This is a genomic window from Helicobacter cetorum MIT 99-5656 (assembly GCF_000259275.1).
In the GTDB taxonomy this organism is placed as follows: Bacteria; Campylobacterota; Campylobacteria; order Campylobacterales; family Helicobacteraceae; genus Helicobacter; species Helicobacter cetorum.
On record NC_017735.1, the window covers coordinates 519041 to 749726 of the forward strand.

Consider the following 230686-nt stretch of genomic DNA (forward strand, 5'->3'; position numbering starts at 1 on the left):
AGCTTCTTTATAGCATAATTTGTTTAATTTTCTCATTATCTTTTAAAAAGATTGAGTTTAGGTCTCCCAAAATTTCATTCTTCAAACATGTTTTATCCCAACAAAGCGAAAAACTCCGTCCTTTAGGGCGGAGATGTAAGCGTCAATAGCCGTTAGGCTATTTTTTAGTGTCATTTAACCTAAAAACAAAAGGTTAGCAAATCTAATGTGGTGTTTCTTGCTCTTGGATATATTGCTTAATGATTTCTAAAGGAGCACCCCCACAGCTTCCAGCAAAATAACTAGGCGACCATAAATGATTGCCCCACAAAGTAGCTTTAACATTTTTAAAATTTTGTTGTCTAACCAAACGACTACTAACACCCTTTAAAGAATTAACTAACCTACTAACACTAACTTTTGGTGGATAATTGATAAGTAAATGCACATGGTCGCTTTCCCCATCAAATTCTACTAACTCGCTTTCAAAGTCTTTGCATACCTTAGCAAATACAGAACCTAAAAAGTCTATAACTTCTTTGTTGAATGCTTTACGCCTATATTTAGTTACAAATACTAAATGCACATGCATTAAAAAAACACAATGTCTGCCATGTCTAATATTATCAATTTGTTTCATAGACCAAGTTTAACTAAATTATGCTAAAATCTTTCTATGAAAGTAAATAAGGGCTTTAAATTTCGTTTGTATCCTACCAAAGAGCAACAGACCAAATTACAACACTCTTTTTTTGTCTATAACCAAGCCTATAACATTTGCTTAAATCTACAACAAGAGCAATACGAAAAAAACAAAGATTTACCCACTAAACAAAGAAAATGGCAAAAATCAAGCGAATTAGATAGTGCGATTAAGCACCATTTAAAAGCTAGGAATTTAAGTTTTAGTAGTGTAGTCGCTCAACAATCACGCATGAATGCAGAAAGAGCCTTAAGAGATGCCTTTAAAGTCAAAAATAGGGGCTTTCCTAAATTTAAAAACTCTAAATTTGCTAAACAAAGTTTTACTTGGAATAATCAAGGCTTTTCTATCAAAGACTTTAACGAACGCTTTAAGATGTTTAACTTAATGAAAATGCCCTTAAAAATGCGTATGCATAGAGACTTACCCCTTAATGCTAAGATTAAACAAATCGTAGTCTCTTGCTCTCATCAAAAATATTTTGTTAGTTTTAGCATAGAATACGAAAAAGAGCTTAACACTATTAAAGAGCCTAGAAATTGTGTCGGTGTGGACTTAAATATCTATGATATAGCTTTAAGCGTTGATTTAAAAGAATATGAAAAACTAACCGACCTAGAACAATACCAAAAAGACATGAAAGAACTAGGTTTAAAAGTAGATGAAAATATCAATCTAAAACGACTTATTCCTACTTATTCTAAACTACATTCTTTTAAAAAATACTCTAAAGAATTTAAAAGACTACAAAGAAAACAAAGCCGTAGGGTTTTAAAATCTAAACAAAATAAAATCAAACTAGGAGGTAATTTTTACAAAACTCAAAAAAATTAAACAAAGCCTTTGATAAATCAAGCTATCAAAAACTAGACAGATACCATAAAATCACAAGCGAACTTTCAAAGCAATTTGAATTGATAGTAGTTGAAGACTTACAAATTAAGAACATGACCAAAAGAGCCAAACTCAAAAATGTTAAACAAAAGAGTGGGCTTAATAAGTCTATACTAAATACTTCATTCTATCAAATCATCTCTTTTTTAGACTACAAACAACAGCATAATGGCAAATTGTTAGTGAAAGCTCCCCCACAATATACGAGTAAAACTTGTCATAGTTGTGGGCAAATCAACCACGAGCTTAAATTAAATCATAGAGAATATCTGTGTCAAAATTGCGGATATATAGAGCATAGAGATATAAACGCCGCAAGTAATATTTTAAGCAAAGGGTTAAGTCTTCTTGGGTTAGGAAATAGCCTTGCAGACTTTAAAGAGCAAAGCCTTTCGTATTAGCATTCAGTAGGGTGCTTTAGTTAGGAAGCTCCTCGCTTTAGCGAGGGGTGTTTCACTGAAAATTTTACAATAAAATGAGCTTAATAAATTGTGTTATATTGGGCAATAAAAAGATTTAAGGGATAAAATTATGAAACTTCATAAGCGTATTTTGAGATTGCATCATTTTAGGAATTTGGGTAAGGACTTGCCTACGGAATTGCTCTTAAATGCAGATTTTGATGGGATTAAGCATGGGGGATTAGTGATTTTAGTGGGGGAAAATAATGTGGGTAAAAGCAATGTGCTAGAAGGGTTGAAATATTTTAATAATGACAATAATTTTCTATGTCCTATAGAAGATTATGAAAAACAAGCCCAAGAAAGAACTGCACTAAGTCTTATTAAAGAAGTTTATAACAATGATAATAACCAGCAACAGATTGAAAAACTATCTTGGGTAGAACTCAAAGAAAATCAAGCAAATAAGCAAGCATTTGAAATGAGTTTTTATCCGTTTGAAAATCATATAGAGATTTATAAAGCAAGCGATAAAGATGTGGGAATATACCTTACTTCTCATTCGCCAAAAAATTTTGAAAATGATTTTATACAATCTATTAGAGAAGCCCTAGAAGTATTATTGCCTTGCGTTAGCAATAGCCAATACACACGACTCAAACATAATTGGGGTCGTTTCTTAAAAGCATACAAAGATATATTACAACTGAATGAAAAACAACTTGAAAAGAAAGAGTTCATAGTGCCTGACGACCACAAAGGGGAAGCAAAAAGAGCGTATAAGAACCTTAAAAAAGCCCTTTTACTACATATTTGCTTGACCTTCAAGGAATATAGCTTGTCAAAGTTGATAGAGCGTTTTGATAAAATTGAAGTTTGTGAAATATTAGAAAAGATGAGAAAAAAATCTGAAGAACAGATCAATAAAATAGCAATATTGCAACAACAATTCTACGCTTCTAGTCCAAAAAACTTAAAAGCAAATCCTATGCAAAAGGCGATTCTAGCTAACCACCTACCCCAAATCATTAATTGCGAAAATCCTTTTGAGCTTAAAGACGAAAATTTGCGCTTGGATATAAAAAAAGAGACGCTTCGTAATAGAATATGGGAGACTATGTGTTTTGAATGGTGTGAGACAGCACCGATATTTACCAATACAATTATTAATATGAAAAATGATAATAACTTTAGCAATTATGACTTTAAGATTGATAAGGAAGAGCAAAAATTACAAATCGATGAATATTGGCCATTCTTCATAGAATTAAAAAACGAAATCACAGAAAATGCGATGGATATACTAAGAAAAAGTAATTCATCACGTATTTTAGAAAAGTCTAAAGGTAAGACTCAAGGCTTAGAATACGTGTTGCAAATGTCTTCAAAAATAGATAAAAAATATAACACTACTTTTACATTCTATGATTTAGAAGACAACTTTTTGTTTGATAAAAAAACGAACCTTTTATACGAATTGAAAAAAGAATTAAAAAAAATGGGCGAAAAAATCAGCAAAGAGTTTAATGAAAGCTATTGCATTAACCCCAATGATGAATACAGATATATTTTTGAATTCCGTTTGAAAAAACAGCATTTTTTACATATAAGAATTAAAAGAGACAACGAGTATTTAGAGCTTGCCAAACAAAGCACGGGGTTTCAATGGTTTTTTAACTTGTTTTTTAATTTTTTATACCCATTCAAATACCATAAAAATGGAATAAATAGAGAGCTTGGAAAAAATAGCTCTTATCGTAATTATAATAGTATTGTGGTTATGGATGAACCAGCCACTCATCTAAGCGTGCCGGCTAGACAAGAATTTAGAGAGCGTTTGAGACGATATGGCAAAAAAAGGGGCATTACCTTTGTTCTAGCTACTCATGACCCCTTTTTAGTGGATACTAACCATTTAGATGAAATAAGAATTGTAGAAAAGCAAAAAAACGGCTCAGTAATTTATAATGAATTTAACTATCCCCTAAATGATGTGAGAAAAGACTCCGATGCCTTAGATAAAATCAAACGCTCTTTAGGAGTAGAACAACACATCTTTCATAACCCTAGAAAACATCAAATTATCTTTGTGGAAGGGATTACAGATTATTGTTACTTAAGTGCCTTTAAATTATATTTCAATGAGCGTTACCCACAATATAAAGATAACCCTATCCCTTTCACTTTCTTGCCGATTTCAGGGCTTAAACGAGAGATTAAGGACGAAGACGAAGATAAGCTAAGAGAAATGAAAGAAACCATTAAAAAACTTTGCGAATTAGATAATAACCCTATTGTTTTAATAGATGACGATAGGAAAAATGGTGTTGACCCACAAAAAGCAAATAGTGAAAAATTTAAAAAAGCTAATGCAGAAAGGGGTAATCCTATCAAAATTTTACAACTCTCACAATGCAATGAAAATTTCAAACAAATTGAATATTTGTTTAGTGACGAAGACCAGCAAAAGTATTCATTAAAAAATAAAAATAGAGAATTAGCGATAGCTTTTAAGAGTAAGCTTTATATCGTAAGCCACAAGCTCAATAACAAACATTATCCATACCCACTTAACAACCAAGATATAATAAGCAAGCAAACAGAAATCAATTTTTTATATTTGTTTGAATGGATAGCATGCAATTTAAGCTCAGTCAAAAACTAATCACAATTAAAAACGCTTAGAATTGATATATAGAATTTGACTATAATACGCTTAAATATTATTTATTGCAAGGATTTTAAATGTTGAAAAAAGCGTGTTTAAGTTTGCTAATGATAAGTGGTATTCATTTAGGGGCAAAGGATTTAAATTTCAAGCTAGATTATCAAGCAACTGGGGGCAAGCTCGTAGGAAAAATGACGGATTCTAGCCTTTTGAGTATCACTTCTATGAACGATGAACCTGTTGTAGTAAAAAATCTCATTGTAAACAGAGGAAATTCATGCAAAGCAACTAAAAAAGTTGAACCCAAATTAGGCGATAAGTTTAAAAAAGACAAGCTTTTTGACCATGAATTAAAATATTCCCAACAGATTTTTTATCGCCTAGATTGCAAGCCTACGCAATTATTAGAAATCAAAATCATTACTAATAAAGGCGAGTATTACCATAAGTTTTCTAAGTGAATCTAGTTTTTGTATCAATTTTAAATTGATACAAACTTCAAATCCTAGTATTTCTATTCTTTAAAAACTATAAATATAATTGAAGTATAAAGCAAAATCACGCTTAAAGGTTATTTTATAAGGCACGCTTGAATAGAATTCCTTAAAAACCAAAGTGTCCAAAGTCTGAGAGTTATTTGTGTTTTTTGCTTGCAAATAGACAGACTCAATCACAGGGATTTTAACCCCAAATTCAAAAGAATTGTGCTTATCTCCTAAACGCATGCCTACATTAAATAAAAACTGGAAAGCGTTTGTTGTGAGTTTATTAGGAAAATAGCGATTCAAATAAGCCTGATACACTTTTTCATCACGCATTTGATAGCTCACGCCCGCTAGAGCAACGCCTAGGTTAAAACCTGTAAAAAACTTCTCATTATTAATTGCATTGAGCAATAAATCCGCATGCACTCCATAAGTAAAAATTTGGATATTGCTATTTTGTTGCTTTGTTAAAGAACTAAAATAGCTCCCCTGGCTATAAGTAGAGAAAGTCTGGTCATAAAATACCCCAAATCTAGCTCCAAGCCATTTATTACTCTTATTTTTACCCACTATCTTATAGCCCAACGCTAATCCAAAACCATTAGAAATGGCCATGCTTTTTCTTGGGGCTTGTGGTTCTGCTTTAACAAAGGGCTGTATTCCAAGCTGGGGACCTAGTTGAGAACCTTTGCAATAAGCAGGGTTAAATTGTAAACAAAGCTTCATAATATTTTGATAAGTGGGGCTTGAAGTCCCTGTTATTGGTGTTGAAATGAATTGCTGTATCAAGTCCAAATCAGTTTGATTCTTGCTGACACTCCCCAACTGGTAACCAAGTCCCATATAAAACGCATTTTTATCTGCATATCGTTTGATGGGCGTAAGATTATTTTTGCTAGAAGTATCTTCAAAACTTTTTGCCCCTAAAATACAAGAAAAAATCAAAGCTAATAATAGTGTCCGATTCAAAGTATCTTTATCTCCTATTCTTTGCTATTTCTTTGGAAAAAAGAATAAGTATCATGATTATTTATCACTATATTATATTCTTTAGGCCAACCTACCAGCAAAATTCTAATCTTTAAAAACTTTGATTTTGATAAAAACAATTTTTAACTCTAAAATTCTATAAGTCAATTAACTCTTTAATTTTTCTTAGCTATTAGAAGCGCGAAATTCACCCATTTAAACAGCACTTCTACATGTTTAAACCCCACACTTTCTAAAAGAGCTATATTTTCTTGCAAGCTATAAGGCACAAGCACATTTTCTAAAGCTTCTCTTTTGAAAGTGATTTCATTCATGCTATAGCCCTGATTTTGCTTGTAGAGATAGTATAACTCTATCATTTGCTTGTCTAATATCCTATCTTCACTCATCGTCTTTTCACCTACGATTAATACACCATTAGGCATAAGACTATGATAAATCTTTTTGAGTAGCATTTCTCGCTGCATAGGACGGATAAATTGTAAGACAAAAAGTAAGGAAAAAGCGTTAGCGTTTTTAAACTTATAGTCTAAAAAATCTATGCATTCAAAACTAATTTGCTTGCAGGCACTTAGCTTCTCTTGTGCTTTATTAAGCATTGCTTTTGAATTATCAATACCTATCAATTGTATTTTATGATTTTCTTTGAGCTGTTTGTTTAAAGCGATAAAAAAGTTTCCGGTAGAACAACCCAAATCATAAATCAAGGGCTTTTCATTTGTAGTCTCTTTTAAATTTTGAGCGATAAAATACGCCCCCAAATTCAACATTTCATTATAATAAGGGATAGAACGCTCCAACATGTCATCAAAAACATGTGCAACCTTCTCATCAAAACAAAAGCGTTTGTTTAGGGCTTCATTAAACAGAGTGTCTTTCATCAAACCTAATCTTAAATTTTTTCAGACTTAAACAAAGTGAGTTAAAAAATAAATGCGGTTAAAAAACTTCTAACCGCAAGAAGTGAGCTAGAACTTAAGCTTTTTTATGCACCAATTCGTTGATGTAATGCTCTACTGAGCCTAAGCCCTCTTTCTTTGCCCATTCATAGCATTTAGAGACAAAATCCCAATTGATATGCTCATAGAATTTCTCTAAATACACAGGGCGTGCGTTTTTATGGTCAATATAGTAAGCATGCTCCCATACATCTACGACTAGAATAGGCACTTTTTTATCGGTTACTGGGGTTTGAGCATTACTAGTTTGGACAATCTCAATCTTTTGAGTTTCTACATTATACACCGCCCAATTCCAACCAGAGCCAAATAAAGTGGTCGCACTCTTAATAAATTCTTCTTTAAACTTCTCTAGAGAGCTAAAATCTTTTTCTAAAGCACTCTTTAACTCATCGCTTAATGCACTCGCTTTAGGGCTTAAGCAATCCCAATAAAAATCGTGGTTATAAATTTGAGCAGCGTTATTAAACACGCCCCCACTAGACTTAGTCAAAATAGAAAACAAACAACTTTCTTCAAACTCAGTGCCTTTAATTAAATTATTCAAGTTATTCACATAAGTTTGATGGTGCTTTCCATGGTGGAAATCAAACGCTACAGGACTTAAAAAGTCTCCCATACTATCCTTAGCAAAAGGTAATTCTCTTAGTGAAAACATAATCTCTCCTTGTGTGTTAATAGGCGTATTGTAATCATTTTTTAGTGCTTTTTGGTAAATTTTTTCTTAAAAATCACATAACGATGAAAATTTTGTAGATTTTGGGGGGTTTTTGAGAAATTAAAGCGGCTTTTTAAAACAAATTATTTTAAACGCTTCAAAAATTTCATTTGAGTTAATTTTAATTGACTACCATACTAGCATAATTAATCATCATATAATCAAAAGGATTTAAACATGAAAAAAGTTATCTTTAACGAAGAAACATACGAATTAGAAGGACAAGCCCTGCAAGTAGGTAGTAACGCCCCTGATGTGAGGCTAGTAACAAACGATTTGCAAGAAGTCAATTTATTGAATCAAAATGCACGCTATCAGGTAATCAGCACACTCCCTACCCTAGCAGGGCCGGTTTGCTCACTCCAGACTAAAAAATTCAATGAGCAAGCCAGCAAGCAATCCCTTATAAGTTTCAGTGTTGTTTCTATGGATTTGCCTTTCGCACAAGGGCAATTTTGCAGCACTCAAGGCATTAAAGATTTAAAAATTTTAAGTGATTTTAGGTATAGGGCTTTTGGGGAGCGTTATGGCGTGCTTTTGGGTAAGGGCTCATTACAGGGCTTACTAGCTAGAGCGGTATTTGTAGTGGATTCACACGGAGTTATTGTCTATAAAGAAATTGTGCGAAACCTTTTAGAAGAACCTAATTACGAAGCGCTTTTGGAAGTGTTGCGTTAAAAAGCCCTAAAGGGGCTATTATCCGCAAATCAATACAAGTAGCTCTGTATTAACTGGGTATTGCAACTAGGTATTGATAAAAAAATGGATTTTGCAATAAAATAAAATTTGAACTATAAAGCATAATTTGAAAACAATTTTTTAAAAAATGAAAGAATGCTAAAGAAATTGGAACAAGCCGTAAATAAAGTTTTCTAATTATCAATACCTAATTAAAACAGAGCCATACAAACATGAAAATAAAGAAGCTCTAAGAGAAAATACAAATGGTAAATGGTGGAGAATAGCGGGATCGAACCGCTGACCTCCTGCGTGCAAAGCAGGCGCTCTCCCAGCTGAGCTAATTCCCCAAACAAAGAGTTGTAAAAGAAATGGTGGGCTTAGGAGGAGTTGAACCTCCGACCTCACCCTTATCAGGGGTGCGCTCTAACCACCTGAGCTATAAGCCCTTACACAAAGAAAGAATTATATAGCAAATTATCTTAAAATTTTCTTAAACAACAAGTTTTTATAAAGATGTTACAATACTCATTATTTTTAATTTCAAAAGGGATTTCATGGCGTTATTATTTACAGGGGCATGCGGTTATATAGGTTCTCATACAGCAAGAGTATTTTTAGAACAAACTAAAGAAAACATTATCATTTTGGATAATCTAAGCACCGGTTTTTTAGAGCATGTAAAAGCACTAGAACATTACTACCCCAATAGGGTTACATTCATTCAAGCTAGTTTGAATGACACTCAAACTTTAGACACCTTTTTTAGTAAGCAACAACTCATTGAGCCAATTAGTGCAATCTTACACTTTGGGGCTAAGCTCTTGGTAGAAGAATCTGTGCGCTTGCCTTTAGAATACTATACAAACAACACGCTTAACACTCTAGAGCTTACCAAACTTTGCTTAAAGCATAAAATCAAGCATTTTATTTTTTCTTCTACTGCGGCGGTTTATGGCGAAACAAACTCAAGCGTGAATGAAGAAAACCCATTAAATCCTATCAATCCTTATGGGGCGTCTAAAATGATGAGCGAAAGGATTTTGTTAGACACTTCTAAAATAGAAGATTTTAAATGCGTTATCTTACGCTATTTCAATGTGGTTGGGGCATGCTTAAAGAATGATTATTCTACCCCATACACGCTAGGTCAACGCAGTTTAAACGCCACACATTTAATCAAAATTGCATGCGAATGCGCGGTAGGTAAAAGGAAAAAAATGGGGATTTTTGGCACTAACTACCCTACTACTGATGGCACTTGTATTAGAGATTATATCCATGTAGATGATTTAGCCAACGCTCATTTAGCAAGCTATCAGGCTCTTTTAGAAAAAAACCAAAGTGAAATCTATAATGTCGGCTACAATCAAGGCTACAGCGTAAAAGAAGTGATACAAAAGGTTAAAGAAATCTCAAACAACGATTTTTTAGTAGAGATTTTAGACAAACGACAAGGCGACCCAGCAAACCTAATTGCCAATAATGCTAAAATCTTAAAAAATACAAATTTTAAGCCCCTTTATAACGACCTAGACACCATAATAAAGAGCGCTTTAGAATGGGAAGAACACCTTTTGAAATTTCAATAATACACCCTATGCAAATACAAGCCATTAGCCATTATGGGCGTGTGGATGGTGGCTTTAATGTTATTGATTTGATTTTGAAGCTCTTCTAAGGTGATTTTTTGCAATGAATACGCCACACTTGCTTGAACTATCAGCCTAACACTAGAGCGTAAAAACGCATCGCCTATGATTGTAAACACCACGCATTTATGCCCCATAATACAAGTTTCATAAGCAAAGGCTTTAAAAATAATGCGCTTAGGATTGGTTCTAGCCCCACCTTCTTTTTTAAATAGAGAAAAATTATGCTTGCCTACAAATTGCTGCAAAGCTATATTTAACAAATCTAATGAGCCATAATTTTTGTTAGCTATATAGGGAGAGAGAAAGGGCGTTTTTAAATGTTTGGTTAAAAGGTAGCGATACGCCCTTTTTTTAGCGTCAAATCTTGCATGAAAATTCTTTTCTTCTAATTTCTTTAAGACAATGTGTGGAGCAAGTTTAGGGGCTAGATAATGAAATAAATTAGTTGCATTCCAATGCTTAGGGGCATGAAAGGATAGAACTTGATTGTTTGCATGCACACCTTTATCAGTGCGTCCAGCCGCTATCACAGCATTTTTAATACCTAATGAAGCTAAAGCACTCTCAATTTTATCTTGAACGCCAAGCTTATTGGGCTGTTTGGCATAGCCTAAAAAATATGCCCCATCATAAGCGATAGTTGCCTTGAAACTTCGCATTTTCAATAACGCTTTAAAATAAATCTTTTAAACAATAAATAAGAGATAAATGCCCAAATGAAGGGGAATAAAAAGGTCATCAAAAACAAATCTGTAGAAATTATATGCACCATTAAAAAATAAATGCCAATCGCTAAAAGCACATAAACATAGCTAAGATTAGTCTTAAATCGTGGGTTAGCTATACCAAATAAGGGGATTAAAAACACGCTCGCTAAGGGAAAGAATGAAACTAAAATCGCTTGAGAAAACCGGCGCCTTTGGCTTTTATTAGCGTTTTTACCAAAAGCTCTTTTCCAATAGCCTATATAATCAGTGCCATGCAAATAAGCCGCATCATTAGAGCTAAAAGATTTCAGTTTGTTGCGTAAATGCAACTCTTTAAAATCAATTTTACGCATTTTATCGCCTTGAGTAAAATACGCATGACCACTATATAAATTTAGTTCGAACACGCCGTCTTTATTATTGATATTGCCCTTTTGAGCCAAAATAAAACTTTCTTGAGAGAGACTTTTACTAGAGAAAAGCACTAAATTATCATAAGAATTATCTTCAGCTTTATCCACATACACAAGCCAATCGCCTAGTTTTTGCCCAAATTCGCCCGCTCTAATGTTAATATCAATCTTGTCCTTTTTTTGACGCAAAAATCCATAATACGCACTCTTAGAAGTAGGGATTAAAACAAGCGAAAACACCAACAAAATCACGCTCACTAAAATACTTAGTGGCACAAACACTTGAGTCATTGTTTTGGGCGAGATTCCTAAGGAAAAAAACACTAATAACTCATGGTCATAACTAAGCCTTGAAAGCCCCAAAGCACAAGCTGCAAAAAAAGTAATGGGTAAAATAAAAAAGATAGTTCCGGGTAAAGAATACAAAAAGAGTTGTACTAAATCTAAAAAGCTCACTTTAATCACTAGCGTAACGCTTGCAATGCCAATTAAAAGCACGATAGAAGAAATAAAGAACAGCACCAAAAAGAATGAAAAAAAGACCTGCGAAACCGCTACAAAAAGATAGTGTTTAAGCATGTTTTTCTAACCCCTTATTGCACCCCATCTAGCACTGGCACAAACAAGCATTTTTCTAACACTTTTTGAACGCACAAGGTGTTATTTTTTTTTACAAAGCGTTTTATCACTTGCTCGTTATTTTCTTGTATGGGGGCAACGATGATTCCGCCTTCTTCAAGCTGGTCAATGAGAGCTTGCGGAATATTTTTAGCGCAAGCGGAAAATAAAATCCTATCATAAGGGGCGTATTGCTCCCAGCCCTTATTGCCATCAGCAAGCTTAATATGAATATTCTCTAAACCTAAAGCTTTAATGCGTGAGCGTGCTTCTAAAAACAAGCTTTCAATCCTTTCAATGCTAAATACGCGCCTAAAAATTTGAGACAACACCGCCGCCTGGTAGCCACTCCCACAGCCAATTTCTAGCACACTATCCACATTATCCACTTCCAAATATTGTGTCATTTTCGCCACGGTCAAGGGTGAAGAAATATATTGTTGTGCTTGCATGGACAGGGCATTCAAGGTATAGGCAAAATGTTTGAAAGGGGCTGGCACAAAGATTTCTCTCTCAATGCTTTCCATAGCTTTTCTTACTTTTGCATGCAAACTGAAACGCTTATTGATTTCTTCACACATCAAGCGATTTTTTATACTCTTCAAACAAGCACCTTAAAAATCATCAAAACTCACGCTTCCTTTAGCATAATTACTCACTCTAGCTTCAAAGAAGTTAGAGCGTTGCTCATTAAAACTTGAAAAGCTCTCTACCCATTTAATGGGGTGTTGAACGCCATAAACCTTAGGAATACCCACCTTACTCAAACGGCTATCTGCTAAAAACTGAATGTATTGCTCAATCAAGCTTGAAGTAAGCCCTAAAATCTTACCTTGTGTGATGTAATCCCCCCACGAAGCTTCAATCTCTACAGCTTTTTTAAACATTTCTATCACTTCATCAATCAATTTAGGCGTGAATAAATCTTTTCGCTCATTTCTTAAGGCATTTATCATATTTTGAAATAAAATCAAATGTGTTACCTCATCTCTTTGGATAAAGCGTATCATTTGCGCTGAGCCTAGCATTTTACCACTTCTAGCTAGAGTGTAAAAATAGCTAAACCCACTATAGAAATAAATCCCTTCTAAAATCTGATTAGCAAACATCGCTTTAACAATGTTTTCTTCTGTAGGGTTTTTGGCTAGCTCCATATACACTTCAGCGATATAATCATTTTTGCTCTTTAGTTGCATATCCGTACGCCACATATCATAAATCTCTTCGGTATTCGCACTAATACTTTCTACCATAACAGCATACGCATGGCTGTGTAAGGCCTCTTCATAAGCTTGACGCACCAAGCATAGATTAATCTCTGGACTTGTGATAAAAGGATTGACATTATCAATGAGATTATTTGTTTGTAAACTATCCATAAAAATAAGTTGCGCTAAGGCTCTGTCATAGCCGATTTTTTCTTCCGCACTCAATTTGAGATAATCTCTCTTATCATCATTCATGCTCACTTCTTCAGCAAACCAAGTGTTAGCGAGCATCATTTTCCATAAATCATCAGCCCATTGATACTTGATTTTATTCAAATCAAACATGCTTGTAGGATTACCCCCAAAAATCTTTCGTTCATTCACATTTTCTGTGGAGTTGGGGTTATAAATCTTTTTGCGTGAAACTTCCATACTTTTCCTTAAAAACTAATCACACTAGAATACCCTAAAAGCTTTTAAAACCCCTTAAAAGTAAATGAAAAACTTGGTTTTTTAAAAAAATTTAGTTATTTCAGTCTTTTTAAAGAATTGTTGAGCTATAATTTCGTTTCTTTCATTATTTTGTGCGGAAGTGGCGAAACTGGTAGACGCACTAGACTTAGGATCTAGCGCCGCAAGGCATGGAGGTTCGAGTCCTCTCTTCCGCACCACTAACTAGCTTATTTTTCATTTTAGTTTTGATACAGGGGTTTTCAGATGCAGTTTTGAAAGGCGTTTATAACTACTTTACAAACAAAATGAGCGTTAACGATATTGTTGCCATTAAAACTAGAGTGCTAACAGATGGTAATGCTTATCAGTCAAGATTTGTAGCCTTAGTAAAAACAATAAGCGAACCCTATGAAAATTCAAACGATACCAATGCAGATACCTATTGGATAACACAAAGAAGAAAAATAAAAATTTTAGATTGGGAAATTGATGAAGATTTGCCTTGTGCAGCTTTTAGCGAAACACTTAAACCATGCAATGATAACAATGCACAAACTACAAAGGAGATTAGAGCATGGTTTGAAAAAGTTAAAAAATCCTTTCAGCAAAGGGGACTAGAAATTTGAGCACACTAAAACGCTCGTTTCTTTGAGCTTACGCTATATAGATTTAAAAAAACATAAAGAACCAAAGAGAGAGACCTTTTCAAGCCTTACAATGTTGATATTAGAGAGATAAGCTCGCCAATACATACTAATCCCCCTACACTCTCTCAACACTCAAAATTTCCGCACCCACTTGGACTTTTTCATTACTCAATTCAATTTTATCACTAGGTTTTAATTTCTCTAATTCTATAGCTTTATTACCCCTACTGACAAACGCTCCAAATTTAGGTAATTTCAAATGTGCATAAGCGAGTTTAAGAGCGTTTTCTAACGCATTCAAACGCTCTGTTTTGGCTTGTAAGAAAGGGTTTGTTAGCATTTGAGTAGAAACATTTTCTAAAAGCATTTTTTTAAGGCGTAACATCTCTAAAACCTTACTTTCTAAAGCAATTTTTAGATTCTTAAGTTTTAAAGCATGCAAGTGGTGCTTATTTTCAAAACTCAATCGTTTTAAAGAAGTCTCTAAATGCTCTAAATGCGCTTTTTTTTGATTTAGTAGCACTCTAAAATGGCGTTGCAATTTTAAGTGCAATTCATCAAGGCGTTGAAGCCATTCATCACTACTAGGAAGTAGAATCTCCATCGCATTTGAAGGCGTAGAAGCCCTTAAATCAGCCACTAAATCACTCAATAAAAAATCGCTTTCATGCCCTATGGCAGAAATAGTGAAAGTTTTAGCCAAAAATAGCGCATCAGCAATTTTTTCATCATTGAAAGAATACAAATCTTCCATGCTCCCCCCACCCCTAGCGACCACAATCGCATCAAAAGCCTTTGAAGTGTTATAAAAGCTATCCGCATAAGCGATATTTTCTACCACGCTTTTTACACATGCTTCCCCTTGCATTAAAGTGTCTATACAGACTAATTCACACAGACCCCATCGCTTGAAAGCAATTTTTTTCATATCTTGTAGGGCGGCAGAACTTTTTGAAGTGATTAACGCCACACGCTTAGGAAAGCTTGGTTTAGGTAGTTTATAAGCTTTATCAAAATAGCCCTTAAGGCGTAATTTCTCTTTGAGTTGCTCTAAAGCTAAGGCTAATGAGCCTAACTCTTTAGGCTCTAATTCTAGGCATTTGATTTGGTATTCCCCCCTTGGAGCATACACACTAATGGCGCCAAAAACAATGACTTCTTGCCCTTCTTTTAAAGCGAATTTGAGCCTACTAGCATTGCCCTTAAACAAAACGCATTTAATCACAGAGTGGCTGTCTTTCAAAGAAAAATACACATGTCCACTTGCCTTATGAATGGTTAGGTTACTGATTTCACCTTGAACTCTCACTTGTAAAAAAGTCGTTTCTAAAAGGGCTTGGATTTGAGCGTTTAATTCGCTCACACTTAACACACTCATTGTAAAACTTCCTTATACAAGGCGTGTAATATCATTAAACAGCCCTAAGAACATGATAAAAATCAAAAAACCTACCCCTACTAACCATAGCATATTTTGCATAGATGTAGGTAAGGTCGTTTTAAACACGCTTTTAAAAATAACCCCTAGCATTTGTGCCCCATCTAGTGCTGGAATAGGCAATAAATTTAAAATCCCTAAATTGATAGACAAGAACGCCCCAAATAATAAAAGCGTGCTAAAACTATTTGCATGGCTTAATGCCCCCACAATGCCTACTACCCCACTTAATTCTTTAGCTGAAGCACTCCCTACAATCAAACGCCTTAAAGAGTCTATAATCAAATCAACGCCTTCTTTAAACCTACTTAAAGCATGCCTAAATGCTGGAAAAACCGCATAAGAGACAACAGCTACTTTTTGAGTATCAGGCTTAATGCCAATCATCTTGTATCTTATCATTTCATTAGATTCATTAGGAATAACAACAATTTTAGGGGTTAGTCGCTTTTCTAAAACTTGGTTGTTGCGTTCTATTTCTAGGACTAACTCGCCTTGAGAGTGCGTTACTAACTCTCTAATCTCTCTAAAACTCGCTATTCTTTGATGATTGATAGAAAGGATTTTATCCCCCTTTAATAGTCCGGCTTCTAAAGCGTTGTTTTCTAAATCACCAATGACAGGCAGTAAGGCTTTTTCCCCACTTAAAGCTAGAAAAAAATACACTAAAATCGCAAAGAGAAAATTAAAAAACGCTCCTCCAAAAAGTATCCATAATTTTTGAAAAGAGCTTTTTTCTGCGTAACTATCGCTAGTAAGATTTTCTTTATCTTCTTCAAGCCCCATGCCCTTTAGTTTCACATAGCCCCCAAGCGGAATCAAAGATAAAGCAAATTGTGTGTTACAGAATTTGAAATAGCAAAGCTTCTTGCCAAAGCCAATACTAAAAACTTCTACCTTCACCCCACAAATTCTAGCCATTACAAAATGTCCTAACTCATGGACAAAGATTAAAAACGCTAACATCAAAATGGCTGCAACTAACATCACTCTCCTTTAGTTGGCGGCTCTTTTATCTCTGGCTCTTTTGGGGGCGTAGGCTCTTTAGTAAGAGTTGGCTGGCTCTCTTTAGTTTCTGTATCTCGTGGGGATTTTTGCCATAATTTAGTCAAATCAGCCGCTTTTTGGGGGTTCATTTTAGCTAGAATCTTGCCTAATTCTTGGGGCTTTAGTGCCATTAAAATTTCTAAGGCGTTTTGAGTGGGTAAATTCTCTAAAATCAAAGCGGATTTAGAATCTTTCATCTTAGAATAAGTCTCGCCAATTTTACTCGCCTTAGCTTGCTTAATCTCTCTTAAAATTTGCTCATCTTCTTCTATCAAATTTTCAATGCGTTTTTTCTCTTTAGCCTGTAAGGTTTTAAAGGCTTCTTCTTTAGCCTGTAAACTTTTAAGCTTCTCATCTACTTCTTGCTCTTTTTGCGCTAACAAGTCGCTCTTTTCTTGCAAAAGGCGTGCGTTTTCAGTTTGTAAAACCCTTAAAGATTGCTCTTTCTCGCTCAATTGCCGCAATTCATCTTTTAATTCCGCTTTTTTGGATTCAAAAATCACGCTACATTGCAACAATTCTTGGGTTTTATCTGTAGCTAATAGTATTTGTAAAAAAAGGCTGATTAAAACTAATTCACGCATATAAACTCTCTTTTTGCCAATGTAAAATGATTGCATTTTCATCTAAAAGAGCTTGCTCTTTTTTCTCTAAAATTTTTATTTCTTTTTTCTTTTCATTTTCTAAAATCATTTTAGCTTTTTCTAATTCTTGATGAGCAAAAAGATAGTCTTTTTCTAAAGCTTTTAAATCATCATTTAAGTGCTTAGCTTCTGTTTCAATAGAGCTAATCTCTACTCTTAGGGTGCTTTTTAAATGCTGTGTTTGTAAAAACATGCCTATCCCCCCAAACTCAGGGTTTTTGAAAGCGTTCAAATCCATTTGTCTCTCTAAAAGCTGTTTAGTGTTTTGCTCTATTTCTAGGCGTTTATAATTAAGCTTTTGCTCTATTTTTTCTAAAGCAAGAGTTCTTAAACTAACTAAAACAGAAGCAAATTTTTTCATAGAAAAATCGTGTCTTCTCTTTCAGGGCTTGTAGAAATGAGACTAATCTTTACCCCCACTTCTTCTTCAATAAAACGCACATAAGCTTGAGCGTTTGGCTCTAAATCTTTAAAATCCCTTACCTTTTCGCTTTTTTTCCAGCCCTTGAAAAGCTTATAAACAGGCTCACAGCCCCTTAAATCGCTAGGAAAAGTTTCTAATCTCACCCCATTTCTCTCATAAGCCACACAAACCTTAATTGCATCAATACCATCTAGCACATCTAATTTCATCAAGGCTAGTTGCGTGCAACCATTCAAAGCACTTGCATATTTTAAAGCAACCAAATCCAGCCAGCCACAGCGTCTGGGGCGTTTGGTCGTTGTGCCAAACTCCGCACCTTTGGTTCTCAAATGCTCTCCCATAGAAGTTAAGTCTTCGCTAGGAAAAGGCCCATTACCCACACGAGTGCAATACGCCTTAGTAATGCCTATGACTTCATCAATAGCCTTAGGGTTTAATCCTGTGCTTAAACATGCACTCGCACTAATAGTGTTAGAACTCGTTACAAAAGGATAAGTTCCTAAATCAATGTCTAAAAGCGTGCCTTGAGCTCCTTCTAAAAGGATTTTTTCACCCTTTTTTCTCGCTTCTATGAGCATGCTCGTAGTATCTTTAATAAAAGGGCGGATTTTTGGAACATAAGTTTTAAAATATTCTCTTAATTCCTGTTCGTAATTTTCACCCAAACTATAAATTCTTTTAAAAGGTTCAATGGCTTTAAAATGAGCGTTTAATTTCTCTTCTAAAACTTCATCATCTAGCAAATCCCCCATTCTCAAGCCACTTCGTGCCATTTTATCTTCATAGCAGGGGCCAATGCCTTTTTTAGTCGTGCCAATGTTTTGAGATTTTTCTTTAAAAGCGTCTTTTTCTATGTGATAGGGCAAAATCACATGCGCTCTATCGCTGATAAACAAACGCCCCTCTAAGCCTTTGAATTGCGCCATTTCCTCACACAAATCTTTTATACTTACTACCACTCCACTAGAGATGATATTTTTACATTCTGGGTATAGCACTCCAGAAGGCATTAAGTGCAATGAATGTTTGATTCCATTATGCACAATAGTATGCCCTGCATTATGCCCACCTTGATAGCGCACTACAAACGCATAATCTTTAGCGATTTTATCTACAATTTTTCCTTTGCCTTCATCCCCCCATTGAATTCCCACAACGACATCTGCCATAACAATATTATCCTTAGAACAAAGTAGATTTGATTGTTTAAAAGCTTGTTAGAATAAAAAACTAAAAAAGCCCTTTTAAGCCCCCAAAAGAGCTATTTTGAGAGCTTAAAAACCTATCGTATAATTAAAATAGAACGCATACAAACGCCTATAGCTCACATCAGCCCCATCAGCTTTTAAATAGCTTTGATTGATAGTAGGAATTTTCACACCAAATTCCACCCCATGCTGAATGCTTTGAGATGCACTCAAAAATCTATGGTGCATGGTACGAGCAAAATGCGCCCTCAAGCCCAAATTAAACAAAAATTGAAAATTCGTAGAAGTGGGGCTTTCTTTAAACAACGCTTGAACTTGATTTTTTAAAGAACTATCCCAAGTAGTGCCAGCTAACTGGATTCCCCCAAACAACCCTACATGCAAGGACTGGTTGTTAAAGACCTTTCTAAACATGTTCCATAAAAAGTCCGTGCCTGCACCATAAGTAAAAATGTTTGCTTTAATGGCATCATTGAGATTGCCTAATTGCGTATAGCCATAATCAAAGAAAGCATAGTAGCGTAAGCCTACATTTCTCTTGCTCCCAAAGAATTGCTTATAACCCATTTGAAAGCCCACGCCATTACTCACCCCATGCTGAGAGCTATTGCCTGGCCCAAATTGAGGCAAGTAAGGCTCATTATATCTGTCTAGCATTCCCCCCAGCTGTTTTAAGTTTTGCTGGTAAGTAGCGATTTTATCATTGATGATTTTTACATCTTGTTGGAGAGCTGAATCGCCACCATTAGCTAGGCTGTTTGCAACTTCATTAAGCCGAGCTAAAGCGGTAGTGTTAAAATTTTGCATATGAGCTAAAAGACCTTTTAAGAATAGAGAATTGCTATTGACATTCACTCTTGTAAGTGCATTTAAAAGGTCCACACTCCCAGTTACCAAAAGATTGAGTTGTCCTTGAGCTTGCTTAAGAGTATCAATGGTGCTTTTATAGGGCATATAACTACCAACTTGACTATTACTACCACTACTCTCTCCCCCAGTTGCTGTAGCACCTACCAAACTCGCTAATAAATCGTTCAAATATTGCTGTAAGCCCTGAATGGTATAAACATTTTGATCCGCTTCAAAGCGGGCTTTGATTTGGGGGTATAATTCTCTAAATTTAGTTAATTTCGTTTCGGTGCCACCTGCACTACTACTAACGATTTTACCGCCTATCCCCATCAAAGCATCCATCATCGTATTTGTCGCTACACTCAAAAGCCCATTATCCCCAGCAATGCCTACGCCCACTTGCCTAAAGCCATCAATAACATTTTTTCTTAAAGTGCTGCCTTTATTATTGACTTCCTGCTGTGTACCACCAATTTGATAGCCCACTCCCATATAAAAGCCATTATCTTCAGCTAAGGCTATGCTGAAAGGAAGGCCACAAAGAAGAGCGGTTTTTAAAAACCCTTTTTTGAGTGTTTGATATGCTTTACTACCACTTTTGATGTTTTTCAAAGTTTTTACACCTTTTATGTTTGTATTTTTCATAAAGAGCCTTCCTTAAAAACCGACTGAATAGCCCACATAGAAGCTAAAATTCCGCATATAGCTCGCACTTGAGCCTTGAGCTGTAAAATACTTATGAGCGATAACAGGAATTTTTACCCCAAATTCTATCCCTTGATCTAGCCTGTGCGAACGCATTTTAGTCTTTGCAAAGTTAGTGCGAACGCCTAAATCAAATAAAAATTGAAACGAAGTGGAATTAACACTAGGCTTTTCCCCACTTAATAGGCTCGTTACATTAGAACTCCAAGTCTGCCCTGCAAGTTGTGTGCCAAAGAAAAAGCCTATCGTGGTTTTTTCTCTCCTTTTAGAGCGTTCAAACACATTGTATAAAAAATCTGTTCCTACCCCATAAGTAACAAGGTTAGCATTAACTTTTAAATTTGCATCTCCAAAATTTGCAAAACCATAATCTAAAAACCCATAATACCTTAAACCGATATTTTTCTTATTCGTAAAAAACTGCTTATAGCCCATCTTAGCCCCAAAGCCATTCATACTCGCTGATTGGTCGTCTTTGAGCGAAGAGAGATTAGGAATATACGAGATTTTATACAACGATTTAGATGCACTTTCAAACTGAGCTAGGCTCTCTCCAACGATTTTTTTTGACCTAGCCAACCCACCTTGATAGCTAGTTTCAGTATTACTACTAAAACAATTGCCACCACTACAAAAACTACGCTCAATAAAATCCCCTAACGCCTTAGTCTCAAGGGCTAAAGAAACCCCGCTCTTAACCAAAGCATTGATTTCTTTAATCGTAGAGTTTGAGCCTATTAAGGTCGCTTGCGAAGCAAACTTTTGCATGCCAGTAGCCACATCGCCGATACTCACCCCATTATATTTGCCATCACTCCCCCCTACGCCTAAGAGCATGACTTTCATAAGATTGCTATAAAGGTTTGGGTCGCTACTACTACCACCACTACTTTCATGACCTTGTTGCGTCCCTTGTGTCAAGCCCACTTGTCCTAAAGCTGAAGTGATGCTTTGAGCGACTAAAAGCATGGCTTCAGTGATGTTGACTTGAGTTTTTTGACTTCCTAATGTAGCTTCAACAACCAAAGGCTTGATGATATTTTCTGCAGCGTATTTTTGAGCCAAATTGAGCAAATCCCCCAAAATCCTAAGAGAGCTATCTAATGTATTTTTTTCATTGTGTTGTGATGACCCGCTTGATTGACTGCTTTGACTACCATTGTTACCCAAGAGTCCTTTTGTTTTATTCCCTAAAATATCCAAGTAGTAGGCTAAAGGAGCGGCTGAAGTTTGCAACCTCACAGCCCCATCTTTCATTAACCGCCTTAAACTCTGTGCCTGTGTAAAGCCCGGATTTCTCAATTCCTGTCTAGCCAAACTCGTTTGATAATCTATGACAAAAAACGCCCCATCTTCTTCAGCATTACACACACACGCACCTGCCATTAAAGAAAGGGCAATCATTTTTTTAAAGGGGTAATTTTTCAAAAATATCCTTTCTGCTTGTGATTAATGAATGATTTTACTTAATAAATACAAAAAAAATCTTTTGATTTTAAGATAATCATTCTTAGTTTATTCTTAAGCGTTTCAAAAAACAACAAATTGACAACTTTAAAACAAAAATGCTATAATCTTTATCCACTCAAACCCATGGGGTGTTAGCTCAGTTGGGAGAGCGCAACGCTGGCAGCGTTGAGGTCAGGGGTTCGACCCCCCTACACTCCACCATTTTTTGCTCCTTTTGTGTTTAACTTTATTCAAATAGTGTCCGTGCTTCTTTGTTATCCATAATCCATTATAATTTATAATTGAAACATCATTGTTTTTTGTAAGGATTAGAAATTGAGTCCTATTTTAAAAATGCGGATAGCTAGTTTTAAAAAGAATAGGCGTGCGGTGTTTTCGCTCTGTCTTTTTGTGTGTCTTTTAACGCTCTCTCTTTTTGCACCTTTATGGGTCAATGAACGCCCCTTGTTTATCTATAAAGACCATAAGGCGTATTTTCCGATGTTTAAAGACTATGCAGAAGTGGAGTTTGGGGGCGATTTTTTTACCCCCACTGATTATAATGACCCCTATGTGAAAAACACGCTCTTAAAAGATGCCTTTATCATTCAAGCCCTTGTGCCTTATGGCTATGACACCATTATTATGGATTTAGACACACCCGCTCCCACCCCCCCAAGCCTAAAACATCTCTTAGGCACTGATGACCAGGCTAGAGATGTGTTGGCACGCCTTGTATATGGCTATCGTGTTTCTTTAGCGTTTGGGATTTTACTGACTTTTTTTAGCGTGGTGATTGGGGTGAGCTTAGGGGCTTTTCAAGGCTATTATGGGGGCTTAGTGGATTTATTAGGACAGAGATTGAGCGAGATTTGGAGTGCAATTCCTATGCTATTTTTACTCATTGTAATTTCTAGTGCTTTCAATTCTAATTTTTGGATTATTTTGTTACTCGTTCTACTTTTTAGCTGGATGGGATTGTCTCAAGTGGTGCGAACCGAATTTTTAAGAGCTAGAAACATGGACTACGCTAAAGCAGCTAAAACGCTTGGAGCGAGTGATTTAAAAATTATTTTCTACCATGTTTTGCCTAATGCGTTAGTTGCCACTATCACTTACATTCCTTTTTTAATGGCAGCGAGTATTGCAACCTTGGTTTCTTTAGATTTCTTAGGCTTTGGCATGCCTATTGGGAGTGCGAGTTTGGGCGAATTAGTCAATCAAGGTAAGGACAATCTCACTACGCCCCACTTGGCTATCGTAGCCTTTTTAGCTATTGGCGTGTTGCTTTCTGTTTTAGTGTTTATTGGTGAAGGGGTGCGTGATGCTTTCAATTCTAATATGCTCAAATAAGGAGAGTAAATGCTAGAAATCAAGGATTTAAGCTGTGCGTTAAACTCTCATTTCTCGCTTCAAAATATTAATATCTCTTTAAAACAGGGCGAGAGAGTGGCCATTGTAGGTGAAAGTGGGAGCGGAAAAAGCTCTTTGGCTAATATTATCATGCGTTTAAACCCCAGATTTAAACCCCATAGCGGACAAGTGCTGTTTGAAAACAACAATCTTTTAGAAATGAATGAAAAGGCGATGCAACATTTAAGGGGCAACACTATCGCTTACATCGCTCAAGACCCCCTATCTAGCCTAAACCCCCTGCATAAAATCAACAAGCAAATGAGTGAAGCCTATTTTCTACACCATAAAAACGCTTCTCAAACGCTTCTCAAACAAGAAGTTTTAAACGCTATGAAACAGGTTCAACTAGATGAAAAGCATTTGAAACGCTACCCTTATGAGCTGAGTGGGGGACAACGCCAGCGGGTTTGTATCGCTATGGGGATTATCAATGCTCCCAAACTACTCATTTGCGATGAGCCTACCACCGCACTAGATGCTCAAATTCAAAACCAAGTTTTAGATTTACTCAAGCAATTAAGCATTGAAAAGAAAATGGCGCTTTTATTTATTAGCCATGACTTGAAGGCTGTTAAACGCCTAGCTGACAAGGTTTATGTGCTTAAAAAAGGCGAGCTAGTGGAAACAAATTCTACAAAAGAGCTTTTTAATCACCCCAAGCATACATACTCAAAACTCTTGCTCCAAGCTTCTCTTTTACCCACCAAAAGCTTGAAACCTTTAGATGAAACGCTCTTAGAAACCAAAGATTTTAGCGTTTATTACTTGCAAAAACGCTTTTTTAGGACTTCTTTAAAAAAACCCCTTATCTCTTTAGTAAATTTGACTCTCAAAGCTAAAGAAAGTATAGGTATTATTGGCGAAAGTGGGAGCGGAAAAAGCTCTTTGGCTTTGGGGCTTTTAAAACTTGCTCTAAGTAGTGGGGAAGAAAAGATTTTAGGCGAAAAAGTGGGGCTTTTAAGTTCTAAGGCTTTTAAACCTTACCGCAAGATTTTGCAAATGGTTTTTCAAGACCCCTACGCATCGCTAAACCCCCGCTTAAGCATTCAAAGCATTTTGACAGAAGCCATTAGCTTTGCCTACCCTAAGGCTTCACAACAAGAATGGCACAACCTTGCTAAGCTTTGCCTAGAAGAAGTGCGCTTGGATTCTAAGCTATTATATTCCTATGCGTATGAATTAAGCGGTGGGGAGCGTCAAAGGGTAGCCATTGCTAGGGCGATTGCCTTGAAACCTAAAATCATTGTTTTAGATGAACCGACTTCCGCTTTAGATAAAAGCATTCAAAAAAGCGTGCTTGAATTGCTTTTAAACTTGCAAGAAAAACAGCATTTGAGCTATTTATTCATCAGCCATGATTTAGATGTTATCAAAGCTTTTTGCGATAAGGTGCTAGTGGTGAGTGCTGGACAAATTGTAGAAACAGGCTCAGTCAAGGAAGTGTTTGAAAACCCTAAGCACGCTTACACAAAGCGTTTGCTAGAATCTAAAATGTAGTTATCAGCACCACCAGAACTTTTATTAAACATTGTTGATAAACATTCGCTAGATTTTACTCATTAAATATTGATGCACAAAGCAATCTAAATTTTTATGTAATAAATATGGATTTTAAGCCTAAAAGAGAGTGCCAAAAAAAAGGGGGGGTAACCCTCTCTTAATCTTATTAAAAAGACTTTTTTAAAAAATTTTAATAACAAAATAAAGAAAAATAAACTATCAATATAAGATTATAACAGAGCCTTTGTTAATAAACACCTTTTATAATGTCGTAAAAAAAGGAGCACAAAACCCACTCATGCGTTTTTATAAAAATCCAAATCAAAACTAAAAACGCAAAAACCTTTTTAAAACAATCAAAAACATTGCAATGGAAGAACTAATTTCTGTTGACTTTTTTCAAAGCCCTTTTTATCTACTTGCTAACAACACAGATTCGAAAAAGATAAGTAAAATGAGATAAGGCTATCAATCTTTGGAAGAAAAAACCATGACAATGTAATATCCAATTCCTATCAGAAACACAAGAATTAAAAAAACGAGCAAACTCCACTCTAAAAAATCCATGCATCCTCTCAAAGAATACCAAAGGTGGTGCGCTTGGCAGGACTCGAACCTGCGACCTACGGCTTAGAAGGCTGTTGCTCTATCCAGCTGAGCTACAAGCGCGTTAAACAGCATCGTGTTAGGTGGTACGCTCGAAGGGAGTCGAACCCCTAACCCCCAGATCCGAAGTCTGGTGCTCTATCCAATTGAGCTACGAACGCCTACAATTCAAATAAAGAAATCACTAACATAAGCTCGGTAAAACATTTCATTATAAAAAGATGGGGTGGAAGATGGGAATCGAACCCACGACCCTCAGGACCACAATCTGATGCTCTAACCGACTGAGCTACTCCCACCATCAAAAAGAAGTAACATTCTACCAAATAATTTTAAACAGAACAACCCACTCAACATAAGGTGGTCGGGGCGAAAGGATTCGAACCTTCGACCCCTTGGTCCCAAACCAAGTGCGCTAACCAGACTGCGCTACGCCCCGAAATTTTGACTTAAAGAGTTATTATAACTTAATTTTTTTGAGTTTTAGCTTAATTTTTTGATTTTTCCCAATAAAAACCCCATTTCTAAAGAAAAACCAAACTACAAACAACTACAACAACCAACGCCTGAATGCTATCTACTAAACTCATATGAAATCTTTGTGAAAAGCATTCAAAAACACCAAACAGATAAAAGATTCCGCCCCCCCTAAACGCTACTTCAAAGTATTTAACAAAGGCCAAGTCAATTTCATAAGAAACTACTTGCGCTTCTTCATCTCACTAGCGATTTTTTGGTAACGCTCCATGTTATTTTTACTGAACTCTTTAAAAACATGTGCCATAGTTTTTTGATAAACTTGATTCATAATTTTTTTAATAGCCCGGTCATGGTCAGTTTCTTTAATTCTATGCACAAAAGTCCTAGGGACAAAACCGCCAGAATTAGTGCGTTCCAACACCACTCTTTCAATCACGGCCTTAATCTTAGACACATCAACCCCAAAACTATGGACAATATCACCACTCTTAGGTTCAAAGAAATTCAAATTAAGATAGCCTGAAGACATGTCTATCACTTTCTCTTCACTAGCTCCCTTACTCTCTTCTACAATATCTTCTAAAACCGCTAGATTGCCATCAATTCGCAACGCAATTAAGGCTTTTTCTTGAATTTCCTTAGGAATTTCATCAGTGGATTTGTAATGCGAAACACTATAACCCTTTCGCTCCAAAAGACTAGCAATTTGAAGGGCTAACGCTTTTTCAAACTCTTTCTGATAACTTTCAGGAATAACTTTATTAGTATCCACTTTAGAATCTACTAAAACGACCAAATGATTATTCTTAGGCTCTTGCTTACCCTTGATAGGATAATAAAAATGCAAGTCCACAGACTCACCTGTATTCATAGCATGCTGATAAGCTGCATGGGCTTTATCTTCAGCATGGGCTAACACTCCACTAAGCAACAACACTCCCAAGACCAAACTACTTTTTTTCATTAACTTCCTTTCTTGTAAAATCAGTTCCTAATCTTATCCAAAAAATCCTACTTTATTCCTAACCTTAAAGACAAATCACTCCCATTCAATCGTTCCAGGTGGCTTGGAAGTAATATCATACACCACACGATTAATCCCACTCACTTCATTGGTAATACGATTAGAAACTTTTTCTAAAAAAGAATGCTCTAAATGCGAAAAGCTCGCTGTCATGCCATCACTAGCATTCACGGCTCTTAAGCACACGACATTTTCATAAGTGCGATTGTCTCCCATAACCCCCACAGAATTAACATTCAATAATACACAGAAAGCTTGCCACACTTTATCGTATAGATTAGCATTTTTAAGCTCATCAATAAAAATGGCATCTGCTTCTTGAAGACATTTGATTTTACTTTCACTAATTTCGCCTAAAATCCTTATAGCAAGTCCAGGTCCAGGAAAAGGATGGCGCATTAAAAAATCTTTGGTAATGCCTAGTTCTTGACCTAGCAAACGCACTTCATCTTTAAACAATTCTCTTAAAGGCTCTATGAGTTTAAAGTCCATCCATTCAGGTAATCCGCCTACATTATGGTGCGATTTGATTACTTTTGAAGGCCCTTTGACGCTTACTGATTCAATCACATCAGGATACAATGTGCCTTGGGCTAAAAACTCAATTTTGCCTTTTAAGTGGTGCTTTTTGGCTTCTTTTTCAAACACTTCAATAAAGGTCTCACCGATTATTTTTCGTTTTAACTCAGGCTCGCTTATGCCCTTTAATTTGGATAAAAAGATTTCTTTAGCGTCTATGGTGTTTAAAGGAATTTGCAAATCCCTAAACATCGCTTGCACCATTTCTTTTTCATTTTTACGCAATAAGCCATGATCGACAAATACAGCGATTAAATTATCCTTAATCGCTCTGTGTAGTAGTGTAGCAACTACCGTAGAATCCACGCCACCACTCACCGCACACAAAACCTTAGCATTAGAAACTTGCTCTTTTAATCTAACAATCTCTTCTTTAGCAAAATTTTGCATTCCCCAAGTTTTTTCACTCTCACAAACTAAAAGGGCAAAATTTTCTAAAATCTTGCCCCCCTCTTCGCTTTGAATGACTTCTGGGTGGAATTGTAAGCCAAAAATCTTTTGGTCTTTTAACTCAATTGCACAATGGGGTGAATTAGTGCTTGTAGCAATGGTAGTAAAATCTTTGGGTAGCTCTATGACTTTATCCATATGGCTCATCCACACAAGACTTTTTGTTTTCACACTTTCAAAAAGTATGGAATTTTGAGTGATTTCTAAAGTGGCCTTACCAAACTCTTGTTCATTCGCACAAGCTACTACCCCCCCAAAAAAATCCACTAAGTACTGCATGCCATAACAAATCCCTAAAATCGGCAAACCTAATTCAAAGATTTTTTCACTGGGTTTATAGGCATCTTTAGCATACACGCTCGCTGGCCCCCCACTTAAAATCAATCCTTTAGGGGCTTTTTCTTGGATTTTTTCTGCACTTTCAAAATAAGGCACTATCTCAGCATAGATGCCACTCTCTCTTAATCTTCTAGCAATAAGCTGGGTATATTGACTTCCAAAATCTAATACTAAAATCATTTATTTTCTTTATTCTTAATTATTTTGTGTTTGTTTTTTATGGCTTGGCGATACATATTGGTTCTTGTAATTTACCTTGTAGCTTTCAATGAGCTTGGGGGCTTTTTCTCTAAACCAATGCTCTAAGGCTTCTAATTTAAATTTATGATTTCTTTCCTTAGAGCAATATTGCGAATTAATAAGTGAAAACGCATAAAGTGTTTTATTTTCTTGAGACTGAAACAAAAAATCCTTATGAAAAAGGGCTTTGCTAGGAATAGTTCTCATCAAAGAATCAGACAATAAAAAAGCGTCAAACCCACAAAGCTCTTTTTTGCGGTTTTTATCCGTGTCTTTTGCAACAACTACTTTAAGTTTTGCTTTCATATCTTGTTGAAAAGCCATAGATAGCACATTTAAAAGTGAGGAGCTTAAACTCTTATCCACCCTAATAGCAAAAGATGAATCAGCTAGTAGCATTTCTCCAGCTAAAATTAATCCCATGCATAGTTTCAAGCCCATTTGAAAAACACCCATAACCACCAATTCCTATTCATCATCTGTTGCATAACCATCAATAGCATGAGAGTGTAAATACTGAATGATTTTGTCAGCTTCTTCATCAGTTGGCATAGCAAAAGTTCTCATAGTGGCAAAAATACCATCCCATTCCATCATGTTATGTTCTTTAGGGGCATGGGCTGCATGGCACATGGAGCAAGTATCATAATATAAGAACTCAGAATCCGCCCATGCTTTAGCTTGGTCGTTGGTTAAATCCTTCTTAGGCAAGGACACTTCCATAGTATCCGCTTTCACTCCCCCTGCTTTACTCAAAGAAATAAAAGGCATAACAAAATTTTTTGTGCCATAAAGCACTTTATCATCGCCTGTCTTCAAATAGCCCTTAACTCTAATAATCGTTTTATCGCCCACATCACTCACTTTTTCTACAGGAGTCCCCCTAGCAATCTTACCTATCTTTTCCTTACCTGATTTGTCATACACATCTAAATCGCCCATAACCCACAACTTTTCAGCACTTAATACACTCAAAAATAACGCTACTAACCAAATTTTTTTCATCATTTACTCCTTTTATGCCCCAATAATGCTTGGCACTGACACTGAATGATAGGGCTTGACTAACTCATTCTTTCTGAGTCTTCTAATATTTACTAAAGTTGTGTTAACCGAAGTGGCTTGTGCCATGCCACTTGTAGGGCGTGAAGAAGTAAGCACATTCACATGCCCTGCGTTACATCGTGGGTGTTTCGCTTTGGTATCTTCTGGGTCATACCATGCCCCTTCTTGAATACTCAAAACGCCTTGACGGATATTCTTGGTTACAAACGCCCCCGCTAATAATCTTCCCCTAGCGTTAAACACTTCTACAATTTCACCATGTTTAATGCCTAATTTCTTAGCGTCTAGTTCGTTGATAACTACAGGCTCTCTACCTTGAATCTTATACACATTCCTAATCCAAGTATTATCCAGCTGTGAATGGACACGATATTTTGGGTGCGGAGAGACTAAATGGAATGGATAAGTCTCAGCCATTTTAGAGCCTAGCCACTCTGCTGGCTCAAACCAAGTCGGATGCCCTTTAAAATCAGCCAGTTTAAAATCCGCACATTTTTGAGAAAAAATTTGAATTTTCCCACTCTCTGTAGCCAACTTATTATTGATAGGGTCTTGCCTGAACTCCGCATGACGCACAAATTTTCTCGCATCTTCAGGAATTTCAAACTCCACAAAACCATCACTCCAAAATTTATCAAAAGGTTTTAAAGTAGGTCCATCGCTTCTTTCATAAAAGCGTTTAATCCAATCCATATAGCTTTTAGAGCCGGTGAAGCGTTGCTCTGCTTCATTCCCCCCAATGCGTAAAGCAAGCTGTCTGAAAATCTCATAATCATCTTTAGATTCATAAACAGGCTCTACAACCTTACGCATAGCATAAATCACATTCTTAGAATAACTCCCCCCAAAAGTGATATCATCCCTCTCCATAGTGCTAGTAGAAGGAAAAACAATATCGGCAAACTTCGCTGTAGGCGTCCACCAAGGCTCATGCACAATCACACAATCCACGCTTCTTAACGCACGAATGAGTTCATTCGCATCAGGCTCATGCCCTAATAAACTCGCCCCACAATTATAGACCATTTTGATTTTAGGCAATTTGAGTTTTTTACCCTTGAAATCAATTTCTTTACCCGGATTCAAAATCGCTTCAGAAACCCTAGAAGCTGGAATAGTGCCTTTCACACGATTACGCCCTTGTGAAATCCCTGGAATGGGTCTTGCCCCTGAGCTTGCTTGCCCATTTCCGCTATAATGCATAGAAAAGCCAAAGCCCCCACCAGGCAAGCCCACTTGACCAATCATGCTGGCTAAAACGATTAACGCCCAATCAGGTTGCTCGCCATGCTGGGCTCTTTGCATCGCCCAATTACCCGCTAAAAAAGTGCGGGTAGAGACAAATAAATCCGCTAATTCTTTAATTTTTTCTGCCGGAACTTCAGTGATTTTAGACGCCCACTCTAAAGTCTTAGGCGTGTTATCGGTTTGTCCTAGCAAATAGGGTAAAAATTTATCAAAACCATCGGTATATTTAGCGATAAATTCTTTGTCATACTTGTTGCTTGTGTAAAGATAGTTCATCATGCCTAGCATTAACGCCACATCAGTATTAGGGCGAATTTGTATCCATTCAGCATTAAAAGCTTGAGCGGTTTCGGTATAAATGGGGTCAATACTAATGAATTTAATGCCGGCTTTTTTATACTTAGGGTAGTAGCTATCATTGACATGGTTTGGCACAAAATAATCAATGCGATTACATTTGAATAAATCCGCCCCCCACATGACATATACCTTACAATTTTTAATCATCTCTTCATGGGTCGTTTGTTGCGAATAAACTTCCATATCTCCCACGATAATAGGATTCACTCTGCCTGCTGCACCATTACTATACTCTCCATCAGTCCCAACTGCCCCCCCTAAAGTCGTGTTAAAAAACCGCCCTGCTAGGCTATTACAACGATGCAATTTACCCACATGCCCCCAGCCACCATAACTCGCATTATAAATATTTTCTCTAGGAATTTCTTTAAGCTTTTTAGCTGCTAAATCCAAAGCCACATCCCAGCTCACACGCACAAACTCTTCTTTTCCACGCAACTCTTTGTGGTTTTTTTTATTTTCCAAAAAGCTCTTACGCACACAAGGATACTTCACCCTGCTATCTGAATACACCCTATCTGCCATAGCTTTTAACATCGTGGTAGGGTTGTAATCACTCTTTTGGGGAATAATATCTTTGATAACCCCATTTTGAACTTTCGCAATAAAGGGACCAAAATGCGTTGCATGAGGAATGGACTCTACTTTTTCAAAACTATTAATAGCTTTTAAAGGACTGGTGCTAACGAGTGCAACTACCCCTGCTGTTCCTTTTAGGATACTTCTGCGTGAAATAGACATGGCTCTCCTTCAAATTTGGCATTCTTATTAAAAACACTTGAGATTCTAACACACATTACATAAAATTATCGTTAATCAATTCTCATAATTTATGCTGATTTGAAACTATCTCTTATTCACGCTTCCCATATCAGCGACTTTTCCCCACATCAAGCGGTATTTTCTCTTCATAAACTCAATTTCTTCTCTTGCCTTGTCAAGTTCATCTCGCATCATATCAATGGTTTTCTTATCTTCTTCATAGACTTCTTGCATAGAAATCAAAGCATCTTTTAAAAACATGTTTTCATTTTTGAAAGCTGAAATCGTTTCATCTTTAGCTAGAACCACTTTATCGTGCAAGCTTAAAATAGTGTTAATAGTCTTTTCTACAAACATAGGCTCTAAAGAATGCCCATTCATATCCATTGAAACTAAATTGTTTTCCACTTTTTTAATCAGTGCGTTAGTCCCACTGCTCGCATCAATAAGAAGCTTATCACCACTTTTTCTGCTTTGAATTTTGCCAGCATTCACTAACTCCAAAATTCTTTCTTTAGAAAGCCCAGAAAGATGGCTAAACTCTTCTAACTCAAGCCATGCTAAAGCGCTCAAATCTTCTAAGCCTACCGACTCTCTATCATCTTGCTCTTTTGATGTAACTTGGGCTTTTGTTTTTTCTAAATCTAAAATATCCAAATCTTTCCTTCAAAATGATATAACTTAAAACAACCTAACGCAACTTTTTAATCGCCTTTTTCAAACTCTCTAACAAATAATCAATATCATTCACTGAATGGCTAAAGTGTAAACTCACTCTAAGCCATCCGGGTTTAGTCGTAAAATCGCTTGATTTTTGGGTGTTAAGATTCAATAAATCATGCCCATAAGGTCCTGCACAAGAGCAACCTGCACGAGTTTCAATGGCGTATTCATAGCTTAAAACCCTAGCCAAATCATAGGGTGAAACGCCCCCTATATTGAAAGCCACTACCCCCAAACGACTGGCTGTTAAATTCCCATAGATATTAATGGCTGGCAAATCTCTTAACCCATACATAAGCACTCGTAACAAATTATCTTCTCTCTTTTTGATAAAGTCCAAACTACATTCATCTCTTAATTGATATGCTAGAGTGCTTTTGTAAAATTGCAATAATCCTGGCGTGCCAAACTCTTCTCTTAAAGGTAGTTCTTCAATAAACTCATGCCTGTTGCTATTAGCGTATTTAATCACCCCTCCAGCACTAAAACTAGGGGCAATTTGAGTGTCAATCAAATCTTTAGCAATACCTAAAAGACCGCACCCCCCAACACCCCCCAAAAGCTTATGGGGGGCATGAAAACTTGCTTGATATTCACAATCTTTAGGGTTAGCATGAGCGCTAAAATTAGCCAAATCTAAGGCTAAAGTGACTCTATAATTCTTGCACAACGATGAGACTTCTTTTAAGGGTGTGAGAAGCCCCGTTACATTAGAAGCACCACTTATAGAAACCAAACTATTAGGGTGCTTTTTTAAGTGTTGCTCTAAATTTTCTAAATCTAATAAGCCATGTTTATTTAAAGGAATACGCACCACTTCACACAAGCCTTCACGCCAGCTAATTTCGTTAGAATGGTGTTCATAAGGGCCTACAATAACATGCTTTAAAGGAATATCTTTTAAATACGGCTCTAAATTTTTCTTGGTTTTTGAAGGAATACATACCCCTAAAATCTCTTGAAATTTCTTAATCGCTGAGCTTGCTCCATATCCAGCACTTAAAATTAGATATTGTTCGCTTAAACCTAAAGAGTGACGCAATCTATTTTGACATTCTTCTAAAAGTGCCCCCATTAAAATGGCATGCTTAGAGGCGATAGAATGAGCGTTCGCATAGTAAGGTAATAAAGATTTCATGCGTTTTTCAACTAAACTACTCGCTAACCCTGATGCTCCAAAATCAAAATAACGCACCCCTTTTTTTAAGATAATACTGGAGCGAATTTGTTCTAAAAGGTCTTCATTAGGATTGAGTAAGGGGGCAAAACTTTTATTTAAAAATGCTTGCATAAAAACCACCAACGCTTTTAGCGTTTATCCCCACTTAAAATATGAAAATGCAAATGCATAACTTCTTGCCCAGCATTTTTACCGACATTGGTTAAAAGCTTGTAACCGCTTTCTTTAATCCCTAACTTTTCTACCACTTCAAAAATGAATGTTGTCATTTGTGCCATAAGCTCTGGGGTTATGCCATTAAAATCTTGAATGCTTTTTTTAGGAATTACTAAGGCATGGACTTTAGCTTGGGGGTTAATATCATAAAAGGATAAAAAATGCTCGTTTTCTAAAATCTTAGAACAAGGGATTTCGCCCTTAATTATCTTTTCAAACACATTCATGCTACTTTTCACTCTCTTTTAAGGTTTCTCTTTTATTAAAGTTGTATTATACTCTAGCTTTTAAAAATACCCTTAAAAAATTAAAAGGATTGTTTTGCACACTTTATTGGAAAAATTACAAACCATAACTAACAGCAAAGAGTTAGAAGAGGTGCGTTTGAATGCCCTTGGAAAAAAAGGTGTCTTTGCACTTAAATTTGCTGAACTTAAGAATTTAAATGGCGAAGAGAAAAACGCCTTTGCTAAAGAAATACACCATTATAAACAAGCATTTGAAGAAGCGTTTGAGTTGAAAAAAAAGACCATTATGGAGCTTGAGCTAGAAGAATGCTTAAAAAAAGAAAAAATTGATGTGAGTTTGTTTAACACTCAAAAAACAAGCTCTTCTCACCCCCTAAATTACACCAAAAATAAAATCATTGAATTTTTTACCCCCTTAGGATACAAGCTTGAAATCGGCTCTTTAGTAGAAGATGATTTTCATAATTTTAGCGCTTTAAATTTGCCCCCTTATCATCCTGCAAGAGATATGCAAGACACTTTCTATTTTAAAGATAACAAACTTTTAAGAACACACACTTCACCTGTGCAAATCCATACCATGCAAAATCAAACCCCCCCTATTAAGATGATTTGCTTAGGAGAGACCTTTAGGCGAGATTATGACTTGACCCATACGCCCATGTTTCATCAAATTGAAGGGCTTGTGGTAGATAAAAAAGGAAGTATCCATTTCACGCACTTAAAAGGCGTGATAGAAGACTTTTTACACTATTTTTTTGGCAATGTGAAATTAAGATGGCGTTCGAGCTTTTTCCCTTTTACTGAACCTAGTGCTGAAGTGGATATTAGCTGTGTATTTTGTAAGCAAGAAGGCTGTAGGGTATGCTCACATACCGGCTGGCTAGAAGTTTTAGGCTGTGGCATGGTAAATAATGCCGTCTTTGATGCGGTAGGTTATAAAAATGTGAGCGGATTTGCCTTTGGCATGGGCATTGAGAGATTATCAATGCTTACTTGTCAAATCAATGATTTACGCAGTTTCTTTGAAACTGATTTAAGAGTATTGGAGAGCTTTTAATGAAACTAAGCACTTATGATTTGAATGTTTTTGTAGATGTTCCTAAGGATATAAACAAACTCTGTGAAAATTTGAGTTGCTTAGGCTTAGAAGTAGAGAGTTGTATTCCTTGCATCGCCCCTAAGAATGTGGTTGTGGGTAAAGTGCTAGAAAAAACACCCCACCAAAATGCTGAGAAACTGAGTGTGTGTCAAGTAGCCGTGGGTAAGGAAGTTTTACAAATCGTGTGTGGGGCTAAAAATGTCAAAGAAAATCAATTTGTGCCAGTCGCACTCAATGGAGCGACAATAGGCTCAATCACTATTGCTAAAACCAAACTTAGGGGGGTGGAGAGCTATGGCATGATTTGTTCTAGCACAGAACTTGGCTTTCCTAAAATTAGTGAAGGCATATTGGAATTAGATGAAAGTATTGGAGAGTTAGTTCTAGGTAAGGAATTGTGCGAATACACCTTATTCAACACGCATATTTTAGAAATCTCACTCACTCCAAATCGTGGGGATTGCTTGAGTGTTTTAGGCGTTGCTAGAGAAATCAGTGCGTTTTATCAATCGCCCCTAAAACCTATCAAGGCATTAGATTTTACTAAAAAAAGCGATTTAATCACACTCAATACTGATGATAATATTCAATCGCATTTAGCTTATTATTTGATTAAAAACCATTCTTTAAACACCCCTTTAAATATCAAACTTGCACTAGCTCATAACAATGCGTTGAGTGAGAATGCTTTAAAAAATTTCATAGAATATGGCACGCATTTTAGTGGGGTGCTAATGAATGCTTATAGCGTAAGTTTATCCCCTATTAATCTAAGCGTAAAAAGTGATGAAAATAACCTTGAATATACTAGTATGAATGGTGCTTGTGTAAATGCTTGCGGGGGTGGTCATTATATCAATAAACTATCCACTATCGGCGTAGAACATACCATAGAAGAAGATTTAGATGAATTTTTACTCTTAGAAGCGAGTTATACAGAGCCTACAAACTTATCCTTAAAACTACATGCCCTAAAAGATAAAACACTTAAAAAAGACAACGCCCTTATCTATAGAAGCACTAGGGGAAGCAACCCTAACTTATTAGAAGGTTTAGATTTTTTAAGCACTCTTTTAAAAGCTGAAATTTATGAAATTAAGCAAACCAAGCAAGCCTTGAAGAAACATACACTTACGATAAAGCTTGAAGAAATTACAGAGATTTTAGGACTTGCTATAGAGAGAGAAAAAGTTCAAAGCATTTTAAAAAGTTTAGGCTTTGAAGTTGAGATAAAAGAGCAAAATTTAGAAATTATAGTGCCAAATTTTAGGCATGATATTAAAACAATCCAAGATATTGCTGAAGAAGTCTTACGCTTTGTAGGAATTGATAATTTAGTCTCCAAGCCCCTTAATTGTGTCAATAGGGAGAGTTCAAACCCACATTATCACACGCACCGCTTTTTTGAGAATCTTAAACACAAGGCTCTTGCTTGTGATTTTAAAGAAGTCATTCATTATGTGTTTTATTCCAAAGAAAAACAACAAAAGCTAGGCTTTGAAGTTTTAGAAGACTCACTAGAATTACAAAACCCTATCACAACGGAGTTAAACTCGCTTAGAACGAGCCTTGTTTGTGGTCTTTTAGATGCGAGTTTGAGAAATAAAAATTTAGGGTTTAAAAGCATAGCCCTTTATGAAAAAGGAAGCGTGTATAACTCTAAAAGAGAAGAAACTCAAAAGCTAGGTTTTTTAGTGAGTGGCTTAAAAGCATTAGAAAGCTATCCTTATGCTAAGGGTAGAACATGGGATTTTTACTCTTTTGCTGAATGTATTTCAAAAATTATAGGGGATTTTAGTCTAGAAAAGTTAGTTACTCAAAAGCCTATCAATCACCCCTACCAGAGCGCTAAAATCGTTCAAAATAATGAAGTTATAGGCACAATCGCAAAAGTCCATCCTAAAGTTATCCAAGAACTAGATTTATTTGAAAGCTATTATGCTGAAATTGATGCAACTAAACTCAAGCACCCTAGTATGCTATTACAACCCTTTAGTATTTATCCTAGTAGCACAAGAGATTTGACCCTTTTAATAGACAAAGACATTGCTTTTAGCACTCTGTTAAAAGCTTTAGAAGATGCTAAAATTCCTAACTTACACGAAATTCTAGCCCTTGATGTTTTTAAAGAAAACGATAATACTATCGCTTTAAGCATACGCCTTGTTATTAGCTCTTTAGAAAAAACCTTAAATGATGAAGAAGTTAATTCTGTCATTCAAAAAGCCCTTGAAATTTTAGAGAAAAAATTCAATGCCCACCTTAAAGGATAATTTTTGATAGATTTAGAGCTTGATATTAATGCTAGTGATAAATCGCTCTCGCACAGAGCGGTAATTTTTAGCCTACTAGCTCAAAAACCTTGCATAGTGCGCAATTTTTTAATGGGGAAAGATTGTTTAAGCTCACTAGAAATCGCTCAAAACTTAGGGGCTAAAATAGATTTTATTACACAAAATTCTTTTAAAATCACGCCCCCACTTACTTTAAAAGAACCTAATAACATTCTAAATTGCAATAATTCTGGCACAAGCATGCGCTTATATGCAGGGCTTTTGAGCGCTCAAAAAGGGCTTTTTGTCTTAAGTGGGGACAATTCATTAAACTCACGCCCTATGAAAAGAATCATTGAGCCTTTGAATGCTTGTGGGGCAAAGATTTTAGCAAGAGAGAATAATCATTTGGCTCCGTTAGTTATCTTAGGAAGCCCCTTAAAAGCTTTTGATTATGAAAGCCCTATCGCTTCTGCTCAAGTAAAAAGTGCTTTAATTCTAAGTGCCTTACAAGCACAAGGTATAAGCACTTATAAAGAAAATGAGCTTAGTCGTAACCACACAGAAATTATGCTTAATAAACTTGGAGCAAATATTCAAAATAAGCAAGGCGTTTTAAAAATAACGCCTTTAGAAAAACCCCTAGATTCTTTTGATTTTAGTATTGCTAATGACCCATCAAGCGCATTCTTTTTCGCTCTAGCTTGCGTTATTGTGCCAAATAGCCGCATTCTTTTAAAAAATGTCCTACTCAATCCCACTCGCATAGAAGCTTTTGAAGTCTTAAAAAAAATGGGCGCTAAGATAGAGTATTTGATAAAATCCAAAGATCTAGAAATCATAGGCGATATTTATGTGGAGTATGCCCCTTTAAACGCTATTACCATAGATAAAAATATTGCAAGCCTTATTGATGAAATCCCAGCCCTTTCAATTGCTATGCTTTTTGCAAAAGGTAAGAGTGAAATCAAAAATGCTAAGGATTTACGAGCTAAAGAAAGCGATAGGATTAATGCCATTATTTCTAATCTCAAGGCTTTAAAATTGGAATGCGAAGAATTTGAAGATGGGTTTTGCATAGAAGGTTTAGAAAATGCAGAAAATTTAAAGCAACACTTTTCTAAGATTAAACCCCCTATTATCAAGAGCTTTAATGACCACAGAATCGCAATGAGTTTTGCAATTTTAGGCTTAGTGCTACCCTTAGAAATTGATAATTTAGAGTGTGCTTCAATTTCTTTTCCTAAATTTCATACAATGCTTAATTCACTCAAACAAGGAAAATAACATGGAAATTAAAATGGCTAAGGATTATGGTTTTTGCTTTGGTGTCAAACGAGCTATACAGATTGCTGAAAAAAATGAAAACAGCTTGATTTTTGGCTCACTCATTCACAATGCTAAAGAAATCAATCGTTTAGAAAAAAACTTCAATGTAAAAATTGAAGAAGACCCTAAAAAAATCTCTAAAGACAAGAGCGTGATTATCAGAACCCATGGCATTCCTAAACAAGACTTAGAATATTTGAAAAATAAGGGGATAAAAATCACTGATGCGACTTGCCCATATGTGATTAAACCCCAACAAATTGTAGAATCTATGAGTAAAGAAGGTTATCAAATCGTGCTTTTTGGAGATATTAACCACCCTGAAGTTAAGGGCGTGATTAGTTATGCCACTAATCAAACTCTAGTGATTAACTCTTTAGAAGAATTGCAAGAAAAAAAGTTACAACGAAAAGTGGCTTTAGTCTCTCAAACCACCAAACAAACCCCAAAACTCTTACAAATCGCTTCTTATCTCATTGAAAGATGCCCTGAAGTGCGTATTTTTAATACGATTTGTAACGCTACTTCACACAATCAAAAAGCTGCTTTAGATTTGAGTAAAGAAGTGGATATTATGATAGTCGTAGGTGGCAAAGCTTCTTCAAACACCAAACAACTCTTAAATATTGCTAAACAGCATTGTAAGGACAGCTACCTGGTAGAAGATGAAAGCGAATTAAAAATAGAATGGTTTAAGGATAAAACCTTATGCGGCATTACGGCTGGGGCTTCTACGCCTGATTGGATTATAGAAAATGTCAAGCAAAAAGTTAGCACATTCTAAGCAAATTTGGTATTTTTCTTAAAAAATACACTAAATTTTGGTTTTTAAACGATTTTATAAGCCAAAAAAAGATAGAATACCCCAAGGATTTTATATTTATAATTAAGGCAATCAATGAGCAAGGCAACAGATTATCAGAACTTTACTGACGAGGAGGTAGATTTCGCAACACTCTTAGAACAGGAAGAAGAAGCCCTAGAAAAAGGCACTATTAAAGAAGGGCTAATTGTTTCAATCAATGAAAATGATGGTTACGCCATGGTTAGTGTCGGAGGCAAAACAGAAGGTCGCTTGTCCTTGGGTGAGATTACAGATGCAGATGGTCGTTTGATGTATCAAAAAAACGACCCTATTATGGTGCATGTGTCTGAGAGAGGTGAGCGTCCTAGTGTTTCTTATAAAAAGGCTATCGCCCAGCAAAAAATTCAAGCTAAAATTGAAGAATTAGGCGAAAGTTATGAAAACGCAGTCATTGAAGGTAAGGTTGTAGGGAAGAATAAGGGGGGCTACATTGTGGATTCTCAAGGCATTGAGTATTTTCTCTCTCGCTCACATTCTTCTCTAAGAAACGATGGCAACCACATAGGCAAGCGTATCAAGGCTTGTATCATTCGTGTGGATAAAGAAAACCACTCTATCGCCATTTCTCGCAAGCGTTTCTTTGAAGTCAATGATAAGCGTCAGCTTGAGATTTCTAAAGAATTGTTAGAAGCTACAGAGCCTGTTTTGGGGATTGTAAGACAGATTACCCCCTTTGGAGTTTTTGTAGAAGCTAAGGGCATTGAAGGTTTAGTCCATTACTCTGAAATCAGCCATAAAGGGCCGGTGAATCCTGAGAAGTATTATAAGGAAGGCGATGAAATCTATGTCAAAGCCATTGCTTATGATGAAGAAAAAAGACGCCTTTCATTATCTGTGAAAGCAACTACAGAAGATCCGTGGGAAGAAATCCAGGATAAGTTAAAACCCGGTTATGCTATTAAGGTTGTGGTAAGCAATATTGAAAACTATGGGGTTTTTGTGGATATCGGTAATGATATTGAGGGCTTTTTGCATGTTTCTGAAATCTCTTGGGATAAAAATGTTAGCCATCCTAACAATTATCTCAGCGTAGGACAAGAAATTGATGTGAAAATCATTGAAATTGATTCTAAAAACCGCCGTTTAAGAGTCTCTTTAAAACAGCTTACTAACAGACCCTTTGATGTTTTTGAAACTAAACATCAAGTGGGTGATGTTTTAGAGGGGAAAGTTGCTACTTTAACTGATTTTGGAGCATTTTTAAATTTAGGTGGTATAGATGGATTGCTCCATAACCACGATGCTTTTTGGGATAAAGACAAAAAGTGTAAAGACCACTATAAAGTTGGCGATGTTATCAAGGTAAAAATTCTTAAAATCAACAAGAAAGATAGAAAAGTCTCTTTGAGTGCAAAGTATTTAATGCCTTCGCCCACAGAAGAGTTCGCTCAAAAGCATAAAGTAGATGACATCATTAAGGGCAAAGTGGTTGGCATTAAGGATTTTGGTGTCTTTATTCATACCGATGGTATTGATGTATTGATTAAAAATGAAGACCTAAGCCCCTTGAAAAAAGATGAAGTTGGAATGGGTCAAGAAATCACTTGTGTAATCGTTGCGATTGAAAAGTCTAACAACAAAGTGCGTGCTTCTGTGCATCGTCTAGAACGCAAAAAAGAAAAAGAAGAATTGCAAGCATTCAATGCAAGCGATGATAAGATGACTCTAGGCGATATTCTTAAAGAAAAACTTTAAAAGCATTAAAAAAGTATGAGATTTAAAACAATTTTTGTTTTTATCTCTCTAGCTATTGCTCTTGGCACTCTAGCTTATTTATTCCTAAGCCTAGAAAAAGAAATACCTGCTGTTTCTCGTATAGATGAAAGTAAATCTAAGACAGAAAGTAGTCATGGTATTCGCTTAGAAGAAACCCACGATGATACTCTCTCCCAAAACTTTGATACACAAGAGTCAACAAATTATCCTGTTGTTGAGCATCATTTTGAAGTTTCCTTTGAAAAAAAGGATTTCAAATACTCAAAACTCATCATTAAAGACTTAGAAAAATACCAATTCTTATGCTTAAAAGAAATCTTAAAACAAGAAAAAATTGATTATGCCTACGATAACACCCCAAACCAATCTAATCTCATCATCTATTTAGATGAGTCTAAGCGTGAAAGCTTTTTAGATGACCTAGACTATTACAAAATACGCTATCATGCCATTCCATAAAGTCTCAGAGGAATTTTTATGTATCAAGTAGCCATTTGTGACCCCATCCATGCTAAAGGTGTTCAAATCTTAGAAGCTCAAAAAGATATTGTTTTACATGATTATTCTGCATGTCCTAAAACAGAGCTTTTAGAAAAACTTATTCCTATGGACGCTCTTATTACTCGCAGTATGACCCCTATTACAAGCGAATTTTTAAAGCCCTTAAACAATTTAAAATCCATTGTAAGAGCGGGTGTGGGCGTAGATAATATTGATTTAGAAAGCTGTTCTCAAAAAGGCATTGTGGTAATGAATATTCCTACTGCTAACACCATTGCTGCAGTAGAATTAACTATGGCACATATCATTAATGCAGTGCGGACATTCCCTAGTGCTAATGAACAAATCAAAAACCAAAGATTATGGAAACGAGAAGATTGGTATGGCACAGAATTAAAGGGTAAAAAACTAGGTATTATTGGCTTTGGAAATATTGGCTCTAGGGTTGGCATTAGAGCCAGGGCCTTTGAAATGGAAGTTCTAGCCTATGACCCTTATATCCCTTCTTCAAAAGCCACTGACTTGGGGGCGATTTATACAAAAAATTTTGAAGATATTTTACAATGCGATATTATCACTATCCATACCCCTAAAAATGAAGAAACCATTAACATGATAGGTGCTAAAGAAATTGAACGCATGAAAAAAGGGGTTGTCTTAATCAATTGCGCTAGGGGTGGGCTTTATAACGAAGACGCCCTTTATGAAGCCCTAGAGACCAAAAAAGTGCGTTGGCTTGGCATTGATGTCTTTTCTAAAGAACCTGGCATTCATAACAAGCTCTTAGACTTACCTAATGTCTATGCAACCCCTCATATTGGTGCTAACACTCTAGAGTCTCAAGAAGAAATTTCCAAACAAGCCGCACAAGGAGTTATGGAGTCTTTAAGGGGTTCAAGCCATCCGCATGCTCTCAATTTGCCTATGCAAGTTTTTGAACCCAGCATGAAAGCTTACTTGAATTTAGCTCAAAAATTAGGCTATTTTTCTAGTCAAATCCATAAAGGCGTGTGCCATAAAATTGAGCTTAGTCTTTGTGGAGAGATTAGCAAACATCAAGATGCACTTGTGGCTTTTATGCTCGTAGGCGTGTTAAAACCTATTGTAGGGGATAAAATCAATTATATTAACGCCCCCTTTGTGGCAAAAGAAAGGGGTATTGAAATCCAAGTTACTCTCAAAGAAAGCGCATCGCCTTATAAAAACATGCTCTCTTTAACTTTAAATGCAACCAATGGCACAATGAGTGTGAGTGGCACCGTGTTTGAAGAAGATATTTTAAAGCTCACTAATATTAATGGTTTTGATATTGATATAGAACCAAAGGGTAAAATGCTTTTGTTTAGAAACACGGACATTCCAGGTGTTATTGGAAGTGTAGGGAATGTATTTGCTAGACATAGTATCAATATTGCTGATTTTCGTTTGGGACGCAACGCACAAAAAGAAGCCCTAGCACTTATTATTGTAGATGAAGAAGTTTCTTTGGAAGTTTTAGAAGAGCTTAAAAACATTCCTGCATGCTTAAGCGTTCATCATGTTATCATCTAAGGTTATTGAAGAGTGCGAGATTTTTTAGAGCTTTTAAAAGAGCATGATGAATTAGAAATCATTGATACTCCCCTTGATGTGGAGCTAGAAATCGCTCATCTAGCCTACATAGAAGCTAAAAAACCTAATGGGGGAAAAGCCCTATTATTTAATCGCCCCATAAAAAAAGTCAACAACCAAACAAAAGCGTTTGATATGCCTATTTTAATGAATGCTTTTGGTTCGTTTAAACGCTTGGAGCTTTTATTAAAAACCCCTATAGAGAGCTTGCAACAACGCATGCAAGCTTTCTTACATTTTAATGCCCCTAAAAATCTTACTGAGAGTTTAAAGGCTTTAAAAGACTTATGGACTTTAAGGCACATTTTTCCTAAAAAAACCACTCGCCCTAGAAATCTTATTATCAAACAAAATGAAGAGGTCAATTTATTTGATTTGCCTATTTTAAAAACTTGGGAAAAAGATGGTGGGGCATTCATCACTATGGGACAAGTCTATACCCAAAGCCTAGATAATAAGAAAAAGAATTTAGGCATGTATCGCTTACAAGTCTATGATAAAAATCATTTAGGCTTGCATTGGCAAATCCATAAAGACTCTCAACTCTTTTTCCACGAATACGCTAAAGCTAAAGTAAAAATGCCTGTGAGTATCGCCATTGGAGGGGATTTGCTCTACACATGGTGTGCTACAGCCCCCTTACCCTACGGGATTTATGAGTTAATGCTCTATGGATTTATTAGAGAGAAAAAAGCACAAGTTATGCCGTGTTTGAGTAATTCTTTGAGCGTGCCAAAAGATTGTGATATTGTGATAGAAGGGTTTGTGGATTGTGAAAAATTAGAGCTTGAAGGGCCTTTTGGAGACCATACCGGCTATTACACCCCCATTGAGCCTTACCCTATCTTAGAAGTTAAAACCATTAGTTACAAAAAAGACGCTATTTACTTAGCCACCGTAGTGGGTAAGCCCCCTTTAGAAGACAAATACATGGGGTATTTAACAGAACGCTTGTTTTTGCCCTTGCTTAAAACAAACACGCCAAGTCTCATTGATTATTACATGCCAGAAAATGGGGCTTTTCATAATTTAATTTTAGCTCAAATAAGCACACACTACAACGCCCATGCCAAGCAAATCATGCATGCTTTTTGGGGTGTGGGGCAAATGAGTTTTGTCAAACATGCAATTTTTGTGAATATTGACGCTCCAAATTTAAGAGACACTAACGCTATTATTGAGTATATCTTAAAAAATTTCTCTACCCAAAAGGTGCTAATCTCTCAAGGCGTGTGTGATGCATTAGATCACGCAAGCCCTGAATATGCTATGGGGGGCAAACTTGGTATTGATGCGACAACTAAAAGCGATACCCCCTATCCTACGCTTTTAAACGATGATTCATTACTAAGGCTTTTACAAGATAAAATGCCTAGCATTATTCTTTTGAAGCAATATTATACGCACACTAACAATCCCATTTGTGTAATTAGCGTAGAGAAGAAAGATAAAAGTATCATTGAACTAAGTAAAAACTTGCTAGGTTTTGAAGAGTATTTACGCATTGTGGTATTTGTAGAGCATAATAGCAATGATTTAAACAACCCCTACATGTTATTATGGCGTGTAACTAACAATATTGACGCACAGCGTGATATTCTCATCTCTAAGCATTGTTTTTTTATAGACGCTACAAATAAAGGTATCATGGATAAGCATTTTAGAGAATGGCCCTTAGAGACTGATTGCTCCATAGAAGTCATAGAAAGCTTGAAAAATAAAGGGCTTTTAAAAGATTTTGAAAACTTAAATCAAAATTTTCATCTCACGCACTCTTTTAGCACGCATAAGGAAGAGCTATGTTAGATTATAAGCAAAGAATTGACACTCTAATTTCTACGATAGAAAAAGCTCGCATAGCCTATTCAAGACACCATATCGTTCAAATAGTGGCTATTTCAAAAAACGCTTCCATAGAAGCCATTCAAAATTACTATAATTGCTCTCAAAGGGCTTTTGGAGAAAATAAAGTTCAAGATTTAAAAATTAAAATGCAAAATTTAGAGCATTTGCCCCTTGAATGGCACATGGTAGGCTCTTTACAAGAGAATAAAATCAACACCCTTTTGAGTTTAAAACCAGCCCTTTTACATTCTCTAGACTCTTTAAAACTTGCTTTAAGCATAGAAAAGCGTTGTGAAAAACTAGGCGTTACTTTAAACTCCCTTTTACAAGTTAATAGCGCATATGAAGAGAGTAAAAGCGGAGTCATGCCAGAAGAGACACTTGAAACTTATGCTCAAATTAAAGAGTCTTGCAAGCATATCAAATTAAAAGGGCTTATGTGTATAGGAGCTCACAGCAACGATGAAAAAAAGATTGAAAAATCCTTTGTTATTACTAAAAAACTTTTTGATAATTTAAAAGGAGCAACTATTCTTTCAATGGGCATGAGCAGTGATTTTGAATTAGCGATTGCTTGTGGGGCTAATCTTTTAAGGATTGGCTCTCATTTATTTAAAGAGTAAGATGTTAGAAGCTTATACGCTTAAAATTGGGGCTGTTTTTATCTCTGATGCACATTTTTTACCTAAAAGCTCTCATTTAATGGATTTGCTTAGAGAACTTTTACAAACTAAACCCCCACAAGTCTTTTTTATGGGCGATATTTTTCATGTGCTTGTGGGCTACTTACCCCTAGACAATACCGAAAAAGAAATCATTGGTTTAATCAATGCGTTAAGCCAAATTTCACAAGTCTTTTACTTTGAAGGCAACCATGATTTTTCTATGCGTTTTGTTCTTAGTCCTAGCGTGATTGTCTTTGAACGCAAGCACCAGCCCGCATTATTTCAATGCAATGACAAACGCTTTCTACTAGCCCATGGGGATTTGTTTATCACTAAAGCGTATGAATTTTATATCACGCAACTCACTTCCACTTGGGCGAGATTTTTTTTAAGTTGTCTGAACTTAATGAGTTTTAAAACCTTATACCCCCTTTTAAAAAAACTCATCTATAAAAAACCCATTCGCCTTTGGGAGCTAGAGCCAACAAAACTACAATCCTTTATTCAACAACGCCTAAAAGCCTATCAAAACTATATCACACAAAAAGGTCTTAAAGGAATTGATGGCATTATAGAAGGGCATTTTCATATCAAAAGAGACAAAAGAAGTCCCTTAAATACGCCTATTTATTACCCCCTACCTTCTTTTTATTATCAACAAAGCATTTTTAGGGTATCATCAAAGGATTTAGAACGATTACAATAATAAGGGGTTACCCAAGGTTATGGCGGATAAAACAGCTAACGCTTTGAGATTGAGCGAAATAGAATTAGTGGATTTTCGTATTTATGGTGTCCAAAATGGCGTTCCTTACGAGGGTATTTATGGCATTAATGTCGCAAAGGTTCAAGAAATCATTCCTATGCCTACCATTTTTGAATATCCCACCAATTTGGATTACATTATTGGCGTGTTTGATTTACGCTCCACGATTATTCCGCTAATAGACCTATCTAAGTGGATAGGAGTTATTCCTGACAGAAACAAGGAAAACGAAAAAATTGTCATTATTACTGAATTTAATAATATTAAAATGGGCTTTTTAGTTCATTCAGCTAGACGCATTAGACGCATTAGTTGGAAAGATGTAGAGCCTGCAACTTTTAGTGCATCAAATAACATCAGCAAAGAGAATATTACCGGCACCACACGCATTGAAAACGACCAAACCTTGCTGATTTTAGATTTAGAAAGTATTTTAGATGATTTAGGACTAAATAATGACTCTAAGAATGCTAAGGATTTTACCCCTAAACAGCGTTTTGAGGGCGATGTATTATTTTTAGATGATAGCAAGACTGCTAGAAAAACTTTAAAAACCCATTTAAACAAATTAGGTTTTAACATTACTGAAGCCGTAGATGGAGAAGATGGGTTAGACAAGCTAGAAAAATTATCTAAGCAATATGGCAATGAGTTAAGAAAGCACTTGAAGTTCATCATTTCTGATGTAGAAATGCCTAAAATGGATGGCTATCACTTCTTGTTTAAACTCCAAGAAGACCCAAGATTTGCTAATATTCCTGTGATTTTTAATTCTTCCATTTGTGATAGTTATAGCGCTGAGAAGGCTAAAGAAATGGGTGCTGCGGCGTATTTGGTCAAATTTGATGTAGAAAAATTTACGGAAGAAATTTCTAGGATTTTAAACCAGAATGCTTAATTTTTTTCACAAACATTGTAAAATACTTTTATCTCAAATGCTAAAAAAGGGTTCTTAATATGGATGATTTGCAAGAAATAATGGAAGACTTCTTAATTGAAGCCTTCGAAATGAATGAACAACTTGACCAAGATTTAGTAGAGTTAGAGCATAATCCTGAAGATTTGGACTTACTCAATCGGATTTTTAGGGTAGCTCATACCATTAAGGGTTCTAGCTCGTTCTTAAACCTTAATATTCTCACACATCTTACTCATAACATGGAAGATGTCTTGAATCGTGCCAGAAAAGGCGAAATCAAAATCACGCCTGATATTATGGATGTCGTGTTACGCTCCATTGATTTGATGAAAACTTTACTCGTAACCATTAGAGACACAGGCTCCGATGCTAATAATGGCAAGGAAAACGAGATTGAAGAGGTTGTTAAGCAGCTTCAAGCTATTGTCAATCAAGACTTAAATAATGCTACAGAAACCACAGAGAGCAAAGAAAACCCTAAGGAAAAAGAAGAAGCCACAGCTCCCAAGGAGGCTTCTAACACAGAAAATCAAGCCAGCGACACGAGCAACCCACTAGCTGATGAGCCGGATCTAGATTATTCTAATATGAGTGCTGAAGAAGTAGAAGCTGAAATTGAGCGCTTGCTTAACAAACGACAAGAAGCGGACAAAGAGAGAAGAGCCCAGAAAAAGCAAGAAGTTCAAGCCGATTCTAAACCAAAAGCACCCCCTTCAAGCACTCAAGAAACAAAAACCCCCACAAAAGCACCCGCTCAAACCACAAAACCAGAAAGTAAAGCCAAGCCAAAAACTGAAGAGAATAAAGCCCCATCTATCGGTGTGGAACAAACCGTAAGAGTAGATGTGCGAAGACTTGACCATTTGATGAATCTCATCGGTGAGCTTGTTTTAGGAAAGAACCGCTTAATTAGAATCTATAGCGATGTAGAAGAACGCTATGATGGCGAGAAGTTTTTGGAAGAACTCAATCAGGTTGTTTCATCTATCTCAGCGGTAACGACAGACTTGCAATTAGCTGTTATGAAAACCAGAATGCAACCGGTGGGCAAGGTGTTTAATAAATTCCCTCGCATGGTGAGAGACTTGAGCCGAGAGCTAGGCAAGAGTATTGATTTAATCATTGATGGAGAAGAAACAGAGCTTGACAAATCCATTGTAGAAGAAATCGGCGACCCACTCATTCACATTATCCGTAATTCATGTGACCATGGCATTGAGTCCTTAGAAGATAGAAAAATGCTTAACAAACCCGAAACCGGTAGAGTGGAGTTGAGTGCATATAATGAAGGCAATCATATTGTAATCAAAATTGCTGATGATGGCAAAGGTTTAGACCCTTCAATGCTGAAGCAAAAAGCCATTGAAAAGGGGGTGATTAATGAGAGAGAAGCTGAGAGCATGAGCGATAGAGAAGCGTTCAACCTTATTTTTAAACCGGGCTTTTCAACCGCAAAAACCGTTTCTAATGTCTCAGGTAGAGGTGTTGGCATGGATGTGGTGAAAACGAATATTGAAAAACTTAATGGTATCATTGAAATTGACTCAGAAGTGGGCGTAGGCACCACTCAAAAGCTCAAAATCCCCCTTACTCTAGCCATTATTCAAGCCTTGCTTGTAGGCGTGCAAGAAGAGTATTATGCTATCCCGCTTTCTTCAGTTTTAGAGACCGTGCGAATCAGTCAAGATGAAATTTACACCGTTGATGGCAAGAGCGTTCTACGCTTAAGAGATGAGGTGCTTTCTTTGGTGCGTCTTTCTGATATTTTCAAGGTAGATGCAATTTTAGAATCAGGCTCTGATGTGTATGTGGTTATCATTGGCTTGGCTGACCAAAAAATTGGCGTGATTGTGGATTATCTAATCGGTCAAGAAGAGGTGGTGATTAAATCTTTAGGCTATTATCTCAAAAATACTAGAGGCATTGCTGGAGCCACAGTAAGAGGCGATGGTAAAATCACTCTCATTGTAGATGTAGGGGCAATGATGGAAATGGCAAAGAGTGTGAAGGTTAACATCACTACCTTAATGAATGAATCAGAAAATGCTAAGAGCAAAAGTTCACCCAGTGATTATGTGGTCTTGGCTATTGATGATAGTAGCACCGATAGAGCGATTATTCGCAAGTGTTTAAAACCGCTAGGAATCACACTCTTAGAAGCCACTAACGGGCTAGAGGGCTTAGAAATGCTTAAAAATGGTGATAAAATGCCTGATGCAGTTTTAGTAGATATTGAAATGCCTAAAATGGATGGCTACACTTTTGCCTCTGAAGTGCGTAAATACAATAAGTTTAAAAACTTACCACTCATTGCAGTAACTAGTCGGGTAACAAAAACCGATAGAATGCGAGGCGTTGAATCTGGAATGACAGAATACATCACTAAGCCCTATAGCGGCGAGTATTTAACAAGCGTGGTGAAGCGTAGTATCAAATTAGAAGGGAGTGAGTCATGAGCAATCAATTAAAAGATTTGTTTGAAAAGCAAAAAGAAGGTAACACAAGCTCTAAACAAGAAGATAACGAAGAAATTTTACAATTCATTGGCTTTATTATCGGCGATGAAGAGTATGCCATTCCTATTTTGAATATTTTAGAAATTGTAAAACCTATCGGCTATACACGAGTCCCTGAGACACCTAATTATGTGCTTGGCGTGTTTAATCTAAGGGGTAATGTCTTCCCCCTCATTAGCTTACGCTTAAAATTCGGTTTGAGTGCTGAAAAGCAAAATAAAGACACTCGCTATCTTGTAGTGCGTCATAACGACCAAATCGCTGGGTTTTTCATTGACCGCCTAACAGAAGCCATCCGTATCAAGCAAACCGATATTGACCCCGTGCCAGAAACTTTGAGCGATAACAATAATTTGACCTATGGCATCGGAAAACAAAACGACCGACTCGTAACCATTCTTAGAGTAGAAGAAATCTTGAAAAAAGATTTCTAAACAGCAAACCACCCCATAAGCTCATTATTGATTTTTGGGCTTTAAAAAATTGAGTATCTTTATTATCATTTTTGGGCTTTTTAGGTTTTAGTGCTATTTCTCCAAAAAATTTCATACTTTTTTAAATTTCTCGTTTACTTTTCTAAGATTTTTGTTGACCCCCTTTAAACCCCTATTTTAAGGCTCTCATCTTGTGTGATTTGATTTCTACACAGCCTTTTTTCTTTTATTGTTTTGTTCAAAGATATTATTTTTTTTAAAAAGTTAATATTAAACATGCTATGATTTGCTCGCCTTTAAATTCTAACTACAAGGAGAAAAGATGAAATTAACTCCCAAAGAGCAAGAAAAATTCTTGTTATATTATGCAGGTGAAGTCGCTAGAAAGCGTAAGGCTGAAGGCTTGAAATTAAACCAGCCAGAGGCTATTGCCTATGTTAGTGCACATATTATGGACGAAGCAAGGCGTGGTAAAAAGAGTGTTGCAGATTTGATGCAAGAATGCATGCACTTTTTGAAAAAAGATGAAGTCATGGAAGGCGTGGGAAATATGATTCCTGATTTAGGCGTTGAAGCATGCTTTCCTGATGGCACCAAGCTTGTAACGGTGAATTGGCCCATAGAGCCTGATAATCATAAAGCAGGTGAAATTAAATTTGGCAGTGATGAAGATATTGAAATCAACGCCCATAAACAAGCCACAGCCATTAAACTTAAGGTTAAGAATAATGGCACAAAATCTTTGCATGTGGGTAGCCATTTTCATTTCTTTGAAGCTAATAGAGCCTTAGAATTTGACAGAGAAAAAGCCTATGGCAGACGCTTAGATATTCCAAGCGGAAATACCTTAAGAATTGGAGCTGGTGAGACTAAAGAAGTTACTCTAATTGAAATTGGTGGGTCTAAGAAAATTATCGGTATGAATGGGCTTGTCAATAATATCGCTAACGAACGCCATAAGTCCACTGCTATTGAAAACGCTAAAAAACACGGATTTTTAAAATAAGGAGTTTCCTATGAAAATGAAAAAACTTGATTATGTCAATACTTATGGGCCTACTAAGGGGGATAAAGTAAGACTCGGCGATACTGAGCTTTGGGCAGAAGTTGAGCATGACTATACCATTTATGGCGAAGAGTTAAAATTTGGTGCAGGCAAGACCATTAGAGAAGGCATGGGGCAATCTAATAGCCATGATGAAAACACTTTGGATTTAGTGATTACAAACGCTTTGATTATTGACTACACCGGCATTTACAAAGCTGATATTGGGATTAAAAATGGCAAAATCCACGGCATTGGAAAAGCTGGGAATAAAGATATGCAAGATGGCGTTAGCCCTAATTTAGTCGTAGGTGTAGGCACAGAAGCATTAGCGGGAGAAGGCATGATTATTACAGCTGGTGGGATTGATAGCCACACGCATTTCTTAAGCCCGCAACAATTTCCAACAGCCCTAGCTAATGGTGTAACCACAATGTTTGGTGGCGGAACAGGTCCAGTTGATGGCACAAATGCTACAACCATTACTCCAGGTGAGTGGAATATCCACAGAATGCTAAGAGCCGCTGAAGAATACGCTATGAATGTAGGGTTCTTAGGAAAAGGAAATTCTTCTAGCAAACAGCAATTAGTGGAGCAAGTCCATGCAGGGGTTATTGGTTTTAAATTACACGAAGACTGGGGCACTACACCAAGCGCGATTGATACTTGCTTAAGTATTGCTGATGAGTATGATGTGCAAGTGTGTATCCATACAGACACCGTGAATGAAGCTGGGTATGTGAATGACACGCTCAATGCGATGAACGGACGCGCCATTCATGCATACCACATTGAAGGGGCAGGCGGAGGACATAGCCCAGATGTTATCACTATGGCTGGTGAGGAAAACATCTTACCAAGTTCAACTACCCCAACCATTCCTTATACCATAAATACGGTTGCAGAACACTTAGACATGCTAATGACCTGCCACCACTTGGATAAAAAAATTAGAGAGGATTTACAATTTTCACAAAGTCGTATCCGCCCAGGTAGCATTGCGGCTGAAGATGTCTTGCATGACAATGGCATGATTGCTATGACAAGTTCTGATTCTCAAGCTATGGGAAGAGCGGGCGAAGTCGTGCCTAGAACTTGGCAAACCGCTGATAAAAACAAAAAAGAGTTTGGTCCTTTAAAAGAAGACGCTAAAAATGGGAATGATAATTTCCGCATTAAACGCTATATTTCTAAATACACTATAAATCCTGCTATTACGCATGGCGTGAGTGAATACATCGGCTCTGTAGAAACAGGAAAAATCGCTGATTTAGTCGTGTGGAATCCAGCCTTTTTTGGTGTGAAGCCTAAAATCATCATTAAAGGTGGCTTGGTTGTATTCTCTGAAATGGGCGATAGCAATGCATCTGTGCCAACCCCTCAACCTGTATATTACAGAGAAATGTTCGGTCATCATGGAAAGGCTAAATTTGATACTAGCATTACTTTTGTCAATAAGACTGCCTATGAAAATGGCATTAAAGAAAAGCTTGGCTTAGAAAGAAAAGTATTGCCCATTAAAAATTGTCGCAATGTAACTAAGAAAGACTTTAAGTTTAATAACACAACAGGGAAACTCAGCGTAGACCCAGAGAGCTTTGAAGTCTTCTTAGATGGTAAGCTTTGTTCTTCTAAACCAGCGAGCGAATTACCTTTAGCCCAACGCTATACTTTCTTCTAAAAAAAGACTCCCTTAAGGATATTTTTCTTAGGGGAATTATATAAAAACCTTATTCTTAAAATTTTATTGACTAGGAATAATCTGAAATGATTAATTGTATTTCTGCACACAAAACCCCATCCTGATTTTTCAATTCATATGCCTTTTAACTTCTTGCTATCTTATTATTTAAAAACCCTATTAGCTCGCCAAATTGTGTAGATGGGTTGGGATAATTTTCATTCTTACCACCATCTTTATGGTATTTTTGAACTTGTTTAGCATTCTTTAAAGCTATTTCATAACTATCAATAATCATTCTGTAAAACTTTTGATTGTTTTTTGCATATTCCATTTCAATCTTTAAGTTACTGAGATAAATATCAATTTCTTTCTTAAGAGCTTCATCATCCTTAAATTCTGCTGTTGTATAATACAAATGCAATAAAATCCAATACTCAAAGCATGGGTTAGAAATAATGGCTCGCACTTCTTGCTTACCACATTTCTTTTTTAACCTTCCAATCTCTATATTCACCTTTTTATTTTTCTCGTCCTTATCATCATCCACATCTGCAACGCAAAACACATGCGTATAGGGGTTACCCCTATTCTTATTTATACATTCCAAAACCTTTTGAGTGATATGATAAAAATCAGATTTCTTACCACAAGGCACTATTTCAATATCAAAACTTTCTAACTTAAATTTTTGCTTATAAAGCGATAAATACAAATGCTCTGAGCGTAGCTTTTCTCCCTCACAAACAATAAGTACCCTTTTGGACTCTACTAGACACTCTAAAGGTTCTAGATTGCTTTCATTAAAAGTTTGCCTTGTAGATCTCAAAGATGACATCTATCTACCCCCCAACATCATAAGTCAATATCACGGATAAAAGGGACACCTCCAAAACGACCTGAAAGATAAGCCTCTTCAATATCTTCAATAGAATCGGTCTCATACCCACTTAATGGGAATAAACGAGTCGCCCCATTATCCATTTTTCTACAAAACCATATACAATCTATAAAACGCTCTAAATCATCTTCAAACGACAATAAAGAAGTGTCATGGGTTGTAACCACTAATTGCGCATGCTTTTTATTCAAGCGCTCATGTTGAAACATTTTCCACAAAAAATATACCAAACGAGAATGCAACTTTTCATTCAATTCATCCACAATTAAGGTATGCCCTTTGCGTAACGCCACTATAAAAGGGGCTAACAATTCTAAGAATCTTTGTGTCCCTGCCGATTCTTGCTGTAAGTCAAAACCTTCCTTGTGTTCATCGGAATGGAAAAATTTAAGTTTATCTCTTGTCCTAAGACTAGGTATCGCACTTCTTCGGGTATGCACACGCCTTTCTTCTTGAATAACTTCCAAATTTTTAATAGAAAAATCTACATCCTCCAAATAAGTTAAAATCAGCGCTTTATCTCTTTCATTTTTGCACATCTCTATAGTATTATTATTAGAAATATCATTAGAGAAACGCCCAAAACGACTGAAACTAAGCCCTAAATGTTCTAAACGCGATTCATCTACTATAATTTTTAAATTTTTGTCAAACCAATCAAAAACAGAACGAAGAGAGGGTTTCAAATAGGAAGTTTTGAATACTGCCCCTACAGACAACCATAAAACATTATCCCCCGCAAATTCTCTAATCTCTTGCCATTTTTCTTCTTGGTAAGTGCTTTCAAAGCTAGAATCAGCATGGCGGATAAAACATATCTGCTTCCCTTTCTCCTCCCCATTAGGATAAGCATACAGCCACTCTTTGATGATTTTTTCTCTTGTAGCACTAAAGCCATATCTGTAGTGCGTGTTTTCTATAACGAGATTGACTTCAAATTCGCTAGACTCTCTTTTTGTCGTTTTGTCTAGTAAAAATGGCTCAACACGAAGATTAATGCCCCTTGTAATAAAACCCTCTCTTATAATTTCTTGCATAACCTTTAAGGCAAGCACAATAGTCGTTTTTCCGGTTGCGTTAGCCCCATAAATTGCGGTCGTGTTTAATAAATGCATACCGTTAATACCAGAATTAAAAGTGTGGGCATGTCTTTTATCGCTAGAAGCTCTTAAATCTAATAGGGTCGATTCTTTAATAGACATAAAGTTTTTAACCCTAAAATTAACTAACACTATCTTATCCTTGAAAATTTGCTTAAATAACCTTATTATATCAAACAAAATAAAGAAGAAAAGGTATTTTTTCAATACTATTTCAAGTATTTTGCAAGAAGAAAGGTTTCACAAAAAACAATGTTAAAAAAAATCTTATTCATTTTAGTTGGAATGGTTGCTATCGCTGTCTTAGTGGGGTATCTCATTCTCTTTACAGAATGGGGAAATAAATTCATCGCTTCATATATAGAAAAGAAAATCAATCACAATGAACACTACCTAAGCGTTAAAACGCTCAAGCTAAAGTTTAACTCTTTAGATTTCAAAGCTCAAGCAAACGATAATTCTGTTCTCATTCTTAAAGGGAATTTTTCGCTTCTAAAACAAAGTTTGGATTTTGATTACCACATAGATATTAAGGATTTACGCCTTCTAAAGGGATTGATACACTACCCTTTAAGGGGAGCTATCACTACTTGGGGGAGCATAAAAGGGCATAGAAAAGCCCTTAAAATTCAAGGCGTTTCTAATATCGCTCAATCTAATACTTCCTACACAGCCCTTTTAAACCATTTCAAACTTTCTGGCTTAAGCTTAAATTTACAAAATGCTACTTTAGAAGATTTGCTCTACTTGCTCAATTACCCCCTCTACGCGAATGCAAGAGTGTCCTTACAAGCGAATTTGAACTCTCTAGCCCCCATGCAAGGGCATTTAAAACTAACCACAAATAACGCCCAAATTAATACCGCCCTAATCAATAGCACTTTCAATTTAAACCTTAAAGACACGCTTTTTTTTAATCTCTCGCACTCAAGCGATTTTAAAGAGTATAAAGCCATCAGTGATACCACTCTAATAAGCTCCTTAGCTCATTTCAAAGCCCTAAAGAGCGAATACCTTTTTCCTACTTTAGAATTTAATGCCCCCTACACTTTAGAAGTGCCTGATTTAGCCAAACTTCAAGGCATCATCAACCATAAATTAAAAGGGGCTTTGACTTTAAAGGGCAACATAGAGCAAAAACCTAAACTCTTAAAAGTCAGCGGTCATTCAAATTTATTAGACGGCACGCTTACTTTCACGCTCTTAAACAAACATTTGAACGCTCATTTTTCAGACATTTCTACTTTAAAAGCTTTAGATTTACTCAATTACCCCAAATTTTTCAAATCAATTGCAAATGCAGACTTAGATTATGACCTTAGCTCAAAACAAGGCACATTAAACGCTCATCTAAAAAATGCAAAATTTCTCAAAAATCAATTCAGCGATTTTCTCTACTCCTTTTCTAAATTTGATATTACCAAAGAAATTTATAATGATGTCAATCTAAAAAGCCAAATCAATCAGCAACGCCTACTCTCTGATTTAAACATGAAAAGCCCCTTGACACAATTAAGTATCAACAATGGCTTATTAGATTTAAGCACCAAGCACATGGACATGCTAATGAATGCTGAAATCTCAAAATTTATTTTTAAAATGAAGCTTCAAGGCAACATACACCAGCCCAAATTCTCTCTCTTTTTAAATGAAAAAGCCCTTCAGCAAAACCTACAACAAGGCTTAAAGGAAATGCTAAAAAACGACACTCTTAAAAAAGGTTTAGACAATTTGCTTAAAGATGATAAACTCAAAGAGAAGCTTCAAAAAGGAATTAAGGGGCTTTTTTAAACCTATTTTTAAGGATAGCTATGGCACACATTCTGGTTAGCGGAGCAACTTCAGGATTTGGGTTAGAAATCGCTAAGGCGTTTTTACAAAAAAATCATGTGGTTTTTGGCACAGGAAGGCGGCAAAAGAATTTACAAGAATTACAGCTTGCCTACCCCAAACATTTCATTCCCCTATGTTTTGATATTCAAAATAAGCAAGAAATCAAGCAGGCTATAGAGACTATCTTTTCTGTTACTAACCGCATTGATGCTTTAGTCAATAATGCAGGCTTAGCACTAGGTTTACACAAGGCTTATGAATGCGACCTAGATGACTGGGAGACTATGATAGACACTAATATCAAAGGGTTATTGTATCTCACTCGTTTGATTTTGCCTTCCATGATAGAGCATAATCAAGGAACTATCATCAATCTTGGTTCTATCGCTGGCACTTATGCCTACCCAGGCGGAAATGTCTATGGAGCGAGTAAGGCGTTTGTGAAACAATTTTCTTTAAATTTACGAGCAGATTTGGCTGGCACAAACATTAGAGTGAGCAATGTAGAACCTGGTCTGTGTGGCGAAACAGAATTTAGCATGGTGCGTTTTAAAGGCGATAGATTCAAAGCTCAATCACTCTATGAAAATACCATTTATCTCAAGCCACAAGATATTGCCAACATCGTGCTATGGATTTATGAGCAACCCTTACATGTCAATATCAATCGCATAGAAGTCATGCCTACAAGCCAAACTTTCGCTCCCCTACTCACCCATAAAAACCCTTAAGGGGTTTAAAACAAATAATAATAACTAATAAACATGCTATAAAGAGTGTTGTTTTGAACTTCATAGAGTTTGTTAGAAGTGTTTAAAGAAACACTAGGATTTTTTAAGAAAGGCACCTTCACTCCTAAATCAAATTCATGCATGCCATTAAAGACAAATCTTAATCCTGTATGTAAGAAGGTGTTAAATTGAGTGTTACTCACATGGTTGTCTTTGATTTGAGCAATTGAAGTGTTTCCAGCAAGATTGACTCCAGCAAAGATTCCAAAAATCATGCTTTGCTTGTCGTTATTGTCTATGATATTAGCTAGGAAGTCTAACCCACCCCCATAAAGGATATTAGAGTTAGAGAAGTAAGCGTTAGTGTAAAGGTATTCAATATTAGCATAAGTTCTTAATCCAAATCTAGGCACAAAGAAATGTTTGTATCCTATAGCTAGACTAACTCCATAATGGAGAGTGGTTTGTTTGGAAACAGACACTAAATTTGAAAGGTTGGTTTGAGTATAGCGGTTTGTTTGTAAGGTTAGTAGGCGGTAAAAATAGTTTGCTAAGTTAGGAATATCTGTGGGCATGCTTGTCGTAATGATATTATCAGCATTACCATACTCAAAGCAATTTTTTTCAGCTAAGGTGTTTTCATTGTAACCGCTTGGCATAGGAAAACCGCTTGGCATAGGGCAATTTGGCAAAACAGCGTTTGGATAAGTATGCTCGTTAAAAATCTTATTATATTCTACTTCATATATATGTGCGTTTTTACCCCAAATACTAATACAATTATGTGCTTGGTCGTTATATCTTTGTGCGTTTTTTACACACCATTTCGTGTATCTTGTGTATGCTTCGCCTGTCTGTGAAGCATTATCCATAGCTGTATCTTTATCTGTTCGGTATTTTATAACTTTTTCCGTGTAATCTTGCCTAGCTATATTTTGGACTTGTTGGTTAATATCTGGTTGGTTTTCAGCTCTAGGTTGTGGGGGATTTGTGGGTTTAGATTTTGAAGTTGGATTTTCTTGTGGATTTGGGCTTTCTATTGGGCTGGATTTTTCTGGCGGTGGGTCTTGGACTTGTGGTTGGGGATTTGGCGGTAGTTCAGCTGGTTTTTCTTGGGGACTATGTTCTTGGTGTTGCTGTTGTGGTGGTGGCGAATGGGGCGGACTTGACACAGGCTGTGGACTTGGATTTTCTTGTTTGGATTTCCCACTAGGCTCACCCTTTGATGAAACAGGGCTATTCTGTGGTGTTTGCTTGGGTAAATTTGGCGGTAGCATTACAGGGGGTAAATGAGATGGTTCTAAGGTGGTAATGGTGCGTTTTTGTTCACCTTGACCGATTAAAAAGCTTCCACCCGCATACCATGAACTCTTTTCAGCTTTGAGGCTTATAAAAGAGAGTAAAACAATTAGTAAGGCTCTCATAATGCCCCCCCCCCCAGAGAGTAGAGGAAATAATAAAAACCAAGAGATTGTTTTAGCATCTGAATTGGCTTTATTATTTGAAAAAAGGTTACAAAATTTCATCTTAATTCCTAATCATTGACTAAATCATTAACAAACGCAATATAGCATAAAATACATGAATTTAGAGTGAATGTTTGTGGTTTAAAAGTGTCATTTTTAAAACTCTTCTGAAACTATGCAAATGGCTCTGTTAAAAGAAAGGGTTTTTAGAAAATCTCATTTTCTTTTCTTGTATTGTTTAAGAAACCGCTTGACTTTTACAAATGGCTCTTTATTGTTTATTTCAAAAAATACTATGCGTTTTTTAAAAGATTACAAATAGCTTAATAAAGCTAAATCAACTAAGCATTAAAATGCATGCCTATTAGTGCAACAAGCGATAGATTGTTAAGATAAATATAGAGAGCTTTAAAACAAAGTTTTAAAGCAATAATCTCAAAAGCCTTGCGGGTGTTTCTTGGAGTTTAAAAAGACTAAAGGTCTTTTTAAACCAAAAAAAGGGGGGGAGTAAGGACAAAATGTTGAGTCGGTGTCTAGTCTTTAGAGCATTAAATATGCTTTTTTAATAAGACACAAACAAAACAAAGTCTTTTAAAAACCCCCTTAAGAAATTAAGGAGTGCTAACCAAATTTTTAAATCTCTTTACATTAATCCTAATGGTTCTTTTGTGAGTAGCGTTCTTTTTTTCGGGTAGTTTTTAAGTGTGGATTTTTAAAAAATAAACATTAAGTTATATTTTTCTGTCTAGGGAAGTTAAATGCATAAAGAAGGTCGCAACTTCTCTAGGCGTTAGCTCTCTAAATCTAATTTAAGGAGCTAACATGAATAGCATTGTTATTATAGCGATAATTTGTGCAATTTTAGTAACGCCTTGTTATTAAAATTGTAGGGGGAGCGTTAAAAACTCCCCCCCTTTAATTTTTGCTAATAACGATGTTTTCATTTTTTCAAGACTTTTTAATCTAATCCTAATTGTTCTTTTAAATAGCGTTCTTCTTGTGGGGCTATGATATTAAGCTTATTTTGTAGGGTCTTAATTTCTTTTTCTAAGATTTCAATTTGGCTGATAATTTCTCAAAAAAAATTCCCTACTTCTTGAATACTCAAATCCATCTCTTTAAATTTCAAATATGCCCATCAACTTTTCTAAAAATAATTTTCTAAAATAATCTCTTCATCAGCAATGATGCGATGCAAGATATCCCCTAAGTGTTCTTTAAGAGTAAAAAGCTCATTATTAAGTTCAAAGATACCTATTTGAGCATTACGCATTTGTTCTTTCGCTAAATAATCTCCAAGGCTTGTGTGCATATTTTTTTTCATGGGATTATAATATTCTTTGGCAATTTCTTGCTGTTTGATTTTAGGGAAGTTTGGGATTTTTAATTTAGAGAATTGATATTGTGTGAAACTTGGAGCTCCTGAACCTATACAAGCAATGCTATCTAAAATATTTTTATTTTTTAAATATCCTAAAATACAAAAACAATAAATTTTCTCCACCATGGTTCTATTTTTTGAGACAATATGAACATTATCTATATTGGTAATCATATTTTCTACTAGTTCAGGAAACATAACGCAACGACCCATTTCTCCACGACAAGAAAATATAATATCTCCCTTTTCAATAGTCTTTAATTGTTCTTTGTTTCCTAAGTAAACAACACGCTTATATGTCCTTTCATTAAAAAATTTGGACAAAATAAGCTTATAGGCACCATGGATAACTTTGTTGGAATAGAGACTTTCTCCAATATTAGAAATTTGTAAATTCTGCCCTCTTGAAACATCATACCCCAAATCAAAAATATTACTATATCCGAAGATATAATTCTCTATTATTCCTTGATTCTCTTTAAAATTTCTACTATAAATCCCTGTATCAAGTCTGCTTTCTTGCTTAATTTCTTTGATAGTAGGATAAGAATAAGAAAAAGTATTTTTTTGTTGGTTCTCTCTAAGTTCTGTTTCTATGATTGTATCTATAAGAATATTTTTCCTTTTAATTTGTTCTTCTTTATCTATAATATTTTGCACAATATTAGCTACTAATTGCTCAATAACTTGTGGGTTTTTATAATTTTTGGTCGTGGGAAATGGAATGAGTGTGTTTAATAAATAGTCTTCTCTAAAATTATCTACCCCTTTTATTGAACCTAAAATATCAACTTGCTCTTTGCAAAATGATGATTTTAAAAAAGCAAAAATATAAAATGGATTTTTCTTAAAAGATATTTTTCTAATATGGGAATTAAAAAAAGCTTTTGAACCATTATAAACACAAACATTTCCTATGCTACTTGCTGTTTGATAACAAATATCTCCTTGTTCAATCGTCTTATTTTTATAATTTTTATCAACGGGACGAATTTTAAGAGTATCATTTGAAACATTAAAAGTAAAATCTAAATCATTCATTTCTGATATTCTAATAAAGTAGTTTTTAGAAAAATCTATGTATTGCTTGCTTCCAATCTCAAAACCCTTAACATTTTTTTCTAAAATATCATCATCTCCTAGTCTTTTTACATTTAAATTCTCGTACTCAACAAAACGATACAAAAAACTAGATAACACGCACTCTTTTGCTAAAATATCACTTTTTTTTACACCCTTAGGCTTAATTATATAACTTCTCATAATCCTAATCCATTGAGTCTAAGTGAAAAGCTTTTTTAATTTCTTCTTCTTGGGATTGCAAGAATTCTTTAAACTCTTTTTGCAATATAGAGAAATCTTCATATAGTGTGCTTGTGGTTTCAAAAGTTTCTTCATTGATAATATATTTAGGTTCAAAATGCACGGTGCGATTTTTTGTTTTAACTTCATAACCAAGATGGACAATTTCTTTAATAAATACCTCATAATCATTCTCTAATAAATGTTGCTCGTTGCTTTTTGGTTTATAGGCAATAATAACAGTTGTTGCTACACCTGTTTCTCCAAAAGTATTATTAGGCAAATCAAACAAAGCTACAACACGCATGCGTTCTATGAACCACCTACGAACATTTTGCCATTCCCTAATGCTAGCAATTGAATTGGATAACACTATGGCTAAACGCCCTCCTTCTTCTAGACATTTATAGGCATTTTCTAAAAACAACGCCCCCATGTCCATAGAATTAGGGTATTTTACAACACCATCTCCATTTGGGTCTAGTTTTATCCTAAATGTCTCATAAAGCTCTATAATATTTCTTGGCAAATCCCATTTACCATTAGCCCCTGTTTTTAAATCTCTCCCCTTTCCAAATGGAGGATTTGTAGCAATAATTTTGAACTTTTTAATATTTTTACTTGGATCGTTTTTATGTTCCCAAGTGAGATAATCATAATCATCAATATTAAAATCACCCTCTTGTATCACACTATCATCTTCAAGTAATTTTTGGCTTAAAGAGTCCATGCGTTCTAAAACAGCTCCACCATCACCATTTAAAACTAAATTTAACTCAGCGAGTTTTAAATTAGTGCTTTCTATATCGAATCCATAAAAAGAATTCGCATTAGATGGGTAATTATCATCCTTACGATGTGCATGTCTAAATGCCATCGCAGGAAAATCACAAATGCCACAGCATGGATCACACAATTCTTCATCTTTCCTAGGATTAAGCATTCTAATAATATTTTTTACTATTGGAATAGGGGTAAAAAACTGCCCCTTATCCGCTTTTTGTTTTTCGTCTCCAAAATTATTAAAAATAATTTGATTAAAACTTTCGTTTTTAGCTTTTAAAATGGCTCTTCTTTGAAAAATTTCTATCAATGCAATTAAAAATTTTTCATCGTTACTTTTGCTGGGCTTAAAACCTTCACGATAGTAGAAACAACGCCTCTCTTTGCCTAGAATATTAGGATAATCTTTTAAGGCTCGTTTATACAAATTGTCTATGCGTTCTCTAAAACTTTTTTCGCCCAAATTATTTTTAGCCTTTTCGCTTGGTAATATATAAAATTTTAAGCAATAATCATTATCTTTATTGGAACACTTCTCGTCAAAAACCTTCAAAGTCAAAAACTCTACGATTAGGTCTCGCACAAAACTAGGTTGAATTTTGTCATTAGCCCTTTTAAGAGCGTTCATAAAATCTACAAAATTGCTTTCATCAATGGGGTCTAAATCACCAACTTTTAACTTGCTTAAATCTCTAATGCTCTCATTGTTTTCTTCAAAATCTTTTTGAGCGGGCAAGTCTTTAAGCAAATCCCTTTTATCTAAATTCCAGCCATTGATACCATCTTGAGCAAGTTCATTATCTTCATTAAAGCGCCGTATTTCAGAATTGCCAATCTTTTTAAAAATCAAAATGTCAGGTTTATTGTCAAAATACACGCCAAAAATTCTATCCTTGCTTGTGTTTTCAGCCATAGCAGAACGCAATTGTTTTTCAATAGCATCTGCTACGCTTTTAGCATTATTTTTAGCCTCAAAAATAACTAGCATATTAGAACGCACCCGTGCATAATCATTGCTCGATTTGGCTTTTTCAACCATACTCTTCCAATCTTTATTCTTAAACACAACAATGTCGGGCTTTAAGCTTTTAGCCCCATTGCCCTTAGGAATTTCAAATTCTACGCAGATATATTCTTTATTATACATCCCACTCTTTATGAGTGCATAAAGAAATCTAGCACGAATATATTCTTCGCTATATTCTTGCTTTTTTGTCCTAGTGCTAGACTTTTTACAAAAGCTTTCTACTCCTAAAACCTCTTTATACCAATATTTATCAATAAAATCTAAAGATTTAAATTGACTATCAAAATGTTGCAAATGTAAAGAAAGTCTGGTTGACATATCATTTCCTTAAAATAAAGCTAGTAAGATTATTCCTATAACACTGCTTGTGTCATTATCTCTAAGGCTAGAGTTACCATGCTGTCAAAACTTTCTATTCTTTCTTTAGGGCTTAATTTTTCATGCGTGATTAAATGATCTGATACAGAGCATAAACATAAAGCCTTAGCGTTTAATTCCATAGCCGTAGCATATAAACCTGCGGCCTCCATTTCAATACCTAAGTGGTTATATTTGGCTAGTAGGTCAAAGGCATGCGTTTCAAAAGAATAGAAAAAATCGCTTGTAAAGACATTACCCACTTTTAAATCAATGTTTAATCGCTTGGCCATTTGATACGCTTTTAAGCTTAGCTCAAAACTAGGTGTAGCACTCAAATCGTGGTTTAAGAAACGCACCCGATTTGTTTTGGAATCTGTTGAAGCACCGGTTGCTAAGATAATATTCTTTAAGGCTACTTTTTGACTGATAGCCCCACAAGTGCCAATTCTTAAAAGCTCTTTAACTTGATAGGTTTGAATGAGTTCTGTTGCATAAATCGTGCATGATGCAATGCCCATGCCATGCCCCATTAAAGAAATTTCCTTACCCTTATACTTTCCACTAAATCCTAGCATGTTACGCACATTAGTTATCTCTCTAGCGTCTTCTAAAAAGTTTTTTGCAATGTATTTCACTCTTAAGGGGTCGCCACATAAAATACATTTAGAATGAAAGTCGCCTATTTTTGCGTTAATATGGGGGGTCATTTAGTTTCCTTTAAAAATTTAATAAGTTTTTGCCATAATCTAAGGGGCTTAATCCTAAAAAGTGTGCGATACTTTGCCCGATATCTGCAAAGGTCTCACTCTTACCTAAAAAGGCTGGTTTTAAATCTTTGTGATACATTAAGATAGGAATGAACTCTCGTGTGTGGTCTGTGCCTTTGAAAGTGGGGTCGCACCCATGGTCAGCACAAAGGATTAATAAATCATCATCTCTTAGATTTTCAAAAATCTCATTTAAGCGTTTATCAAAACATTCTAGGGCGTTTGCATACCCGCTAACATCACGCCTATGCCCATAATCGCTATCAAAATGCACAAAATTCGTAAAAATCAAGCTGTTATTCTTAGCGTTTTTGACTTGCTCTAAGGTCGTGTCAAATAACTCCATTAAACTATTAGCTTTAAATTTTTGAGTAATGCCTACATGGGCATAAATATCAGCGATTTTTCCAATGCTAACCACTTCGCCATTTTTTTCTTCAATAAATTTTTCAAAAAGTAATGGTGCATGGGGCTTTATAGCATAGTCTTTACGATTAGGGGTGCGTTTGAAATTGTCCTTATTAGTGCCATTAAAGGGTCGTGCAATCACTCTGGCAATTTTTAAAGGCTCTAAGATTTTAAAAACTTCTTCACAAAGGGCGTATAAATTTTTTAGCCCAAATTTTTCTTCATGCGCTGCGATTTGAAACACCGAATCCGCTGAAGTATAAAAAATAGGATATAGAGTTTCTAAATGTTTTTCACCTAAATTCTTAATGATTTCAGTCCCTGATGCGTGGCAATTCCCTAAATAGCCTTTAATCTTAGTTTTTTCTTTAATCTCATCTAATAAATCTTGAGAAAATGAGTTGGTTTTGTTTTCAAAATACCCCCATTCAAACAAAACCGGCACGCCCATCATCTCCCAATGCCCAGAAATCGTATCTTTTGCACTAGATAATTCTTGTGCGTAAGCATAAGCCCCTTTTAAATTAATCTTAGGGTTAAAGCCTAGGGGTAATTCATTTGTGGCTTTTAAAGCGCTTAATCCTAAACCCAAACTCTCTAAATTAGGCAATTTCAAAGACCCATTTCGTTCATTTGAATTAGCTAGATTGCTGAAACAAGCCTTAGCAATATTGCCTAAAGTATTCGCCCCCAAATCGCCAAAATCTTTAGCATCTTCACTAGCTCCTATACCAAAAGAATCTAGTAATAAAATAACCACTCTTTTTTGCATCTCTATTCCTTTTAACCTACTTGCCTTTTAGCTTAATTCGCATTTAGCCCTATGAATAATCCAGCGATTGTTGCACTCATAAAATTTGAAAGCGTGCCTACAAACACCGCTTTTAAAGCTAATTTGGCTATCATTTCTTTTTTACTAGGCACTAAATTACCAATCCCACCAATAAGCATGGCAACTGAGCTTAAGTTTGCAAATCCGCACAACGCAAAAGTAATAATTGCTTTGGTTTTTTCACTCAACACCAAGGGAGCGTTATCGCTTAGATAAGGAATGAGCTTCATATAACCCATAAATTCATTCAAAGCGATTTTAATCCCTATAATCTCTCCAGCAACCCCTGCTTCTTTCCAAGGAATACCTAAAATAAAGGCTAAGGGTTTTAAAAGCGTGCCTAAAATCAATCCTAAAGACAAATGCTCTATGCCTAAAAATCCCCCTAAAACCCCTAAAAGCCCATTAACTAGTGCGAGCATTCCTACAAAGGCTAAAAGCATAGCTCCAATATGCAAGGCTAGATTTAATCCTGTGCTTGCCCCACTAGCGATAGCTTCTATAGCATTCACGGGTTTTTCTATAGAAATATCTATATGGTTAGAAACTTTTTCATTTTGCGGATAGACTATTTTAGCAAAGAGTAATCCGCTAGGGGCTGACATAAACGAAGCGGCTAGTAAGTAGGTTAAAGGAACGCCCATGCTCGCATATCCAGCTAACACAGGCCCAGCAATGCTTGCCATACCCACACACATAATCGCAAAAATCTCTGAATTGCTCATGCTTTTTAGATAGGGCTTAATCACCAAGGGGGCTTCAGTGTGTCCTACAAAAATATTTGCCGCCGCACTCATACTCTCTGCCTTAGAAGTGCCTAAGCATTTTGAGAGCGCTCCACCAATAAGATTGATAAATAAGGGCATGATTTTTAGATAATACAATAATGAAATCAAGCTAGAAAAAAAGATAACCACCGCTAAAACATTAATTGCAAAGACAAACCCCCCAATTCCTTGCTCGCCTTGAGAATTAGGAGCTAAATTGCCAAATAAAAAACGCACCCCTTCATAGCCATAAGCTATAACGCTCTCTATCGCATTAGCTAAATTCTGTAGCAAATCTCTTCCTAAAGGCACATATAAAATCAACGCCCCTAGAACCACTTGAATCACAAATGCACTGATAATCGTGCGATAATTAATCGCTTTTTTATCACTAGAAAAAACCCATGCGATACCTAAAAGCACCGCCATGCCTACAATACTCAAAAGGGAGTTAAAAACCATCGCCGACCACTTAAAAGAGAGATGAAAGAAATCATGTTTTTGCCTTGTATCTAAAGATATTTTATTGTAGCCAAAAAGTAAAATTTTCATTCTCTAAGACTTTTAATTTCTTTAAAATTTTTATGAAAATGGGTTAATAAAGAATGGTGTCAAGAGGGGGACTTGAACCCCCGACCTCCGGCTTATGAGACCAGCGCTCTAAACCAGCTGAGCTACCTTGACAGCAACAAAGAAGTGGATTATACAAAAAACTTTCTTAAGATTTTATTAATATTTTAATACGCTCTCTTTAAAGCCAATTTGATTGAATTTTACTCAAAAAATTTCCTATTTTTTTGTAGAATACTCCAATGTTTAAGAAGATTTTTCCATTAGCGTTAGTATCATCGTTGCGGTTTTTAGGGCTTTTCATTGTTCTGCCTGTGATTAGTTTGTATGCGGATAGTTTTCATACAAGCAGTCCCTTACTAATAGGCTTGGCTGTGGGTGGGGCGTATCTCACACAGATAATATTTCAAACCCCTATAGGAATACTGAGCGATAAAATAGGGCGTAAAATTGTCGTTAGCCTGTGCTTATTGGTGTTCTTAGCTGGCTCACTAGTGTGTTTTATGGCAAGCGATATTACAATGCTTGTTATAGGTCGTTTGATTCAAGGCATGGGGGCTTTAGGGGGCGTGGTGAGTGCAATGGTAGCTGATGAAGTGAGAGAAGAAGAACGCACCAAGGCTATGGCGATTATGGGGGCATTCATCTTTATTAGCTTTACTATCAGTATGGCAATAGGACCAGGTGTGGTGGCATTCTTTGGTAATGCTAAATGGCTCTTTTTGCTCACAGCTATTCTAGCTTTATTCAGCCTAGTAATGTTATTAAAAGTCAAGGATTCTCCAAAAATTTCTTACACCATTAAAGCTAAATTGAGTCAAACCCAAAATACTAAAGCCCTGTATCTCTTGCACTTAAGCTCATTTTTTGAAAAAATGTTTATGACACTTATTTTTGTGCTAATTCCTTTAGCCTTAGTGAATGAATTTAATAAACATGAGAGTTTTTTAATTTCTGTGTATGTGCCAGGAGCCATACTAGGTATTTTGAGTATGGGGCCAGCGAGCGTTATCGCTGAAAAATACAATAAGCCTAAGGGTGTCATGCTCTTTGGTGTTTTATTTTTTGTTGTGAGTTATCTGTGTTTATTCTTAGCAGATTCTAGCTTCTTAGGCAAACACCTGTGGCTATTCATTCTTGGAGTCATGTTCTTCTTCAGCGGTTTTGCAACCTTAGAACCCATTATGCAATCTCTAGCTTCTAAATTCGCTAGGGCGAATGAAAAAGGTAAAGTTTTAGGGCAATTTACGACTTTTGGCTACTTAGGGAGCTTTGTAGGGGGAGTTAGTGGGGGGTTAAGTTACCATCATTTAGGGCTAGCAACTACAAGTTTAATGGTTGTTATTTTAGGCGTTATTTGGGGCTTACTGCTTTTTCTACTCAATAACCCAGCCAAGCAAAAGAATGTCTATTTTCCTTTAGATGCCTATATAGAAGAAAAATTTGAAGCTTTAGAAACTAGGATTATTGAATGGTATGTCAACACCAGCGAAGAAATCATCATTGTGAAATATGACTCCAGCGAAATCAGTGAAGAAGAAATCATTCACCTAGCACAAAATTTTAGAAAATAAAATCAAGGATTAAAAATGACCTATGAAATTTCCAAAAAAGTCTTGCATGTCGTGGGTAAGACTAACGCCACTTACAAACTCATAGAAGAAGGCGATAAAGTCTTATTAGGATTAAGTGGGGGCAAGGATTCTATCATGCTTGCTTGTATCTTAGCTAGAATGCAAAGACATGCTCCTTTCAAGTTTGATTTTAAAGCCGTTACCGTGCATTATGGTTTGGGCGAAGACTTAAAATGGTTGAGCGAGTTGTGCGAAGAACAAGGCATTAAACACGAAATCATTTACACTCAAATTGCTTCCACCATTAATGAAAAACGCCGTGAAAAAAGCTCATTTTGCTCGTTTTGCTCTCGTTTAAGAAGGGGAACTCTGTATTCTAAGGCTTTAGAAGAAGGCTATAATAAAGTCGCTATCGCTCATCATTTAGATGATGCTGTGGAGAGCTTTTTTATGAATTTTACTTATAATGGGAGTTTAAGAAGCATGCCTCCCATTTATAGGGCTGAAAATGGCTTATTAGTGATTCGCCCTTTAATTAAAGTTAGAGAAGCAGCAAGCATTCATTTTGTTACTTCTCAGAATATTCCCGTAGCTCCTGATTGCAATTGTCCAGCTAAACAGCCCACTTCAGACAAGCCCCCAATCGCACGATTAGCCACCAAAAATTTCTTAAAAGAAATGCAAAACTTACACCCCCATTTCTTTGATAGCCTAGAAAATGCGTTTAACAATGTTCAAGCGAGTAGTTTTAGCGACCCTAAGTATTTAGACGCTTAGCTCTTTTTATTCAGCATTTTGATAAGAATTGTAAATAACACCCCTTCAAAAATAGCCGCCATAAGCAAGGCATAATAGGTGTTTTGCAAAATAGCATGCGCTTTTAAACCCACAGCGGCGGTGGTTACTAAAAAAGTCAAGGGCATAGAAGCACCTAATGCAAATGAGAGTAATTGCTTGGGCTCTTTGAAATACTTCTTCCACACCAAGCCTGAAGCGATTAAATGCAAGCCCACCATAGCCATAACAATCCATATCCCTTGAAGAATCAAGTAGGGCTTTGAAAGCACCAATCCTAAGTCTAAAGTGGAGCCTACATGAATGAAAAATAAAGGCACAAAAAACCCAAACCCTATATCATTGAGCTTGTGAAACAGCTCCAATTTATGCGAGAAGAAAGTAGAAACTATCAGACCAGCTAGAAACGCCCCTAAAACCATTTCTATTTTGAGCCACACCACAATCGCTACTAATGAGAAAAAGAGCATGAGCGAAAAACGCACATCTTGATTGAATTGATGGCTCATCACAATGAGTTTTAAATGCGGAAACCACCAAAACAGCGTTTTACACACTTGAAAAACAATCATAATCAATGCTAAAAACACTAAGAGTATGCCTAAGTCTTTATACAAGTCCATGCCTAGACCATGCGAATACGCTCCATCTACAACAACCAAACAGATAATGCTTAATAATTCGCCTAAAACACCCACTTTCAACACCAAATCAAGCCATGCCATGTCTTTGCCATAATCCTTGATTAAAGTCATAATCATGCCCAAACTAATAATGGGAAAAATCACAATGAAAATAGGCTCTAACTTCAAGCTAAAAGTAATCATGCATGAAAGAGTGTATAAAATCAAAAAATAAGCCAAAATGCGTTTTAAAAGAGAAGCTCCAAGCTTTTTAAACAAATAAATCTCTACTTCTAACCCACATAAAAACATTAAAAATAAAAAGCCAATTTCTGACATGACTTCAAAGCCCTTGGTAGGCTCAATAAAACCAATATACGCCCCAATAGACCCAAACAAAATCTCTACAACCGTAATAGGTAAACGCAAAATTCTGGACATATAAGGGGCTGTAACAATCAAAAGGGTGATGAGTGCGAAAGTAAAAAATTCTGTATTCATGCTTTTAATTTTAGTCCACTTTATTGATTAAGCCCATTGACTAACCTTTCACAACAAGATTTTGCTCTTTATAAGTGGTGAAAACCCCTTTCTTGATTTCATAATAGGTTACCCCTAACGCACTTAAAAATGCCAAAAATTGTGCGATAGGGTAAGTTACCCAAATACCATTAATCCCATAGAAATAACTTAAAATCGGTAATAAAATAATGATAAACCCTAGCGTATGCGAAATGGTGATGATAAACGAACTTTTGGTGCGTTGAATGGATTGGAAGAACACTGCACACAACAAAGTCATACCCAAAAAGACATAGCCGATGTAGTAAATATTCATCACCCTTTTAGTCTCTTGCATAAAAAATGCATCTTGCTCGCTTGGTTGCAAATAAAGCTTGATTAAATATTCATCTAAGAAATAATAAATACCATAGAGAGAAATTCCCACACAAAACGCCACTTTCAAACCAAAGACAAACACGGCTTTCACTCGCTCTAAATTTTTGGCTCCATAGCTAAAACTTGCGATAGGTTGAATGCCCTGAGAAATCGCAAATAAAGTGGTAAAAAAGATAATCGCATTATACATAACAATTCCATACATGCTTACAAATCTCTCACCAGCGGTGTGCATGATAGCGGTGTTAAACAATAAAATCATAATAGAAGCACTAAATTCTGCTGTGCTTTGTGGCACACCACTCTTAGCTGAAGAGATGACTGAAGACAAAGAAAAACGCTTAATAAAATACAATTGCCCTTTTTTACGCCAAAAATGCTGCATTAAAACCAAAAAGCCTATCGCATGCCCTATAACTGTAGCGTATGCACTGCCTTGAACCCCCACTTCCAAAACAAAAATAAATAAGTAGTTGAAAAAGACATTCGCTAACGAGCCTATCAACATGGCTACCATAGCTAGAATGGGGCGTTTATCATTCACCACAAAGACATCAGCTAAGGGGTGTAGCACCATAAAAACAGCCCCCATAAGAATGATTTCAATATAGCGTGAAGACATTGCTAATAAGGTATCATTACTTCCAAAAAGGCGTGCAATAGTTTCACTAAAAGGCATTAATGCCATGCTAAAAATAAAGGTGCTAAAGGCAACAAAATAAAACACACTACTAAAAACGAGTCTGGCTCTATGGGTTTTGTCCTTACCTAAAAAATACCCCACAATACTAGCTGCCCCAAAACCAAAGAGTAATTCATACGCTACTAATGCCGGAAAAATAGGCCATGCAATATTGACTGCTGCTATAGCTTCTTTACCTAGTTTCTTGCCTACAAACATGCCATCTATCATAGAATAAGTGGATAAAGAAACCATAGAAAAAGCCAAAGGGACAAAGTAGTAAAAAAATAATTTCCTAATAGAATCTTTATGCAAATCAATTTTTCTTTTTAGCATGCTTTCCTTACACCTAGTTTTATGATTAATCTCATTATTTTAACTAAAAAGATAGTCTTTTAACTACTCCGTTACAAACGATAGGGTATTATGATGCATGCTTTTTGAAATTATAGTGGCTGTTTCTCTCTAAATCCAATATATTTAATAGAAAATATTTTAAATTTTTAAATGTTTTTATATTTTATTCTTGAGATTTACCTCATCTTTTTAACTCCATTGAATGAAATTGTTACTATTTAAAACAAATTTTAAAATCATTTTCAACTTTTAAAAAATCTAGTTTTTTTATGACAGCGTTTGTCGTTTAAGTGCTAGAATTAAGCCGTTGTCTTTTTAAAACAACCTAAAAAATAAAGGATAATCAAATGAAAAAAACTTTTTTTATCGCATTAGCTCTTGCAACTTCTCTTATCGGTGCTGAAAAAACTAAATGGGATTATAAGGGTAAGGAACACGGTCCACACCATTGGGACAAACTACACAAGGATTTTGAAGTGTGCAAAAGTGGTAAAAGCCAGTCCCCTATCGACATTGAACATTATTACCATACTGAAGATAAGGCCGATTTACAATTTAAATATGCTGCTTCTAAACCCAAAGCAGTGTATTTTACCAGCCATACTTTAAAGGCTTCATTTGAACCTACTAATCACATCAATTATAGGGGGCATGACTATGTGCTAGATAATTTACATTTTCACGCTCCTATGGAGTTTTTAATCAATGGTAAAACCAAACCTTTGAGTGCACATTTAGTGCATAAAGACGCCAAAGGGCGTTTATTAGTATTGGCTCTAGGTTTTGAAGAAGGAAAGGAAAATCCGGCTCTTACCCCTATTTTAGAAGCCACCAAGAATAAACAAAATCTCAAAGCTATTGCTTTGGATACATTCTTACCTAAAACAATCAATTACTACCACTTTAATGGCTCTCTCACAGCTCCGCCTTGCACAGAAGGTGTGGCATGGTTTGTTGTAGAAGAGCCTTTGGAAGTTTCTGCGAAACAATTGACCGAAATCAAAAAACACATGAAAAATTCGCCTAACCAACGCCCCGTTCAACCTGACTATAACACAGTGATTATTAAAAGTTCAGTTGAAACCCGCTAATTTTTAACCCCACTTAAGGGGTTTATATAGTGCTAACTCCTTACAGATTTATTGTATCTGTCTGTTTCATGTTCTGTGTTTGATATGCAATTAGAGTTTATCTCAACAAGGCTATCTAATACCCATTATTCGCACTAGGTTTAGGTATTTTCAGAGCGTTTTCTCTCGCAATAAATCCCTTGCTTTGATACTCATGCCAGCCCCCATCACATAAAAACGCATTGTCCCACCCATTTAACAGAGCATAAAACCACGCCACAGCCCCCCTCCAGCCTGTGCTACAATAAAAAATCACTTTGTCATACCTATTAAAGCCTTGCTGCTCCCAAAGTTTGTAGATTTCATAAGGGTTTCTTAGAGTGTTATCAGGGTTATAAAAATCGCACGCATTGCTGTAATGACTCCCTGAAAAACCCCATAACGCCCCGGGTATTTCGCCCTTTCTCTCTATGTAAGCGTAATCATTTTTTTGGGCTTGATATTCCTCCCATGAGCGAATGCTAACTAATTTATACCCCTTTTTTTGCTTTTTTAAAGCTGATTCTAAAGACAAATAAAAAGAATTGCAAGGCTTTAATGCCGAGAAGAAGCGTTTGGGGGTTTTATAATGCTTGCTAGTAGGCAAATTTAAATTCTTCCACGCCTCTAAGCCCCCATCTAAAAATTGCACTTTTTTTACCCCAGCGTATTGAAGGATAAAAAATACTCTTAAAGCTGCAATCACACTACTAGAATACAAAACGACCGAAGAATCTTTAGAAACACCGAGTTCTGAAAGCTTTTCTTGTAAAACTTCAATAGGGTTTAGATTGTATAAAGGGGGGCTTTCTAAAATGTCTGTATCCAAGTACAATGCCCCTAAAACATGCTCTGTGCTTTGTTTTAGGCTTGCATGCCCCACTTCAAAAATAAGACAATCTTCTTCTTGCAATTTTTGATACAACAAACTTGGCGAAAGGCTATAGTGGTAATTTTTTAGTTTTTCTAGGGGGTTAGAAAAATCGTTTTGATACTCCATAAAATTTTCAAATGCTAGGATTTTTGGAGTTTTAAAAAAGGGTTTTAGGGCTTTAATTTCGCTTTTTTCTCCATACAAGACGATTCTATTTTTAGACAAAGCCCCCTTAGAGTATAAGAAGTAAGGGGTTTTATCTTTAAGTCTCTCTAGCCACAAAGAACGCAACCGCAAGGCATTTTTAACATGCCCCCCTCTTAATGCCCCCTTTTCTTTGAAGCCATGAAAAAAACAAGCCTCTCTGGTGTCAATAATAGTCGTATCTTTTTCAAAAAGAATATTTTTGAAATTATCTAAATTTAAAAAATCCAAGCTGAAACGATTATTGTTTAATATAATTTAAAGCAATTTTTAAGGCATTTGTCGCCGCACCCACTCTCAGCTGGTCTGCCACACAAAAGCCATGCAAAGTCTTCTTGTCAAACAAATCCTTTCTCAATCGCCCTATAAAAGCACTATCAGTATTGCTCGCTTTTAAAGGTGTAGGGTAAAGATTTTTACTAGGCTCATCACAAACCACCACGCTAGGGGCATTTTTTAGCACTTCATAGACTTTTTTGAGATTGACTTCTTCTTCAAAAGTAATGCTTAAACTCTCGCTATGACTTCTCAATACCGGCACTCGCACACAAGTCGCACTAATAGGGAAATTCACACCCATAATCTTATGGGTTTCATACACCATTTTTAGCTCTTCTTTAGTGTAGCCATTCTCATTAAAACTATCAATATGAGCGATTGCATTAAATGCGATAGGGTAAGTGAAAGCCCCTACTTGTAGAACTTGGTTTAAATCTGTAGTGGGGTCTTTTTCTAGAAAATCTAAAGCGGTTTTTAACTCATTCTTTAAACTCTCTATACCCTTATTCCCCGCCCCACTTACGGCTTGATAGGTGCTAACAACCACACTTTTTATCTTAAATTCAAGGTGTAAAGGATTCAAGATTTGCGTCATTTGAATGGTAGAGCAATTAGGGTTAGCAATGATATTCAAGGGGGCGTTAAAAATTTCTTTCGCATTGATTTCAGGCACTACTAAAGGCACATTTTCATCTAATCTAAAAAAACTTGTGTTATCAATCACTAAGGAAGTTTTTGAAGCGCTTTTTGCAAACTCTTCACTCACACTCCCCCCAGCACTAAAAAATGCGATGTCTATCTCTTCTTTTTCAAAAATCTCATGCGTAGTTTCTAAAATCTCATAATCTTTATTGAAGGCTCTGATATTCTTGCCTGCACTTCTAGCACTAGCAAGCGGCACAAATTTTTTAATAGGAAAAAAAGAATTTTCTAAACCCTTAATAAGCTCTTGCCCTACAGCCCCACTAGCTCCGACAATAGCGATATTATAAGTCTTCATCGTTGTTTCCAATAATTTCAAGGGCTTTTAAAAAACTCAAGCAATTGAGTTGCATGCCTGAATGCATGTTTTTTAAACTTAAAGTTTCGCTTTTAAATTCTTCTTCCCCAATGATAACAACAAATTCATGCCCCTTGTGATTTGCATAGGAAAAGGGCTTTTTAATCTTTTGAGCTTCTGGATAGACTTCACTAAAAATACCGCTTTGTCTTAAAAACTCCGCCACACGATTTGCATAAGAAAAATATTCTTCATGCATACAAGCGATTAATACCTTTGCTTGAGTGGAGCGTTCATCTAGTAATTGCATTTCACTTAAAGCGACTAGTAGCCTGTCAATCCCAATAGAAGCCCCCACCCCCTGTAAATTCTCTTTAGAAAAATTTTTAGTCAAATTATCATAACGCCCCCCTGAACACACACTCCCCAAAGATTTCATGTGATTAAGGGTTGTTTCATACACAATCCCTGTATAATACCCTAAGCCCCTAGCGATAGAAAAATCAATTTTATACAAGTTTTCAGAAATCTGTAAATCCCCTAGTAACCGGTATAGCTTTTCTAAATCCTGTATGCCTTCTTTTAAATTTTGATTATAAGCTTTTAAGTAAGAAATTTTTTCAAAAAATTCTGCATGGCCTAAATCATTTTGCTTGATTTGGACTATCTCTAAAAGCTCTTTAACCACCTTCAAAGTCAAATCACACTCTTTTTGCAACTCCTCTTCAACCCCATTCAAGCCAATCTTTTCTAACTTATCCACAATACGCAACACTTCAGTAACCTGAGAAATGCCAAAATGCTCACATATCCCATTTAAAATTTTTCTATGATTAATAGACACACAAAAATCTTCCAAATCTAGAGCTTTTAAAGAAGCGATAATTACTTGAATAATCTCAGCATCACAAACTAAGCTCTCGCTCCCTATAAAATCAAAATCACATTGCGTAAACTCTCTGTAACGCCCTTTCTGAGCCCTTTCACCCCTAAAGACATTTCCTATAGCATAGCGTTTAAAGGGAATTTGTAAGGTGTGGTAATGCTGTGAGACAAAACGAGCTAATGGCACAGTCAAATCAAACCTTAAAGCCACATCTCTACTTCCATGGTCTTTAAAACGATAAATCTCTTTTTGAATATCACTACTAGCATCAGGTAATAACACTTCAGCGTATTCTAAATGGGGGGTTTCAATAGGCACAAAACCAAAACTTTGAAAAACCAAAGAAACTTTAGAAAGCAACTGGGCTTTTTGTATCGCATCTTTAGGTAAGCGGTCTTTAAATCCGCTCAATACTTTAGGGGTAATCATTAGGTTTCCTTATATTTATATGCTAAAATTTTAGCTTAAAAATTTTAAAAAAGGGCAATTTATGGGCATAACAACACAAAATGGCATGCGTATTTTGTTGCGTTTGCCTAACTGGCTAGGTGATGCAGTTATGGCAAGCTCGCTTTTTTACACCCTTAAAAACCACTACCCAAACGCACGCTTTGTTTTAGTAGGCACAAAAATCGCTTGCGAACTCTTTGAAAAAGATGAGAGTGTGGAAGCCACTTTCATAGACAACACCAAAAATTCCCCTTTGAGACTCCTAGCCACCTACAAACTCGCCCAAAAAATAAACAAATGCGATTTGGCTATCACGCTCAGCAATCATTTCTACTCAGCCTTTTTGCTCTATGCCACAAAAACGCCCATTCGCATAGGTTTTGCTAAATTTTTACGCTCCTTTTTACTCAGCCATGCTATAGCTAAACCTCCTAGAGATTATCATCAAGTAGAAAAATATTGCTTTTTATTTTCACAATTTTTAAAAAAAGAGCTGGATAGAGAGAGTGTGTTACCCTTGAATTTAGCTTTTAATCTCCACTCTCGCTCTAACAACACCCCTAAAAAAATCGGCTTTAGCCCTAGTGCGAGTTATGGAAGCGCCAAAAGATGGTTACCCCCCTATTACGCTAAAGTCGCTAGTGTCTTATTAGAAAAGGGGCATGAAATTTATTTCTTTGGTGCCAAAGAAGACTCCTTGGTTTCTGAAGAGATTTTGAGACTCACTCAAAACGAATTAAAAAATAAGGCGTTGATGACAAATGCAACGAATCTGTGCGGAAAAACAAGCATTGAAGAATTAGCACAAAACATCGCTTCATTAAACCTTTTTATCACTAATGATAGCGGTCCTATGCATGTGGCTACTAGCACAAACACCCCTTTAATCGCCCTTTTTGGTCCCACTGACATGCAAGAAACTAGCCCCTATAAGGCTAAAAAAGCGGTTTTATTAAACCATAACCTGGCTTGTTCGCCTTGCAAAAAACGCATCTGTCCTTTAAGGGGTGAAAAAAATCAAATGTGCATGAAGTCTATCACACCCACTGAAGTTCTTCAAGCTGCCTACACTCTCTTAGAAGGGGATTAAAATGTTAATTAATTTTGAAGAAGCAAGTTTTTTACAAAAACACAAGATTTTAAGCCACAGCATTACACCACGACCTATCGCTTGGGTCTCTACACTCTCTAAAAACCAAGTCAATAATCTCGCGCCTTTTAGTTTTTTTGCCCCTATTTGTAGCGAACCAGCTCTCTTAAGTTTGTATCTCACACCCAAAAGTGATGGAAGCAACAAAGACACCCTTAAAAATATTTTAGAGACTCAAAAAGCCACCATTTGCTTGTGTGATGAACGCCATTTAAATGCCCTACAGCTAAGCTCTATGGAGCTAGAATATAATGTCAGCGAAAGTGAAAAATTCAGTATTCCTATGCAAGAAATCCATGCTGACTATCCGCCTATTGTTCAAGGGGTTAGCATAGCGTTTTGTTGTGATTTTTATCAATTTTTAGAAATTCCTAAAGAATCTAAACCCTTTTTTTTGGAAGTCAAACACAGCTACATTGAAAAAACTCTGTATGAAGAAGATTTAAACTTTACTTTTAGGGGGGTGGGAAGAGTGGGTAAATCCTATCAGGTCTCAGGAATCTTAAAGAGTGCTAAAAACTTATAAAAACACAAAAAACCAAAGAAAGCGTTCTCAAACGCCTTCTTCAAGTCAATTAAGCTACAGAATGCTTAGGCTTTTTCATATCTTTCTTGTCTTCTTTAGCTGTATACAAATCAACTAACTTAGGTTTTTTCATGTCTTTTTTCTCATCTTTGTGAGCTAACTCAACCATTTTAGGTTTTTTCATGTCTTTTTTCTCATCTTTGTGAGCTAACTCAACCATTTTAGGTTTTTTCATGTCTTTTTTCTCATCTTTGTGAGCATCTGCATATGCGAAACTTGTCATTAGCCCCGCCAATAAGGCACTTGTCAAAATTTGTTTTTTCATCTGAAAAACTCCTTGTTGTTAATGTTATTAAAGCGAAAGCATTCTACATCAAAAAAGTAAACGGATAAAAATTTTAATTATAAGATTTTATGATTTATCATTATTCCCTTATTTAAGGATAGTGAAACACCCCTCGCTAAAGCGAGGAGCTTCCTAACTAAAGCACCCTACTGAATGCTAATACGAAAGGCTTTGCTCTTTAAAGTCTGCAAGGCTATTTCCTAACCCAAGAAGACTTAACCCTTTGCTTAAAATATTACTTGCGGCGTTTATATCTCTATGCTCTATATATCCGCAATTTTGACACAGATATTCTCTATGATTTAATTTAAGCTCGTGGTTGATTTGCCCACAACTATGACAAGTTTTACTCGTATATTGTGGGGGAGCTTTCACTAACAATTTGCCATTATGCTGTTGTTTGTAGTCTAAAAAAGAGATGATTTGATAGAATGAAGTATTTAGTATAGACTTATTAAGCCCACTCTTTTGTTTAACATTTTTGAGTTTGGCTCTTTTGGTCATGTTCTTAATTTGTAAGTCTTCAACTACTATCAATTCAAATTGCTTTGAAAGTTCGCTTGTGATTTTATGGTATCTGTCTAGTTTTTGATAGCTTGATTTATCAAAGGCTTTGTTTAATTTTTTTTGAGTTTTGTAAAAATTACCTCCTAGTTTGATTTTATTTTGTTTAGATTTTAAAACCCTACGGCTTTGTTTTCTTTGTAGTCTTTTAAATTCTTTAGAGTATTTTTTAAAAGAATGTAGTTTAGAATAAGTAGGAATAAGTCGTTTTAGATTGATATTTTCATCTACTTTTAAACCTAGTTCTTTCATGTCTTTTTGGTATTGTTCTAGGTCGGTTAGTTTTTCATATTCTTTTAAATCAACGCTTAAAGCTATATCATAGATATTTAAGTCCACACCGACACAATTTCTAGGCTCTTTAATAGTGTTAAGCTCTTTTTCGTATTCTATGCTAAAACTAACAAAATATTTTTGATGAGAGCAAGAGACTACGATTTGTTTAATCTTAGCATTAAGGGGTAAGTCTCTATGCATACGCATTTTTAAGGGCATTTTCATTAAGTTAAACATCTTAAAGCGTTCGTTAAAGTCTTTGATAGAAAAGCCTTGATTATTCCAAGTAAAACTTTGTTTAGCAAATTTAGAGTTTTTAAATTTAGGAAAGCCCCTATTTTTGACTTTAAAGGCATCTCTTAAGGCTCTTTCTGCATTCATGCGTGATTGTTGAGCGACTACACTACTAAAACTTAAATTCCTAGCTTTTAAATGGTGCTTAATCGCACTATCTAATTCGCTTGATTTTTGCCATTTTCTTTGTTTAGTGGGTAAATCTTTGTTTTTTTCGTATTGCTCTTGTTGTAGATTTAAGCAAATGTTATAGGCTTGGTTATAGACAAAAAAAGAGTGTTGTAATTTGGTCTGTTGCTCTTTGGTAGGATACAAACGAAATTTAAAGCCCTTATTTACTTTCATAGAAAGATTTTAGCATAATTTAGTTAAACTTGGTCTATGAAACAAATTGATAATATTAGACATGGCAGACATTGTGTTTTTTTAATGCATGTGCATTTAGTATTTGTAACTAAATATAGGCGTAAAGCATTCAACAAAGAAGTTATAGACTTTTTAGGTTCTGTATTTGCTAAGGTATGCAAAGACTTTGAAAGCGAGTTAGTAGAATTTGATGGGGAAAGCGACCATGTGCATTTACTTATCAATTATCCACCAAAAGTTAGTGTTAGTAGGTTAGTTAATTCTTTAAAGGGTGTTAGTAGTCGTTTGGTTAGACAACAAAATTTTAAAAATGTTAAAGCTACTTTGTGGGGCAATCATTTATGGTCGCCTAGTTATTTTGCTGGAAGCTGTGGGGGTGCTCCTTTAGAAATCATTAAGCAATATATCCAAGAGCAAGAAACACCACATTAGATTTGCTAACCTTTTGTTTTTAGGTTAAATGACACTAAAAAATAGCCTAACGGCTATTGACGCTTACATCTCCGCCCTAAAGGACGGAGTTTTTCGCTTTGTTGGGATAAAATTTAAACCACATAAAACAAAATTTAAAGATATAAAAGGGATTTTAACAGCACCTTTAAAATGATTTTTGTTAAAGAAGCGTGTTAAAAAACCACTATAATACCCCTAAAAAAATGCGAGTTTCAACATGCCCTTATTTGAATTAAAAAGCAATTATTCACCAGCTGGCGATCAGCCCCAAGCAATAGAAAAGCTTACTAAAAGCCTAAAAGCTAAAAACCAATACCAAACTCTAGTGGGCGTTACAGGAAGTGGTAAGACTTACACGATGGCAAATATCATCGCTAAAGTCAATAAGCCCACCTTGATAATGAGCCATAATAAGACCTTGTGTGCACAGCTCTATAGCGAGTTTAAGGCGTTTTTTCCACATAATAGAGTGGAGTATTTTATATCCCACTTTGATTACTACCAGCCTGAGAGCTACATTCCTAGAAGAGATTTATTCATTGAAAAAGACAGCTCTATTAATGATGATTTAGAGCGTTTAAGATTAAGTGCGACCACTTCACTTCTAGGTTATGATGATGTGATAGTCATTGCTAGTGTATCGGCTAATTATGGTTTGGGTAACCCTGAAGAATATTTGAAAGTTATGGAAAAAATCAAAGTGGGCGAAAAACGAGCCTACAAGAGCTTTTTATTAAAGCTTGTAGAAATGGGCTATAGTCGTAATGAAGTGGTGTTTGATAGGGGGAGCTTTAGAGCGACAGGTGAATGCGTGGATATTTTTCCGGCTTATAATGATGCAGAGTTTATTAGGATTGAATTTTTTGGCGATGAGATAGAGAGAATTGCGGTATTTGACGCCCTAGAAAGGAATGAAATCAAGCGTTTAGATTCTGTCATGCTTTATGCAGCCAGTCAGTTTGCGGTTGGGAGTGAGAGATTAAATTTAGCCATTAAAAGCATTGAAGATGAGCTGGCTTTAAGATTGAAATTTTTTAAAGAGCAAGATAAAATGCTTGAATACAACCGCCTTAAGCAACGCACTGAGCATGATTTAGAAATGATTAGTGCGACAGGCGTGTGTAAGGGCATTGAAAATTACGCACGCCATTTTACCGGTAAATTGCCCGGCGAAACCCCTTTTTGTTTGTTGGATTACTTGGGGATTTTTAATAGGGAGTTTTTAGTCATTGTTGATGAAAGCCATGTGAGTTTGCCCCAATTTGGGGGCATGTATGCAGGGGATATGAGTAGAAAAAGTGTTTTAGTAGAATATGGCTTTAGATTGCCGTCTGCTTTGGATAATCGCCCTTTAAAATACGATGAATTCATCAATAAGAATTGTCAATTTCTCTTTGTGTCCGCTACGCCTAATAAACTAGAATTAGAGCTTTCTAAAAACAATGTCGCAGAGCAAATCATTCGCCCTACAGGGCTTTTAGACCCTAATTTTGAAGTGCGAGATAGCGATAAACAAGTCCAAGATTTATTTGATGAAATCAAGTTAGTAATAGAGAGAGATGAAAGAGTGCTAATTACCACACTCACTAAAAAAATGGCAGAAGAATTGTGTAAATACTATGCTGAATGGGGCTTGAAAGTGCGTTATATGCATAGTGAAATTGATGCGATTGAGAGAAACCATATTATCCGCTCTTTAAGGCTTAAAGAATTTGATGTTTTAATAGGGATTAATCTCTTAAGAGAAGGGCTAGACTTACCTGAAGTTTCTTTAGTAGCGATTATGGACGCAGATAAAGAAGGGTTTTTAAGAAGCGAAACAAGTCTCATTCAAACCATGGGGCGAGCTGCAAGAAATGCTAATGGTAAGGTCTTGTTATACGCTAAAAAAATCACTATAAGCATGCAAAAAGCCTTTGAGATTACCACTTATAGACGCACTAAGCAAGAAGAGTTTAACAAACTCCACAATATCACTCCAAAAAGTGTTAGCCGCACTTTGGAAGCGGAGCTGAAACTAAGAGATGATGAAACTAAAATCGCCCTTGCTAAAGCTTTGAAAAAGGACAAAATGCCTAGAAGTGAAAGAGAAAAAATCATCAAAGAATTAGATAAAAAAATGCGAGAGTGTGCGAAGAATTTGGATTTTGAAGAAGCTATGCGTTTGAGAGATGAAATCGCTAAATTAAAAACGCTTTAAAAGGTTTATCTTTTAACAATATTTTACAACTTGAATTTTATTTGATTGTAAAACTCATTTTCTTAAGGTGGACAAGGGGGTATTTGCGATATACCCCCCTTTTGCCCCCCTTAAGTATCCCCCCTAACCCCCTAGAACGCCTTAAGAAGCTATCGCTTACTACACTTCGTTTCGTAAGCTCTTTTATTATAAGATTTTAAAAAACGCCTCTGGCGTTTTTTATGTTTTTCTAATCAATGCTACTTGATACAGAACTTTCTTGCACTTACAAACCTAGCGTAACCTAGTGAATGACCCATCGCTATGATAACATGGTATTACCGCTTTTCCTAGAAAAAATTCCATCGCTGTTATAAATAGTATTGCCATGACGATTACCATAACTTCCATCGCTATTATAATACGAGTCGTAAGCAACAGCACTGCCACATAACAAAGGCAAACCCATTAAAACTTTTTTCATAATGTATCATTAATATTAATATGGATAGAATTATATTATAAAGAGAAGTTAAAAAAGCTCATTATTTACATTAACCCTCCGTATGCAGAAGCAGGTAACAAATCTAAGATGAATGGCACAGGCGAGCATAAATCTAAAGTCGCACGAGACAATCTCATATGTGAAAAATATAAAAATGAATTAGGCAAGGCTAATAACGAGCTTTTTGCTCAATTTTTCATGCGTATTTACAAAGAATTAAACGGCGTTATCTTGGCGAGCTTTTCCAAGCTCAAATACCTAAATTCTAGTAATTTTAAAAAATTTAGAGAAGTCTTTAAGGCTGAGTTTAAGGGGGGCTTTATGGTGCCAGCAGACACATTTGATAATGTTAGGGGGCAATTTCCTATAGGGTTTTTGGTGTGGGATACTAAAAGGACACAAAGAAATTCTGCTAAAAATCCCCTTAAAAATCTTAAAATCACAAAATGGTATAGCTTAGAAAGCGTTTTAAAAGCTTTAGAAAATGAGTTAAACGCCCCAAAAGTTATAGGCAAATCTACTTTAAGGAAACCCCTAAACACAGAGCTTAAGGGAACTTTGACTAGCTATCTTTCAACTAAAAAGACAAACTTAAACCCCTTAAATAAGAATTTAAGATATACTACTAGCCAAGAGTTTTTATCATGTGCTTTAGACATGACAAACTCCTTTGAGTGTATTTGCCCCATAAAGCCACTTATGGGGCGTGATGAAATTCTATCTAAAACCCCATTAAGTCAAACCCCCACAAACCATTATAGCTTAGAAGTGTTTGATAGTTTCGGCGGATTTTTGGGCAATAAAGATATTGTTAATGAAAAAGTTAAAAATATTCATGCATGGTTAAAACAAAAAGAAAAAAATGAAAACAATGAAATTTTGGGATATATAGATACTCCTACTCCAGACTTTCAAGGTTCGCCCTCTGTTGCTATCATCAATAATAAAGATGTTTCTAAACGCCATAGTGTATATTTTGCGATTACTAGCAATAATATTTTACTTGGTAGTGTATTTTTCTCTGTCCGCCATTGTATCAAAGCCACATGGCAAAACGATAGAGACCAGTTTTACGCTCCTTATAATGACGCATGGCAAACTGACAATGAGTTTAAAAACAACGCCCTAGCATTCATGCTTTTTCACACCCAAAACCGCATTACAACGGGGGGGGGGTAAACCATTTCATACCCTTTAGCGAGCAAGAAGTGAACGCCAAAGAAAGATACACTAGCCATGTGTTGCTAGACTTTTTAAAAGGCAAGACCCCTAAAAAAGAAAGCGATAATCTTTTTGATGACCCTAAAAAAGAAATTAAGCCTTTAGAATTTAGCGAGAATGCTCTAAGTGTGTTTAACGCTGGAAAAGAAATCTATCGCTATTACCACGCACAAGATTTCACTAACCACGACTATAACGCTAATGCGAGCTTATATGATATTAAAGAATTTTTTCAAGGAAGAAACGCACAAGGCAAGTTAAACCCACCCATTAAAGCCAAAGATGGGTATTACAAACAGCTTTATGCTAATTTACAAGACGCCTTAAAAGACTTAGCCAAAGATTTACAGCCCAAAGTCTATGAATACGGATTTTTAAGAGAGTGAGTTAGAAAATATAATGAACGATTAGACAGACTATTTGGAAAAGAAATAGCCTGCACCCATCACAACCACGGCTCTATTGTCTGCGTTCTTGCTTAAGCTCATGGCGTTATCTACAAAAATGTAGGTATTTAGCTCGCTTAATTCGTGTGTGAAAATTTTAGTAAAAAATTCAGGTTCAAAATACCCGCCGCTGCTTGCGGTTGGCTCTTGCTGGTATTGGCTTGAAAATTCATCGTTGCCCATCTGTAGTCTTAGCTCTTGTAATTCTTGTTTGCTGTGTTTGAGTTCAAAAAGTGGGGTGTCTTTCTCTCTTACATACTCAAAGTCCTTCGCCTTGTAAATTTCCTTGTTTTGATTTAATGCTTGAAGTTTAATGTGCTTCCACTCATTTATTATCCCAACAAAGCGAAAAACTCCGCCCTAAAGGACGGAGTTTTTCGCTTTGTTGGGATAAAAATAATCAATTGCTATTTTATATTCTCTCACAAATCCAAAAATCCTAAAACACTCAGTTAGATCTCTAGTTGTGAAACTAGAAAGATGTAAAATTTCCTTGTCTTGTTATGTCATGCATTAAAAATCGTTATCTAGCCATTTCTTTCAAAACCAAATCAAACAAAAAATTACTGGTTTTATTTCTCTTATTTTAAATAAATACATAAAGGCATTTAATTAAATTCTTTGGCAACTCGCAATCTTAAAATTTTAACTCCAAGATTGCTAAATCTCATACCACACACACTTAAACTAGTGATTTAATGCTATATCAGACCATTTTAAATCTATTTCTTAGTGATTGTGCTTAAATTTCTCTCCACCACTAAACACGCATTAGCAAAGAGAAAACAATAACCACCTTTTCTATACATTTTAGCATCTGTTAAGACATTCCCCTTAAAACCTCTTTTGTGTCTCTCTTCTATAGCCTTTTGCACAACAATTTCCATGCCACCTTTTTTAGCATTCTTAAACAAATTGAAAAAGAAAAAAGGAAAGACATAATACACACAATTTTTTCCCTCAACATGCCCACTTGTTTCTACTTGAATATTTTTTGGCAATTTTTTATTAGAAAACACACCAAGGTTTCCATAAGTAACTTCTAGTGTATAGCAACCAACAAATAATAATGCTATACAAATAATAGAAATAATTCTTAAATACATTGTTATTCCTTTATTTTTGATTGTTTGGAAACATTATCGTGGGTTTTTAGTTCTACAAGATTGCCCTCAAAAGCTATACAAGTGTCCCCAAGCCGTAGCTAGCTTCTGAATAAACACGCACATTAAAAAAGAAATCTCCCTTTTTCAAGCCTTTTTGTTCGGTCTTTGTTAAGGCATCTTTAATGGCATTATCAATGCCTTTGTCCATAAAGACTTCACTACAAGACCTGCCCTTGACATGCCCCTATGACATTCAATAATTTATCGTCAAAATCAACGCTAGATAAGAGTCCGTAGTAAATAGGTGCACTTGAACACCCTACAAGTAGTAAGACAAATGGAAAAACTAGAACTTTAGAAATGAGAGAGAGAGGGTAAAACCGATTAAAATTCAATCTTTAATCCTTTTTAAGCTTTTAGACAGCAAAACATTATAAAAATAAAGTCGTGTTAGAAATTTCTAACACGACCCTACAAAAGCCATTAAATAAAAAATACTTTAAAAGTAACCAAGTCTTAAAATTAACCCTTACGCTTTTCCACAATTTCTTTAGCGATATTGCTAGGCACTTCGCCGTAATGGTCAAATTCCATAGAGTAAGTCCCACGCCCTTGAGTAGCTGAACGCAAATCAGTAGAATAGCCAAACATCTCAACCAATGGCACAAACGCATTGATAATTTTCAAGCCCAATCTATCGTCCATAGAATTGATTTGACCTCTTCTTCTATTCAAGTCGCCAATCACATCACCCATATACTCTTCAGGAACCTCTACTTCCACCTTCATCATAGGTTCTAGTAAAACCGGATTAGCCGCACGACTTGCCTCTTTAAACGCCATAGAACCAGCGATTTTAAACGCCATTTCTGAAGAGTCCACATCATGGTAGCTTCCATCATAAAGAGTAACTTTAAAATCCACTACCGGATAACCCGCTAAAACACCATTTTGCATAGCCTCTTGGATACCCTTATCAACAGCTGGAATATATTCTTTAGGAATCACACCGCCAGAAATCTCATTCACAAATTCATACCCACTGCCCGGCTCTTTAGGCTCAAGCTTAATGAATACATGCCCATATTGCCCACGACCGCCACTTTGCTTAGCATATTTATGCTCTTTGCTTACGCTTGAGCGGATAGTCTCTCTAAAGGCAACTTGGGGTTGACCGATTTCAGCCTCTACTTTAAATTCTCTTTTTAATCTGTCTACGATGATTTCAAGGTGTAACTCACCCATACCCCCAATGAGAGTTTGTCCGGTTTCTTCTTGGGTCATCACTCTAAAGCTTGGGTCTTCTTCAGCAAGCTTTCCTAAAGCTACGCCCATTTTTTCTTGGTCAGCCTTAGTCTTAGGCTCCACAGCGATGTGGATTACAGGTTCAGGAAACTCCATTCTCTCTAAAACCACTGCATTCTTTTCATCACAAAGAGTATCGCCTGTTAGCGTATCTTTCAATCCTACGAACGCACAAATCTCGCCTGCATAAACTTCTTTAATATCTTCTCTCTTATTAGAGTGCATTTTGAGAAGTCTTCCCACACGCTCTTTTTTGTCTTTTGTAGAGTTATACACATAACTACCAGACTCTAGCTTACCACGATACACACGCACAAAAGTGAGTTGTCCCACAAAAGGGTCGGTCATGATTTTAAACGCCAAGCCGGCAAATTCGCCGTCATCACTAGACTTAACAAAGACCTCTTCTTCATTCTTAGGGTCAATTCCTTTAATGTCAGCAACTTCTGTAGGAGCCGGCAAATAATCAACTACTGCATCCAGTAAAGTTTGCACACCTTTATTTTTAAAAGAAGAACCACAAAGCATAGGAATAAGATTCATGCTCAAACAACCCACTTTGATACCCTTTTTAATTTCCTCAATACTTAATTCTTCGCCACCTAAGTATTTTTCCATTAAGGTTTCATCTTGCTCAGCTACGGCTTCCACAAGCTTTTCTCTATATTCCTTAGCTTTCTCTAACAAATCGCTAGGAATTTCTTCTATATCGTACTTCGCCCCCATTGCTTCATTATTCCAAACAATGGCTTTCATTTGCACTAAGTCAATAACACCTTTAAAAGTATCTTCAGCCCCAATAGGAATATTAATAGGTACAGGATTAGCCTTTAAGCGTTGTTTAATTTGATTTTCTACATTATAGAAATTCGCCCCAATCCTATCCATTTTATTTACAAAGACAATTCTAGGCACGCCATATTTATTTGCTTGACGCCATACGGTCTCACTTTGAGGTTGCACACCCCCAACAGAACAAAACACCGAAACTGCACCATCTAAAACACGCATAGAGCGTTCCACTTCAATGGTAAAATCCACGTGTCCCGGAGTGTCAATCAAGTTGATTTGATAATCTTTCCAAAAGCAAGTTGTTGCCGCAGAAGTGATAGTAATCCCTCTTTCTTTCTCTTGCTCCATCCAATCCATTGTCGCAGCACCATCATGCACCTCACCAATCTTATGGCTCACACCTGTATAGAATAAAATTCTCTCAGATGTAGTGGTCTTTCCGGCATCAATGTGAGCGGCAATACCAATATTTCTAATTCTATTTAATGGGGTTTTTCTAGCCATTCTAACTCCAATTACCAGCGATAATGTGCGAACGCTTTATTCGCCTCTGCCATTTTATGCACATCTTCTTTTTTCTTAAAAGCTGCACCTTTATCACTAGCCGCATCCATAAGCTCATTAGCCAATCTATCTACCATCATTCTTTCATTGCGTTTTCTAGTCGCTTCCAAAATCCAACGGATTGATAGCGACTGCTGGCGGCTTGCTCTTACTTCTACAGGCACTTGATAGGTAGCCCCACCCACTCTCCTGCTACGCACTTCAACTAAAGGACGCACTCTCTCTAGGGCTTTTTCAAAAATCTCAATACCTTTTTCACCACTTTTCTCTTCAATCTTGTCAAAAGCTTTATAGATGATTTTTTCAGCTACGCTCTTCTTACCATCAAACATCATTTTATTGATAAACTTAGTAACTACCTTGTTTCCATAAACAGGGTCTCCCAAAACTTCCCTAACCGGTGCTTTTCTTCTTCTCATGTCTCTTGTCCTTTTTTACTTCTTGTCTGTTGCTTTAGCTCTCTTAGTTCCATACTTAGAGCGTGAAACCGTTCTCTTGCTAACCCCTGCAGTATCTAAGGCACCACGAACAATATGATATTTCACACCCGGTAAGTCCTTCACCCTACCACCACGCACTAATACAATGGAGTGCTCTTGTAGGTTGTGTCCTTCACCCGGAATGTAACTAATCACTTCAAACTTACTGGTCAAACGAACCTTAGCAACCTTTCTTAAAGCCGAGTTAGGCTTTTTGGGAGTAGTTGTATAAACCCTAGTACAAACCCCCCTTCTTTGGGGGCATTCCACTAATGCAGGTGATTTAGTTTTTTTAACCACCTTTTTCCTTTCTTTTCTAATCAACTGATTGATAGTAGGCACTATTTTTCCTTATTCTAAAATTTTGAAACTATAAGTTCATCTATTTTACCCTAATTTTTCTTTTAAAATTCTTAACTAATTTTTTTGTCATCTCTATCTTCAAGTGCTCTAAGCACAATTTTCTTATTTTTATACATACCCGTTCCAACAGGAATCATTCTTCCTAGAACAACATTTTCTTTCAAGTCTTCTAAGAAGTCTTTCTTCATCGCAATACTTGCTTCAGTTAAGACCTTAGTTGTTTCTTGGAAAGATGCGGCTGAAATAATACTATCACTTCCGATAGCCGCTCTAGTAATCCCTAAAAGCACCGGTTCTGCAATCGCTGGCTCACCTTTTAAGGCTATCACACGAGCGTTCTCTTCCTTGAAGAGTTTTTTGCTAATTAAATCACCTTCAATAAACTTGCTGTCCCCACTATCTAAAATACGCACTTGTCTTAGCATTTGAGACACAATGATTTCAATGTGTTTATCAGCAATGCTCACCCCCTGCCTACGATACACTTGCTGGACTTCACTCACAATATATTTGTAAAGCTCTTTTTCGCCACTAATCCTTAAAATATCATGGCTAGAGATAACCCCATCTGTCATGGCTTCCCCAGCATGCACAAACTCATCAGTATGCACTAAAATTTGCTTACCTTTATCTACGAAGTACTCTGCACTACGCCCATCTTTAGAAGTTACAATGATGCGTTCTTTATTGCGTATGGGTTTACCAAAGCTTACAAGACCATCAATCTCAGAAAGGATGGCAATATCTTTAGGCTTGGGCTTTCTTGCTTCAAAGAGTTCAGAAACCCTTGGAAGACCCCCAGTAATATCCCTAGATTTAACGGTCGCTTTAGGAATCTTAGCCAGCACTTCAGCTTGCTCCACATTAGAGCCATCAGCCACCGCAATAGAAGTCTTTGGCTCTAAGAAATAACGCACCTCTTCGCCATTAGCCCCTTCTAAGAACAAGCTTGGCTTGTATCCGCTTGGAATGTAATCATTCACCACTAAGCTGGTTACACCTGTATTTTCATCTTCTTTTTCAGCAACCGTAACTCCTGCAATAATATCTATAAACTTCACGCAACCCTTAAAATCCGCAATAATAGGGGTATTGTAAGGATCCCATGTCGCAATAGTGCTTAAAGCATCTGTAGTGGGCTTAGAAATAATGCTGTTAGCACTAACTTCACTATTATCATCAATTAAAATCTCAGAACCCCTAGCGATATAATGACGGGTGGCCTCTCTATCATTCTCATCAGCTACAACTGCAAACAAGCCTTTCTCACTAACAATATCGCCCTTTTTGATTCCATGGGTGCGTTCTAAATGATTCGCTTCTAAGACATAGTATTTAATAGTGCCTTTTTCTTTAGCATGAATATCTTGTGCAATAGGGTCATTATCCTTAACCAACAACTCACTCGCATAAGGAATACGATTAGGCACATTCCAGCCTTCTTGGATAATATCTGCAATGCTACCCCCTTTATGCACTTTATACCCATTAGCATAAGGTAAATACACCTTGCCTTCAATTTTACCACCAACCCCAGCTAACTCGCTTGGTTTGACAATATCACTTCTTCTCAAAACAAATTTGGCTTCTTGCTCGCTATTTTTCACGCTCACAATGACTTCTTCATAGACCGTTTCAATATGCAACTCCCCATCAAAAGGCGCTTTAATCTTAGGCTCTACCACTAAAACAGAAGCGTTACGGCGGTTTGCTACGATGCTTTTGCCCTCTTTGTTAGTATAAGTTTTGAGATTGTAAAAACGCACAAAACCTTCTTTGCTTGCCACAATTTCACGCTCATCTTGACTCCTACTCGCTGTTCCGCCCACGTGGAAAGTTCTCAAGGTCAATTGGGTTCCAGGCTCTCCGATAGATTGTGCAGCTACCACACCTACGGCTTCACCTGGATAACTCATCTTACCTTCTCCCAAATTCAAGCCATAGCATTTTGCACACACACCCTTTGGTGCCTTACAAGTGATAGGGGTGCGAATGGTAATGGATTTGATACCTGCCTCAACAACCTTTTTAGCACCCTCTTCATCAATCAAAGTGTCTGCATAAAGCAAGATTTCATTTGTAATAGGGTCAATCACATCTTCTAGTAAAACACGCCCAAAAATACGCTCTTCTAAAGGTTCAATAAGCTCGCTACCTACAGCAATATCAGTGATTTCAATCCCTTCATGCGTGCCACAATCATCAGTTACAACCTTAACATTTTGTGAAACATCAATCAGTTTTCTTGTCAAATACCCCGCATTTGCCGTTTTTAACGCCGTATCAGCCAAACCTTTTCTAGCACCATGCGTTGAGTTAAAGTATTCTAAGACATTCAAACCCTCTTTAAAGTTAGAAATAATAGGCGTTTCAATAATACTGCCATCAGGCTTAGTCATAAGACCTCGCATGGCTGAAAGCTGGCGGATTTGAGCTGCACTTCCCCTTGCCCCACTATCAGCCATCATATAAATGGAGTTGAAGCCTTCTTTATCCTGTGCAATAGCTGTCATCATTTCTTTACTCATTTTGTCATTGACTTCAGTCCAAGTATCAATGATTTTATTGTAACGCTCTTGGTCAGTGAGTAATCCTTGGTCGTATTGTTGCTGGATTTTCTTCACTTCAACTTTGGCTTTTTCTACCATTTCTTGCTTGTCTTTTGGAGTGATAATATCTTCCATAGAAATAGAAATACCAGCCTTTGTGGCATACCTAAAGCCTAGCATTTTTAAATTATCTAAAAATGTAGCTGTAATACCGATACCGCCGACTTTATGCACATAATCTACAAGCACACCGATATCTTTCTTCTTCATGGGTCTGTTCCACAAATCAGTAGGAATAAAATCAGGCAAAATAGATTTTAAAATCATACGCCCTGCACTCGTGGAGATAATACTTCCCTTATCCAAAACCCTAATTCTTGCATGAATATCTAGCTCTTTAGTGTCAATAGCTGTGATGATTTCATTCACGCTAGAAAAAAGCTTGTGTTCGCCCTTTACCCCACTCTTTTCTAGAGAAAGATAGTAAAGCCCTAAAACCATATCCTGACTAGGAATAGCTACCGCCTTACCACTAGCTGGCAAAAGAATATTCATAGAACTCAGCATAAGCACCTTACATTCTGCGATAGCTTCCTGACTTAAAGGCACATGCACCGCCATTTGGTCTCCATCAAAGTCCGCATTAAACGCTGAACACACAAGCGGATGCAGTTGAATGGCTTTACCATCAATAAGCTTTGGATGGAACGCTTGAATGGATTGCTTGTGCAAGGTTGGGGCACGATTAAGCAGCACCGGATAGCCTTCTGTGATTTCTTGCAAGCACTCCCACACTTCATTGCTCTTTTGCTCAATCATGCGTTTAGCTTGTTTGAGCGTAGTGGCATAGCCTCTCTCCTCAAGCTTGGATAATAAATGCGGTTTAAAGAGTTCTAGTGCCATATTTTTAGGTAGTCCGCACTCATCCATTTTGAGATTAGGCCCTACTACAATAACGCTTCTGCCTGAGAAGTCTACACGCTTACCCAAAAGATTTTGTCTGAAACGCCCTTGCTTACCCTTAATAATTTCACTAAGCGATTTTAAAGGACGCTTGTTAGCTCCCTTGACCGCATTGCTATTACGCCCATTATCAAAGAGTGCATCCACGGCTTCTTGCAACATTCTCTTTTCGTTACGCACAATAATTTCTGGAGCACCTAATTCCATTAAACGCTTTAAGCGTTGGTTACGATTGATAACACGACGATACAATTCATTCACATCGCTCACCGCAAATTTTCCACCATCTAGTGCAACCAAAGGCCTTAAATCTGGTGGTAATACCGGTAATACTGTAAGCATCATCCACTCAGGTCTATTGCCAGAATTTAGGAAGCTTTCTACCACTTTTAAACGCTTAATGAGTTTTTTCTTTCTTGCATCCGAGTTGGTTTCTTTGACTTCTTCTTTTAAGCTTTGTAATAAAACAATCAAGTCAATTTCTTCTAGCAAATCCTTAATAGCTTCGCCACCCATTTGAGCCACAAAGCCCCTATCTTCATACCTTCGTGAGATATTTTGATACTGCTCTTCATTCAAAATATCATACTTTGCTACAAGTTTAGCACCCTCATTATCATAAGCAGCTTCACCTGGCTCTTTAACAATGTAAGCCTCATAGTAAAGCACACGCTCTAAATCCTTCATTTTAACGCCTAAAAGCGTGCCGATACGACTGGGTAAAGAATTGACATACCAAATATGCGCCACAGGAGTTGCTAATTCAATATGCCCCATTCTAAAGCGTCTTACTTTTGAATGTGTAATAGCCACACCACATTTCTCACATGTGCCAATATCTTTAAAGCGGGGCTTTTTGTATTTACCACACAAGCACTCATAATCTTTGGTAGGACCAAAGATTTTCATACAAAACAAGCCATCGCGCTCGGGCTTTAGGGTGCGATAATTAATAGTCTCTGGCTTTTTAACTTCCCCATAACTCCAAGAATGGATTTTTTCAGGGCTTGCTAAAGTAAGCTGGAAAGAGCTAAAGTCTTTAGGCCTGTCATCTTCTTTAATCACAATGGCTTTAGGCGCTCCGTCTTCATCAACATCATCTCCAAAGATATTAATATCTAAAGCGAGCGATTGCAATTCTTTTGTCAATACATAGAAAGTCTCAGGAATTTCGCTCTCGCCTACTTGCTCGCCCCTAGCGATAGCTCTATAAGCATTCTCTCTACCCTTAATATCATCAGATTTAATGGTAAGCATTTCTTTTAGAGTATGAGCCGCACCATAAGCTTCTAAAGCCCACACTTCCATTTCACCAAATCTTTGACCTCCAAAGAGCGCTTTACCACCAACAGGTTGGTGCGTTACCAAGCTATAAGGTCCTGTGCTTCTAGCATGGACTTTTTCATCAACAAGATGGTGTAATTTAAGCATATACATGTAGCCCACATTCACACGCTCTCTCATCTTCTCGCCTGTGCGTCCGTCATACAAATCCATTTTGCCATCCATTGCAATCTTGGCTAACTCAAATAGTTTGTGGAATTTTTCTTGCGAGATACCTTCAAACACAGGAATAGCAAGCTTAACACCCTTGCTCCAATCTCTAGCGTATTCTAAAAGCTCTTCATCAGAACAGCTTTCAAGAGCTTTAATGGTTAAGGGGTCTTTTTCATTGACAGCGTTAGCAATTTCTAACATTTTTGCACGCAATTCTTTAACAAAATCCTGAGTTTTATTTTCTAGCATGCAAGCGATTTGCTTTCCAAACTCTTTACCCACTAAGCCTAAGTGCATTTCTAAAATTTGTCCGATATTCATACGACTGGGAACGCCCAAAGGATTTAGCACAATATCTACAGGCTCTCCATCAGCGGTATAAGGCATATCAGCAATAGGCACGATATTAGACACAATCCCCTTATTTCCATGCCTTCCTGCCATTTTGTCGCCCACTTTAAGCTTACGCTTGGTAGCAATATAGAGCTTGACTTTCTTAATCACACCATTAGGCAAAATATCATCTTTTTCTAAAATAGAAAGCTTTTCTTCATGCTCTTCGCCCAAAACTTTCTTTTGCTCTAAAAAATTATTTTTGGTTACTTCATACTGGTTTTGCACTTCTTTAGAATATTTTTTCACCAAACTTGCTAAAGTGAAGCGATTGATAGAAGCGATTTCTTCTTTAGGAACTTGCTCGCCTTCTTTATAGTCTTTACCATTATGACTGAATGGCTCTTCTAAAATCGCTTGCGAAAGAAGCGAACTAATACGCAGTAGCTCTTCTCTATTAAGCATGGTCAAGCGGTCAAAATGCTCCATATCAAGCTTAGCTTTATCTTCTTCATACGCACTTAAGACTCGTGCATCTTTCTCATAGCCTTTTTTAGTGAATACCTTTACATCAATAACTGTGCCTTCTAAACTCGGAGGGCAATACAAGCTCTTATTGACCACATGCCCAGCCTTATCCCCAAAAATCGCCCTTAAAAGCCTTTCTTCTGGGGTGCTTTTAATCTCACCCTTAGGCGAAGTCTTACCCACTAAAATCATGCCCGCACTCACATAAGTGCCTACTTTAACAATCCCACTTTCATCAAGATGAGCAACTTCTTCTTCTTTCACATCAGGAATATCTGCGGTAAATTCTTCCACGCCATGCTTAAGCTCTCTGGCATCAACTTCTTTTTCATAAATGTGTGTGGAAGTGAAAACATCATCTTTAGTAATGCGTTCACTCACCACAATCGCATCTTCAAAGTTATAGCCATTCCAAGGCATAAACGCTACACGCACATTTTTTCCTAAGGCTAATTCGCCTCTATCCATACTAGGACCATCAGCGATGATTTGCCCTACTTCTACTCTATCGCCCACTCTAACAATAGGCACTTGATTGAAACTTGTATTTTGGTTGGTGCGTAAGTTTTTTTGTAAAGAATACGCATCAATATAAGCTTCTTCTTTACCTTCGCCTAAAATATAGATATTTTTAGCATCAATTTTTTCTACTACACCGGCACGATTTGCCTTAATCGCTCCCCAAGAATCCCTAGCGATAATCTTTTCAATCCCTGTTCCTACAATGGGAGCATCACTTCTTAATAATGGCACTGCTTGGCGTTGCATGTTTGTTCCCATTAAAGCACGGTTCGCATCATCATGCTCCAAGAAAGGAATGAGTGATGCAGCTACACCTACAAGCATGCTAGAGCTTAAATCCATTAAGGTAACCTTGCTCTTTTCATTGAGAACAATCTCGCCTTCCACACGAGTCTCAATCAAATCGCCTAAAATATTACCTTCTTCATCAATGGGGGTGCTTGCTGGAGCAATCACATGGCTGTCTTCTTGAATAGCGGTCAAATAGATAGTCTCGCCTACTACCTTGCCATCTACAACCTTCTTATAAGGGGCTTCAATAAAGCCTAAATCATTCACTCTTGTGAAGGTTGAAAGGGTGTTAATCAAACCGATATTTTGACCTTCTGGAGTTTCAATAGGACAAATTCTGCCATAATGCGTAGGATGCACATCTCTAGCTTCAAACCCTACTCTATCTTTAACTAATCCGCCTTCACCCAGTGCTGAAAGACGGCGCTTGTGCGTAACTTCACTCAAGGGGTTAGTTTGGTCCATAAATTGTGAAAGCTGACCACCCATGAAAAATTCCATAATGGTGCTAGTAATCATTTTAGAATTGACTAAATCATGGGGCATCAGCGAATCAAAGGCTCCGCTCATGGTAGTAAGCTTGTCTTTAATAGTCTTTTGCATTTTCACTAAGCCTGAATGCAATTCATTTGCTAACAGCTCACCCACCGCTCTAATCCTACGATTACCTAAGTGGTCTCTATCATCAATTTTACCCTGATTATTTTTAATCTTCATAAGATATTTAACGGTAGTGATGATATCTTCATGCGTTAAAGTCGTAATATAATCAGGCACATGCAAACCTAATTTATGGTTCATCTTCATACGACCTACCATGGTCAAATCATAACGCTCTGGGTCAAAGAAGAGTTGCTTGACAAATTGCTTAGCCACTTCAGTCGTAACAGGCTCACCTGGTCGCATAACCTTATAAATGCGAATAGCTGCCAGTGCGTTTTCATCATCAATTTTTTCAGTTTGCTTGAGTAATCTCAAAGACTCATAATCAGCCAAGAAAGAATGAATGATTGAAGCATCATGCCCTAGAGCTAAGTCATTGATAATCACAAACTCTTGCACACCTAAGTCATGGATTTTTTCTAATTTATTCTTATCCAGCTGAGTGAGCATGTCTAGTAAGACTTCTTCTCCTGCCATAATAGGCTCAGCCAAATAACGATTAAGTAAAATATCCATAGGGTATTCAACCCATTCTAAATGATTCTCTTTAAGTTCTTTGATTTTTCTTGAAGTAAGCTTCTTGCCCGCCAAAAGGATAGTCTTACCTTGAGGGTCTTTTAAATCAAACTCCATTCTCTGATTTGCATCTAGCGAAGCAAACGGAATCAAATACTTATCATTTTCATAACGCACTTTCACCAGCGGATAAAACATTTTGATAATATCTTGTTTTTGATAATCCATAGCCCTAAAAAGAATAGTAACAGGCACTTTACGGCGTTTATTGATACGAGCATACAAAACATCTTTAGCATCGTATTCAAAGTATAGCCAAGAGCCTCTATCTGGAATAATTTGTCCTGTATAGATTAACTTGTTTAAAGAAGTGCTAGACTCTTCTTCTTTAAAGATAACACCAGGGCTTCTATGAAGTTGATTGACTACCACACGCTCTACCCCATTGATAATGAATGAAGTGCGGTCTGTCATTAAAGGAATCTCACGAATAAAAATGCTTTGCTCTTTAATATCCTTGACACCAGTCTTTTCGCCACTTTTTGCATCTTTTTCCCACAAAATCAAACGCACCTTGATTTTTAAAGGAACAGAGTAGGTAATACCCCTCTCCATCGCTTCTCTGACGGTGTATTTAGACTTACCAAACTCACAACCTGCATATTCTAAAGTAATGCGATTTTGTGCATCTTGAATAGGAAAAACGGATTTAAAAACTTTCTCAATCCCACTCTCTCTGCCGTCTTTGGGAGACAAAAAAGAATCATAACTGTCTCGTTGCAATAACAATAAATTAGGAACTTCTAAATCTGTTGGGGTCTTTGTAAAATCAGCTCTCAAGCGGTTTTTAAGGGAAATTTTTGTTGCCATATTCTAAGCCTTTATCAAAAATTTTGAATTATTTAATGCATTTAATTATATCTAAGTAAGCATTGCAAAAGAATTTTTAAACTTTACAATCATAATCTATGATGAAGAAATACCAAAACCCGTCTGCAATACTAACCACTTTAGGCCACACGCTCACAAACAAAATCATGGAGCAAAATCATCTGCCATACTAGAGCAAAGAAAGACACAAGGTCTCTCAAAATTTTAGGTTTTACTTAACTTCAACCTTAGCACCTACTTCTTCAAGTTTCTTCTTGATAGTTTCAGCTTCTTCTTTATTTACGCCCTCTTTAAGGACATGGGGAGTCTTTTCTGTGGCCTCTTTAGCTTCTTTTAAGCCAAGTCCAGTGATCTCACGAACTACTTTAATAACCTTAATTTTTTCAGCACCACTATCAGCCAAAATCACATTAAAGTCTGTTTTTTCTTCGCTCTCAGCACCAGCACCACCAGCTACAGCACCACCAGCTACAACCGTTGGAGTCGCACTCACACCAAATTTTTCTTCAAACATTTTCACTAATTCAGAAAGTTCTAAAACACTCAATGAACCAATATATTCTAACACTTCTTCTTTTGAAATTGCCATAATTCAATCCTTCAAATATTCTTAATTAAAGCCATAAAAAGGCTATTAGTTTTCTTCTTTAGCGTTACGCAAATTGTCTAAACCGGTAACAAAATAGCGTGCTGGAGCTGTCCAAACAGAAAGCAACATTCCCATAAGCTCTTCTTTGCTTGGAAGTTTTGAAACCGCTTCCACATGAGCAACGCTAACACTTTCTTTATCAAACAAGCCTGCTTTTAATACAAAATGGTCTTTATGCTCTTTTTGAAAAGCAAACACGAGTTTAGATAGGGCGATTTGGTCATCTCCCCACAAAAACACATTAGTTTCTTTCAAATCCAAATGGGCACAACCAGCCTCTTTCATGGCAATATGGGCAAGAGTATTTTTAATAACCTGCACCTTAATGCCCTGAACACGAGCCTTGTTCCTTAAAGTTTCTAGCTTACTAACACTAAGACCCTTATAATCACAAACTAGAAGAGCCTGTGCATCAGCAAATTGTGCCTTTAAGTTAGCGACCAGTTCTATCTTATGTTGTTTTTGCATCTTTCCTCCTTTCTAGACTAGACCTCTGCAAGATTATCTTTTTTCAAAGAAATTTTAAGCTTCCTTAGCTCTTACGATCTTCAGCCTAAGATAAACTTCTAAAAACTACTATACTACTTAATATCCATCAACTCCTGTGCATCCAAACTCACTGAAGGCGACATGGTAAGCGAAAGGGCAGCATTTTTGATATATTTACCTTTCGCACTGCTAGGCTTCAAGCGATTGATTGTTCTAACAAACTCAAGCATATTCTCTCTAATTTTTTCCTCAGAAAAACTCACCTTACCAATGGGGGCATGAACATTACCCTTTTTATCTACTCTAAAGTTTACTTGACCGCTTTTAGCATTAGTTACTGCCTTAGCAACATCCATTGTAACGGTTCCGGTTTTTGGATTTGGCATTAAGCCCTTAGGACCTAAAATCCTACCAACCTTACCCACGACAGCCATCATATCAGGCGTTGCGATAACCATATCAAAATCAATACGACCATTTTTAATTTCTTCAGCTAAATCATCGCCACCGACCACATCAGCTCCAGCATTCTTAGCCTCATCTTGCTTAATATCTTTCGCAAACACAGCCACTCTCACCTTTTTTCCTGTTCCATGAGGAAGCACTACGGCACCACGAACCATTTGGTCAGCATGTCTTGGGTCTACTCCCAATCTTAATGCCACTTCAACCGTCTCATCAAACTTCGCTGAAGCAAGAGACTTTACTAATCCTACACCCTGTTCCACATCATAATTCTTATCGTTTTCAATTTTAGAAAAAAGCTTTTCTAGTCTTTTAAATACTTTTTTTGCCACTGGTCTAATCCTTAAAAATTCTTTTAATTTAAATTCAACACAAACGAATTAAAAATATTCAATCTATAATCTCTACACCCATGCTCCTAGCACTGCCCATAACGATTTTCTTTGCCGCTTCCATTGTGCTAGTATTTAAATCTTCCATTTTCAGTTGGGCAATCTCTTCTACTTGCTTATGCGTGAGCTTTGCAATCTTATTTTTGAGCGGATTATCAGAACCCTTTTCAATTCCTGAAGCCTTTTTTATCAAATCAGTCACTGGGGGCTTTTTAGTAATAAAGGTAAAACTCTTATCCTGATAAACCGTGATAATAACTGGAATGTTAAAACTTCCCATGTCTTTAGTCTTCTCGTTAAAAGCTTTACAAAACTCCATGATATTAACACCTCTCTGACCTAGTGCTGGACCCACAGGTGGCGATGGATTTGCTTTTCCTGCTGGAATTTGAAGCTTGATTTCTCCGACTACTTTTTTAGCCATAATATCTCCTTAAAAAGTTATATAATCTTTTCTACTTGTGAATGTAAAATCTCTATTGGAGTATTTCTACCAAAAATAGAAACATTAAGTTTGAGTTTGCGATGCTCAACATCATATTCCTCTACCGTGGCGGTAAAGTTTGCAAAAGGCCCTTCTACCACACGCACCACCTCTCCTTGCTCAAAAAAGATTTTTGGCTTAGGTGCTGCACGATTGTTCATTTTTTCCAAAATATGTCCAATATCAGCTTCGCTCAACGGGGTCGGCTTCTTATTTTCCCCAATAAAGCGACTTACTCTAGGCAAAGATTGTATCTTATGCCACAAAACAGTATCCAAATCCACTTTAATAAAAACATATCCAGGATAAAGACTGCGCTCCGTTACCTTTGTTTTGCTTTTTTTAGAAACTTCAATAATATCCTCAGTAGGCACGATAATCTCTTGTATCCTATCTTTGATATTATTGTCATTCGCTAAGTTTTCAATCGCTCTCTTAACGGATTGCTCACTCCCTGAATAAGTCTGTATGGCATACCAATCCATTGCAATTCTCCTTACTTAAAAGCCACCAGCTTACAAGACACTAGAGACAAATGCCCCTAAAGAAAAATCCAACAAAGCTAAAAACAATGTAATAATACTCACCACCACTAAAACAGAAACAAGTGCATTGCGTATCTGCTCTTTAACAGGAAATATTACCTTAGAAAGCTCTTCTCTAGCCAATCTATATTGCATGAGCCATTTATCCATGGATTCTCTCGCCCTTATACTTAAAATACATAAAATGAATTTTTAATTCTAGCTAAAAATAGCTTAAATAAAAATTAAAACAACCCTAATTTAATACGAATGATTTAATTGAACTAGATAATAAATGGCAGGCCAGGAGGGACTCGAACCCCCAACAACCGGTTTTGGAGACCGACGCTCTACCATTGGAGCTACTGACCTAAAACCTCTCCCCCATGACAGCACAAAGAGAAACTAACTCTTAAGCTTCACTTCCTTATGAAGCGTATGCTTGTTTTCTCTAGGGCAGAACTTCTTAAGCTCCAGTTTTTCTGTATTAGTCTTGGCATTCTTAGTCGTGCTATAATTGATATCTTCACAATCAGAACACTTCAACCCTATTTTAACTTTCATAACAACTCTTTTCTTACGAATTTACTCAAGTAAGATTATTCAATAATCTTACTGACAACACCAGCACCAACTGTTCTTCCACCTTCACGAATCGCAAACTTGGTTCCCAACTCTAAAGCAATAGAACTAATCAATTCCACCGTGATTTTCACATTATCACCAGGCATAACCATTTCTACACCTTCAGGAAGTGTGATAGAGCCGGTTACATCAGTTGTGCGTACATAGAATTGAGGACGATAATTTGTAAAGAAAGGAGTATGCCTTCCACCTTCATCTTTAGAAAGAACATAAATCTCACCTTCAAATTTCTTATGCGGAGTGATAGAACCTGGCTTACAAAGAACCATACCGCGCTCTACTTCTTCTTTCTTTGTCCCTCTTAAAAGCACGCCAACATTATCACCTGCCTCACCCTTATCTAACTCTTTCCTAAACATTTCCACGCCCGTTACGGTAGTCTTTTGCGTGTCTCTGATACCAACGATTTCTACTTCATCGCCTACTTTCACCACACCTCTTTCAATCCTACCTGTAACAACAGTGCCTCTACCTGCGATTGAGAACACATCTTCAACAGGCATCAAGAAAGTTTTCTCTGTATCTCTTTCTGGAGTAGGAATATAAGCGTCTACTTCAGCCATGAGCTTAAGCACTTTTTCACCCCACTCACCAACATTGCCAGTCTTAGCTTCTTCTAAAGCTTTCAAAGCTGAACCAGCTACGATAGGAGTGTCATCACCGGGGAACTCATAAGCACTCAATAACTCACGCACTTCCATCTCTACAAGCTCTAACAATTCCTGGTCATCAACCATATCTTGCTTGTTTAAGAAAACAACGATATGAGGCACGCCAACTTGACGAGACAACAAGATATGCTCTCTAGTTTGAGGCATGGGGCCATCTGCTGCAGAAACAACCAAAATCGCTCCATCCATTTGTGCCGCACCTGTAATCATATTCTTTACATAGTCAGCGTGTCCGGGACAATCCACATGTGCATAGTGTCTGTTCTCTGTCTCATACTCAATATGAGAGGTCGCAATGGTAATTCCTCTTTCTTTTTCCTCAGGGGCATTATCAATATTATCGTAGTCTTTCATTTCTGCAAGACCTTTTAAAGAAAGCACCGCAGAAATCGCTGCACTTAAAGTAGTTTTGCCATGGTCAACATGCCCAATGGTTCCAATATTAACATGTGGCTTGGTTCTATTAAACTTCTCTTTTGCCATTTGTATTTCTCCTTAAATTTTTTTAAAATGGATTTTAGATTATACTAAACAAAATCCTTAAAATACACCCAACTATCACTATAATTAGGACACTTTCTAAAATTTTGTTTCATCACCATTCAAGAGATTATAAACTGGAGCCTATAAGCGGAATTGAACCGCCGACCTCTTCCTTACCAAGGAAGTGCTCTACCCCTGAGCTATATAGGCGTCTCAAAATCTAAAGATGTCGTCCTAAAAAATGGAGCGGGAAACGGGGCTCGAACCCGCGACCCTCAGCTTGGAAGGCTGATGCTCTAGCCAACTGAGCTATTCCCGCATCACTACAAAAACATGGTGGTGAGACGTGGATTCGAACCACGGAAGACATAGTCAGCAGATTTACAGTCTGCCCTCGTTGGCCACTTGAGTATCTCACCAAAAATTTTGAAAATAACATTCTACTGGAGCTGGCTAAGGGACTTGAACCCCCGACCTGCTGCTTACAAGGCAGCTGCTCTACCAACTGAGCTAAGCCAGCAATCACTCTTTATTAACACTATATAGCTAACTTTAAGACTTGAAATTATAGCAGATTTATACCTATCCTGTCAAGAAATAACAGCAAAAACAAGAAATAACACAAGGTATGAGTTAAAATTTAGCTATAATCTAAGCTAGACATTTATATTTTCACTAGAGGGAATTACGGATTTTTAAATTATGACAAAAAAAACCACATCAAAAAAGAAACATAAAATCTCTACCTTAAAATACTTTTTGCGTTCTCTTAGGCAAATCTTTACATTGGTTAGCAGAAGAGAAAAATTAATTTTTCTCCTGCTTGTAGCTATGTCTGTTTTTTCTTCCTTAATTGAAGTTGCATCTCTTACAGCTCTTATGCCCTTTGTTTCAATCGCTTCAAACCCTAATACAATTCTAGATAGTCACTTCTATAAAAAGATTTATGACTTTTTTCATTTTTCTTCTCCTATTCATTTTATGTATTTTTTTAGTTTTGCTCTTGTAGGGCTTTATATTTTTAGAATGCTTTATGGGGTTTTCTTTACCTATTTTAGGGGACGCTTTTCAAACAGAAAGTCTCACGACTTAAAACAACAGCTATTTTTACACCATATTAAAAACAACTACTTATCACACCTTAATTACAACTTAGATTCTATAAGAGACATTATCAACAATAAAGCTGAAGGCATGTTTGCAAGCTTTAATGCATTTTTAAATCTCCTTACTGAACTAACCGTAATGATTGTATTTTACTCAACACTTTTAATAACAAACTGGAAAATGACACTCATTTTTACTCTAGTTATCATCGCACAAATCATACTGATTACCAAAAAAATCACGGTTCTTATTCAACAAAAGGGTAGGATTGTTAATAAATCTAGAACCCAAACCCTTAAAGTTTTTTCAAAATTTTTCAACAATTTCAAAATTACTAAGCTTAAAGACAATCATGAAGAAGCCCATAAGCTCTTTGGAGAAAATAGTCGCAAAGCCCACGATACCGCAATTGTTTATTCCACCTTACAAGTTATCCCTAGATATATTTTAGAAACGGTTGGTTTTAGTTTGCTTATTTTATCCGTTGCTTACATTTTGTTTAAATATGGTGAAGCTAAAATGGTATTACCCACTGTTTCTTTGTATGCCTTAGCTTTGTACCGTATGCTCCCTTCTGTTACAGGAATTTTAAACCTTTATAATGAAATCGCTTACAACCAGCAAGCAACTAATATTGTTTTTAGAAATCTTTCTAAGCCTATCGCACAAGAAGATTTAGTTCCCCTAGATTTTAATGAAAAAATCACTCTCAAAGACATTTCTTTTTCCTATAAGCACACGCATCCTGTTTTAGAAAACTTTAATCTCACCATTAAAAAAGGTCAAAAAGTCGCCCTTATAGGTCATAGTGGATGTGGAAAATCCACACTAGCTGATATTATTATGGGGCTTACCTACCCTAAAGAAGGGGAAATTATTATTGATGAAACGCCCCTAAGTTCAGAAAATATCCGTTCATGGCGTAAAAAAATCGGCTATATTCCACAAAATATCTACCTATTTGATGGTACCGTAGGGGACAACATTGCTTTTGGAAGTGCTATTGATGAAGAACGCCTGATCAAAGTGTGTAAAATGGCACATATCTATGATTATCTATGTGAACATAGTGGCATTAAAACACAGGTAGGTGAAGGGGGTGCTAAACTCAGTGGCGGGCAGAAACAACGCATAGGTATTGCAAGAGCTTTGTATGATAACCCTGAAATTTTAGTGTTAGATGAAGCCACCTCGGCCCTAGATAACGAAACCGAAAGTAAGATAATGGATGAAATTTATCAAATCGCAGAAGATAAAACCTTACTAGTGATTGCTCATCGCTTAAGCACTATTGATCGTTGTGAGGTCAAAATTGATATGGGAAGACACAATAATTAGCTTGGGCTAATTAGCTGATTATAAATCTTTCAAATCAAACCCCTTAAAGCTCTCCAAATACTTCCCCTTGTAGCCATTTTGACCCACTAAATTTCTCAAAACTCCGCTGTTATAGCCTAAGAATGCCACTTCATTAACGATAGCACTTTCGTAGTCATTTGTGCTATCGCCTATCATTAGCATACTCCTTGGATTATAAGAATATTTTTGAATGATATTGGCAATAATCTTGGGTTTATTAGGGGGGGCTCCCTTCAATACTCTTAAAATACTTTGTAATCCCTAAAAACTCACACAGCACTTGCAATTCACTATGTAAAGCTGCTGAAGCAATGTGAAAAATATAATCTTTATAGTGCCTATCAATAAACGCCATAACTTCACTATTTAAATGCTCCCTATCAAAGAGCTTTTGTTCCATAATAGTGCCAAATTCTAGGGCTAACGCATCAATTGTAACTTGAGCTATAGGACTTTTTAAAATCTCATTGTAAAAATATTTGATTTTTTCACTCCTTGAAATCCCCCCACTTTTGTAATGATAGATTTCAAATGCCTTCAAATTCTCTTCATTGCCATTCCCATGTGCTTGAAATAACGCCTTAAACCCCGCATACTTCAAATGCATGCTATCAAAAATTACGCCATCAAAATCCCATAGAACCACTTCTAACGCCATTCACTTTCCCTCATTTGTAGGCTTATTTGGTTTAATTTTACCTTATTAAACAATCATTTTCACAATAATCTAATTGTTTTTTACGATATGATACCAATATGTATTTTTACAACCAAATAAATAAGGATTAACATGAAATATATATTGCAAAGTAAATTAGGTATTTCTATCTTAATTTTAGCCTTCTTAAACCCTAGTGTGATTTTTGCTAAAGAGTATCAACACACTCAAAAACATTCCCAAGAAATAAAAGATTTTTCAATCTATAGCAATGAAGAATTATTAGACTTCTTGGGAAAAATTGAGCCTAAGGACTTTCCAGCTTTCAAAATAGAAATGCGTAAACGCACTTCTATAATGGATAATGAAACTTATCAAAAATTCCACGACCAAATGAGTGAAAAAGCTACTAAAAACACTCAAAATCTAAGTCAAGCTGATTACAAAAAACGCCAACTTGAAATCAAAAAAATGATTCAAAAAACAGCGAGCAAAATGTCTCCAAAAGAGCTAGAAGAAAGCAAGCTTTTAAGCATGCGTTGTGATTGCGATGATGAAGAACATACCCATAGAGACCCCTACTATCTAGAGCAGTCTAACTAATATTTTTTATTAGAATCAAGTCTAAAAACCTTATACTTTTAAAGCAATTTCAATAAACTCTAGGTAATCTCTAGGCGTTTTGATTGAACTAATAATGCTCTCAATATCATTTAGCTAAAAAGCTTGAGACTTTTTAGTTTTTCTATCCTTGTATCTACAAAAAGTTTTAATTTTAAAACACCCACCCATAGTTAAAATAAATATGCATATTCTTTGGAGTTTCATTAAGTTCTACTTCGCTAATGGTTGTCTCTTGTAAAAGCCTAGCTTTTATATTTTGCTTCATTAATGGAATGCCTAAACCAATAGAAAACTTAGAATGCTTGTAACGATAATTGATTCCGGTTGTAAAATGGATATTGCCTATGTTTTTATTAAGCCTAATCAGTCCATTGCTCTTATAATTATTCCATAAGCCCCTAAACCCTCCAAAAATCCCAAAAACATTTCTCACACTATTATTGTCATAACTCGTATAAAAATCTATCAATAAATTAGTTCCTAAACCTAAGCCTGATTGTGTAACACTATTTAACACGCCCTTAAGGTTTGCATTATTGTAATTAAAAAAGCCATAATAAGACAACCCTATATAGTCATTAAAGTATTGCTGATAACCTAGCATGGCATTAAATCCTAGCATAGGGGCTTTAAGGGTTTGGCTAGTGGTGTTGTTAAGGGAGTTATTGTTATTGAGTTGGTTAGAGAGAGTGGCAAAAGCGTTGTTTAGATGCTCTTTAAACATGGAGCTTAAGCTTGAATTGATAGAGCTTTCGGCAGTGTTTTGAGTGTTTGGGGTTTGGAGATAATGAGAGTGTGCAAGCACTTGAGCTTGGGCGGATTGTTGCTTAGGTTGACAACTACGATTATTATCCACATTAATCCCCAACCAATCGCAATTTTTAGGTCTAGTGCCAGCATCATGTTTAACCTCACTTGGATTAGTAAATGATTTAAGCTGTCCGTTTTCATAATAAATAGGCAAATCTCCATCAGCACCTAATTGTATCCAAGCATCAATAGTAAGACCCGGAAAACTATCGCTATAATGTTTAGTCATGTTGCCATCATGGTTAAAATTTTTGGCAAAGCCCTTTGCATGAGCGTATTCATGAAGTACTGAGATGCTATTGGTATATAGCTTTAAACATTCCCCTCTTGATAAATCACTAGTATGTTTGCAATATTTATAATCCTTTAATGCCGGTAACTTCGCAAGGTTTATGTATTGTGATTCTACAGCAAGCAAGCCACTCCGTTGGTTTTCTAGCCCACGAACTTTAGTTTCAGGTCTTATTATTTGAAGTTTTAAACTAGTATCAGATTGAAATCTTTTAATAATCTCATCTTGAGAAATAATATGGCTTTTACTTCCATCCCAAAACTTAAAATCTGCATTTTTAACCATATCTACCCAAGTCTCTGAGTCAAAAACATACGCCAAACTTAAGAGCGTGTTAGTCCAATTTTTAGCATCCTCTGGAGTAACCTTTGTCATACAATTTTTACCACACAACCGATTATCTATTTGTGCATTACTAAACACCCCTGAAATATCAGTAAATATACTATTCACCGCATTTAAAACTCTTGCGGTATTGCTTGTATCGTTGGCTTGTGGTTTGATTTCAAAATCTTGAACACTTAATTCACCACTAAAATACTTGCCTAATTGCGGAAACTCACTCGCATTAATACTGATTTCTTTGTCTTTATCAATATTGTCAATGGTAGCGATTTTAACTTCATGTTGTTTGTTGTTTTCATCAGTGTATTTCACATACAAATCCACATTTTGTAGGTCATAAGGTAAGAAATTCTGCACTTTTATAGGATTTGTGGGATTTTTTAAGTCATAATTAACTTGAATAGGAGCTGTAGTGCTAATTTTTAGCTTAGTAATATTTTCTTTTGCAAACAAATCTGTTTTTGTAGCGTTAGCAGTATTAATTGTTTTTATGTTGCTTTCTAATTCTTGTTGCAATTGTGCGAAATTGACCCTTTCTTTGAGTGTTAAGTGTGGTTTTTGTGATTCTTCTGTTTTAGGGTTTTCATCAGCTTGTGCCTGAGAACTACCTAAAGAGATGCTTGCTTGAGATTCGCTATCTTGTTGATGAGAATATACGACTGCTTTAGAACTACCACTCTTTGAATCATCTTTTTTAAGGGGTTTATTGTTGGTTTGTGTTTTTGATGGGCTAAAACCTTGACTCAACAAGGAATGCGAATAATTATCTATACCATTATTATTTAAAGCCTTTTGCCTTTGTCTTGCTTGTAATTCACCAGTTTCAAATCCTGCTTCTATAAAAACCCCACTTTTTGGATGGGATTCTAGGTTGCTCAACAACCCTACAAGCACCAATGCTGTACTTTTGCTTAAATGAGCTAATTGATTGCTAAAGTTTTTCATAAAACTTTACCTTTTACTTCCTCTTGTTTAATCATGGTTTATCCTTTAAATAATAGTTATTTTTAAATTACTCATAATTTTAGTTAAATTTAAATTAAAAAGAGATAAAAAGCGGACTGGAAAACAAAAAATATCACTTAGATTGTAGTGGTGCCGAAGGTCGGACTCGAACCGACACGAGATTGCTCCCACCAGATTTTGAGTCTAGCGTGTCTACCAATTCCACCACTTCGGCATGCTGGCACATCAATACAGCAAAGAGTGAGATTATACCCACTTGTTCCTTAAAAGAACTATAAAGTCATGGTGCACTGAGCGAGAATCGAACTCGCACGAGATTGCTCTCACCACCCCCTCAAGATGGCGTGTCTACCAATTCCACCACCAGTGCTAAAAATTCAAAAACAAAGAGTCATTATAGCTAAAATTATGCTTTTTTAAGCAATAATTTAGCTAACCAAAAGCCCTTAGCTTAAGAATGGGTTGCTATAAATGGCGATGATAGCAAATACTAAGGTATAAATCACTTGGGCTTCAATCATTGCCATAGCTACAAACATGGTTGTAAGCAACTTACCGCCTACTCCTGGATTTCTCGCTGTGCCTGTAATGGTTGCTGCTGCTGCATTTCCCATACCAATCGCCCCACCAAAAGCTGCGATACCTAGACCAATCATAGCTCCTAAAATAGAATAAGATTTAATCATATCCATTCCACTCATATCATCAGCAAAAACAACGCCCACTAAACCAAGAAAAAATAACGCTAAAAATTTCATTTTCGCACTCCATTTTAAATATTAGGCTTGATTTTTATTTCGAATCATCCCTCTACTTTCAAAAATACAAGCAAGGGCTGATTTTAATACAAACTAGCTTAAAAACCCTTTAGAAAAGTCTAGGCTAAATCTAGGGCGATTTTACCCCTATTAAAACTGATAATCCTACACATAATGCTATCGCCTTCTTTTAAGACAACTTGGCATTTCTCTATGTTTTGCTTACGCAACAAGCCTTCGCCCCCTTTTGGCAAGCTTAAAAAGACCCCAAAATCTACGATTTTTTTCACCTGAGCTTCTAGCACCTCATCAAGGGCGTATTGCTCTAATTCTTGATTTAAAGAACGCAAATAATCCAAAATAAAGTCCTTAGCTCTTAAAACACGCTCTTTATTGCCCATGATTTTCACTTCACCACTAGGTTTATTCAAATCAATTTTAACTTCAAACTTTTCTACTATCTCTCTAATCACACGCCCCCCTTGACCGATAATTTCTACAATTTTATCTGGTGCGACATTAAAAATTTCAGTCGTGGGTAGGTTGGAAAAATTGATGACAATCTTTTCTCTGGCTTCATGCATGATTTTTAAAATATGCTCTCGTGCTTTTTTGGCTTGAAGTAAAGCTTGGTGTAAAATCTCTAGCCGAACGCCACTCATTTTGGTGTCCATTTGCATAGCGGTAATGCCTTCTAAATTTCCAGCAATCTTAAAATCCATATCCCCTTGTGCATCTTCTAGTCCACTAATATCGCTTAAAATGGCGTAGTCTTGCCCTTCACTCACCACACCCATAGCAACCCCAGCGATTAAATCATAAGTTTCTACACCGCTTGCATAAAGGGCTAAAGACCCCGCACACACGCTCGCCATTGAGCTTGAACCATTGCTTTCTAAAATCTCAGAAACCAAACGAATCACTTGCTCCTTATTTTTAATGCTTGTTTCTAAGGCTCTTTTAGCTAAATTCCCATGCCCTAACTCTCGCCTTGAAGTCGCACCGATAGAACTCGCTTCGCCCACACAAAAGGGGGGGAAATTATAATGGAACATGAAACGCTCTTTTATGGGGGCTTTATGCTCCAAACTCTCATGGGTTTGAGCGTCATTATCAGTGCCTAAGACCCCTACTACTAAACTTTGAGTTTGCCCCCTAGTGAATAAAATGGAGCTATGAGCCATAGGGAGCAAGTTGCTCTCTATTGAAATAGGCCGCACTTCTTCTAAAGTCCGCTTATCAGGGCGGATTTTATCTTTAATAATCATGCGTCTAATCTCAGTTTTTTTAACTTTCTCTAAAGCCCATTCAATTTCTTCTAAACTAAACTCTAAGTGGGCTTCACTGATTTTTTTAGCCACCTCGTTGAAAACATTTTCTCGCTCACTCAAGGCAGAGCTTTCAATGCCTTTGATGATTTCATCAAAATACTGATTTTGCAATAAATCTAGCAACCTTTCATTGAAGACAACCCCTTGGGTTTCTTTAAAAAGAAGTGTGTTCTGATAGGGCGTAAAAGTCTCTTCATAAAGCGTGCAAGTTTCTTTCAAACTCTTTTGGGCTAATTCTAAAGCTTCTAACATTAAAGGCTCTTCTAAAGCGTTTAACGCTTGCCCCAAAGAACGCATTTCTATCATGTTCAAACTTTCTTTAGAGCCTGATACAAACAAATCCAAACTAGATTGACTTAAAAGGCTTGTGCTAGGGTTGATTACAAATTCATTATTGACTCTAGCAACCCTACAAGCACTCACGCTTTTAATGGGAGCGATATGGGCTAAGTATAGAGCGGCTGAAGCGGCATTCAAAGCACAGACTTGTAAATCATTCTCAATATCATGGCTTAGAACCATTAAAGTGATTTGGGTAGGATAGCGATAGTCTTTAGGAAATAAGGGGCGTAAAGTCCTATCTACAAGCCTAGAAGTTAAGATTTCAAAATCTTGCGCTCTGCCTTCTCTTTTGACAAAACCCCCCGGAATCTTACCTGCAGCATAAGATTTTTCTAAAAACTGCACCACTAAGGGTAAAAAATCTTCATTTGCTGGCTCTCTCTCTACACACACGCTCGCTAAAATGATGGTTTGTCCTAAGCGATACATAAGAGAGCTAGTGGCTTGTTTAGCTACTTGTTTGAGAGCAAATTCTTCGACTCTGTTAGCAGAATTAATGGTTATAAAATCCATATTTAATTTTCCTTTTTTAAATTTGGCGTGCTTTTCACACCTAAATATTTTTCAATCTCTTCGTTGCCTAATTGCTTGAGTTCTTTATAATGATGCTCAATAGAGACAAAACATTCAGGGCGATACACACTAATGACCCCATCGCACAAACCTTCTAAACCTTGAGCGACATTCTGTGCGACAATGGGGGTTAAAATATAAATATCCTGGCATTCTTTTTTCAAACAAGTTTGCACGGCCAGCCCCGCTCTAAAGCCTGTTTCAATCCCCCTATCTATGATAAAAATATTTTTATCTCTTAGGCTTTTTATCGCATTGCCTTTGCGATACTGATAAATGTGAGACAAAATATCTTCTTCATAAACACGCTTAGCTTCCCCATAGACATAGTCCAAAGTGATGTCAAATGAATTGATTAAATTTTCATTCATAACTATATCCATGCTTTCACTCACTAAAGCAATCTCACATTTCGGATTTAAAGGAGCTAGGATAGGTTCTGAAAAAAGTATATCATAAGTAGCTCCAAATTTTTGTGCTAAAGCATTAACCAAGTATAAAGCATTGAAACTCAAAGCGAGCATAACGGAGTCTTTCAAGTCAATATGGCGTGTGTGGATTTCATTAATCAATTTATTCAGGGCATCTTCTTCATTAGTGAAATGCATGCTTTCAATGTCAGTGATATAACTAAAATCGGTATTCAAATTTATTCCTTATTCTTACCTACGCTTTAATGAGCGGTAAGTGATATTAGTTTTAGTGATAGGCGAAAAATCTAATTCTAGCTTAACATAGTTATTTTCTAGCACTCTTAAAGGGTGGTTAGGGTCGCTTGTGAGAATGGGGCGGCGTTGGTTGACAAATTTAAAGCCAATTCCAAAGCAACGGATTTTTTTATAAAGCCCTACATTCCAATTTAAAACCACATTGTTTCTGATATCATAACCCACATCAGCACTCATAGAAAAATAGCCAAAGTCGTTGCTAAAACCAGCCTTTAGGTAGTCAGCGGAGTTTTCTACAATCCTTTTAAAACCACTACTAAAATTGTTTTTTAAAAAATACGAGAGATTAAAGCTTAAGAATTTGCGTTGGTAATTCGCATTAAGAGAGATTTCTTCTAGGCGGTTTTGATAAAACGAATAAAAGACATTTCCAAAAATATTCAACCCCTTTAGGGGCGAAAACCCAATCTTGCTTTCTAAAGGCATTCTAAAAGGCGAAATTTTATCATCAATATCAATTTGTTGCGATACCCTAAAATACAATAACTCTTGCCCCCCTAAGCCATAAAGGTATTGTGTGAGACCTAAACTCAAAGTTTTGTTGCTCACGCCACTAGGCAAAATGCTACTAGGATTCCACACAGAATCATACAAACGCCCCCTAAAATTATAATCGCTCAAAGTCGGCGAAGTGTAGTTGTTTAAGGCTTGAGAGCTTAAGGCATACATGTTCTGGCTAAAGAGTCCATCTTTAAAGGTGTAATAAGGTATGTTAAAGATGGCTTCAAACTGAATGATGTGAAAAAGCTTGTTGTATTCCTTAGCCAAATCCGTATTCAAATAAATAGAAGAGCTTGAAGACACAAAGTTTCCAAACTCTTTAGATTGATTAGGAATACTTGGCACATAAGAATTTTTAGTTTGCATTAAAGCCACATTAGAAAGCTCAACATGATTCCAAACCCCTAAAGACAAATACTTTTTAAACAAAGAAAATTGTAAGCCCACCGGCACATTCAAGGCATTTTGCACATAGCCATAGCCGATTTCTCTTATCGTATTTTTGAACTGATAATCCACTGAATACAAAAGATTTTTAAAATACAAATGGTTTAAATATTTGTGGTATTCCAAATTAGGAATGGACTGAAAAGTGCGGTTGTTATTGATTTTGTTTAGGTTCAAAAAATACTTGATATTTAAGCCATAGTAGTGGTTCTGTGTTTGCAAATAGTAATTCGCCCTAGACATATGCGTAGCGTCTGTAATACGCCTATTGACTTTTTCAAAACGCACATAATCTAAATCATTCATGTATAAAAAGTCAATATAATGCCCATTGTCAATGTTAGAATTCAGATGAAAATACTTTTGTAAGGTGTTCCTGCTAGAGCTTAGAAATTCAAAACCATAGACATTTTGATTTCTCAAATTATAGCGTTTGACATATTTATCATAATTTCTAAAATAGCGTGCATGAAATAAAAATCTATCGTCTTTAGAGTTGATGTAGCGGGCTTCAAAGTTTAAGCCAAAACCCCTTTTATAACGCATTTGTGGGGTAAAGGTCATATCCCATGAATCTCTTGGAGCTAAATAAAAGGGTTGCAAATAAATAAAGCCATCTAAATTAGAAGTGCCAAATTCAGGGTATAAAAATCCGGTGGTTCGCTTGTTGCTAGTGGACATAAAAATATAGGGCAAATACAACACAGGAATGTCGCCGATGTAAATCTTAGGATTCCACATAGACAAATACGATTTTTGCATGTTGAATGAACCTGAAGTAGCGTTAATGTGCCAAATAGGATTATCAATGCTACACCCTGAAGCGCTCATATTTTTGATTTTATATCGCTGGTTTTTCCCACTAGCAATATCTGCACTCACCCAAATCCCACTCACGCTATCTTGAACATAGAAAGGAAAAATAATCTCGTATTTTTCATTCAAACTCAGTTTCACATAATCGGTTTTAATGAGCAAGCCTTCGCCCTTATACACTCTAATGTTGCCTTCTAATAGGGCTTGTTTGTTTTTAGTGTCATAACGCACTTTATCCGCTAGAATATACACATCATAGTTTAATAAAATCGCATTTCCTAAGGCCGTTATAACATTATCTTTAGCGCTCACTCTATCAGCAAGTATTTCAAAAATCTTATGGTTTTTTTTATCAAAGCGTTGCATGGCTACTTCCTTAGCCCCTAATACCCCTAGTAGAAAAACCCCAATCAAACAAAACAAACGCATCATCAATATTAAAACAACACTAAAAGGGTTTGGGTTTTTTCTTCATACCATGCCCTGTAATAAGAGCGATTAAGATTTGAAAACCATAAAATAGGGCATAAAAAAACCATTATCTTTAATGCCAAACGCTTTAGTAAAATAGCCCTACTAGGACAATCCGCCAAATAAATATTGATGATTTTAATCCTAAAAACAAGCTTGCCCAAACTCACCTTACACAGCCACATAAAAAAGATTTCATAAACGCCATATAAAATCATAAAGCAAGTTATTACAAACAAGGCATAATAAATGGGGTTAGAAAGCCAGTTAAACGCTTTTAAAAAATCGCATGCACTTAAGCTATCGCTCAATAAAAACCCCACCAATAAGCAATCGGTTAAAAACGCTAACACACGCCAATAAAAGGGGCATAAACGCACCTTTTCACGCACAAGAAGGGTCTCTATAATCTCTGTTTCTTCTTTTTCTAAAATTTGAGAGCGCATTTAAAACCATTGAGACAAATCATGCTTAAATGTGTGTCTCAACTTCTCATCCTTAAGAGTATTCTTTTAAATTCAATGCCCTAAAACCAATATCCTTGCGATAAAACATGCCTTCAAAATGCACTTTCTGAGCGATTTCATAGGCATTATTCCTAGCTTCTAATAATGATTTTCCCCTACCAATTGCAAACAGCACTCTCCCCCCACTACTCTCAAACACGCCATTATCTTGTTGTACTTCTCCCAAAATCAAATGCCCCTTTTTCTCATCAATAGGGTCAATATAAAGCGTTTGTTTAGTTGAAGAACCACCAGGATAATTCCTAGAAACAAGTGCCACACCCATCACAAATTCTTTAGAAAATTCTACTTCAAGATGGTTCAAATCCCCATTTGCTACAGCCAAACACAAATCTAGCAATGAACTCTCCAAAAGGGTTAAAATAACCTGACACTCCAAGTCTTTAAAACGCACATTCAATTCTAATAGATACGGCTCTAAAACGCCTTCTTCTTCTACCACCATAACCCCAGCTAGTAACACGCCCCTAAAAGGCATACCCTTAGCTTGAAGTTTTTCTAAAATGGGTTTAAAAATATTATTCTTTATCTTTTCTTCTAATTCGCTAGAAGCAACTTTTATAGGAGCAAACGCCCCCATGCCATTTGTAGTTGCCCCCTTATCCCCTTCTAACAAACGCTTATAGACTTCACAAAAAGGCAGCACAATAAAATCATCATTAACTACAAGCGCCATAGCCGAAAGCTCAAAGCCTTCTAAAAAATGCTCTATAATCACATGCCTGTTTTGCCTTAAATATTCTTTAAGGATTTCTAAAGCTTCTTGTTTATCCTTAGCAAGACTCACCCCCTTACCCTGGTATGCCCCATCAACTTTAATCACTAAAGGATAAGAAGCGTTTTGAATATAATCTAGGGCTTCTTTTAGGTCGCTTGTTTCAAAATAAAACGCGCTTTTTATACCACACTCTTTAGCAAAGGCCTTCATATAACTTTTTGAGCTTTCTAATTTAACCACCTCTTTAGAAGCTCCAAAGACCAAAATACCCGCTTTTTCTAACATCTCTGTAAGCCCAAAAGCCAAAGGCTCTTCTTCTGAGATAATAGCTAAATGGATTTGTTTTTCAAGGGCTAATTTAACGATGTCTTTGTAATGCTCGCATTCTAGATTTTCGCCCAAATCTTGAGTGCCACCATTACCCAAACAAAAATAAAGGGCATTCACTCGTTTATCTTGCTGAAGTTTTTGAGCTAAAGCGTATTCTCGCCCCTTGCTTCCCACAATTAAAACATTATAGCTGTTGTTATCTTTCATGCCTTCCCTAAAATGTGGTTTGACCCAAATGACCGCTACTTTTACATGTGCATAAGTTCAAATAACCTACACTAACAAGGCTAGAAGGACTTTATCAGGGGCAGATTCTAAACCCTTTGGGGCTTCAAACAAAAATGCCATCACACAAAAACCACTACCATAGCCTAATTCAATTTTTTCAACGAACTTGCCATCAAATAAGAAACACGAATCATTCAGGCAATAGTTATAATTATACTTGATTTTTAAAAAAATTCTGTGTAAAACAATGCCATAGAAGTCGCTCAACACCAATTCCATAAATTTTATTTTTTTTTAAATCTCTTTTTTACATTTCATCCTTTAGCACTCCTTAATTTCTTAAGGGGGCTTTTAAAGACTTTGGCCTGTTCGTGTTTTATTAAAAAAGCATGTTTAACGCCTTTAATAATACTCATTGTTTTAAAGCTATTTATCATCGTGTTTAAAACTTTGCCTTCTAATAGACTTAATAGCGGCATACTGGCTTTATGCTTTGTTTTGCTATTTTTAGTTTTTGGTGTGAAACACCCCTCGCTAAAGCGAGGAGCTTCCTAACTAAAGCACCCTACTGAATGCTAATACGAAAGGCTTTGCTCTTTAAAGTCTGCAAGGCTATTTCCTAACCCAAGAAGACTTAACCCTTTGCTTAAAATATTACTTGCGGCGTTTATATCTCTATGCTCTATATATCCGCAATTTTGACACAGATATTCTCTATGATTTAATTTAAGCTCGTGGTTGATTTGCCCACAACTATGACAAGTTTTACTCGTATATTGTGGGGGAGCTTTCACTAACAATTTGCCATTATGCTGTTGTTTGTAGTCTAAAAAAGAGATGATTTGATAGAATGAAGTATTTAGTATAGACTTATTAAGCCCACTCTTTTGTTTAACATTTTTGAGTTTGGCTCTTTTGGTCATGTTCTTAATTTGTAAGTCTTCAACTACTATCAATTCAAATTGCTTTGAAAGTTCGCTTGTGATTTTATGGTATCTGTCTAGTTTTTGATAGCTTGATTTATCAAAGGCTTTGTTTAATTTTTTTTGAGTTTTGTAAAAATTACCTCCTAGTTTGATTTTATTTTGTTTAGATTTTAAAACCCTACGGCTTTGTTTTCTTTGTAGTCTTTTAAATTCTTTAGAGTATTTTTTAAAAGAATGTAGTTTAGAATAAGTAGGAATAAGTCGTTTTAGATTGATATTTTCATCTACTTTTAAACCTAGTTCTTTCATGTCTTTTTGGTATTGTTCTAGGTCGGTTAGTTTTTCATATTCTTTTAAATCAACGCTTAAAGCTATATCATAGATATTTAAGTCCACACCGACACAATTTCTAGGCTCTTTAATAGTGTTAAGCTCTTTTTCGTATTCTATGCTAAAACTAACAAAATATTTTTGATGAGAGCAAGAGACTACGATTTGTTTAATCTTAGCATTAAGGGGTAAGTCTCTATGCATACGCATTTTTAAGGGCATTTTCATTAAGTTAAACATCTTAAAGCGTTCGTTAAAGTCTTTGATAGAAAAGCCTTGATTATTCCAAGTAAAACTTTGTTTAGCAAATTTAGAGTTTTTAAATTTAGGAAAGCCCCTATTTTTGACTTTAAAGGCATCTCTTAAGGCTCTTTCTGCATTCATGCGTGATTGTTGAGCGACTACACTACTAAAACTTAAATTCCTAGCTTTTAAATGGTGCTTAATCGCACTATCTAATTCGCTTGATTTTTGCCATTTTCTTTGTTTAGTGGGTAAATCTTTGTTTTTTTCGTATTGCTCTTGTTGTAGATTTAAGCAAATGTTATAGGCTTGGTTATAGACAAAAAAAGAGTGTTGTAATTTGGTCTGTTGCTCTTTGGTAGGATACAAACGAAATTTAAAGCCCTTATTTACTTTCATAGAAAGATTTTAGCATAATTTAGTTAAACTTGGTCTATGAAACAAATTGATAATATTAGACATGGCAGACATTGTGTTTTTTTAATGCATGTGCATTTAGTATTTGTAACTAAATATAGGCGTAAAGCATTCAACAAAGAAGTTATAGACTTTTTAGGTTCTGTATTTGCTAAGGTATGCAAAGACTTTGAAAGCGAGTTAGTAGAATTTGATGGGGAAAGCGACCATGTGCATTTACTTATCAATTATCCACCAAAAGTTAGTGTTAGTAGGTTAGTTAATTCTTTAAAGGGTGTTAGTAGTCGTTTGGTTAGACAACAAAATTTTAAAAATGTTAAAGCTACTTTGTGGGGCAATCATTTATGGTCGCCTAGTTATTTTGCTGGAAGCTGTGGGGGTGCTCCTTTAGAAATCATTAAGCAATATATCCAAGAGCAAGAAACACCACATTAGATTTGCTAACCTTTTGTTTTTAGGTTAAATGACACTAAAAAATAGCCTAACGGCTATTGACGCTTACATCTCCGCCCTAAAGGACGGAGTTTTTCGCTTTGTTGGGATAAAATCATAAAAACTTATATTTAAATCTCTAGCTCTTAGCTGTCTATATACGACTATATGTAAAGCGTTCATAACATTGCCCCTCTTAAAAACGCCGCCCTCTCTCTGTTTTGCTGTGGTATGTAATGACTATAGATAGAGTAAGTGGTGTTTAAATCTTTATGCCCTAACATTTTTGAAACCCACATGGCCTCTTCGCCTTGGCTTAACATAAGGCTGGCGAAGGTGTGGCGTGTGGTGTATATTTTTCTCTTTTCTAAATTCAAAGCATCTAAAAGTTTTGTAAAAGCCTTTTGAAATTCGCGCGTTTTTTGTGGCTTGTCTATGAATATAAAAACGCCTTTTTGAGATTTTTTTAATTCAATTAATGCTCTTTCTACTGGCTCTAAAAGGTCAATCTCTCTCTTGCTAGATTTATTTTTTGGTGTGCTTAATTCCCCTAAAATGTTAAGTGAGTATTCAACATTTATCTTTTTATTAATAAAGTCAATGTCCTTCCATTTTAAAGCTAATTGTTCGCCTGTCCTTAGGCCTGTAAAAAATGCGGTTGTTAAAAACGCTCTTAAAATAGTAGAAGGGCATTCGTTTAAAATTTCCTTGATTTCTTGCAAGTTAAATGGCTTAATCTCTTTGGACTCTTTGGCGTTGTTTAGATTAACTTTAAAATAAGGGCTTTTTTCTAAGTAGCCATGCTCTGTGGCAAAGTCTAAGAAACTTTTTAAAAGGTGGTTTAAAACGATTAGAGAGGATTTTTTAAATTTCTCTAGCGCCTTGTTATGAAAAAAAACCACACGCTCTTGTGTGATTTTAGAAATTTTAGCACTCTCTTTCATTTTCATGGTGTTTAAAATAGATGTGAAGTTGGTCTTAACGCTTAGAAGCGTTGTCTTTTTAAGCCCTATTTTTTGGTTTAAATAGTTTGAAAAAACATGCTCGATGGTTTCATTGCCTTTTAGCTTTTTGGCTCTTTTGTTGGCTCTTGCTTCTTGGCTCTCTTGTGGGTATGTGGCATCGCCTTTTTTTTCATTTCTGTTTAACCTTGTTTTAAGGGTGCTTAATTTTTTTAAAACGCTTTCTATATTTTGGCATGCGTTTAGCTCTCTTATAATTAAAATCATTTCGGCACTGCTGTAGCCTTTTAGCTTATTAGTAAGGCTTATGCGGTGGCGTTTTTTATCCTTTGTGTAGTTTAGATAGGGCGTGTTATTGCGTGAGTAGATGGTGAAATTTTTCATGATTTTACCTCTGCTATTATGAAAATCAAGGCATAAACACACAAAGCTATGAGTGTGTTTATGATAAGTGTTTCTTTTTTGGGGTTTAGCCTTGTTTTTTTTGGCTGTTTAGAATCTATGTTGTATCTAATCATTTTAACCCTCAATACTCTTTTCAAAAATAAATGGCTTGTCTAAAAGCTCGTTTATTTCTTGACCTTGCATTCTTAGGATTTCCTTGTAGATTTCCTTTGCTTTTTGGGGTAGTTCTATTTTTAAAGTATTTTCATGTTTAAAAATATTTAGTTGTAGAGTATATATCCCTAATAAGCTAAAGATTGCATCTTGATTCATGAGATTAGTTTTATAAACTTCGCCACTTGTAGTTAACCTATCTAAAACAATCTCAATTTTTTGTTTTTTAAAATCAAAACCGAATATAATTAGGTCATGTCCTTTTTCTTCGTCATCGATCCGATGTATGAAAGACTTGTAATATGAATCTTTTAAAATTAGTTTTTTTCCTTGCTCTGTGATTTCTCTCGCTGGCTCTTTGGTGGCTTGCTCCTCTTGTATGGTTTTAATGATAGCTTCTGCCATTTTTTCTCTATCGTGTGTAACTAGCCCCTCGTAGTCAATAGAGTAAACGCTCTTTGCTTTCACATCAATGGTTAAAAGTTCGCTCCTGTTCTTTTTGAAAAAAATAAAATCCCCTTTTTTGAAAAAGAGATACGCTGTTTCATAAAATACCGCTTCAATATCTAAGCCTTCAACCATTAAAATGTCGCCATTTTCTTCGGCTTTTAGCTTAATATTGTAGATTCTAATCTTTTTGAATAGCTGGTTTTTTTCTGTGTTGTGTTCATTAAGCCTGTAGGCCTTTTGTCTCTTTTGGCTGTAGAAGTAGATGCTTTTTTCATTTCTAATGAAAACGCCCCCTTTTAGCTCCTCTTCATCGCTATCTGGTAAAAACAAATCCATGTTTTCTTGGTGGTTGTTTTTTGATAGTTTGATGTTGCTTAAATCTGTTGTGCTGTTATTTTCGTTGTCTCTCTTTTGTATTTGTTCTAAAAATTCAACGATTACATTGCCATGCGCCATAAAAGATACTCCTACGCAACTTTCTTGTAGTAGATAGTGTTTCTTAGTCATGCTGTTATAGACTTTTTGGGCTTCTTTTTTTGTCTTAAAGCTTGCGGTGTAGGTTTTGTTGTTTACGCTCCTTTTTAAAATGATTGTCTCATTTTGTAAGGTTAATTGATTACTTTTACACATGGCTCGCTCCTTTTTTTAAAGTTTTAGGCAAGTTTTGAATATACGCCTTAACGCATGCATTGATTTCTTTTGAAAAGTGCTGTCCGCCGTTTTTGGTAGCTAAATAGTAAGCATTTACCCATTGGCTCATTGGCTCTTGCTCTTTAGCGGTTACTAGGTCTATTTGCATTTTTTGGGCTTTTGCTCTCATAAGGCTTAAATAATGCCATGTCTTTGTATCTTTGGTTAAGACAATTTGTCTCAGTTGTTTCATTTCAAAAACTCCTATTTATAGTATTCAAACGCCCCATTTTAGGGCGTTTTGGTTTAAATGTGTCTCTATTCTAAAAATGTTGAAATTGTGTGACAAGAGAATTAAACGGCGTTGGGGTTTTTGGTTTCAAAAAATGCGATATTTTTTCAAATAACCCCTATATACAAGGCTTTTAACCGCTTAAATAAAACTAATTTTAGGGGCTTGTTTTTGGGGTTTTGTAAAGTTTATCATATAAATTTACTCACCCATACAAACCCAACAAAGATGCCTAAATAAGGCGTTTTTAGTTTTGTTTGCTTGCTTTAAGAGTTAGTTTTAGCAAATTAGCTAAAGAATGACAAAAACATGGTTTTAAGAAAATGAGTTTTACAATAAAAATATAATATAAAACAAACTTTCTTAAAAAAATCAAAGAATGCTAGATAAGATTAAAGCAAAAACAACACTTTTATGAAAAACATTTTTTGAGCTGTCAATATTAGAATAAGGTCTTTATTTTTACATTCAAAGTCTGGTTTGAGAGTGTTGTTTAATTAGAGATTTCAAAAACAATGATTTTCTTTAATATTATTTGACTATTATAATTCACCCTATAAACCTTATGGTTAAGGCAATTTAGGTAAATTCTAGGTATCTTTGGGGTTTTCTATGCTTTGGCGTAGGGATTGCATGCCTTTGATTTTCTTTATTCTCTAGCATGCCTGTTACTAACCCCCATTCTATTAATGAGCGTTTAAAACCACTAAGATGCATAAAAGACAATCATTTTCAAGCATAGAGCATGCAAATCTCTCAAACCATTAATGAGATATTTTTCCATGCTATCCTAGTATATTCTTTAAAACACCCACCCATAATTCATAAACACATGCATGTTGTTAAAGTTTTCATTCAAAGCCACTTCGTTGATAGTTTCTTCTGTAAGTAGTTGGGCTTTAATGTTTTGTTTAATAAGTGGCATACTAATTCCTAGAGAGATTTTAGAATGCTTGTAGCGGTAGTTAAAGCCTGTAGTGAAATAGACATTGCCTTTATGCTTGCTAGCGTTAATCATACCATTGAATTGATAGCGGTTATACAAGGCTCTAGCTCCAGCAAAGACTCCAAAAGAAGATTTGAAGTTTTTATCTTTATAGACATTGATAAAGTCTATTAAGAGATTCACTCCACCCCCTACTCCATATTGTTGTGTTTTGTTTAATAAGCCTTGTCTTTTAGAGAAGTTGTAATTAAACATAGCATAGTAAGAAAGACCGATAATGTTGTTGAAATAGTTTTGATAACCTATTTGGGTGTTGAAGCCTAGGGTGGGGTTTTTTAGGGCTTTATTTTGCAAGGCTTGAACACTTTCTAAAAGAGTGGCACTCATGGTGTTTAGAGCATTCTCAAACGCACCTTTAGGAACATCTTGCAATGCCATATCGGCATAATACCTACACTCATCATATAAACGCATTTCTTCAGCAGTACAACCACTATTATTTGAGATATAAGGGTTGTTGTAAGTAGGGTATCCGTAGTAGGGATATCCTATATTTGAAGTATCATTGCCAGCTATTTTTCGATTCTTTAACTGATGGGCTACGGCAACCTTGCCCTGAACGGCACTTTTAACCCCATCATAATATTCGTTACCACCATAATTCGCAGGCAAATCTTGATAATTAATAGGTAATTCATTTGAATTAGCTAATTTCAACCACGCATCAGTGGTAACGCTAGAAAATCCTCCACCTAAATGATAATACTCGCTATAAGTCAAATTGCTATCATGTTTCCAGCCTTTGGTGTGTCCAAATTCATGGAAAAAAGTATGGAACATGTAGCGGTAAGCGTCATTCCATCCGTCATTACCATTGTCTGCAGTATCATTGTATTTTCTCAATAACTCATTAAAATTAGGGTTGATAAAATTCGCATTGACAGCCATATTAGTGGAACTAGCCCAACCAAATGCCCCAGAATACAAACTAACCGCTCTAATAGACAAGTTCCTACTATCTTGTCTGAATTGGTCAACCAAAGATTGCTTGTCAATATTCGTATGATTAACACTTTCATTATCATTGCCATGAAAATTAAATTTTGCATCAAGCATAGCTTCTTTCCATACTTGAGAGTCTAAAGTGCCAGCTAAATTAAGATACATATTGACATAGTTTTGAGCCACATCAGCAGTCATTTTTTGATATTTGGAGCGATTACTATTTGCACTCTCTGGGTTTTGAAAGGTCCCATGAATGTTGGTGGTAATTTTATCTATGGCTTCTAAAACCCTTCTTGTATGGTCGCTAGTATCATTTGGGAGTGTTGTGCCGTTATATCTAAACTCAAAATTTTGCGTGTCCACCTTTTGTAACGCACTATCGCTGAAAGCTGGAATTTGATTTTTATTTAAGGTGATATGCGAACTCGCTTTGATACTATCAAAAGTCGCTAAAGTAACATCTCTATAGCCTTTTTCGTTTGTATCGTCCTTAACCTTAACCACTAACTTCACATTCTTTAAATCATAGGGTAAGGAATTTTTAATATGAATGGTTGAATTGCTTGCATCAAAGGTAGTAGCTATGGGGTTAGTGGTAGAAAAGGTTTGCCCCACAACATTACTATCGGTAAAAAGGGCTGTTGAAGTATAGCTACCTGAAGTAATTTTTGAAATTGTCTTTGGTGTTTGAATAGTGCTAGGGGCATAATCAGGTATTGCATCTAACCCCTTAGCAAGAGGAGCGCATGTTCGACCTGTGCTTTTAACTCTCTCTTCGCACTCTTGCGTTTTACGAGCAATTTCTTCTTGTTGCTTTTCTCGTGCTTGGTCTTTTTGAGCTACAGGGTCAGGCTGTGCTGGGACATCAGCTTGGGCTTGGTCTTTTTGTTCTGAAGTCTTAAGTTGCCCCTCTTCAGAAACACCTTCTACAACCACTGCAGAGGAGGCTGTGGTGCTTTCTTGTTCTGTATTCTTAGCTTGTTGCGTGCTTTCTGTTTGACCAGAACTTACTTGAGAAGGGGTTTCACTTTCTTCATGAGAATGGGCTTCGTGCGAGTGGTTTGAACGGCTAGTTGATTCTTCTTTAGTTGTCTTTCTAGGTTGATAACCCTGCTGATACAAGCCATTCCCTATGATTGATTGTGGGTTTGGGCGTTTTTTAACGCTCTCTGTGATACTAGACATACCTGTTTCAAACCCTGCCTGTATGAAAAATCCGCTTTTTGGATGGGCTTCTAAATTACTCCATAATCCTACAAGTGCTAAACACACACTTTTGCTTAAGTGTGTAAGATTATTCCTAAAATTTTGCCTTTTACTCTCTCTCTCTCTCTCTCGTTTTAGTCATTGCTTATCCTTTAATAATGTCTTATTACTTTGGGCTGATTGTATCCCTTAAAACTTAAAAATCTTTGAAATGAGCTAAGTTTTAGCTCAAAACTCAAGGCATTTTTACAATGATAGGTTTGGTGAGTTTTTTCGTAACTTCATTTGCATGCTCTAGGGCTTCTTGACGGGTTTTATAAGGTCCGATTAAATACTTTGTATTTGCTTTGCCCTTTTCTATTTTATGAGCAAACTTTTCAAATTCTTGCAAAAACGCTTTGTTGGGCGTATGAGCAAAAACCCCTACCTGCAAGTAGTAACTCTTAGGCATTGCAGTGTTTTTGGGTTTCTTCGCTTCTTGTTTGACTGGTTTTTTAAGCCCTTTCTCTTGCTGAGAATGCTTAGTGTGAGCTTGTTTTGAGGCTTTCTTGTTGTCAGTTTGTGCGGGCTTTTTGTCATTTTGTTTTGCTTCTTGCTTAGGCATTTTCTTTAGCTTAGAAGTATGCTCAATGAAATTTGGCTCACTACCTTTATTGTTGGGCGTATCGCTAGGTGCTTTGGTTTCATCACTTTGCATTTTCAAATTCGCCCTATCTTGATTCTTCACATCATCGGCTAGTTTGTCTAGTCTATCTTCTTGTTGAGGGTTGTTAGGAAACTCTAAATTCAAATTTTCAAACTCATCATCTTTTTTCTCGTCTTTAGTGTTGCCTATCTTTTGCATGCCACTATCCGTTTGTAAAAAGGTCTCTTTGGGTGTGGTTCTTGTGCTTTTCCAAAATACCATTAAAAGCACTGCTAAGACAATAATCGCAATCGCTACAATCAAAAGCGCTTTTTTAGCACCACCTCCACTGCTCTCTTCTTCTAAAATAACATCATTCAATCTTTCTTTTTCTTGCATCAAAAATCCTTTCAAAAAATTTTATAAATGCTTTGCCCAAGAACTCCCTCGTTCTTTCGCAAAAACTTCATAGGGTAAAGCTAGAATGTTAAATTCCTTAGGAAACTCGTTGTTAGGAAATATTCTCCACTCTTTAGGCAAACCTTGTGCTAACTTCATAGACAAAGTTTTAACTAATCTTTCTCCTTCGCCAAGCTCTGTATGCCCTTTATGCACATATAAATGCAAATGGCCTGGAGTCTTAGTGTTATAAGCGGTAAAGTTCATAAAGCCTTCTTCACGAAGAAGTAATTGTGCCTTATGATAAAAACGCTCTGGGTTTCTCCCATTATAATCAAACACAATATTTTCTACCTTATTATTACGCAAAATTAAATTGTGTGCGATTTCTATTTCTCTTTTCAAATGTTTTTGAATGAGAGAGCTTGTCAGCATGGCATCTACTTTTTGAAATTTATTGTAATAACACCGCCCCGCATAAATCATTTTTTCACCCAAGCCCGGCTTTTTTTCAAAATAGTGACTCGTGTCTATTTTGATGAGTTTGAGTTCCATTTCTGTCATTACTACTTCCTTTTAAAAGATTGGTTGGCTATACACAGGAAATTGTGCACTTAAAGCCTTTAATTCCTCTTTTACATGCAATTGCAGACTAACATTATCAATATCATTTAAAATATCTGATATTTTATTCCCTATGATTTCAAATTCCTTAGCTCCCATGCCTCTTGCACTTAATGCGGCCGAACCAATTCTTATGCCACTAGTTACAAAAGGGCTACGAGTTTCACCCGGGATTGTATTTTTGTTCACGCAAATTCCGGCATTTCCTAGGGCATTATCCGCGTCTTTTCCGCTATAAGGCTTGTCTAAAAAATCCATTAAAAGCAAATGGTTAGAAGTGCCATCACTCACTAGCTTATGATTTTTTTCTTTTAAAACTTGGGCTAAAACTTGCATGTTAGACTTTACTAATTGTGCATAAGCTTTAAATTCTGGCTTTAAATTCTCTTTAAACCCCACCGCTTTTGCAGCAATAACATGCATTAAAGGTCCGCCCTGAGTTCCCGGAAAAATCGCTCTATCAATCTTAGTGGCTATCTCTTCATTATTAGTTAAAATAAGCCCCCCTCTAGGCCCTCTTAAGGTCTTATGCGTGGTGCTTGAAACCACATGACAATGCGGAAAAGGGTGGCTATGCTCATTAGCTACTACAAGTCCTGCCACATGGGCTATATCGCCTAGTAATAACGCCCCTACTTCATCAGCAATTTCTCTGAATTTCTTAAAATCAATCTCTCGTGGATAGGCTGAAAACCCACACACAATGATTTGGGGCTTAACACTTTTAGCAACTTTAAGCACTTCTTCATAATCAATATAGCCATCTAAACCTACCCCATAAGAGAAGCTTTGATAATGCTTACCGGTTAAGCTCACTTTAGAACCATGCGTTAAATGCCCCCCACAGCTTAAATCCATGCCTAAAATCTTGTCATAAGGTTTTAAAAGGGCGTGATAAACGGCGTTATTAGCTTGTGAGCCTGAATGAGATTGCACATTAGCAAACTGACAATTAAAAAGCTTTTTAGCCCTTTCTATGGCTAGGCTTTCTATTTTATCCACCACTTCACAGCCCCCATAGTAGCGCTTGTTTGGATAGCCTTCGGCGTATTTGTTCGTTAAGACACTTCCCATAGCCTCCATAACACTAGGAAAGGTATAATTCTCGCTTGCTATCATTTCTAAATGTTCGTTTTGACGCTTTAATTCTTCGCCAATAAGTTCAAAAATCTCGCTATCGCTTTGTTCTAAAAAATATGCCATTTACTCTTCACTCTCAACATTAAAATCGTTTTTAACAGGACGCATAGCTGGAAACAAAATCACATCTTTAATGCTCTTAGCTCCGGTTAATAACATGACTAATCTGTCAATGCCTATGCCTTGTCCTGCAGTTGGGGGCATAGCATGCGCTAATGCCCATACATAGTCTTCGTCCATATATTGTGCCTCTTCATCGCCCTTTTCTTTTTCAGCCACTTGAGCCTTAAAACGCTCTAGTTGGTCTAAGGGGTCATTAAGCTCGCTAAAGCCATTAGCAATTTCTCGCCCAGCGATAAATAATTCAAACCTATCAGCGATATTAGGATTATTATCATTGCGTCTAGCTAGTGGGCTAATCTCAATAGGATATTCTGTTACAAAAGTGGGGTTAATGAGTTTATGCTCTACAAAATTATCAAACGCCTCAGCGAGCAATTTTCCATAAGTAAGGTTATTCTCTACTTTGATACCTTTTTCTAACAAATAAGCTAAAAGTTTGTCTTCTTTTTCTAAAATATCCTTACTAATGCCCCCTATTTTTTCTAAAGCGTCTAAATAAGAAATCACGCAAGTTTGGTTAAAATCCACTTCCATGTCGTTATAGACAATTTTTGAAGTTAAATTCAAGGTCTTTAGCAAGTAGTCAAACAATCTCTTGCTTAATTCAATCAAATCTTCATAAGTGTGATACGCCCAGTAAAATTCAATCATCGTAAATTCAGGGTTATGGCTATGGTCCATGCCTTCGTTTCTGAAATTACGATTGATTTCAAACACCGCTTCAAAACCCCCTACAATAAGGCGTTTGAGATATAGTTCTGGGGCAATTCTTAAATACCTTTCAATTTCTAAAGCATTGTGATAAGTTACAAAAGGTCTTGCATTCGCTCCACCAGGAATAGGGTGCATCATAGGGGTTTCTACTTCCAAAAAGCCTTCTGTTTCAAAAAATTTACGCACACTTGAGACAATCAAGCTACGCTTTTTAAACACCTCTTTAACTTCGGGATTAACGATTAAATCCAAGTATCGCTGGCGATAACGCAACTCCACATCGCTAAGCCCATGAAATTTCTCCGGTAATGGCACAATGGCTTTGCTTAAAATATGAAATTCTAGGGCATGGATACTTAATTCGCCTGTTTTTGTAGCAAAAGGAAAACCCTTCACAAACACAATATCGCCCACTTCTAAATGCTTTTTTAAGCTCTTAAACTCATCGTTTAATTCATTTTGTGAAATATAAGCTTGCAAAGTCGTGCTTTCGTCTTCAATCTTAATAAAACATGCCTTACCCATCAAACGCAAGAGCTTGACTCTACCTACAATACTCTCGCATTTTTCTTTGTCTTTAGGCTCTTCTAAATCTTTAACATAAGCGTATTTTTCTAAAAAAGCATCGTTTTTAAGACTTCGTTTCAAGCCGTTTTTATAAGGGTTTTTCCCTTCTTCTCTTAAGCTATTAGCTTTATTTATGCGTTGTTGAATGTATTGATTAGAAAACATATTATGCCTTTAGGGTTGTTCTTTAGTTGGTATCACTCTTGTATTCTTGCTCTAACATTTTTTTGGGTAAATCTTTAGCCTTTTCCTTCAGGACTTCTACCCCCTTATCCATAGCCTTATCAAAAGTTTCTTTAGCGTTATCTTTGATTTCATCGCCCATCTCTTTAAAATTATCTTTAAGATTTTGTTCTGCATGTTTAACGCCATCAAGACGCATGATTTTACTTGCAATGCCTTTCATCGTAGGAAAAATATCGCTTTTTTCCTGCAAGTAAGCGTCAATATTTTTCATCAAATCCATTTTAGAGAGTGCATAAAGAATAAAAGAAAGCACTAAAAAAGTTTTTAAACATGAAAAAATAAAGCCTAACGCCCTATCAATAATGCCTAGTCCACTAAAGACTAAAACCTTGCTTAGCACGACCCCAAGCGTTAAGAAAAACACCCAAGCTAACGCTAACACAAGCAAAAAACCGATGAGATTAGTCATGGTTTCATTTCTTAGATTATACAAATGTTCTGAGAATAACTGACCAATAACAATAGAATACCTAGACGCCAAATACACTCCAAGCACAATCCCTAAAATACCAGCTACTTCACTCACTAATCCATGATAAAACCCCCTAATTCCAAAGGCTACAACTACAACAATCAACGCTAAATCAATATAATTCAAACTCTAAACCCAAACCTTTCTTAATTTCAAAATAACAACGGCGTTTTTTAAAAAACAAACGCTCCCTTAAGCAACTCCAATAAACTTGCACTCTTTTAAAGCCTTGAAATTTGAGAATAATAACACAACTTAAAAAAAACTAGCCTTAATTAGCCAAGCATTCTTTCAGTTACAGCCGACACAACCCTAAAATCCGCCTAATTGTCGTTATAATACCCTATAAAATTTTAAGGTCAGAAAGCATGCGTTTTGTTTCACTTCATACAAACACTTTTTTACTGGCATGTTTATTTGTTTTGAGTGTGTATATTAACACTCTTTTAGATTTATTTAATCTAAACCCCTATATTTCTATCGCACTTAATAGCCTACTAGCTCCATTAAGCATGTTAGCCTTTTTAAAAGCACCTAAAAATCACGCCCTTTTCTTTGGATTTCTTATAGGGGCATTACTCTTTTATTGGAGTGCTTTAAGCTTTCGTTACTCAGAATTTCCTTATTTGTTGCCCCTAATCATTATTCTTGTAGCGTTAGTCTATGGGGTGCTATTTTACTTTTTACTTTATTTTGAAAACCCCTATTTTAGGCTTTTGAGCTTTTTAAGCATAAGCTTTATCCACCCCTTTAATTTTGATTGGCTAGTGCCAGATAGCTTTTTTGCTTATAGTGTGTTTAAAAATGACAAATTATCTTTAGGACTTGTCTTTTTAGCTTGCATTTTCTTTAGCACCTTAAAACCTAAAACCTATAAAATCTTAGGGATATTATGCTTAGCAATCGCTCTCGATTTCAACCTTTTTAAAACAAGCGACTTAAAAAATACTGACAATATCCAACTAGTCTCTACCACAACTCCCCAAAATTTAAAATTTGATTCAAACTACCTTAGCGATATTGAAAATAACATGCTTAAAGAAATAAAGCTCGCCATTAGCCACAAAAAAAATCTCATCGTATTTCCAGAAACCGCCTACCCCACTACTCTAGAAAACTCCGCCTTTAAAGCTGAGCTAGAAAATTTGAGTGATAATATTGCTATTTTAATAGGCACCTTACGCACGCAAGGTTATAATCTCTATAATAGTGCGTTTTTATTTTCTAAAAAAAGCGTTCAAATTACTGACAAGGTCATTCTAGCCCCCTTTGGTGAAACTATGCCCTTGCCAGAATTTCTTAAAAAACCCCTTGAAAAACTCTTTTTTGGCGAGAGCGCTTATTTATACCGCTCTAGTCAAAATTTTAGTGATTTTAAACTAGATAATCTAATTTTTCGCCCCTTAATTTGCTATGAAGGCACTTCTAGACTCGCTTATTTAAACAGCCCTTCAAAAGTTTTTATTGTAATGAGCAATAACGCATGGTTTAGCCCAAGCATTGAACCGAGCCTGCAAAGAATGCTTTTAAAACACTATGCAAGGCGCTATCACAAGGTTATTTTACATAGTGCAAATTTTTCATCTTCTTACATTCTAAGCCCAAGTTTGTTAGGCGATATTCTTTTTAGGAAAACTTTATGATTAGAGCAACTAATATCTCTCACGCCTTTGAAAAACCCCTTTATAGTGGCGTGAATTTACACATTAAACCTAAAGAAAGCCTAGCGATTTTAGGCATAAGTGGGAGTGGCAAAAGCACTCTTTTAAATCATCTAGCCACCATGCTAAAACCAAATAGCGGGATAATTAGTTTATTAGAATATGAAGATATTTATGCCTTAAATTCAAAAAAACTTTTAGAATTGCGTCGCTATCAAATAGGCATCGTGTTTCAAGCCCATTATCTTTTTAAAGGGTTTAATGCTTTAGAAAATTTACAAGTCGCTTCAATTATGTCTAAACAAAGTATTAATCACACGCTTTTAGAAAAATTAGGCATAGCCCACACTCTCAAACAAGGCGTGGGCGAATTAAGTGGCGGACAGCAACAACGCCTAAGCATTGCTAGAATGCTCTCTAAAAAACCAAAAATCATTATCGCCGATGAACCTACCGGAAATTTAGACACCACTACCGCTAATCAAGTCATAAGCATTCTACAAAACTACATTATAGAAGAAGAAGGGGCTTTAGTTTTAGCTACGCATGATGAAAATTTGGCTTTCACTTGCTCACAAGTCTATCGCTTAGAAAAAGAAACTCTAATCAAGGAAAAATAAGAAAATGTTAAAGTATCCTAAAATTGTCGCAGAGTTGAGCGCTAATCATAACCAAGATTTAAATCTCGCTAAAGAAAGCATTTATGCCATTAAAGAAAGTGGTGCGGATTTTGTCAAGCTCCAAACCTACACGCCAGATTGTATGACCTTAAAGGAAAACCCCTTCATCATTCAAGGCACTTTATGGGATAAAGAAAGCTTGTATGAATTGTATCAAAAAGCTTCTACACCCCTAGAGTGGCATGCTGAATTGTTTGAGTTAGCTAGAAAGCTTGATTTAGGAATTTTTAGCTCACCTTTTAGTCTAAAAGCCTTAGAACTTTTAGAGAGCTTAGATTGCGCTATGTATAAAATCGCTAGTTTTGAAATTACTGATTTAGAATTGATTGAAAAAGTCGCACGCACACAAAAACCCATTATCCTTTCTAGTGGCATCGCCACACTGACTGAATTACAAGACGCCATTACTTTGTGCAAAGAAGTCAATCATTTTGACATCACACTTTTAAAATGCGTGAGTGCTTATCCTAGCAAATTAGAAGACGCTCATCTTTTAAGCATGGTTAATTTTGGCGAAAAATTTGGTGTAAAATTTGGTTTGAGCGACCATACTATCGGCTCACTTTGTCCCATTCTAGCCACCACTCTAGGTGCGAGTATGATAGAAAAACATTTTATTTTGAACAAATCTATACAAACCCCAGATAGTGCCTTTAGCATGGATTTTAACGAATTTAAAAACATGGTTAAAGAAATCAAACAAAGCGTTTTGGCCCTAGGAAAAGAAGAGTCAGAAATTGATAAAGGGACTTTAGAGAAACGAAGAATTTTTGCTCGCTCTTTATTTGTGATTAAAGATATTCAAAAAGGCGAAGCTTTTACTAGTGAGAATATCAAGGCGTTGCGCCCAAATCTTGGCCTACACCCTAAATTTTACAAAGAAATTTTAGGCAAAAAAGCAACAAAATTTTTAAAAGCTAACACCCCCTTGCAAGCTGATGCTATAGAACATTAATTTTATTACAAAAAAAATAACATAAAGCCATAGAGCATAAAATAATACAGAAAAACTGAATATGTTTTAACATCTAGTATATTTCAAAATAGCCACACAGCTTGGATAATCAAAACACATGAAAAACTTTTTAAAGTGATTTTTATAATAGAAACGAATTATTTATAAATAATAGTTGTTAAGCTTTACATATATTCTAACAACAAATTAGAACAACTTCTATGCGATTAAGTAAGGGGCTAACAAACCCCTTTGCTACAGAAAGTATTGGACTCTATTAGCATTGATTAAAAACTACTTTTAATCAACTATATTAGACACACCCTACTTGACCTTTTCAAGATACTCTTCTGTTTCAGTATTAACCTTAATCACTTCGCCTTCTAAGACATGGAAAGGCACTTGCACCACTGCACCTGTTTCTAAGGTCGCTGGCTTTTTACTCGCACTTGAAGTGTCGCCCTTAAAATTAGGAGCGGTTTCTACAATCTTTAGAGCCACAACCTGTGGCACATCTACCGAAATGGCCTTGTCATTGTGTAACAAAACTTGCACTTGCATGCCATCTAACATCCATTTAGAAGCATCGCCCACTTGAGAGTCATTCAAAGCAATTTGCTCATAACTTTCTATATCCATGAATTGATAAGCATCGCCATCATGATAGAGATATTGCATCGTCTTTTCTGCTAAGTTTGGCTCCTCGCACTTATCCCCAGCATGAAAAGTCTTCTCAATCACCTTACCATCCAAAAACGACTTGATTTTTGCACGCACAAATGCCGCACCCTTACCGGGCTTAACATGTTGGTATTCTACAATTCTATAAGGAACACCGCCTAATTCAATTTTCAAGCCTTTTTTTAGCTCGCTCATGCCAATTGCCATTTTATTTCTTTCCTTGTTTGATTAAATTTTATTAGAACTGCCCAAGAGCTTCATACGCTCTTTAACCACATTCTTGAGAGCCAATTGAGCTGGAGCAAAGAACTTTCTCAAATCAAACTGACTCTTATCTTCATTGCCTATCCTACGCACTTCTGCTATGAAAGCAATCCTTAAATCCGTGTCGGTATTAACCTTATTAATGCCCCCCTTCACTGATTCTTGCAAAAACTTAAAAGGCACACCCTTAGAACCTTTTAAATCACCTCCAGCATCCAAATAAGCCTTTCTCACATCATCAGGTATCGCACTCGCCCCATGCAAAACTAAGGGAATATTTGTTAGCCGCTTTACTTCTAATAAACGCTCAAAGTCTAGCTGTGGTTCACCCTTGAATTTAAACGCCCCATGACTTGTGCCAATGGCTGGGGCTAAGTAATCCACTTGAGATTCTTTGACAAACTGCTCTGCTTCTTTAGGGTTTACTAATACAGCATCCTTTTCATCTACAGAAATATTGTCTTCAATTCCCATTAAACGCCCTAATTCTGCTTCCACGCTCACTCCAGCATTATGTGCCATTTTTACCACTCTAGAAGTCAATTCTAAATTTTCTTCAAAAGCATGATGAGATGCATCAATCATTACAGAGGTAAAGCCCGCTCTCACGGCATTCTCACAACTCTCAAAAGTTGTTCCATGGTCTAAGTGTAAAGCTACAGGAATGTGGGGGTAGCGTTCGCACATAATTTTTACCATGCCTACTGCCATATCAATTCCCATGTATTTAATCGCCCCTTCACTCGCTTGAATGAAAAGCGGAGAATTTTCCTCATTACCTGCTTCAAAAATAGCGTTCAGCATTTCAAAATTAACAAAATTAAATGCCCCTACCCCATAGCCTTCTTTATGAGCTTTCAATAAAATTTCATTACCATTAACTAGCATAATAAATACCTCATTAAATCACTTGGCTTATTTGTTGATAACAATTTTAGCTTGCTTCCTTAGTTGCTCAATTTTTTGATTCATACGCTCTTGGAAACGCTTTTCTTGTAGCATTCCTTGAATGGTAGGTTTAGCCTGCTCGTAAGTATAAGTCGTAGGATTATCTTTTGAAATCAAGTAGATGACATGATAGCCAAACTCTGTTTTAACAGGGGTTTTAGTGTAATTACCTGGAGTCAAAGCAAAAGCTGCCTTAGAAAAATCTGGAGCCATCTGATTTTTTTGAAATTTACCCAAATCGCCGCCATTTTGTGCATTCTTACTATTAGGGTCAATAGTATCACGATTAGCTAATTCAATAAATTTGGCTTCCTTTTTGGTCTTAGGCTGTTTGTCAATTTCAGAAATAATTCTCTTCGCTTCATCTTCGCTCTTGACTAAGATATGTCTTGCGTGAGCTTCTTGCTTAACAAAAATTTGGTCTTTATTAGCATTGTAAAAATCTTGCATTTCCTTCTCAGGAATTTTAACTTTTTTCACTTCCTCAGCCTGTTTTTTCGCCCAAAATTCCACTAAGGCTTGCTTTTTTACCGCATCAATCATCGCCTTAAACTCTGGAGTGCTATCTAGCTTCTCTGTCTTGGCTTCATTCTCTACTAAAACGGTGCGAATGGCTTGCTCAATGAGAGCTTCTTTTTCATTATCTTTGAGCTTGTCAAAATCAAAATTTGGGTTGCGTTGCTTAATCATGTCAAAATCACTCTTAGTGATTGGCTTACCATCTACGGTAGCTAACACACTATTTGCTGAAGCACTAGTTGTCTTTTTTGCGTTATTAGTAGGCTTAGCCACTAAAAACGATGCGCTTAACACACTTACTAACGCTAAACTTAAGATACCTTTTTTCATTGTGTTTACTCCACTTAAACTAATTTTCATAATCAAACTCGCATTATAGCAAGTTTAAATCAAAAGTCTATATTCTTTTGATTAATCCTTAATCAAACTTTAAATATAGATGAGATTAAGGAACTTTATGCTTAAATTACCCCTTAAAGTCAAGTTAAAAGTGGGGCTTCATTCAATGGTTTCCTATTTGTCTATTCTTTCTAAAAGCTCTAAAGATTTTCTAAGCATTAGAATGCTTATTCTTAATCTTGCTCCCTTAGTTGTAGCCATAGCGTTTTTTGGAGCTATTTTTTACTACTACAATGATAATATCGTTAGCTATTTTGAAAGTTTGCTACCCCAATCCTTGAGTGCTTATACCCATTCTCAAGGCATTTTTGCAAGTTTGTTTGCATGGGTTCTTAAGATATTAGTGTATGTGCTTATCTTTTGGATAGTGATTCTTTTAAGCTTAATCACTAATATTTTTATGTCTATTTTTTATACCCCCTTGGTTGTCTCTTACTTACATCAAAAATATTATTCTCACATCGTTTTAGAAAGTTTTGGCTCAACCCTTTTTTCTACCAAGCATTTTATCAAAGCATTAATTCTTATGCTTTTCTTTATGGCACTTTTAACGCCCTTATACTTCATTCCCCTTATCGGTATCTTTTTTTCTATGATTCCACATTTTCTCTTCTTCAAAAACACGATGAATTTGGATATAGGAAGCTCTATTTTTAACGCTAAAGATTATCAAAAATTACTCAAACAGCACAAACTCAAGCATTATCGTTTTTCGTTTTTTTGTTATCTCTTTTGTTTAATCCCTTTTTTCAACTTCTTTGCAACTTTATTACAAACCATTATGCTAACACATTACTTTTTTATCCTAAAAGAACAGCAAGAACCTAAATGACAGATTTTTTACAAGAGCTCAATAGCCCCCATATCAAGGACTTTTTCTTATTGTTTTTAAGGGTTAGCGGTGTGCTATCTTTTTTCCCTTTTTTTGAAAATAATTTAGTGCCATTATCGGTGCGTGGAGCCTTGAGCCTGTATGTGAGTGCGATTTTTTACCCCAGTTTAGCGTTTTCAAGCTTCACTTACACGCCTGAGAGTTTTATCATTGCATGCTTATGTGAGCTATTTTTAGGGGTGTGTGCATCTATCTTCTTACAGATAGTCTTTTCAAGCTTAGTGTTTGCAACCGATAGCATTAGCTTTTCTATGGGACTCACTATGGCAAGTGCTTATGACCCCATTTCTGGCTCACAAAAACCTATTGTAGGACAAGCCCTTTTATTATTAGCGATTTTGATTTTACTAGACTTGTCTTTCCACCACAAAATTATTTTATTTGTGGAGCATAGTCTAAAGGCTGTTCCTTTAGGGCAATTTATTTTTGAACCTGAGTTAGCTAAAAGCATTGTGAAAGCCTTTTCACATCTCTTTGTGATAGGATTTTCTATGGCGTTTCCTATTTTGTGCTTAGTGCTATTGAGCGATATTATTTTTGGCATGATTATGAAAACACACCCCCAATTCAACCTACTTGCTATCGGTTTTCCAGTTAAAATTGCGGTTGCGTTTGTCGGCATTATTTTAATCACTTTTGCTATCATGGGGCGTTTTAAAGATGAAATCAGCCTAGCCTTTAGCACGATTAGCAAAATATTTTAAAGGATAAAACATGATTAGTTTTAAAGAAGCCCTAAAAATCAACTCTAGCATTCCCCTAAAACCCTTAGAAATAGAGACTATCTCTTTATTTGAAAGCGTAGGGCGTGTTCTAGCCAATGATATTATTTGCACCCATGCTTTGCCCAAATTTAATCAAAGTGCCATGGATGGCTATGGTTTTAAAACACAAGATTTAGGCAAAAAAACTAAAGTCATTAAACACATCTTTGCTGGAGAAAATTCAAGCTCTTTAGAAATCAAAGAGAATGAATGCGTTAAAATTATGACCGGAGCTATGGTGCCAAAGGGCGTAGAAACTATCATTCCTATAGAATGCATGCTAGAGAGCGATAAAAATTTCGCCCTAGCTCCCAAAGACTTCAAAACTAATGCTAATATCCGTTTAAAGGGCGAAAACGCTTCCTTAAACAGCGTTCTAGTAACCAAAAATACCCATTTGAATTATGGGCATATCGCACTCATTGCATCTCAAGGATTAAGAGAAATCAAAGTGTTTAGAAAATTAAAAATCGCCCTATTCAGTAGTGGCGATGAATTAGTGCCTTTAGGGCAAAACGCCTTAGAACACCAAATTTATGATGTCAATTCAGTAAGTATTTTTAACATGCTTAAAAACTATAACACGCATTTTTTAGGCATTTTAAAAGATGATAAAGACTTACAGCTCAAACAACTTGAATTACAAGACTATGATGTTATCCTTTCAAGTGCAGGAGTGAGTGTGGGGGATAAAGACTTTTTTAAAGACGCTTTGAAAGAAAAAAACGCCCTATTTCATTATGAAAAAGTCAATCTCAAACCCGGAAAACCCATAACTTTAGCTCAGCTTGATACAAGTATTGTTGTGGGCTTACCCGGTAATCCTTTGAGTTGCTTATTAGTTTTACGCACTTTGATTTTACCCCTACTAGAGCGACTATCCTTAAACAAAGACTTTGGGTTAAAAACCTTCAAGGCTAAAATTAATGCCCCCCTAAAGCTTAAAGGCAAACGCACGCACTTGATTTTAGGCAACTATTTAGAAAACAAATTCATTCCCTACAATAATAATCATTATGAAGCCGGAGCCATTCAAGCTCTAGCACAGGCTGATACAATCGCTTTAATTGATGAAGGAGTAGAATTAGTTCAGGGCGAAATTGAAATTTTAAGGTTTGAAAATTAACCCCTTAATTTATCCAAATCCTAATTCTTACACTTATACATTCAAAATGATATAATTATGTGATTCTGAAAAACCCCTACTTAAAAGGTTCTGTCTGTGGATAACTATACCTATAGTGAATTATTAAAAAGCTTACAAAACAAATGCGACAATATCGCTCAAATCATCAAACCTGATGAGATTAAGCAAGAATTAGAACGCATTCAAAAAGAGCAAGAAGACCCTAATTTTTGGCAAGACGCTTTGAAAGCTAGAGACATCAATAAAGAAAAGGTGCGTTTGACTCGTTTGCTAGAAACCTATCAAAAAACCCAAAACGCTTTAGATGAAAGCCTAGAATTATTTGAGCTCGCTCAAAATGACAACGATGAAGCTACCCTATCCTTACTTTATGAAGAAGCCCAAGACTTAGAACACAGCGTTCAAAAAGTAGAGATTGAAGTCATGCTTAGTGGTGAAAATGATAACTCAAACGCCATTATTACCATTCAGCCGGGTGCTGGGGGGACTGAGAGTCAAGATTGGGCGAGCATTTTATATCGCATGTATTTGAGATGGGCAGAAAGAAGGGGCTTTAAAAGCGAGATTTTAGACTATCAAGATGGCGAAGAGGCGGGTATTAAAGGGGTAGCTTTTATCATTAAAGGCGAAAACGCTTATGGCTATTTGAAAAATGAAAGCGGGGTGCATAGGTTAGTTAGAATCTCACCCTTTGATGCGAATGCCAAACGCCATACAAGTTTTGCAAGCGTGCAAATTAGCCCAGAATTAGATGATGGTATTGATATAGAAATTGATGAAAAAGATGTGCGTTATGATTATTATAGGGCTAGTGGGGCGGGCGGTCAACATGTCAATAAGACAGAGAGTGCAGTAAGAATCACGCATTTTCCAACAGGCATTGTGGTGCAATGTCAAAATGACAGAAGTCAGCACAAGAACAAGGCGAGCGCTTTAAAAATGCTTAAATCTAAACTTTATGAATTAGAATTAGAAAAACAACAAAATAGTGCCAAAAACGAAGAAAAAAGCGAAATTGGCTGGGGACATCAAATTAGAAGCTATGTTCTAGCCCCCTATCAGCAAGTCAAGGACGCTCGCTCAAATAGTGCCTATAGCAATGTAGAGGCGATTTTAGATGGCGATATTGATGAAATTTTAGAGGGTGTTTTGATAGCTAAAGCTTAAGTATGCTAGAATTACAGCAATTGGCTACGAATATGGAATGCTTTGATAAAATGCGATTTTATGTGAGGAATTAAAAATGACACAAGAAGAACTAGATGCTTTAATGAATGGTGGCAACCTAGAGAGCTTAGATGACATAAAAGAATCCACCAACAATTCTCATAACGATTCACAAGAAGAAGACTCTAAAGATAGTGAAAAAATGACTGTCAAAAAAGAAGATGCTGAAAAATATGGTAAGATTAGCCCTAATGAGTGGCCACCACCTCCCCCTACTGAAGAGCATAAAATCGTGCATCAATTAGATGATGTTACAAGAGATTCTGAGGCTAAAGCAACACAGATTTTTGACCAATTAGATTTAATTGGTGCGGGTGCAGATAAAATCGTTAAAATGGTGAAAAAAATCCAAGAACCCCTAAAAAAACACCAAGAGATTTTTGAGAATTTACATACCAATTTTCCTAGCATTGAAGCTTTTAAAAACGCCTTAGAAGAGCAACAAGAAATGTTAACCTCTCTCAAAACCATTAAAGAAGAAGCTGAAGGATGTTCTGATGGCTCCATGCAAGCTATGGATATTATGCAGTTTCAAGACATTCATCGCCAAAAGATTGAAAGGGTCGTTAATGTCATGCGTGCACTTAGTCAGTATATGAACTCTTTATTTGAGGGCAAGATTGATGATTCTAAGCGTGTGAGTTCTGCCACTTATATCGCTGGTGATGAAAAAGAAGATTTAGCGAGCGCTGATGATATTGAAGCCTTAATTGCTTCTTTTGGAGCTAAGTAATTTTGAATAAAATTGCTGAATTGCTCTCTCCAGCGGGTAATTTAAAAAAACTTAAAATCGCTTTGAATTATGGTGCCGATGCGGTTTATGGGGGAGTAAGTCATTTTTCCTTACGCAATCGTGCGAGCAAAGAATTTACTTTGGATTCATTTAAGGAAGGGATTGACTACGCCCACAGCTTAAATAAAAAAGTCTATGCCACGATTAATGGCTTTCCTTTTAACGCCCAACTCAAACTCTTAGAAGAGCATATTTCTAAAATGGCAGAGCTTAATCCTGATGCTTTTATCATCGCTACTCCTGGTGTTGTAAGATTAGCTCAAAAAATCGCTCCAAACATTCCTATCCACTTATCTACACAAGCAAATGTTTTAAATGTGCTTGATGCGCAAGTGTTTTATGATATGGGGGTTAAGCGCATTGTGTGTGCGAGAGAATTAAGCCTAAATGATGCCATTGAGATTAAAAAAGCGTTGCCTAATTTAGAATTAGAAATCTTTGTGCATGGGAGCATGTGCTTTGCATTTTCTGGGCGTTGCTTGATTTCAGCCTTACAAAGTGGGCGTGTGCCAAATCGTGGCAGTTGTGCGAATGATTGCAGATTTGATTATGAATATTATGTGAGAAACCCCGATAATGGCGTAATGATGAGACTTGTTGAAGAAGAGGGTGTAGGCACACATATTTTCAATGCCAAAGATTTAAATTTATCAAGTCATATTGCTGAAATTCTAAGCTCTAATGCCATTAGCGCACTTAAAATTGAAGGGCGCACTAAGTCTGATTATTATGCCGCACAAACCACACGCATTTATCGCTTGGCTATTGATGATTTTTATCACAATATCCATCGCCCTAATTTCTATGCTGATGAATTGAACACGCTTAAAAATAGGGGCTTTACCGATGGCTATTTAATGCGAAGACCCTTTGAAAGGCTTGATACACAAAACCACCAAACAGCCATTAGTGAGGGAGATTACCAAGTTAATGGCGAGATTACTGAAGATGGACACTTTTTTGCATGCAAATTCACCACTACCACCAACATCGCCTATGAAATCATCGCCCCAAAAAACGCCACTATCACGCCCATTGTCAATGAGATTGGCAAAATTTATGCATTTGAAAAGCGCTATTACTTGGTGCTGTATAAAATTCTTTTAGAAAATAACACCGAATTAGAAACTATCCATAGTGGGAATGTCAATCTAGTGCGTTTGCCAGCCCCTTTGCCCGCTTTTAGTTTTCTGCGCACTAAGTTAGGGTCTAAGAGCTTGAATTAATTATAGCTTTAAGTAAGATAGAGTATTCTTTTAAATGACTATTTTAAAAAGAGAAACACCATGCAATTAGAAACAATCACGCTCGCTAACATTTATGAAGAACAGGGATTTCAAGAAGAAGCGTTACAAATTTATACCAACATTTTAAAAAAAAATCCTAACCATAAAGAAGCTTTAAAACATGTGGAACGCTTGGCAAAAGTTCCCAAAGATACTGAAAGCACTAATGAAAACACTCATGCTTATCTCAAAAAAGACTTTGAGCCAGTCTTAAATCCGACCCTAGAAGAACACTATTTAAACTTTATCAAAGGAAGTGGTTTGAGCTTAAATACTTTAGAAAAATGGCTTGTAGAATGGAATTAAAAAATATTATTTCAGAAACCCTTAATGAAATTCAAAAAGTGGCTAAAACCATAGATGACGAATTTGATGTTACTAAAAAGGTGTCGTCATTTTTCAAAACGCCCCCTTGCTTGCAAAACGCACAAAATACAAATGAAACAACAAATACCACCTTAGAACAAGAAAGTGTCTCTAAAACTAATCAAAAGATGGAAAAAGAAGAAGAAACACAAGAAAAAATTATAGAAGAAACCATAACAGAGACTTCCGAGAAAACTTGCGTTTCAAACGAGCAAGTTTTTTTAAAAGATTTATTAGACAGAACCCTAGTACTATTTAAAGGAATGCAAGCCTTAGAGCCACAAGAAGCCATAGAGCGTTTGGATTTGGTGGTGCATTTTTTAGAATATCAATTGAGCGTGCTTGAGAAGCGTTTGGAATTTTTAGAACAAGAGCCTAAAGAGTGCTAAGTCTTTTTAGCTTTTTGTTTTTAGGTTATCTTTAGTAAGAAAGTGTTAGAATTAAATTTTTAATAACATTATGAAATCAAAGTTTGTGGTTTTAAAGACTTATAAAATTCAAATATAATGAAGGAGTTAGCTAAACATGGTAGAAGTTTTAATGATAGAAGATGATATTGAATTAGCCGAATTTTTGAGCGAATTTTTATCTCAACATGGCATTCATGTAACTAATTATGATGAGCCATATACCGGCATTAGTGCGGCTAACACACAAAATTATGATTTGCTTTTATTGGATTTAACCTTGCCTAATTTAGATGGCTTAGAAGTGTGCAGACGCATTTCCAAACAAAAACATATCCCTATTATTATTTCTTCGGCAAGGAGTGATGTAGAAGATAAAATTAAAGCGTTAGATTATGGGGCTGATGATTATATTCCTAAGCCCTATGACCCTAAGGAATTATTAGCCCGTATTCAATCTCTACTCAGACGCTCTAGCAAAAAAGAAGAGAGCAATGAACAAGGCGATTTGAGTGTCTTTAGAGTGGATAAGGATAGCCGAGAAGTCTATATGCATGAAAAGAAGCTAGACTTAACCAGAGCGGAATACGAAATCCTTTCTTTATTGATTAGCAAGAAGGGCTATGTATTCAGTCGTGAATCTATCGCCATAGAGAGCGAAAGCATTAACCCTGAAAGCTCTAATAAGAGTATTGATGTGATTATTGGTCGTTTGCGTGCTAAAATTGAGAAAAACCCCAAACAACCACAATACATTATTTCCGTTAGGGGAATTGGCTATAAACTAGAATATTAATGCCAGTTCAGAATTAAGGAGTAAGGGGCTTTGCGTTTTTCTATCTTTTCTAAAGTCATCATTTTATTTTTGATAACGCTCTTTAGTTTTGGGGCGTTCGCTTACTACTTTGTGTATTCTCAAATGAATCATGAAAGCCATCAAAACGAAATGCGCCACTATCAATTTGTTACCACGATTAATGAGATTTTGAATAACTACTCTGATTATGGAACCGTAGAGGACTATCTCTATAAAATCGGATTTAGAGAAACCACGATAGATAATTTAGAAAAAATTTTAGCTAAGAGACGCAGTCAAATTTTACGCCATAGAGAAATAGGGCATGCGGAGGTGTTTAAATTCAGCGATAAGGTTTTTATCCTTTTAAAAAAGAACGAACATTTTGTGCTTTATAAAGACTTGCATTCCATTTCATACAGAAATTATTTCTTTGCGATTACAGCAGGTTTACTACTCATTTTACTACTCTTTTTATTTGTTTTACAAAGCTTGTTGCCCTTAAGAGAGTTACGCATGCAAGTGCATCGCTTTGCTAAGGGCGATAAAGAGGTTATCTGTAAAAGCGACCAAAAAGATGAAATAGGAGATTTAGCTAACGAATTTGACAATTGTATTCAAAAAATCAATGCCATGAATGAATCACGGGTTTTATTCTTACGCTCTATCATGCATGAATTACGCACGCCTATTGCTAAAGGTAAAATACTCACCGCTATGCTAGAAGAAGAGTTGTTTCAAAAACGCTTCACATCTATCTTTGACCGCCTTAACATGTTGATTGAGCAATTCGCTCGTATTGAACAACTCGCTTCTAAAAATTATACGAGCAATAAAGAAAAATTTTTAATGAGTGATTTAATGGATAGGGTTGAAAAAATGCTTTTAATTGATGAGACTAAAGAAAGCCCTATCCATTTATCTTCTTCACACTACATTATTGAAGCGGACTTTGACCTGTTTTCTATCGTGCTAAAAAACATGATAGACAATGCTATCAAATACAGCGATGACAAACAGGTTTGTATAGATTTCATAGGAAATGACTTGGTCGTTTCTAATTATGGAGAGCCTTTAAAAGAAGATTTTGAAAAATACCTACAGCCTTATTTTAAAGCTGCTAATCCTAGCGAAGCCCATGGTTTTGGACTTGGCATGTATATTATTAAAAATGCCTTAGAAGCTATGGGGTTGGAATTGAGTTATCATTACAGCAAAGGGAAAAATTGTTTTAGCATTCATGATTGTGTTTTCAATAATTTTTGCGACTTAGAAGACAATGAAGAAGCAGTTACCCCCCCCCCCCCAGAAAAAATCAAAAAGATAGAAGAAGTCAATTTTGGAACTAAAAGCTAAGAGTTTAATTTTTTTAATAAAGAGAGACGATGTTTAAGAGACTACGCCGTATGCGTTCTAATCAAAATTTAAGAGATTTAGTAACAGAAATCAGATTAAACATTAAAGATTTTATCGCCCCCTTATTTGTCATAGAAGGCAATAATATTAAAAACGAGATTAGCTCTATGCCTGAAGTGTATCAAATGAGTATTGAACATGTTTTAAAAGAGTGCGAAGAATTACAAAGTTTAGGTATAAATGCAATCTTACTTTTTGGCATACCTAAAGAAAAAGACACGCTAGGTAGCCATGCCTTAAATGAAAATCACATTGTAGCAAGAGCGACTAGAGAAATTAAAAAACGATTTCCTAATCTTGTAATTGTGGCGGATTTGTGCTTTTGCGAATACACAGAGCATGGGCATTGTGGGATTTTAGAAAATGGCTGTGTTAATAACGATAAAACGCTAGAGATTTTAAACGCTCAAGGGATAATCTTAGCAGAAAGTGGGATAGATTTGCTTGCTCCAAGCAACATGATGGATGGGAATGTGCTAAGTTTAAGAAAAGCCCTAGATGGTGCAGGTTTTTCGCATATGCCTATTATGAGCTATTCTACTAAATTTGCTAGTAGCTATTATGGGCCTTTTAGAGATGTGGCAAACTCCACGCCTAGTTTTGGGGATAGAAAAAGCTATCAAATGAACTATGCCAACAGAAAAGAAGCCCTTTTAGAAAGCTTGGAAGATGAAAAGCAAGGGGCGGATATTTTAATGGTAAAGCCCGCTTTAGCGTATTTAGATATTGTTAGAGAAATTAGAAATCATACTTTACTACCCTTAGCGGCGTATAATGTGAGTGGGGAATATGCGATGTTAAAACTCGCTCAAAAGCACAACTTAATTAATTATGAAAACACTTTATTAGAAACGATGACTTGCTTTAAAAGAGCGGGCGCAGATATTATTATTAGCTATCATGCCAAAGAAGTAGCAATTTTATTAAGAAAGGAATTAAATGGGAAGAGCATTTGAATACAGACGAGCCGCTAAAGAAAAACGCTGGGATAAGATGAGTAAGATTTTTCCTAAACTTGCTAAAGCTATCACTCTAGCGGCAAAAGAAGGTGGGGGAGACCCAACTACTAACGCAAAGCTTCGCACAGCCATTTTGAATGCTAAGGCACAAAACATGCCTAAAGACAATATTGATGCAGCCATTAAAAGAGCCACGAGTAAAGAGGGTAATTTAAGCGAAATCACTTATGAAGGCAAGGCAAATTTTGGTGTGCTAATTGTTATGGAGTGCATGACAGATAACCCTACTAGAACCATTGCTAATCTCAAAAGCTATTTCAATAAAACTCAAGGGGCAAGTATTGTGCCTAATGGCTCTTTAGAGTTTATGTTTAACAGAAAAAGCGTGTTTGAATGTTTGAAGAGCGAAGTAGAAAATCTGAAATTAAGCCTTGAAGATTTAGAACTCGCCTTAATTGATTATGGTTTAGAAGAATTAGAAGAAATAGAAGATAAGATTATTGTTAAGGGGGATTATAATAGTTTTAAACTTTTAAATGAAGGGTTTGAAAGCTTGAATCTACCTATCTTAAAAGCTGGTTTGCAACGCGTTGCTACAAGCCCTATTGAATTGAATGATGAGCAAATGGAATTAACTGAAAAATTGCTAGATAGAATTGAAGATGATGATGATGTGGTGGCACTTTATACAAATATTGAATAAAAGAAGAGCCTAGACTTCAAAACTAAGCTCTAAAAGAACCTTTTTCCTACTCGCTCGCCCCCCAAAAAAGGACTTACTACTAATATCTAATGCTTATTATGAATCATTTCTAACATCTTGCAACTACTACTAAAGCCCAAAGAACACCCTTCTTTGTAAAATGAAGCCGCTTTAGGCAAATCTTTTGTGGCACCCTTACCATTGAAATACATAGCCGCAACATTATGACAACCACTTCCATCCTTTAAATGGCAACCCTTTTTATAAAGAGCCATGGCTTGCTGTTCATTTTTGCCCACATGTATACCGGTCTCATACATGTAGCCCAAGCCCACACAACTTGCCCCATTCTTTAAATGGCAACCTCTTTTGAAACTCGCGAGAGCTTTTTTTAAATCTTTTTCTACACCTTTTCCGTTTCTATACATATGCCCCACAAGATTACAACTAATCCCATAATCCAATCTGCATGCTTTCTGAGCATAATAAAAGGCCTTAGAATAGTCCTGCTCGACACCCACACCATTAAAATACATAAAACCTAAACCACCACAGCTCACTCCACCCATAAGATGGCAACCCCTTCTATAGTAGGACATCGCCCTTGAAAAGTCTTTTTCCACCCCATCGCCATCCTCATACATAGAACCTAGGCTAGCACAACTAAGATTGTCTTTCAGACTACAACCCCTCTTATAGTAATCAACAGCCCTTGAAAAATCCTGCTCCACACCATCGCCATCCTCATACATAGAGCCTAAAGTCGTGCAACTAACACCCACTCTCAAATTACAACCTCTCTTGTAAAAAGATACCGCTTGCTGATAATTTCCATTCTTAAGGGCTTCATTACCTTTCTTAAGATACCCCTCACCTGTTGTAGCCATCAAACCACTAAGGCAACCTACCACTACCATCAACATAAAAACCAATTTTTTAGTCCGGCTGTTTATCATTGTATTCCTTAAAAACTATAAGTCTAAACTCCAAAAGGCATCTGAATTCAATAAAACCCCACCAAAGTAAAAACTCCAATCTAATTATGTTATTATAGTATAATATTACTCAACTGAATAAAATTCTTTGATTTAATTTTCTAAGAATACCAAACAAAATATTGGGCTTTGAGCCTACATAGTTGGGAAACAAGAGAGTAACAAAAGATGAGCGTGGTCATTCCTATTGTTGTAGCCTTTGATGATAATTATTGTATTCCAGCTGGTGTGAGTTTATATTCCATGCTAGAGCATGCCAAAAAAGAAAGAGATAATCAAAAGCTTTTTTATAAAATCCATTGCTTAGTGGATCATTTGAGCGTAGAAAATACAGAGAAACTACAACAAACCATAGCTTGTTTTAGCCATTTTTCTAGCATAGAATTTTTAGATATTTCAGCTCATCAATCTTCTTGTGTTGCATCAATAGAGCCTTCTGTGACTGATAAAATCAATCAAGCTTTCTCACAGCTCAATATTTATGCTAAAACCCGCTTTTCTAAAATGGTTGTGTGCCGCTTGTTTTTGGCTTCACTCTTTTCCCCATACGAAAAAATCCTAATGTTTGATGTAGACACTTTGTTTTTAAATGATATAAGCGAAAGCTTTTTTATCCCCATAGAAGAATATTATTTTGGAGCCACTAAGGATTTTTCTTCCCCAAAGAGTCTCAAACATTTTCACAATATAAGAGAAAAAACCCCACGCGCTACCTTTTCTCTCTATGAGCATTACCTTGCCAAAGAAGATTTGCAAATCATTTTAGAGCATAATTACAATGTTGGATTTTTAATCGTTAATTTGAAACTATGGCGTGTTGATAATTTGGAAAAACGATTAATGGACTTAGTTTATCAAAAGGGGCAAAGTGTGTTCTGCCCCGAACAAGATATCTTAACTCTTGCGAGCTATAAAAAAGTCTTGGTATTACCCTACATCTATAATACCCACCCCTATATGATTCATAATCAATCCTTTATCCCCAACCAACAAGAGATAGTGATGTTACATTTTTATTTTGACAGAAAGCCTTGGATTTTGCCCACATCTCCATGCTCTAAAGAGTGGCATGACACTCTTTTAAACACGCCTTTTTGTGCTGAATATTCCATGCGATTTCTCAAACAAGTCACCGAAGCGCTAAGTCTTAAAAATAAGCAACAATCCTTTGAATTTCTTTTGCCCATACTAAATGTAAAAACTCTCATAGAATACATCTTTTTTGGATTTAATAAACTCCTAGCACGCCTAAAAAACAAGCTTACCAAAACCTATAACTAATTATTGATGAACCATAACCCTTTATTTTAAAAAACAATCAAAGTGTTTTGTCTCTCTAAATTTAAAAGTTATAAGTGTAAGCTAAGTAGAATGCATATTGGCGTTTGTAAGTGAGATTTGTGCCACTAGGATAATCCTTGAAATAATACCCCTTAATGATAGGAATTTTAATCCCCATTTCTATACTATTATGCTTGTCAATATTGGTGTGCAAACCAAAATCAAAAAGTGCCTGAGCGTAGCTAGGCATCACTTTTGCATGTGAAAGGCTTTTAGCAATGCTAATAAGCCTTGATGCTTCACTGCTCTTATAAGTAACCCCACCTAAAGCCACTCCAAGAAACAAACCAAACGAACACCTTCTTCTCTCAAACACATTACATAAAGCATCTATTCCACCCCCATAACCAAACAAATCCATTGCATTTTGACTTGCAAAATTCGCATGACAATAATCAAAAAACGCGTAATAACGCAAACCAAAATACTTAGTCGCTCCAAAAAATTGCTTGTAACCAATTTTAGTGCCTATGCCATATAAAAGGGCTGTAGTAGAAGAACCTATGGTGCTTGGGGTAATGATAGGCATTAAACTTGGCATCGCAGAGTTATTTTGTTGGCTCACGCTGGCTAATCTCGCAGTATTAACTGGTTTGGATACTTCTAGAGTATAGAACACATAATCAATGCCTAATTGTACAACATAATTAGCATCCAATAAATTAAGCTGGTCTTGCAAACGCCCCACATAAGCTAAAAGTAAAGCTAAATCTGAATAGGCGATTTGCTTGTGCAAATCATTTGTGGTAAGTGCGCCAGAATTTGTGTCTGTAATTTTAGGTGGCACTAGGTAACTTTGGAATTGACTGAGTAATTCTTGTGTGTTTTTTAGTTAACCTTGAATGATTTTCATACTTGGTTGTGTTCGGGGCGTATGTGATAAAGTTGCAATGGCTTTTTTCATAAGGTCTACTTGGTTTTCAAAAGCAATCAATGATTGGCTTATAGAATAGGTCTTTGAACCTATTTTGGTAGGAAAATCAAAAGTCCCGCTAGAATTTTTCATCTGTGTTAAAATAGCGGATATATCATTAATAGCGTTAGATAAAAGAGCCTTAGCTTCAGTAGCCCTTAGACCGCGACCTGGCTCACCCAGAATGCCTTGTTCCCCCCTATCGCCTTTGTCCCCCTTAACCCCTAAGGGTTGTGGAGCATAAAGCGTGCGATCAACTTGTCCCATTTACTCATAAAAAACCCATTACTTTCAGCATGACTCAAACTAGAAATGAAGGCTAGACCCAAAATGATTTTATTTTTTCTCGCTTCTATCCCTTTTTGATTAAATGATTAGTAAATAGATTATACAAAAAAAACAAAAAAGGGTAAAAAAATTAAAAAATGCTAGATTAAAGGGCTTAAAAAACCCTTTTTACACACTCTTAGCGTTCTCGTTTAGGCAACACACTATAAGCGAATTTAACATAAATAGCTAAACTAATTAAAAGCACCGCCACGCCTATGGCTAAATACACCGCATAAGTGATTTTATCAGGTTCACTCACACTGAATTTAAACACAAGCATGAGAGCTTCAATCGCTAGTGCGATAATGATAGAGCCTAAAAACCTAATCATGGTGCGATGGATAGCGTGGTGGTTATCCCCACTATTCTTGCCCAATACTTCTTCTTCAAAAATCGCTTTCACCAAGTCAAAGGTAGCTAAGGCTAAGGTTAAAAGCACAATGGGGTGGAAGACTTCTTTAATATCAAAACTGCTAAAATTAACAATCGCTGTTGCAAAGCTAGAAATACATTTCACAAATAAGAGTAACGACACTAAAGTGAGCATGACAGAAATCATAAAATACATGACCATGCTTCCCTCACTAAAGGCTTTGAAATATTTTGAAGGCGAACTAATGGCAATCGCTACTCTTAGAGGAATTTGCAAACACACTACAAACATTAACTCATTATTTTGGTCATACACCGGATAAGACGCACTCACAATCAAATGATTTCCCTTTCTAGAAGGATAGGGGTCAGTTAGTATGCAGCGCTTCTCATTCACGGCTTGATAAAAATAATATTTATCGCTAAAACTAGCATTAGGCTCTAATTCAATGCCTTCTAGCAAATCATGCTCTAGCAACCCTTCCTTACGCCCTTGCTTTTTAAAATGGCTCGGCATAAGCACTAACATGCCCTTAGAATCTAAAACAAAAAAGCTCTTTGACATTTTGATTTCAGCATTCATCTTGCTGATTTGCTTGATTAAGTAATCCAAAGTGATTTCTGGAAGGTGGTTACGAAGATTGTGCGTAAACAAATAGGTAAGGTAGGCATATAGCTCAGTGCGAATCTTAGAATACTGGATAATATCTCTACTTAACATCAAATATCCTTCAAACAAGTTTGTATAATTGTAGCACTTGTTCTAAAGAGTTTTTTAAACCGCATCTAGCATTAATGATAAATGAAGCGTTTTCTTCATAAAGACCTTGTCGGCTTTCAAAAAGCTCTTTCGCTTGGGTGAGATTTTTTAAAAGGGGGCGTTTGTTTCTCTCATGTGCACTCAAACGCTTTATAAGAGACTCAAAATCAATTTTTAAATAAAAAGTTGTGCCTAAGCCCTTAAAATTATCATGCATAATAATTCCCCCACCGGTAGAAATAATATGGGGGGTTTTAAGGCTCTTAAGCTCATCAATTAAATTTCTTTCAAGCATTCTAAAATTATCTTCGCCAAATTTTTCAAAAATTTCTTTGATATTTAGACCCACTCTTTCGCTAATAAGCATGTCTGTATCTAGCACTTCTAGTTTCAAGATAAGCCCTAATTCTTGAGCTAACGAGCTTTTACCGCTTCCCATAAAGCCAATTAATACAAGATGTTCCATGCCCTATTTCAATTGCAATTCATACGCCCCATCTTTTTCTTTTAAGGCGTAGTTGTATTTTCCATCTAAAACGAGCGTGATACGATAATAATTATTATGCGTTCCAACTCTAATTTGAGAAAAAAATTTCTGTTTCAAACTCAAATTTTTATAGATGTCTGAAGCGCCTTTTTGGACATCCAGAACAATTCTATAGGGTTTAACCAGCACAAAAGAGCGTAAGACTTTATAAGGGGAGCGTAAAATCATAGTGTTGTTTGTAATTGAAAAATCAAAATCTTGAATTTGATAGCGTTTTTCAATTTTAGTTTGATTAAAGGTGTATTGAGAGAGTTTTAAAGGGTAATGCCAATCAATTCCTTTATCAATATCCACCACTTGAGAATGGATGGAACCATCAATATCTTGATAGGTAAGCGTGATTTGTTTTAAAATCCTAGCACTTGTGGGCAAATCTACACTGATTTCTTTAAAGTAATCATCATAAGTCCCACTAAAACCCCCTTGCATATTTTTGGAAGTTATTTCAGGCTCAAAAGGATTGTCTCTAGCTAATAACACACAACAAGTCATAACAAAACTTATCATCTTTTTTGCAAACACTCAGTTTCCTTAATCTCTAGGTCGTAACTCTCTCAACTCAAACAAACGCTTCTGCAATCGTGCATTCTTACTTTGCAATTCTGTGATTTCTTGTTGCAAGTGCTTGTGCTTGTCTTTTAAATCCAAATAAGTCTCTAAAGACGAAACCCCAAAAAGCAAATTGCCCAAATAATACCCAAACCCAAGCAATAAGAGAAAAAAGACAATAAGAGAACGATTGCTATAGAAAAAATCTCGTGCTTTATTGTCTTTTAATACATCACTTTCAAAAAGGCTCTCAACCATTTTTAAACAGCTCTTTACCCAAATAAATGCCTTCTTTTAGTTCATGCTCAATTTCTAAAAGGCGGTTGTATTTAGCGATTCTTTCACTTCTTGCAGTTGAGCCGGTTTTAATTTCTCCGGTATTTAATGCCACAGCAAAATCAGCAATAAAGCTATCTTCACTCTCCCCACTCCTATGGCTCATCACGCATTTATATGCATGCAATTTAGCTAATCTAATCGTTTCTAAAGTCTCGCTAATGGTGCCAATTTGATTAGGCTTAATCAAAATCGCATTCGCAATATTTTTTTCAATGCCTTTTTTTAAGATACTCGCATTAGTTACAAACAAATCATCGCCCACTAGCTGGATTTTATGCCCTAGCTCTTTACTTAAAAATTCCCACCCTTTCCAATCATCTTCACTCAAACCATCTTCAATAGACACAATCGGGTATTTTGAAACTAATTCTTCATAGTAGGCGACTAGTTCATGCACATTTAAAACTCTATCTTCGCCCTTTAAATGATAATGACCTTTTTCATCTACCAATTCACTACTAGCCACATCTAAAGCAAGCGCTATCTCTTCACCTAGTTTGTAACCGGCTTTTTCAATGGCTTGAGAAATAACTTCTAAAGGTTCTACATTATTTTTAAAATTAGGTGCAAAGCCCCCTTCATCGCCCACGCTTGTAAGCTGATTTTTCTCATCTAGGAGTTTTTTAAGCACCTGATAAACTTCTGCACTTGCCCTTAAAGCTTCTTTAAAACTCTCAAAACCTAAAGGCATAATCATGTATTCTTGAAAGTCTATAGAATTATTTGCATGCGTTCCGCCATTAATGATATTAAGCATAGGCACAGGCAAAGTTAAAGCGTTAGCCCCCCCTAAATAGCGATACAAAGGCATGTTTAAAGACTTCGCACTAGCCCTTGCTAATGCCATAGAAACGCCCAAAGTGGCGTTCGCCCCTAAGTTAGAATAATTAGGCGTGTTGTCTAATTCTTTTAAAACCTTATCTACTAAAGCTTGATTAAACGCATCAAGCCCTACTAAATTATCTTTAATCACACGATTGACATTTTCACATGCCTTTAACACGCCTTTACCTAAAAAGCGTGTTTTATCATTATCTCTTAATTCCAAAGCCTCTCTTTTACCTGTGCTTGCCCCACTAGGCACAATCGCACTGGCTTTGGTATTATCACTTAGTGTAATGGTTGCTTGAATGGTAGGATTACCCCTACTATCCATAACTTCCAAAGCAGAAATATCTTTAATGCTTATCACTCAAAATCCTTTAATCTTATTTCTTCTTTTTATTTCTTATTTATTCCATTTCATCTAAAGGTTCATCAGGTAAGGGCATAATCTCTTCAGTAGTGCCAATACTCTCTTTAATCTTAAGAATGATTTCATTCGCTAGGACTTTATCTTCTTTCAATAAAGCCTTAGCATTTTCTCTACCCTGCCCTAGCTTTTTATCTTGATAACTTAGCCATGCCCCACTCTTATCCACAATATCTAGTTTCACGCCATAATCAATAATTTCGCCTTCTTTAGAAATCCCTTCCCCAAACATAATGTCAAATTCCGCTTCTCTAAAAGGCGGAGCGACTTTATTTTTTACCACTTTGGCTTTCGCTCTATTACCGATATGCTGTTCGTTTTGTTTAAGAGCGGCAATTCTTCTAATATCAATTCTCACGCTCGCATAAAATTTTAAGGCATTCCCCCCTGTTGTAGTCTCTGGACTTCCATAACCCATCATGCCAATTTTCATTCTAATTTGATTGATAAAAATTAGTGTGGTATTCATTTTGTGTAACACGCCGGTGATTTTTCTTAATGCATGACTCATAAGCCTTGCTTGTAAGCCCACATGCTGGTCTCCCATATCCCCATCAATCTCTGCTTTAGGCGTGAGTGCGGCTACAGAATCCACTACCACCAAATCAATCGCCCCACTTCTAGTGATAGTCTCTAAAATTTCTAGGGCTTGCTCGCCTGTATCTGGCTGAGAGACTAGCAAATTTTCAATATCTACGCCAAGTCTCTTCGCATAATGCACATCTAGGGCATGCTCAGCATCAATAAACGCGCACACGCCCCCATTTTTTTGGCACTCTGCAATGATGTGTAAGCTCAAAGTGGTCTTTCCGCTTGATTCTGGCCCATACACTTCAATAATTCTACCCTTCGGAATTCCCCCAATCCCTAAAGCTAAATCTAATCCTAATGAGCCGGTAGAAATGGCATCAATCTTTTCTACTTGCTTATCGCCTAATCTTACCAACGCCCCCTTACCAAAAACCTTATCAATTTGTTTAATCGCTAAAGAAATCGCTTTTTGTTTGTCTTCATCTATCGCCATAAAATCGCCTTAAATAATTTTGTTTTTCTTATTCTATCAAATCCTAGCCTAAAATCTATTATAATAAGAGAACTTACCCCACTCATAAAGGAAGTCGCTTTGATTAGTATCGCTCATAGCCCTGATGCTGATGATATTTTTATGTATTATGCCATTAAGTTTGGCTGGATAAATTGCCCCATTAAACATAAAAGTTTTCAAAATACTGCCCTAGATATTGAAACCTTAAACCAAGAAGCTTTGAAAAACACTTATGATGTGAGTGCGATTAGCTTTGGGCTGTATCCTAAAATTGCTAATGATTATGCCTTGCTCCCTACAGCAACTAGCTTTGGAAATGGCTATGGACCCAAATTAGTGAAAAAAAAGGGCGTGAGATTAAAAAAAGATTTTAGAGTTGCTTTGAGTGGGGAGCATACTACAAACGCCCTATTATTCAAGCTCTATTACAAACACGCCCGCATTACCTATATGAATTTCTTAGACATTGAAAAAGCGGTGCTTGAAGGAATAGTGCATGCAGGGGTGTTAATCCATGAAAATATCTTAGATTTTCATAACGAACTAGAAGTGGAAAAAGAATTATGGGATATTTGGAAAGAATTTATCAAAGTTGATTTGCCCCTGCCTTTAGGGGGCATGGCGATTAGACGCTCTATTCCACTATATCGGGCAATTTTGATTAAAAAGGCTTTGATTCAAGCCATTGAAGTAGCCCTAAAACACCAAGATTTACTCTCTGATATGTTAATAGAGCGTTCTTTAGTTCGGGTAAGTAAGGAGCAATTACAAACCTATCTAAGCTTGTATGCTAATGAGACTTCAACACGCTTGAATGAAACGCAGATTTTAGCCATAGACAAGCTTTTTGAGTTAGGCTATCAACACGGCTTTTATCCTAGCTTAATAAAAACGAAAGATTGCTTACTCACTGATGAATATTTTAAATACCGCTTTTCTTAGTCTAGCTCTAATTTATGTGTGAGTAAATATCGGCTCACACCATACAATAAAAGGATTTTTAAAAAATCCACTCCCCATAAGAGATAGTATTTTTCTTCTTCTAATTCTTGTTGCTGTAAGAAATAATAAAACCCCTCATTCATGCTTAAATTTGAACTCATTAAGGGCAAAAACGCATTAAACGCCATTTCCAAAATAACCCCCACAAGAATGAATAATAACCCCCCTAGTAAAAAGCGGGCTTTTTTGATTTTGTTCGTGTTTAGCACGCTTAGAACAAACAAAAACTTCATTAAAACAAGCCCTAAAAATAACATAATGCCTACCATTTTAGTGGGGTTTAAGACAAAGACTTTTAACGCACTATATAAGATAAATAGCACGCTAGATTGCGTATTAGTGAAAAGATGATAGCCCAAACGCACGCTTAGAATAAACCACAACAAACTTAAGATAAAAAAACCTATAGGAAGTAAAACCTTAGGCAATAACAACATATCAATGCTAATGGGTAAAGAAAAGCTTAAAACCCCCCTTTTAGAAAAAAGCTTGGCATTGAGATTTTTAATCGCCCCTAAAATTATCGCACTCAATAAAAACGCCCCTAAAATAAAAAAGAGCGTATAACTTAGAGTAAGCATGGTTGTTTCTTCTGTGCTTTGAGAGAAAAAACAAATCGCTAGAATAATGAGCGTTAATAAAAGATTGGTTACAACAATATTGCCTATTTGCTCTAAAGCATCATGTTTTAAAACTTTTAAAAAATCCATAATCTTATTATAACCACTTGGAGACAAACTTTATAGATTTGCAAACTTTTTTAAGGCAAAACACAAGATTTTTATCTATACTAACATCAATTAACCCAAAAGAGATTTTTTTAAGGCATTCAAATTCGCTATAAACGACCCTTAAGATTTATTGTTAGTGTCAGACGATTCGTTTAGGGGGATTGAAAAAAACTGGTGCTTGCATTTTTAATGAGTTTGGGAGTTTAAGGATTAAAATAGGGCGTTATTAACGCCTATTTTTGTTTGTAGTTGAAAAAATCTTTTAATTTTATTTGCTTGAAAAATTAAAATCTAGGCGATAAGAGTCATCTTAGCTCTTAAAAAGAGCTAGTTGCTCTAAGATTAGCTCTTCTTTATTCTTAAAAATGAGTTTAAATAGGATTTTATAACGCCCTAGTTTATCGCTCTCTAGCAAATCAAATCCCACTAAAGGCTTGCATGCATGCTCGCAAACAACCGTGCTAAGTAATCTAGGGGGGGCTTTGCTAGGATAGGTAGCGAGATAGACTTGAAGTTCCTTTAGACCTAGATTAGGCTCAATTTGTTGTAACTCTATGTAGAGAGTGTTAGACTTGCTTAAAATAAGGGCGTTTTGGAGCATTTTTTCTTGAAGTTGTTTATCCCCATGCGTGCCTTTAGAAAAATAGGGCAAAATGGGGGTTTTGGAGCTTGCTGTAAGGGGCTTTAAATCCACTAAAAAATAATAGCTAGCTTTAAAATTTTCATAGGTCTTAAACATAGCATTAAAATTTAAATCCACTTCATTATGGCTTTTAAAATACACTAAGTCATTTTTAGGCGAATGCTTTAAGGCAAACACCACCAAAGCGACTACAATTCCCATGCCCCCTATTAATACGCTCATAATCCCCAAAGGCCAAAAGTTTTTTTCTTTCATGATTTTCTCTCTAAGATTTTTTAAAAAAATAAACCCCAAAAAATACACCTAAAAGCGTGAGTAATAAAATATAAACCGCCACCTTTAAAAAGGTTGCTCCCTTGTCAGCGTCAAAATTCTGTGTCATGTTGATATGGTATTTTTGAGCTAAGTTATCCACAGCGACTGAATAGCCATTCAAAAGCATGGCTGAAATCCTAGAATTAGTGTATTCCTTGGCATTTGTGGGCAATAAGGGGGCGATTTTTTCAAAAAAGATTGCATCAGTGTCTAACAAGTCCTTAGGCTTAGCGACTAATTCTAATTTCTTAGCGTCGTAGTAAAAAAAGAATGCTACAAAGGGGGGGTTGAGTTGTTTTAAAAAACTCTCTTGGTAAGCTTGGCGTTCTTCTTTGCTCATTAAAGTTGTAGGGTTTCTTTCAAAATCGGTCATATCAATGACAAAACTGACACCTGTTTTTTGGTAAAGCTCTTTAGAAACGCTCTCTATGAACGAAACACTCTTTTCTACCAAACGCCCCTTTGAATTATTAAAAACATAAGAAAGCCCATTAGCCCATGAAAAATTTACAAAGGCTAAACATGCTAGAAGGAATAGGCTCTTCATGTGCTAAATAGGAATAAATTAGGCACAAAAGAAATAATAGCGGTCATCAAAATGGTCGTTACTATCATTAAAGCTAAGATTTTTTCTAAAGTAGTGAATTTCATTGTTGACTCCCTTGATTGACTAATTCATAATTATCGTGGTTTTGAGCGTTTTTCATCTCTAAAGTGCTTATATCCTTGTAGCGGTAATAATTCGTGGCTTGCTCTTTTTGAATGCTAATAGCTTTGCAAGCAAAAAAGACCACCACGCATAATAAAACTACCACAATGAGTAAATTTCCTGCTAGTCCGTTCAAAAATTTCATGAGTTTTCCTTTTAGTCTTCTAAAGGCTGTAACGATTGGATAAATTCCGCTAATGCCTTAACTTGTAAATCGCTAAAGTTTTTATACTTAAATGATGGCATATGCCCTATATGACCTTTTTTACCCTGTGTAAGCACATTTCGTAAAAAACTCTCTGTGCCATAAGTAGTCAAGTTTGCTGCAAAAACTTGGTTATCTTGCAAGCCCTTGCCATCATTTCCATGACAACCTGCACAACCCATGCTCTCAAACAATTCCTTACCCTTATCAATAAGCTGGGGATTTTTGGTCTTTTTGACACTAGAAATTTCTGCCATAACATAACTTGCAATCGCTTTAGCGTCTTTTTCTTCTAACTCCATAGCAGGCATTTCACCAGCGAGATAATTCATGCCCTTAGAACCATGCTTGATAGTATCCATAATGCCTTCTTCTTTACCCCATCGCACTAAGTTTTGGGCGTTTCCATGCAAGCCTTCAGCCGTTACGCCATGGCATTGTGAACAATGGACTAAAAAGATGCCTTGACCCATATCCACTAATTCCTTTTGCCCCAAATTCTTCCATTTTGCTTCAAATTTTTGATTGTGGGCTTTGACCTCTTCATTATATTGCCCAATTTGAGAAAAACTATTGAGTGGATATCCAAAAAATAAATACCAAAAAGCATATACAATCAAACACATAAAGCTAACAACCCAACCTACAGGAATATTGTTAGCAAATTCTCCTATCCCATCAAATAAATGCCCATTATCCACTAGTTCGCCTTGAGATTTGCTATCACGCATTTCTTTGATGAGCGAGCTAGATTCATAGATGGTTAGCACTAAAATCACAAGTGCTGCAATTAAGCCAAAAACATTTATATGGTCGTTTAAAAAATCCATTTCAACTTTCCTTTGTGCTATTACCATAAACTCTCTTATGGCGTGGTTCAATTAACTCATCTTCTAAGGCATCATTCAACACCAAGTATCCGTACCGCTCATAATCCACTACACCCTTTTTTTGCTTCCTATACATGCTAAAAATATAAGCGTAAAGAAAGAGCGTAAAAAGGATGGTAAAAAACACATAAGCAAAGGCTCTCACACTTTCTAAATCCATAATCTACCCCCTTACTTCGTATTAATCCTAGAGTTACCCAAGCTATTTAAATAAGCAATCAAGGCTACAATTTCTGGCACTTCGCCCCTTTGAATCGCTTCTAACACTCGCTTATCCTTCATGTCTGTTGTGATTTTCTTAGCTTCTTCTAAATACGCTTTTTTAGCCTCTTCTAAAGTGCCTAGTTTCACGCCATTTTCTGTGTCATAAGGCACACCAAAAACTTTCTTTTGGGTTAAAGCGTCAGCATAAGCGGTTTCAAAATCACTTTTTTTCTTAAACAAGTGTTGATAGGCTGGCATAATACTATGAGGTACAACGCTTTGTGGGTTAAGCATATGTTTTTCATGCCAATCAGTGGTGCGATAATCCCCTACCCTATGCAAATCAGGGCCAATTCTTTTTGAACCCCATAAGAAAGGTCTGTCATAGGCATACTCCCCACTCAAACTATACGCACCATATCTATCCACTTCAGCTTGAAAAGGGCGAATAAGTTGCGAGTGGCAATTATAACAACCCTCTTTCATATAGATTTGTCTTCCAGCCATCTCTAAAACACTATAAGGACGCAAGCCTTCAATGGGGCGAGCGGATTTAAAGAAATTAGGCAAAATCTCAACTAATCCAGCAATAGAAAACACAAATAAAAACGCCAAAGTAAAGAAGAATGGATTTTTTTCTAAAAAACTAAACATCTCCAACCTCCTTACTTAGCCATAGGCGTAGCATAATTAGGCTCACGCTCTAATTTTTTGCCTGCAGTAATAGTCATAAACACATTGTAAGCAAAAATAATAAATCCAATTAAATACATAATGCCTCCAACACCCCTAATATTGTAATAAGGAATCAAAACTCTAACTGTATCGATGAATTGATAAGTAAGATTTCCATACTGATCTACATCTCTCCACATCATACCTTGTGTGATTCCTGCAATCCACATAGATGAGAAATATAACACGATGCCTAAAGTCATAATCCAAAATTGGAAATCCATAAGTTTGGCTGAATAAATTTCTCTTTTAAACATTCTAGGCATCATATGATACATGCTTGCAATTAGAGTAAAGCCTACCCATCCAAGCACACCATCATGCACATGCCCTACAATCCAATCGGTAAAGTGTGCTAAAGCATTCACGCTCTTAATCGCTTGAATAGAACCCTCTAAAGTAGAGAGCATGTAGAATGTTGATGCAAGCACTAAAAATTTAATCAAAGGGCTTTCTTTGAGCTGGTGCCATTGACCACGCATAGTCAATAGCATATTGATAGCTGTTCCCCAAGAAGGTAAAATCAATACCACTGAAAACACGCTAGAGAGAGTTTGCACCCAATCAGGAACGGTAGAATAAATCAAGTGGTGTCCGCCTGCCCAAATATAGACAAACATCAAGCTCCAAAAAGAAAATAAAGTAAGCTTATAGGAGAAGATAGGTTGACCGCTCTCTTTAGGCAAGAAATAATAAATTGTTCCAATAATACCACTTGTAAATACAAAGGCTACAGCGTTATGCCCCCACCACCATTGCACAAGTGCATCATTACTACCTGAATACATAGAGATAGAATGCCAAATACTTCCTACATCAGCCACAAAGTAAGTGGGGATAGAAAGATTATTGAAAATATACATTACAGCAATCCCCACATAAGTAGCAATATAATACCATAAGGATACATAAATAGTATTTTCTCTTCTCACACCCATACTTCCAAACATGCTAATCCCCCATAGCACCCATACTACAACTACAAGAATATCTAAAGGCCACATAAGTTCTGCATATTCTTTGGTCTGATTAATACCAGCAAATAAACTAACAACTGCCAAAATCAATAGAACAATCCATAACCAAAAATGCAGCAACCCTACAAATTTTAAAAAGGGGTGCTGGTGGTAAGTGATTTTAAGCACCCTTTGACCGATATAATACCAACTCGCCCAAATCCCCCCAAGCGTAAAACCATAAATCACCGCATTAGTGTGTAAAGGACGCAAGCGACCAAAAATACCATACTCCCCTGCAATATAGTTCAACCCTGGAAAAGATAACTCAAACGCAAGCACAATCCCTATTAGCATGCCTATTATCCCAAATGCAATCATTGCATAAAGGAACAATTTGCTAATAGAATAATCATAACTTAAAGGCGTGCTTTCTTGCATACATGCTCCTATTTGTAGTGAATTTAACAAAGCAAATGTGTAATTATAAAATGTTATCATTTTCAAAATGCTTAATCTTTAGAATTTTTTTGTAACATTATTCATATTTTTTTAGTAGTAGGCAATTAAAGGCTTAGGTATGCTCAAACGAACTCTTTTAATTCTCGCTCCTATTATGGGTGCGTTATTCTTGTATTTTGTAGGTGTGCCTAGCGGTCTAAACCCTAACGCATGGCTTTATTTTTGTATTTTCATAGGCATGATTGTAGGACTGATTTTAGAGCCTGTGCCAGCTGGTTTGGTGGCATTAAGTGCATTAATGGTGTGTGTAGCCTTAAAAATCGGAGCTAGTAGTGGAATAGTGAATGCTAATAAAGCTATTTCTTGGGGCTTAAGTGGGTATGCAAACAAAACGGTGTGGCTTGTGTTTGTCGCTTTTATTTTAGGCTTAGGGTATGAAAAAAGCTTGTTAGGAAAACGAATCGCACTTTTACTGATTAGATTCTTAGGTCAAACCCCCTTAGGTTTAGGCTATGCGATTACTTTAAGCGAATTGTGTTTAGCCCCTTTTATTCCTAGCAATTCCGCTAGAAGTGGGGGCATACTCTATCCTATAATCTCTTCTATTCCGCCCTTAATGGGTTCAACACCTAATGATAATCCTACAAAAATCGGTGCGTATTTGATGTGGGTTGCTTTGGCTTCAACTTGTATCACTTCATCAATGTTTTTAACCGCACTAGCCCCTAACCCACTAGCTATGGAGATTGCAACCAAAATGGGCGTGAATGAAATCTCATGGCTTTCATGGTTTCTAGCTTTCTTACCTTGTGGAATTATTTTACTCTTGCTTGTGCCATTACTTGCTTATAAAACCTGCACCCCCACCTTAAAAGGCTCTAAAGAAGTGAGTTTATGGGCTAAACAAGAATTAGAAAAAATGAAAGGTTTTTCTTTAAAAGAAATTTTAATGCTAAATCTTACTTTACTAGCCTTGCTTGGCTGGATTTTTTCTAAAACTTTAGGCTTACATGCAAGCACTGTTGCTTTAATCATCATGCTTTTAATGGCTTTTGTGAAAATCATCAGCTATGAAGATATTATCAAAAATAAAAGTGCTTTCAACATTTTCTTATTGCTTGGGGCCTTACTCACTATGGCTAGTGGGCTTAAAAATGTGGGCTTTTTAGATTATATGGGAAATTTCTCTAAAGAATTACTCCAACAAGCTAATTTAGAGCCTTTTGTAGCGGTATTGATTATTGTAGCTCTCTTTTATGTATCACATTATTTCTTTGCGAGCATTACCGCTCATGTGAGTGCTTTATTCGCCCTTTTTGTAGGAATAGGCGCAAATGTTGAAGGGGTGAATTTACAAGAATTGAGCTTGTTTTTAATGCTAACTTTAGGAATTATGGGTATTTTAACGCCCTATGGCACAGGTCCATCAACCATCTATTATGGAAGTGGGTATATTAAGAGCAAGGATTTTTGGAGATTAGGATTCATTTTTGGTTTAGTGTATTTAATCGTGTTTTTAAGCGTGTGTGTGCCTTGGGTAAAAACTATCGCTTTTAGGTGGCTATAATTGAAAGCCTTGCACAACGCCCTTTTAACATGGTATGAAGAACATGGGCGAAAGGATTTACCCTTTAGAAATTTAAAAGGAATTAACGCCCCTTATGAAATCTATATCAGTGAAGTGATGAGTCAACAAACACAAATCAACACGGTCATTCAGCGTTTTTACTTCCCTTTTTTACAAGCTTTTCCCACTTTAAAAGACTTGGCTAACGCCCCATTAGAAGAAGTTTTATTGCTTTGGCGAGGTCTTGGCTATTATTCAAGGGCAAAAAATTTAAAAAAGAGTGCTGAAATTTGCGTAAAAGAACATAGCTCACAATTACCCAACAACTATCAAAGCTTAATTAAGCTTCCAGGAGTGGGTGCATATACCGCTAATGCGATTTTATGTTTTGGTTTCAGAGAAAACACCGCATGCGTAGATGCTAATATTAAACGAGTGCTTTTAAGGCTTTTTTCTTTAAACTTGGATACAAGCACAAAAGACTTGCAAACAAAAGCTAATGAGTTTCTTAATCTTAAGGAGAGCTTTAATCATAACCAAGCCCTTATTGATTTAGGAGCTTTAGTTTGCACCCCAAAGCCTAAGTGCGAGATTTGCTGTTTCAATGATTATTGCTTAGGTAAAAACAACCTAGAAAAACACACGCTTAAGAAAAAGCAAGAAATTATTCAAGAAGAGCGTTACTTAGGCATTGTAATAGAAAATAAAGAAATCGCTTTAGAAAAAATAGAGCAAAAACTCTATTTTGGCATGCATCATTTTCCTAGTTTGAAAGAAAATTTACAATTCAAGCTCCCCTTTTTAGGAACTATCAAACACAGCCATACCAAATTCAAGCTCAACTTAAACCTTTATTTAGCAAGCACAAAAGATTTAGAAAACCCTATTAATTTCTATAGCTCTAAGGACTTAGAGACCTTACCGATAAGCTCTATGACACTTAAAATTTTAAAATTTTTAAAAAGCAAAAATCTATTAGGGGATTAAATTATGCTAAAAACATGCGCTTTTTTATTTTTGCTCATTCTTTTGAGTGCTTGCACAAATCCTAGCACAAGCCAAAATAGCTTGCAATGCTATAGAAGTGTTATGGGAGCTATTGCTTATGGGGATTTGAAAAACCCTAGCCACTCTAACAAACATTCACAAGAATGGCTGAATTTAAACCCACTTTATTTTTCAACGCTTCCTACTAAAAGGGGCTTTAATCATTGTCAAATAAACTCAAAATAAGCCTAAGCCTTAGTTTAAACTTGCTGGTGGCACAGGCACTATTTCTGGGGCTAAATACGCAATCGCACTAATGACTATCCCCATAATCACTACAAAGATAAGTGAGTATTTAACCGTAAATTTAAACAATTCACTCTCTCTACCCGCTAAGCCTACTGCCGCACAAGCTATGGCAATGCTTTGTGGGCTTATCATCTTACCCAAAGTGCCACCCACCGTATTTGCAGTTAGAGTGAGAACTTCAGGAATGTTTAGTCTTTGAGCGGTAAGCTGCTGTAAAGAACCAAATAAAAGATTAGAGCTTGTATCACTTCCGGTTAAGAATACCCCCACCCATCCAATTAAAGGCGAGAAAAAGGTAAAAGCAGCACCGGTATGCGTGAGTGCTAGAGCTAGAGTGGAAGAAATTCCGCTGTAATTAGACACAAAAGCAAAGCTTAAGACCAGACCAATTGTAAGGATAGGGTAACGCATTTCTTTCAAGGTTTCATTAAAGACACCAACAGCATCACTCACTTTTACCCTTAACACAAACATGCTAATAAGAGCGGCTAAAAAAATGGAAGTGCCAACGGTATTAATCAACAGAAATTTAAAAACAACAGGAATGCTTACGCTTTGGCCTACTTCTACAAAAGGCGGACTTCTAAAAATCTTGTTACTGATATTACTAAACTCAAAATAGAAATTAGAATAAGCTAACAAGCCATCTTTTTCAAATAAAGCCTTAAAAGAAGGCTGTGTCCATAGCACAATCGTTAAAATCAAAATCACAAAAGGCGCCCAAGCAACATAAACTTTACACACATGGTAATTACTCTTAGTGAGCGTTGCCACTTTGCCATCGCTTCTAAAAATGTGTTTGGGTTGCCAAAATTTTAAAAATATTGCTGTGCATACCAATGAAACAAGAGCTGAAATAATGCCCGGTAACTCTGGCCCTAGGTAATTAGAGCTTAAAAATTGTGCAATAGCAAAAGAAAAAGCCGCTACAAAAACCGCCGGAAAAGTCTCTTTAATGCCCTTAAAACCATCCATTAAAAACACAATGAAAAACGGCACCAATAAACTCACAAAAAAGAGAATTTTACCTGCCATAGCTGAAATCAAAATCGCTGGCACCCCTACTGCACTTGCCATAGCTGTAATAGGAATACCCACTGCTCCAAAAGCTACAGGGGCAGTATTTGCAATTAAACACAATCCAGCAGCGTATAAGGGGCTTAAACCTAAGCCAACTAAAATTGCTGCAGTAATTGCAATAGGCCCTCCAAAACCAATGGCTCCTTCTAAGAATGAGCCAAAGCAAAAGCCAATTAAAATCACTAAAATTCTATGGTCTAAAGTAATAGACTGAACGCTTTCTTTTAAGATTTCAAAATAGCCTGATTTAACACTTAGCTTATACAAAAAAATCGCTGCAATAATAATCCAAGCAATCGGCCACAAACCATATAAAAACCCATAGACAAAGCTTGAGCCTACCATACTCACAGGCATTTTATACACAAAAACAGCGATAACAGCAGATAGCGCTACACTTAAAAAAGCGGCGTTATAACCTTTAAGCTTAAAAACAATTAAAGATAAGAAAAACAATAAAATAGGTAGTAAGGCTACAAAAGCACTTAACCAAATATTACCTAAAGGGTCATAAACTTGATGAAATTCTAACACTAAAACTTCCTTTAAAAAGTATTCTCTTAGTGCTAGATTTCCCTAATAGACCCCCTTAATTAGGTTGTAGGAATAATGAAAGGAAAGACATAGGCAATAAGAGTAAAGACAATTCCCATAATAATCGCCAAAGCGATAGAGTATTTTACCGTAAATCTAAATAATTCACTCTCTCTACCCACTAATCCTACCGCCGCACAGGCTATGGCAATACTTTGTGGACTTATCATCTTACCCACAACGCCCCCTGAAGTGTTTGCCGCTAAGAAAAGCACTTCAGGCACACCAAGCTGCGTGGCAATGAGCATTTGCAAAGAGCCAAATAAGAGATTAGAGCTTGTATCACTTCCGGTTAAAAACACTCCAAGCCACCCCACAATAGGCGAAAAGAATGTGAAAACATGCCCTGTATCAGCTAGGGCTAAAGCTAGTGTGGCACTCATTCCGCTGAAATTAGCCACAAACGCAAACGCTAGAACCAAACCTATAGTAAGAATAGGAAAACGCATTTCTTTCAAGGTTGCACCAAATACCCCTATTGCATCACTTATTTTTACACGAAGTAAAAAAACGCTCAAAATTGCAGCTAAAAAAATGGAAGTGCCTGTCGTTAAAATTAAAGGGAGTTTAAACACAACAGGAAAACTTGTCGCTTCAGTAACAATGGGAGCGGTTTTAAAAATCTTTTGACTAATGGATTCAAGCTCAAAAGCAAAGCTAGAAAACGCCAAGACTCCCCCTTCTTTAAATAAACCCTTAAACCAAGGTTGAGTCCATATGATAATGGTAATTGTCAGTAACACAAAAGGCATCCACGCCACAATAACCTTGCAGATATGGTGTTTTTTAACCCCAATTTCTACTTTTTCGCCATGGCTTGTAAAGATATTTTTAGGTTGCCAAAATTTTAAAAACAAAGTCGTAGTAATCAAAGATACTAAGGCTGAAATAATATCAGGGAGCTGTGGCCCTAAATAATTAGAGCTAAAAAATTGTGCGATAGCAAAGCTAAACCCTGTAACAGCCACTACAGGAAAGGTCTCTCTAATACCCTTAAAACCATCCATTAAAAACACAATGAAAAAAGGAATGCCGATAGAAAAGATAGGTAACACACGCCCCACCATTTGAGAAATCTCTAACTCAGGGATACCCACTACATTTGCCATAGCTGTAATAGGAATACCCACCGCTCCAAAAGCTACAGGGGCGGTATTTGCAATTAAGCATAATCCAGCGGCGTATAAGGGGCTTAAACCTAAGCCCACTAAAATCGCTGCAGTAATTGCTACAGGACCCCCAAAACCAATAGCCCCTTCTAAGAATGAGCCAAAGCAAAAGCCAATTAAAATCACTAAAATTCTATGATCAGGCGTAAGACTTAAAATGCTTTCTTTTAAAATCTCAAAATACCCCGACTTCACCGAGAGATTGTAGAGAAAAATCGCTGCAATCACAATCCAAGCAATCGGCCACAAACCATATAAAAACCCATAGAGAAAACTCGCACTTACCATTTCAGTAGGCATTTTATACACAAACAACGCAATAACCACCGAAAGCACTAAGCTTAAAAATCCGGCACTATAGCCCTTGAGCTTAAATACAATGAGAGAGATAAAAAAGAGTGCGATAGGCGATAGCGCCACCAAAGCACTCAGCCAAATATTGCCCAATGGGTCATAGACTTGATGAAATTCCATAAGCTTTCCTTAAATAATTTAAAAATCTGTTTTTTATCTTACTTAAAAGAAAAAACTAATTTTAAGTAGTATTTAATGTTAAGTTAAATTTAGTGCGTCTACAGTTTATTTTTGTAACAATATCCAAGAGAGTGGGTCTATCAACTTTTTATCACAATCTTATCAATTTTGAGTATCATATGAGTTTAGAACTCTTAGGAATTTTAAGGAGCATTACTTGAAAGTCAATTTCTTTGCCACATGTCTAGGAACAGCCATTTATAGCAACGCATCGCTTAATGCCATCAAATTGCTTCGTAAAGAAAATTTGGAAGTTATTTTTAAAAAAGACCAAACATGTTGCGGTCAGCCAAGCTACAACTCAGGGTATTATGAAGAGACTAAGAAAGTCGTTTTACACAATATCAAGCTTTATTCTAATAACGACTACCCCATTATTTTACCTAGTGGTTCATGCACAGGTATGATGAAACATGATTATTTAGAATTGTTTGAAGGGCATGCTGAATTTAACATGGTTAAAGATTTTTGCGCTAGGGTGTATGAGTTAAGCGAATTTTTGGATAAAAAATTGCAAGTCAAGTATGAAGACAAAGGCGAGCCACTTAAAATCACATGGCATTCAAATTGCCATGCCCTAAGAGTAGCCAAGGTTATCACTAGCGCTAAGAACCTTATTAGACAGCTTAAAAATGTAGAGCTAATTGAATTAGAGAGAGAAGAAGAATGCTGTGGTTTTGGGGGAACATTTTCGGTCAAAGAGCCTGAAATTTCAGCGGCTATGGTAAAAGAAAAGATTAAAGATATAGAAAGCCGTCAAGTAGATGTGATTGTTTCAGCAGATGCGGGGTGTTTGATGAATATTAGCACCGCTATGCAAAAAATGGGTTCTCAAACAAAACCCATGCATTTTTATGACTTCTTAGCCTTAAGGCTCGGACTTTAACATTTAAGGAATTTAACATGGAAAAACATCATAGCGACCAAGAATACGAAGAGATAATCACTGACCAATTAGGCGATAAGCAATTAAGAGAAAATTTACGCTCTGCTATGGATACCTTACGCACTAATCGTAAGAATCTCATCAAAAATCGTTACAGCGAATGGGAAAATTTAAGGGATTTGGGTAAGGAAGTCAAGCTTAAAATTCTCTCTAGGCTTGATGAATATTTAGAAATTTTTGAAAAAAACGCTACCAAAAACGGCTTTAAAATCCATTACGCAAAAGATGGCGATGAAGCCAATGAAATCATTTATAATCTTGCTAAAGAAAAGAATATTAATCGCATTTTAAAGCAAAAATCTATGGCGAGTGAAGAAATCGGTTTAAATCATTATCTAAAAGAAAAGGGCATTCAAGCCCAAGAAACGGATTTGGGCGAATTGATTATCCAGCTCATTGATGAACACCCTGTGCATATTGTGGTGCCTGCAGTGCATAAAAACCGCAAACAAATCGGTAAGATTTTTGAAGAAAAGCTTAACTCCGCCTATGAAGAAGAGCCTGAAAAGCTTAATGCTATTGCTAGAAAGCATATGCGCAAGGAATTTGAAAGCTTTAAAATGGGGATTAGTGGGGTTAATTTTGCCATTGCAAATGAAGGGGCGATTTGGCTAGTTGAAAATGAAGGCAATGGCAGAATGAGCACCACCGCTTGTGATGTGCATGTCGCCATTTGTGGGATTGAAAAATTAGTAGAAAGCTTTGATGATGTGGCGATTTTAAATAATTTGCTCGCTCCAAGTGCGGTAGGCGTGCCTATCACTTGCTATCAAAACATTATTACAGGCCCTAGGAAAAACGATGATTTAGATGGCCCTAAAGAGGCACACATTATTTTACTAGACAATAACCGCTCTAATATTCTAGCTGATGAAAAATATTATCGTGCTTTGTCATGCATTCGCTGTGGCACTTGCTTAAACCACTGCCCTGTATATGATAAAATCGGTGGTCATGCCTACCTTTCTACTTATCCAGGTCCTATAGGCGTGGTGGTATCACCCCAGCTCTTTGGTTTGAATAATTATGGGCATATTCCTAATCTTTGTAGTCTTTGTGGGCGTTGTAGCGAAGTGTGTCCTGTAGAAATTCCATTAGCTGAACTCATTAGAGATTTACGCTCTGATAAAGTGGGCGAAGGTAGGGGCGTAGTCAAAGGTGTGAAAGACATGCAACATAGCGGTATGGAAAAATTCTCTATGAAAATGTTTGCCGATATGGCAAGCAATGGGGCTAAATGGCGTTTTCAATTGAAAATGGCTCAATTCTTCTCGCCTTTAGGCAAGCTTTTTGCCCCCCTACTACCCTTAGTCAAAGAGTGGGCTAGATTTAGAACCTTACCTAATATGGATACAAGCTTGCATGCAAAAGTTCAACATTTAGAAGGGGTTATTTATGAGTAAAGAACTGATTTTAAATCGCATTAAAGAGGCTAGAGCTAAACACACCATTAAGGGAGCAAACCCTGTTTATAGAAATATTATCAAGGTAGAGTTTGAAGATTTAGTAGAAGAATACAAGCATTTTCAATTGCTGAATAAAGCCGAAGTCATTGAAAGCACCAAAGAAAATTTGGAACAAGACATTCTAAAGGTTTTAGAAAGTTTCAAAAGCGAAAAAATCTTACACTCTACGGATTTAGATTTGAATTTTGAAGTTTTTAAAGATTTTTCTTTACAGCCCTATGATAAAAAAATTGAAGAAATGCGAGAGGTGTTATTTAATATTGATACCGCTTTGTTGCATGGGGTTTGTGGGATTTCAAGTTTAGGGATTAGTGGGACAACATCTTCACACGCAAGCCCGAGATTGCTTTCACTCATTACGACTAATTGCATTATTTTGTTAAAAAAAGAATCTATTGTGCGGAATTTATTTGAAGGCATTCAAGCTTTAAAAAATCAAAGTAAAGATGGCGTTTTGCCCACGAACATGCTCTTTATTGGTGGGCCTAGTAGGACAGCTGATATTGAGCTAAAAACCGTTTTTGGAGTGCATGGGCCTCAAAAAGTCGCTGTCATTCTTTATTAAAAGGATAGAAATGCAAAAATTAGAAGCAGGACAAGTCGCTCCAAACTTTAGGTTAAAAAATAGCGATGGCGTAGAGATTTCTTTAAAAGATTTGCTCCATAAAAAAGTGGTGCTATATTTCTATCCTAAGGATAACACACCTGGTTGCACTTTAGAAGCACAAGATTTTAGCGCTTTATTTAGCGAATTTGAAAAGAAAAATGCTATCGTGGTAGGCGTAAGCCCTGATAGTGCTAAATCGCATCAAGATTTTATCAGCCAATGTTCTTTAAATGTGATTTTACTCTGTGATGAGAATAAAGAAGTAGCCAATCTCTATAAGGCTTATGGCAAACGCATGCTTTATGGAAAAGAGCATTAAAATTACACGAAATTGTTAAAGACTATACCTACGAGAGCATTGCTAAAGAGTTTTTGGGGGATATTAGATGATAACAAAAACTATAAAATCCCCAAAAATTGACTATAATATACCCCATTAAAAGAGATATTTTAATATTTAAATCTGTATCATATTCGTAGAGCTATAACAAAGCAAAACCTTATTTAAAGGTTTATAATCCAATTTAACATAGGAACTTGATTTGCAACCCATATGGAAACTCTTAATCCCCCAACTAACTTTTAAAAATATAGTCGTAGCCATCTTGTTTGTCGCTGTGGTTGTTTTAAGCATTTGCTTTTTTGTTTTTTATAAAAATGCATTGGTAGAAAGAGAGACTTGTAAAATGGGCGTGGATTTACAAAATGAAGCCTTAAAAAAGCAGGAGTTAGATGTTAAAACCTACAACAAAGAGCATTCTAAAACCGAAAAGCAAATTGAAAAAAAGTATTCTCAGGCTCAGAAAGACAAGCGAATTGAAAAAGAGACTAAAGACGCTCCCCCTACAGATAAAGAACTCAAAAAAGTTGAAAATCTCATTGAGACTTTTAAAAAAGAAGAAAAGAAATAACGCTTTTTCAAATGAAAGTCTTTTCAAGCCTTCTTCAATATTAAGTATTAAGGAACTATGATGTTTAAAACCACCTTTCTTGCTTTGGCAATTCTTTTTATTCTCTCGGGGTGCTATAGAGTGTATAAACCGATATACATTCCTACCAAATGTGAAATTGAAATGCCCACACGCCCCACGCTCTCTAGCACAGAAATCAGCGAAAACATGAAAGCCTTACTTATCTATACAGAGACTTTAGAAAAGGATTTGCAATTTTGTATTAAAGGCACTCCATCAAGTGTGAAAAAGTAAAAAAAATAAAAGCTTAGAGTTTTAGTCTTTACCAACTCTAAACTTTCTCAAAATCTAAGGTTTTTACTCTTTAGGCTGTTTTTGTAAGCTTTTATCTCATCACAAGCTTGTTGATGACCTAAATCACAGGCTTTTTTGAAGTAAAATAGAGCATTTTCTTGAGACATTACATTCAAACCCAATTCTTTATATGGTATCCAGTAATAACTAGAGTTTTTATTATCAAGCGAATAGGTCTGTTGGAGTGCTCCTATCATAAAACAAGCTTCAGCATCTTTATTTGTGCATTTTTCTTTCAAAAAAGTCATTGGATTATGAAAACCTTTTATCTTACCCCATTCATAACAATCAGCTATTAAAAAAGGATTACTACTATATGCTCGGCATGCTTTTTCATAATAAAGACTAGCTTTTTGAATGTCTTTTTTAGTGCCTTTTCCATAATGATACATCTTTGCCAAATTGCTGTAAGCTTTGAAATTTTCTAACTCTGCTGAATTTAAATAGCTCCTAAAAGCTATATCGTAATATTTTTCTATTTTTGCCTTATCTTGATTTTCTCTATGCAATTTGTCTGCATACCTTTCGCAAATACTCCCTAACTCATAATAAGCTTCAGATTTGTCTTCTTTGCTAGATTTTCTGTCTCGAACTATTTTGAGAGCTGTATCAAAATTATATTTTGTTCCAAAATGACCGCTATCAATTAACACTTCTTTGGTGATTTTTTCTTGTTTTCCAACAAAGATAAATCCAATCACTACCACCAACAATAACACAAACTTGAAAATCATTTAAAACTCCCTAATGCTTATATTATCTCTTTTTAACAACTAGTTCTCTTAAACCATATAAGGCAGTAAAAGTCCAAAGAATAAATACGCCTAAAGACACCCATCTGACCATTTCTATAGAATCATTTTTAATATCTAGAATAAAGTCTCCTATTGTAACTTGAAAGATATATAAAATAATTACACTATACGCCCAAACCCACCATAAACAAGCATTAAGAACTCCAATAAAATATTTTTTCTCTCTAAAAAAGAGCAAAAAAGGGAATAAAGTTACTGCTAAAAACCTTTTATAAAAAGACTCTAGCCTTAAACCCAAAGACAACAACAAAATATAAGATACCAAGATATACATAGAAAATTCATCATGTCCATAAAATTGAACAATGCAATAACCTACACTATAAACATAAAAAATCCAAAACGAAAACATATTTTGAGATATTTTTAATAATATAAATTTAGCCTTGCAAAACAACCACACCAAGAATTTATTGATTTTTAAATTGCTATCTAACTTTTGTAATTTTTTAGGAAATATAAAAATTATAAAAAATATTATTGGAGGTAAGAAAATAATCTTAAAATAAATCCAAATATTACTTTGGATTATCTGTTCTATATTATACAAATAACAATAATCTATGAAACATTTTATTTTTTCATCACTATTTAGTGGCTCTATAAACCATACAGTTATCGCAGAAGAAACAATTAGGTAAATCATTCCAAAAATGAAATACCCCGCAAATCTAAACGATAAAAGATACATAAATAAATTAAATTCTGTATTGTCAAATTTTTTACACAATAATTGAGATTTCTTGTTTTCTTGGACTTTCTTCATGCTATCTAGAACATTTTTCTCTTTTTTACGAATATCTTTAATTGTTTTTTGTTTATACGGATAGCAAAAATAGATTCTCTCCAAACTTTTAGCCAATATTTTTTGACCAAATATTTATCTCTATATCTACAGACAATCTCATCAAGAATTTCACGAGCAATACTTGTGACTAGTATCGATAAACCAATAATAAAAATCATTGATAATGCAACATAAAGTTTTTCTAAATTTAAAAAATTAGCAAGAAATTTATAAATAGGGGTAATAATACCAACAATCGAACCAAGAATGGACGCATAAAACAAAATTACCAAACGCCTAGCTTTTTCCTCCATTGTCGTGCTTTCAGACTCTAATTTCTTGTAGATTTCAAAATTCTGCATTCCGTTAATTTTATTAGAAACTTTAACTATGTTATTACTCATTATTGCATTCCGAGATTACTTTATTATTATTATTTATATTAAAATAAAACACTATTAATGCTTTGATTTTATATTTCTTGATTATAATATGCTTTTAAATCTTTTATGTAATTCTGCAATAAAAAGTAAAATTGAAAATTATTCCATCGTATTGATTAAATTTCGTTCCAAAAAAAAATAATCATTATTAAGAAGCGAACACAACAAGCTTAAGAAAACATTTTAAACTTGAGATAGTTTCTTAGCTTTTAGGGGTAATTTTAAAAGAATTGTAACAAGCCAACTATAAATCATCTAATATGCTATATATTATTGCATTTGTAATAATCGGAGCAATACAAACAGCCAAATAAGCTCCACACCAACCTATTGTTCCCTAAAAAGATAAGCTATCAAAAAACCAAATGATATACGCACCTAACCCTATCATAACAAGTATTGATAAAAATGAAATGATACTTAAAATAAAAATTTTAAACTTTTCACTCGGTGTAAGACTTCTCTTTCTTGAGATAAGCCAAGAAGCCAACAGACCAACACCCATTGCAACACCAAGACCCAGAAAACATGCTTCCCAATCCAAGTGTTGCTAAGCCAGAAGTAGCTCCTACTGCTGAACCTCCAGTAAGCCACGCCCAAACGCCTCCTCCACTAAATAGTCCTCCAAGAAAACCCTTACTGCTTTTATCGTTGCTTTCAGCAAAATCTTGCTTCATCAACATAAGAATACCAACAACCACTAACCCCAAAACAACAACCAAACTAGATACAGCAATATGAGATAAAGACCACATTAACAACCCCTTGTATTTGTATATTGAAATGTGAGTGTATCGTTTTTTTTTTTGTTTGTCAAGGGGGTTTATCGGTTAAAAGCGTAAAGTTATTTGATATTTTATAAAATAAAGATTAAATAATAATGTTTATAACAACAAAGTGTAGCCACACTCAAAAATATCGCTTGAATTTTCATCAAACGATACTATAAAAATAATAATAAAAGCGATTTATTTCTTTCTAAACCTCTAATTTCAACACCCCCATTAAGCCTTCAACATTCAGCCCTAACCCTACGCTTAAATTTGTGCTTGAACTTTTAATATAGGGCTTATGAAAATATTCTAATCGCACACAGCCTGCACTATTTTGCCATAAGTTACTTTCTAAGTATTTTTCTATTTCACTAGGATTAAACGCCTTTAAACGCACCTTAAAGCTAGATAAATCTAGCCATTCTAGTGTGGGGGTAATCAAAGCGGAGCAAGTTAGAATCTCTACTTCATTATCGCTTTGAAGTTTTAAAAATTCAAGGGCTTCTTGCTTGTTTTTGGCCTTTCGTTGCATGTTGTTATCCACGCTCACCACGCTATCAGCCACAATCACAGCATAATTATCTTTAACTAACTCTCTTGCTTTTTCTAATTTACCCTTGCATGCTAGATAGACAAACTCTCTAGGGTCTGTTACATTCAAGCTTTCTTCATCAAAGTCTAATGCCTTTTGTTTAAACTTAATCTTACACTCTTTTAAAAGATTAGCCCTAGAATTAGATTGAGAACCTAAAATAAGTTCCATGCTATTTCTCTAAGGCTTTTAAAGCGATACTTTTAGCTAAGTTAACCGCTATTTGCAATTTCTCTAACTCCTTACCCCCAGCACTAGCAAAATCATCTCTTCCGCCCCCTTTACCCCCTAAAATTTGTGCCACTTCCATAGCCCACACATTCGCCTTTAGGGGGGCATTTTTCACTCCGCATGCTAGGCTTATGCGTTCATTATCTTTTTTAAACACCATAGCGAGCAAATTCTTATGCTGATTTTTTAATCTATCAATAATTTCTTTCACATCGCCATTTTCCACTATACCTACAACTACACTTGTGCCATTAATGTTTTCAATGGGTAAGTCAATGTGAGCGGGGGCTTTTTGAATATTCTTCACGCTCTCTTTAAGCTTGTTAATGCCAGCGATTAAATCATTGTTTTTGAGTAAAATCTTAGCGTTTTTAAGCTCTTTATTTTCGCTCTTAGCTAATTCAAAAAGGGCTTTCCCACACACCGCTTCAATGCGTCTTACCCCACTACTCACCCCACTTTCTTTTACAATTCTAAACCCACCGATAAGTGCGCTATTTTCCACATGAATACCCCCACACAATTCAATGGACGCTTTTTCAAAGCTCACCACCCGCACATTTTCAGCATATTTTTCACTAAATAAAGCTAATGCTCCCTTGTCTTTAGCCTGATTTAAAGGCATATGCTCCACTTGGCTTTTTAAGTGCTTAAAAATTTGAGCGTTAACTAAACTTTCTACTTTTTCTAATTCTTCTCCACTTAATGCTTTGGAATGCGAAAAGTCAAATCGTAACCGTTTGGATTCTACCAAACTCCCTGCTTGATTCACATGCGAGCCTAAAACTTCTCTTAATGCGCTTTGTAATAAATGCGTCGCGCTATGGTGTTTTGCAACTTCAAATCGCTCATCACTTACTTTTGCTATGAGTTTTACACCTTTTTTAAGGGGTTTTTGAACTTTGAGAAGTGAAAAATTAAGCCCAAAAAAGTTCTTCGTATCTAATACAAGAGCCACTTCTTCATTCTCTTTTAAAAGCACGCCCTTATCTCCTATAGCTCCTCCACCTTCTGCATAAAAAGGCGTTTTTTCTAACAATACCCAGACTTCTTCTTTAGGACTAATTTCTGTGATTTCTTTAAAATCGCTATCAAAAAAACCTAATGCTTGAGTAGAACATTCCATTGTCTCATACCCCACAAATTCATTAGGCTTATAAGTGCTTAAAATGGTGCTAAAATCAGCGTTATTTTGCTTACCTTTCCATGATGCTTTAGAGCGTTCTACTTGTTCTTGCATGCAACATTCAAAGCCTTTCATATCCACACATGCCCCACAACTTCTTAGCATATCATTCGTTAAATCTAAAGGAAATCCAAAGGTATCATAGAGTTTGAAAGCGATTTTTCCATCAAAGATTTTATTTTCATCTAAATGCTTTAAAGACAAATTAAATAATTCCATGCCAGATTCTAAAGTCTCTAAAAAACGCTCTTCTTCTTCAAAGCACTCTTTCATCATATTTTCTTTAGACTCTTTCAAATACGCATGCACACTAGCAAATTGCTCGCACACCACGCCCACAATTTTGTATAAAAACGTCTCTTTTAAACCCATTAGATAGCCATGTCTTAAGGCTCTTCTTAAAATGCGTCTTAGCACATAACCACGACCTTCTTTATTAAAATGCACCCCTTGAGCGAGCAAAAACGCCACCGCTCTTGCATGATCAGCCACTACTCTAAAGCTTGGTTGAAACTCGCTGGTATAATCTAAGCTTGTAAGCTCGCTAATTTCTTTCATTAGGGGTGTAAATAACGAAGAATCAAAATTATTGAGCTTGTTTTCTAAGAGAGCTTGCACTCTTTCTAAGCCCATGCCTGTATCAATGCTGGGCTTTGGCAAGGGCGATAAAATGCCATCACTAGAGCGTTCGTATTGCATAAACACTAAGTTCCAAATTTCTAAAAACCTATCGCCTTCGCCCCCAAAATAATCTTCACCGCTTTTAAAGTGTTTTTCGCCTTGGTCTATATAGATTTCACTACAAGGCCCACAAGGCCCTGTATCGCCCATTTGCCAAAAATTGTCTTTATCGCCCATTTTTTTGATTCTATCTATAGAGACAAATTTTTCCCATAATTTAAACGCCTCATCGTCCTTTTCATGCACGCTAATATATAAATCCTTAGGCTTAAAACCTAAATTCTTAGTTACAAATTCCCATGCAAACACAATCGCTTCTTCTTTGAAATAATCTCCAAAGGAGAAATTCCCTAGCATTTCAAAAAGGGTGTGGTGTCTTGCGGTATAACCAACATTTTCTAAGTCATTATGCTTACCGCCTGCTCGCATGCATAATTGTGAAGAAGTCGCTCTAGGAATGCTAGGTCTTGGCACAATACCTGTAAAAATATCCTTAAATTGCACCATTCCTGCATTAGTAAAAAGTAAGGTGGCGTCATTAGGTACTAAGGGCATGCTAGGATAAATCTCATGCCCCTTACTTTTAAAAAATTGTAAAAATTCGTTGCGAATACCCATAGAATTCCTTTTTGTTGTTTTATCACACCCTTAAGACTATTTTATAGCTCTTTTAAGTTACTTTTTTAAAAAGATAGTTTATTATACTTTATATCCAAAACAAAGGAGAAAACCATGTTTCACGAATTTAGAGATGAAATCAGTGTGTTAAAAGCGAGTAATCCGCATTTTGACAAGATTTTTGAACAGCACAACCAGCTAGATGATGATATTAAAACCGCCGAGCAACAAAATGCCAGCGATGCTGAAATCAGCCACATGAAAAAACAAAAATTAAAATTAAAAGATGAAATCCATAGTATGATTATGGAGTATAAAGAAAAGCAAAAACCCAAACACTCTTGAGCGTAAGCAATCTTCTAAAGGTTTTAGAAACACATTCAAACGCTTTTTTAAAAAGCGTTTTGCTTATAGCCTTAAACTGGAGCCTATCGTTTTAAAGCGATGGGCTATCTTCTTCTGTTAAACTCGGTGATTTATGCGTTCTATTTTTTCTATACCTATCCAAAATGGCGAAATATAGGACTTTCTAATGCATCTCTTTAAGGGGTTTCCAAAACTACAGTCCAAAGTCTATGAATAAGGACTCTTAAGGACACAAACAGATAGAAACAGGCAAAGTATTTTTAAGGCAATATTTTACTTTTTCACACTTGATGGAGTGCCTTTAATACAAAATTGCAAATCCTTTTCTAAAGTCTCTGTATAGATAAGTAAGGCTTTCATGTTTTCGCTGATTTCTGTGCTAGAGAGCGTGGGGCGTGTGGGCATTTCAATTTCACATTTGGTAGGAATGTATATCGGTTTATACACTCTATAGCACCCCGAGAGAATAAAAAGAATTGCCAAAGCAAGAAAGGTGGTTTTAAACATCATAGTTCCTTAATACTTAATATTGAAGAAGGCTTGAAAAGACTTTCATTTGAAAAAGCGTTATTTCTTTTCTTCTTTTTTAAAAGTCTCAATGAGATTTTCAACTTTTTTGAGTTCTTTATCTGTAGGGGGAGCGTCTTTAGTCTCTTTTTCAATTCGCTTGTCTTTCTGAGCCTGAGAATACTTTTTTTCAATTTGCTTTTCGGTTTTAGAATGCTCTTTGTTGTAGGTTTTAACATCTAACTCCTGCTTTTTTAAGGCTTCATTTTGTAAATCCACGCCCATTTTACAAGTCTCTCTTTCTACCAATGCATTTTTATAAAAAACAAAAAAGCAAATGCTTAAAACAACCACAGCGACAAACAAGATGGCTACGACTATATTTTTAAAAGTTAGTTGGGGGATTAAGAGTTTCCATATGGGTTGCAAATCAAGTTCCTATGTTAAATTGGATTATAAACCTTTAAATAAGGTTTTGCTTTGTTATAGCTCTACGAATATGATACAGATTTAAATATTAAAATATCTCTTTTAATGGGGTATATTATAGTCAATTTTTGGGGATTTTGGGGTGGATTTTTTAGGTTTAAGTTAGAAATCCTAGTTTTTAGGATTTGTTAAAGGGGTAAGGGGGTGTGAGATTATATGCTTTGTGGAACTTTGCAGCAAATTTGCTGGGATTTTTCAGTGGTAAGGGAAAAGATAGTTTTAGGGTCTTGTTTAAAACTTGGTTGTTGATAGATTTTAAAGGAAAAATATATACCATATACGAGAGAGAGCCAAAATCCTATTGTTATAGTGGCTAATTGTATATTTTGATTAGTTCGTGTTTTATAGAAAAATATAAATAAGAAAAGTATAAATGTTAATAAAGAAAGATTTAAAACAGCCTCTTTTAAGTCTTTGATTATAAAACTATCAAAACTAGTTTGAGAGTCATAAGAGAATGTATTCCAAGTTGCACAAGCAATTAGTATGACAATAAGAATGTTTAGCAAAAACGGTAAAACTTCTATCAGCACAGTAGGTTTAAGTAGTATGCAAATAAACTTTTGTATTTTTATCTTTTTAATTCTTTTGCGAGTTTGATACAACATTATAAAAAATGTAACAAGCTGATAAATTCTTATAGAGATATATGCGAAACTAACTATCAATAACAACACAGCGACAGATGTTTGAGAGCTTTCTTTGCCACAAAAGAAAGAAACAACAAAACCTGCGAATAAAATTAAGCAAAATAAAAAGATATACCGCCAAGAGAATCCTAGTGAGCTTTTCGGAAAGGCTGTTACAATGCGTTTAGTTTGAACCCAAGTTTGAAAGCTTTTTAGAACATCTCTCTTTTCGCTTATGAGCAACCCACTAAATGCTAATAAAAAAATTCTGTAAAAAATGCAAATGTTAACCATAAAGAAAATTCGTTATGCATGGTAGCTAATGTTTCAATTCTTACAAAAAATATAATAGGAAATATTGCTAATATGGGAAACATTGGAGAATTTTTATGGTTTAAACGAGAGTTTTCATAGATGTAGTTTGATGTTATGGTGAGAAGTAGTATTAAAGAATTAAAAGATATTATTAGAAAAGAATTATTAATGCCATTAACCCATGCTTACAAAGGGTAAAAAGCCTATTGCTACCATGGCTATTGGCACGATAATAAAATCATCAACCCATTTTAGGTAACGCACAACATTGACTTGGTCTATGGCTTGTGTTTTTGATTTTTTTGTTGGTTTTCTTCGTTAGTGAGTAAATCTCTTAGTCTTAATTTATGGTGTGTAAGGCATATTTGTAAAGTCTTGCAACGCCGATTGAATTTGTCTCTAAAATTATTTAATGTATTAAGTATAGCAATTCGTCCAAACCCAGCAATAAAAATAAGCACTAACTCTATGACAAAATAGATTGTCTCTAAACTCAATTTGTCAGCGTTTGTCCATAGAAACCAAAATGCTCCTAAGGGAACGATAATAAGAACGCTTAAAGCTTGAATATAGATTCCTTGAAAGTTATAAGTCCATCTGTCTTGCTCCTTCTTTAAGAACTTTATAAATCTCTAATTGGTGCTTTTGGTATTCAAATGACTCCTGCTCTCTTTCTTTGTAGTCACTCAAAACTCTCTATTCCCCTAAAATTTCTCTAATAACTTCACAAATTCCTTAAAAATATAATGGCTCTCTTTAGGGCCAGGGCTACTCTCTGGGTGGTGCTGGACAGAAATAATGGGAGCGTTAATATAACGCACGCCTTCAATGGTATTGTCAAAAAGATTGCGGTGTGTGATAACAGCGATTTTTTCAATCTCTTCAGGCACACAATAGTTGTGGTTTTGTGCGGTGATTTCAATGGCGTTTGTTTTTAGGTTTTTAACGGGGTGATTACTCCCATGATGACCAAATTTTAGCTTATAGGTAGGATAGCCTTGTGCGATAGAGAGTAATTGATGCCCTAAACAAATGCCAAACATAGGGATTTTTGCTTCAATTAGTTGCTTGATTTCTTCAATTTCTTGTTGTAGGCTTAAGGGGTCGCCCGGCCCGTTAGAGAGAAAAATGCCATTAATAACTTTATCTTCATAGGCTTTGATGAGTTCTGTTGCTTGAGTATTATGCGGATAAATGAGAGCTTTTAGCCCTACGCTTTGAAGCTCGTTTAAGATATTGCCCTTAGCCCCAAAGTCTAGCACAGCGATAGTTTTATGCGGCATTGTTTCATCAAAAGGCTTGTAATCTAAAGTTTTGAAATCAAAAACACCATGCTTATGTGTTTTGATTTTTTGCGTAGAAACGCTTTCTACTAAAGGGGAGTGAGAAATTTTGGGAGCGTTTTTTAGAATCTCTTTAAGCTTGTTTTTGTCATGTTCTATAGTGGAAGCTACCATCATCAAGCACCCATTATTGCGTAAGGTTTTAATCAAACTTCTTGTATCAATGCCACTAATGCCTAAAACATTTCGCTCTTTCAAATAAGCGCTTAAGCTAAGATTCGCCCTTGCGTTAGAAAAAAACTCGTTGTAATGACGCACCAAAATACCCGCACAACAAAAAGGGGATTCATCATCTTTAACATTAGTGCCTACAATACCAATTTCTGGCATGCTAAAAACCACAAATTGCCCTTTATAGCTAGGGTCACTGATAACTTCTTGATAGCCACTCATAGAAGTGTTAAAAACAAGCTCTCCTATTTGAGTGCCACTAGCTCCAAAACTTTGAGCTTGTAAAAAAAGCCCATTTTCTAAGTAGAGAGAGACCATTATAAAAAGCCTTTACGCCTTAACTCTTCTTCATACAGCCTTTCAAACACTAGCTCGTATTCATCGCTTCCTACGGGCAGTTTGCGTTTGTAATGTTTGATTTTTTCATGCACTTCGCTTTCAATGCTCTCATACATCTTAGAGTAGGTGTCAATGGATTTGTAAATCAAATTTCTAATCAAATTTTCACTCACGCTAAACATAATCAAGTCTTCATCTAGGATTTTATTTAAAATTTGGTGCGATAAATCATTGCACCTATCTTCCCAAGCCAAATGAAAGCCCTCTTTTTGAGCGATTTGTCTTTTAATCATCCAAAAGAGCTGTCTTTCGTCCATCCGCATAAATTCTATTTCATCAGTGTTTTCTTCTAAAAGTTCTCGTGCTTGCTCATCTATAGCATTTTCTGTTTTAACGCTTTTTTCTAAAATTTCTTCTATCAATTCACACAATAGTTCTCTAGGGGCTTTTAATTCTAATAGTTCTGAACGCACAAAGTCGCTGGCAATTTTATTGCTCACATGCATTACATGGGTTAGTTTAAGTCTCATGATTTTTCTCGCATATTCATAGTTTTTTTGATTAAGGTTATTCTATCGCTTTTTAGATAAAATGCTTTTTAAAGAATTTGTTTAATAAAATAAAAAAGCGTTTTTGTTTTTAGCTTTTGGATACTCGTTTGTAGCAAACTCAATGACGCATTCGCACCAAACTATAAGATTGCAAGATTTTATCTGTATAGATAATTTCAATATCAGGGCGTTTTTTAGAGTTTTTAGTATTAATAAGTTTTAAATACCCCCCTTCTTTAATGCCATAAAATTTGAGCCTTAGGGCGAGTTGCTTGTCATCGGTTTGGATTTGATGAATACCCCTTGTTTGAAGGGCTGTTGCGATTTCTTTTGCCAAGAAGTGCCGATTCAATAATTTTTCATTAGCATTAGAAACCTTGCTCCCCCATAAAAACAGCGTTTCAGCAAGCATTAAAAGATACAGGCTAAAAATGCGTAAATAATACCGCCCCCTAAATTCTCTTAAACGCACCCTAAGATTACTGAGCATGCTTTGAATGAATAGGGGTAAGCCCACTAACGCTAGGGGAGCAAAAGTTTTTAAATCTATCTCTTGACGCACGCTTAAAAGCAAAGGACAAAGCCAGCCACTTGCACTAATGAAAGCGAGCAATGATGGCTTTTTAGCAAAAAGGGCTTTATAGAGTGTATAGGGGTAATAAACAAAGAATAATGGCGAATACAACAAGAGAAGTTCTGAGCAAGTTTGTAGGAAATACCCACTAGGCAAGCCCTTAAAACTTTCATTAAAAAGAGTAATATTGATACCCAAACAAATAAAAGCAAAGAGCAAACTCTTAAAATAACGCATTCTTAAAGCATAAGCCCCCAAGCCCAAAAAAAGCGTTATAAACGCACTATCTATAAACACGCATAAGAGAATGCTAAGATAGGGGATTTTTTGAGATTTTACAAATAAGTAGCTGATTAAAAGCCCAAGATTAAGCACAAATACACTTTTAACTAATAAAATCGCAAAGAGATTAGCCCCAGGTAATAAAGCGTAAGTTAAAGTAGCATAAAGAGCGTCTTTGGGTTTTTTTAAAATCTTTCGCCCTATGAGATAAATTAAAAGCATATTGATAAGATGAGAAAGCAAAAAGGGTAGTCTTAGAGCCAAATCATTTTGCCCCAAAATTTCAGTGCTTTTTTGAGCGATTTTAATAAACCAAGCATTACCATAAAAAAAGTCCTTAGCTTCGTTATAGCTAATAGAAATTTCATTACTCATTAATAGCCCTAAGACCAAAACTCCCATAGCTAGTAGCACAAAGCTTAAGTCACTCACATCAAAGCTTCTTATTTTTTTCCTTGGGTAGATAAGGTAGCGAAAGTATAGGAGCGTGCTTTGTAAAGGGCTTAGTTGCATGATTTAAAACTTCTCAATTCTTTTAAAAGAGCAGGTAAGGCGATAAGCAACCCAGAAAATAAAATGAGTAGAACCCCTAAAGAGCTTTTAAAATCTAAAAATTTATCGCCCAAATACAGCCCTAATAGTAGCCCCCAAATAATGCGGGTGTATTCAATAGGGGCAATAATTCCAGCGGGGGCGTTCATGTAGGCATAAGTCAAGAAGTATTGCCCTAAAGTCCCACTAACTCCTATTAAAAAAATCCATAAAATATCCTCTAATCTAGGCGTATGAATGCCGTTAGATAAAAAAGGAATGTCAAAAAACATGCCAACTAGCCCAAGCACACTCATGCCAAAGGCGAATGCCAAAATCACGGCTTGCTTGTCATAATACTCTCTTAAATCTCTCAAAGTTACATACGCCAAAGCCACAAAGACCCCACTTAAAATGCCCATAAGAATTTCAAAAGGCCCTATATTTTCTACACTAGGATTTGAGATAAGCACGACCCCCACTAGCCCAATACCGGCTGAGATTAACGCGCTCATTTGCAACTTTTCTTTCAACATAAAATAAGAGAGTAGCACTGTATAAATAGGGGCGCTTTGTGAAAACGCTGTCGCTGTGGCAAGCGAAATTTTTTCAATATTATAAAAAAACGCCAGCATCGCTAATCCCCCCACAACTGCCCTAAAAGCAAGCTTTCTAAAACCGCCTTTTTTGTAACTCCTTAAAGGGTAGGGTTTGAAAGGATAAATTAGCAATAATAATAACATCATAGTAACAGAACGATAAAACACATTTTCCATAGGGGAAAAATAGTTGGCTGTGATTTTTACAAACGCGCTCATTATGCCAAAGCATAAATTAGCCAAAAACATCATTAAAATGCCAAATAAAATCGTATTACGCATAGCTATTTTTTAATCTCTATCAATAGGGAGTTTTTAGTAGTAGTTTAACCTAAAATGTTTAATAAGCCTTTATCATAGCACCATGAAGTTTTAGTAGTTTCTTAATTCACTTCACTACGAAAGGATTTCTATGTACCCACATTTAGAAGAAGTAACAAAAGGCTATTTGAGGCCCTATATTACAGAATTAAATTTAAGTGATACAGACACAAAAAGCCCTAAAATTGAATGTCTGGTAAGAAAAAAGTTTGTTAAACTCACGCCTAAAGAAGCCATGCACCAACGCTTTATCTTGCATTTACACAAAAGCTATTTTTACCCTATAGTTTTTATCAGTTCACAACACTCATTGAATATCCTTGTTCAAAACAAAACTAATATTCACTCATATGTTAAGCCATCTCATGTGAGCATCTATCCAACCACACCGACTCTGACTATACTAGAGCAAAATAACCTGTGCTGATGAACCCAAACAGAGTCCACCACTCCAATCCGCTTGCACAAGGCATTTCTTAGTATTTTATAAGATACTTTGGGTTGTGTTTTTAGTTTTTCAAAAAGAAATCTTTAGAATTTTTTAAAAAATGCTACTTTTAAAATGAAAGCTACGAAAACCATTTGAATAAAAAGCCATAAGAACTTCAAAAAACTATGTTCATCACAATTAAGTTCAACAGAAAAAAGGAATCACCAAAGTAGCTTAAAAAACAGAAAATGAGTCCTAACTAAAAAACGGACACAATCAAATGGCTAAAATCCAAACCCCTTTGAGAAAAGATTAGCTTTTCACAAAAATATTGAGTTTTTAAACTACCACTACAGCAGAACCTACTTGCGAAAAGGCAAAACCTACCTATAACATAGACAGATTCTATTTAGTGTAGCCTTTTTCTTTCTCGGACTTACGAGAAGTATCGCTTTTAGTCTTACCCTCCATGCTCGTATGTTTTTCAAGTTCTTGTTGCAAAGCCTGTTGCTCAGCATTTTCACGACTACGCTTCTTACGCTTCTTTTTCTTTTTTGAATATGCAGTCGAGTTGCTTGAAGTTGTCTCTTTAGTTGCATTAGCACTGCTAGGAAGTGCTGCACCGCTTGGGCTGTGATTTATATCGGCAGAGTGATTCCCTATTTTTTTAGCACCTATGAAATCTGGGCTATCATTATTATCGTGATGCTCAAACTCGCCATCGCCCCTTTTCTTGAACGCTGTTTGAGTTTCTTTCTTGGCTTGATCTTCCATTTTCTTAAGAGCAACCGCATCGACCTTTCTAGTCTTTTCTTTTTGGCTTACCCTAACCATGCTGATTAGATATTTAATGTACCCATCATACATATCTCCAAACTGCTCATGCAGAGCTCCAAAATCTGAACCTTTATAAAGCCAATTAAATAAGGGGAGTGAAAGCTCCGTTCCTAAGTCCTTAAGCACATGCTGATAAAACTTTTCTCTGTCATTAACGACAAAAGAAACCTTACCATCTTTATGCTCATAATAACAAATTCCTTGCTTAACACAGCTCTCCAAACTCCCCTTAAAGAAAGCTCCAAAAGCGGATAAGTCGCCCTTACTCATCTTGGTTTCAGAATACTGGTTGAATCCCTTTACCCGCTCTTTCTCTAGATTAACCATGTTTTTTAAGACTTTCTTGCGGTCTTTTTTTATGTTTCCCGTGGAGTTATCATAAAACATTACATTGGGGTCAATTGTAGTGCTAATAGTTGTCTCTGCTTGCAATAAAAACCCTACAGCTACCACAAAAAATAAAATCCGTTTCACGCTAAACTCCTATATGCTCCGTTATAACAACAGAACTTGATATTACTATTCATTTAAAAAACCTCTTTTAATTTAAAAATTCAATAGAACTAAAGCTATCTTGGTCATAGAGACTTAGACTTTCAAAGAGTCTTTCCTATAAGTATGATACTATAAATATCTAAAAAATACAAACACTATCTAAAATTTTAGACTCTAAACTTCTAAAACGCCAAAAAACACTCTAATGCTTATGAGAGCCTGATTTTTTCTTCTCGTGAAATTCCTTTTTCTTATGCTCATGGAAAGGCCCTTCACAAGCACAACTATCCAAATCTAGCTGCTGTTTGCGATACTCTTTCATGGTCATTGTTTTCTTCCTATCAGAAATCACTTTAAGAATCTCTTGCTCACGCTTCTTGCGTTCTTCCTGACTCAAAGAACCCAAATTCTTGCTTATTGCCTTTTTGAATTCCGCCTTATATTGCTTACGCTCTTCCTGACCCATTGCCTTTAATCGCTTATTAACTTCTGCACGAAATTCCGGAATCTCTTTGGGCGAAACCTTTCCCGCTTGTTCAGCAAGCTGTTTGTTATCCATATCCTTGAACCCATTTGCTTTCAAGAACGCCCCACAAAAAAACCCTATAAATAGCAAAGAATACGCTAGTTTACTCATCAAAATACTCCAACTTCAAGTTACGAAACCAAAGAAAATTCTATCATCTACTTGATTAAATATAACTTAGTTATCCAAATATCTTCTGAAAAATCCATGCTGAATTTGATTTAAACACCCCGCAATAAGTATTTATCTAGTTGAGAGTGAAACCATTTCTAAAGCCAAATTAAACTCATAACTACCACCACAAGAAAAGACACAAGAGACTAAAAGGCTTGAAGAACAAAAATCTAATCCAATCAAGCTCTCTTTTTAGAGAACCTGTAAGACCAAAAAAATTCCTAGAAACTGACGATGTAACGCCAATAGAAGGCGTAGGGGCGATGAAAGGTGAATCTATAAGTCATTCCCTTAGGAACATCATCGGCACTAGCCACATAATAGTTATTGCGAATCGTTTGGATTTTTAACCCAATTTCAAAACCTTGATGCTTAGTGCCTAAGCGGATTCCCCCATTGACTAAAAATTGGAAATTTGAAGGGCTAAAACTTCCCTTATATTCGCTCGCTAAATTTTTAAAGTAATGATTGGTTGGACCCCAAGAAGTGCCACCCACCGCAATGCCTAAGAAAAAACCAAAATGCAAATTCTCACGATTAAAAATGGCTGGGTTAAGCAACACATCTGTTCCTGCACCATAGCCAAACATATAATTTTGTGAGCCTACACGGGCTGTTTGTAGCCCTTCGGCGTTGAACTCATTGTATTTGTAATACGAACTTGCGAAATCAAAAAAACCATAATAACGCAACCCAAATTGTGGCGACTTTTTAAAGAAATGCTTATACCCTACCATAACTCCAAAACCATTGATAGCGTATTGCTGATTGCTTAAGCCCTTATACCCACGAGTCCCTAAAGCACCATAAGTAATAGGCTTTGTAGCATTAGAACCATAACCCGCACTTTGACTCCCATTACAATTCGCACTAGAGCAATTTTGAGCCGTTGTGCTAAGCATACCTAATTGATAATCAATTCCTATAAAGGCAGCGTTTCTCTCTCCCTTTATGGGGCTTGCTTTAGTTGCCATCTCTTGCTTGGGCGTCTCTGCTGACAACAAAGTCGCCACAACTAGAGAGATAGCACCTGCGATAACAGATTTTTTCATGTATTCCTTCCTTCTACATTTCTCTATGTTGAGTTTCAAATGCTACATGCTACTATAATTTTACTTTCTTTTTGATTAAATTATGGGTCTTAATTGAAGAATAGATGAAGTCAAACAGATTTTAAGAAATTTTATCCCTAAAGTAAAACTTCTTAACCCCCCCCCCTACGAAAACTATATAAAAACTAAGTGCCTAAAGGACTAAAGATGTTCTTTCACGCTCTCTAGCACGCTCACAAACGCCTGCATATCATTCATAGCCATGTCTGCTAAAACCTTGCGGTCTAATTCAACATTAGCCAACTTTAAAGCATGCATAAAGCGTGAATAACTTGTATCATGCATTCTGCAAGCTGCATTGATTCTCACTACCCACAAACTTCTAAAATCTCTTTTCTTTTGCTTGCGGTCTCTGAAAGCATAACACATGCTTCTTTCAAGCTGCTCCTTAGCCTTTCTAAAATGCTTTCTTCTGCCACTATAAAACCCTCTAGCGAGTTTTAAGACTTTCTTATGGCGTCTTCTACGCACAACGCCTGTTTTAACTCTCATTTCTTTACCTTTCTTTTAAAATTTTTAGGTGCGTTTTTTAAAAACGACTTTCCCTTAAAATAAGGGGCTGCTCAACCAAACTGCTCTTATGCTTTACAGAGTAAAGACATGACAGAATTCATATTGGTGTGATGCACATGTTTTGGTGCATTCAAATTAGCTTTACGCTTAGGGCTTTTTTTAGTCAAGATATGACTCTTAAAAGCACTGCCACGCTTAACTAAGTTCTTTTTAACTTTGAAACGCTTTGACGCACCACGATTAGTCTTCATTTTTGGCATGATTTTCTCCTTTCATAAGGTTAATGCTATTAAAGGGGGGTTGAGTATGGCTAGTTTGAGCGTTACTTATTTCTTTATGGTTTTTCTTAGTTTTGACACTCTCTTGGTCTTTTTTAGGCACAAACATCCATGAGACAAAACGCCCTTCAGTTTTAGGCTCTCTTTCAGGATTGGCTAAATCCTCCATCATTGTCTGCACTCTAAAAAGCACATCAAGACCCGCTCTAGGGTTTTGGCTCTCCCTACCCTTTAAAACAACTTTAAATTTCACATGCTTGTTAGCTTCAATAAACTCTCTTGCATGTTTGACTTTATAATTGATGTCATTTTGTGCGATTTGAGTAGAGAGCTTAATCTCTTTGATTTCAATTTGCTTTTGCTTTTTCTTGGCCTCTTTAATTTTCTTTTCATTTTGATAGCGGAATTTATTATAATCCATGACCTTACATACAGGGGGCTTTGCATTCGCTGAAATCAACACCAAATCTAGCCCCAAGTTACGGGCAATATTTAACGCTTCTCTTGAAGAAATAATGCCATGCACTTCGCCATCATCACCTACACAACGCACTTCTTTAAAATTAATATCTTCGTTTAACAATACTTCGTTTTTACTCAAAAACTAACCTCTTGCATTTTAGATTCAACCATGTTTAAAAACTCCTTTAAAGGCATTTTATATTGGGTTTGCTTTTCTCTATCTCTAATGGATAAAATTTTTGTCTCTACTTCTTCATTACCTAGAACTAAAATCATAGGAATTTTTTGCTTTTCAGCTAGTCGCACCTTTTTATTCAAGCTGTCGTTTTTATCTAGCACTTCTACAAAAATCTCACGCTTTTTTAATTCTCCTTTAAGCTCTAGGGCAAAATGATAATGCTCCTCATTGATAGGAATAAGCACAATTTGAGTGGGTGCGACAAAGAAAGGGAAATTACCCCCAAAATGCTCGCTTAAAATCGCAATAAATCTTTCAAACGAGCCTAAAATCGCTCTGTGAATCATCACCGGTTGTTCGGCTTCATTATGCTCGTTAGTGAAAGCGAGCTTAAAGCGTTCGGGCAAATTCATATCCACTTGAATCGTGCCACATTGCCATTTGCGTTTTAAGGCATCTGTAATTTTAATATCAATCTTAGGCCCATAGAAAGCCCCCCCACCTTCATCAACTTTATAATCAATATGGTGTTCTTTTAGAGCCTCTTTAAGAGCGTTTGTGGCTTTTTCCCATACCTTATCATCGCCAATGGATTTAGTAGGGCGAGTGGATAGCTCCATTTCATAGCTGAAATTAAACGCACTCATAATTTTATGCGTAAAATCTAAAATCGCACTCACTTCGCTTTGAATCTGTTCAAAGGAGCAAAAAATATGAGCGTCATCTTGAGTAAACTCTCTCACTCTTAAAAGCCCATGCAACACGCCACTTTTTTCGTGCCTATGCACCACGCCGTATTCATAAAACCTTAAAGGTAATTCTCTGTAGCTATGCAAAGCATTTTGATAAACTTTAATATGCCCCACGCAATTCATAGGCTTTATGCCATATTCTTGCTCATCAATCGTGGTAAAATACATGTTCTCTTTATAATTATCATAATGTCCGCTAATTTTCCACACATCGCTTTTTAAAATCTCAGGGCCTCTTACAGGCTCATAGCCCCTTAAAAGTAACGCCTTACTCAATAAATCTTCTATGCGTTTTCTAAGTCTTGCTCCCTTAGGTAGCCACAGGGGTAAGCCCGCCCCTATTTCATCATCAAAGCTAAAAAGCCCTAGTTCTGTGCCTAACTTTCTATGGTCTCGTTTTTTGGCCTCTTCAATTTGAAAAAGATAATCTTTTAGGCTTTCTTTAGTAGCAAATGCAATACCATAAATTCTAATTAGCATTTCATTTTTTTCATCACCACCTAGATAAGCTCCAGCGAGTTTAGTGAGCTTAAAGCTGTGTAAAAAGCGAGTGTTTGGTAAGTGAGGCCCTTTGCATAAATCTTCAAATGCGCCTTGTCTATACACCCCAAATTCATCGCCACTAATTTTACTCATCACGGCATACTTTAATTCATCGCCCTTAAAACGCTCTAAAGCCTCTTCTCTAGTCAAAGTCTCTTTAGTGATAGCGAGTTTAGACTTCGCAAACTCTTTCATTTTAGCTTCAATTTTAGGCAAATCTTCTTCGCTAATTTTTGAAGCGGTCTTAAAATCGTAGTAAAACCCTTCTTCCACCACAGGTCCTACAAAAAACTTTGCATCAGGGTAAAGGGCTTTCAAACTTTGAGCGAGCAAGTGTGCACACGAATGCCTAATCACTTCTAAAGCTAAAGGTGAATCATCAAAATATATCGGCTCTGAACCCCCAAGCACCTTAATGCCATCGCTTAGTCCTAAGACCTTCGCACTCTCTAAATCTATTATCTGTTCGTCTTTATAAACGGCAATCAGTTCCGCACTCATTATTTGGTCTTATCTTTCCTTAAAATCTAACAATCCACCGAGCCAAACCCACACTGAACTTGCGAGTCCACTTTCTCAGGCATAGGGTCATGCATAGGCTGTAAGCAAGCTTGCAAAAAAACAACACAAAATAAATTCAGCAACCATTGCTTACACACTACGCAAAAACCTTTTAAAATTTAATCGCTTAACTAACCGCTGATTATACAATAAAATTATAAATTAACTAAAAATACTAAACCTTATAGAAGCGTTAAGCGATAAACTATCTTAAAGTAAAGCGATACCATGTTACAATGCGATTTGGCTACAATTTAGCTATGATTTTATCTATCATTTTATTGTTGTTTCTAATACTTAATCATTGTTTTTAAGGAAGTTTTGTGCGATATATCAAATTTTTCAAAGAGTTGAATAATAAAGATGTGAATTTGGTTGGGGGCAAGAACGCTAGTATTGGCGAGATGTTTCAAGAATTAGTGCCTATTGGTATCAAAGTGCCTGATGGTTTTGCAATCACTAGCGAAGCGTATTGGTATCTCTTGGAGCAAGGTGGGGTTAAACAAAAGATTATAGAGCTTTTAGAGAATGTTGATGCCACCGAAATTGATGTGCTAAAAGTGCGTTCTAAAAAAATCAGAGAGCTTATTTTTGGCACGCCGTTTCCTACAGATTTGAGAGATGAAATTTTTCAAGCCTATGAGATTTTAAGCCAACAATATGATATGAAAGAAGCTGATGTGGCAGTGCGTTCAAGTGCTACAGCTGAAGATTTGCCCGATGCTTCTTTTGCCGGTCAACAAGACACTTATTTGAACATCAAGGGTAAAACAGAATTAGTCCATTATATCAAGTCTTGTATAGCATCACTTTTTACTGATAGAGCGATTAGCTATAGAGCCAGTCGTGGGTTTGACCATTTGAAAGTCGCACTGAGTGTGGGGGTGCAAAAAATGGTGCGAGCCGATAAAAGTAGTGCAGGAGTCATGTTTTCTATTGATACAGAAACTGGCTTTAAAGATGCGGTTTTTATCACTTCAGCTTGGGGGCTAGGTGAAAATGTCGTAGGTGGCATGGTAAATCCTGATGAATTTTATGTGTTTAAGCCGACTTTAGAGCAAAATAAACGCCCTATCATTAAGAGACAATTGGGTAATAAGTTTCAAAAAATGGTTTATGCTCCAAGGGGAAGCGAACACCCTACTAAAAACATTGAAACCACTCAAAAAGAATTGCAATCTTTTTCATTGAGCGATGAAGATGTGCTGATTTTAGCTAAATACGCCATTGAAATTGAAAAGCACTATACCAAAGAAGCTGGGACTTATCGCCCTATGGATATAGAATGGGCAAAAGATGGCAACAGTGGGGAAATCTTTATCGTTCAGGCTCGCCCAGAAACGGTTCAAAGCCAAAAAAATAAAAACAACAATCAAGTCTTTGAAAAATTTAAATTCAAGAACCCTAACGAAAAGAAAGAGATTATCTTGCAAGGTAGGGCTATTGGCAATAAAATTGGCTCAGGAAAAGTGCGTATTATTAACGACTTGGAGCATATGAATTCTTTCAAAGAAGGCGAAATTTTAGTAACTGATAATACTGACCCAGACTGGGAGCCTTGCATGAAAAAGGCGAGTGCAGTGATTACTAATCGTGGGGGACGCACCTGTCATGCCGCTATTGTGGCTAGAGAAATTGGTGTGCCAGCCATTGTTGGAGCTAGTGGGGCAACCGATAGACTCTATACCGGTATGGAAATCACTGTCTCTTGTGCAGAAGGTGAAGAAGGCTATGTGTATGCAGGCATTTATGAGCATGAAATTGAAAGGGTTGAACTCTCTTGCTTAGAAGAGACAAAGACTAAAATTTATGTCAATATTGGAAACCCTGAAAAAGCCTTTGGGTTTTCTCAACTTCCTAACCATGGTGTGGGATTAGCTAGAATGGAGATGATTATCTTAAATCAAATTAAAGCCCACCCCTTAGCCTTAGTGGATTTACACCACAAAAAGCCAGTAAAAGAAAAAAATGAGATTGAAAACTTAATGGCGGGCTATGCTAACCCTAAAGATTTCTTTGTGAAAAAAATCGCTGAAGGCATAGGCATGATAAGTGCGGCGTTTTATCCTAAGCCTGTCATCGTTCGCACAAGCGATTTCAAATCTAACGAATACATGCGAATGCTTGGAGGTTCAAGCTATGAACCCCATGAAGAAAACCCCATGCTTGGTTATAGGGGAGCTAGTCGGTATTATTCAGAACGCTATAATGAAGCGTTTTCATGGGAATGTGAAGCTTTGGCGTTAGTAAGAGAAGAAATGGGCTTAACTAACATGAAAATTATGATTCCTTTTTTACGCACCATTGAAGAAGGTAAAAAAGTCCTAGAAATCCTAAGAAAAAACAACCTAGAATCCGGTAAAAATGGTCTTGAAATTTATATCATGTGTGAATTGCCCATTAATGTAATCTTGGCTGATGATTTCTTAAGTTTGTTTGATGGTTTTTCTATTGGTTCAAACGATTTAACCCAGCTTACCTTAGGCGTGGATAGAGATAGCGAACTAGTAAGCCATGTCTTTGATGAAAGAAACCCTGCTATGCTAGAAATGTTTAAAAGAGCGATTGAAGCCTGTAAAAGACATCATAAATATTGTGGGATTTGTGGACAAGCCCCAAGCGATTACCCTGAAGTGGCGGAATTTTTGGTTAAAGAAAGCATCACTTCCATTTCTTTAAACCCCGATAGCGTGATTTCTACTTGGAATGCTATAGCAAAACTAGAAAAAGAGTTAAAAAGATAGTTCTAAGCACAAGCAATGAGCCCTTTTTAAGATTAAAAGGGGCTATGTTTCTCTATTCTTTCTTAAAAAGCCCTATCCTGTTATTTTATGGCTTTTTAAGAAAAAAAAAATACAATTTTTTGATAAATTTTTTTATCAATCATTTCATACTCAATGCCTTGAAATCAATGTTTTAAAAATTAAGTAAAAGGATAGTTATGTCAAAAACATTAAATACCAAAGAAATAGCTCAATGTTGTTGTGGCTTATTGTTAGCCCCAGCATTGCTTCAAGCCTTAGAATTTGGTGGTATGGGAAATGTGTCTATGGGATTAGGTGGTGCTGGCGTGGCTTTAGAAAATTCTCAATGGGCGTTGTATTATAATCCGGCCTTGCTAGATATGGACGAAAAGTCTAAATTTGGTTATAGCTTTAATCTTCAAGCAGGACAAACCAATCTTTTATCGCTCGCAAATAACCTTTCAAATGACAATGGATTGAATAACCTTGAAAATAGTATCAGCAACCTACAAACATCTAATCACAAATCCATTATCCAAGCCTTAGAAAATAATAGCTCTAGCATTACTATCAATGCTAGTGAAAGTTCTCAAGCGAGCGAGATTATCCAGCTTGTGAATACGACAAACACTTCCATTAAAAATAATGGGCTTTTGGCGAGTTCGCAAAATGGCTTTGTATTCCAATACAATTATAGGGGGCGTAAGAAAGAATTCGTAGGGTCGTTTGGACTAGGGCTTTTTGGAAGCGCTTTTATGGAAGCGGGTGTAAAAACGGATAAAAACTATAAAGAGCTTATTGTTCCTATTAATAACACCTATTATCAAGCACAAATTAGTTCTCATTCTATCACTCTAAGAGAAACTTCACAAGCTAATTACAACGCCCATTCCTTGCTCTCATCTAATGCGAAGTTGCAAGGGGGCGTTAAAGCTTTAGTCTTAATAGAAGTGCCATTAGGCTATGGGCATGCTTTTAATACGAGATTTGGGCGTTTTGGCATAGGGGCTACTTTTAAATATATTTATAGTGGGAGCTATGGTTTAAAGGCTAGTGGGAACATTAATGACATCGCTAATAGCGTCAATTTAGATAATTTTAGTTTTAATAACATTCCAAAAACTTCGCATTTTGGGCTAGATTTAGGTGGAGCATATTCCATTAAAGGCTTTACTTTGGGGCTTGTAGGAAAATATCTCAACGCCCCCAAGTTTAGCTTAGGAGCCAACAATGGATTTCTACGCATTGACCCTCAAGTGCGTTTGGGTCTGGCTTATCATTATAAATTTTTAACTCTAGCTTGGGATTTTGACTTAACAAAAAATAATTCCATTGTGCCTTTTAAAAAAAGTCAAATGACTGGTGGGGGAATTATGCTAGATTTTAAGTATATTGATTTTAGATTTGGAGCTATGGGCAATATGGCAAAAGATAATTTGGATTATGGCATGATTTTAACAGCAGGCATTGGATTTTACAAAGTGTTTGATATATCCATTCAATCCAGTCTAAAAACGCAAAAATGGAGTCATTACAACATTCCAGAATATGTGGCATTGCGTATTGGTGGGGGCTACACTTGGTAAAAGGGTAGCTTTCCACACCAGCTAAACTTCTACACTCCTTTTGATTATAAATCAATTTAAGATTACTTGGCACAATATAACAACACACTTATACTAAGGGATAATTTGAAGGCACCATTAAATGTGGTCTTTTTGTTAAATCTATTGTGTTTGGGGGCGATGAGCCAAGAAATCACTTGGTCTCAATTCTTAGAAAATTTTAAAAACAAAAATGAAGTACCTCCCACAAAAAGTCAAATAGCCACAAAAAACCAGCAAATCTTAGAAGATATTTTAAAAAATAGCCTTAAATTCTACTTTATTTTTGGATACACTTACTCGCAATCGCACTATTCTATCCTTGCTCAAGGCTCACAAACCACTTTTCTTAGCAATAATATTGGGTTTAACACCGCTTCTGGTTTGGAACATTTTTTCAAAAACCACCCTAAATTAGGCTACAGGCTCTTTAACACTTACGCTTATTCGCATTCTGTCTCACTCACACAATCTCAAATCCTAATCGCACAAAATTATGGGGGCGGATTAGACTTATCTTTCATTTTTTTAAATAAAAAGACCTATCGCTTGAGAAACTATCTAGGCATCGCTTTAGAAGAAGGGCTGTTATTCATAGATACTATCAAGCAAGCCACCATCACACATAGAAATAAAAAAACTTTTTTTCAAGCCCCCTTTCGCTTTGGCTTGATTATGGACTTTATCGGTTACCTGTCATTACAGCTAGGCCTTGAAGTGCCATTAGTAAGAAAAATTACTTACGCCCACAATAACCACCGCCAAGATTTTACACAACTATACAATATCAATTTTTCCTTAATCGCTTCATTTTAAACTAAGCTCTCTTAAACAAACCCATAATTTTTCTAGGGTATTTTAAAAGCATTAAAAACCAATTCGCTTGAATATTATTATCCTTGCATGCTCTGATATTTTCTCTATTTCGCACCAAAAGACTTTTAAAACCTTGAGTGCTAACCCCCCCTGTTCGCATTTTAACTAACACTTCCTTTAAGTAAGAAAAGCTAATTTTTTGCACCACAAACAAACGAATTATCATCTCAAAGTCCGCTGAAATCTTATAATCTGTTTTGTATAACCCATAGCGTTCATAAATTTCTCTTTTGATAAATAGCGTAGGGTGTGCTGGCACAACACCATATAAAAAAGTCTTAGGATTAAATTCCCCACTTTCATAATAACGCACCACTTTTTCCAAACAACTAGGTTTCACAAAAACCAAATCAGCATACACGCTATCGCAATTCTTCTTTTCAAATTCATGCACCACTTTTTCTATCACAAATTCATCTGTGTAAAAATCATCGCTATTTAATAAGGCAATAATATCCCCACTCGCACGCCTTATGCCTTTATTCATGGCATCATAAATGCCCTTATCTTTTTCACTCACCACACAAGCGATACTATCACGATATCTTTGAATAATTTCTAGAGTTTTATCCGTGCTAGCCCCATCTATAATGATGTATTCAATATCTCTGTAAGTTTGATTAAGCACCGAAAGAATGGTGTCCTGGATAGTTTTTTCGCTATTAAAGCTTGCAGTAATCACAGATACTTTTAACAATTGAACTCTCTTTTTATAAACTCCCCCTTATTGTAGCTAAAACTAGGTTTTAAACAAATTCACTTGTTTATCTAAGTTTTTAGTCGTTTCGCTCACATGCGTAGCAATATCCAAAATATCTGAAGAATTAGCCAAAGTGTCAGAAGCCACTTTCTCAACCACTACAAAATCATTCACCATAGCTTCAATTTGTCGCCCTGATTGTGCGTAGTCATCCATGCTTTTATTGCTATCTAAAACGACTGAACTTAGATTATCACTCATTTTTTCATAAGTTTCTTGGACATCTTTGCTCATGTTGCTGAGTTCTTCAATTTTTTGCGAATTGAGATTCATTTGTGAACTTACATCATTAATCTCTTGAACAATCACTCCAATAGTAGAATTGATTTCGGTTAAAGATTTTTGAGTGCGTCCTGCTAAATTTCTAACTTCATCAGCCACCACCGCAAAGCCCCTACCATGTTCGCCTGCACGAGCGGCTTCAATGGCGGCATTTAGGGCTAACAAATTCGTTTGGTCAGCAATATCATTGATGATGTGTAAAATGGACTTAACATCATCAGCATTCTTGCTTAGTTGTTCCACCTTGTTAGCTAATTCTTCTTCAGTGTGTGCACTCTCCGTAATTTGAGCGAATAAATCCTCAATTGCATTCTTGCTCTCTTGAACCAAACCTTGAGTTTCAACCAAACGCTTGCGTAAGGCTTGAGATTGCTCTATAGAAGCACTCATCACGCCGGCAACATCTGTGGCCTTTTCCCTAACAGAATTTAAAGTTACAGATGAATCTTTCATGCTTTTTTGCGTTTCAGTTGTAATTTTGACCAGCTTATCCATTGAAGTCTTATTGAGAGTAGAAATCCCTTTAATCTCTTCTATAATCAAACGCACATTCTCTACAAACAGATTGACACCATTGCCTACTTGTGAGATTTCATCATTGCGCTTATCCACATCAATTTTTGCCGTTAAATCCTTATCTCCACGACTAAAAGCATTAACCTTAACTACTAATCCATCAATACGCCTTACAATTCTAATGCGTGCATAAATCAAAGCAATAATGCCTAAAATAATTGTCGCTATCGCAAGATAAACAAACAATTTAGTAGAGTTTTGTTTGAAAAGATTATCTATATTTTTCACAATTGCCTTATTTTCAGTATTGATGTCAGAATAATACGAAGTTGCTACAATAACCATTTGAGACACTTCATCATAATGAGAGTAGGCAAATTTTTTCTCCGGAACACCCCCATCAACTTTGGGCATTTCATAATAAGTATAGCCCCCACCTTTTTTTGCAGCCTCCAAGTAACCTCGAACATAATACACCCCATCAGCACTTTGGGCACTAAGACCTGATTTGCCTATGGTTTGGGGATTAACAGGGTCAAACAATACTACCCCATTTTTATCCACTACAACCATATAAATCATGCCTTTATCATCGTTAATGCGCTTAAAATAATCTAGTGCCATCTTTCTTGCAGTAATATTATCAAAACCTTTATAATATTCAGAAATCCCCTGTTCAAGAAGCTTGGTCGTATAAGCGAGTGTTTTTTCACGCTTTTTATATTGACCACTTTGTAAGTGTTGCATAAGGTCAGTCAAAACATCTCTTTGCATAATTTGAACAATGCTTATAGAAAAGCCTCCTAGCAAAATCAGGGCTACAAGCACTACCGCAACAATTCTTGCACCAAGTGAAGCAAACATATCTCTCTCCCAAATCATCATTTTTGAAGCTATTTTAAAATCTAACTTCTAAATGCCCCCCCCCCCCGAAAATTTGGGGGTGCATTAACATCTCAATGTAATATCATTTGAAATTACCTAAAAACTAAGCGAAATTTTGGCATGGCGTTCTTTAAGTTGGGCTTAAATAAATTAAGAGAATAAAAAAATATCATACAAACAAGCAACCAAGTCAAACATAACCAACTCTGATTCCCCACTCTCCCAAGAGAATAGAAAAAAGAAAAAAGCAATGAATAAATGGGTATAAGAAACAAGCTTAAAAGGGGGCGTGAAAGTGGGTTTTACTCCACTTCCGCATCAATCACATCATCATCTTTTTTCTTAGGCCCTTCGGCGTTATTTTTATTTGCCATAGCCTCGCCTAGTTTTTGAGCCACTTGAGCTAAAGCCTTAGATTTATCTTCAAGCTCAGCTTTTGTGGCGTTATCATTTTTCACGCAATCTTTAAGAGCGTTAATCGCATTTTGAATCTCATTCACATCATTTTCATTCAAGTTCGCCTTATGCTCATCAAGGCTCTTTTGGGTTTGGTGTGCTAGGCTATCGGCTTGATTTCTTGCTTCAATCACTTCTTTTCTTCTAGCGTCTTCTTCTTTGTGCAACTCAGCGTCTTTAACCATTTTTTCAATTTCGCTATCACTTAATCCGCTAGAACCAGAAATTTTAATCTCTTGGCTTTTACCGGTATTTTTATCTTGTGCGCTCACGGTTAAGATACCATTAGCGTCAATATCAAAGGTTACTTCAATTTGAGGCACACCTCTAGGAGCTGGAGCAATGCCTTGCAAATCAAATTTACCCAAAGATTTATTGTCTCTTGCTAATTCTCTTTCACCTTGTAAAACCATAATAGACACAGCTGGTTGGTTATCTTCAGCCGTAGAGAACACTTGAGATTTTTTAGCTGGAATAGTAGTGCCTCTATCAATGACTTTAGTCATCACGCCCCCTAAAGTCTCAATCCCTAGGCTTAATGGTGTAACATCTAGTAAAAGCACATCTTTCACATCGCCTTTTAACACGCCCCCTTGAATGCTCGCACCCACGGCTACAACTTCATCAGGATTCACACTCTTATTCAAGTCTTTGTTGATAAATTCTTTCACCCTTTCTTGAACCTTAGGAATACGAGTAGAACCACCCACCATAACCACTTCTGAAATCTCATTCTTAGATAGCCCTGCATCCTTAATCACGCTTTCAATCTTAGAAATAGTCTCTTCCACTAAATCTTCTGTCAAGCTTTCAAACTTAGCCCTAGTGAGCTTTTTAACCAAGTGCTTAGGTCCTGTAGCGTCCGCTGTGATGAAAGGCAAATTGATTTCAGTTTCAGTTGCAGAGCTTAATTCTTTCTTGGCGTTTTCAGCGGCCTCTTTTAAGCGTTGGAGCGCCATAACATCGTTTTTAATCTCAATGCCTGTTTCATCTTTAAATTCACTCGCTAAGAAATCAATCACACGATTATCAAAATCATCGCCCCCTAAGAACGCATCGCCCCCTGTGGCTAAAACTTCTACAACATTATCGCCGGTTTCTAGCACGGTAACATCAAAAGTTCCCCCACCTAAATCATAAACCATGATTTTTTCGCTCTCTTTTTTATCTAAGCCATACGCTAATGCCGCAGAAGTAGGCTCATTGATGATTCTTAAAACATTAAGCCCAGCAATAGTGCCTGCTTCTTTAGTCGCCTTTCTTTGGCTATCGTTAAAATAAGCTGGAACAGTGATAACCGCCTCTGTAACGCTCTCTCCTAAATAGCTCTCAGCATCTTCTTTGAGTTTCATTAAAATTTTGGCTGAAATTTCTTGGGGGGTATAAACTTTGCCGGCAATCTCAATCGCACAAGCCCCATTTCTATCTACAATCTTATAAGGCAAGCGTTTTTCAGCCTCTTTAGCCTTGTCTTCATTAAACATCAAACCCATAATTCTTTTAATAGAATAAATAGTCTTTTCTGGGTTAGTAACCGCTTGTCTTTTAGCGCTCTCACCCACTAAAATTTCGCCCTTATCAGTAAATGCTACAATAGAAGGAGTGGTGTTTTTACCTTCCTTATTAGCAATAATCTTAGCTTCATTGCCTTCATATACAGCCATTGCAGAGTTGGTTGTCCCTAAATCAATTCCAATAACTTTTCCCATGTGTTGTCCTTTCTTTATAAAATAAAAAATCGTTCTTGTTAATCATTTTTAGCAATGCTTACCATTGCAGGCCTTAAAACCCTTTCTTTATACTTGTAACCCTTTTGTAAAACTTGCACGATTTGTCCGTTTTCTTTCTCTTGGCTTTTAACTTGCATAATCGCATTGTGAAAATTAGGGTCAAATTCTTCTAAGCATTCAATCCCCTCAATGCCATGTTTTGCTAAAACTTCATGCAACTTTTCCATAGTGAGTTCCAAGCCCTTAGTTAAGGCACTTTCTTTATTCTCTTCTATAGCACTCTTATGGGCTCCAAGAAGCGCGTCAATCACAGGCAATAAATCTAATGCGATTTTTTCATACGCATATTCTAATGCCATGCTCTTGTCTTTTTCTAAGCGTTTTTTCACATTCTCAAAATCCGCATGCACTCTTAAATACTCTTCATGCATTTCTTTGTATTTAAGCTCAAAATTTTCTTTGTTTTCGCATTCATTTTCACCTGCTTCTTGTTCGCTCATTTCCTGTTTGCAAATCTCTTCTTCATGCAAAGAAGCACAAGCTTCTTCACAAGGTTGTTGCTCTTGTTTCATTTTTCCTCCTTAAAAATAGTTTGAAAAAAATTGAGATAATCGCACTCTAATTTCCCAAAACAAAGTAATTGTGCGCAAATATTTTCAAGCCTTATAGGACGCACCACTAACATGCTACTAGGTTCTATAAGATGCAACCCCATTTTTAAACGCTCCAAAACTTTACCTTCTAAAATCTCAAAAAATAAAGGGCTATGAAGAAGCGTTTTTAGTCCAACTAAGTTAAAGCGTGAAATTAGAGCGTTTGAATACTCCAAATGCTCTAATTGTCTAGCCAAACTCAATGCATTGACAGAAGTGGCAATCAAACGCACTTCTTCAACGCTTTTACCCACTAATTCTAATAAAAATTTCTCCATTCTAGCACTATAATTTAGCACGCAAGAAAACGCTAAAAAATCTAAAATCAAGAAGCGTTTCTCACACTCCACAACTCTTTCTAGGCGTTCTAAACTAGGCTTTTTTAATAGCGTAAAAAGTCCAAAATTCTCACTAGCACTTTTTAGGTGTTTTTCATCCACATTTAAAACTTCAAAGCTCAAATGTTTTTGCCAATAGTGTAAAAACGCCTTAGAAGTCGGCAATCTAGCACTACTAGAATGGGCTTGATTGAGCATGCCTTCTTTAGAAAGGATTTGAAAATAATTTCTAATGGTCGCACAAGAAACATTCAGGTTAGTCGCATCTTTTAGGCGTTTAGAACTAATGGGTTCTAAAGTCTGCAGATAGGTTTTAACAAACAAATCTAACAAACTTTCTTTTCTACTCAAAACTAGAACCTACTTTAAAATCAAACTCTGTTAACATTAATACATGAAAAATCTCGTCAATTCATACTTTTTGATGAAGTAACGCCCGCATTATAACACAAAAAGTTAATAAACTATCAGTTGTTTTTAAAAAGTGATAAAAATTACCCCTATTTTATTCAAAGTTTAGTCTATATAACTAAATTTACTTATATTAATTCAATTAGAATTATTTATGATTTTAGTTAAACTTTAGATATCTTAGCAAACAATGGATTTCATTAGATAAAACTTGTTATCATGCTAGGCATGAACACGCATACTAGAGGTATTGATAACGAACTCATTCATTCGCTTAAAAACATTTCACTATCTATGTTTAGAAAGGGCTTCTTTGGGCTTTATCAAGGCTCTATATCCGCACGAATCGGCACCAACCAATTTATCATCAATAAAAAATCCGCCGTTTTTGACCAATTAGATGAAAGCACTTTGCTAGTTCTGCATGACAAAATAGATTATCGCTGGAAAGAAGCGAGCCTAGATTCGCCCATTCATGCAAGCGTGTATAAAGAGTTTTTAGACGCTAAATTCATCGCCTACGCCCGCCCACCCTACAGCCTAGCCTACTCTCTACGCCATAATAGACTACTCCCTAGAGATTATTTGGGGTATCGTTCGCTTGGCGAAGAAATCAACATTTTTAACCCCAAAGATTATGATAGTTGGCAAGAAAGGGCTGACACAGAGATTTTACGCCAATTGCAAGAAAGTAAAAAATATTTTGTTTTTATTAAGGGGTGTGGCATCTTTGCGTATCATAGGGAATTGTATAAACTTATGGAATTTTTTGACTTGATTGAAAATTCATGCAAAGTTTTACGATTAGGTGATTTAATGGATTGTTGCTATAATGATGACCCACGATTCAGTGTATAAAAAGTTAAAAAAGGGCAAACAATGACAATCAATACCAATCACATTCCTAATTTCACACAGCTTCAAACTCTCAATAATATCAATAATGACGCAACTATAAAGGACAGAAATCAGGTAGAGCAAGATTTACGCCAAACTAGCACTCAGGATGGCTTCAGTCAAAGCGATACGCAAAATGTCCCTAATTTTGATAGATTACAAGCTTTAAACACCATTAATAACGACAGCACGATTAACAATAAATCTCAAGTTGAAACGAGCCTTTTAAACCCTAATGGCGAAAGTATTTCTCAAATTTACCCTAGCTTAGACACATACGCTTAAAAAGTGGTATTTTCTTTACCACTTTTACCACTCTTTTAACGCCATTTTAATGGCTTCTATCACACAATCAATTCCGCCTGCCAAACTAAAAAGCCAATATTTATGAGCATAAATATATTCTAATTGCTTAGCCCTTAATTCATCTTCGTTATTCGTTTTTTTACACACAATTTCTGCGATATGCAATTCTTGATGAAAGATATAGGATTGTATCGCATCCATAAAATACGAATTAAATTGTCTGTCATCAAAAAGCTCTTTGATATTATCAATTTCAACGCTTAAATTTTCTAATTCTTTAAAATCTAGTTCTTCTAATTTGTTCTCATTATTAAGCTTTTCTACTTTTTCTAAAAACTCTGCTACCTTTAAAAATACTTCTTCAATTTTTTTCTTTTGCTCGTTGGCATATTCAATGATTTCTTCGCATTTTTCCCTAGCTATTTTTAAATTTTTAGCTTGCTCTCTTTTGGTAGGATAGCTAAGATTTATAGGGGGCTTTGGCTTAGATTTATCTATTTTTTCACACACTTCTTTAAAGGGCATTTCTTTAGTGCCTTTAATTCTAGCCCCCCCTTCAGTCGCATTAATGACTTCTAGTTTATAGGGCGTGTTAAAAATATCTTTTTCAAAAAATTCTAAGAAAAGTTTCCACACTAAAGTGGTCTCTACTTGCCCATTACCCCCATATTTTTCTATAAAAATCTTGTCTTTATCGCTTTTGGGTTTAATCTCATTATCGCCATAAATGGCTCCATTTGCATGGCTATTGCCACTTTCTGAAAAGCTCAAATCTTGCCCGATAAACACGCATTTTTTAAAGCGTGAATGCACCACTAATTCATACGCCATATTTGCCGCACTCATGCCTATACCTACATAACCATATTGATGCAAGTTAAAAAGATTTGTATATCCAAAGGGACGAAAACTAAATTGTTTGACACCCTTTTTAATAGCATTACTCAGGCGTTTATGCACAATGGAAGTAAGGGCAAAAACAACGCCTTCTTGAAAATCTAGGGGCGTTTCTTCGTAGAATTTTGCCGTTAAATCCACTCTTTCTAAAGACACCACAATATCAGGCTTAATGCCAGCTTTGGCTAGAATAGGAAAAGATGCGTCTATACAAAAGAGCGTTGCATAAGGGGCGATTTCTTTTAAAAGGGGGAGTTGCTTGTTAAGGCTTGGCCCAGTTGAGACAATAATGGCCGTGTCTCTATTTTTTAAAGCATTGACAAAATCTACTAAACTAGGGCTTTTAATCACTTCAGGCAGATTAGTAGCATGCTGTTTGATACCTATTAGAGCGTCTTTAGCGTCATTGCCTACACTAATGGCACTATGCTCTAAAGCATGCGTAAAATGAGCGTTAATTTCTAAAATCTCTTTGGAATAACGCTCATAGTAGGCATTAAAAAGGCGTAAATCATACATTCTTGCATATAAACGAGACTTTTTATCCATATCAAATAAGGACGCTACCATGTTGTAATTGCAAAAACTACTATGTAAGAGTATAAGGCGATTTTCTAAAATCTCAGTTGAAAAATCTAAGAGATTTAAGACAATGAAAATAATCTCCATTTCAGGTTCAATGACAACCAAGCGTTTTAAATTTTCATTACCTAAAAGCAAGCGATAAAACACGCCATTACCCAAACCAAAATAATATAAATAAGCATAGAGCATGTAAGGCTCAAAATTTTTATATTGCTCTAAGCACTCTTCTAAAGGGTTTCCTAGAAATAAGGGTATGTTATGTTCTTTGTCTATGAGATTGAAATTCGCACTATCATTTCCTAAAAACACTTCGTATTTTTTGTTTTCCTTGATAGCGTTAAGTTGTTGGTATAAAAGGGGGTCTCTTCTTAAGAGAGCTTGTAAGTTTTTTTGATAAATATTCATTGACTAACTAACTTGATAAACATAGTAGGGCTAACGCCCCTTTTAATTAAAGGTAGTGTTATTGTAAAAGTCTTAAGACATTTTGTTGCACCGCATTAGCTTGTGCCATAGCAAAGCTTCCGCTTTGTGCCAAAATATTGTATTTAGAAAAGCTTGCACTCTCTTCAGCAAAGTCTACATCTCTAATTTGAGATTCAGCCGCTTTAACATTGACTTGAGTTACAGAAATGTTATTGATAGTTGTTACTAATTCCATTTGCACTGAACCCATATCGGAGCGGATTTTATCTAATTGAATGCGAGCAGAATCCGCCATATCCATAACAATCATCGCACCCTTAAGACTTGTTACCCCAGCGCCTATGCCTTGAGAATTAGTCTCAGCCTGTGCACCATTAGCGTTCGCACCAGCCGCTGAAGCAATATTGGCATCAAAAATGCCCCTAACCGCCCTTAAATTCACGGTGTATTCTGCTACCCCTTGAGCTGAATGCAAGCCTACATGGCTAAAATTCACACCGCTAATGATAATATCTCTCGCATCGGTTCTTGTGAGAGTTAAACGCCCAATAACTGCATGCTCAAACCCAGAAATCCCTGCAAAATTCCCCCCACCAAAAACTTGTCCACTCGCACTTGCAGCATGCACAGAAATCGCACGCCCATCAATAGAGCGTAAATTGATACGCCCTTCAATATCTAAGCTCGCTTCAACGCCGGTTCTGTCTTTGACTGAGTTAATGGCATTAGTCAAACGCCCATCAGCATCATTTTTATGCACATCATTAACCGTTCCAATTTCTACACCATTGATAGTTAGCTCTCTCACGGTTCCTGATTGCACTGGTGTGCCACCAGTTGCCATAACATTATAAGAAGCTCTAACCCCTAGAGTGTTAGAAAAGCGATTGATAATCTCACTCAAAGCTCCAATACCTGTGCCAGCACTAGTAGAAATGCGAACGGTTTCAATCTTATAATCATTCACACCATTGACTTGTTTGAAATTCAAGCCCACTTCAGTGAGATTTTGTGCCGCTGCACTAGCCAACATGCCTTCGCCATCAAAAGAAGAAGTTTCAATACGCACATGCCCAATTTTATCAGAACTGGTTGAGCCGATACTAGCTTTAATCGTGGTGTTAGAATACGCACCGATTTGAAACTCTTTGTTAGAGAAGCTTCCTGAAAGCATTTGTTGCCCATTAAAGCTTGTGGTGTTAGCGATATTGTCTAATTCTTCTAATAATCTTTGAATATCGCTTTGCAACGCCTTTCTACTTTCTAAAGTTTGTCCGTCCTGAGCGGCTTGAACCGCTTTTGTCTTAATGGTGTCTAAGATTTTGATTTGCTCATCCATCGCTTTATCAGCGGTTTGAACCATACCAATAGCGTCATTAGCGTTACGAATTGCTTGACCCAAATTCGCACTTTGACTTCTTAGGCTATCTGCAATCGCCATGCCAGAAGCATCATCAGCGGCTTTATTGATTCTAAGCCCTGAGCTTAACTTTTCAAGCGAACTTGAAAGGTCTCTATTATTTTGAACCCCTACCGCATGAGAAGTTAAAGCGGCGATATTGGTATTAATCCTAAAACTCATGTTTTTGCATCCTTTGCTATAGATATTTGCTGTTTAGTTAAGCAAAGGGTGTTCCAACTTTGAAAATTCTAGGGCTTAGATTAAATGTTTCGTTTTAGTAAAAATTCTATGTTAAAATCATTCGTTATTATTATTTTAGGTATACAAATTATTTATTTTAATTAAAGGCGTCTAATGAAGCACCTTATTATTGTAGAATCCCCTGCAAAAGCCAAAACCATAAAGAATTTTTTAGACAAAAATTATGAAGTCATCGCTTCTAAAGGGCATGTGAGAGATTTATCCAAATTCGCTTTAGGAATCAAAATTGATGAAAAAGGTTTCACTCCTAATTACATCGTGGATAAAGACCATAAAGAGCTTGTCAAACACATTATAGAGCTTTCTAAAAAAGCAACAGCCACTTACATCGCCACCGATGAAGATAGAGAAGGCGAAGCCATAGGCTATCACATAGCTTGCTTAATTGGGGGCGAATTAGAGAGCTATCCTAGAATTGTCTTTCATGAGATTACTAAAAATGCGATTTTAAACGCCCTAGAAAACCCACGCCAAATTGATATGGATAAGGTCAATGCCCAACAAGCCAGACGCTTTTTAGACAGAATCGTAGGCTTTAAACTCAGCTCATTGATTGCATCAAAAATTAGCAAGGGTTTGAGTGCTGGAAGAGTCCAAAGTGCGGCCTTAAAGCTTGTGATTGACAGAGAGAGAGAAATTAATGCCTTTAAACCTTTAACCTATTTCACGCTAGACGCTTTGTTTGAGTCTAATTTAGAAGCTCAACTAATTAGCTATAAGGGCAATAAGCTTAAAGCCCAAGAGCTTATAGACAAAGAGCAAGCGCTTGCTATAAAAAGCGAATTAGAAAAAGAAAATTACATCATTTCTAGCATTGTTAAAAAACCTAAAAAATCTTCTACCCCACCCCCTTTTATGACTTCCACCTTACAACAAAGTGCCTCAAGTCTTTTAGGCTTTTCGCCTACAAGAACGATGAGTATCGCTCAAAGATTGTATGAGGGGGTAGCAACCCCACAAGGCATTATGGGTGTTATCACTTATATGAGAACGGATAGCCTAAATATCGCCAAAGAGGCGATAGAAGAGGCTAGAGCCAAAATTCTAAAAGACTATGGCAATAACTACTTGCCCCCCAAAGCCAAAGTCTATACGAGCAAGAGTAAAAGCGCTCAAGAGGCACACGAGGCCATTAGACCCACTTCAATTTCTTTAGAACCAAACGCCTTAAAAGACTATCTCAAACCTGAAGAATTGAAACTCTACACGCTCATTTACAAGCGCTTTTTAGCCTCTCAAATGCAAGATGCCGAATTTGAAAGTCAAAGCGTGATTTTAGCTTGCGAAAAAGGCGAATTTAAAGCTAGTGGCAGGAAGCTCCTTTTTGATGGCTATTATAAAATCTTAGGCAATGATGATAAGGACAAATTGCTCCCTAATTTAAAAGAAAATGACCCCATTAAATTAGAAAAATTAGACAATAACACGCATGTTACAGAACCCCCCGCTCGCTATTCAGAGGCAAGTTTAATCAAAGTCTTAGAAAGCTTAGGCATAGGCAGACCTAGCACTTATGCGCCTACTATTTCGCTTTTACAAAATAGAGATTACATCAAAGTAGAAAAAAAGCAAATCAGTGCTTTAGAGAGTGCGTTTAAAGTGATAGAAATTTTAGAAAAGCATTTTGAAGAAATCGTGGATTCAAAATTCAGCGCCTCTTTAGAAGATGAGCTGGATAATATCGCTCAAAATAAAGCCAATTACCAACAAGTTTTAAAAGATTTTTACTATCCCTTTATGGATAAAATTGAAGCCGGAAAAAAGAACATCATCTCGCAAAAAGTCAGCGAAAAAACCGGCGAATTTTGCCCTAAATGCGGAGCAGAATTAGTCAAAAAGAGTAGCCGCTATGGAGAGTTTGTCGCTTGTAGTGCTTATCCTAAATGCAAATACATCAAGCAAGAAGAAAATACAAGTGATGAAACCCCTAATCAAACATGCGAAAAATGTGGGGGGGAAATGGTGCAAAAATTTGGCAGAAACGGAGCGTTTTTAGCTTGTAACAACTACCCTGAATGCAAAAACACCAAATCTTTAAAAAATGCCCCTAGTAGCCAAGAGATTTTAGAAGGCGTGAAATGCCCAGAATGCGGGGGTGATATTGCTTTAAAGCGTAGCAGAAAAGGCTCATTCTATGGGTGCAATAATTACCCTAAATGCAACTTTTTATCCAACCATAAGCCCATAAACAAGCGTTGTGAGAAATGCCATTATTTAATGAGTGAAAGAGTCTATCGCAAGAAAAACGCCCAAGAATGTATCAAATGTAAAGAGCGAGTGTTTTTGGAAGAATAATGACTAAAGAAACCTTACCCATAGTCTTTGGACCTGTGCTATCTAGGCGCTTTGGAAAGTCTCTAGGCATAGATTTATCGCCCTTTAAAAAGCAATGCAATTTTAATTGTATCTATTGTGAACTAGGCAAGGCTAAAACTATGGAGAGCATGCAAAAAGTGCTAGAGCTTGAAACCTTAATCAATGCCGCTAAAAACGCTCTAAAAAAACTCAGCACCCCCATTGATGTTTTAACCATCACCGCTAATGGCGAACCGACTTTATACCCCCATTTGCTAGAGTTTATCCAAAATATCAAGCCTTTTTTAAAGGGCATAAAAACGCTTATTTTAAGTAATGGCTCGTTATTTTATAACCCTAAAGTGCAACAAGCCTTGAAGGAATTTGACATCGTAAAATTTTCTTTAGATGCGATAGATTTAAAGGCGTTTAAAAGAGTGGATAAACCCCATAATCACGATATTAATCTTATTTTACAAGGCATTTTTGATTTTTCTAAAAATTATCAAGGGCAACTTGTAGCGGAAGTCTTGCTGATTAAAGGCGTGAATGATAGCTTGCATAATCTCAAGCTCATCGCTGAGTTTTTAAGAAAAATTAATGTTGCTAGAGTGGATTTAAGCACCATAGACAGACCATCAAGCTTTAATGCACCCAAATTAAGTGAAGATGAATTATTAGAATGCTCTCTAGTTTTTGAAGGGCTTTGTGTGAGCTTGCCTAAACGCACTACAAGTTATTATGAAAAACCCCTAACCTACAAAGAGCAAGACTTGCTTGCTTTTATCAAACGCCGACCCTTAAGCACAGAAGAAGCCCCTTTATTATTAGATAATCAAACTCTCCAAGCCCTTCAAAGCTTGTTAGAGAGCGAACAAATCGCTCTCAAAAAAGTCGGCTCTCTAGAATTTTATTGTTTGATTTAGGGTTTTTGTAACCAAATATTACTCTAAAGAAAACCAAAAGCTTTTTTATTTGATGATTTTTGCCTACAATAAAATTTCTTATTTAAAATTTTAAATCCAATAAAATTAAAAAAGGAAATAAATATGAAAAAACATTATTTTTCTCTTGCACTCACTCTCTTACTAGGGCTTCATTTGAACGCTGAAGAAAATGGCTGGTATTCTAGCTTAGGGTATCAAATCGGAGAATCTAACCAGCAAATGAGCGTTAATCAAAAGGTCTTAGAAAGCCAACAACAACTCAAAAAGGTTTTAACTCAAGCTCAAAATTTAGCGAATGAAATGTCAGCTCCAAGCCCTACAACCCCCATAGTCAGTCAGGAGCAAATAAAGTTGCAAGGGAATATAAGCACCGAAGATGCCAACCGCAATATTTGGGGGAATAACCCCACTCAAGTAGCAGCTAGTAGCGTGCTACAGGCAGCGAATAATATCGCAACGACCTTCAAACAAGATAGTCAAGGCACTAACCCATGGACAAAGCCTTCTAATACACACAACACGCTCTGTGATGTGGGGCAATCTAGCTGTAATGTGTTAGATGATTTACAAGGCATTATTAATGGGGCAAGTGCGGAAAGAATATTGCCCCTTAAAACTGACTTACCCAAAGACAAAAGTAGCCCCCATTGGAACAATAGTGGTTCTAGCCCCTCTAGTGTGTATATTGATTATAGCATTACCAATATTGTTAATGCCGCACAAAGCTCCATACAAGCCATTACGCTCACCAGAGAAAATGAAAGCTTAGCAGACAAGCTTCCAACCGATATAACTAATAGCAATGTAAGTTCTGTTTATGACACACTCAACACTCTCATTTCTAACAATTCCAAAATCCACAACGCCAACATGAATGTGGGTAACGAGCTTAACTACATCGCTCAAAATGTGGATTACTTTGGCTTAGGGGGGTTTACAACTCAAGAAATTCAAAGTGGTGGTTCTGATGCAAGGCTTGCTTCTTTGTGGTATCTACTCAATGGCAAACAGCCAGATTACAAGCAAGGTGTAGCTAATTATACGCCTTATGCTCAAGGGGGCTTTATCAAAGAGCAAAACGCCCTAGCAAGTGCCTATCAAAATATCAATAAAAGCTCTCTTGCACTCTATAACGCCACCAAAAGTGCCGAAACAACTACAAATAGTGGGGTGCTAAATGGGGTGGGCTTTAGTATCGGCTACAAGCACTTCTTTGGAAAAAAGAAAGCTTGGGGGTTAAGGGTTTTGGGCTTTGTAGATTACAATCACACTTATATTAAGGCAGATAATGACTACTTCAGCACTACAGCGAGTTTATTAACTTATGGCGGGGGAATAGACATTTTATATAACTTCATCAATGATAAAGAACTCAAAAATAAGAATAAGCTTTCTGTAGGGACTATGCTTGGTGTGGCATTTGGGCATTCTACTTGGCTTTCAACCTTACACGACAAACTTTCTAGCTATGGTAGTATCAACGCTACCAATTACCAACTTTTATGGAATTTTGGCATGCGTATCAATCTCGCCCATTATAAAAACCATCAATACAGAAATGCTAATGGTTTTGAATTGGGGATTAAAATCCCTAGCTTTAGCACCAATTACTACAACAACAATGGGACTAAGCTTAGCTACGGAAGGATTTTTAGCTTCTATTTCAACTATGTGCATGCGTTTTAAAAAAGCTCATTCAAAAAAGGAAAAATTTTCAAAAATCCAATGATTTCATGCTTTCTTTTATTTTTTAAGGGCGTTTTAACCCATTTTGGTTATTTTTTCTTTTAAAGCCCCTACAAAGCATCAATTCAACGCTACACAAACTCTTTTTAAATTAAAATTGTTATTTTTTTCAAGCCCTTTCTTTGTAGCCTATAGTTACCCCCCCCCCCCTATTTTTAACCCATCTTTAATCATATGGTATTGTTTCGCACTCTTTTGACTATAATGGCATTTATTATTTGTATCTGTAAAGTGAGTTGTAATGAAAAAATTGTCTCTCTGTTTATTAGTAGCTCTTGGCTTAAAGGCTGAAGAAAACGGCGTTTATTTTAGTTTGGGTTATTTAGTGGGTGAAGTTAAGCAACAAATCAGTGTGGGCGAAAAAGCCCTAGAAGCCAAACAGCAACTTAGAAATGCCCTATCCCAAGCGATAGATTTGTCTCAAAAAATGGTTGCACCAAGCCCACGCAAAACAAACGGATGGTCACGCCAGCCTCCTGGTCATAGTGCAAATATTTGGGGAAATAACCCTACGCAAGTGGCGGCTAGTAGCGTGCTGCAAGCAGCAAACGATATAGCTTCTCTCAAACATGGGTCATCTTGGAGTGGCTATAGCACTAAAGCCACTAATTTGTGTGATATAGGTTCAAATACCTGTGATGTGCTAAATGAATTGAAGCAAATTATTGCCCAAACTTCAAGTCAAATGACTTTGACAGATAATTTACAAGGTGATGTAGTAAAAAGAGAAAACAAAAACCATCAAACAACAACTTCATGGCAAAATCAAAACAATACAGAACCCACTTACGCAGGGATTAAAACCGGGATACAAAAAGTAGCAGAGAGTGCAAAAAATGCCATTGAAGCCATTACGCTTACTAGAGATAACGCTAAGCTTGCTAAAGACATTTTATCTAACCCCCAAGATGAAAATATCAGCACGCTTTATGACTCCCTTAGTCAAGTCGTTCATAATAACCAAGCCATCAATAACGCTAATACTGCGATAGGGAATGCATTAGATTACATCAACAAAAACCTTTATTATGGTGGCTTAGGGGATTTTGCCTGCAGTGCTTTAAGCCCCACTTATACTAAACCAACAAATTACTATAGCGATGCAAGACTATCTTTTTTGAGTTGCTTGTTAAAAGGCACAACTCCAAACACACATAACTACCCTTACGCTCAAGGGGGCTTTGTCAAAGAGCAAAATGCCCTAGCAAGTGCGTTCAAAGGCATCAATAAAAGGGCATTAGTTTTTTATGATGTAAGAAAAAGTCCTGGCACTACCACCACAAGCGGGGCGTTAAATGGGGCGGGGCTTAGTTTAGGATACAAGCATTTCTTTGGCAAAAGAAAAGCTATAGGGTTTAGATATTCTCTCTTTGTGGATTATAACTATGGCTCCATCGCTAGCAATACGACTGATTTTAATAGTGTCGTGAGTTTTTTAACCTATGGCTTTGATATGGACTTGCTCCTTAATTTTATTAACGATGAGCAACTAAGAAGCAAGAAAAAGCTCTCTATGGGGTTTATTGTAGGTGTGGGCGTAGGGGCTACCACCTTTGCTTCATCTTTGAAAGACAAGCTCACTGCTTTTGGTAAGCTCAAAGACCCTACGATATTTCAATTGCTAGGGAATTTTGGCGTGCGTTTGAATATCGCTCGCTATAAGGACAAGAAGTATAAGGGGGCTAATAGCTTTGAACTAGGGGCTAAAGTGCCAGCATTCAATGTCAATTACTACAGCAATAATGACGGAAACAAATTGAGCTATAAAAGAGTAATGAGCTTTTATATCAACTATGCGTATGCGTTTTGATTTAAAGCCATTAAAAATTAAAGCACGCCTTAGAACCCTAGAAACGAAAATACCTGTGAAAATTAAGAGGCATTTTGAGTTTAAATGCCTTGATTTAGTGCTACATCTATTAAAAGGCGTTTAAAAAACTCAAACAATAAAAGGGTTAACGCCTTTTTAATTTCAAACCATTTATTGAAAATGCAAAAATACCTTAAATAAAAAGCACAAAATCCAGCGGTGGTGTTTGTTTTTTTAGAATTTTTCAAATTCATTGTTAAAAATGTGAGATTATAGAAGTTTAAGAATAAAATCTAAAAAAAGCAAAATTTAAAATATTTTGACTAAGTTTGTAGGGATGGGTTAAGCTTTAAAACATTCAGACAATTTTTAGCTTGAAGTTTAAAGCAAGTAAAACACCTTTTCTTCTTGAAAAACGCTTTTAACTTCTACAAAAAGCGTTTTTTCTAAGCGTTCTTCTAACACGATAATAGGGTTAATACTCTCAGCCCCACTCACTAAAGCTCTTACAAACAACTCTTCTTCATAACTCAAGGGATTATGATTTAGCTCTTGTAAATTAGCGTAGTTTTTCATAATAAGCGTGTTTAAGCTTTCTAAAGTCAAAAACAAAGTTTCATCTCTTTGGCTATAGCCTAGTGCCACTTTCAGGCGGTGTGAGAATATCCATTTCAAATCATTAATTTTAACTTTTGATTTACTCTTAGAGCGAGCTAGTATATAGCACTTCAAGGGATTTGAGTTTTTAGAAAGCCACACACCCCCACTTAGTAGGCGATAAGCTAAAATGGTTTTTTGAGCTAAAGAAAGCTTATTATTCTTAGCCTTTTCTAATTCTTTGAAAGTTTGCGTCCTTTCTTCAATGCTTGCGGGTAAAACTTGGCGTTTTAAGGGCGAATAAAGCTCAAAGGGGCTTCTATTTTGAGATTCCTTTTGAATTTTTAGGGCGAATTGACACCCACAATAATTTTGTCTGTAAAGCTCATTCTCTCTCGCTAGGGCTTGCAAATTCAAATTTAATGTGCTTTGAAAATTTTCAAAATTATCGTTTTTAAACACAATAAACTCTAGGCCATGCTTTTTGGCAATATTTTGCCCCTTAGCGATGAGCTGATTAGGGTCTTTTTTAGGGCTTGTGAGTAAGGTTGTTGTGAATTGTTGTTGCCCCAACTCTTTGGCTTTTAAGGCTGTTGCTTCTAGGCGTAAATCAAAGCATTCAAAACACCGCTCGCTTTTCTCACCTAAAAGCTCCATACCCTTTGCTTTATCTAAAAATTTTTCTAATTCATAATCGCCCTCAATTAATTCAATCTCTAGCATTTCACAAGTGCGTTTCACATCAGCTAAGCGCAACAAATATTCGCTGTAAGGGTGGATATTAGGGTTATAAAAAAACCCCAATATCTTTTCATTAAGAAAAGCCTCCTTAGCTTTCTTTAAAAAATACAGATTATCTACGGAACAACAAATATGAATGAGCATTAGAACTGCTTTTTATTCACATCTTCTAAAATATCATTAGAAACTTTATCAATTTCATTACTAATAGCTAAAGAATCCGTAGCGATTTGTAAATTGCCTTCAGTAACTTGTCTTAGAGCTTCAATAGAAGTGTTGATTTCTTCCACCCCTTTGACTTGAGTTTTAATGCTTTCAGAAGTGTCTGAAATGCTTTGAACTAAGATGTTGATATTGGCTTCAATTTCGCTCAAGGATTTTTGAGTTCTTTCAGCAAGCTTTCGCACTTCATCAGCTACCACCGCAAAGCCCCTACCATGCTCGCCCGCTCGTGCGGCTTCAATAGCGGCATTGAGTGCAAGCAAATTGGTTTGGTCAGCAATGTCTCGTATCACTTCCACAATGCTCTTAATGTCTTGTCCTTGCTCAATCATGGCTTCACTTTGAGCGCTCACGCTTTGAATGGAAGTTGTAATATTCTCTACTACATGTGAAGTTTCCATTAAGCTCGCATGTTGAGAGTTTGAAGCCTTCTCTAAATTCTCTACACATTCTTTTAGATTTGTGCTGTTTGTGGCTAAATCTTTCGCAAAATTAGATGAAGTTTCTAACATTTTTTGGATTTCTAATCCTAAGGTATTGGTTACTAATTCCACTCTTCCGCTTGCATTTTGTATCTTACCCCTAAAATCTAAGCTTGAATAACTTTCAAAGACTTTAAAGATACTTGGCATATGAGAACCCACGCTTTCTTGGAGATAATCCATAATACCATTTAATGCATCTCTTAGCTCTTTTAAATCAGGGCTTGCAGGATTAGCATTAATCCTTGCATTGAAATCTCCGCCCTTAACCACTTCTACGACCTTAATGGTGTCTTGGACAGCTTGTCTGTCTTCTTGCATAGTTTTTTGAGTTTGTAAAATATTTTTATTAATCACGCCTTGCATACGCCCTAACTCATCATTAAACTTAGGCTCAACTAACCTAATATCACTAACTTGAGCTTGATTGTTTAATAATTTAAAGAAATTAGACAAGGTTCTAGAAACCACTTCCAAACGACTACTTACAATCACACGCATTAAGAAAGTAATCGCCACAATCAAAGCCAGAACCATAATAATGCTAGCAACAATCACTACAAAACGCACGGAACTAATCTGTGAATAAACCTTGTCTTTTTCCATTGTAAGAGCAATCGCCCAATTAAGACTATCTCTAGCGTTTCCAGCCTTTTCAAGCATGTTAAAGGCTTCAACAGCTAAATAATTATCCTTATGGCTAAAGGGGTCAAAATATTCCAATAATCCCCTAGAGCCACTTTCTTGAATAGAAATCACTTCTTGGGTTGCCCTAGGGGCATTTTTGTAAATTTCTGTAATGGATTTGTCTTGCAAACTCTTATTTGCACTTAATAACACTTTACCTTTAACACCGATTAAGAATAAATCGCTTCTAGTTTTAGCAATTTCGTTACTAAAGCTATCAATAGAAACAAAAATCATTAAAACCCCTATGGCTTTTTGAGTACTCTCGCTTAATAGGGGCAAAAGAATATTAACCCCATAAACTTCCCTACCATTAGGCATTTTCTTATAGTAAGGCAAGCTTCGTGTGAGCTCTTTGGTTTGCATCGCTTTTTGCACTAAAGAGTTATTTCCTAATTCATGATTTTCAATAACCTTAATCATATCCGCATCTTGCAAAAGCATCACGCTTAAATCTTCTCTGTCTTTAAAAAACATGCTAATTCCAGCCACATGGGCATTAGCCAAAATAAAATTTTTTAATAGTTTGATTTTAGTTTCTTTTTTAGTATCATCAGTAAGCATGTTTCTTACAATTCCCATGCCAGTAAAGACAGTTCTAACGACCCCTTGAACTTCCTTGACTTTAATATGTAAGCTATCTTGCATAGCGTGCAAGGCATTTTCTTTTAAAATCTCTTTAACCTTACTATTTAAAGAGACCCCTAGAATGCTAACGCATACAACGACAATTAACGCAACGCATAATATGATTTTATTACCGATATTTAAATCTTTAAACAAAACATGACCTTGTTATAGTGAAATATCCCTCTGTCAAGCTCCATAAAAAAATCCATATATATATATATATATATATATATATATATATGGATTTCATCATAAGTATTCAATCTGACAAAAAAGACTTGGGATAAATTATAATCTTGCAAAATAAATCAAAAGTTAAACAGCTAGATTAATAATTTTTATTAAAAGATAATTTTAATTTAAGTTTAAATTCGCCCTTTTAGGATATGCTACTATTTTAATAACTCAATGTTAGATATAAGGAAAAAATTAATGCCCTTTGTTCCTACTCGCTCTAATAAAGTTCAAGAAGTAAGCTTTATAGATGCTCTTTTGAATCCTAACGCCCCTAAAGGTGGGCTATACACCTTAGAAAAATTTCAAAAATTAGATTGGCAAACTTGTTTGAATGCAAGCTACAATGAGCTTGTAGAGCATGTCTTTAAACAATTGAATTTGGAACTTCCTAAAGAATTTTTACACAACGCCCTGAAACGCTATGAAAATTTTACTGACCCTAAAAACCCAGCTCCCATATTTGCCCTAGATGAAAGACTGTTTGTCCAAGAGCTATACCATGGCAATAGCCTTGCCTTTAAAGATATGGCATTACAACCTTTTGGAAGTCTGCTCTCTCAACTAGCACAAGAAGAAAATCAGAATTTTTTAGTGCTGGTTTCAACTAGTGGGGATACAGGTCCAGCGGCTTTAGAGAGTTTAGCAAATTTGCCTAATGTTTTTGTGGTGTGTTTATACCCAAAAGATGGCACAAGCCTAGTTCAAAAACTCCAAATGGTAACTCAAAATGCACCTAATTTAAAAGTGTTTGGTATAGATGGTGATTTTGATGATGCACAAAGCGTGCTGAAAAACCTTTTGAAAGACCAAGATTTTAACGCTATTTTGAACGCCAAAAAATTAAAATTAAGTGTAGCTAATTCAGTGAATTTTGGGCGTATCGCTTTTCAAATTGTCTATCACATTTGGGGCTATTTAGAATTGTATAAAAAGGGGGCGTTAAGCTCTAAAGAAAGCATTACTTTAGCCATACCTAGCGGAAACTTTGGAAATGCTTTAGGGGCATTTTATGCTAAAAAAATGGGCTTACCTATTTCTAAAATCAAAGTCGTAACGAACGCTAATGATGTTTTAAGAGAGTTTATAGAAACAGGGCGTTATGATTTGCAAACACGCTCTTTAGCTAAAACTTACTCTCCAGCTATGGATATTTTAAAAAGCTCTAATGTAGAGCGATTGCTTTTTGCTCTTTTTGGATATGAACGCACTAATGAGTGCATGCAAGCTTTAGAAGAAGAAAAATCTTATGCATTAAAACCTAAAGAATTAGCCCTTTTGCAAGAGCATTTTTCTTGTGCAACTTGTTTGGATAGCGATTGTTTAAAAACGATTCAAGAAGTTTATGCAGAGCACCAATACCTTATTGACCCACATACCGCCACCGCTTTACATGCGAGCTTAAATACAAACGAAAAAACCCTTATTTCTTCTACCGCTTCTTATGAGAAATTTCCTAGCACCACTCTTTTAGCCCTAAGCGAGCAAAAGAAAAATGATAAAGTTGCTTTAGAGACGCTAAAAAATTGCTATGATAGTCCAAATAGCAAACGCCTTGATGATTTATTTGAAAAAGAAATTAGGCATGAAGAAATTTTAAAACTTAACGACATTAAACCTTCTATACTCTTGTGGCTAGAAAACATTCACTAAATCTTTTTTAGCCCCAACTTGATTAAGGGCTAAATTTTAAGTCAAACTACACTATAATAAACAAATTCTAAACAAAAATTAAACTTTAAATTAAAGGAATTTTGATGAAAAAAATCATTTTAGTAGCGATAGCCTTATTGATAAGCGGTTGTGCGAGCTATAAAATCACGCCTGAAAATGTCAGCTCTTATAATAATGGCATTCAAGTGATGACCTCAACACAAACCAAGTCCAAAGTCCAGCTAGAAATCGCTCAAAGCAAATTAAAAGGTCTGAGTGAATCGCCCTTAGTGCTGTATGTTGCCGCACAAGTTTTAGAAGGTAATCCGGTTGTTTTTAGTCGTAAGGCGATTTCGGTTTCTATCAACAAAACTAAACTAGAAGTTTTAGGTTTGAAGCAAGTGATGAAATCTAGCTTTGATTTTGAAAGCATTTTGCAAAGCTTTAATATTACCGTACCGACAACACCGGTGGATAATGTGAATGTCATCGCTCCGCCCATGTATTACTACGGACAAGGGGGATTCTTAGCCTATAATGGCATGATGTATGGGGGAATGGGCATGGGAATGTATGGAACAGGCTTAGGCATGATGATGATGGATGATGTAGAAGAGCAAGAGATTATGCAAGAAAGCCGCCAAGCCTTGAAAATTTTAGCCATTAATTATCTTAAAAATAACACCCTTAATGTGGAAAACAAAGCTAAGGGGGGGTTTGTGGTGGTGGATACCAAGAACCTTAAAACTCCGGGCGTTGTTATTATCAAAGTCTTTTTAGAAGATGAAATCCACACTTTTAAAATTGATATTTCTAAGGCCTAATACTTCTTTAAAAAGAGAGATTTAAGAATTAATTGCTTAAAACTTCTCTTTTTAAAAGTATTTGTTTTAAATAGTGTTTGCTTAGCGCTTAAGCTCACTTGGTCTCTCATCTCCTAAAAATTTGGAATGCTTTATATTCAGGCATTTTGTTCCAAAAAAACTTGGATATTTTCTTTTGTCTTTTCTACCAGCACTTTTAAGCTATTGCTATATGCCCACGCTATGTGGGGTGTTAAAAGCAATTTGTTTTGAATCTTTGGATTTAAAAAAGCATGCCCTTTTTCTAAAGGCTCTTTAACAAACACATCGCTTGCATAATACAAATCTCTTGTCTCTAAAACCTGAGCTAAATCCTTTTCATTCACAATGCCCCCACGCCCCATGTTAATTAAAATCGCCCCTTGCTTTAGGCTCTTTAGCTCTTTTAAAGCGATTAAATTATGCGTGCTTTCATTTAAAGGGGCATGAATGCTAATAATATCGCTTGTCTTTAACAAATTCTCTAAACTCAAACGCTCATAGCCTTCTTTTTTATCTCTCGTGGAGCTATACACCACTTTTGCCTTAAAAGCTTGAGCGAGACTAGCTACTCTTTTACCGATATTTCCCAGACCAATAATGCCCCATTGACAGCCTTCAACAAGCCCCATTTTCCCACCCACATGGGTAAAAATATCGCTTTGACTATACGCCCCACTTTTACAATAGCTATCATAATAATTAAGCCTTCCTAATAAAGATAACGCGCATGCTAAAGTGTGCTGTGCCACTGATTCTGTAGAATAAGCACTCACATTTTTAACTTCTATGCCCAATTCTTTCGCGCTCTTAACATCTACATTATCCATGCCTGTTGCGGTAATACAAATAAGCTTGAGCCTAGGCAACTTCATTAAAATTTCTTTTGTCATCACAATTTTGTTTAAGACAATAATTTCAGCATCTATAGAGCGTTCAATCACTTCAGCAGGTAAAGTCGTTTCATAGAAGCAAAAATTTGCCACTTCTTTTAAAGTCTCTAAAGCCTTTAATCCAATGGTTTTAGCGTCTAACACAACGCCTTTTTTGAATGTTTTCATGCATTGTCCTCTATAATTTAGTTTTAAAATTATATAATAGCCACAAAATTACCTTTCTAAAGAGATAGGCATGCCAAAAACAAAAAAAACACCCTTCCTTGTAGCCTTTCTGTCAAACTCTCATGGTTTATGCGGCTTCTCATTAAATGGCGCACCCGCTCTTTGAGCCATAAAAACATGGCTTTAGTGCAAATCTTAAGCATTCTAACCCTAGCGAGCAAGGCTAACGAAGATTTAGAAGAACAACTCAAAAAAGTTAAAGATTATATTCATAGAACCCTAAACGCCAAAATTGCATCAGATATTTATAATAGAGTGTTAGTTTTAGTGAGTGAATATTGTGCGAATGAAGAATTATTTGACAAAGAGAGCGTTAAAATTTCGGAACTACTCATTCAAGATATTCAGCTCTACACCCTTGTAGATGAAATGCTTAAAGAAAATAAATACCAAGTCCAGCACACTATCTTAAAAGGCGTTATCAAACGCAAATACGATGAAACCTATTCGCTCAATAGCGAAGATAAAATCCTTTTAGAATACCAAGAACGCTTACTAGGGTTATCTTAAACCTTCTTTTCTTTTGTTTCTTTAAAACCATAGGGGCTTTTCTGATGCTTGTATTGGGTCTAGGTTGGGTGTCTCTCTCCACCCAACCTAAGTATTTGTATTTGTAAAATCTGTAAAAGGAGTGTTGTAAAAGGAATGCTTAGAAACTCTATGTCTCATTGAGACAATCTAAACAAAAAGTTTAAAGGCAAAAAGGCTGGCGGACAGGGAGGGATTCGAACCCTCGGTAACCTTACGGCTACGCATCCTTAGCAGGGATGTGGTTTCAGCCAACTCACCCACCTGTCCTTAACTTAAGGTAGAATTATAGTAAATTAACTTGAAAGAAATCTTAAACTTTAATCGTTTCTAAACAAAACTAAAGCCTTTTCATACTACAATTTCTCTCAAACAAATAATTTATATTAAGGATAACACCATGCAATACGCACTATTATTTCCGGGACAAGGCTCGCAATGTATAGGAATGGGAAAATCATTTTATGAAAGCCACACTCTAGCAAAAGAATTGTTTGAAAAAGCTTCTGGCGTGCTTAAAGTGGATATGAAAAAATTGCTTTTTGAAGAAAACGAGCTTTTGAAAGAGAGTGCTTACACCCAACCTGCAATTTATTTGGTTAGCCATATCGCTTATGAGCTACTTAATAAGCATGTAGATGGGGGACTAAAACCCGCCTTTGCTCTAGGGCATTCACTGGGTGAAGTGAGTGCGGTGTCTTTGAGTGGGGCATTAGATTTTGACAAAGCTATTAAACTCACACACCAAAGGGGCAAAATGATGCAAGAAGTGTGCGTGGGCAAAGATGTGTCTATGATGGTGGTTTTAGGCGTTTCTGAAGAAAAGCTTCTAAGCTTGTGTCAAAAAACTAAAAATGTGTGGTGTGCGAATTTTAATGGCGGAATGCAAGTGGTTTTAGCAGGGCTTAAAAACGATTTGAAAGCTCTAGAACCGACCTTAAAAGAAATGGGGGCTAAGAGAGTGGTTTTCTTAGAAATGAGCGTGGCGAGCCATTGCCCCTTTTTAGAGCCTATGGTTTTTAAATTCCAGGAATTACTAGAAAAACATTTAAAAGACAAATTTAATTTTGAGATTATTTCTAATGCGACCAAAGAAGCTTATAACAATAAAGAAAAAGCCATTGAATTATTGAGCTTGCAACTCACTCAGCCGGTGTGCTATCAAGATTGCGTAAAGTCTAATAATGACAGAGTGGATGCGTTTTTTGAATTAGGCTGTGGGAGTGTCTTAAAAGGGCTTAATAAACGATTGAGCAATAAGCCAACCATAAGCGTAGGGGATAATAAGGGGCTTGAAGAAGCCATTGAATTTTTAGAAGAATATGTATAAGGAAAAAATCATGCAAAAAATTGGCATTTTAGGAGCGATGAGAGAAGAGATAGCCCCTATACTAGAATTGTTTGGCGTGAATTTTGAAGAAATTTCTTTAGGGGGGAATGTTTTTCACAAGGGCATTTACAACAATAAAGAAATCATTGTAGCTTATAGCAAAATTGGCAAAGTGCATTCTACCTTAACCACGACGAGCATGATTTTAGCTTTTGGCGTAGAAAAGGTGCTTTTTAGTGGGGTGGCTGGAAGCCTAGTTAAAGACTTAAAAATTAATGATTTGCTGGTGGCTCAAAAATTAGTTCAGCATGATGTGGATTTGAGTGCGTTTGAACACCCCTTGGGGTTTATTCCTGAAAGTGAAATTTTTGTTAAAACCTGTAAGGACTTAAACGCTTTAGCTCATAAAGTAGCTAACGAACAGGGACTTGATTTAAAAGAAGGCATCATCGCTTCGGGCGACCAGTTTGTCCATAGCAAAGCAAGAAAAGAATTTTTAATCAACGAGTTTAAGGCTAGTGCGGTGGAAATGGAAGGAGCAAGCGTAGCGTTTGTGTGCCACAAATTTGATGTGCCATGCTGTGTTTTAAGAAGCATTAGCGATAATGCTGATGAAGAAGCCGATGTGAGTTTTGATGACTTTTTAGAAGAAAGTGCTAAAACTTCGGCTAAGTTTTTAAAAAGCATGGTAGATAAAATGGACTAAATATAACCAAAATTTAAGCTACTTTTTAGTAAAATCACGCCCTTAGTATTTAGGCTATCTCATCTAGACTGACACTTTTTAAAAGTGTGGGTTCTTATTTTATGGAGTGTTCAATGAAAAAGAAAACCGACGAAGAAAAAAAACCTAAAAAAGCCAAGCAAGAATCCAAACTTAAAGAGAGTAAGGCTAAAGAAACCAAACCTATCAAAAAGCCTAGTTTCAATGAAGAATTAGAAGAATTATTTGCAAATTCCTTGAATGATTGCATCTCTTATGAATCCATTATCCAAATCAGTGCGAAAGTTCCCACTCTAGCCCAAATCAAAAAAATCAAGGAATTGTGCCAAAAATACCAAAAAGAATTAGTCAGCTCTTCAGAATACGCTAAAAAACTCAATGCGATAGACAGAATCAAAAACACTGAAGAAAAACAGAAAGTCCTAGAAGAAGAATTAGAAGACGGCTATGACTTTTTGAAAGAAAAAGAGTTTTTAGAGTGGAGTAGAAGCGATAGCCCGGTGCGTATGTATTTGCGTGAAATGGGACAAATCGTGCTTTTAAGCAAAGATGAAGAAGTGGAGTTGAGCAAGCAAATCCGTCTGGGCGAAGATATTATCTTAGATGCGATTTGCTCGGTGCCGTATTTAATTGATTTTATCTACGCTTATAAAGACGCCCTAATCAATCGTGAACGAAGAGTGAAAGAACTCTTTAGAAGCTTTGATGATGACGATGAGTCTAGTGCAAGCGATTCTAAAAAAGATGATGATAATGATGAAAACGAAGAAAACGAAGAAGGCAAAAAAGTCGTTTCTGAAAAAGATAAGAAGCGTGTAGAAAAAGTTCAAGAGAGCTTTAAAGCCCTAGACAAAGCCAAAAAAGAATGGCTTAAAACCCTTGAAGCCCCTGTAGATGAGCAAGAAGATGAGCTAGTGCGGTTATTGACTCTAGCTTATAAACGCCAAATGCTTAAGGACAGACTCTATGATTTAGGTCCCACAAGCAAACTTATCAATGAGCTAGTGAAAACCATGGAAACCACTCTAAAAAGTGGCGATGGATTTGAAAAAGAATTGAAACGCTTAGAATACAAGCTGCCCTTATTTAATGATGCATTAGTTGAAAACCACCAAAAAATCCTTGCTAATATCACTCATATGACTAAAGATGATATTATCGCTCAAGTGCCAGAAGCCACTATGGTTAGCGTGTATATGGAGCTTAAAAAACTCTTTTTAACCAAAGAAGCGAGTGAAGAAGGCTTTGATTTAGACCCTAACAAGCTCAAAGAGATTTTAGAGCAAATCAAAAGGGGAAAATTAATTTCTGATAGAGCTAAGAATAAAATGGCTAAATCTAATTTAAGGCTAGTGGTAAGCATTGCCAAACGCTTTACAAGCAGGGGCTTACCTTTCTTAGACTTGATTCAAGAAGGTAATATCGGCTTGATGAAAGCGGTGGATAAATTTGAGTATGAAAAAGGCTTTAAGTTTTCTACCTATGCGACTTGGTGGATTAAACAAGCTATCAGTCGTGCCATAGCTGACCAAGCCCGCACCATTCGTATTCCCATTCATATGATTGATACCATTAATCGCATCAATAAAGTCATGCGTAAGCACATACAAGAGAATGGTAAAGAACCAGATTTGGAAGTGGTGGCTGAAGAAGTAGGGCTTTCATTAGATAAAGTTAAAAATGTGATTAAAGTTACTAAAGAGCCTATTAGCTTAGAAGCTCCAGTAGGCAATGATGAAGATGGTAAATTTGGGGATTTTGTAGAAGATAAAAATGTGGTAAGCTCCATAGACCATATCATGCGAGAAGATTTGAAGGCTCAAATTGATGGCGTTTTAGACCAATTGAACGAACGAGAAAAGGCAGTGATTCGCATGCGTTTTGGTCTTTTAGACGATGAAAGCGATAGGACTTTAGAAGAAATTGGCAAAGAATTGAATGTTACACGAGAGAGAGTGCGTCAAATTGAAAGCTCTGCCATTAAAAAACTTAGAAGCCCACAATATGGGCGTATTCTAAGAAATTATTTGCGTATCTGATTTAAAAGGTTTTTTAAGACATGCGTTACTTTATTGTGATACTCTTGCTTCTATTTGCAGGTTGTGCGAATAAGGATTTGAAGCTCAAGGATTTATCCTTGTCTCAAGAAGCTTCAAGCTATCTCACACCCCCTAAAGGCGATGGCATTGACACCCAAACCTTAAAAGAAGTTTTAAAAAAGAGCTATCTCAAAGCGTGGTATTCCCCATGGCTAGATATGGAGATTAAGAGCGATAAAAAAGAAGTGTTTTGGATGCTTGAAAGCATGCGTAATTTCGCAGGCTATGGCGAAGATTTGAAGCTCAATTCAAAAGCCCTGAATGATGAGCTTATTAAAAGCATGGATATTGAGCATTATCCAAGCGCTAAGATTAAAGCCGTTGTAGTGCGAGATAGCGATGTGAGAGCTATGCCTACAAACAAGCCCTATTATCGCTCCAAAAAAGGCTATCCCTTTGACAGGTATCAAAATTCGTTGATTTTTCAAGGCACACCGGTTTTAATCACGCATTTTAATACTACTAAAACTTATGCCCACATTCAAAGTAGTTTCGTGTATGGCTGGATTAAAACTAGCGATTTAGCTTACATGCACCATAAGGACATAGAGCTTTTAACGCAACTCAAAGATTATGTCATGCCCATAAGCGACAAAATCCCCCTTTATACGGATTATGGAAATTTTTATACCCAAGCTAGAGTGGGCGAACTCTTTACGCTCATTCCTAAAAACCCTTCTAAAATACACTCCAAAAAAGAACCTTTAAAAGCCTATGGTTTTTTGAGAGATTCTAAAGGCTATGCGACTTTACAAAGCGTGGTTTTAAAAGAAAAGGATTTTTTTGTTTTCCCCAAAACTTTTAATGATGAAAACATGGCTCATTTTATAGACACCATGCTGGGGCAAAAATACGGCTGGGGTGGGCTATTAGGCAATAGAGATTGCTCAGCCTTCACCAAGGACAGCTTCGCTAATTTTGGCATTTTACTACCCCGCAATTCTTACGCACAAAGCCACTATGCAAACAATTATGTTGACTTAAGCTCCATGAATGCCACAGAAAAAGAGCGTTACATCACTACTTATGCCACACCTTTTGCCACACTCTTATACTTAAGGGGGCATATCATGTTGTATCTGGGCATCTATAATAACCAAGCTATAGTCGCTCATAGCATTTGGTCGGTTCAAACTCAAAAGCATTTCAAAACCTTGAGTCATAACATAGGGGGCGTAGTGATTACTTCATTATGGTTAGCTAAAGAATATAATGGAGCGTTTTCTAAAAAGAAATTATTGATTGATAGGGTGCTTGGAATGAGTGATTTAAGGGCGTTTGCTAAGGAAACTTTAAATCCTTTAAGCGCTAATTGACTTTCTTATACTATGATTATAATTTGTGAATTTAAAATATTTGATTTGGAGAAATACAATGAGTATGGAATTTGATGCCGTTATTATTGGTGGTGGGGTTTCAGGGTGTGCGACCTTTTATACCTTGAGTGAATACAGCTCTTTAAAGCGTGTCGCCATTGTTGAAAAATGCCCTAAATTAGCTCAAATCAGCTCTAGTGCTAAGGCTAATTCACAAACCATTCACGATGGCTCTATTGAGACTAATTACACTCCAGAAAAAGCTAAAAAAGTGCGTTTGAGCGCTTACAAAACCAGACAATACGCTCTCAATAAAGGCTTGCAAAATAAAGCGATTTTTGAAACTCAAAAAATGGCTATAGGCGTGGGCGATGAAGAATGCGAGTTTATGAAAAAACGCTACGAAGCTTTTAAAGAAATTTTTACTGACTTAGAAGAATTTGACAAACAAAAGATTAAAGACTTAGAGCCGAATGTGATTTTAGGGGCTAATGGTGTAGATAGGCATGAAAACATTATCGGTCATGGCTACAGAAAAGATTGGAGTACCATGAATTATGCGAAGTTGAGCGAGAACTTCGTGGAAGAAGCTTTAAAATTAAAGCCTGATAACCAAGTGTTTTTAAACTTC

206 protein-coding genes, 17 tRNA genes and 5 pseudogenes (1 of these 228 only partly in view) are annotated in these 230686 nt (G+C 36.1%); 83 read left to right on the plus strand and 145 right to left on the minus strand.

What is annotated here, in order from left to right; all coding sequences use genetic code 11:
* Positions 1 to 202: 202 nt before the first annotated feature.
* A complete protein-coding gene (gene tnpA / locus HCD_RS02480; RefSeq protein ID WP_014658764.1) occupies positions 203 to 619 on the minus strand; it encodes an IS200/IS605 family transposase in 417 nt (138 codons plus the stop codon).
* Positions 620 to 655: 36 nt separating this feature from the next.
* Here tnpA (HCD_RS02480) and HCD_RS08905 point away from each other — a divergent pair.
* The 3 genes and pseudogenes from HCD_RS08905 (at position 656) to HCD_RS02500 (ending at position 5106) form a co-directional block, all read left to right on the plus strand.
* Positions 656 to 1977: pseudogene (locus tag HCD_RS08905) on the plus strand (RNA-guided endonuclease InsQ/TnpB family protein).
* A 130-nt stretch (positions 1978 to 2107) separates the two neighbouring features.
* Positions 2108 to 4642, plus strand: coding sequence for an OLD family protein (locus HCD_RS02495; RefSeq protein ID WP_014659034.1), 2535 nt, complete (start codon positions 2108 to 2110; stop codon positions 4640 to 4642).
* Between the two features lie 80 nt (positions 4643 to 4722).
* On the plus strand, positions 4723 to 5106 hold the full coding sequence (locus HCD_RS02500) for a hypothetical protein (RefSeq protein WP_014659035.1): 384 nt from the start codon (positions 4723 to 4725) through the stop codon (positions 5104 to 5106).
* Between the two features lie 60 nt (positions 5107 to 5166).
* Here the strand turns inward: HCD_RS02500 and HCD_RS02505 are convergent, their stop codons facing one another.
* The 3 genes from HCD_RS02505 to sodB all read right to left on the minus strand — a co-directional run bounded on the left by HCD_RS02505 (position 5167) and on the right by sodB (position 7737).
* On the minus strand, positions 5167 to 6099 hold the full coding sequence (locus HCD_RS02505) for an outer membrane protein (protein WP_014659036.1): 933 nt from the start codon (positions 6097 to 6099) through the stop codon (positions 5167 to 5169).
* 176 nt (positions 6100 to 6275) lie between these two features.
* The gene (gene cmoA / locus HCD_RS02510; RefSeq protein ID WP_014659037.1) at positions 6276 to 7001 is read right to left on the minus strand and encodes a carboxy-S-adenosyl-L-methionine synthase CmoA; all 726 of its coding nucleotides are present in this window, start codon (positions 6999 to 7001) and stop codon (positions 6276 to 6278) included.
* Positions 7002 to 7095: 94 nt separating this feature from the next.
* On the minus strand, positions 7096 to 7737 hold the full coding sequence (sodB, locus tag HCD_RS02515; protein WP_014659038.1) for a superoxide dismutase [Fe]: 642 nt from the start codon (positions 7735 to 7737) through the stop codon (positions 7096 to 7098).
* Between the two features lie 237 nt (positions 7738 to 7974).
* Between sodB and tpx the strand changes: the two genes are divergently transcribed.
* The gene (tpx, locus tag HCD_RS02520; protein ID WP_014659039.1) at positions 7975 to 8475 is read left to right on the plus strand and encodes a thiol peroxidase; all 501 of its coding nucleotides are present in this window, start codon (positions 7975 to 7977) and stop codon (positions 8473 to 8475) included.
* A 274-nt stretch (positions 8476 to 8749) separates the two neighbouring features.
* Here the strand turns inward: tpx and HCD_RS02525 are convergent.
* Positions 8750 to 8825: transfer RNA gene (locus HCD_RS02525), tRNA-Ala, on the minus strand.
* Positions 8826 to 8847: 22 nt separating this feature from the next.
* Positions 8848 to 8924 (minus strand) — tRNA-Ile (locus tag HCD_RS02530).
* 108 nt (positions 8925 to 9032) lie between these two features.
* Here HCD_RS02530 and galE point away from each other — a divergent pair.
* Positions 9033 to 10067, plus strand: a complete 1035-nt coding sequence (galE, locus tag HCD_RS02535) for a UDP-glucose 4-epimerase GalE (protein ID WP_014659040.1) — start codon at positions 9033 to 9035, stop codon at positions 10065 to 10067.
* On the opposite strand, the gene truA is transcribed toward galE, so the two are convergent.
* Genes truA through HCD_RS02555 form a run of 4 tightly spaced genes read right to left on the minus strand, consistent with a single transcriptional unit; the run spans position 10061 to position 13508 of the window.
* Positions 10061 to 10789 carry a tRNA pseudouridine(38-40) synthase TruA gene (gene truA, locus HCD_RS02540; protein ID WP_014659041.1) on the minus strand — a complete coding sequence of 243 codons (729 nt, stop codon included), beginning with the start codon at positions 10787 to 10789 and terminating at the stop codon, positions 10061 to 10063. The two genes, galE and truA, sit on opposite strands and share 7 nt — an antisense overlap.
* 2 nt (positions 10790 to 10791) lie before the next feature.
* On the minus strand, positions 10792 to 11829 hold the full coding sequence (locus tag HCD_RS02545) for an LptF/LptG family permease (RefSeq protein ID WP_014659042.1): 1038 nt from the start codon (positions 11827 to 11829) through the stop codon (positions 10792 to 10794).
* 14 nt (positions 11830 to 11843) lie between these two features.
* Positions 11844 to 12473 carry a protein-L-isoaspartate O-methyltransferase gene (gene pcm, locus HCD_RS02550; RefSeq protein ID WP_014659043.1) on the minus strand — a complete coding sequence of 210 codons (630 nt, stop codon included), beginning with the start codon at positions 12471 to 12473 and terminating at the stop codon, positions 11844 to 11846.
* 9 nt (positions 12474 to 12482) lie between these two features.
* Positions 12483 to 13508, minus strand: coding sequence for a ribonucleotide-diphosphate reductase subunit beta (locus tag HCD_RS02555; RefSeq protein WP_014659044.1), 1026 nt, complete (start codon positions 13506 to 13508; stop codon positions 12483 to 12485).
* A gap of 154 nt (positions 13509 to 13662) precedes the next feature.
* Here HCD_RS02555 and HCD_RS02560 point away from each other — a divergent pair.
* Together HCD_RS02560 and HCD_RS09310 are read left to right on the plus strand one after the other, a co-directional pair.
* A tRNA-Leu gene (locus HCD_RS02560) sits at positions 13663 to 13747 on the plus strand.
* Positions 13718 to 14155, plus strand: coding sequence for a hypothetical protein (locus tag HCD_RS09310; RefSeq protein WP_158308550.1), 438 nt, complete (start codon positions 13718 to 13720; stop codon positions 14153 to 14155). Before HCD_RS02560 ends, HCD_RS09310 begins: the two co-directional genes overlap by 30 nt.
* Before the next feature lie 136 nt (positions 14156 to 14291).
* On the opposite strand, the gene xseA is transcribed toward HCD_RS09310, so the two are convergent.
* The 7 genes from xseA to HCD_RS02600 form a co-directional block, all read right to left on the minus strand.
* The gene (gene xseA, locus HCD_RS02570) at positions 14292 to 15554 is read right to left on the minus strand and encodes an exodeoxyribonuclease VII large subunit (RefSeq protein WP_014659045.1); all 1263 of its coding nucleotides are present in this window, start codon (positions 15552 to 15554) and stop codon (positions 14292 to 14294) included.
* Between the two features lie 12 nt (positions 15555 to 15566).
* Entirely contained in the window at positions 15567 to 16601 is a 1035-nt protein-coding gene (gene rseP / locus HCD_RS02575; protein ID WP_014659046.1) for an RIP metalloprotease RseP, read from the minus strand.
* Positions 16601 to 17245 (minus strand): MotE family protein, encoded by a 645-nt coding sequence (locus HCD_RS02580; RefSeq protein WP_014659047.1) that lies wholly within the window; start codon positions 17243 to 17245, stop codon positions 16601 to 16603. The genes rseP and HCD_RS02580 overlap by 1 nt, the downstream gene beginning before the upstream one ends.
* The gene (locus tag HCD_RS02585) at positions 17238 to 17666 is read right to left on the minus strand and encodes a flagellar FliJ family protein (protein ID WP_014659048.1); all 429 of its coding nucleotides are present in this window, start codon (positions 17664 to 17666) and stop codon (positions 17238 to 17240) included. The genes HCD_RS02580 and HCD_RS02585 overlap by 8 nt, the downstream gene beginning before the upstream one ends.
* On the minus strand, positions 17663 to 18898 hold the full coding sequence (purA, locus tag HCD_RS02590) for an adenylosuccinate synthase (protein WP_014659049.1): 1236 nt from the start codon (positions 18896 to 18898) through the stop codon (positions 17663 to 17665). Before purA ends, HCD_RS02585 begins: the two co-directional genes overlap by 4 nt.
* Before the next feature lie 105 nt (positions 18899 to 19003).
* Positions 19004 to 20434 (minus strand): outer membrane protein, encoded by a 1431-nt coding sequence (locus HCD_RS02595; protein ID WP_014659050.1) that lies wholly within the window; start codon positions 20432 to 20434, stop codon positions 19004 to 19006.
* 12 nt (positions 20435 to 20446) lie between these two features.
* A complete protein-coding gene (locus HCD_RS02600) occupies positions 20447 to 21922 on the minus strand; it encodes an outer membrane protein (RefSeq protein ID WP_014659051.1) in 1476 nt (491 codons plus the stop codon).
* A 167-nt stretch (positions 21923 to 22089) separates the two neighbouring features.
* Here HCD_RS02600 and HCD_RS02605 point away from each other — a divergent pair.
* The 3 genes from HCD_RS02605 to nikE all read left to right on the plus strand — a co-directional run bounded on the left by HCD_RS02605 (position 22090) and on the right by nikE (position 24856).
* A tRNA-Ala gene (locus tag HCD_RS02605) sits at positions 22090 to 22165 on the plus strand.
* Positions 22166 to 22297: 132 nt separating this feature from the next.
* Positions 22298 to 23296, plus strand: coding sequence for an ABC transporter permease (locus HCD_RS02610; RefSeq protein ID WP_041594884.1), 999 nt, complete (start codon positions 22298 to 22300; stop codon positions 23294 to 23296).
* 9 nt (positions 23297 to 23305) lie between these two features.
* Positions 23306 to 24856, plus strand: coding sequence for a nickel ABC transporter ATP-binding protein NikE (nikE, locus tag HCD_RS02615; protein ID WP_014659053.1), 1551 nt, complete (start codon positions 23306 to 23308; stop codon positions 24854 to 24856).
* Between the two features lie 595 nt (positions 24857 to 25451).
* On the opposite strand, the gene HCD_RS02620 is transcribed toward nikE, so the two are convergent.
* The 12 genes from HCD_RS02620 to HCD_RS02675 form a co-directional block, all read right to left on the minus strand.
* A tRNA-Arg gene (locus HCD_RS02620) sits at positions 25452 to 25528 on the minus strand.
* 21 nt (positions 25529 to 25549) lie between these two features.
* Positions 25550 to 25626: transfer RNA gene (locus HCD_RS02625), tRNA-Arg, on the minus strand.
* A gap of 61 nt (positions 25627 to 25687) precedes the next feature.
* Positions 25688 to 25764 (minus strand) — tRNA-His (locus tag HCD_RS02630).
* Positions 25765 to 25826: 62 nt separating this feature from the next.
* Positions 25827 to 25904, minus strand: a tRNA-Pro gene (locus HCD_RS02635).
* A gap of 261 nt (positions 25905 to 26165) precedes the next feature.
* A complete protein-coding gene (locus HCD_RS02640; RefSeq protein WP_014659054.1) occupies positions 26166 to 26909 on the minus strand; it encodes an HpaA family protein in 744 nt (247 codons plus the stop codon).
* Between the two features lie 75 nt (positions 26910 to 26984).
* Complete coding sequence (guaA, locus tag HCD_RS02645; RefSeq protein ID WP_014659055.1) at positions 26985 to 28517, minus strand: glutamine-hydrolyzing GMP synthase; 1533 nt, start codon at positions 28515 to 28517, stop codon at positions 26985 to 26987.
* A 15-nt stretch (positions 28518 to 28532) separates the two neighbouring features.
* Positions 28533 to 29033 carry a hypothetical protein gene (locus tag HCD_RS02650; RefSeq protein ID WP_014659056.1) on the minus strand — a complete coding sequence of 167 codons (501 nt, stop codon included), beginning with the start codon at positions 29031 to 29033 and terminating at the stop codon, positions 28533 to 28535.
* 12 nt (positions 29034 to 29045) lie between these two features.
* Positions 29046 to 29582, minus strand: coding sequence for a hypothetical protein (locus HCD_RS02655; protein ID WP_014659057.1), 537 nt, complete (start codon positions 29580 to 29582; stop codon positions 29046 to 29048).
* 12 nt (positions 29583 to 29594) lie between these two features.
* Entirely contained in the window at positions 29595 to 31991 is a 2397-nt protein-coding gene (locus tag HCD_RS02660) for a molybdopterin guanine dinucleotide-containing S/N-oxide reductase (protein ID WP_014659058.1), read from the minus strand.
* 105 nt (positions 31992 to 32096) lie between these two features.
* The gene (locus tag HCD_RS02665) at positions 32097 to 32669 is read right to left on the minus strand and encodes a DUF3972 domain-containing protein (protein ID WP_014659059.1); all 573 of its coding nucleotides are present in this window, start codon (positions 32667 to 32669) and stop codon (positions 32097 to 32099) included.
* Between the two features lie 34 nt (positions 32670 to 32703).
* Complete coding sequence (locus tag HCD_RS02670) at positions 32704 to 34026, minus strand: aminotransferase class V-fold PLP-dependent enzyme (RefSeq protein WP_014659060.1); 1323 nt, start codon at positions 34024 to 34026, stop codon at positions 32704 to 32706.
* Positions 34027 to 34043: 17 nt separating this feature from the next.
* Positions 34044 to 34358 carry a histidine triad nucleotide-binding protein gene (locus HCD_RS02675; protein ID WP_014659061.1) on the minus strand — a complete coding sequence of 105 codons (315 nt, stop codon included), beginning with the start codon at positions 34356 to 34358 and terminating at the stop codon, positions 34044 to 34046.
* A gap of 94 nt (positions 34359 to 34452) precedes the next feature.
* On the opposite strand from HCD_RS02675, the gene pheS reads away from it, so the two are divergent.
* The 15 genes from pheS (at position 34453) to ureB (ending at position 53647) form a co-directional block, all read left to right on the plus strand.
* The gene (pheS, locus tag HCD_RS02680) at positions 34453 to 35439 is read left to right on the plus strand and encodes a phenylalanine--tRNA ligase subunit alpha (protein ID WP_014659062.1); all 987 of its coding nucleotides are present in this window, start codon (positions 34453 to 34455) and stop codon (positions 35437 to 35439) included.
* The gene (pheT, locus tag HCD_RS02685) at positions 35439 to 37754 is read left to right on the plus strand and encodes a phenylalanine--tRNA ligase subunit beta (RefSeq protein ID WP_014659063.1); all 2316 of its coding nucleotides are present in this window, start codon (positions 35439 to 35441) and stop codon (positions 37752 to 37754) included. The genes pheS and pheT overlap by 1 nt, the downstream gene beginning before the upstream one ends.
* A gap of 3 nt (positions 37755 to 37757) precedes the next feature.
* A complete protein-coding gene (gene aroA, locus HCD_RS02690) occupies positions 37758 to 39041 on the plus strand; it encodes a 3-phosphoshikimate 1-carboxyvinyltransferase (protein WP_014659064.1) in 1284 nt (427 codons plus the stop codon).
* Between the two features lies 1 nt (position 39042).
* A complete protein-coding gene (locus tag HCD_RS02695) occupies positions 39043 to 39867 on the plus strand; it encodes a 4-hydroxy-3-methylbut-2-enyl diphosphate reductase (protein ID WP_014659065.1) in 825 nt (274 codons plus the stop codon).
* 114 nt (positions 39868 to 39981) lie between these two features.
* A complete protein-coding gene (locus tag HCD_RS02700) occupies positions 39982 to 41643 on the plus strand; it encodes a 30S ribosomal protein S1 (protein ID WP_014659066.1) in 1662 nt (553 codons plus the stop codon).
* A gap of 15 nt (positions 41644 to 41658) precedes the next feature.
* Positions 41659 to 42123 (plus strand): hypothetical protein, encoded by a 465-nt coding sequence (locus HCD_RS02705; protein ID WP_014659067.1) that lies wholly within the window; start codon positions 41659 to 41661, stop codon positions 42121 to 42123.
* An 18-nt stretch (positions 42124 to 42141) separates the two neighbouring features.
* Complete coding sequence (gene serA, locus HCD_RS02710; protein ID WP_014659068.1) at positions 42142 to 43716, plus strand: phosphoglycerate dehydrogenase; 1575 nt, start codon at positions 42142 to 42144, stop codon at positions 43714 to 43716.
* A gap of 12 nt (positions 43717 to 43728) precedes the next feature.
* Positions 43729 to 45582 (plus strand): menaquinone biosynthesis decarboxylase, encoded by a 1854-nt coding sequence (locus HCD_RS02715; RefSeq protein ID WP_014659069.1) that lies wholly within the window; start codon positions 43729 to 43731, stop codon positions 45580 to 45582.
* The gene (locus HCD_RS02720; protein ID WP_014659070.1) at positions 45576 to 46244 is read left to right on the plus strand and encodes a YggS family pyridoxal phosphate-dependent enzyme; all 669 of its coding nucleotides are present in this window, start codon (positions 45576 to 45578) and stop codon (positions 46242 to 46244) included. Before HCD_RS02715 ends, HCD_RS02720 begins: the two co-directional genes overlap by 7 nt.
* A 1-nt stretch (position 46245) precedes the next feature.
* Positions 46246 to 46992, plus strand: a complete 747-nt coding sequence (locus HCD_RS02725) for a UDP-2,3-diacylglucosamine diphosphatase (protein WP_014659071.1) — start codon at positions 46246 to 46248, stop codon at positions 46990 to 46992.
* 19 nt (positions 46993 to 47011) lie between these two features.
* Positions 47012 to 47950 (plus strand): chemotaxis protein CheV, encoded by a 939-nt coding sequence (locus HCD_RS02730; protein WP_014659072.1) that lies wholly within the window; start codon positions 47012 to 47014, stop codon positions 47948 to 47950.
* A 59-nt stretch (positions 47951 to 48009) separates the two neighbouring features.
* Positions 48010 to 50427, plus strand: coding sequence for a hybrid sensor histidine kinase/response regulator (locus HCD_RS02735; RefSeq protein WP_014659073.1), 2418 nt, complete (start codon positions 48010 to 48012; stop codon positions 50425 to 50427).
* Positions 50424 to 50921 (plus strand): chemotaxis protein CheW, encoded by a 498-nt coding sequence (cheW, locus tag HCD_RS02740; RefSeq protein WP_014659074.1) that lies wholly within the window; start codon positions 50424 to 50426, stop codon positions 50919 to 50921. The genes HCD_RS02735 and cheW overlap by 4 nt, the downstream gene beginning before the upstream one ends.
* Before the next feature lie 322 nt (positions 50922 to 51243).
* Entirely contained in the window at positions 51244 to 51927 is a 684-nt protein-coding gene (gene ureA, locus HCD_RS02745) for an urease subunit alpha (protein WP_014659075.1), read from the plus strand.
* A 16-nt stretch (positions 51928 to 51943) separates the two neighbouring features.
* Positions 51944 to 53647, plus strand: a complete 1704-nt coding sequence (gene ureB / locus HCD_RS02750; RefSeq protein ID WP_173361709.1) for an urease subunit beta — start codon at positions 51944 to 51946, stop codon at positions 53645 to 53647.
* Positions 53648 to 53792: 145 nt separating this feature from the next.
* Here ureB and HCD_RS02755 read toward each other — a convergent pair whose 3' ends face one another.
* Positions 53793 to 54485 (minus strand): RloB family protein, encoded by a 693-nt coding sequence (locus HCD_RS02755; protein ID WP_014659077.1) that lies wholly within the window; start codon positions 54483 to 54485, stop codon positions 53793 to 53795.
* Positions 54486 to 54502: 17 nt separating this feature from the next.
* Positions 54503 to 55780 carry an AAA family ATPase gene (locus HCD_RS02760; RefSeq protein ID WP_014659078.1) on the minus strand — a complete coding sequence of 426 codons (1278 nt, stop codon included), beginning with the start codon at positions 55778 to 55780 and terminating at the stop codon, positions 54503 to 54505.
* A 153-nt stretch (positions 55781 to 55933) separates the two neighbouring features.
* Between HCD_RS02760 and HCD_RS02765 the strand changes: the two genes are divergently transcribed.
* Positions 55934 to 57439, plus strand: coding sequence for a hypothetical protein (locus tag HCD_RS02765; protein WP_411269452.1), 1506 nt, complete (start codon positions 55934 to 55936; stop codon positions 57437 to 57439).
* A gap of 20 nt (positions 57440 to 57459) precedes the next feature.
* Positions 57460 to 58212, plus strand: coding sequence for an SDR family oxidoreductase (locus tag HCD_RS02770; RefSeq protein WP_014659080.1), 753 nt, complete (start codon positions 57460 to 57462; stop codon positions 58210 to 58212).
* Between the two features lie 5 nt (positions 58213 to 58217).
* On the opposite strand, the gene HCD_RS02775 is transcribed toward HCD_RS02770, so the two are convergent.
* The 7 genes from HCD_RS02775 to HCD_RS02805 form a co-directional block, all read right to left on the minus strand.
* Positions 58218 to 59636 (minus strand): outer membrane beta-barrel protein, encoded by a 1419-nt coding sequence (locus HCD_RS02775; protein WP_227624869.1) that lies wholly within the window; start codon positions 59634 to 59636, stop codon positions 58218 to 58220.
* Between the two features lie 1189 nt (positions 59637 to 60825).
* Positions 60826 to 62322 carry a restriction endonuclease subunit S gene (locus HCD_RS02780; RefSeq protein WP_014659082.1) on the minus strand — a complete coding sequence of 499 codons (1497 nt, stop codon included), beginning with the start codon at positions 62320 to 62322 and terminating at the stop codon, positions 60826 to 60828.
* A gap of 4 nt (positions 62323 to 62326) precedes the next feature.
* Positions 62327 to 64489 carry an HsdM family class I SAM-dependent methyltransferase gene (locus tag HCD_RS02785; RefSeq protein WP_014659083.1) on the minus strand — a complete coding sequence of 721 codons (2163 nt, stop codon included), beginning with the start codon at positions 64487 to 64489 and terminating at the stop codon, positions 62327 to 62329.
* Between the two features lie 35 nt (positions 64490 to 64524).
* Positions 64525 to 65238 (minus strand): purine-nucleoside phosphorylase, encoded by a 714-nt coding sequence (gene deoD, locus HCD_RS02790; RefSeq protein WP_014659084.1) that lies wholly within the window; start codon positions 65236 to 65238, stop codon positions 64525 to 64527.
* A 10-nt stretch (positions 65239 to 65248) separates the two neighbouring features.
* Positions 65249 to 66478 carry a phosphopentomutase gene (locus HCD_RS02795; RefSeq protein WP_014659085.1) on the minus strand — a complete coding sequence of 410 codons (1230 nt, stop codon included), beginning with the start codon at positions 66476 to 66478 and terminating at the stop codon, positions 65249 to 65251.
* Between the two features lie 32 nt (positions 66479 to 66510).
* Positions 66511 to 67767, minus strand: coding sequence for a NupC/NupG family nucleoside CNT transporter (locus tag HCD_RS02800; RefSeq protein ID WP_014659086.1), 1257 nt, complete (start codon positions 67765 to 67767; stop codon positions 66511 to 66513).
* Between the two features lie 144 nt (positions 67768 to 67911).
* Positions 67912 to 67989, minus strand: a tRNA-Met gene (locus HCD_RS02805).
* A 128-nt stretch (positions 67990 to 68117) separates the two neighbouring features.
* Here HCD_RS02805 and HCD_RS02810 point away from each other — a divergent pair.
* Both HCD_RS02810 and HCD_RS02815 read left to right on the plus strand, forming a co-directional pair.
* Positions 68118 to 69449 (plus strand): MFS transporter, encoded by a 1332-nt coding sequence (locus HCD_RS02810; protein WP_014659087.1) that lies wholly within the window; start codon positions 68118 to 68120, stop codon positions 69447 to 69449.
* A gap of 15 nt (positions 69450 to 69464) precedes the next feature.
* Positions 69465 to 70226: a tRNA 2-thiocytidine biosynthesis TtcA family protein gene (locus HCD_RS02815; protein WP_014659088.1), complete on the plus strand. Its 762-nt coding sequence runs from the start codon at positions 69465 to 69467 to the stop codon at positions 70224 to 70226.
* On the opposite strand, the gene HCD_RS02820 is transcribed toward HCD_RS02815, so the two are convergent.
* Together HCD_RS02820 and HCD_RS02825 are read right to left on the minus strand one after the other, a co-directional pair.
* Complete coding sequence (locus HCD_RS02820; RefSeq protein ID WP_014659089.1) at positions 70223 to 71368, minus strand: cation:proton antiporter; 1146 nt, start codon at positions 71366 to 71368, stop codon at positions 70223 to 70225. The two genes, HCD_RS02815 and HCD_RS02820, sit on opposite strands and share 4 nt — an antisense overlap.
* Before the next feature lie 40 nt (positions 71369 to 71408).
* On the minus strand, positions 71409 to 72785 hold the full coding sequence (locus HCD_RS02825) for an HP1184 family multidrug efflux MATE transporter (RefSeq protein WP_014659090.1): 1377 nt from the start codon (positions 72783 to 72785) through the stop codon (positions 71409 to 71411).
* 368 nt (positions 72786 to 73153) lie between these two features.
* Here HCD_RS02825 and HCD_RS02830 point away from each other — a divergent pair, with 368 nt between their 5' ends.
* Positions 73154 to 73897 carry a carbonic anhydrase gene (locus HCD_RS02830; protein ID WP_014659091.1) on the plus strand — a complete coding sequence of 248 codons (744 nt, stop codon included), beginning with the start codon at positions 73154 to 73156 and terminating at the stop codon, positions 73895 to 73897.
* 115 nt (positions 73898 to 74012) lie between these two features.
* Here the strand turns inward: HCD_RS02830 and HCD_RS02835 are convergent, their stop codons facing one another.
* Genes HCD_RS02835 through hisS form a run of 3 tightly spaced genes read right to left on the minus strand, consistent with a single transcriptional unit; the run spans position 74013 to position 77587 of the window.
* The gene (locus HCD_RS02835; protein ID WP_014659092.1) at positions 74013 to 75224 is read right to left on the minus strand and encodes a sulfurtransferase; all 1212 of its coding nucleotides are present in this window, start codon (positions 75222 to 75224) and stop codon (positions 74013 to 74015) included.
* A 10-nt stretch (positions 75225 to 75234) separates the two neighbouring features.
* Positions 75235 to 76272, minus strand: a complete 1038-nt coding sequence (gene asd, locus HCD_RS02840) for an aspartate-semialdehyde dehydrogenase (protein WP_014659093.1) — start codon at positions 76270 to 76272, stop codon at positions 75235 to 75237.
* On the minus strand, positions 76259 to 77587 hold the full coding sequence (hisS, locus tag HCD_RS02845; protein ID WP_014659094.1) for a histidine--tRNA ligase: 1329 nt from the start codon (positions 77585 to 77587) through the stop codon (positions 76259 to 76261). Before hisS ends, asd begins: the two co-directional genes overlap by 14 nt.
* Before the next feature lie 61 nt (positions 77588 to 77648).
* Here hisS and waaF point away from each other — a divergent pair, with 61 nt between their 5' ends.
* Together waaF and HCD_RS02855 are read left to right on the plus strand one after the other, a co-directional pair.
* A complete protein-coding gene (gene waaF, locus HCD_RS02850; protein ID WP_014659095.1) occupies positions 77649 to 78698 on the plus strand; it encodes a lipopolysaccharide heptosyltransferase II in 1050 nt (349 codons plus the stop codon).
* 1 nt (position 78699) lies between these two features.
* Complete coding sequence (locus HCD_RS02855; RefSeq protein WP_014659096.1) at positions 78700 to 79284, plus strand: flavin reductase family protein; 585 nt, start codon at positions 78700 to 78702, stop codon at positions 79282 to 79284.
* A 49-nt stretch (positions 79285 to 79333) separates the two neighbouring features.
* Here HCD_RS02855 and HCD_RS02860 read toward each other — a convergent pair whose 3' ends face one another.
* Positions 79334 to 79567, minus strand: coding sequence for a flagellar protein (locus tag HCD_RS02860; RefSeq protein ID WP_411269449.1), 234 nt, complete (start codon positions 79565 to 79567; stop codon positions 79334 to 79336).
* A gap of 219 nt (positions 79568 to 79786) precedes the next feature.
* Entirely contained in the window at positions 79787 to 81109 is a 1323-nt protein-coding gene (locus HCD_RS02865; RefSeq protein WP_014658798.1) for an RNA-guided endonuclease InsQ/TnpB family protein, read from the minus strand.
* Between the two features lie 36 nt (positions 81110 to 81145).
* On the opposite strand from HCD_RS02865, the gene tnpA (HCD_RS02870) reads away from it, so the two are divergent.
* Both tnpA (HCD_RS02870) and uvrB read left to right on the plus strand, forming a co-directional pair.
* Positions 81146 to 81562, plus strand: coding sequence for an IS200/IS605 family transposase (gene tnpA, locus HCD_RS02870; RefSeq protein ID WP_014658764.1), 417 nt, complete (start codon positions 81146 to 81148; stop codon positions 81560 to 81562).
* Between the two features lie 238 nt (positions 81563 to 81800).
* Positions 81801 to 83783 (plus strand): excinuclease ABC subunit UvrB, encoded by a 1983-nt coding sequence (uvrB, locus tag HCD_RS02875; RefSeq protein WP_014659098.1) that lies wholly within the window; start codon positions 81801 to 81803, stop codon positions 83781 to 83783.
* 301 nt (positions 83784 to 84084) lie between these two features.
* Here the strand turns inward: uvrB and HCD_RS09315 are convergent, their stop codons facing one another.
* Positions 84085 to 84231, minus strand: coding sequence for a hypothetical protein (locus HCD_RS09315; RefSeq protein WP_158308551.1), 147 nt, complete (start codon positions 84229 to 84231; stop codon positions 84085 to 84087).
* Between the two features lie 54 nt (positions 84232 to 84285).
* Between HCD_RS09315 and HCD_RS09535 the strand changes: the two are divergent.
* Positions 84286 to 85874: pseudogene (locus tag HCD_RS09535) on the plus strand (hypothetical protein); the annotation flags it as partial.
* Positions 85875 to 85928: 54 nt separating this feature from the next.
* Here the strand turns inward: HCD_RS09535 and HCD_RS08920 are convergent.
* From HCD_RS08920 to HCD_RS02975, 21 genes and pseudogenes are all read right to left on the minus strand, one after another.
* Positions 85929 to 86267, minus strand: a pseudogene (locus HCD_RS08920) (hypothetical protein); the annotation flags it as partial.
* Between the two features lie 389 nt (positions 86268 to 86656).
* Entirely contained in the window at positions 86657 to 87040 is a 384-nt protein-coding gene (locus HCD_RS02890) for a hypothetical protein (protein ID WP_014659100.1), read from the minus strand.
* Positions 87041 to 87113: 73 nt separating this feature from the next.
* Complete coding sequence (locus tag HCD_RS09675; protein ID WP_265101271.1) at positions 87114 to 87248, minus strand: hypothetical protein; 135 nt, start codon at positions 87246 to 87248, stop codon at positions 87114 to 87116.
* A gap of 10 nt (positions 87249 to 87258) precedes the next feature.
* On the minus strand, positions 87259 to 87435 hold the full coding sequence (locus HCD_RS09320) for a hypothetical protein (RefSeq protein WP_158308552.1): 177 nt from the start codon (positions 87433 to 87435) through the stop codon (positions 87259 to 87261).
* A 127-nt stretch (positions 87436 to 87562) separates the two neighbouring features.
* Positions 87563 to 89641: an elongation factor G gene (fusA, locus tag HCD_RS02895; RefSeq protein ID WP_014659101.1), complete on the minus strand. Its 2079-nt coding sequence runs from the start codon at positions 89639 to 89641 to the stop codon at positions 87563 to 87565.
* Between the two features lie 11 nt (positions 89642 to 89652).
* Entirely contained in the window at positions 89653 to 90120 is a 468-nt protein-coding gene (gene rpsG / locus HCD_RS02900) for a 30S ribosomal protein S7 (protein WP_014659102.1), read from the minus strand.
* A 15-nt stretch (positions 90121 to 90135) separates the two neighbouring features.
* A complete protein-coding gene (gene rpsL, locus HCD_RS02905) occupies positions 90136 to 90522 on the minus strand; it encodes a 30S ribosomal protein S12 (protein WP_014659103.1) in 387 nt (128 codons plus the stop codon).
* Between the two features lie 71 nt (positions 90523 to 90593).
* Positions 90594 to 99275: a DNA-directed RNA polymerase subunit beta/beta' gene (locus tag HCD_RS02910; RefSeq protein ID WP_014659104.1), complete on the minus strand. Its 8682-nt coding sequence runs from the start codon at positions 99273 to 99275 to the stop codon at positions 90594 to 90596.
* Positions 99276 to 99507: 232 nt separating this feature from the next.
* Positions 99508 to 99885 carry a 50S ribosomal protein L7/L12 gene (gene rplL / locus HCD_RS02915; protein ID WP_014659105.1) on the minus strand — a complete coding sequence of 126 codons (378 nt, stop codon included), beginning with the start codon at positions 99883 to 99885 and terminating at the stop codon, positions 99508 to 99510.
* Positions 99886 to 99930: 45 nt separating this feature from the next.
* Positions 99931 to 100413, minus strand: a complete 483-nt coding sequence (gene rplJ, locus HCD_RS02920; RefSeq protein ID WP_014659106.1) for a 50S ribosomal protein L10 — start codon at positions 100411 to 100413, stop codon at positions 99931 to 99933.
* 113 nt (positions 100414 to 100526) lie between these two features.
* Complete coding sequence (gene rplA / locus HCD_RS02925; protein ID WP_014659107.1) at positions 100527 to 101231, minus strand: 50S ribosomal protein L1; 705 nt, start codon at positions 101229 to 101231, stop codon at positions 100527 to 100529.
* Between the two features lie 58 nt (positions 101232 to 101289).
* Positions 101290 to 101715 carry a 50S ribosomal protein L11 gene (gene rplK, locus HCD_RS02930; RefSeq protein WP_014659108.1) on the minus strand — a complete coding sequence of 142 codons (426 nt, stop codon included), beginning with the start codon at positions 101713 to 101715 and terminating at the stop codon, positions 101290 to 101292.
* 17 nt (positions 101716 to 101732) lie between these two features.
* Positions 101733 to 102260 (minus strand): transcription termination/antitermination protein NusG, encoded by a 528-nt coding sequence (nusG, locus tag HCD_RS02935; protein WP_014659109.1) that lies wholly within the window; start codon positions 102258 to 102260, stop codon positions 101733 to 101735.
* Positions 102261 to 102290: 30 nt separating this feature from the next.
* Positions 102291 to 102470, minus strand: coding sequence for a preprotein translocase subunit SecE (gene secE / locus HCD_RS02940; RefSeq protein WP_014659110.1), 180 nt, complete (start codon positions 102468 to 102470; stop codon positions 102291 to 102293).
* Between the two features lie 125 nt (positions 102471 to 102595).
* Positions 102596 to 102671, minus strand: a tRNA-Trp gene (locus tag HCD_RS02945).
* A 33-nt stretch (positions 102672 to 102704) separates the two neighbouring features.
* The gene (gene rpmG / locus HCD_RS02950) at positions 102705 to 102863 is read right to left on the minus strand and encodes a 50S ribosomal protein L33 (RefSeq protein WP_000865160.1); all 159 of its coding nucleotides are present in this window, start codon (positions 102861 to 102863) and stop codon (positions 102705 to 102707) included.
* 35 nt (positions 102864 to 102898) lie between these two features.
* Positions 102899 to 104098 carry an elongation factor Tu gene (tuf, locus tag HCD_RS02955; RefSeq protein WP_014659111.1) on the minus strand — a complete coding sequence of 400 codons (1200 nt, stop codon included), beginning with the start codon at positions 104096 to 104098 and terminating at the stop codon, positions 102899 to 102901.
* A gap of 135 nt (positions 104099 to 104233) precedes the next feature.
* Positions 104234 to 104308, minus strand: a tRNA-Thr gene (locus HCD_RS02960).
* Positions 104309 to 104340: 32 nt separating this feature from the next.
* Positions 104341 to 104417, minus strand: a tRNA-Gly gene (locus HCD_RS02965).
* Between the two features lie 15 nt (positions 104418 to 104432).
* Positions 104433 to 104517: transfer RNA gene (locus HCD_RS02970), tRNA-Tyr, on the minus strand.
* A 25-nt stretch (positions 104518 to 104542) separates the two neighbouring features.
* Positions 104543 to 104618: transfer RNA gene (locus HCD_RS02975), tRNA-Thr, on the minus strand.
* Between the two features lie 182 nt (positions 104619 to 104800).
* On the opposite strand from HCD_RS02975, the gene HCD_RS02980 reads away from it, so the two are divergent.
* Positions 104801 to 106543 (plus strand): ABC transporter ATP-binding protein/permease, encoded by a 1743-nt coding sequence (locus tag HCD_RS02980; RefSeq protein ID WP_014659112.1) that lies wholly within the window; start codon positions 104801 to 104803, stop codon positions 106541 to 106543.
* Between the two features lie 18 nt (positions 106544 to 106561).
* Here HCD_RS02980 and HCD_RS02985 read toward each other — a convergent pair.
* A pseudogene (locus HCD_RS02985) lies at positions 106562 to 107222 on the minus strand (HAD family hydrolase).
* A 132-nt stretch (positions 107223 to 107354) separates the two neighbouring features.
* Between HCD_RS02985 and HCD_RS02990 the strand changes: the two are divergent.
* Positions 107355 to 107825, plus strand: coding sequence for a DUF1104 domain-containing protein (locus tag HCD_RS02990; protein ID WP_014659115.1), 471 nt, complete (start codon positions 107355 to 107357; stop codon positions 107823 to 107825).
* A 172-nt stretch (positions 107826 to 107997) separates the two neighbouring features.
* Here the strand turns inward: HCD_RS02990 and HCD_RS02995 are convergent, their stop codons facing one another.
* The 11 genes from HCD_RS02995 to HCD_RS03045 all read right to left on the minus strand — a co-directional run bounded on the left by HCD_RS02995 (position 107998) and on the right by HCD_RS03045 (position 119927).
* Positions 107998 to 110238 carry an outer membrane beta-barrel protein gene (locus HCD_RS02995; RefSeq protein WP_014659116.1) on the minus strand — a complete coding sequence of 747 codons (2241 nt, stop codon included), beginning with the start codon at positions 110236 to 110238 and terminating at the stop codon, positions 107998 to 108000.
* Between the two features lie 148 nt (positions 110239 to 110386).
* Positions 110387 to 110473 (minus strand) — tRNA-Leu (locus HCD_RS03000).
* Positions 110474 to 110542: 69 nt separating this feature from the next.
* Positions 110543 to 110629 (minus strand) — tRNA-Leu (locus HCD_RS03005).
* A gap of 76 nt (positions 110630 to 110705) precedes the next feature.
* Positions 110706 to 111017 (minus strand): F0F1 ATP synthase subunit C, encoded by a 312-nt coding sequence (locus tag HCD_RS03010; RefSeq protein ID WP_014659117.1) that lies wholly within the window; start codon positions 111015 to 111017, stop codon positions 110706 to 110708.
* Positions 111018 to 111136: 119 nt separating this feature from the next.
* On the minus strand, positions 111137 to 113203 hold the full coding sequence (locus HCD_RS03015) for a polyribonucleotide nucleotidyltransferase (RefSeq protein ID WP_014659118.1): 2067 nt from the start codon (positions 113201 to 113203) through the stop codon (positions 111137 to 111139).
* 2 nt (positions 113204 to 113205) lie between these two features.
* Positions 113206 to 113910 (minus strand): phosphoribosyltransferase, encoded by a 705-nt coding sequence (locus HCD_RS03020; protein ID WP_014659119.1) that lies wholly within the window; start codon positions 113908 to 113910, stop codon positions 113206 to 113208.
* Positions 113911 to 113925: 15 nt separating this feature from the next.
* Positions 113926 to 116187, minus strand: a complete 2262-nt coding sequence (locus HCD_RS03025) for an LPS-assembly protein LptD (RefSeq protein WP_014659120.1) — start codon at positions 116185 to 116187, stop codon at positions 113926 to 113928.
* 5 nt (positions 116188 to 116192) lie between these two features.
* Positions 116193 to 116672: an RDD family protein gene (locus HCD_RS03030; protein ID WP_014659121.1), complete on the minus strand. Its 480-nt coding sequence runs from the start codon at positions 116670 to 116672 to the stop codon at positions 116193 to 116195.
* Positions 116673 to 116724: 52 nt separating this feature from the next.
* Positions 116725 to 118008, minus strand: coding sequence for a phosphoribosylamine--glycine ligase (purD, locus tag HCD_RS03035; RefSeq protein WP_014659122.1), 1284 nt, complete (start codon positions 118006 to 118008; stop codon positions 116725 to 116727).
* A gap of 66 nt (positions 118009 to 118074) precedes the next feature.
* Complete coding sequence (locus HCD_RS03040) at positions 118075 to 118308, minus strand: hypothetical protein (protein WP_014659123.1); 234 nt, start codon at positions 118306 to 118308, stop codon at positions 118075 to 118077.
* 296 nt (positions 118309 to 118604) lie between these two features.
* Positions 118605 to 119927: an RNA-guided endonuclease InsQ/TnpB family protein gene (locus HCD_RS03045; protein WP_014658798.1), complete on the minus strand. Its 1323-nt coding sequence runs from the start codon at positions 119925 to 119927 to the stop codon at positions 118605 to 118607.
* A 36-nt stretch (positions 119928 to 119963) separates the two neighbouring features.
* Between HCD_RS03045 and tnpA (HCD_RS03050) the strand changes: the two genes are divergently transcribed.
* The gene (gene tnpA, locus HCD_RS03050) at positions 119964 to 120380 is read left to right on the plus strand and encodes an IS200/IS605 family transposase (protein WP_014658764.1); all 417 of its coding nucleotides are present in this window, start codon (positions 119964 to 119966) and stop codon (positions 120378 to 120380) included.
* A gap of 176 nt (positions 120381 to 120556) precedes the next feature.
* Here tnpA (HCD_RS03050) and HCD_RS03055 read toward each other — a convergent pair whose 3' ends face one another.
* From HCD_RS03055 to HCD_RS03095, 10 genes are all read right to left on the minus strand, one after another.
* Entirely contained in the window at positions 120557 to 121723 is a 1167-nt protein-coding gene (locus HCD_RS03055; protein WP_014659124.1) for a site-specific integrase, read from the minus strand.
* Positions 121724 to 121858: 135 nt separating this feature from the next.
* Positions 121859 to 122977, minus strand: a complete 1119-nt coding sequence (locus HCD_RS03060; protein WP_014659125.1) for a hypothetical protein — start codon at positions 122975 to 122977, stop codon at positions 121859 to 121861.
* Positions 122970 to 123230 carry a hypothetical protein gene (locus HCD_RS03065; protein WP_014659126.1) on the minus strand — a complete coding sequence of 87 codons (261 nt, stop codon included), beginning with the start codon at positions 123228 to 123230 and terminating at the stop codon, positions 122970 to 122972. The genes HCD_RS03060 and HCD_RS03065 overlap by 8 nt, the downstream gene beginning before the upstream one ends.
* 618 nt (positions 123231 to 123848) lie before the next feature.
* On the minus strand, positions 123849 to 123995 hold the full coding sequence (locus HCD_RS09325) for a hypothetical protein (RefSeq protein WP_158308542.1): 147 nt from the start codon (positions 123993 to 123995) through the stop codon (positions 123849 to 123851).
* A gap of 76 nt (positions 123996 to 124071) precedes the next feature.
* Complete coding sequence (locus tag HCD_RS03070) at positions 124072 to 126492, minus strand: porin family protein (RefSeq protein ID WP_014659127.1); 2421 nt, start codon at positions 126490 to 126492, stop codon at positions 124072 to 124074.
* Positions 126493 to 126661: 169 nt separating this feature from the next.
* Positions 126662 to 127450, minus strand: a complete 789-nt coding sequence (locus HCD_RS03075) for an SPOR domain-containing protein (protein ID WP_014659128.1) — start codon at positions 127448 to 127450, stop codon at positions 126662 to 126664.
* Between the two features lie 21 nt (positions 127451 to 127471).
* The gene (locus HCD_RS03080) at positions 127472 to 128014 is read right to left on the minus strand and encodes a DUF1882 domain-containing protein (RefSeq protein WP_014659129.1); all 543 of its coding nucleotides are present in this window, start codon (positions 128012 to 128014) and stop codon (positions 127472 to 127474) included.
* 12 nt (positions 128015 to 128026) lie between these two features.
* Positions 128027 to 129277 (minus strand): serine hydroxymethyltransferase, encoded by a 1251-nt coding sequence (locus tag HCD_RS03085; protein WP_014659130.1) that lies wholly within the window; start codon positions 129275 to 129277, stop codon positions 128027 to 128029.
* Positions 129278 to 130783, minus strand: a complete 1506-nt coding sequence (gene lysS / locus HCD_RS03090; RefSeq protein ID WP_014659131.1) for a lysine--tRNA ligase — start codon at positions 130781 to 130783, stop codon at positions 129278 to 129280.
* A gap of 22 nt (positions 130784 to 130805) precedes the next feature.
* Positions 130806 to 131462 (minus strand): CvpA family protein, encoded by a 657-nt coding sequence (locus HCD_RS03095; RefSeq protein ID WP_014659132.1) that lies wholly within the window; start codon positions 131460 to 131462, stop codon positions 130806 to 130808.
* Positions 131463 to 131704: 242 nt separating this feature from the next.
* Here HCD_RS03095 and HCD_RS03100 point away from each other — a divergent pair, with 242 nt between their 5' ends.
* Genes HCD_RS03100 through pseI form a run of 3 tightly spaced genes read left to right on the plus strand, consistent with a single transcriptional unit; the run spans position 131705 to position 134632 of the window.
* Complete coding sequence (locus HCD_RS03100; RefSeq protein ID WP_014659133.1) at positions 131705 to 132979, plus strand: apolipoprotein N-acyltransferase; 1275 nt, start codon at positions 131705 to 131707, stop codon at positions 132977 to 132979.
* Positions 132976 to 133617, plus strand: a complete 642-nt coding sequence (locus HCD_RS03105) for an ATP-binding cassette domain-containing protein (RefSeq protein ID WP_014659134.1) — start codon at positions 132976 to 132978, stop codon at positions 133615 to 133617. Before HCD_RS03100 ends, HCD_RS03105 begins: the two co-directional genes overlap by 4 nt.
* A 4-nt stretch (positions 133618 to 133621) precedes the next feature.
* Entirely contained in the window at positions 133622 to 134632 is a 1011-nt protein-coding gene (gene pseI / locus HCD_RS03110; RefSeq protein WP_014659135.1) for a pseudaminic acid synthase, read from the plus strand.
* A 324-nt stretch (positions 134633 to 134956) separates the two neighbouring features.
* Here the strand turns inward: pseI and efp are convergent, their stop codons facing one another.
* From efp to HCD_RS03125, 3 genes are read right to left on the minus strand one after another with little or no spacing between them, the layout of a single operon-like run.
* Entirely contained in the window at positions 134957 to 135520 is a 564-nt protein-coding gene (gene efp, locus HCD_RS03115; protein WP_014659136.1) for an elongation factor P, read from the minus strand.
* A gap of 21 nt (positions 135521 to 135541) precedes the next feature.
* Positions 135542 to 136465, minus strand: a complete 924-nt coding sequence (locus tag HCD_RS03120; RefSeq protein ID WP_014659137.1) for a class II fructose-bisphosphate aldolase — start codon at positions 136463 to 136465, stop codon at positions 135542 to 135544.
* 27 nt (positions 136466 to 136492) lie between these two features.
* Positions 136493 to 137374, minus strand: a complete 882-nt coding sequence (locus HCD_RS03125) for a foldase protein PrsA (RefSeq protein ID WP_014659138.1) — start codon at positions 137372 to 137374, stop codon at positions 136493 to 136495.
* Between the two features lie 175 nt (positions 137375 to 137549).
* On the opposite strand from HCD_RS03125, the gene HCD_RS03130 reads away from it, so the two are divergent.
* From HCD_RS03130 to HCD_RS03185, 12 genes are all read left to right on the plus strand, one after another.
* A complete protein-coding gene (locus HCD_RS03130; RefSeq protein ID WP_014659139.1) occupies positions 137550 to 138275 on the plus strand; it encodes an EI24 domain-containing protein in 726 nt (241 codons plus the stop codon).
* Positions 138272 to 139039 (plus strand): flagellar biosynthetic protein FliR, encoded by a 768-nt coding sequence (fliR, locus tag HCD_RS03135; protein ID WP_014659140.1) that lies wholly within the window; start codon positions 138272 to 138274, stop codon positions 139037 to 139039. The genes HCD_RS03130 and fliR overlap by 4 nt, the downstream gene beginning before the upstream one ends.
* Before the next feature lie 10 nt (positions 139040 to 139049).
* Entirely contained in the window at positions 139050 to 140225 is a 1176-nt protein-coding gene (locus tag HCD_RS03140; protein WP_014659141.1) for a molybdopterin molybdotransferase MoeA, read from the plus strand.
* A gap of 96 nt (positions 140226 to 140321) precedes the next feature.
* Entirely contained in the window at positions 140322 to 141413 is a 1092-nt protein-coding gene (prfB, locus tag HCD_RS03145) for a peptide chain release factor 2 (RefSeq protein WP_014659142.1), read from the plus strand.
* Positions 141414 to 141489: 76 nt separating this feature from the next.
* Positions 141490 to 142206 (plus strand): protein phosphatase CheZ, encoded by a 717-nt coding sequence (gene cheZ / locus HCD_RS03150; protein ID WP_014659143.1) that lies wholly within the window; start codon positions 141490 to 141492, stop codon positions 142204 to 142206.
* A gap of 2 nt (positions 142207 to 142208) precedes the next feature.
* Positions 142209 to 143492 (plus strand): peptidase U32 family protein, encoded by a 1284-nt coding sequence (locus HCD_RS03155; protein ID WP_014659144.1) that lies wholly within the window; start codon positions 142209 to 142211, stop codon positions 143490 to 143492.
* 60 nt (positions 143493 to 143552) lie between these two features.
* Positions 143553 to 143858, plus strand: coding sequence for a tetratricopeptide repeat protein (locus HCD_RS03160; RefSeq protein ID WP_014659145.1), 306 nt, complete (start codon positions 143553 to 143555; stop codon positions 143856 to 143858).
* On the plus strand, positions 143849 to 144307 hold the full coding sequence (locus tag HCD_RS03165) for a CiaD-like domain-containing protein (RefSeq protein WP_014659146.1): 459 nt from the start codon (positions 143849 to 143851) through the stop codon (positions 144305 to 144307). The genes HCD_RS03160 and HCD_RS03165 overlap by 10 nt, the downstream gene beginning before the upstream one ends.
* 136 nt (positions 144308 to 144443) lie before the next feature.
* The gene (gene arsR, locus HCD_RS03170; RefSeq protein WP_014659147.1) at positions 144444 to 145121 is read left to right on the plus strand and encodes an acid response regulator transcription factor ArsR; all 678 of its coding nucleotides are present in this window, start codon (positions 144444 to 144446) and stop codon (positions 145119 to 145121) included.
* A gap of 30 nt (positions 145122 to 145151) precedes the next feature.
* Positions 145152 to 146477 (plus strand): acid-sensing histidine kinase ArsS, encoded by a 1326-nt coding sequence (gene arsS / locus HCD_RS03175; protein WP_014659148.1) that lies wholly within the window; start codon positions 145152 to 145154, stop codon positions 146475 to 146477.
* A 29-nt stretch (positions 146478 to 146506) separates the two neighbouring features.
* Entirely contained in the window at positions 146507 to 147493 is a 987-nt protein-coding gene (gene hemB, locus HCD_RS03180) for a porphobilinogen synthase (protein ID WP_014659149.1), read from the plus strand.
* Positions 147477 to 148199, plus strand: a complete 723-nt coding sequence (locus tag HCD_RS03185) for a YebC/PmpR family DNA-binding transcriptional regulator (protein ID WP_014659150.1) — start codon at positions 147477 to 147479, stop codon at positions 148197 to 148199. The genes hemB and HCD_RS03185 overlap by 17 nt, the downstream gene beginning before the upstream one ends.
* An 86-nt stretch (positions 148200 to 148285) precedes the next feature.
* Here the strand turns inward: HCD_RS03185 and HCD_RS03190 are convergent, their stop codons facing one another.
* Positions 148286 to 149155: a tetratricopeptide repeat protein gene (locus HCD_RS03190; protein ID WP_014659151.1), complete on the minus strand. Its 870-nt coding sequence runs from the start codon at positions 149153 to 149155 to the stop codon at positions 148286 to 148288.
* Between the two features lie 207 nt (positions 149156 to 149362).
* Between HCD_RS03190 and HCD_RS03195 the strand changes: the two genes are divergently transcribed.
* A complete protein-coding gene (locus HCD_RS03195) occupies positions 149363 to 150475 on the plus strand; it encodes a glycosyltransferase family 8 protein (RefSeq protein WP_014659152.1) in 1113 nt (370 codons plus the stop codon).
* A 61-nt stretch (positions 150476 to 150536) separates the two neighbouring features.
* On the opposite strand, the gene HCD_RS08755 is transcribed toward HCD_RS03195, so the two are convergent.
* The 8 genes from HCD_RS08755 to recA all read right to left on the minus strand — a co-directional run bounded on the left by HCD_RS08755 (position 150537) and on the right by recA (position 156621).
* Positions 150537 to 151322, minus strand: coding sequence for an outer membrane protein (locus HCD_RS08755; protein ID WP_014659153.1), 786 nt, complete (start codon positions 151320 to 151322; stop codon positions 150537 to 150539).
* Between the two features lie 45 nt (positions 151323 to 151367).
* The gene (locus HCD_RS03205) at positions 151368 to 151715 is read right to left on the minus strand and encodes a hypothetical protein (RefSeq protein WP_014659154.1); all 348 of its coding nucleotides are present in this window, start codon (positions 151713 to 151715) and stop codon (positions 151368 to 151370) included.
* A gap of 199 nt (positions 151716 to 151914) precedes the next feature.
* The gene (locus tag HCD_RS03210) at positions 151915 to 152871 is read right to left on the minus strand and encodes a PDC sensor domain-containing protein (RefSeq protein ID WP_014659155.1); all 957 of its coding nucleotides are present in this window, start codon (positions 152869 to 152871) and stop codon (positions 151915 to 151917) included.
* A gap of 10 nt (positions 152872 to 152881) precedes the next feature.
* Entirely contained in the window at positions 152882 to 153376 is a 495-nt protein-coding gene (locus HCD_RS03215) for a shikimate kinase (protein ID WP_014659156.1), read from the minus strand.
* 3 nt (positions 153377 to 153379) lie between these two features.
* Positions 153380 to 153964 carry an AMIN domain-containing protein gene (locus HCD_RS03220; protein ID WP_041594887.1) on the minus strand — a complete coding sequence of 195 codons (585 nt, stop codon included), beginning with the start codon at positions 153962 to 153964 and terminating at the stop codon, positions 153380 to 153382.
* A gap of 24 nt (positions 153965 to 153988) precedes the next feature.
* Complete coding sequence (locus HCD_RS03225; RefSeq protein WP_014659158.1) at positions 153989 to 154264, minus strand: hypothetical protein; 276 nt, start codon at positions 154262 to 154264, stop codon at positions 153989 to 153991.
* The gene (gene eno, locus HCD_RS03230; RefSeq protein ID WP_014659159.1) at positions 154257 to 155537 is read right to left on the minus strand and encodes a phosphopyruvate hydratase; all 1281 of its coding nucleotides are present in this window, start codon (positions 155535 to 155537) and stop codon (positions 154257 to 154259) included. The genes HCD_RS03225 and eno overlap by 8 nt, the downstream gene beginning before the upstream one ends.
* A 40-nt stretch (positions 155538 to 155577) precedes the next feature.
* A complete protein-coding gene (gene recA, locus HCD_RS03235; RefSeq protein ID WP_014659160.1) occupies positions 155578 to 156621 on the minus strand; it encodes a recombinase RecA in 1044 nt (347 codons plus the stop codon).
* Positions 156622 to 156720: 99 nt separating this feature from the next.
* Between recA and HCD_RS03240 the strand changes: the two genes are divergently transcribed.
* Positions 156721 to 157584 (plus strand): menaquinone biosynthesis family protein, encoded by an 864-nt coding sequence (locus HCD_RS03240; RefSeq protein ID WP_014659161.1) that lies wholly within the window; start codon positions 156721 to 156723, stop codon positions 157582 to 157584.
* On the opposite strand, the gene HCD_RS03245 is transcribed toward HCD_RS03240, so the two are convergent.
* From HCD_RS03245 to ccoN, 8 genes are all read right to left on the minus strand, one after another.
* Positions 157581 to 158354 carry a hypothetical protein gene (locus tag HCD_RS03245; RefSeq protein WP_014659162.1) on the minus strand — a complete coding sequence of 258 codons (774 nt, stop codon included), beginning with the start codon at positions 158352 to 158354 and terminating at the stop codon, positions 157581 to 157583. The two genes, HCD_RS03240 and HCD_RS03245, sit on opposite strands and share 4 nt — an antisense overlap.
* Positions 158355 to 158685: 331 nt before the next feature.
* Positions 158686 to 159273: a hypothetical protein gene (locus HCD_RS03250; RefSeq protein WP_014659163.1), complete on the minus strand. Its 588-nt coding sequence runs from the start codon at positions 159271 to 159273 to the stop codon at positions 158686 to 158688.
* A 10-nt stretch (positions 159274 to 159283) separates the two neighbouring features.
* A complete protein-coding gene (locus HCD_RS03255; protein ID WP_014659164.1) occupies positions 159284 to 159880 on the minus strand; it encodes a hypothetical protein in 597 nt (198 codons plus the stop codon).
* A gap of 100 nt (positions 159881 to 159980) precedes the next feature.
* Positions 159981 to 160187 carry a DUF4006 family protein gene (locus tag HCD_RS03260; RefSeq protein WP_014659166.1) on the minus strand — a complete coding sequence of 69 codons (207 nt, stop codon included), beginning with the start codon at positions 160185 to 160187 and terminating at the stop codon, positions 159981 to 159983.
* A gap of 11 nt (positions 160188 to 160198) precedes the next feature.
* On the minus strand, positions 160199 to 161077 hold the full coding sequence (gene ccoP, locus HCD_RS03265) for a cytochrome-c oxidase, cbb3-type subunit III (protein ID WP_014659167.1): 879 nt from the start codon (positions 161075 to 161077) through the stop codon (positions 160199 to 160201).
* A 1-nt stretch (position 161078) separates the two neighbouring features.
* Complete coding sequence (locus HCD_RS03270) at positions 161079 to 161297, minus strand: cytochrome c oxidase, cbb3-type, CcoQ subunit (protein WP_014659168.1); 219 nt, start codon at positions 161295 to 161297, stop codon at positions 161079 to 161081.
* An 11-nt stretch (positions 161298 to 161308) separates the two neighbouring features.
* Positions 161309 to 161995 (minus strand): cytochrome-c oxidase, cbb3-type subunit II, encoded by a 687-nt coding sequence (ccoO, locus tag HCD_RS03275; protein ID WP_014659169.1) that lies wholly within the window; start codon positions 161993 to 161995, stop codon positions 161309 to 161311.
* An 11-nt stretch (positions 161996 to 162006) separates the two neighbouring features.
* Positions 162007 to 163473: a cytochrome-c oxidase, cbb3-type subunit I gene (ccoN, locus tag HCD_RS03280; protein WP_014659170.1), complete on the minus strand. Its 1467-nt coding sequence runs from the start codon at positions 163471 to 163473 to the stop codon at positions 162007 to 162009.
* A 139-nt stretch (positions 163474 to 163612) separates the two neighbouring features.
* Here ccoN and HCD_RS03285 point away from each other — a divergent pair, with 139 nt between their 5' ends.
* The 3 genes from HCD_RS03285 to HCD_RS03295 are packed head-to-tail and all read left to right on the plus strand — an operon-like array spanning position 163613 to position 166294.
* On the plus strand, positions 163613 to 165061 hold the full coding sequence (locus HCD_RS03285) for a DASS family sodium-coupled anion symporter (protein ID WP_014659171.1): 1449 nt from the start codon (positions 163613 to 163615) through the stop codon (positions 165059 to 165061).
* A complete protein-coding gene (locus HCD_RS03290) occupies positions 165062 to 166048 on the plus strand; it encodes an adenine-specific DNA glycosylase (RefSeq protein WP_041594820.1) in 987 nt (328 codons plus the stop codon).
* Positions 166049 to 166051: 3 nt separating this feature from the next.
* On the plus strand, positions 166052 to 166294 hold the full coding sequence (locus HCD_RS03295; protein ID WP_014659173.1) for a hypothetical protein: 243 nt from the start codon (positions 166052 to 166054) through the stop codon (positions 166292 to 166294).
* 9 nt (positions 166295 to 166303) lie between these two features.
* Here HCD_RS03295 and HCD_RS03300 read toward each other — a convergent pair whose 3' ends face one another.
* Both HCD_RS03300 and HCD_RS03305 read right to left on the minus strand, forming a co-directional pair.
* A complete protein-coding gene (locus tag HCD_RS03300; protein ID WP_014659174.1) occupies positions 166304 to 167971 on the minus strand; it encodes an L-lactate permease in 1668 nt (555 codons plus the stop codon).
* 59 nt (positions 167972 to 168030) lie between these two features.
* On the minus strand, positions 168031 to 169674 hold the full coding sequence (locus HCD_RS03305; RefSeq protein ID WP_014659175.1) for an L-lactate permease: 1644 nt from the start codon (positions 169672 to 169674) through the stop codon (positions 168031 to 168033).
* 217 nt (positions 169675 to 169891) lie between these two features.
* Here HCD_RS03305 and HCD_RS03310 point away from each other — a divergent pair, with 217 nt between their 5' ends.
* The 6 genes and pseudogenes from HCD_RS03310 (at position 169892) to HCD_RS03335 (ending at position 173958) form a co-directional block, all read left to right on the plus strand.
* Positions 169892 to 170620, plus strand: a complete 729-nt coding sequence (locus HCD_RS03310) for a (Fe-S)-binding protein (protein WP_014659176.1) — start codon at positions 169892 to 169894, stop codon at positions 170618 to 170620.
* A gap of 17 nt (positions 170621 to 170637) precedes the next feature.
* Positions 170638 to 172083 carry a LutB/LldF family L-lactate oxidation iron-sulfur protein gene (locus HCD_RS03315; RefSeq protein WP_014659177.1) on the plus strand — a complete coding sequence of 482 codons (1446 nt, stop codon included), beginning with the start codon at positions 170638 to 170640 and terminating at the stop codon, positions 172081 to 172083.
* Positions 172076 to 172711, plus strand: a complete 636-nt coding sequence (locus HCD_RS03320) for a LutC/YkgG family protein (RefSeq protein WP_014659178.1) — start codon at positions 172076 to 172078, stop codon at positions 172709 to 172711. The genes HCD_RS03315 and HCD_RS03320 overlap by 8 nt, the downstream gene beginning before the upstream one ends.
* Positions 172712 to 172721: 10 nt before the next feature.
* A pseudogene (locus tag HCD_RS03325) lies at positions 172722 to 173069 on the plus strand (peroxiredoxin); the annotation flags it as partial.
* Positions 173070 to 173295: 226 nt separating this feature from the next.
* Positions 173296 to 173664 (plus strand): hypothetical protein, encoded by a 369-nt coding sequence (locus HCD_RS03330; protein WP_014659180.1) that lies wholly within the window; start codon positions 173296 to 173298, stop codon positions 173662 to 173664.
* A 60-nt stretch (positions 173665 to 173724) separates the two neighbouring features.
* Positions 173725 to 173958 carry a hypothetical protein gene (locus HCD_RS03335; RefSeq protein WP_014659181.1) on the plus strand — a complete coding sequence of 78 codons (234 nt, stop codon included), beginning with the start codon at positions 173725 to 173727 and terminating at the stop codon, positions 173956 to 173958.
* Positions 173959 to 174005: 47 nt separating this feature from the next.
* Here the strand turns inward: HCD_RS03335 and HCD_RS03340 are convergent, their stop codons facing one another.
* The 6 genes from HCD_RS03340 to alaS all read right to left on the minus strand — a co-directional run bounded on the left by HCD_RS03340 (position 174006) and on the right by alaS (position 180144).
* On the minus strand, positions 174006 to 174752 hold the full coding sequence (locus tag HCD_RS03340) for a tetratricopeptide repeat protein (protein WP_014659182.1): 747 nt from the start codon (positions 174750 to 174752) through the stop codon (positions 174006 to 174008).
* Positions 174753 to 174774: 22 nt separating this feature from the next.
* Positions 174775 to 175599, minus strand: coding sequence for a hypothetical protein (locus HCD_RS03345; protein WP_014659183.1), 825 nt, complete (start codon positions 175597 to 175599; stop codon positions 174775 to 174777).
* 5 nt (positions 175600 to 175604) lie between these two features.
* Complete coding sequence (locus HCD_RS03350; protein WP_158308553.1) at positions 175605 to 175982, minus strand: hypothetical protein; 378 nt, start codon at positions 175980 to 175982, stop codon at positions 175605 to 175607.
* Positions 175983 to 176506: 524 nt separating this feature from the next.
* Positions 176507 to 176818, minus strand: a complete 312-nt coding sequence (locus HCD_RS03355; protein WP_014659185.1) for a hypothetical protein — start codon at positions 176816 to 176818, stop codon at positions 176507 to 176509.
* 223 nt (positions 176819 to 177041) lie between these two features.
* A complete protein-coding gene (maf, locus tag HCD_RS03360; protein ID WP_014659186.1) occupies positions 177042 to 177599 on the minus strand; it encodes a septum formation inhibitor Maf in 558 nt (185 codons plus the stop codon).
* A gap of 1 nt (position 177600) precedes the next feature.
* A complete protein-coding gene (gene alaS, locus HCD_RS03365; protein ID WP_014659187.1) occupies positions 177601 to 180144 on the minus strand; it encodes an alanine--tRNA ligase in 2544 nt (847 codons plus the stop codon).
* 114 nt (positions 180145 to 180258) lie between these two features.
* Between alaS and HCD_RS03370 the strand changes: the two genes are divergently transcribed.
* Positions 180259 to 180489, plus strand: a complete 231-nt coding sequence (locus tag HCD_RS03370; protein WP_014659188.1) for a YdcH family protein — start codon at positions 180259 to 180261, stop codon at positions 180487 to 180489.
* 294 nt (positions 180490 to 180783) lie between these two features.
* Here the strand turns inward: HCD_RS03370 and HCD_RS03375 are convergent, their stop codons facing one another.
* The 8 genes from HCD_RS03375 to HCD_RS03410 all read right to left on the minus strand — a co-directional run bounded on the left by HCD_RS03375 (position 180784) and on the right by HCD_RS03410 (position 187122).
* Positions 180784 to 181017, minus strand: a complete 234-nt coding sequence (locus HCD_RS03375) for a hypothetical protein (protein ID WP_014659181.1) — start codon at positions 181015 to 181017, stop codon at positions 180784 to 180786.
* Between the two features lie 60 nt (positions 181018 to 181077).
* Entirely contained in the window at positions 181078 to 181446 is a 369-nt protein-coding gene (locus HCD_RS03380) for a hypothetical protein (protein ID WP_014659180.1), read from the minus strand.
* A gap of 212 nt (positions 181447 to 181658) precedes the next feature.
* A complete protein-coding gene (locus HCD_RS03385; RefSeq protein ID WP_014659189.1) occupies positions 181659 to 182429 on the minus strand; it encodes a hypothetical protein in 771 nt (256 codons plus the stop codon).
* A gap of 299 nt (positions 182430 to 182728) precedes the next feature.
* A complete protein-coding gene (locus tag HCD_RS03390; RefSeq protein WP_014659190.1) occupies positions 182729 to 182947 on the minus strand; it encodes a hypothetical protein in 219 nt (72 codons plus the stop codon).
* Between the two features lie 207 nt (positions 182948 to 183154).
* Positions 183155 to 184282, minus strand: coding sequence for a glutamine-hydrolyzing carbamoyl-phosphate synthase small subunit (gene carA / locus HCD_RS03395; RefSeq protein WP_014659191.1), 1128 nt, complete (start codon positions 184280 to 184282; stop codon positions 183155 to 183157).
* Positions 184282 to 184833, minus strand: coding sequence for a DUF507 family protein (locus tag HCD_RS03400; protein ID WP_014659192.1), 552 nt, complete (start codon positions 184831 to 184833; stop codon positions 184282 to 184284). The genes carA and HCD_RS03400 overlap by 1 nt, the downstream gene beginning before the upstream one ends.
* A 139-nt stretch (positions 184834 to 184972) precedes the next feature.
* Complete coding sequence (locus HCD_RS03405; protein WP_014659193.1) at positions 184973 to 186223, minus strand: glycosyltransferase family 39 protein; 1251 nt, start codon at positions 186221 to 186223, stop codon at positions 184973 to 184975.
* Positions 186214 to 187122 (minus strand): DMT family transporter, encoded by a 909-nt coding sequence (locus HCD_RS03410; RefSeq protein ID WP_014659194.1) that lies wholly within the window; start codon positions 187120 to 187122, stop codon positions 186214 to 186216. Before HCD_RS03410 ends, HCD_RS03405 begins: the two co-directional genes overlap by 10 nt.
* 130 nt (positions 187123 to 187252) lie before the next feature.
* On the opposite strand from HCD_RS03410, the gene HCD_RS03415 reads away from it, so the two are divergent.
* On the plus strand, positions 187253 to 187588 hold the full coding sequence (locus tag HCD_RS03415) for a hypothetical protein (RefSeq protein ID WP_014659195.1): 336 nt from the start codon (positions 187253 to 187255) through the stop codon (positions 187586 to 187588).
* A gap of 408 nt (positions 187589 to 187996) precedes the next feature.
* Here HCD_RS03415 and HCD_RS03420 read toward each other — a convergent pair whose 3' ends face one another.
* The 8 genes from HCD_RS03420 to HCD_RS09680 form a co-directional block, all read right to left on the minus strand.
* The gene (locus HCD_RS03420; protein ID WP_014659196.1) at positions 187997 to 188902 is read right to left on the minus strand and encodes a hypothetical protein; all 906 of its coding nucleotides are present in this window, start codon (positions 188900 to 188902) and stop codon (positions 187997 to 187999) included.
* 223 nt (positions 188903 to 189125) lie between these two features.
* Positions 189126 to 189560, minus strand: a complete 435-nt coding sequence (locus HCD_RS03425) for a DUF1104 domain-containing protein (RefSeq protein WP_014659197.1) — start codon at positions 189558 to 189560, stop codon at positions 189126 to 189128.
* A 284-nt stretch (positions 189561 to 189844) separates the two neighbouring features.
* On the minus strand, positions 189845 to 190675 hold the full coding sequence (locus tag HCD_RS03430; RefSeq protein ID WP_014659198.1) for an outer membrane protein: 831 nt from the start codon (positions 190673 to 190675) through the stop codon (positions 189845 to 189847).
* 201 nt (positions 190676 to 190876) lie between these two features.
* A complete protein-coding gene (rplT, locus tag HCD_RS03435; protein WP_014659199.1) occupies positions 190877 to 191227 on the minus strand; it encodes a 50S ribosomal protein L20 in 351 nt (116 codons plus the stop codon).
* 86 nt (positions 191228 to 191313) lie between these two features.
* Entirely contained in the window at positions 191314 to 191508 is a 195-nt protein-coding gene (gene rpmI / locus HCD_RS03440; RefSeq protein WP_014659200.1) for a 50S ribosomal protein L35, read from the minus strand.
* Positions 191489 to 192127, minus strand: coding sequence for a translation initiation factor IF-3 (gene infC / locus HCD_RS03445; protein ID WP_014659201.1), 639 nt, complete (start codon positions 192125 to 192127; stop codon positions 191489 to 191491). Before infC ends, rpmI begins: the two co-directional genes overlap by 20 nt.
* A complete protein-coding gene (thrS, locus tag HCD_RS03450) occupies positions 192124 to 193962 on the minus strand; it encodes a threonine--tRNA ligase (RefSeq protein WP_014659202.1) in 1839 nt (612 codons plus the stop codon). Before thrS ends, infC begins: the two co-directional genes overlap by 4 nt.
* 26 nt (positions 193963 to 193988) lie before the next feature.
* Positions 193989 to 194120, minus strand: coding sequence for a hypothetical protein (locus HCD_RS09680; protein ID WP_144005841.1), 132 nt, complete (start codon positions 194118 to 194120; stop codon positions 193989 to 193991).
* Positions 194121 to 194345: 225 nt separating this feature from the next.
* On the opposite strand from HCD_RS09680, the gene ppsA reads away from it, so the two are divergent.
* The 3 genes from ppsA (at position 194346) to HCD_RS03470 (ending at position 199186) form a co-directional block, all read left to right on the plus strand.
* The gene (gene ppsA / locus HCD_RS03455; RefSeq protein ID WP_014659203.1) at positions 194346 to 196766 is read left to right on the plus strand and encodes a pyruvate, water dikinase; all 2421 of its coding nucleotides are present in this window, start codon (positions 194346 to 194348) and stop codon (positions 196764 to 196766) included.
* 197 nt (positions 196767 to 196963) lie between these two features.
* Complete coding sequence (gene traF, locus HCD_RS03465; RefSeq protein ID WP_014659205.1) at positions 196964 to 198352, plus strand: conjugal transfer protein TraF; 1389 nt, start codon at positions 196964 to 196966, stop codon at positions 198350 to 198352.
* A gap of 105 nt (positions 198353 to 198457) precedes the next feature.
* Positions 198458 to 199186: an outer membrane beta-barrel protein gene (locus tag HCD_RS03470; protein WP_014659206.1), complete on the plus strand. Its 729-nt coding sequence runs from the start codon at positions 198458 to 198460 to the stop codon at positions 199184 to 199186.
* A gap of 1 nt (position 199187) precedes the next feature.
* On the opposite strand, the gene HCD_RS03475 is transcribed toward HCD_RS03470, so the two are convergent.
* The 5 genes from HCD_RS03475 to HCD_RS03495 form a co-directional block, all read right to left on the minus strand.
* Positions 199188 to 199943: a glycosyltransferase family 2 protein gene (locus HCD_RS03475; RefSeq protein ID WP_014659207.1), complete on the minus strand. Its 756-nt coding sequence runs from the start codon at positions 199941 to 199943 to the stop codon at positions 199188 to 199190.
* A gap of 42 nt (positions 199944 to 199985) precedes the next feature.
* Entirely contained in the window at positions 199986 to 201668 is a 1683-nt protein-coding gene (locus tag HCD_RS03480) for a methyl-accepting chemotaxis protein (protein WP_014659208.1), read from the minus strand.
* Positions 201669 to 201991: 323 nt separating this feature from the next.
* A complete protein-coding gene (gene dnaK / locus HCD_RS03485) occupies positions 201992 to 203854 on the minus strand; it encodes a molecular chaperone DnaK (RefSeq protein WP_014659209.1) in 1863 nt (620 codons plus the stop codon).
* Positions 203855 to 203892: 38 nt separating this feature from the next.
* A complete protein-coding gene (gene grpE / locus HCD_RS03490) occupies positions 203893 to 204447 on the minus strand; it encodes a nucleotide exchange factor GrpE (protein ID WP_014659210.1) in 555 nt (184 codons plus the stop codon).
* Positions 204444 to 205217 carry an HrcA family transcriptional regulator gene (locus HCD_RS03495; RefSeq protein WP_014659211.1) on the minus strand — a complete coding sequence of 258 codons (774 nt, stop codon included), beginning with the start codon at positions 205215 to 205217 and terminating at the stop codon, positions 204444 to 204446. Before HCD_RS03495 ends, grpE begins: the two co-directional genes overlap by 4 nt.
* 279 nt (positions 205218 to 205496) lie before the next feature.
* Between HCD_RS03495 and HCD_RS03500 the strand changes: the two genes are divergently transcribed.
* Both HCD_RS03500 and HCD_RS03505 read left to right on the plus strand, forming a co-directional pair.
* Positions 205497 to 206135, plus strand: a complete 639-nt coding sequence (locus HCD_RS03500) for a class II aldolase and adducin N-terminal domain-containing protein (RefSeq protein ID WP_014659212.1) — start codon at positions 205497 to 205499, stop codon at positions 206133 to 206135.
* 21 nt (positions 206136 to 206156) lie between these two features.
* Entirely contained in the window at positions 206157 to 206459 is a 303-nt protein-coding gene (locus tag HCD_RS03505) for a hypothetical protein (protein ID WP_014659213.1), read from the plus strand.
* Between the two features lie 24 nt (positions 206460 to 206483).
* On the opposite strand, the gene HCD_RS03510 is transcribed toward HCD_RS03505, so the two are convergent.
* Both HCD_RS03510 and HCD_RS03515 read right to left on the minus strand, forming a co-directional pair.
* On the minus strand, positions 206484 to 208367 hold the full coding sequence (locus tag HCD_RS03510; protein WP_014659214.1) for a motility associated factor glycosyltransferase family protein: 1884 nt from the start codon (positions 208365 to 208367) through the stop codon (positions 206484 to 206486).
* Positions 208368 to 208425: 58 nt separating this feature from the next.
* A complete protein-coding gene (locus HCD_RS03515; RefSeq protein WP_014659215.1) occupies positions 208426 to 209970 on the minus strand; it encodes a flagellin B in 1545 nt (514 codons plus the stop codon).
* A gap of 174 nt (positions 209971 to 210144) precedes the next feature.
* On the opposite strand from HCD_RS03515, the gene topA reads away from it, so the two are divergent.
* The 4 genes from topA (at position 210145) to HCD_RS08760 (ending at position 216849) form a co-directional block, all read left to right on the plus strand.
* Positions 210145 to 212346, plus strand: a complete 2202-nt coding sequence (gene topA, locus HCD_RS03520; protein ID WP_014659216.1) for a type I DNA topoisomerase — start codon at positions 210145 to 210147, stop codon at positions 212344 to 212346.
* The gene (locus tag HCD_RS03525; RefSeq protein WP_014659217.1) at positions 212346 to 213272 is read left to right on the plus strand and encodes a radical SAM protein; all 927 of its coding nucleotides are present in this window, start codon (positions 212346 to 212348) and stop codon (positions 213270 to 213272) included. Before topA ends, HCD_RS03525 begins: the two co-directional genes overlap by 1 nt.
* Before the next feature lie 123 nt (positions 213273 to 213395).
* The gene (locus HCD_RS03530; protein ID WP_014659218.1) at positions 213396 to 214979 is read left to right on the plus strand and encodes an outer membrane protein; all 1584 of its coding nucleotides are present in this window, start codon (positions 213396 to 213398) and stop codon (positions 214977 to 214979) included.
* 301 nt (positions 214980 to 215280) lie between these two features.
* The gene (locus HCD_RS08760) at positions 215281 to 216849 is read left to right on the plus strand and encodes an outer membrane protein (RefSeq protein ID WP_014659219.1); all 1569 of its coding nucleotides are present in this window, start codon (positions 215281 to 215283) and stop codon (positions 216847 to 216849) included.
* A gap of 80 nt (positions 216850 to 216929) precedes the next feature.
* Here HCD_RS08760 and HCD_RS09330 read toward each other — a convergent pair whose 3' ends face one another.
* The 3 genes from HCD_RS09330 to HCD_RS03545 all read right to left on the minus strand — a co-directional run bounded on the left by HCD_RS09330 (position 216930) and on the right by HCD_RS03545 (position 220361).
* The gene (locus tag HCD_RS09330) at positions 216930 to 217103 is read right to left on the minus strand and encodes a hypothetical protein (RefSeq protein WP_158308554.1); all 174 of its coding nucleotides are present in this window, start codon (positions 217101 to 217103) and stop codon (positions 216930 to 216932) included.
* Between the two features lie 127 nt (positions 217104 to 217230).
* Entirely contained in the window at positions 217231 to 218331 is a 1101-nt protein-coding gene (locus HCD_RS03540) for an epoxyqueuosine reductase QueH (RefSeq protein ID WP_014659220.1), read from the minus strand.
* A complete protein-coding gene (locus HCD_RS03545) occupies positions 218331 to 220361 on the minus strand; it encodes a methyl-accepting chemotaxis protein (protein ID WP_014659221.1) in 2031 nt (676 codons plus the stop codon). The genes HCD_RS03540 and HCD_RS03545 overlap by 1 nt, the downstream gene beginning before the upstream one ends.
* A 279-nt stretch (positions 220362 to 220640) precedes the next feature.
* Here HCD_RS03545 and thrC point away from each other — a divergent pair, with 279 nt between their 5' ends.
* Together thrC and HCD_RS03555 are read left to right on the plus strand one after the other, a co-directional pair.
* Positions 220641 to 222095, plus strand: a complete 1455-nt coding sequence (gene thrC, locus HCD_RS03550; protein WP_014659222.1) for a threonine synthase — start codon at positions 220641 to 220643, stop codon at positions 222093 to 222095.
* A 104-nt stretch (positions 222096 to 222199) separates the two neighbouring features.
* Positions 222200 to 222919 carry a hypothetical protein gene (locus HCD_RS03555; RefSeq protein ID WP_014659223.1) on the plus strand — a complete coding sequence of 240 codons (720 nt, stop codon included), beginning with the start codon at positions 222200 to 222202 and terminating at the stop codon, positions 222917 to 222919.
* 137 nt (positions 222920 to 223056) lie between these two features.
* Here HCD_RS03555 and HCD_RS03560 read toward each other — a convergent pair whose 3' ends face one another.
* The gene (locus tag HCD_RS03560; protein ID WP_014659224.1) at positions 223057 to 223998 is read right to left on the minus strand and encodes a D-2-hydroxyacid dehydrogenase; all 942 of its coding nucleotides are present in this window, start codon (positions 223996 to 223998) and stop codon (positions 223057 to 223059) included.
* 129 nt (positions 223999 to 224127) lie between these two features.
* Here HCD_RS03560 and HCD_RS03565 point away from each other — a divergent pair, with 129 nt between their 5' ends.
* Positions 224128 to 224568 carry a hypothetical protein gene (locus HCD_RS03565; RefSeq protein ID WP_014659225.1) on the plus strand — a complete coding sequence of 147 codons (441 nt, stop codon included), beginning with the start codon at positions 224128 to 224130 and terminating at the stop codon, positions 224566 to 224568.
* A gap of 197 nt (positions 224569 to 224765) precedes the next feature.
* On the opposite strand, the gene HCD_RS03570 is transcribed toward HCD_RS03565, so the two are convergent.
* Positions 224766 to 224856: transfer RNA gene (locus HCD_RS03570), tRNA-Ser, on the minus strand.
* A gap of 130 nt (positions 224857 to 224986) precedes the next feature.
* Here HCD_RS03570 and fabD point away from each other — a divergent pair.
* The 5 genes from fabD to HCD_RS03595 all read left to right on the plus strand — a co-directional run.
* Positions 224987 to 225916, plus strand: a complete 930-nt coding sequence (gene fabD, locus HCD_RS03575) for an ACP S-malonyltransferase (RefSeq protein ID WP_014659226.1) — start codon at positions 224987 to 224989, stop codon at positions 225914 to 225916.
* Positions 225917 to 225923: 7 nt separating this feature from the next.
* A complete protein-coding gene (locus HCD_RS03580; RefSeq protein WP_144005881.1) occupies positions 225924 to 226622 on the plus strand; it encodes a 5'-methylthioadenosine/adenosylhomocysteine nucleosidase in 699 nt (232 codons plus the stop codon).
* 86 nt (positions 226623 to 226708) lie between these two features.
* Complete coding sequence (gene rpoD / locus HCD_RS03585) at positions 226709 to 228679, plus strand: RNA polymerase sigma factor RpoD (protein WP_081482778.1); 1971 nt, start codon at positions 226709 to 226711, stop codon at positions 228677 to 228679.
* A gap of 20 nt (positions 228680 to 228699) precedes the next feature.
* Positions 228700 to 230055, plus strand: a complete 1356-nt coding sequence (locus HCD_RS03590) for an SH3 domain-containing C40 family peptidase (protein WP_014659229.1) — start codon at positions 228700 to 228702, stop codon at positions 230053 to 230055.
* Positions 230056 to 230113: 58 nt separating this feature from the next.
* Positions 230114 to 230686 carry the 5' end (the start) of an FAD-dependent oxidoreductase gene (locus tag HCD_RS03595; RefSeq protein ID WP_014659230.1) on the plus strand. The gene runs 783 nt beyond the window's last position, so the window shows 573 of its 1356 coding nt (coding positions 1–573); it begins with the start codon at positions 230114 to 230116; its stop codon lies beyond the right edge, outside the window.

Excerpts from the sequence above, each read along its gene's own strand:
- tnpA (WP_014658764.1), bottom strand. The coding sequence starts at position 619 with ATGAAACAAATTGATAATATTAGACATGGCAGACATTGTGTTTTTTTA.
- HCD_RS02495 (WP_014659034.1), top strand. The coding sequence starts at position 2,108 with ATGAAACTTCATAAGCGTATTTTGAGATTGCATCATTTTAGGAATTTG.
- HCD_RS02500 (WP_014659035.1), top strand. The coding sequence starts at position 4,723 with ATGTTGAAAAAAGCGTGTTTAAGTTTGCTAATGATAAGTGGTATTCAT.
- cmoA (WP_014659037.1), bottom strand. The coding sequence starts at position 7,001 with ATGAAAGACACTCTGTTTAATGAAGCCCTAAACAAACGCTTTTGTTTT.
- sodB (WP_014659038.1), bottom strand. The coding sequence starts at position 7,737 with ATGTTTTCACTAAGAGAATTACCTTTTGCTAAGGATAGTATGGGAGAC.
- tpx (WP_014659039.1), top strand. The coding sequence starts at position 7,975 with ATGAAAAAAGTTATCTTTAACGAAGAAACATACGAATTAGAAGGACAA.
- galE (WP_014659040.1), top strand. The coding sequence starts at position 9,033 with ATGGCGTTATTATTTACAGGGGCATGCGGTTATATAGGTTCTCATACA.
- truA (WP_014659041.1), bottom strand. The coding sequence starts at position 10,789 with ATGCGAAGTTTCAAGGCAACTATCGCTTATGATGGGGCATATTTTTTA.
- HCD_RS02545 (WP_014659042.1), bottom strand. The coding sequence starts at position 11,829 with ATGCTTAAACACTATCTTTTTGTAGCGGTTTCGCAGGTCTTTTTTTCA.
- HCD_RS02555 (WP_014659044.1), bottom strand. The coding sequence starts at position 13,508 with ATGGAAGTTTCACGCAAAAAGATTTATAACCCCAACTCCACAGAAAAT.
- HCD_RS09310 (WP_158308550.1), top strand. The coding sequence starts at position 13,718 with ATGGAGGTTCGAGTCCTCTCTTCCGCACCACTAACTAGCTTATTTTTC.
- xseA (WP_014659045.1), bottom strand. The coding sequence starts at position 15,554 with ATGAGTGTGTTAAGTGTGAGCGAATTAAACGCTCAAATCCAAGCCCTT.
- rseP (WP_014659046.1), bottom strand. The coding sequence starts at position 16,601 with ATGTTAGTTGCAGCCATTTTGATGTTAGCGTTTTTAATCTTTGTCCAT.
- HCD_RS02580 (WP_014659047.1), bottom strand. The coding sequence starts at position 17,245 with ATGCGTGAATTAGTTTTAATCAGCCTTTTTTTACAAATACTATTAGCT.
- HCD_RS02585 (WP_014659048.1), bottom strand. The coding sequence starts at position 17,666 with ATGAAAAAATTTGCTTCTGTTTTAGTTAGTTTAAGAACTCTTGCTTTA.
- purA (WP_014659049.1), bottom strand. The coding sequence starts at position 18,898 with ATGGCAGATGTCGTTGTGGGAATTCAATGGGGGGATGAAGGCAAAGGA.
- HCD_RS02595 (WP_014659050.1), bottom strand. The coding sequence starts at position 20,434 with ATGAAAAATACAAACATAAAAGGTGTAAAAACTTTGAAAAACATCAAA.
- HCD_RS02610 (WP_041594884.1), top strand. The coding sequence starts at position 22,298 with ATGCGGATAGCTAGTTTTAAAAAGAATAGGCGTGCGGTGTTTTCGCTC.
- nikE (WP_014659053.1), top strand. The coding sequence starts at position 23,306 with ATGCTAGAAATCAAGGATTTAAGCTGTGCGTTAAACTCTCATTTCTCG.
- HCD_RS02640 (WP_014659054.1), bottom strand. The coding sequence starts at position 26,909 with ATGAAAAAAAGTAGTTTGGTCTTGGGAGTGTTGTTGCTTAGTGGAGTG.
- guaA (WP_014659055.1), bottom strand. The coding sequence starts at position 28,517 with ATGATTTTAGTATTAGATTTTGGAAGTCAATATACCCAGCTTATTGCT.
- HCD_RS02650 (WP_014659056.1), bottom strand. The coding sequence starts at position 29,033 with ATGGGTGTTTTTCAAATGGGCTTGAAACTATGCATGGGATTAATTTTA.
- HCD_RS02655 (WP_014659057.1), bottom strand. The coding sequence starts at position 29,582 with ATGAAAAAAATTTGGTTAGTAGCGTTATTTTTGAGTGTATTAAGTGCT.
- HCD_RS02660 (WP_014659058.1), bottom strand. The coding sequence starts at position 31,991 with ATGTCTATTTCACGCAGAAGTATCCTAAAAGGAACAGCAGGGGTAGTT.
- HCD_RS02670 (WP_014659060.1), bottom strand. The coding sequence starts at position 34,026 with ATGCAAGCATTTTTAAATAAAAGTTTTGCCCCCTTACTCAATCCTAAT.
- HCD_RS02675 (WP_014659061.1), bottom strand. The coding sequence starts at position 34,358 with ATGAATGTGTTTGAAAAGATAATTAAGGGCGAAATCCCTTGTTCTAAG.
- pheT (WP_014659063.1), top strand. The coding sequence starts at position 35,439 with ATGAAACTAAGCACTTATGATTTGAATGTTTTTGTAGATGTTCCTAAG.
- HCD_RS02695 (WP_014659065.1), top strand. The coding sequence starts at position 39,043 with ATGGAAATTAAAATGGCTAAGGATTATGGTTTTTGCTTTGGTGTCAAA.
- HCD_RS02700 (WP_014659066.1), top strand. The coding sequence starts at position 39,982 with ATGAGCAAGGCAACAGATTATCAGAACTTTACTGACGAGGAGGTAGAT.
- HCD_RS02705 (WP_014659067.1), top strand. The coding sequence starts at position 41,659 with ATGAGATTTAAAACAATTTTTGTTTTTATCTCTCTAGCTATTGCTCTT.
- serA (WP_014659068.1), top strand. The coding sequence starts at position 42,142 with ATGTATCAAGTAGCCATTTGTGACCCCATCCATGCTAAAGGTGTTCAA.
- HCD_RS02720 (WP_014659070.1), top strand. The coding sequence starts at position 45,576 with ATGTTAGATTATAAGCAAAGAATTGACACTCTAATTTCTACGATAGAA.
- HCD_RS02725 (WP_014659071.1), top strand. The coding sequence starts at position 46,246 with ATGTTAGAAGCTTATACGCTTAAAATTGGGGCTGTTTTTATCTCTGAT.
- HCD_RS02730 (WP_014659072.1), top strand. The coding sequence starts at position 47,012 with ATGGCGGATAAAACAGCTAACGCTTTGAGATTGAGCGAAATAGAATTA.
- HCD_RS02735 (WP_014659073.1), top strand. The coding sequence starts at position 48,010 with ATGGATGATTTGCAAGAAATAATGGAAGACTTCTTAATTGAAGCCTTC.
- cheW (WP_014659074.1), top strand. The coding sequence starts at position 50,424 with ATGAGCAATCAATTAAAAGATTTGTTTGAAAAGCAAAAAGAAGGTAAC.
- ureA (WP_014659075.1), top strand. The coding sequence starts at position 51,244 with ATGAAATTAACTCCCAAAGAGCAAGAAAAATTCTTGTTATATTATGCA.
- ureB (WP_173361709.1), top strand. The coding sequence starts at position 51,944 with ATGAAAAAACTTGATTATGTCAATACTTATGGGCCTACTAAGGGGGAT.
- HCD_RS02755 (WP_014659077.1), bottom strand. The coding sequence starts at position 54,485 with ATGTCATCTTTGAGATCTACAAGGCAAACTTTTAATGAAAGCAATCTA.
- HCD_RS02765 (WP_411269452.1), top strand. The coding sequence starts at position 55,934 with ATGGTTGCTATCGCTGTCTTAGTGGGGTATCTCATTCTCTTTACAGAA.
- HCD_RS02770 (WP_014659080.1), top strand. The coding sequence starts at position 57,460 with ATGGCACACATTCTGGTTAGCGGAGCAACTTCAGGATTTGGGTTAGAA.
- HCD_RS02775 (WP_227624869.1), bottom strand. The coding sequence starts at position 59,636 with ATGAGAGCCTTACTAATTGTTTTACTCTCTTTTATAAGCCTCAAAGCT.
- HCD_RS02780 (WP_014659082.1), bottom strand. The coding sequence starts at position 62,322 with ATGAGAAGTTATATAATTAAGCCTAAGGGTGTAAAAAAAAGTGATATT.
- HCD_RS02785 (WP_014659083.1), bottom strand. The coding sequence starts at position 64,489 with ATGTCAACCAGACTTTCTTTACATTTGCAACATTTTGATAGTCAATTT.
- deoD (WP_014659084.1), bottom strand. The coding sequence starts at position 65,238 with ATGACCCCCCATATTAACGCAAAAATAGGCGACTTTCATTCTAAATGT.
- HCD_RS02795 (WP_014659085.1), bottom strand. The coding sequence starts at position 66,478 with ATGCAAAAAAGAGTGGTTATTTTATTACTAGATTCTTTTGGTATAGGA.
- HCD_RS02800 (WP_014659086.1), bottom strand. The coding sequence starts at position 67,767 with ATGGTTTTTAACTCCCTTTTGAGTATTGTAGGCATGGCGGTGCTTTTA.
- HCD_RS02810 (WP_014659087.1), top strand. The coding sequence starts at position 68,118 with ATGTTTAAGAAGATTTTTCCATTAGCGTTAGTATCATCGTTGCGGTTT.
- HCD_RS02815 (WP_014659088.1), top strand. The coding sequence starts at position 69,465 with ATGACCTATGAAATTTCCAAAAAAGTCTTGCATGTCGTGGGTAAGACT.
- HCD_RS02820 (WP_014659089.1), bottom strand. The coding sequence starts at position 71,368 with ATGAATACAGAATTTTTTACTTTCGCACTCATCACCCTTTTGATTGTT.
- HCD_RS02825 (WP_014659090.1), bottom strand. The coding sequence starts at position 72,785 with ATGCTAAAAAGAAAAATTGATTTGCATAAAGATTCTATTAGGAAATTA.
- HCD_RS02830 (WP_014659091.1), top strand. The coding sequence starts at position 73,154 with ATGAAAAAAACTTTTTTTATCGCATTAGCTCTTGCAACTTCTCTTATC.
- asd (WP_014659093.1), bottom strand. The coding sequence starts at position 76,272 with ATGAAGACTTATAATATCGCTATTGTCGGAGCTAGTGGGGCTGTAGGG.
- hisS (WP_014659094.1), bottom strand. The coding sequence starts at position 77,587 with ATGATTACCCCTAAAGTATTGAGCGGATTTAAAGACCGCTTACCTAAA.
- waaF (WP_014659095.1), top strand. The coding sequence starts at position 77,649 with ATGGGCATAACAACACAAAATGGCATGCGTATTTTGTTGCGTTTGCCT.
- HCD_RS02855 (WP_014659096.1), top strand. The coding sequence starts at position 78,700 with ATGTTAATTAATTTTGAAGAAGCAAGTTTTTTACAAAAACACAAGATT.
- HCD_RS02860 (WP_411269449.1), bottom strand. The coding sequence starts at position 79,567 with ATGACAAGTTTCGCATATGCAGATGCTCACAAAGATGAGAAAAAAGAC.
- HCD_RS02865 (WP_014658798.1), bottom strand. The coding sequence starts at position 81,109 with ATGAAAGTAAATAAGGGCTTTAAATTTCGTTTGTATCCTACCAAAGAG.
- tnpA (WP_014658764.1), top strand. The coding sequence starts at position 81,146 with ATGAAACAAATTGATAATATTAGACATGGCAGACATTGTGTTTTTTTA.
- uvrB (WP_014659098.1), top strand. The coding sequence starts at position 81,801 with ATGCCCTTATTTGAATTAAAAAGCAATTATTCACCAGCTGGCGATCAG.
- HCD_RS09315 (WP_158308551.1), bottom strand. The coding sequence starts at position 84,231 with ATGGGTTTGCCTTTGTTATGTGGCAGTGCTGTTGCTTACGACTCGTAT.
- HCD_RS02890 (WP_014659100.1), bottom strand. The coding sequence starts at position 87,040 with ATGTATTTAAGAATTATTTCTATTATTTGTATAGCATTATTATTTGTT.
- HCD_RS09675 (WP_265101271.1), bottom strand. The coding sequence starts at position 87,248 with ATGGACAAAGGCATTGATAATGCCATTAAAGATGCCTTAACAAAGACC.
- fusA (WP_014659101.1), bottom strand. The coding sequence starts at position 89,641 with ATGGCTAGAAAAACCCCATTAAATAGAATTAGAAATATTGGTATTGCC.
- rpsG (WP_014659102.1), bottom strand. The coding sequence starts at position 90,120 with ATGAGAAGAAGAAAAGCACCGGTTAGGGAAGTTTTGGGAGACCCTGTT.
- HCD_RS02910 (WP_014659104.1), bottom strand. The coding sequence starts at position 99,275 with ATGGCAACAAAAATTTCCCTTAAAAACCGCTTGAGAGCTGATTTTACA.
- rplL (WP_014659105.1), bottom strand. The coding sequence starts at position 99,885 with ATGGCAATTTCAAAAGAAGAAGTGTTAGAATATATTGGTTCATTGAGT.
- rplJ (WP_014659106.1), bottom strand. The coding sequence starts at position 100,413 with ATGCAAAAACAACATAAGATAGAACTGGTCGCTAACTTAAAGGCACAA.
- rplK (WP_014659108.1), bottom strand. The coding sequence starts at position 101,715 with ATGGCTAAAAAAGTAGTCGGAGAAATCAAGCTTCAAATTCCAGCAGGA.
- nusG (WP_014659109.1), bottom strand. The coding sequence starts at position 102,260 with ATGGATTGGTATGCCATACAGACTTATTCAGGGAGTGAGCAATCCGTT.
- secE (WP_014659110.1), bottom strand. The coding sequence starts at position 102,470 with ATGGATAAATGGCTCATGCAATATAGATTGGCTAGAGAAGAGCTTTCT.
- rpmG (WP_000865160.1), bottom strand. The coding sequence starts at position 102,863 with ATGAAAGTTAAAATAGGGTTGAAGTGTTCTGATTGTGAAGATATCAAT.
- tuf (WP_014659111.1), bottom strand. The coding sequence starts at position 104,098 with ATGGCAAAAGAGAAGTTTAATAGAACCAAGCCACATGTTAATATTGGA.
- HCD_RS02980 (WP_014659112.1), top strand. The coding sequence starts at position 104,801 with ATGACAAAAAAAACCACATCAAAAAAGAAACATAAAATCTCTACCTTA.
- HCD_RS02990 (WP_014659115.1), top strand. The coding sequence starts at position 107,355 with ATGAAATATATATTGCAAAGTAAATTAGGTATTTCTATCTTAATTTTA.
- HCD_RS02995 (WP_014659116.1), bottom strand. The coding sequence starts at position 110,238 with ATGAAAAACTTTAGCAATCAATTAGCTCATTTAAGCAAAAGTACAGCA.
- HCD_RS03010 (WP_014659117.1), bottom strand. The coding sequence starts at position 111,017 with ATGAAATTTTTAGCGTTATTTTTTCTTGGTTTAGTGGGCGTTGTTTTT.
- HCD_RS03015 (WP_014659118.1), bottom strand. The coding sequence starts at position 113,203 with ATGGATTTTATAACCATTAATTCTGCTAACAGAGTCGAAGAATTTGCT.
- HCD_RS03025 (WP_014659120.1), bottom strand. The coding sequence starts at position 116,187 with ATGATGCGTTTGTTTTGTTTGATTGGGGTTTTTCTACTAGGGGTATTA.
- HCD_RS03030 (WP_014659121.1), bottom strand. The coding sequence starts at position 116,672 with ATGCGCTCTCAAATTTTAGAAAAAGAAGAAACAGAGATTATAGAGACC.
- purD (WP_014659122.1), bottom strand. The coding sequence starts at position 118,008 with ATGAAAGATAACAACAGCTATAATGTTTTAATTGTGGGAAGCAAGGGG.
- HCD_RS03040 (WP_014659123.1), bottom strand. The coding sequence starts at position 118,308 with ATGGAATTGGTGTTGAGCGACTTCTATGGCATTGTTTTACACAGAATT.
- HCD_RS03045 (WP_014658798.1), bottom strand. The coding sequence starts at position 119,927 with ATGAAAGTAAATAAGGGCTTTAAATTTCGTTTGTATCCTACCAAAGAG.
- tnpA (WP_014658764.1), top strand. The coding sequence starts at position 119,964 with ATGAAACAAATTGATAATATTAGACATGGCAGACATTGTGTTTTTTTA.
- HCD_RS03055 (WP_014659124.1), bottom strand. The coding sequence starts at position 121,723 with ATGAAAAATTTCACCATCTACTCACGCAATAACACGCCCTATCTAAAC.
- HCD_RS03060 (WP_014659125.1), bottom strand. The coding sequence starts at position 122,977 with ATGTGTAAAAGTAATCAATTAACCTTACAAAATGAGACAATCATTTTA.
- HCD_RS03065 (WP_014659126.1), bottom strand. The coding sequence starts at position 123,230 with ATGAAACAACTGAGACAAATTGTCTTAACCAAAGATACAAAGACATGG.
- HCD_RS03075 (WP_014659128.1), bottom strand. The coding sequence starts at position 127,450 with ATGCAAGAAAAAGAAAGATTGAATGATGTTATTTTAGAAGAAGAGAGC.
- HCD_RS03080 (WP_014659129.1), bottom strand. The coding sequence starts at position 128,014 with ATGACAGAAATGGAACTCAAACTCATCAAAATAGACACGAGTCACTAT.
- HCD_RS03085 (WP_014659130.1), bottom strand. The coding sequence starts at position 129,277 with ATGGCATATTTTTTAGAACAAAGCGATAGCGAGATTTTTGAACTTATT.
- lysS (WP_014659131.1), bottom strand. The coding sequence starts at position 130,783 with ATGTTTTCTAATCAATACATTCAACAACGCATAAATAAAGCTAATAGC.
- HCD_RS03100 (WP_014659133.1), top strand. The coding sequence starts at position 131,705 with ATGCGTTTTGTTTCACTTCATACAAACACTTTTTTACTGGCATGTTTA.
- HCD_RS03105 (WP_014659134.1), top strand. The coding sequence starts at position 132,976 with ATGATTAGAGCAACTAATATCTCTCACGCCTTTGAAAAACCCCTTTAT.
- pseI (WP_014659135.1), top strand. The coding sequence starts at position 133,622 with ATGTTAAAGTATCCTAAAATTGTCGCAGAGTTGAGCGCTAATCATAAC.
- efp (WP_014659136.1), bottom strand. The coding sequence starts at position 135,520 with ATGGCAATTGGCATGAGCGAGCTAAAAAAAGGCTTGAAAATTGAATTA.
- HCD_RS03120 (WP_014659137.1), bottom strand. The coding sequence starts at position 136,465 with ATGCTAGTTAATGGTAATGAAATTTTATTGAAAGCTCATAAAGAAGGC.
- HCD_RS03125 (WP_014659138.1), bottom strand. The coding sequence starts at position 137,374 with ATGAAAAAAGGTATCTTAAGTTTAGCGTTAGTAAGTGTGTTAAGCGCA.
- HCD_RS03130 (WP_014659139.1), top strand. The coding sequence starts at position 137,550 with ATGGTTTCCTATTTGTCTATTCTTTCTAAAAGCTCTAAAGATTTTCTA.
- fliR (WP_014659140.1), top strand. The coding sequence starts at position 138,272 with ATGACAGATTTTTTACAAGAGCTCAATAGCCCCCATATCAAGGACTTT.
- HCD_RS03140 (WP_014659141.1), top strand. The coding sequence starts at position 139,050 with ATGATTAGTTTTAAAGAAGCCCTAAAAATCAACTCTAGCATTCCCCTA.
- cheZ (WP_014659143.1), top strand. The coding sequence starts at position 141,490 with ATGACACAAGAAGAACTAGATGCTTTAATGAATGGTGGCAACCTAGAG.
- HCD_RS03160 (WP_014659145.1), top strand. The coding sequence starts at position 143,553 with ATGCAATTAGAAACAATCACGCTCGCTAACATTTATGAAGAACAGGGA.
- HCD_RS03165 (WP_014659146.1), top strand. The coding sequence starts at position 143,849 with ATGGAATTAAAAAATATTATTTCAGAAACCCTTAATGAAATTCAAAAA.
- arsR (WP_014659147.1), top strand. The coding sequence starts at position 144,444 with ATGGTAGAAGTTTTAATGATAGAAGATGATATTGAATTAGCCGAATTT.
- hemB (WP_014659149.1), top strand. The coding sequence starts at position 146,507 with ATGTTTAAGAGACTACGCCGTATGCGTTCTAATCAAAATTTAAGAGAT.
- HCD_RS03185 (WP_014659150.1), top strand. The coding sequence starts at position 147,477 with ATGGGAAGAGCATTTGAATACAGACGAGCCGCTAAAGAAAAACGCTGG.
- HCD_RS03190 (WP_014659151.1), bottom strand. The coding sequence starts at position 149,155 with ATGATAAACAGCCGGACTAAAAAATTGGTTTTTATGTTGATGGTAGTG.
- HCD_RS03195 (WP_014659152.1), top strand. The coding sequence starts at position 149,363 with ATGAGCGTGGTCATTCCTATTGTTGTAGCCTTTGATGATAATTATTGT.
- HCD_RS03205 (WP_014659154.1), bottom strand. The coding sequence starts at position 151,715 with ATGGGACAAGTTGATCGCACGCTTTATGCTCCACAACCCTTAGGGGTT.
- HCD_RS03210 (WP_014659155.1), bottom strand. The coding sequence starts at position 152,871 with ATGTTAAGTAGAGATATTATCCAGTATTCTAAGATTCGCACTGAGCTA.
- HCD_RS03215 (WP_014659156.1), bottom strand. The coding sequence starts at position 153,376 with ATGGAACATCTTGTATTAATTGGCTTTATGGGAAGCGGTAAAAGCTCG.
- HCD_RS03220 (WP_041594887.1), bottom strand. The coding sequence starts at position 153,964 with ATGATAAGTTTTGTTATGACTTGTTGTGTGTTATTAGCTAGAGACAAT.
- HCD_RS03225 (WP_014659158.1), bottom strand. The coding sequence starts at position 154,264 with ATGGTTGAGAGCCTTTTTGAAAGTGATGTATTAAAAGACAATAAAGCA.
- recA (WP_014659160.1), bottom strand. The coding sequence starts at position 156,621 with ATGGCGATAGATGAAGACAAACAAAAAGCGATTTCTTTAGCGATTAAA.
- HCD_RS03245 (WP_014659162.1), bottom strand. The coding sequence starts at position 158,354 with ATGGATTTTTTAAAAGTTTTAAAACATGATGCTTTAGAGCAAATAGGC.
- HCD_RS03250 (WP_014659163.1), bottom strand. The coding sequence starts at position 159,273 with ATGAAAGAAAAAAACTTTTGGCCTTTGGGGATTATGAGCGTATTAATA.
- HCD_RS03255 (WP_014659164.1), bottom strand. The coding sequence starts at position 159,880 with ATGAAGAGCCTATTCCTTCTAGCATGTTTAGCCTTTGTAAATTTTTCA.
- HCD_RS03260 (WP_014659166.1), bottom strand. The coding sequence starts at position 160,187 with ATGAAATTTTTGAACGGACTAGCAGGAAATTTACTCATTGTGGTAGTT.
- ccoP (WP_014659167.1), bottom strand. The coding sequence starts at position 161,077 with ATGGATTTTTTAAACGACCATATAAATGTTTTTGGCTTAATTGCAGCA.
- HCD_RS03270 (WP_014659168.1), bottom strand. The coding sequence starts at position 161,297 with ATGGATTTAGAAAGTGTGAGAGCCTTTGCTTATGTGTTTTTTACCATC.
- ccoO (WP_014659169.1), bottom strand. The coding sequence starts at position 161,995 with ATGTTTAGTTTTTTAGAAAAAAATCCATTCTTCTTTACTTTGGCGTTT.
- ccoN (WP_014659170.1), bottom strand. The coding sequence starts at position 163,473 with ATGCAAGAAAGCACGCCTTTAAGTTATGATTATTCTATTAGCAAATTG.
- HCD_RS03285 (WP_014659171.1), top strand. The coding sequence starts at position 163,613 with ATGCTCAAACGAACTCTTTTAATTCTCGCTCCTATTATGGGTGCGTTA.
- HCD_RS03295 (WP_014659173.1), top strand. The coding sequence starts at position 166,052 with ATGCTAAAAACATGCGCTTTTTTATTTTTGCTCATTCTTTTGAGTGCT.
- HCD_RS03305 (WP_014659175.1), bottom strand. The coding sequence starts at position 169,674 with ATGGAATTTCATCAAGTCTATGACCCATTGGGCAATATTTGGCTGAGT.
- HCD_RS03315 (WP_014659177.1), top strand. The coding sequence starts at position 170,638 with ATGGAAAAACATCATAGCGACCAAGAATACGAAGAGATAATCACTGAC.
- HCD_RS03320 (WP_014659178.1), top strand. The coding sequence starts at position 172,076 with ATGAGTAAAGAACTGATTTTAAATCGCATTAAAGAGGCTAGAGCTAAA.
- HCD_RS03335 (WP_014659181.1), top strand. The coding sequence starts at position 173,725 with ATGTTTAAAACCACCTTTCTTGCTTTGGCAATTCTTTTTATTCTCTCG.
- HCD_RS03340 (WP_014659182.1), bottom strand. The coding sequence starts at position 174,752 with ATGATTTTCAAGTTTGTGTTATTGTTGGTGGTAGTGATTGGATTTATC.
- HCD_RS03345 (WP_014659183.1), bottom strand. The coding sequence starts at position 175,599 with ATGAAGAAAGTCCAAGAAAACAAGAAATCTCAATTATTGTGTAAAAAA.
- HCD_RS03350 (WP_158308553.1), bottom strand. The coding sequence starts at position 175,982 with ATGCAGAATTTTGAAATCTACAAGAAATTAGAGTCTGAAAGCACGACA.
- HCD_RS03355 (WP_014659185.1), bottom strand. The coding sequence starts at position 176,818 with ATGTGGTCTTTATCTCATATTGCTGTATCTAGTTTGGTTGTTGTTTTG.
- maf (WP_014659186.1), bottom strand. The coding sequence starts at position 177,599 with ATGGAACTTATTTTAGGTTCTCAATCTAATTCTAGGGCTAATCTTTTA.
- alaS (WP_014659187.1), bottom strand. The coding sequence starts at position 180,144 with ATGGGTATTCGCAACGAATTTTTACAATTTTTTAAAAGTAAGGGGCAT.
- HCD_RS03370 (WP_014659188.1), top strand. The coding sequence starts at position 180,259 with ATGTTTCACGAATTTAGAGATGAAATCAGTGTGTTAAAAGCGAGTAAT.
- HCD_RS03375 (WP_014659181.1), bottom strand. The coding sequence starts at position 181,017 with ATGTTTAAAACCACCTTTCTTGCTTTGGCAATTCTTTTTATTCTCTCG.
- HCD_RS03385 (WP_014659189.1), bottom strand. The coding sequence starts at position 182,429 with ATGGTTAACATTTGCATTTTTTACAGAATTTTTTTATTAGCATTTAGT.
- carA (WP_014659191.1), bottom strand. The coding sequence starts at position 184,282 with ATGGTCTCTCTCTACTTAGAAAATGGGCTTTTTTTACAAGCTCAAAGT.
- HCD_RS03400 (WP_014659192.1), bottom strand. The coding sequence starts at position 184,833 with ATGAGACTTAAACTAACCCATGTAATGCATGTGAGCAATAAAATTGCC.
- HCD_RS03405 (WP_014659193.1), bottom strand. The coding sequence starts at position 186,223 with ATGCAACTAAGCCCTTTACAAAGCACGCTCCTATACTTTCGCTACCTT.
- HCD_RS03410 (WP_014659194.1), bottom strand. The coding sequence starts at position 187,122 with ATGCGTAATACGATTTTATTTGGCATTTTAATGATGTTTTTGGCTAAT.
- HCD_RS03415 (WP_014659195.1), top strand. The coding sequence starts at position 187,253 with ATGTACCCACATTTAGAAGAAGTAACAAAAGGCTATTTGAGGCCCTAT.
- HCD_RS03425 (WP_014659197.1), bottom strand. The coding sequence starts at position 189,560 with ATGAGTAAACTAGCGTATTCTTTGCTATTTATAGGGTTTTTTTGTGGG.
- HCD_RS03430 (WP_014659198.1), bottom strand. The coding sequence starts at position 190,675 with ATGAAAAAATCTGTTATCGCAGGTGCTATCTCTCTAGTTGTGGCGACT.
- rplT (WP_014659199.1), bottom strand. The coding sequence starts at position 191,227 with ATGAGAGTTAAAACAGGCGTTGTGCGTAGAAGACGCCATAAGAAAGTC.
- rpmI (WP_014659200.1), bottom strand. The coding sequence starts at position 191,508 with ATGCCAAAAATGAAGACTAATCGTGGTGCGTCAAAGCGTTTCAAAGTT.
- thrS (WP_014659202.1), bottom strand. The coding sequence starts at position 193,962 with ATGAGTGCGGAACTGATTGCCGTTTATAAAGACGAACAGATAATAGAT.
- traF (WP_014659205.1), top strand. The coding sequence starts at position 196,964 with ATGTCAAAAACATTAAATACCAAAGAAATAGCTCAATGTTGTTGTGGC.
- HCD_RS03480 (WP_014659208.1), bottom strand. The coding sequence starts at position 201,668 with ATGTTTGCTTCACTTGGTGCAAGAATTGTTGCGGTAGTGCTTGTAGCC.
- dnaK (WP_014659209.1), bottom strand. The coding sequence starts at position 203,854 with ATGGGAAAAGTTATTGGAATTGATTTAGGGACAACCAACTCTGCAATG.
- grpE (WP_014659210.1), bottom strand. The coding sequence starts at position 204,447 with ATGAAACAAGAGCAACAACCTTGTGAAGAAGCTTGTGCTTCTTTGCAT.
- HCD_RS03500 (WP_014659212.1), top strand. The coding sequence starts at position 205,497 with ATGCTAGGCATGAACACGCATACTAGAGGTATTGATAACGAACTCATT.
- HCD_RS03505 (WP_014659213.1), top strand. The coding sequence starts at position 206,157 with ATGACAATCAATACCAATCACATTCCTAATTTCACACAGCTTCAAACT.
- HCD_RS03510 (WP_014659214.1), bottom strand. The coding sequence starts at position 208,367 with ATGAATATTTATCAAAAAAACTTACAAGCTCTCTTAAGAAGAGACCCC.
- HCD_RS03515 (WP_014659215.1), bottom strand. The coding sequence starts at position 209,970 with ATGAGTTTTAGGATTAATACCAATATCGCCGCTTTAACTTCTCATGCG.
- topA (WP_014659216.1), top strand. The coding sequence starts at position 210,145 with ATGAAGCACCTTATTATTGTAGAATCCCCTGCAAAAGCCAAAACCATA.
- HCD_RS03525 (WP_014659217.1), top strand. The coding sequence starts at position 212,346 with ATGACTAAAGAAACCTTACCCATAGTCTTTGGACCTGTGCTATCTAGG.
- HCD_RS03530 (WP_014659218.1), top strand. The coding sequence starts at position 213,396 with ATGAAAAAACATTATTTTTCTCTTGCACTCACTCTCTTACTAGGGCTT.
- HCD_RS08760 (WP_014659219.1), top strand. The coding sequence starts at position 215,281 with ATGAAAAAATTGTCTCTCTGTTTATTAGTAGCTCTTGGCTTAAAGGCT.
- HCD_RS09330 (WP_158308554.1), bottom strand. The coding sequence starts at position 217,103 with ATGAATTTGAAAAATTCTAAAAAAACAAACACCACCGCTGGATTTTGT.
- HCD_RS03540 (WP_014659220.1), bottom strand. The coding sequence starts at position 218,331 with ATGCTCATTCATATTTGTTGTTCCGTAGATAATCTGTATTTTTTAAAG.
- thrC (WP_014659222.1), top strand. The coding sequence starts at position 220,641 with ATGCCCTTTGTTCCTACTCGCTCTAATAAAGTTCAAGAAGTAAGCTTT.
- HCD_RS03555 (WP_014659223.1), top strand. The coding sequence starts at position 222,200 with ATGAAAAAAATCATTTTAGTAGCGATAGCCTTATTGATAAGCGGTTGT.
- HCD_RS03560 (WP_014659224.1), bottom strand. The coding sequence starts at position 223,998 with ATGAAAACATTCAAAAAAGGCGTTGTGTTAGACGCTAAAACCATTGGA.
- HCD_RS03565 (WP_014659225.1), top strand. The coding sequence starts at position 224,128 with ATGCGGCTTCTCATTAAATGGCGCACCCGCTCTTTGAGCCATAAAAAC.
- fabD (WP_014659226.1), top strand. The coding sequence starts at position 224,987 with ATGCAATACGCACTATTATTTCCGGGACAAGGCTCGCAATGTATAGGA.
- HCD_RS03590 (WP_014659229.1), top strand. The coding sequence starts at position 228,700 with ATGCGTTACTTTATTGTGATACTCTTGCTTCTATTTGCAGGTTGTGCG.